At 61.4% G+C, this 222,463-nt stretch carries 226 protein-coding genes, 1 tRNA gene and 1 pseudogene (2 of these 228 only partly in view); 110 read left to right on the top strand and 118 right to left on the bottom strand.

Annotation, left to right across the window (positions count from 1 at the left end):
- A protein-coding gene (locus JTP94_RS04875; protein ID WP_204849407.1) for an ABC transporter permease crosses the window boundary here: on the bottom strand, window positions 1-175 show its 5' portion. 890 nt of this gene lie to the left of the window's left edge; 175 of the gene's 1,065 nt are visible here — the first part of the coding sequence; its start codon is at window positions 173-175; its stop codon lies beyond the left edge, outside the window.
- A gap of 178 nt (window positions 176-353) precedes the next feature.
- On the bottom strand, window positions 354-1,379 hold the full coding sequence (locus JTP94_RS04870; protein WP_204849406.1) for a sugar ABC transporter substrate-binding protein: 1,026 nt from the start codon (window positions 1,377-1,379) through the stop codon (window positions 354-356).
- Between the two features lie 254 nt (window positions 1,380-1,633).
- Between JTP94_RS04870 and JTP94_RS04865 the strand changes: the two genes are divergently transcribed.
- Entirely contained in the window at window positions 1,634-2,881 is a 1,248-nt protein-coding gene (locus tag JTP94_RS04865; protein WP_204849405.1) for an ROK family transcriptional regulator, read from the top strand.
- Window positions 2,865-3,299: an RbsD/FucU family protein gene (locus JTP94_RS04860; RefSeq protein ID WP_204849404.1), complete on the top strand. Its 435-nt coding sequence runs from the start codon at window positions 2,865-2,867 to the stop codon at window positions 3,297-3,299. The genes JTP94_RS04865 and JTP94_RS04860 overlap by 17 nt, the downstream gene beginning before the upstream one ends.
- Before the next feature lie 215 nt (window positions 3,300-3,514).
- Here the strand turns inward: JTP94_RS04860 and JTP94_RS04855 are convergent, their stop codons facing one another.
- The 6 genes from JTP94_RS04855 to JTP94_RS04830 form a co-directional block, all read right to left on the bottom strand.
- Window positions 3,515-4,552, bottom strand: coding sequence for a proline racemase family protein (locus tag JTP94_RS04855; RefSeq protein ID WP_204849403.1), 1,038 nt, complete (start codon window positions 4,550-4,552; stop codon window positions 3,515-3,517).
- 33 nt (window positions 4,553-4,585) lie between these two features.
- Window positions 4,586-5,833 (bottom strand): FAD-binding oxidoreductase, encoded by a 1,248-nt coding sequence (locus tag JTP94_RS04850; RefSeq protein ID WP_204849402.1) that lies wholly within the window; start codon window positions 5,831-5,833, stop codon window positions 4,586-4,588.
- A 127-nt stretch (window positions 5,834-5,960) separates the two neighbouring features.
- Window positions 5,961-7,265 (bottom strand): alpha/beta hydrolase, encoded by a 1,305-nt coding sequence (locus JTP94_RS04845; RefSeq protein WP_204849401.1) that lies wholly within the window; start codon window positions 7,263-7,265, stop codon window positions 5,961-5,963.
- 586 nt (window positions 7,266-7,851) lie between these two features.
- Window positions 7,852-8,733 (bottom strand): aldo/keto reductase, encoded by an 882-nt coding sequence (locus JTP94_RS04840; RefSeq protein WP_204849400.1) that lies wholly within the window; start codon window positions 8,731-8,733, stop codon window positions 7,852-7,854.
- Window positions 8,734-8,976: 243 nt separating this feature from the next.
- Entirely contained in the window at window positions 8,977-9,630 is a 654-nt protein-coding gene (locus JTP94_RS04835; RefSeq protein WP_204849399.1) for a TetR family transcriptional regulator, read from the bottom strand.
- An 11-nt stretch (window positions 9,631-9,641) separates the two neighbouring features.
- Window positions 9,642-10,340, bottom strand: coding sequence for a class I SAM-dependent methyltransferase (locus JTP94_RS04830; protein WP_204849398.1), 699 nt, complete (start codon window positions 10,338-10,340; stop codon window positions 9,642-9,644).
- 228 nt (window positions 10,341-10,568) lie between these two features.
- On the opposite strand from JTP94_RS04830, the gene JTP94_RS04825 reads away from it, so the two are divergent.
- Window positions 10,569-11,516: an oxidoreductase gene (locus JTP94_RS04825; RefSeq protein WP_204849397.1), complete on the top strand. Its 948-nt coding sequence runs from the start codon at window positions 10,569-10,571 to the stop codon at window positions 11,514-11,516.
- Window positions 11,517-11,585: 69 nt separating this feature from the next.
- Here the strand turns inward: JTP94_RS04825 and JTP94_RS04820 are convergent, their stop codons facing one another.
- Window positions 11,586-12,050: a BA14K family protein gene (locus JTP94_RS04820; RefSeq protein ID WP_204849396.1), complete on the bottom strand. Its 465-nt coding sequence runs from the start codon at window positions 12,048-12,050 to the stop codon at window positions 11,586-11,588.
- 144 nt (window positions 12,051-12,194) lie between these two features.
- Between JTP94_RS04820 and JTP94_RS04815 the strand changes: the two genes are divergently transcribed.
- Window positions 12,195-12,644 (top strand): MarR family winged helix-turn-helix transcriptional regulator, encoded by a 450-nt coding sequence (locus JTP94_RS04815; protein WP_204849395.1) that lies wholly within the window; start codon window positions 12,195-12,197, stop codon window positions 12,642-12,644.
- Window positions 12,641-14,197 (top strand): MDR family MFS transporter, encoded by a 1,557-nt coding sequence (locus tag JTP94_RS04810; RefSeq protein WP_204849394.1) that lies wholly within the window; start codon window positions 12,641-12,643, stop codon window positions 14,195-14,197. Before JTP94_RS04815 ends, JTP94_RS04810 begins: the two co-directional genes overlap by 4 nt.
- A gap of 122 nt (window positions 14,198-14,319) precedes the next feature.
- Here the strand turns inward: JTP94_RS04810 and JTP94_RS04805 are convergent, their stop codons facing one another.
- The gene (locus tag JTP94_RS04805; RefSeq protein WP_204849393.1) at window positions 14,320-14,745 is read right to left on the bottom strand and encodes a helix-turn-helix domain-containing protein; all 426 of its coding nucleotides are present in this window, start codon (window positions 14,743-14,745) and stop codon (window positions 14,320-14,322) included.
- Between the two features lie 186 nt (window positions 14,746-14,931).
- Here JTP94_RS04805 and JTP94_RS04800 point away from each other — a divergent pair, with 186 nt between their 5' ends.
- Window positions 14,932-16,281 carry an MFS transporter gene (locus JTP94_RS04800; RefSeq protein ID WP_246754654.1) on the top strand — a complete coding sequence of 450 codons (1,350 nt, stop codon included), beginning with the start codon at window positions 14,932-14,934 and terminating at the stop codon, window positions 16,279-16,281.
- A gap of 64 nt (window positions 16,282-16,345) precedes the next feature.
- On the opposite strand, the gene JTP94_RS04795 is transcribed toward JTP94_RS04800, so the two are convergent.
- The 3 genes from JTP94_RS04795 to JTP94_RS04785 all read right to left on the bottom strand — a co-directional run bounded on the left by JTP94_RS04795 (window position 16,346) and on the right by JTP94_RS04785 (window position 20,247).
- Window positions 16,346-16,422 (bottom strand) — tRNA-Arg (locus JTP94_RS04795).
- Window positions 16,423-16,547: 125 nt separating this feature from the next.
- On the bottom strand, window positions 16,548-18,068 hold the full coding sequence (locus JTP94_RS04790) for a HAMP domain-containing sensor histidine kinase (protein WP_204849391.1): 1,521 nt from the start codon (window positions 18,066-18,068) through the stop codon (window positions 16,548-16,550).
- 169 nt (window positions 18,069-18,237) lie between these two features.
- Window positions 18,238-20,247, bottom strand: a complete 2,010-nt coding sequence (locus JTP94_RS04785; protein WP_204849390.1) for a methyl-accepting chemotaxis protein — start codon at window positions 20,245-20,247, stop codon at window positions 18,238-18,240.
- Window positions 20,248-20,661: 414 nt separating this feature from the next.
- Between JTP94_RS04785 and rpmH the strand changes: the two genes are divergently transcribed.
- The 4 genes from rpmH (at window position 20,662) to yihA (ending at window position 23,878) form a co-directional block, all read left to right on the top strand.
- Complete coding sequence (rpmH, locus tag JTP94_RS04780; protein ID WP_034488840.1) at window positions 20,662-20,796, top strand: 50S ribosomal protein L34; 135 nt, start codon at window positions 20,662-20,664, stop codon at window positions 20,794-20,796.
- A gap of 25 nt (window positions 20,797-20,821) precedes the next feature.
- A complete protein-coding gene (gene rnpA, locus JTP94_RS04775; protein WP_204849389.1) occupies window positions 20,822-21,223 on the top strand; it encodes a ribonuclease P protein component in 402 nt (133 codons plus the stop codon).
- Complete coding sequence (gene yidC, locus JTP94_RS04770; protein WP_204849388.1) at window positions 21,223-23,037, top strand: membrane protein insertase YidC; 1,815 nt, start codon at window positions 21,223-21,225, stop codon at window positions 23,035-23,037. The genes rnpA and yidC overlap by 1 nt, the downstream gene beginning before the upstream one ends.
- Before the next feature lie 181 nt (window positions 23,038-23,218).
- Window positions 23,219-23,878, top strand: a complete 660-nt coding sequence (gene yihA, locus JTP94_RS04765; RefSeq protein WP_204849387.1) for a ribosome biogenesis GTP-binding protein YihA/YsxC — start codon at window positions 23,219-23,221, stop codon at window positions 23,876-23,878.
- Window positions 23,879-23,949: 71 nt separating this feature from the next.
- Here the strand turns inward: yihA and JTP94_RS04760 are convergent, their stop codons facing one another.
- The 3 genes from JTP94_RS04760 to JTP94_RS04750 all read right to left on the bottom strand — a co-directional run bounded on the left by JTP94_RS04760 (window position 23,950) and on the right by JTP94_RS04750 (window position 25,865).
- Complete coding sequence (locus JTP94_RS04760; protein WP_204849386.1) at window positions 23,950-24,507, bottom strand: fasciclin domain-containing protein; 558 nt, start codon at window positions 24,505-24,507, stop codon at window positions 23,950-23,952.
- Between the two features lie 108 nt (window positions 24,508-24,615).
- Complete coding sequence (locus JTP94_RS04755) at window positions 24,616-25,329, bottom strand: anti-sigma factor domain-containing protein (RefSeq protein ID WP_204849385.1); 714 nt, start codon at window positions 25,327-25,329, stop codon at window positions 24,616-24,618.
- The gene (locus JTP94_RS04750) at window positions 25,326-25,865 is read right to left on the bottom strand and encodes a sigma-70 family RNA polymerase sigma factor (protein ID WP_204849384.1); all 540 of its coding nucleotides are present in this window, start codon (window positions 25,863-25,865) and stop codon (window positions 25,326-25,328) included. Before JTP94_RS04750 ends, JTP94_RS04755 begins: the two co-directional genes overlap by 4 nt.
- A gap of 180 nt (window positions 25,866-26,045) precedes the next feature.
- Here JTP94_RS04750 and argB point away from each other — a divergent pair, with 180 nt between their 5' ends.
- Window positions 26,046-26,933 (top strand): acetylglutamate kinase, encoded by an 888-nt coding sequence (argB, locus tag JTP94_RS04745; protein WP_204849383.1) that lies wholly within the window; start codon window positions 26,046-26,048, stop codon window positions 26,931-26,933.
- 35 nt (window positions 26,934-26,968) lie between these two features.
- Here the strand turns inward: argB and JTP94_RS04740 are convergent, their stop codons facing one another.
- Window positions 26,969-27,739 carry an isocitrate lyase/phosphoenolpyruvate mutase family protein gene (locus JTP94_RS04740; protein WP_204849382.1) on the bottom strand — a complete coding sequence of 257 codons (771 nt, stop codon included), beginning with the start codon at window positions 27,737-27,739 and terminating at the stop codon, window positions 26,969-26,971.
- A 219-nt stretch (window positions 27,740-27,958) separates the two neighbouring features.
- Here JTP94_RS04740 and JTP94_RS04735 point away from each other — a divergent pair, with 219 nt between their 5' ends.
- Window positions 27,959-28,663, top strand: a complete 705-nt coding sequence (locus tag JTP94_RS04735; RefSeq protein ID WP_204849381.1) for a pyrimidine 5'-nucleotidase — start codon at window positions 27,959-27,961, stop codon at window positions 28,661-28,663.
- A gap of 113 nt (window positions 28,664-28,776) precedes the next feature.
- The gene (locus tag JTP94_RS04730; protein ID WP_204849380.1) at window positions 28,777-29,424 is read left to right on the top strand and encodes a calcium-binding protein; all 648 of its coding nucleotides are present in this window, start codon (window positions 28,777-28,779) and stop codon (window positions 29,422-29,424) included.
- A 118-nt stretch (window positions 29,425-29,542) separates the two neighbouring features.
- Here the strand turns inward: JTP94_RS04730 and JTP94_RS04725 are convergent, their stop codons facing one another.
- Window positions 29,543-30,415 (bottom strand): LOG family protein, encoded by an 873-nt coding sequence (locus JTP94_RS04725; protein WP_034513894.1) that lies wholly within the window; start codon window positions 30,413-30,415, stop codon window positions 29,543-29,545.
- A 212-nt stretch (window positions 30,416-30,627) separates the two neighbouring features.
- Here JTP94_RS04725 and dapD point away from each other — a divergent pair, with 212 nt between their 5' ends.
- The 3 genes from dapD (at window position 30,628) to JTP94_RS04710 (ending at window position 33,420) form a co-directional block, all read left to right on the top strand.
- Window positions 30,628-31,485 carry a 2,3,4,5-tetrahydropyridine-2,6-dicarboxylate N-succinyltransferase gene (dapD, locus tag JTP94_RS04720; RefSeq protein ID WP_204849379.1) on the top strand — a complete coding sequence of 286 codons (858 nt, stop codon included), beginning with the start codon at window positions 30,628-30,630 and terminating at the stop codon, window positions 31,483-31,485.
- Window positions 31,486-31,640: 155 nt separating this feature from the next.
- Entirely contained in the window at window positions 31,641-32,834 is a 1,194-nt protein-coding gene (gene dapE, locus JTP94_RS04715) for a succinyl-diaminopimelate desuccinylase (RefSeq protein WP_204849378.1), read from the top strand.
- Window positions 32,821-33,420, top strand: coding sequence for a hypothetical protein (locus JTP94_RS04710; protein ID WP_204849377.1), 600 nt, complete (start codon window positions 32,821-32,823; stop codon window positions 33,418-33,420). Before dapE ends, JTP94_RS04710 begins: the two co-directional genes overlap by 14 nt.
- A gap of 30 nt (window positions 33,421-33,450) precedes the next feature.
- Here JTP94_RS04710 and truA read toward each other — a convergent pair whose 3' ends face one another.
- The 5 genes from truA to def all read right to left on the bottom strand — a co-directional run bounded on the left by truA (window position 33,451) and on the right by def (window position 36,556).
- Window positions 33,451-34,248, bottom strand: coding sequence for a tRNA pseudouridine(38-40) synthase TruA (gene truA, locus JTP94_RS04705; protein ID WP_204849376.1), 798 nt, complete (start codon window positions 34,246-34,248; stop codon window positions 33,451-33,453).
- On the bottom strand, window positions 34,248-35,195 hold the full coding sequence (fmt, locus tag JTP94_RS04700; protein ID WP_204849375.1) for a methionyl-tRNA formyltransferase: 948 nt from the start codon (window positions 35,193-35,195) through the stop codon (window positions 34,248-34,250). Before fmt ends, truA begins: the two co-directional genes overlap by 1 nt.
- Window positions 35,196-35,273: 78 nt before the next feature.
- A complete protein-coding gene (locus tag JTP94_RS04695) occupies window positions 35,274-35,693 on the bottom strand; it encodes a type II toxin-antitoxin system VapC family toxin (RefSeq protein WP_204849374.1) in 420 nt (139 codons plus the stop codon).
- Window positions 35,694-35,714: 21 nt separating this feature from the next.
- Window positions 35,715-35,975 (bottom strand): FitA-like ribbon-helix-helix domain-containing protein, encoded by a 261-nt coding sequence (locus tag JTP94_RS04690; RefSeq protein WP_204849373.1) that lies wholly within the window; start codon window positions 35,973-35,975, stop codon window positions 35,715-35,717.
- Between the two features lie 65 nt (window positions 35,976-36,040).
- Complete coding sequence (gene def, locus JTP94_RS04685) at window positions 36,041-36,556, bottom strand: peptide deformylase (RefSeq protein ID WP_204849372.1); 516 nt, start codon at window positions 36,554-36,556, stop codon at window positions 36,041-36,043.
- A gap of 186 nt (window positions 36,557-36,742) precedes the next feature.
- Between def and JTP94_RS04680 the strand changes: the two genes are divergently transcribed.
- The 3 genes from JTP94_RS04680 to JTP94_RS04670 all read left to right on the top strand — a co-directional run bounded on the left by JTP94_RS04680 (window position 36,743) and on the right by JTP94_RS04670 (window position 41,462).
- A complete protein-coding gene (locus JTP94_RS04680; protein WP_204849371.1) occupies window positions 36,743-37,921 on the top strand; it encodes a DNA recombination protein RmuC in 1,179 nt (392 codons plus the stop codon).
- A gap of 103 nt (window positions 37,922-38,024) precedes the next feature.
- Complete coding sequence (locus tag JTP94_RS04675) at window positions 38,025-38,924, top strand: ribokinase (RefSeq protein WP_204849370.1); 900 nt, start codon at window positions 38,025-38,027, stop codon at window positions 38,922-38,924.
- 195 nt (window positions 38,925-39,119) lie between these two features.
- Window positions 39,120-41,462, top strand: coding sequence for a methyl-accepting chemotaxis protein (locus JTP94_RS04670; RefSeq protein ID WP_204849369.1), 2,343 nt, complete (start codon window positions 39,120-39,122; stop codon window positions 41,460-41,462).
- 68 nt (window positions 41,463-41,530) lie between these two features.
- Here JTP94_RS04670 and JTP94_RS04665 read toward each other — a convergent pair whose 3' ends face one another.
- Entirely contained in the window at window positions 41,531-42,475 is a 945-nt protein-coding gene (locus tag JTP94_RS04665; RefSeq protein WP_204849368.1) for a nucleoside hydrolase, read from the bottom strand.
- 214 nt (window positions 42,476-42,689) lie between these two features.
- Between JTP94_RS04665 and JTP94_RS04660 the strand changes: the two genes are divergently transcribed.
- Together JTP94_RS04660 and JTP94_RS04655 are read left to right on the top strand one after the other, a co-directional pair.
- Window positions 42,690-43,121, top strand: a complete 432-nt coding sequence (locus tag JTP94_RS04660) for an Hsp20 family protein (RefSeq protein ID WP_034513909.1) — start codon at window positions 42,690-42,692, stop codon at window positions 43,119-43,121.
- A gap of 45 nt (window positions 43,122-43,166) precedes the next feature.
- Window positions 43,167-43,424 (top strand): DUF1150 family protein, encoded by a 258-nt coding sequence (locus JTP94_RS04655; protein WP_034513911.1) that lies wholly within the window; start codon window positions 43,167-43,169, stop codon window positions 43,422-43,424.
- A 158-nt stretch (window positions 43,425-43,582) separates the two neighbouring features.
- On the opposite strand, the gene JTP94_RS04650 is transcribed toward JTP94_RS04655, so the two are convergent.
- The 20 genes from JTP94_RS04650 to mutS all read right to left on the bottom strand — a co-directional run bounded on the left by JTP94_RS04650 (window position 43,583) and on the right by mutS (window position 65,527).
- On the bottom strand, window positions 43,583-44,284 hold the full coding sequence (locus JTP94_RS04650; protein ID WP_204849367.1) for a tRNA (guanosine(46)-N(7))-methyltransferase TrmB: 702 nt from the start codon (window positions 44,282-44,284) through the stop codon (window positions 43,583-43,585).
- Complete coding sequence (metK, locus tag JTP94_RS04645; protein WP_204849366.1) at window positions 44,281-45,534, bottom strand: methionine adenosyltransferase; 1,254 nt, start codon at window positions 45,532-45,534, stop codon at window positions 44,281-44,283. The genes JTP94_RS04650 and metK overlap by 4 nt, the downstream gene beginning before the upstream one ends.
- A 188-nt stretch (window positions 45,535-45,722) precedes the next feature.
- Entirely contained in the window at window positions 45,723-46,142 is a 420-nt protein-coding gene (locus JTP94_RS04640; protein ID WP_034514245.1) for a helix-turn-helix domain-containing protein, read from the bottom strand.
- A gap of 153 nt (window positions 46,143-46,295) precedes the next feature.
- Entirely contained in the window at window positions 46,296-47,897 is a 1,602-nt protein-coding gene (gene lnt, locus JTP94_RS04635) for an apolipoprotein N-acyltransferase (protein ID WP_204849365.1), read from the bottom strand.
- A gap of 78 nt (window positions 47,898-47,975) precedes the next feature.
- Window positions 47,976-49,148, bottom strand: coding sequence for a hemolysin family protein (locus JTP94_RS04630; protein ID WP_204849364.1), 1,173 nt, complete (start codon window positions 49,146-49,148; stop codon window positions 47,976-47,978).
- Window positions 49,149-49,173: 25 nt separating this feature from the next.
- Window positions 49,174-49,680 (bottom strand): rRNA maturation RNase YbeY, encoded by a 507-nt coding sequence (ybeY, locus tag JTP94_RS04625; RefSeq protein ID WP_204849363.1) that lies wholly within the window; start codon window positions 49,678-49,680, stop codon window positions 49,174-49,176.
- Window positions 49,681-49,698: 18 nt separating this feature from the next.
- The gene (locus JTP94_RS04620; RefSeq protein ID WP_204849362.1) at window positions 49,699-50,751 is read right to left on the bottom strand and encodes a PhoH family protein; all 1,053 of its coding nucleotides are present in this window, start codon (window positions 50,749-50,751) and stop codon (window positions 49,699-49,701) included.
- Window positions 50,752-50,781: 30 nt separating this feature from the next.
- Window positions 50,782-52,194: a tRNA (N6-isopentenyl adenosine(37)-C2)-methylthiotransferase MiaB gene (gene miaB / locus JTP94_RS04615; protein ID WP_204849361.1), complete on the bottom strand. Its 1,413-nt coding sequence runs from the start codon at window positions 52,192-52,194 to the stop codon at window positions 50,782-50,784.
- A 60-nt stretch (window positions 52,195-52,254) separates the two neighbouring features.
- Window positions 52,255-53,052 (bottom strand): 1-acyl-sn-glycerol-3-phosphate acyltransferase, encoded by a 798-nt coding sequence (locus JTP94_RS04610; RefSeq protein ID WP_204849360.1) that lies wholly within the window; start codon window positions 53,050-53,052, stop codon window positions 52,255-52,257.
- A gap of 30 nt (window positions 53,053-53,082) precedes the next feature.
- Window positions 53,083-53,511: a Fur family transcriptional regulator gene (locus JTP94_RS04605; RefSeq protein ID WP_034513929.1), complete on the bottom strand. Its 429-nt coding sequence runs from the start codon at window positions 53,509-53,511 to the stop codon at window positions 53,083-53,085.
- A 38-nt stretch (window positions 53,512-53,549) separates the two neighbouring features.
- A complete protein-coding gene (locus JTP94_RS04600; RefSeq protein WP_204849359.1) occupies window positions 53,550-54,044 on the bottom strand; it encodes a GNAT family N-acetyltransferase in 495 nt (164 codons plus the stop codon).
- Window positions 54,045-54,046: 2 nt separating this feature from the next.
- The gene (gene tsaB, locus JTP94_RS04595) at window positions 54,047-54,703 is read right to left on the bottom strand and encodes a tRNA (adenosine(37)-N6)-threonylcarbamoyltransferase complex dimerization subunit type 1 TsaB (protein ID WP_204849358.1); all 657 of its coding nucleotides are present in this window, start codon (window positions 54,701-54,703) and stop codon (window positions 54,047-54,049) included.
- Between the two features lie 24 nt (window positions 54,704-54,727).
- Window positions 54,728-55,294 carry a NifU family protein gene (locus JTP94_RS04590; protein WP_037203019.1) on the bottom strand — a complete coding sequence of 189 codons (567 nt, stop codon included), beginning with the start codon at window positions 55,292-55,294 and terminating at the stop codon, window positions 54,728-54,730.
- 117 nt (window positions 55,295-55,411) lie between these two features.
- Window positions 55,412-55,903 (bottom strand): universal stress protein, encoded by a 492-nt coding sequence (locus JTP94_RS04585; RefSeq protein WP_034513932.1) that lies wholly within the window; start codon window positions 55,901-55,903, stop codon window positions 55,412-55,414.
- Window positions 55,904-55,978: 75 nt separating this feature from the next.
- Window positions 55,979-57,043 (bottom strand): tryptophan--tRNA ligase, encoded by a 1,065-nt coding sequence (gene trpS, locus JTP94_RS04580; protein ID WP_204849357.1) that lies wholly within the window; start codon window positions 57,041-57,043, stop codon window positions 55,979-55,981.
- A gap of 112 nt (window positions 57,044-57,155) precedes the next feature.
- The gene (locus JTP94_RS04575; RefSeq protein ID WP_204849356.1) at window positions 57,156-57,548 is read right to left on the bottom strand and encodes a VOC family protein; all 393 of its coding nucleotides are present in this window, start codon (window positions 57,546-57,548) and stop codon (window positions 57,156-57,158) included.
- Between the two features lie 243 nt (window positions 57,549-57,791).
- On the bottom strand, window positions 57,792-59,396 hold the full coding sequence (gene murJ / locus JTP94_RS04570; RefSeq protein WP_204849355.1) for a murein biosynthesis integral membrane protein MurJ: 1,605 nt from the start codon (window positions 59,394-59,396) through the stop codon (window positions 57,792-57,794).
- Window positions 59,393-62,308: a [protein-PII] uridylyltransferase gene (locus tag JTP94_RS04565; protein ID WP_204849354.1), complete on the bottom strand. Its 2,916-nt coding sequence runs from the start codon at window positions 62,306-62,308 to the stop codon at window positions 59,393-59,395. The genes murJ and JTP94_RS04565 overlap by 4 nt, the downstream gene beginning before the upstream one ends.
- A gap of 157 nt (window positions 62,309-62,465) precedes the next feature.
- Window positions 62,466-62,759 carry a hypothetical protein gene (locus tag JTP94_RS04560; RefSeq protein ID WP_034513942.1) on the bottom strand — a complete coding sequence of 98 codons (294 nt, stop codon included), beginning with the start codon at window positions 62,757-62,759 and terminating at the stop codon, window positions 62,466-62,468.
- Window positions 62,760-62,785: 26 nt separating this feature from the next.
- Window positions 62,786-65,527 (bottom strand): DNA mismatch repair protein MutS, encoded by a 2,742-nt coding sequence (mutS, locus tag JTP94_RS04555; protein WP_204849353.1) that lies wholly within the window; start codon window positions 65,525-65,527, stop codon window positions 62,786-62,788.
- A gap of 112 nt (window positions 65,528-65,639) precedes the next feature.
- Between mutS and JTP94_RS04550 the strand changes: the two genes are divergently transcribed.
- Together JTP94_RS04550 and JTP94_RS04545 are read left to right on the top strand one after the other, a co-directional pair.
- Window positions 65,640-67,928 (top strand): NADP-dependent malic enzyme, encoded by a 2,289-nt coding sequence (locus JTP94_RS04550; RefSeq protein WP_204849352.1) that lies wholly within the window; start codon window positions 65,640-65,642, stop codon window positions 67,926-67,928.
- Window positions 67,929-68,005: 77 nt separating this feature from the next.
- On the top strand, window positions 68,006-69,415 hold the full coding sequence (locus JTP94_RS04545) for an adenylate/guanylate cyclase domain-containing protein (protein WP_204849351.1): 1,410 nt from the start codon (window positions 68,006-68,008) through the stop codon (window positions 69,413-69,415).
- A 6-nt stretch (window positions 69,416-69,421) separates the two neighbouring features.
- Here JTP94_RS04545 and JTP94_RS04540 read toward each other — a convergent pair whose 3' ends face one another.
- From JTP94_RS04540 to JTP94_RS04520, 5 genes are all read right to left on the bottom strand, one after another.
- Complete coding sequence (locus tag JTP94_RS04540) at window positions 69,422-70,300, bottom strand: GNAT family N-acetyltransferase (RefSeq protein WP_204849350.1); 879 nt, start codon at window positions 70,298-70,300, stop codon at window positions 69,422-69,424.
- A 252-nt stretch (window positions 70,301-70,552) separates the two neighbouring features.
- Window positions 70,553-72,841 carry a hybrid sensor histidine kinase/response regulator gene (locus JTP94_RS04535; RefSeq protein WP_204849349.1) on the bottom strand — a complete coding sequence of 763 codons (2,289 nt, stop codon included), beginning with the start codon at window positions 72,839-72,841 and terminating at the stop codon, window positions 70,553-70,555.
- Window positions 72,842-72,896: 55 nt separating this feature from the next.
- On the bottom strand, window positions 72,897-73,415 hold the full coding sequence (gene lspA, locus JTP94_RS04530) for a signal peptidase II (RefSeq protein ID WP_204849348.1): 519 nt from the start codon (window positions 73,413-73,415) through the stop codon (window positions 72,897-72,899).
- Window positions 73,412-74,272 carry an RNA methyltransferase gene (locus JTP94_RS04525; RefSeq protein WP_204849347.1) on the bottom strand — a complete coding sequence of 287 codons (861 nt, stop codon included), beginning with the start codon at window positions 74,270-74,272 and terminating at the stop codon, window positions 73,412-73,414. The genes lspA and JTP94_RS04525 overlap by 4 nt, the downstream gene beginning before the upstream one ends.
- Window positions 74,269-75,390: a class I SAM-dependent methyltransferase gene (locus JTP94_RS04520; RefSeq protein ID WP_204849346.1), complete on the bottom strand. Its 1,122-nt coding sequence runs from the start codon at window positions 75,388-75,390 to the stop codon at window positions 74,269-74,271. Before JTP94_RS04520 ends, JTP94_RS04525 begins: the two co-directional genes overlap by 4 nt.
- 112 nt (window positions 75,391-75,502) lie before the next feature.
- Here JTP94_RS04520 and JTP94_RS04515 point away from each other — a divergent pair, with 112 nt between their 5' ends.
- Entirely contained in the window at window positions 75,503-75,955 is a 453-nt protein-coding gene (locus JTP94_RS04515) for a carbon monoxide dehydrogenase subunit G (RefSeq protein ID WP_204849345.1), read from the top strand.
- Between the two features lie 88 nt (window positions 75,956-76,043).
- The gene (locus tag JTP94_RS04510) at window positions 76,044-76,451 is read left to right on the top strand and encodes a GNAT family N-acetyltransferase (protein ID WP_409456582.1); all 408 of its coding nucleotides are present in this window, start codon (window positions 76,044-76,046) and stop codon (window positions 76,449-76,451) included.
- On the opposite strand, the gene JTP94_RS04505 is transcribed toward JTP94_RS04510, so the two are convergent.
- From JTP94_RS04505 to sppA, 3 genes are all read right to left on the bottom strand, one after another.
- Window positions 76,443-76,775 (bottom strand): LapA family protein, encoded by a 333-nt coding sequence (locus JTP94_RS04505; RefSeq protein WP_204849343.1) that lies wholly within the window; start codon window positions 76,773-76,775, stop codon window positions 76,443-76,445. The genes JTP94_RS04510 and JTP94_RS04505 overlap by 9 nt on opposite strands.
- Window positions 76,776-76,943: 168 nt before the next feature.
- On the bottom strand, window positions 76,944-77,249 hold the full coding sequence (locus tag JTP94_RS04500) for an integration host factor subunit beta (RefSeq protein ID WP_004120746.1): 306 nt from the start codon (window positions 77,247-77,249) through the stop codon (window positions 76,944-76,946).
- 26 nt (window positions 77,250-77,275) lie between these two features.
- Window positions 77,276-78,232 (bottom strand): signal peptide peptidase SppA, encoded by a 957-nt coding sequence (gene sppA, locus JTP94_RS04495; RefSeq protein WP_204849342.1) that lies wholly within the window; start codon window positions 78,230-78,232, stop codon window positions 77,276-77,278.
- Window positions 78,233-78,558: 326 nt separating this feature from the next.
- Between sppA and lptC the strand changes: the two genes are divergently transcribed.
- The 6 genes from lptC (at window position 78,559) to ptsN (ending at window position 83,861) form a co-directional block, all read left to right on the top strand.
- Window positions 78,559-79,245: an LPS export ABC transporter periplasmic protein LptC gene (gene lptC, locus JTP94_RS04490; RefSeq protein WP_204849341.1), complete on the top strand. Its 687-nt coding sequence runs from the start codon at window positions 78,559-78,561 to the stop codon at window positions 79,243-79,245.
- Window positions 79,242-79,904 carry an LptA/OstA family protein gene (locus JTP94_RS04485; RefSeq protein ID WP_204849340.1) on the top strand — a complete coding sequence of 221 codons (663 nt, stop codon included), beginning with the start codon at window positions 79,242-79,244 and terminating at the stop codon, window positions 79,902-79,904. The genes lptC and JTP94_RS04485 overlap by 4 nt, the downstream gene beginning before the upstream one ends.
- Before the next feature lie 32 nt (window positions 79,905-79,936).
- The gene (gene lptB / locus JTP94_RS04480; protein ID WP_271025574.1) at window positions 79,937-80,728 is read left to right on the top strand and encodes an LPS export ABC transporter ATP-binding protein; all 792 of its coding nucleotides are present in this window, start codon (window positions 79,937-79,939) and stop codon (window positions 80,726-80,728) included.
- Window positions 80,729-80,923: 195 nt separating this feature from the next.
- Window positions 80,924-82,483, top strand: coding sequence for an RNA polymerase factor sigma-54 (gene rpoN, locus JTP94_RS04475; protein WP_204849339.1), 1,560 nt, complete (start codon window positions 80,924-80,926; stop codon window positions 82,481-82,483).
- A 249-nt stretch (window positions 82,484-82,732) separates the two neighbouring features.
- Complete coding sequence (gene hpf, locus JTP94_RS04470; RefSeq protein WP_204849338.1) at window positions 82,733-83,308, top strand: ribosome hibernation-promoting factor, HPF/YfiA family; 576 nt, start codon at window positions 82,733-82,735, stop codon at window positions 83,306-83,308.
- An 88-nt stretch (window positions 83,309-83,396) separates the two neighbouring features.
- Window positions 83,397-83,861 (top strand): PTS IIA-like nitrogen regulatory protein PtsN, encoded by a 465-nt coding sequence (gene ptsN / locus JTP94_RS04465; RefSeq protein WP_034513964.1) that lies wholly within the window; start codon window positions 83,397-83,399, stop codon window positions 83,859-83,861.
- 87 nt (window positions 83,862-83,948) lie between these two features.
- Here ptsN and grpE read toward each other — a convergent pair whose 3' ends face one another.
- Window positions 83,949-84,587 carry a nucleotide exchange factor GrpE gene (grpE, locus tag JTP94_RS04460; protein ID WP_204849337.1) on the bottom strand — a complete coding sequence of 213 codons (639 nt, stop codon included), beginning with the start codon at window positions 84,585-84,587 and terminating at the stop codon, window positions 83,949-83,951.
- Window positions 84,588-84,801: 214 nt separating this feature from the next.
- Between grpE and JTP94_RS04455 the strand changes: the two genes are divergently transcribed.
- Entirely contained in the window at window positions 84,802-85,236 is a 435-nt protein-coding gene (locus JTP94_RS04455; RefSeq protein WP_204849336.1) for a GFA family protein, read from the top strand.
- 9 nt (window positions 85,237-85,245) lie between these two features.
- Here JTP94_RS04455 and hrcA read toward each other — a convergent pair whose 3' ends face one another.
- Window positions 85,246-86,334: a heat-inducible transcriptional repressor HrcA gene (gene hrcA / locus JTP94_RS04450; protein WP_204849335.1), complete on the bottom strand. Its 1,089-nt coding sequence runs from the start codon at window positions 86,332-86,334 to the stop codon at window positions 85,246-85,248.
- A 172-nt stretch (window positions 86,335-86,506) separates the two neighbouring features.
- Here hrcA and rph point away from each other — a divergent pair, with 172 nt between their 5' ends.
- Genes rph through hemW form a run of 4 tightly spaced genes read left to right on the top strand, consistent with a single transcriptional unit; the run spans window position 86,507 to window position 89,520 of the window.
- The gene (gene rph / locus JTP94_RS04445; protein ID WP_034488965.1) at window positions 86,507-87,223 is read left to right on the top strand and encodes a ribonuclease PH; all 717 of its coding nucleotides are present in this window, start codon (window positions 86,507-86,509) and stop codon (window positions 87,221-87,223) included.
- A gap of 12 nt (window positions 87,224-87,235) precedes the next feature.
- Complete coding sequence (locus tag JTP94_RS04440) at window positions 87,236-87,652, top strand: VOC family protein (protein ID WP_204849334.1); 417 nt, start codon at window positions 87,236-87,238, stop codon at window positions 87,650-87,652.
- A gap of 11 nt (window positions 87,653-87,663) precedes the next feature.
- On the top strand, window positions 87,664-88,308 hold the full coding sequence (gene rdgB, locus JTP94_RS04435; RefSeq protein ID WP_204849333.1) for an RdgB/HAM1 family non-canonical purine NTP pyrophosphatase: 645 nt from the start codon (window positions 87,664-87,666) through the stop codon (window positions 88,306-88,308).
- A gap of 36 nt (window positions 88,309-88,344) precedes the next feature.
- Window positions 88,345-89,520 (top strand): radical SAM family heme chaperone HemW, encoded by a 1,176-nt coding sequence (gene hemW / locus JTP94_RS04430; RefSeq protein WP_204849561.1) that lies wholly within the window; start codon window positions 88,345-88,347, stop codon window positions 89,518-89,520.
- Between the two features lie 223 nt (window positions 89,521-89,743).
- Here the strand turns inward: hemW and JTP94_RS04425 are convergent, their stop codons facing one another.
- Window positions 89,744-90,673: a DMT family transporter gene (locus JTP94_RS04425; protein ID WP_204849332.1), complete on the bottom strand. Its 930-nt coding sequence runs from the start codon at window positions 90,671-90,673 to the stop codon at window positions 89,744-89,746.
- 159 nt (window positions 90,674-90,832) lie between these two features.
- Here JTP94_RS04425 and gcvA point away from each other — a divergent pair, with 159 nt between their 5' ends.
- Window positions 90,833-91,729, top strand: coding sequence for a transcriptional regulator GcvA (gene gcvA, locus JTP94_RS04420; RefSeq protein WP_204849331.1), 897 nt, complete (start codon window positions 90,833-90,835; stop codon window positions 91,727-91,729).
- 114 nt (window positions 91,730-91,843) lie between these two features.
- On the opposite strand, the gene dnaA is transcribed toward gcvA, so the two are convergent.
- The 4 genes from dnaA to mutM all read right to left on the bottom strand — a co-directional run bounded on the left by dnaA (window position 91,844) and on the right by mutM (window position 96,419).
- Complete coding sequence (gene dnaA, locus JTP94_RS04415; protein ID WP_204849330.1) at window positions 91,844-93,394, bottom strand: chromosomal replication initiator protein DnaA; 1,551 nt, start codon at window positions 93,392-93,394, stop codon at window positions 91,844-91,846.
- A gap of 876 nt (window positions 93,395-94,270) precedes the next feature.
- Window positions 94,271-94,546: a 30S ribosomal protein S20 gene (rpsT, locus tag JTP94_RS04410; RefSeq protein WP_204849329.1), complete on the bottom strand. Its 276-nt coding sequence runs from the start codon at window positions 94,544-94,546 to the stop codon at window positions 94,271-94,273.
- Between the two features lie 192 nt (window positions 94,547-94,738).
- Entirely contained in the window at window positions 94,739-95,512 is a 774-nt protein-coding gene (locus JTP94_RS04405; RefSeq protein WP_204849328.1) for an enoyl-CoA hydratase, read from the bottom strand.
- A 16-nt stretch (window positions 95,513-95,528) separates the two neighbouring features.
- Entirely contained in the window at window positions 95,529-96,419 is an 891-nt protein-coding gene (mutM, locus tag JTP94_RS04400) for a bifunctional DNA-formamidopyrimidine glycosylase/DNA-(apurinic or apyrimidinic site) lyase (RefSeq protein ID WP_204849327.1), read from the bottom strand.
- 247 nt (window positions 96,420-96,666) lie between these two features.
- Between mutM and ubiE the strand changes: the two genes are divergently transcribed.
- The 11 genes from ubiE (at window position 96,667) to JTP94_RS04345 (ending at window position 108,311) form a co-directional block, all read left to right on the top strand.
- A complete protein-coding gene (gene ubiE, locus JTP94_RS04395) occupies window positions 96,667-97,443 on the top strand; it encodes a bifunctional demethylmenaquinone methyltransferase/2-methoxy-6-polyprenyl-1,4-benzoquinol methylase UbiE (protein WP_204849326.1) in 777 nt (258 codons plus the stop codon).
- Window positions 97,444-97,505: 62 nt separating this feature from the next.
- Complete coding sequence (gene ubiB / locus JTP94_RS04390; protein ID WP_204849325.1) at window positions 97,506-99,080, top strand: 2-polyprenylphenol 6-hydroxylase; 1,575 nt, start codon at window positions 97,506-97,508, stop codon at window positions 99,078-99,080.
- A gap of 242 nt (window positions 99,081-99,322) precedes the next feature.
- The gene (locus JTP94_RS04385; RefSeq protein WP_204849324.1) at window positions 99,323-100,906 is read left to right on the top strand and encodes an aromatic amino acid lyase; all 1,584 of its coding nucleotides are present in this window, start codon (window positions 99,323-99,325) and stop codon (window positions 100,904-100,906) included.
- A gap of 27 nt (window positions 100,907-100,933) precedes the next feature.
- Entirely contained in the window at window positions 100,934-102,319 is a 1,386-nt protein-coding gene (locus tag JTP94_RS04380; RefSeq protein WP_204849323.1) for a dihydroorotase family protein, read from the top strand.
- A complete protein-coding gene (locus JTP94_RS04375) occupies window positions 102,316-103,590 on the top strand; it encodes a Zn-dependent hydrolase (protein WP_204849322.1) in 1,275 nt (424 codons plus the stop codon). Before JTP94_RS04380 ends, JTP94_RS04375 begins: the two co-directional genes overlap by 4 nt.
- A gap of 3 nt (window positions 103,591-103,593) precedes the next feature.
- Complete coding sequence (locus JTP94_RS04370) at window positions 103,594-104,694, top strand: DUF917 domain-containing protein (protein ID WP_204849321.1); 1,101 nt, start codon at window positions 103,594-103,596, stop codon at window positions 104,692-104,694.
- A gap of 18 nt (window positions 104,695-104,712) precedes the next feature.
- Entirely contained in the window at window positions 104,713-105,042 is a 330-nt protein-coding gene (locus JTP94_RS04365) for a TfoX/Sxy family protein (RefSeq protein WP_204849320.1), read from the top strand.
- 41 nt (window positions 105,043-105,083) lie between these two features.
- Window positions 105,084-106,742 (top strand): urocanate hydratase, encoded by a 1,659-nt coding sequence (locus JTP94_RS04360; protein ID WP_204849319.1) that lies wholly within the window; start codon window positions 105,084-105,086, stop codon window positions 106,740-106,742.
- 93 nt (window positions 106,743-106,835) lie between these two features.
- The gene (locus JTP94_RS04355; protein WP_204849318.1) at window positions 106,836-107,051 is read left to right on the top strand and encodes a hypothetical protein; all 216 of its coding nucleotides are present in this window, start codon (window positions 106,836-106,838) and stop codon (window positions 107,049-107,051) included.
- Window positions 107,052-107,102: 51 nt separating this feature from the next.
- Complete coding sequence (locus tag JTP94_RS04350) at window positions 107,103-107,540, top strand: DUF2185 domain-containing protein (protein WP_204849317.1); 438 nt, start codon at window positions 107,103-107,105, stop codon at window positions 107,538-107,540.
- A gap of 102 nt (window positions 107,541-107,642) precedes the next feature.
- A complete protein-coding gene (locus tag JTP94_RS04345; protein ID WP_204849316.1) occupies window positions 107,643-108,311 on the top strand; it encodes a spermidine synthase in 669 nt (222 codons plus the stop codon).
- A gap of 30 nt (window positions 108,312-108,341) precedes the next feature.
- On the opposite strand, the gene JTP94_RS04340 is transcribed toward JTP94_RS04345, so the two are convergent.
- Window positions 108,342-108,728 (bottom strand): VOC family protein, encoded by a 387-nt coding sequence (locus tag JTP94_RS04340; RefSeq protein WP_204849315.1) that lies wholly within the window; start codon window positions 108,726-108,728, stop codon window positions 108,342-108,344.
- Between the two features lie 15 nt (window positions 108,729-108,743).
- Window positions 108,744-110,027, bottom strand: coding sequence for an MFS transporter (locus JTP94_RS04335; protein WP_204849314.1), 1,284 nt, complete (start codon window positions 110,025-110,027; stop codon window positions 108,744-108,746).
- A 97-nt stretch (window positions 110,028-110,124) separates the two neighbouring features.
- On the opposite strand from JTP94_RS04335, the gene JTP94_RS04330 reads away from it, so the two are divergent.
- Window positions 110,125-111,000, top strand: a complete 876-nt coding sequence (locus JTP94_RS04330) for a LysR family transcriptional regulator (protein WP_204849313.1) — start codon at window positions 110,125-110,127, stop codon at window positions 110,998-111,000.
- Here the strand turns inward: JTP94_RS04330 and JTP94_RS04325 are convergent, their stop codons facing one another.
- Window positions 111,001-111,906 (bottom strand): LysR family transcriptional regulator, encoded by a 906-nt coding sequence (locus JTP94_RS04325; RefSeq protein ID WP_204849312.1) that lies wholly within the window; start codon window positions 111,904-111,906, stop codon window positions 111,001-111,003.
- Window positions 111,907-112,025: 119 nt separating this feature from the next.
- Between JTP94_RS04325 and JTP94_RS04320 the strand changes: the two genes are divergently transcribed.
- On the top strand, window positions 112,026-112,790 hold the full coding sequence (locus JTP94_RS04320) for an SDR family oxidoreductase (protein WP_204849311.1): 765 nt from the start codon (window positions 112,026-112,028) through the stop codon (window positions 112,788-112,790).
- Between the two features lie 159 nt (window positions 112,791-112,949).
- Here the strand turns inward: JTP94_RS04320 and JTP94_RS04315 are convergent, their stop codons facing one another.
- Window positions 112,950-113,396 (bottom strand): ester cyclase, encoded by a 447-nt coding sequence (locus JTP94_RS04315; RefSeq protein ID WP_409456586.1) that lies wholly within the window; start codon window positions 113,394-113,396, stop codon window positions 112,950-112,952.
- Window positions 113,397-113,642: 246 nt separating this feature from the next.
- Between JTP94_RS04315 and coaBC the strand changes: the two genes are divergently transcribed.
- On the top strand, window positions 113,643-114,854 hold the full coding sequence (gene coaBC, locus JTP94_RS04310) for a bifunctional phosphopantothenoylcysteine decarboxylase/phosphopantothenate--cysteine ligase CoaBC (RefSeq protein ID WP_204849309.1): 1,212 nt from the start codon (window positions 113,643-113,645) through the stop codon (window positions 114,852-114,854).
- On the opposite strand, the gene JTP94_RS04305 is transcribed toward coaBC, so the two are convergent.
- On the bottom strand, window positions 114,841-115,656 hold the full coding sequence (locus JTP94_RS04305; protein ID WP_204849308.1) for a class II glutamine amidotransferase: 816 nt from the start codon (window positions 115,654-115,656) through the stop codon (window positions 114,841-114,843). The two genes, coaBC and JTP94_RS04305, sit on opposite strands and share 14 nt — an antisense overlap.
- A 603-nt stretch (window positions 115,657-116,259) precedes the next feature.
- On the opposite strand from JTP94_RS04305, the gene otsB reads away from it, so the two are divergent.
- Complete coding sequence (gene otsB / locus JTP94_RS04300; protein ID WP_204849307.1) at window positions 116,260-117,054, top strand: trehalose-phosphatase; 795 nt, start codon at window positions 116,260-116,262, stop codon at window positions 117,052-117,054.
- Between the two features lie 49 nt (window positions 117,055-117,103).
- Window positions 117,104-118,480, top strand: coding sequence for an alpha,alpha-trehalose-phosphate synthase (UDP-forming) (otsA, locus tag JTP94_RS04295; RefSeq protein WP_204849306.1), 1,377 nt, complete (start codon window positions 117,104-117,106; stop codon window positions 118,478-118,480).
- Window positions 118,481-118,483: 3 nt separating this feature from the next.
- Here otsA and JTP94_RS04290 read toward each other — a convergent pair whose 3' ends face one another.
- Window positions 118,484-119,392 (bottom strand): choline sulfate utilization transcriptional regulator, encoded by a 909-nt coding sequence (locus JTP94_RS04290; RefSeq protein ID WP_204849305.1) that lies wholly within the window; start codon window positions 119,390-119,392, stop codon window positions 118,484-118,486.
- A gap of 162 nt (window positions 119,393-119,554) precedes the next feature.
- Between JTP94_RS04290 and betC the strand changes: the two genes are divergently transcribed.
- On the top strand, window positions 119,555-121,069 hold the full coding sequence (gene betC / locus JTP94_RS04285) for a choline-sulfatase (RefSeq protein WP_204849304.1): 1,515 nt from the start codon (window positions 119,555-119,557) through the stop codon (window positions 121,067-121,069).
- Window positions 121,070-121,135: 66 nt separating this feature from the next.
- Entirely contained in the window at window positions 121,136-121,345 is a 210-nt protein-coding gene (locus tag JTP94_RS04280) for a molybdopterin-binding protein (RefSeq protein ID WP_204849303.1), read from the top strand.
- 56 nt (window positions 121,346-121,401) lie between these two features.
- Here the strand turns inward: JTP94_RS04280 and tsaA are convergent, their stop codons facing one another.
- Window positions 121,402-121,926: a tRNA (N6-threonylcarbamoyladenosine(37)-N6)-methyltransferase TrmO gene (tsaA, locus tag JTP94_RS04275; RefSeq protein ID WP_204849302.1), complete on the bottom strand. Its 525-nt coding sequence runs from the start codon at window positions 121,924-121,926 to the stop codon at window positions 121,402-121,404.
- Window positions 121,927-121,951: 25 nt separating this feature from the next.
- Window positions 121,952-122,977, bottom strand: a complete 1,026-nt coding sequence (locus JTP94_RS04270) for an iron ABC transporter substrate-binding protein (protein WP_204849301.1) — start codon at window positions 122,975-122,977, stop codon at window positions 121,952-121,954.
- 375 nt (window positions 122,978-123,352) lie between these two features.
- Here JTP94_RS04270 and JTP94_RS04265 point away from each other — a divergent pair, with 375 nt between their 5' ends.
- Window positions 123,353-123,742, top strand: coding sequence for a nuclear transport factor 2 family protein (locus tag JTP94_RS04265; protein WP_204849300.1), 390 nt, complete (start codon window positions 123,353-123,355; stop codon window positions 123,740-123,742).
- Window positions 123,743-123,816: 74 nt separating this feature from the next.
- Window positions 123,817-124,641 (top strand): helix-turn-helix domain-containing protein, encoded by an 825-nt coding sequence (locus tag JTP94_RS04260; RefSeq protein WP_204849299.1) that lies wholly within the window; start codon window positions 123,817-123,819, stop codon window positions 124,639-124,641.
- A 24-nt stretch (window positions 124,642-124,665) separates the two neighbouring features.
- On the opposite strand, the gene JTP94_RS04255 is transcribed toward JTP94_RS04260, so the two are convergent.
- Window positions 124,666-126,249: a peptide chain release factor 3 gene (locus tag JTP94_RS04255; protein WP_204849298.1), complete on the bottom strand. Its 1,584-nt coding sequence runs from the start codon at window positions 126,247-126,249 to the stop codon at window positions 124,666-124,668.
- Between the two features lie 91 nt (window positions 126,250-126,340).
- Here JTP94_RS04255 and dut point away from each other — a divergent pair, with 91 nt between their 5' ends.
- Entirely contained in the window at window positions 126,341-126,811 is a 471-nt protein-coding gene (dut, locus tag JTP94_RS04250; RefSeq protein ID WP_204849297.1) for a dUTP diphosphatase, read from the top strand.
- Entirely contained in the window at window positions 126,811-127,704 is an 894-nt protein-coding gene (locus JTP94_RS04245; RefSeq protein ID WP_204849296.1) for a GNAT family N-acetyltransferase, read from the top strand. The genes dut and JTP94_RS04245 overlap by 1 nt, the downstream gene beginning before the upstream one ends.
- Here the strand turns inward: JTP94_RS04245 and JTP94_RS04240 are convergent.
- Entirely contained in the window at window positions 127,701-128,165 is a 465-nt protein-coding gene (locus tag JTP94_RS04240) for an Lrp/AsnC family transcriptional regulator (RefSeq protein WP_204849295.1), read from the bottom strand. The two genes, JTP94_RS04245 and JTP94_RS04240, sit on opposite strands and share 4 nt — an antisense overlap.
- A gap of 108 nt (window positions 128,166-128,273) precedes the next feature.
- Between JTP94_RS04240 and JTP94_RS04235 the strand changes: the two genes are divergently transcribed.
- Complete coding sequence (locus JTP94_RS04235; RefSeq protein WP_204849294.1) at window positions 128,274-129,188, top strand: DMT family transporter; 915 nt, start codon at window positions 128,274-128,276, stop codon at window positions 129,186-129,188.
- Entirely contained in the window at window positions 129,185-129,487 is a 303-nt protein-coding gene (locus JTP94_RS04230) for an NIPSNAP family protein (protein WP_034514042.1), read from the top strand. The genes JTP94_RS04235 and JTP94_RS04230 overlap by 4 nt, the downstream gene beginning before the upstream one ends.
- 2 nt (window positions 129,488-129,489) lie before the next feature.
- Here the strand turns inward: JTP94_RS04230 and JTP94_RS04225 are convergent, their stop codons facing one another.
- Genes JTP94_RS04225 through JTP94_RS04215 form a run of 3 tightly spaced genes read right to left on the bottom strand, consistent with a single transcriptional unit; the run spans window position 129,490 to window position 131,342 of the window.
- Window positions 129,490-130,122 (bottom strand): hypothetical protein, encoded by a 633-nt coding sequence (locus tag JTP94_RS04225; protein WP_204849293.1) that lies wholly within the window; start codon window positions 130,120-130,122, stop codon window positions 129,490-129,492.
- Window positions 130,122-130,754, bottom strand: a complete 633-nt coding sequence (locus JTP94_RS04220) for a LysE family translocator (protein ID WP_204849292.1) — start codon at window positions 130,752-130,754, stop codon at window positions 130,122-130,124. Before JTP94_RS04220 ends, JTP94_RS04225 begins: the two co-directional genes overlap by 1 nt.
- A gap of 30 nt (window positions 130,755-130,784) precedes the next feature.
- Window positions 130,785-131,342, bottom strand: a complete 558-nt coding sequence (locus JTP94_RS04215; protein WP_204849291.1) for a cysteine hydrolase family protein — start codon at window positions 131,340-131,342, stop codon at window positions 130,785-130,787.
- Window positions 131,343-131,471: 129 nt separating this feature from the next.
- Between JTP94_RS04215 and JTP94_RS04210 the strand changes: the two genes are divergently transcribed.
- On the top strand, window positions 131,472-132,089 hold the full coding sequence (locus JTP94_RS04210; RefSeq protein ID WP_204849290.1) for a LysE family translocator: 618 nt from the start codon (window positions 131,472-131,474) through the stop codon (window positions 132,087-132,089).
- Between the two features lie 136 nt (window positions 132,090-132,225).
- Complete coding sequence (gene cysK / locus JTP94_RS04205; protein ID WP_204849289.1) at window positions 132,226-133,194, top strand: cysteine synthase A; 969 nt, start codon at window positions 132,226-132,228, stop codon at window positions 133,192-133,194.
- A 71-nt stretch (window positions 133,195-133,265) separates the two neighbouring features.
- On the opposite strand, the gene JTP94_RS04200 is transcribed toward cysK, so the two are convergent.
- From JTP94_RS04200 to rsmI, 6 genes are all read right to left on the bottom strand, one after another.
- Window positions 133,266-134,798 carry a YifB family Mg chelatase-like AAA ATPase gene (locus JTP94_RS04200; RefSeq protein WP_204849288.1) on the bottom strand — a complete coding sequence of 511 codons (1,533 nt, stop codon included), beginning with the start codon at window positions 134,796-134,798 and terminating at the stop codon, window positions 133,266-133,268.
- Window positions 134,799-134,992: 194 nt separating this feature from the next.
- The gene (gene gshB / locus JTP94_RS04195; protein WP_204849287.1) at window positions 134,993-135,940 is read right to left on the bottom strand and encodes a glutathione synthase; all 948 of its coding nucleotides are present in this window, start codon (window positions 135,938-135,940) and stop codon (window positions 134,993-134,995) included.
- Between the two features lie 93 nt (window positions 135,941-136,033).
- Complete coding sequence (locus JTP94_RS04190) at window positions 136,034-136,537, bottom strand: cupin domain-containing protein (RefSeq protein WP_204849286.1); 504 nt, start codon at window positions 136,535-136,537, stop codon at window positions 136,034-136,036.
- A gap of 96 nt (window positions 136,538-136,633) precedes the next feature.
- The gene (locus tag JTP94_RS04185; protein WP_204849285.1) at window positions 136,634-137,629 is read right to left on the bottom strand and encodes an endonuclease; all 996 of its coding nucleotides are present in this window, start codon (window positions 137,627-137,629) and stop codon (window positions 136,634-136,636) included.
- A gap of 97 nt (window positions 137,630-137,726) precedes the next feature.
- Window positions 137,727-138,095, bottom strand: a complete 369-nt coding sequence (locus JTP94_RS04180; protein ID WP_204849284.1) for a YraN family protein — start codon at window positions 138,093-138,095, stop codon at window positions 137,727-137,729.
- On the bottom strand, window positions 138,088-138,996 hold the full coding sequence (gene rsmI, locus JTP94_RS04175; protein WP_204849283.1) for a 16S rRNA (cytidine(1402)-2'-O)-methyltransferase: 909 nt from the start codon (window positions 138,994-138,996) through the stop codon (window positions 138,088-138,090). The genes JTP94_RS04180 and rsmI overlap by 8 nt, the downstream gene beginning before the upstream one ends.
- Window positions 138,997-139,247: 251 nt before the next feature.
- Between rsmI and dnaN the strand changes: the two genes are divergently transcribed.
- The 7 genes from dnaN (at window position 139,248) to JTP94_RS04140 (ending at window position 144,272) form a co-directional block, all read left to right on the top strand.
- Complete coding sequence (gene dnaN / locus JTP94_RS04170) at window positions 139,248-140,366, top strand: DNA polymerase III subunit beta (RefSeq protein WP_034514255.1); 1,119 nt, start codon at window positions 139,248-139,250, stop codon at window positions 140,364-140,366.
- 161 nt (window positions 140,367-140,527) lie between these two features.
- Window positions 140,528-141,121, top strand: a complete 594-nt coding sequence (gene pmtA, locus JTP94_RS04165; RefSeq protein WP_204849282.1) for a phospholipid N-methyltransferase PmtA — start codon at window positions 140,528-140,530, stop codon at window positions 141,119-141,121.
- Between the two features lie 9 nt (window positions 141,122-141,130).
- Window positions 141,131-141,718 (top strand): histidine phosphatase family protein, encoded by a 588-nt coding sequence (locus JTP94_RS04160; protein WP_204849281.1) that lies wholly within the window; start codon window positions 141,131-141,133, stop codon window positions 141,716-141,718.
- 1 nt (window position 141,719) lies between these two features.
- Entirely contained in the window at window positions 141,720-142,412 is a 693-nt protein-coding gene (gene pyrF, locus JTP94_RS04155) for an orotidine-5'-phosphate decarboxylase (RefSeq protein ID WP_204849280.1), read from the top strand.
- A 27-nt stretch (window positions 142,413-142,439) separates the two neighbouring features.
- Window positions 142,440-142,727 (top strand): DUF1330 domain-containing protein, encoded by a 288-nt coding sequence (locus JTP94_RS04150; protein WP_204849279.1) that lies wholly within the window; start codon window positions 142,440-142,442, stop codon window positions 142,725-142,727.
- Window positions 142,728-142,838: 111 nt separating this feature from the next.
- Window positions 142,839-143,819: a complex I NDUFA9 subunit family protein gene (locus tag JTP94_RS04145; RefSeq protein WP_204849278.1), complete on the top strand. Its 981-nt coding sequence runs from the start codon at window positions 142,839-142,841 to the stop codon at window positions 143,817-143,819.
- 288 nt (window positions 143,820-144,107) lie between these two features.
- The gene (locus tag JTP94_RS04140; RefSeq protein ID WP_037197313.1) at window positions 144,108-144,272 is read left to right on the top strand and encodes a hypothetical protein; all 165 of its coding nucleotides are present in this window, start codon (window positions 144,108-144,110) and stop codon (window positions 144,270-144,272) included.
- 70 nt (window positions 144,273-144,342) lie between these two features.
- Here the strand turns inward: JTP94_RS04140 and JTP94_RS04135 are convergent, their stop codons facing one another.
- Window positions 144,343-145,143, bottom strand: coding sequence for an undecaprenyl-diphosphate phosphatase (locus JTP94_RS04135; protein ID WP_204849277.1), 801 nt, complete (start codon window positions 145,141-145,143; stop codon window positions 144,343-144,345).
- Between the two features lie 149 nt (window positions 145,144-145,292).
- Between JTP94_RS04135 and JTP94_RS04130 the strand changes: the two genes are divergently transcribed.
- From JTP94_RS04130 to JTP94_RS04110, 5 genes are all read left to right on the top strand, one after another.
- Window positions 145,293-145,985 carry a glutathione S-transferase family protein gene (locus JTP94_RS04130; protein ID WP_204849276.1) on the top strand — a complete coding sequence of 231 codons (693 nt, stop codon included), beginning with the start codon at window positions 145,293-145,295 and terminating at the stop codon, window positions 145,983-145,985.
- Between the two features lie 12 nt (window positions 145,986-145,997).
- Complete coding sequence (queG, locus tag JTP94_RS04125; protein WP_204849275.1) at window positions 145,998-147,155, top strand: tRNA epoxyqueuosine(34) reductase QueG; 1,158 nt, start codon at window positions 145,998-146,000, stop codon at window positions 147,153-147,155.
- Complete coding sequence (locus JTP94_RS04120; RefSeq protein ID WP_204849560.1) at window positions 147,155-148,027, top strand: SDR family oxidoreductase; 873 nt, start codon at window positions 147,155-147,157, stop codon at window positions 148,025-148,027. The genes queG and JTP94_RS04120 overlap by 1 nt, the downstream gene beginning before the upstream one ends.
- 396 nt (window positions 148,028-148,423) lie before the next feature.
- Window positions 148,424-148,792, top strand: a complete 369-nt coding sequence (locus JTP94_RS04115) for a septal ring lytic transglycosylase RlpA family protein (protein WP_204849274.1) — start codon at window positions 148,424-148,426, stop codon at window positions 148,790-148,792.
- 215 nt (window positions 148,793-149,007) lie between these two features.
- Window positions 149,008-150,297 (top strand): RsmB/NOP family class I SAM-dependent RNA methyltransferase, encoded by a 1,290-nt coding sequence (locus tag JTP94_RS04110; RefSeq protein WP_204849273.1) that lies wholly within the window; start codon window positions 149,008-149,010, stop codon window positions 150,295-150,297.
- 7 nt (window positions 150,298-150,304) lie between these two features.
- On the opposite strand, the gene JTP94_RS04105 is transcribed toward JTP94_RS04110, so the two are convergent.
- A complete protein-coding gene (locus JTP94_RS04105; RefSeq protein ID WP_204849272.1) occupies window positions 150,305-150,808 on the bottom strand; it encodes an HPP family protein in 504 nt (167 codons plus the stop codon).
- Window positions 150,809-151,025: 217 nt separating this feature from the next.
- Between JTP94_RS04105 and JTP94_RS04100 the strand changes: the two genes are divergently transcribed.
- Genes JTP94_RS04100 through JTP94_RS04085 form a run of 4 tightly spaced genes read left to right on the top strand, consistent with a single transcriptional unit; the run spans window position 151,026 to window position 156,117 of the window.
- Window positions 151,026-152,312 carry an imelysin family protein gene (locus JTP94_RS04100; RefSeq protein WP_204849271.1) on the top strand — a complete coding sequence of 429 codons (1,287 nt, stop codon included), beginning with the start codon at window positions 151,026-151,028 and terminating at the stop codon, window positions 152,310-152,312.
- A 45-nt stretch (window positions 152,313-152,357) separates the two neighbouring features.
- Window positions 152,358-153,917, top strand: a complete 1,560-nt coding sequence (locus JTP94_RS04095) for a di-heme oxidoredictase family protein (RefSeq protein ID WP_204849270.1) — start codon at window positions 152,358-152,360, stop codon at window positions 153,915-153,917.
- Complete coding sequence (locus JTP94_RS04090; protein WP_204849269.1) at window positions 153,917-155,026, top strand: imelysin family protein; 1,110 nt, start codon at window positions 153,917-153,919, stop codon at window positions 155,024-155,026. Before JTP94_RS04095 ends, JTP94_RS04090 begins: the two co-directional genes overlap by 1 nt.
- A 5-nt stretch (window positions 155,027-155,031) precedes the next feature.
- Window positions 155,032-156,117 carry a DUF1513 domain-containing protein gene (locus JTP94_RS04085; RefSeq protein ID WP_204849268.1) on the top strand — a complete coding sequence of 362 codons (1,086 nt, stop codon included), beginning with the start codon at window positions 155,032-155,034 and terminating at the stop codon, window positions 156,115-156,117.
- Window positions 156,118-156,129: 12 nt separating this feature from the next.
- Here JTP94_RS04085 and JTP94_RS04080 read toward each other — a convergent pair whose 3' ends face one another.
- Complete coding sequence (locus JTP94_RS04080) at window positions 156,130-156,810, bottom strand: GntR family transcriptional regulator (protein WP_204849267.1); 681 nt, start codon at window positions 156,808-156,810, stop codon at window positions 156,130-156,132.
- A gap of 335 nt (window positions 156,811-157,145) precedes the next feature.
- Here JTP94_RS04080 and JTP94_RS04075 point away from each other — a divergent pair, with 335 nt between their 5' ends.
- A complete protein-coding gene (locus JTP94_RS04075; RefSeq protein WP_204849266.1) occupies window positions 157,146-157,943 on the top strand; it encodes an alpha/beta fold hydrolase in 798 nt (265 codons plus the stop codon).
- A gap of 119 nt (window positions 157,944-158,062) precedes the next feature.
- On the opposite strand, the gene JTP94_RS04070 is transcribed toward JTP94_RS04075, so the two are convergent.
- Window positions 158,063-159,139: a DUF2252 family protein gene (locus tag JTP94_RS04070; protein WP_204849265.1), complete on the bottom strand. Its 1,077-nt coding sequence runs from the start codon at window positions 159,137-159,139 to the stop codon at window positions 158,063-158,065.
- A 163-nt stretch (window positions 159,140-159,302) separates the two neighbouring features.
- On the opposite strand from JTP94_RS04070, the gene JTP94_RS04065 reads away from it, so the two are divergent.
- The 3 genes from JTP94_RS04065 (at window position 159,303) to guaA (ending at window position 162,056) form a co-directional block, all read left to right on the top strand.
- A complete protein-coding gene (locus JTP94_RS04065; protein WP_037197294.1) occupies window positions 159,303-159,752 on the top strand; it encodes a PaaI family thioesterase in 450 nt (149 codons plus the stop codon).
- Window positions 159,749-160,390: a 5'-methylthioadenosine/S-adenosylhomocysteine nucleosidase gene (locus tag JTP94_RS04060; RefSeq protein ID WP_204849264.1), complete on the top strand. Its 642-nt coding sequence runs from the start codon at window positions 159,749-159,751 to the stop codon at window positions 160,388-160,390. The genes JTP94_RS04065 and JTP94_RS04060 overlap by 4 nt, the downstream gene beginning before the upstream one ends.
- Before the next feature lie 103 nt (window positions 160,391-160,493).
- Window positions 160,494-162,056 carry a glutamine-hydrolyzing GMP synthase gene (gene guaA, locus JTP94_RS04055; protein ID WP_034514100.1) on the top strand — a complete coding sequence of 521 codons (1,563 nt, stop codon included), beginning with the start codon at window positions 160,494-160,496 and terminating at the stop codon, window positions 162,054-162,056.
- A 94-nt stretch (window positions 162,057-162,150) separates the two neighbouring features.
- Here the strand turns inward: guaA and JTP94_RS04050 are convergent.
- From JTP94_RS04050 to JTP94_RS04025, 6 genes and pseudogenes are all read right to left on the bottom strand, one after another.
- Window positions 162,151-162,332: pseudogene (locus JTP94_RS04050) on the bottom strand (NADP oxidoreductase coenzyme); the annotation flags it as partial.
- A gap of 55 nt (window positions 162,333-162,387) precedes the next feature.
- Window positions 162,388-163,023, bottom strand: a complete 636-nt coding sequence (locus tag JTP94_RS04045) for a class I SAM-dependent methyltransferase (protein WP_204849263.1) — start codon at window positions 163,021-163,023, stop codon at window positions 162,388-162,390.
- Between the two features lie 85 nt (window positions 163,024-163,108).
- Entirely contained in the window at window positions 163,109-163,558 is a 450-nt protein-coding gene (locus JTP94_RS04040) for a nuclear transport factor 2 family protein (protein WP_204849262.1), read from the bottom strand.
- A 44-nt stretch (window positions 163,559-163,602) separates the two neighbouring features.
- Complete coding sequence (locus JTP94_RS04035; protein WP_204849261.1) at window positions 163,603-164,202, bottom strand: NADPH-dependent F420 reductase; 600 nt, start codon at window positions 164,200-164,202, stop codon at window positions 163,603-163,605.
- A gap of 31 nt (window positions 164,203-164,233) precedes the next feature.
- Window positions 164,234-164,986 carry an SDR family NAD(P)-dependent oxidoreductase gene (locus JTP94_RS04030; protein WP_204849260.1) on the bottom strand — a complete coding sequence of 251 codons (753 nt, stop codon included), beginning with the start codon at window positions 164,984-164,986 and terminating at the stop codon, window positions 164,234-164,236.
- A 51-nt stretch (window positions 164,987-165,037) separates the two neighbouring features.
- Window positions 165,038-165,772 carry an SDR family NAD(P)-dependent oxidoreductase gene (locus JTP94_RS04025; RefSeq protein WP_204849259.1) on the bottom strand — a complete coding sequence of 245 codons (735 nt, stop codon included), beginning with the start codon at window positions 165,770-165,772 and terminating at the stop codon, window positions 165,038-165,040.
- Between the two features lie 299 nt (window positions 165,773-166,071).
- On the opposite strand from JTP94_RS04025, the gene JTP94_RS04020 reads away from it, so the two are divergent.
- Window positions 166,072-166,968, top strand: coding sequence for a LysR family transcriptional regulator (locus JTP94_RS04020; protein WP_204849258.1), 897 nt, complete (start codon window positions 166,072-166,074; stop codon window positions 166,966-166,968).
- A gap of 179 nt (window positions 166,969-167,147) precedes the next feature.
- Here JTP94_RS04020 and JTP94_RS04015 read toward each other — a convergent pair whose 3' ends face one another.
- Together JTP94_RS04015 and JTP94_RS04010 are read right to left on the bottom strand one after the other, a co-directional pair.
- Window positions 167,148-167,588, bottom strand: coding sequence for a hypothetical protein (locus JTP94_RS04015; protein ID WP_204849257.1), 441 nt, complete (start codon window positions 167,586-167,588; stop codon window positions 167,148-167,150).
- 346 nt (window positions 167,589-167,934) lie between these two features.
- Window positions 167,935-168,855: a LysR family transcriptional regulator gene (locus JTP94_RS04010; RefSeq protein WP_204849256.1), complete on the bottom strand. Its 921-nt coding sequence runs from the start codon at window positions 168,853-168,855 to the stop codon at window positions 167,935-167,937.
- 77 nt (window positions 168,856-168,932) lie between these two features.
- Here JTP94_RS04010 and JTP94_RS04005 point away from each other — a divergent pair, with 77 nt between their 5' ends.
- Complete coding sequence (locus JTP94_RS04005) at window positions 168,933-169,457, top strand: hypothetical protein (RefSeq protein ID WP_204849255.1); 525 nt, start codon at window positions 168,933-168,935, stop codon at window positions 169,455-169,457.
- A gap of 21 nt (window positions 169,458-169,478) precedes the next feature.
- Here JTP94_RS04005 and JTP94_RS04000 read toward each other — a convergent pair whose 3' ends face one another.
- Both JTP94_RS04000 and JTP94_RS03995 read right to left on the bottom strand, forming a co-directional pair.
- Window positions 169,479-169,943: a nuclear transport factor 2 family protein gene (locus JTP94_RS04000; RefSeq protein ID WP_204849254.1), complete on the bottom strand. Its 465-nt coding sequence runs from the start codon at window positions 169,941-169,943 to the stop codon at window positions 169,479-169,481.
- Window positions 169,940-170,527: a TetR/AcrR family transcriptional regulator gene (locus JTP94_RS03995; RefSeq protein ID WP_204849253.1), complete on the bottom strand. Its 588-nt coding sequence runs from the start codon at window positions 170,525-170,527 to the stop codon at window positions 169,940-169,942. Before JTP94_RS03995 ends, JTP94_RS04000 begins: the two co-directional genes overlap by 4 nt.
- A gap of 104 nt (window positions 170,528-170,631) precedes the next feature.
- Here JTP94_RS03995 and JTP94_RS03990 point away from each other — a divergent pair, with 104 nt between their 5' ends.
- Window positions 170,632-171,450 (top strand): SDR family NAD(P)-dependent oxidoreductase, encoded by an 819-nt coding sequence (locus JTP94_RS03990; RefSeq protein WP_246754653.1) that lies wholly within the window; start codon window positions 170,632-170,634, stop codon window positions 171,448-171,450.
- Between the two features lie 81 nt (window positions 171,451-171,531).
- Here the strand turns inward: JTP94_RS03990 and JTP94_RS03985 are convergent, their stop codons facing one another.
- The 3 genes from JTP94_RS03985 to JTP94_RS03975 are packed head-to-tail and all read right to left on the bottom strand — an operon-like array spanning window position 171,532 to window position 173,828.
- Window positions 171,532-171,933, bottom strand: coding sequence for a hypothetical protein (locus tag JTP94_RS03985; protein WP_210384024.1), 402 nt, complete (start codon window positions 171,931-171,933; stop codon window positions 171,532-171,534).
- Window positions 171,934-171,970: 37 nt separating this feature from the next.
- On the bottom strand, window positions 171,971-172,972 hold the full coding sequence (locus tag JTP94_RS03980; RefSeq protein WP_204849252.1) for an NADP-dependent oxidoreductase: 1,002 nt from the start codon (window positions 172,970-172,972) through the stop codon (window positions 171,971-171,973).
- A 40-nt stretch (window positions 172,973-173,012) separates the two neighbouring features.
- Complete coding sequence (locus JTP94_RS03975; RefSeq protein ID WP_204849251.1) at window positions 173,013-173,828, bottom strand: oxidoreductase; 816 nt, start codon at window positions 173,826-173,828, stop codon at window positions 173,013-173,015.
- A gap of 89 nt (window positions 173,829-173,917) precedes the next feature.
- Between JTP94_RS03975 and JTP94_RS03970 the strand changes: the two genes are divergently transcribed.
- Window positions 173,918-174,349, top strand: coding sequence for a helix-turn-helix domain-containing protein (locus JTP94_RS03970; protein ID WP_204849250.1), 432 nt, complete (start codon window positions 173,918-173,920; stop codon window positions 174,347-174,349).
- Between the two features lie 64 nt (window positions 174,350-174,413).
- Here the strand turns inward: JTP94_RS03970 and JTP94_RS03965 are convergent, their stop codons facing one another.
- Window positions 174,414-174,743, bottom strand: coding sequence for a helix-turn-helix transcriptional regulator (locus JTP94_RS03965; RefSeq protein WP_204849249.1), 330 nt, complete (start codon window positions 174,741-174,743; stop codon window positions 174,414-174,416).
- On the bottom strand, window positions 174,727-175,239 hold the full coding sequence (locus JTP94_RS03960) for an SRPBCC family protein (RefSeq protein WP_204849248.1): 513 nt from the start codon (window positions 175,237-175,239) through the stop codon (window positions 174,727-174,729). The genes JTP94_RS03965 and JTP94_RS03960 overlap by 17 nt, the downstream gene beginning before the upstream one ends.
- Before the next feature lie 316 nt (window positions 175,240-175,555).
- Between JTP94_RS03960 and JTP94_RS03955 the strand changes: the two genes are divergently transcribed.
- Window positions 175,556-176,743 (top strand): arabinose transporter, encoded by a 1,188-nt coding sequence (locus tag JTP94_RS03955; protein ID WP_204849247.1) that lies wholly within the window; start codon window positions 175,556-175,558, stop codon window positions 176,741-176,743.
- 173 nt (window positions 176,744-176,916) lie between these two features.
- On the top strand, window positions 176,917-177,468 hold the full coding sequence (locus JTP94_RS03950; protein ID WP_204849246.1) for a GNAT family N-acetyltransferase: 552 nt from the start codon (window positions 176,917-176,919) through the stop codon (window positions 177,466-177,468).
- A 43-nt stretch (window positions 177,469-177,511) separates the two neighbouring features.
- Here JTP94_RS03950 and JTP94_RS03945 read toward each other — a convergent pair whose 3' ends face one another.
- Complete coding sequence (locus tag JTP94_RS03945) at window positions 177,512-178,075, bottom strand: methylated-DNA--[protein]-cysteine S-methyltransferase (protein WP_204849245.1); 564 nt, start codon at window positions 178,073-178,075, stop codon at window positions 177,512-177,514.
- A 540-nt stretch (window positions 178,076-178,615) separates the two neighbouring features.
- Between JTP94_RS03945 and JTP94_RS03940 the strand changes: the two genes are divergently transcribed.
- Complete coding sequence (locus JTP94_RS03940) at window positions 178,616-179,233, top strand: 2'-5' RNA ligase family protein (protein ID WP_204849244.1); 618 nt, start codon at window positions 178,616-178,618, stop codon at window positions 179,231-179,233.
- A gap of 9 nt (window positions 179,234-179,242) precedes the next feature.
- Here JTP94_RS03940 and JTP94_RS03935 read toward each other — a convergent pair whose 3' ends face one another.
- On the bottom strand, window positions 179,243-180,883 hold the full coding sequence (locus JTP94_RS03935; protein ID WP_204849243.1) for a SulP family inorganic anion transporter: 1,641 nt from the start codon (window positions 180,881-180,883) through the stop codon (window positions 179,243-179,245).
- 90 nt (window positions 180,884-180,973) lie between these two features.
- On the bottom strand, window positions 180,974-181,888 hold the full coding sequence (locus tag JTP94_RS03930; RefSeq protein WP_246754652.1) for a LysR family transcriptional regulator: 915 nt from the start codon (window positions 181,886-181,888) through the stop codon (window positions 180,974-180,976).
- A gap of 58 nt (window positions 181,889-181,946) precedes the next feature.
- Between JTP94_RS03930 and JTP94_RS03925 the strand changes: the two genes are divergently transcribed.
- The 3 genes from JTP94_RS03925 to JTP94_RS03915 all read left to right on the top strand — a co-directional run bounded on the left by JTP94_RS03925 (window position 181,947) and on the right by JTP94_RS03915 (window position 185,538).
- A complete protein-coding gene (locus JTP94_RS03925) occupies window positions 181,947-182,921 on the top strand; it encodes a quinone oxidoreductase (protein WP_204849242.1) in 975 nt (324 codons plus the stop codon).
- A gap of 263 nt (window positions 182,922-183,184) precedes the next feature.
- Complete coding sequence (locus JTP94_RS03920) at window positions 183,185-184,366, top strand: MFS transporter (RefSeq protein WP_204849241.1); 1,182 nt, start codon at window positions 183,185-183,187, stop codon at window positions 184,364-184,366.
- Window positions 184,367-184,476: 110 nt separating this feature from the next.
- Complete coding sequence (locus JTP94_RS03915; protein WP_204849240.1) at window positions 184,477-185,538, top strand: succinylglutamate desuccinylase/aspartoacylase family protein; 1,062 nt, start codon at window positions 184,477-184,479, stop codon at window positions 185,536-185,538.
- A gap of 7 nt (window positions 185,539-185,545) precedes the next feature.
- Here JTP94_RS03915 and JTP94_RS03910 read toward each other — a convergent pair whose 3' ends face one another.
- Together JTP94_RS03910 and JTP94_RS03905 are read right to left on the bottom strand one after the other, a co-directional pair.
- Window positions 185,546-185,701, bottom strand: a complete 156-nt coding sequence (locus JTP94_RS03910; protein ID WP_204849239.1) for a hypothetical protein — start codon at window positions 185,699-185,701, stop codon at window positions 185,546-185,548.
- A gap of 133 nt (window positions 185,702-185,834) precedes the next feature.
- Entirely contained in the window at window positions 185,835-186,356 is a 522-nt protein-coding gene (locus JTP94_RS03905) for a MarR family winged helix-turn-helix transcriptional regulator (protein ID WP_204849238.1), read from the bottom strand.
- A gap of 153 nt (window positions 186,357-186,509) precedes the next feature.
- On the opposite strand from JTP94_RS03905, the gene JTP94_RS03900 reads away from it, so the two are divergent.
- The 3 genes from JTP94_RS03900 to JTP94_RS03890 all read left to right on the top strand — a co-directional run bounded on the left by JTP94_RS03900 (window position 186,510) and on the right by JTP94_RS03890 (window position 188,700).
- A complete protein-coding gene (locus JTP94_RS03900) occupies window positions 186,510-186,866 on the top strand; it encodes an ArsC family reductase (protein WP_204849237.1) in 357 nt (118 codons plus the stop codon).
- Window positions 186,867-186,879: 13 nt separating this feature from the next.
- The gene (ybaK, locus tag JTP94_RS03895) at window positions 186,880-187,353 is read left to right on the top strand and encodes a Cys-tRNA(Pro) deacylase (protein WP_204849236.1); all 474 of its coding nucleotides are present in this window, start codon (window positions 186,880-186,882) and stop codon (window positions 187,351-187,353) included.
- Between the two features lie 93 nt (window positions 187,354-187,446).
- Complete coding sequence (locus tag JTP94_RS03890; protein ID WP_204849235.1) at window positions 187,447-188,700, top strand: aminopeptidase; 1,254 nt, start codon at window positions 187,447-187,449, stop codon at window positions 188,698-188,700.
- 13 nt (window positions 188,701-188,713) lie between these two features.
- On the opposite strand, the gene JTP94_RS03885 is transcribed toward JTP94_RS03890, so the two are convergent.
- Entirely contained in the window at window positions 188,714-189,304 is a 591-nt protein-coding gene (locus JTP94_RS03885; protein WP_204849234.1) for an NAD(P)H-dependent oxidoreductase, read from the bottom strand.
- Window positions 189,304-190,920, bottom strand: coding sequence for an exodeoxyribonuclease VII large subunit (gene xseA, locus JTP94_RS03880; protein ID WP_204849233.1), 1,617 nt, complete (start codon window positions 190,918-190,920; stop codon window positions 189,304-189,306). Before xseA ends, JTP94_RS03885 begins: the two co-directional genes overlap by 1 nt.
- A 234-nt stretch (window positions 190,921-191,154) precedes the next feature.
- Between xseA and JTP94_RS03875 the strand changes: the two genes are divergently transcribed.
- Window positions 191,155-191,385 (top strand): homogentisate export protein, encoded by a 231-nt coding sequence (locus tag JTP94_RS03875; RefSeq protein ID WP_204849232.1) that lies wholly within the window; start codon window positions 191,155-191,157, stop codon window positions 191,383-191,385.
- A gap of 2 nt (window positions 191,386-191,387) precedes the next feature.
- On the opposite strand, the gene JTP94_RS03870 is transcribed toward JTP94_RS03875, so the two are convergent.
- Entirely contained in the window at window positions 191,388-193,226 is a 1,839-nt protein-coding gene (locus JTP94_RS03870; RefSeq protein WP_204849231.1) for a hypothetical protein, read from the bottom strand.
- 239 nt (window positions 193,227-193,465) lie between these two features.
- On the opposite strand from JTP94_RS03870, the gene JTP94_RS03865 reads away from it, so the two are divergent.
- Window positions 193,466-194,479, top strand: a complete 1,014-nt coding sequence (locus tag JTP94_RS03865; protein WP_204849230.1) for a glycosyltransferase — start codon at window positions 193,466-193,468, stop codon at window positions 194,477-194,479.
- On the top strand, window positions 194,476-194,862 hold the full coding sequence (locus tag JTP94_RS03860; RefSeq protein ID WP_204849229.1) for a GtrA family protein: 387 nt from the start codon (window positions 194,476-194,478) through the stop codon (window positions 194,860-194,862). Before JTP94_RS03865 ends, JTP94_RS03860 begins: the two co-directional genes overlap by 4 nt.
- Window positions 194,863-194,871: 9 nt before the next feature.
- On the opposite strand, the gene JTP94_RS03855 is transcribed toward JTP94_RS03860, so the two are convergent.
- The gene (locus JTP94_RS03855) at window positions 194,872-195,858 is read right to left on the bottom strand and encodes a Gfo/Idh/MocA family protein (protein ID WP_204849228.1); all 987 of its coding nucleotides are present in this window, start codon (window positions 195,856-195,858) and stop codon (window positions 194,872-194,874) included.
- 274 nt (window positions 195,859-196,132) lie between these two features.
- Here JTP94_RS03855 and JTP94_RS03850 point away from each other — a divergent pair, with 274 nt between their 5' ends.
- The gene (locus JTP94_RS03850; protein WP_204849227.1) at window positions 196,133-197,083 is read left to right on the top strand and encodes an aldo/keto reductase; all 951 of its coding nucleotides are present in this window, start codon (window positions 196,133-196,135) and stop codon (window positions 197,081-197,083) included.
- Between the two features lie 15 nt (window positions 197,084-197,098).
- Window positions 197,099-197,542 carry a GNAT family N-acetyltransferase gene (locus tag JTP94_RS03845; RefSeq protein ID WP_204849226.1) on the top strand — a complete coding sequence of 148 codons (444 nt, stop codon included), beginning with the start codon at window positions 197,099-197,101 and terminating at the stop codon, window positions 197,540-197,542.
- On the opposite strand, the gene JTP94_RS03840 is transcribed toward JTP94_RS03845, so the two are convergent.
- Complete coding sequence (locus tag JTP94_RS03840; protein ID WP_204849225.1) at window positions 197,532-198,149, bottom strand: hypothetical protein; 618 nt, start codon at window positions 198,147-198,149, stop codon at window positions 197,532-197,534. The two genes, JTP94_RS03845 and JTP94_RS03840, sit on opposite strands and share 11 nt — an antisense overlap.
- A gap of 150 nt (window positions 198,150-198,299) precedes the next feature.
- Here JTP94_RS03840 and JTP94_RS03835 point away from each other — a divergent pair, with 150 nt between their 5' ends.
- Window positions 198,300-198,794, top strand: a complete 495-nt coding sequence (locus JTP94_RS03835) for a ferritin-like domain-containing protein (RefSeq protein ID WP_204849224.1) — start codon at window positions 198,300-198,302, stop codon at window positions 198,792-198,794.
- Between the two features lie 49 nt (window positions 198,795-198,843).
- Here the strand turns inward: JTP94_RS03835 and JTP94_RS03830 are convergent, their stop codons facing one another.
- Window positions 198,844-199,734, bottom strand: coding sequence for a LysR family transcriptional regulator (locus JTP94_RS03830; RefSeq protein WP_204849223.1), 891 nt, complete (start codon window positions 199,732-199,734; stop codon window positions 198,844-198,846).
- 131 nt (window positions 199,735-199,865) lie between these two features.
- Between JTP94_RS03830 and JTP94_RS03825 the strand changes: the two genes are divergently transcribed.
- The 4 genes from JTP94_RS03825 to JTP94_RS03810 all read left to right on the top strand — a co-directional run bounded on the left by JTP94_RS03825 (window position 199,866) and on the right by JTP94_RS03810 (window position 209,175).
- Entirely contained in the window at window positions 199,866-200,861 is a 996-nt protein-coding gene (locus JTP94_RS03825; RefSeq protein ID WP_204849222.1) for an aldo/keto reductase, read from the top strand.
- 251 nt (window positions 200,862-201,112) lie between these two features.
- Entirely contained in the window at window positions 201,113-206,626 is a 5,514-nt protein-coding gene (locus tag JTP94_RS03820; RefSeq protein WP_204849221.1) for an alpha-2-macroglobulin family protein, read from the top strand.
- An 8-nt stretch (window positions 206,627-206,634) separates the two neighbouring features.
- On the top strand, window positions 206,635-208,722 hold the full coding sequence (gene pbpC / locus JTP94_RS03815) for a penicillin-binding protein 1C (protein WP_204849220.1): 2,088 nt from the start codon (window positions 206,635-206,637) through the stop codon (window positions 208,720-208,722).
- Window positions 208,723-208,815: 93 nt separating this feature from the next.
- Entirely contained in the window at window positions 208,816-209,175 is a 360-nt protein-coding gene (locus JTP94_RS03810; RefSeq protein ID WP_034514153.1) for a nuclear transport factor 2 family protein, read from the top strand.
- 272 nt (window positions 209,176-209,447) lie between these two features.
- Here JTP94_RS03810 and pheT read toward each other — a convergent pair whose 3' ends face one another.
- The 5 genes from pheT to infC all read right to left on the bottom strand — a co-directional run bounded on the left by pheT (window position 209,448) and on the right by infC (window position 214,802).
- Window positions 209,448-211,871, bottom strand: a complete 2,424-nt coding sequence (pheT, locus tag JTP94_RS03805) for a phenylalanine--tRNA ligase subunit beta (RefSeq protein WP_204849219.1) — start codon at window positions 211,869-211,871, stop codon at window positions 209,448-209,450.
- Window positions 211,872-211,886: 15 nt separating this feature from the next.
- Window positions 211,887-212,969 carry a phenylalanine--tRNA ligase subunit alpha gene (gene pheS / locus JTP94_RS03800; RefSeq protein WP_204849218.1) on the bottom strand — a complete coding sequence of 361 codons (1,083 nt, stop codon included), beginning with the start codon at window positions 212,967-212,969 and terminating at the stop codon, window positions 211,887-211,889.
- A 329-nt stretch (window positions 212,970-213,298) separates the two neighbouring features.
- Window positions 213,299-213,703 (bottom strand): 50S ribosomal protein L20, encoded by a 405-nt coding sequence (rplT, locus tag JTP94_RS03795; protein WP_034514157.1) that lies wholly within the window; start codon window positions 213,701-213,703, stop codon window positions 213,299-213,301.
- Between the two features lie 37 nt (window positions 213,704-213,740).
- Window positions 213,741-213,944, bottom strand: coding sequence for a 50S ribosomal protein L35 (gene rpmI / locus JTP94_RS03790; RefSeq protein WP_003544621.1), 204 nt, complete (start codon window positions 213,942-213,944; stop codon window positions 213,741-213,743).
- A 321-nt stretch (window positions 213,945-214,265) separates the two neighbouring features.
- Window positions 214,266-214,802, bottom strand: coding sequence for a translation initiation factor IF-3 (infC, locus tag JTP94_RS03785; RefSeq protein WP_173411338.1), 537 nt, complete (start codon window positions 214,800-214,802; stop codon window positions 214,266-214,268).
- Between the two features lie 279 nt (window positions 214,803-215,081).
- On the opposite strand from infC, the gene JTP94_RS03780 reads away from it, so the two are divergent.
- Together JTP94_RS03780 and JTP94_RS03775 are read left to right on the top strand one after the other, a co-directional pair.
- Window positions 215,082-215,894: a carboxylesterase gene (locus JTP94_RS03780; protein WP_204849217.1), complete on the top strand. Its 813-nt coding sequence runs from the start codon at window positions 215,082-215,084 to the stop codon at window positions 215,892-215,894.
- A gap of 236 nt (window positions 215,895-216,130) precedes the next feature.
- Window positions 216,131-216,730, top strand: a complete 600-nt coding sequence (locus tag JTP94_RS03775) for a transglutaminase-like cysteine peptidase (RefSeq protein WP_037197180.1) — start codon at window positions 216,131-216,133, stop codon at window positions 216,728-216,730.
- A 90-nt stretch (window positions 216,731-216,820) separates the two neighbouring features.
- Here JTP94_RS03775 and mbfA read toward each other — a convergent pair whose 3' ends face one another.
- Window positions 216,821-217,804 carry an iron exporter MbfA gene (gene mbfA, locus JTP94_RS03770; protein ID WP_204849216.1) on the bottom strand — a complete coding sequence of 328 codons (984 nt, stop codon included), beginning with the start codon at window positions 217,802-217,804 and terminating at the stop codon, window positions 216,821-216,823.
- A 264-nt stretch (window positions 217,805-218,068) separates the two neighbouring features.
- On the opposite strand from mbfA, the gene JTP94_RS03765 reads away from it, so the two are divergent.
- Entirely contained in the window at window positions 218,069-218,536 is a 468-nt protein-coding gene (locus tag JTP94_RS03765) for a group III truncated hemoglobin (RefSeq protein ID WP_204849215.1), read from the top strand.
- A 255-nt stretch (window positions 218,537-218,791) separates the two neighbouring features.
- Here the strand turns inward: JTP94_RS03765 and JTP94_RS03760 are convergent, their stop codons facing one another.
- Window positions 218,792-219,706, bottom strand: coding sequence for a DMT family transporter (locus JTP94_RS03760; RefSeq protein WP_204849214.1), 915 nt, complete (start codon window positions 219,704-219,706; stop codon window positions 218,792-218,794).
- A gap of 97 nt (window positions 219,707-219,803) precedes the next feature.
- Window positions 219,804-220,829, bottom strand: a complete 1,026-nt coding sequence (locus JTP94_RS03755; RefSeq protein WP_204849213.1) for a histone deacetylase family protein — start codon at window positions 220,827-220,829, stop codon at window positions 219,804-219,806.
- A 154-nt stretch (window positions 220,830-220,983) separates the two neighbouring features.
- Here JTP94_RS03755 and JTP94_RS03750 point away from each other — a divergent pair, with 154 nt between their 5' ends.
- Window positions 220,984-221,589 carry an HAD-IA family hydrolase gene (locus JTP94_RS03750; protein ID WP_204849212.1) on the top strand — a complete coding sequence of 202 codons (606 nt, stop codon included), beginning with the start codon at window positions 220,984-220,986 and terminating at the stop codon, window positions 221,587-221,589.
- Window positions 221,590-221,602: 13 nt separating this feature from the next.
- Here JTP94_RS03750 and JTP94_RS03745 read toward each other — a convergent pair whose 3' ends face one another.
- Together JTP94_RS03745 and JTP94_RS03740 are read right to left on the bottom strand one after the other, a co-directional pair.
- Entirely contained in the window at window positions 221,603-222,124 is a 522-nt protein-coding gene (locus JTP94_RS03745; RefSeq protein ID WP_204849211.1) for a GNAT family N-acetyltransferase, read from the bottom strand.
- An 18-nt stretch (window positions 222,125-222,142) separates the two neighbouring features.
- Window positions 222,143-222,463, bottom strand: the 3' portion of a protein-coding gene (locus JTP94_RS03740) for a helix-turn-helix domain-containing protein (RefSeq protein ID WP_204849210.1). It continues 252 nt past the right edge of the window; the window shows 321 of its 573 coding nt (coding positions 253-573); the start codon falls outside the window, past its right edge — the gene reads right to left on this strand; the stop codon is at window positions 222,143-222,145.

The raw sequence follows: 222,463 nt of genomic DNA, 5'->3' as shown, positions 1-222,463 counted from the left end.
TGGCAAAGCCGAAGATGATGATCGCCAGCACCAGCACGATCAACGGCACGGCGGCCGGCGTCGAATGCAAGAAATGCTGCACGCGTTTGAGAAGAGAGACATCCTGGTGCTCGAACGAGGCAACATTCTTGTCGCTGCCGTCGAGAGCACGCTCGAATTCCTGTGCTTCGGTCATTGTATTCCTCCGCTGCCGCGCCGAATTATACGCGGAAACCGCCGGCTGTTGAAACCGGCCGGAGCGAGAGCCCGGCCGGCGTTGATGTCAGGAAGGCACGATCGCGAACCGAAGGACCGCTTCAGCGAAAAGCGTGAAGCGGTTTTCCGATAAGATCACGCCAAGTTCAGGATGAGGCTTAGCCCCAGCACTTGGCGGTGCCTTCCTTGGTGTCGATCGACTTCACGCCAGAGACCGGCTTGTCCGTCACCAGCGAAACGCCGGTATCGAAGAAGGACTTGCCTTCGGTCGGCTTCGGCTTTTCGCCAGAGTCGGCGAACTTCTTGATCGCCTCGACGCCGAGGGCCGCCATCATCAGCGGATATTGCTGCGACGTCGCGCCGATCACGCCTTCCTTGACGGACTTGACGCCCGGGCAACCGCCGTCAACAGACACGATCAGAACCTGCTTTTCCAAGCCGACGGCCTTCAGGGCCTGGTAGGCGCCGACGGCAGCCGGTTCGTTGATGGTGTGGATGACGTTGATGCTCGAATCCTTCTGCAGGAGGTTTTCCATGGCCTTGCGGCCGCCTTCCTCGTTGCCGTTGGTGACGTCATGGCCGACGATACGCGGATCGGTTTCGTCGCCGATCTTGTTCGGATCCTTCGGATCAATGCCGAAGCCGATCATGAAGCCCTGGTCGCGCAGCACGTCGACGGAAGGCTGCGACGGCGTCAGATCCAGGAAGCCGACCTTGGCGTCCTTCACCTTGTCGCCCAGCGTTTCCTTTGCCCACTGACCGATCAGCTTGCCAGCGAGAAGATTGTCGGTGGCAAAGGTCGCATCAGCGGCATCGGCTGGCTCCAGCGGCGTGTCGAGCGCGATGACCAGCAGGCCGGCATCGCGTGCCTTCTTGACCGAAGAAACGATGCCCTTGGTATCGGAAGCGGCAATCAAAATGCCCTTCGCGCCATCGGCGATGCAGCTTTCGATCGCGGCGACCTGGCTTTCGCTGTCACCATCGATCTTGCCGGCATAGGACTTCAGCGTCACGCCGAGTTCCTTCGCCTTGGCGGTTGCGCCTTCCTTCATCTTGACGAAGAAAGGGTTAGTGTCGGTCTTGGTGATGAGGCAGGCGGATACGCCGGCGGCCTTCGCCGGCGCTGCAAAGGCGACGCCGATCGCTAGAGCGGCGAGTGCTGCGGAAATAACAGATTTCTTCATTCAATCCTCCCGATGTTTGAAAAGCCGGACCTTCCCGGCGAGCCGCGGGCCCTGTCCGAACCCGGTTTAAAGATGCGCCATGCCTGTCAGATTGTTTCCGGTGGACCTCCTCCAAGGTCATATGCACATCCTCGACGGCCCATATCTGAGCCTAAAGATTTCCCGCTGTCAATAAATAAATCGGATTGAATTATTAATTGGATGTGGCATTCTCGGGAAAAATAAGGCATGGCCATGGTGGAAGGAGCAGGCCCATGTCTCTCGTGCATGACCCGGAGGACACACCTACAGCACCGATGATTCTCGACCCGAGCGGGGGCGCGAACCAGATTGGCGTGCGAGCCCATAACGAGCGGCTCGTGCTGTCGCTTGTGCGCCGTCACAGCGCGCTGTCGAAAGCGGATATCGCTCGGCGCAGCGGCCTCTCGGCGCAAACCGTTTCAGTTATCATGCGGGCGCTGGAGAAGGACGGGCTGCTCTCACGAGACGCGCCGGTGCGCGGCCGCGTCGGACAGCCATCCATTCCCATGCGGCTCAATCCGGATGCGGTGCTCTCCTTCGGCGTCAAGATCGGCCGGCGCAGTGCCGATCTGGTGCTGATGGATTTCGTCGGCGGAATCAGGATGCAACTTCATCAGATCTACCCCTACCCGCTGCCGCAGGACATTATCGCCTTCGTCACGGCCGGCATCCAGGAGCTCGAGGGGCGCCTCAGCAGCGACGAGCGGCGGAAAATTGCCGGGATCGGCGTCGCCGCGCCGTTCGAGTTGTGGAACTGGGCGGAACAGGTGGGTGCCCCGGCCGGAGCGATGGACGTATGGCGCGGCTTCAACCTGCAGACAGAGATCGCCTCGCGCGTTGCCTATCCCGTCTTCCTGCAGAACGACGCCACCAGCGCTTGCGGCGCCGAGCTCGTCTTCGGCGTCGGCTCGCATTATCCGGACTTCGTCTATTTCTTCATCGGCTCCTTCCTCGGCGGCGGCATCGTCCTCAATTCCTCGATCTTCGTCGGCCGAACGGGCACGGCCGGCGCGCTCGGCCCGCTGCCGGTGCGCGGCCGCAACGGCGAGAACCGCCAGCTTCTGGAAATCGCTTCGATCTTCGTGCTCGAAAACCTGTTGAAGGACCACGGCTTCGACCCGCGCCCCCTCTGGTACTCGGCCAACAACTGGATCGATTTCGGCGAGCCTTTGGAAATCTGGATCCAGGACACGGCCAAGGCGCTGGCGCAGGCGATCGTCGCATGCGCCTCGGTCATCGATTTCAGCGCTGCCGTCATCGACGGCGGCTTCCCGGATTGGATACGGGAACGCGTGGTGCGCGCGACCATCAAGGCCGCCTCGGCGCTGGACCTGCAGGGCGTCGTCATGCCCGACATCATCGAGGGCGCGGTGGGGCCGCAGGCACGTGCCATCGGCGGCGCCAGCCTGCCGATCTTCGCCCGCTACCTCATCGACCAGAACGTCCTCTTCAAGGAGATAGAGCATGCTGAAGGGCATTGACCCGCTGTTGAGCCCCGAGCTTCTGGCAACCCTGCGCGCCATGGGCCACGGCGACGAGATAGCCCTCGTGGACGGCAACTATCCCGGCCTCGAACACGGGCGCCGCCTTATCCGCCTCGACGGCCACGGCGTCATCCGCGTGCTTGATGCCGTGCTCAGCGTGCTGCCGATCGACGATTTCGTGCCGCAGGCGATCTTCCGGGCGACCGTCCGGCAGGATCGCGACGCCGTCGATCCGGTCCATGCCGAGATGATCGAGTGCTGCGCCCGGCATGTGCCCGACATCAAGGTCGTGCCATTGCTGCCGGCGGAATTCTACGAGCGCGTCGAGCAGGCGCATGCGCTGATACAGACCAGCGAGCCAAGGCTCTATGGCAATATCATCCTGCGCAAGGGTGTGATCTATCCAGCGAAATAGCAGGGCAGCCCCTCATCCGGCCTCCTGAGCTTGTCGAAGGGCGGCCACCTTCTCCCCGCTCGCGGGGAGAAGGGGATGGACGCAGCCGCAGCCTTCCTTCCAGCGATTTGCTTAGACGAGAATGCAGAGCTAGTCCCCTCTCCCAGCATGCGGGGAGAGGGTGAGGGTGAGGGGCAAAACTCTCCATGCGAACGGAACCGATTCCTTGTCTGCCCTCAAATATCCCCCGCCGAAGGCCCCCAGACATCCGTCATCGCAAAGCCTTCCGCCATCGGATCGAAGGGATCGAGCGCCACCTGGCTCAGGCCGAAGGTGAAGCCTCGGCCGGTGATTGTCGGGATGATGGCCGGCTTGCCGGCAACTTCGGTCACCGCCTGCAGGCCCACCTCGAACTCCGAACCGATGATCGAGCGGGACTTGAAGACATCGCCGACCTTGGCCTTGCCGCGCGCATGCAGTGTCGCCAGGTTGGCGGAATTGCCGGTACCGCAGGGCGAGCGATCGGCGCGGCCGGGCCACATGGTCGTGCAGGTGCGGATGGCGCCATCGGCATCGATGTCGCGGAACATCACGTAGGCGACGCCGGAGATCGCCGGGATTTCCGGATGGACGACCGACATCGTGCGGTTGATCATGTCCTTGAGGATCATGCCCGCCTGAACGAGATCAGCAGCATTGGCTTTCTCGATCGTCACACCGATCTGGCCGACATCGACGAGCGCATAGAAGATGCCGCCGTAGCAGAGGTCGAGCTTGATCCTGCCCCATTGCGGCGTGTCGATCTCGACATCCAGTTCATGCACGAAGGAGGGCACCATGGTTAGCCGCACCTTCTCGCATCGGCCGTCGCGGCAGGTGGCGGTTGCCCTGACCAGACCGGCGGCGGTTTCGAGCGTCACCACCGTTTCCGGCTCCTTCATCTCGACGATGCCGGATTCAAGCAGGGCCGTGGTTACGCAGATGGAATTGGAGCCGGAGCTTGCATGCGCCTGATCCGGCTGCAGGATGACGAAGGCGGCATCGGCATCGGGATGCTTGGCCGGCAACAGCAGGTTGACGGAGCCGATCGGCGCACCGCGCGGCTCGAGCACCAGGAAGCGACGCAACTCCTCGCCCTTCGGATCGGTGTTCAGCCAATGCAATTGCTCGGCAATGCTGTTGCCGGGGATCTTCGGCACGCCGCCGATGGCAACCCTGCCGATCTCGCCCTCGCAATGAACATCCAGCAACTGGATCGTGCGTTTCCATCTCATATCGTTTGCTCCAATCCGGACATCGGTCTTGTCCTAGTAGCGGTTGATGCGGAACGGCGTCATATCGACAGCAGGGGCGATGCCGGTCATCATATCGGCCATCAGCCGCGCTGTCGTCGCCGAAAAGGTCAGCCCGAGATGGCCGTGGCCGGTCGCGTACCAGACACCCGGAACACGCGACGACGGCGAGATGATCGGGATCGTATCCGGCAATGCCGGGCGATGACCCATCCAATCCTTGGCATCTTCCACCTGCAATCCGGGCAACGCTCTTTGGGCGTGACGGACGAGAATGCGGGGACGGCGATAATCCGGCGGCGCATCGAGGCCGGCCAGCTCGACATTGCCGCCCACGCGGATGCCGCCGGCCGTCGGCGTCACCATGAAGGCGCGGCGCGGCCAGATGATGGAATAGCGCATGGCGATGCCGGGCTTCATGATCTGCGTGTGATAGCCGCGTTCGGTCTCCAGCGGGATCGGCTCGCCGAGAGCGGAAGCGATAAACCGCGTGCGCACGCCGGCGGCAAGCACGATATCGTTGGCTTGAAGTCGGGTTCCGTCCTCGAACAACACGGCCACGTCGCCGTCCGACTGACGCTCCACGGTTCGCACTGTCCCGGAGACGAAGGTCGCGCCGAGCGCCTTCGCCGCCGCCATCAGCGTGAGCACGAGCTTATAAGGGTCGCGGATGGATTTGTTGTCCGGCAATAGCACGGCCTTGGCAATGGCGGGAGAGAGAGCGGGCTCGTGATCGCGGATTTCAGCGCCAGAGAGAACCCGGTGTTCCATGCCATAGCGCTGCATCAGCTCAATATGCGCGCGCTCGCCGGCAAATTCCGCTTCGGTCTCGTAGATCGAGAGGCACCCCTCCTCCGTCATCAGCTCAGGCGCGCCGGCAGCGGCAAGCATCGCCCTAAAATCGGAAAGGGCATGACGCGACAGGCTCATGCCGGCATCCTCGATCTCGCGAAGCCGCGAAGGGCGACCAGCTGCGATGAAACGCAGGAACCAGGGCAGCATCTTCAGCGCATAGGGGGGTCTCAGCCACACGGGGCCTTGCGGATCCAAGAGCCAGCCCGGAATCTTCGACCAGGTGGAGGGGCCGGAACCGGCGGCAAAATCGAGCGCGATGCTTGCCATGTTGCCGAAGGAGGTGCCCTCCCCTGGCCCCGCCCTGTCCACCAATGTCACCTGCCGGCCACGCCGCTGCAATTCCAACGCGATCGCCGCGCCGATGACGCCGGCGCCGACAATGATGACCGTACGCTTGTTTTCGCCCATGCCGAAAGCCCATCCGCAAAGTGCCGCCATGTCCGATATGGCGCGACTCTGTGATATATCAGATCAGCCAGACTGGCTATGGAGTTTCGAAAAGGCGGCGGAAAGTCCTTGGCGTGTGATGGGGGCTTTACTGCCCCAATGCCTCTCCGACATTGCTGCCCGTCGTCTGAACGCTATCGCCGACGGAACCGACCGTATTGCCGGCGGAAGCACCGACGCGGCGCAATTGCTCACCGTAGTTCGCACGCGTTCGAGGGTCGAAGATGGCGATCGGGGCGCTGATGGCAGCGCCAGCCACGCTGCCGACGGTTTGCGCGGCACCCATGGCAACCGCGCCGACGGCATCGCCGATACCGACATCGGAATCAGTGATCGTCTGGCCCGCAATCAGCCGGGCACCGATCAGCTTCACCACCTCGGGGCTCTCGGCGAACTTGCCGTGATTCAAGCTGTCGCCGGTCTTGAGCTTGGTGAGATCGAGCACGGTGATCCCCTGCTTTTCCAGCTCGCTGCGATAGGGCTCGGCTGCGGGATCGATCTGGCCCAGGCGATCGATATTACCGGAAATGCGCCGCGAGAGCGACAATGCCCGGTCGTCGCGCGAGACAAACAGCGTGAAATGCGGCTTGTCCTTGCCAAGCGCTGCAAACTGCCGGCCGAAGACATCGACGTCGAGATCGGGCGAAGCGAGAATGACATTGTTGATCTTCGGCGCGACGCGGCCGTTGCGGATCGCCATTTGCCTGAGGGATTCGACTGCAAGCCAGCTGCCCATCGAATGCGCCATGACCGTGATGTCGCCGACAGAAGGATCGGCTGCGACGCGGCGCAGCAGCTCTTCCAGCGAGTCACGGGAATAGTTGGTGCTTTCCTTGTCGTAGGCATAGTCGAAAATGCTGGCCCGCGACGGCCAGGTGAAAACGATGGGCGCGACTTCGGCATGCGAATCGTGAACGATCTGCGCGAAGCGATAGACCGCATCCTCATAGCGGTTGTTGAAGCCATGCACGAAGATCAGCACACGCTTGTTCTTCCGCAGCTCCGCATGCAGCCAGGCTCGCCCGTCTGCTTCGGTCGGTATCGGCTTGACGGCAGTCGTCACGAAATTCTTCAAGGGGTCGCCCGGCAGGCGGCTCGGCCATTGCACCTGACCGACCTTGCGATTGGCTTCCGGCGGGATCGAGACGCTGACCGCATCCACCTTCAGTCCGGGACCGCGTTCGCCTGAAAACAGGATTGCCGGATCCTTGTCCGGCAAGCGCGTGGTGGCGACCAAGAGATCGACCTTCGACGTCCCCGGGACATTTTCACTGATCGGCTGCATGACCCCGATCGGACGGCCACAGGCCACGAGTGACAGCGTCACGACGACGGCGACAGTCCGGAGAAGCACGCTTCCCCATCGGCCCGAACCTGCCACGCGCTGCATCATGCAACCTCTTCCTACGCCTGAATGTCGCGCCACTCTACGCATCGATGCCTTCGGTGCAAGCGGCTCAGGCCGTTCTTGGCCATATGATGCGGCGCTAATTCACGACGCATTGCAAAGGCGCAACGCCATGATCGAGGGCGGCATGTCACTGGTGATAGAAGAAAAAAAGAGCCCGACGCGGGAGGAGGATGCATCGGGCTCTTGATTCGGATTGGCAACTGGGAGGAGGAGGAGTGTTGCCAATCAATGAAGGAGCGCTGGGAGGAGGAGGTGCGCTACCTTCGATGAAATAAATAAAACGCCGGCGGGGACCTGAACAGACCGGCCTTCGCAATGCAGCAATGCGCTGAGCGCATTGCTTTTGTTCACATATCCCGAAAATGCCGCATAGCACTGGCAATCATGGCATTCTGCCGCCTATTTTACAGCCGTCGCATGGCCGAGAACCACGATTCACATGATCGTGATCACGCATTTCGACATGTCATTCGATGAAACTCCGCCATGAAGCGGCGGAGATATTTCCGCCGCCGCCCCTGCGCTTTCGATTCGCGGCCTCGGCCTTGTTCGCCGAAGCTGGAGGGTCTCAAGCCGCCTTGAACGCTTTCCGGCCCTCGGCATCCAGAGCCGCGAATTCCTCGTCAGAGAGGACAATGTTGACGGCGGCGGTATTTTCTTCCAGGTGCTTGACCTTGCCCGTGCCGGGGATCGGCAGCATCACAGGGCTGCGCTTTAGCACCCAGGCAAGGGCGATCTGGCTCGGAGCGGCATTGTGCTTCTTGGCGATAGTGTCGAGAAGCGAGCCTTCCTTGGCGAGGTCGCCCGCGGCAAGCGGGAACCAGGGGATGAAGCCGATATTGTGCTTCTCGCAATAATCGAGCACGTCTTCGCTGGTGCGATCAACGAGATTGTAGCGGTTCTGCACCGTCACCACCTTGAAATGCTTCGATGCCGCCTCGATGTCGGCGACAGACACCTCGCTCAAGCCCGCATGGCGGACGATCCCGGCGGCGAGCAGAGACTTCACGGCGTCGAACTGTTCAGCCGCCGGCACCTTCGGATCGATGCGGTGAAGCTGCCAGAGATCGATCCGGTCGACACCGAGATTGCGCAGGCTCTTGTGCGCCTGCTGGATCAGATATTCCGGGCGGCCGACAGGTACCCAGACATTGGGGCCGGTTCGCGTCAATCCGGCCTTGGTGGCGACGACAAGGCCATTGCCGTAGGGGTGCAGCGCCTCCTTGATGAGGCGTTCGGAAACATCGGGGCCATAGGAATCGGCCGTGTCGATAAAGTTTATGCCGAGTTCCGGCAGGCGCTTCAGGGTGCGGACGGCTTCGTCGTGGTTTTCCGGCTCGCCCCAGATACCGGACCCGGTAATGCGCATGGCACCGAAGCCGAGACGATGGACGGGGAGGTCGCCGCCGATCTTGAATTGACCGGACTTGGCTGCGTCGAAATCTGACATGGTTATAGTCCCTTTTGCTGGTCTGAAATGTATCTGGCTTTTTTGGCATTCGAGCAGGCCGAGGTTTCTCGGGCAGGTCGAGCTTCTCGCGAGGGGGAATGAGGCCGCGACTTGGAAAAAGATGGGGCGGCGGGTTGGCAGATGCAATGCGCTCCCGCGTAACGAATTCATCCTTGCGAAATGCGGGGATCGACGCCGACCATTCCGAGGCAGCTGGCGATGGGCCGTTCGCCCGCATCGAGATTACCGCGCGGGCACGTGTTGGCGCGCTTGCGTACCCAGATCGGCAAGAGCTGTCCAAAGCTCGTCGAACATGCTGCGGGCGAATTCTTCCAGCGACATATCCTGCCGCCCCGCGCCCCAGCGCTCGCCGCCGATGCGCAGCATGCTGACGACGGCTGCCGACAGCAGGTTAAGGCGGAACCGCTCCTCGTCGCCGCCACGGCAACGGGCATGCAGCGCGTCCGCCAGCTTCCTCTCAAGCTTGGCATATTTCAACTGATCGCGGGCGCAAAGAGTGGGGGTATCGCGGATCAAGGCGGCGATGGCGAGGTTCTTCGGATCCGAGATAGCGACGCGGAGCGCCGCATTGACCGCTGCCTCGATGACATCGACGATGGCCGCATCCTTGGGCTGAGCAGCAACCGCCTCGATCAACTCACCAGAGAAACTATCCTGCCAGGCAGCGACCACATCTTCCTTGCTCGGGAAATAATCGAAAAAGCTGCGCTTGGACACATCGGCAGCCTCGGTGATGTCCTCGATCGTGGTGCTGTCAAAGCCGCGCTCCAGGAAAAGCCCCAGGGCGGCGGTTTCGATGCGCTCGCGGGTCTGGCGGCGCTTGCGCTCCCGCCGGCCCTCCTTCACGACGACATCGACATCAGGCATATCCGCCATCTTACCCCCCGCTATGCACTTGCTTCGGGCCGCCCCATATCGGCCTTGCCGGCTTCGGGCGCATAGGCGGCGATTCCAGCATTCCCCTCGGTGCTACGATATTTGGAGCCGCCGATTGAGATCTCCAGCGGATTCTGCCGTGATATCCTGTAGACACCGGCCGGCGGTATGTTGCGCACCGTGCCGCCGATGCGTGTCCCCTTCAGGCCGAGGCTTTCGAGGATGGACCGCGAAATGGGGCAACGCGGACCGTAGGTGAACTGATAGAAGGCTCCGCCCGGCTTCATCGTCTCGAAGGCTCCGCCGACAATCGCCGCGATCTTGGCGGGCGGCATGGACAATAGCGGCAGGCCGCTGATCACAGCGCCGAAAGGCGCATCCTCAAAGAGGCCGCACTGGCCGAGTTGCGCCGCATCCATCTGCACCACGCGAGCCTCCGGAAAGCGGTCGCGCAGACGAACGGCAAACTCCTCGCCGAACTCGACAAGGGTCAGAGCGCTTTCCGGAATCCCGCGCGTCAGCAGCGCGCGGGTGAAAACACCCGTGCCCGGGCCGAGTTCGAGGATCGGGCCGTCGAGCGGTTCGATCTCCTGAGTCATCAGCCTGGCCAGGCGTTCACCCGAGGGCGCGACCGCCGCGACACGCAGGGGATCGCTTACCCAGGAGCGGAAAAACTGCACAAAATCAGAGCATGAGGTCTTTGTCGTCATTCCGTGAATCCAATCTCCGGCTACGATAGCAAATATGGCGCGATCAGGGCCGAGCAGCATGGCATTTCGAAGGCGCTCCACATCATTTGGCCATCGAGAACCGTTGATATGCAAGCACAATCCCGGATTTCTATTGCTGCGTATTTTCAGTAAATACAAACTTGCATTTAGTGCAAGATATGACCAGATACAATGGGCGATGCCAAATCCCTCCACAGGAGTTCCGCAATGCCCGACTGGACAGTGAAAGACATTCCTCCGCAGACAGGCCGAATTGCAGTTATCACCGGCGCCAATAGCGGTATCGGCTACGAAGCCGCCAAGGCGCTGGCCGGCGCTGGCGCAAAGGTCATCATCGCCTCACGCAACGAGAAGAAGGGTTCCGAGGCGCTCGCCAAAATCCGCGCGGCAACATCAGGCGCAGACGTTGCCTTCGAGCCCCTTGATCTCGCCAGCCTCGATTCGGTCGCGCGCACGGCCGATCGCATCGCAGCCTCCGTGCCGCGCATCGATCTGCTCATCAACAATGCCGGCGTCATGGCCATTCCTGATCGCCACGAGACGGAAGATGGCTTCGAGATGCAGATGGGCGCCAACTATATCGGTCACTTCGCCTGGACGATGCGACTGCTGCCCAGGGTTTTCGATGCCGACAACCCCCGTGTGGTCACAGTCAGCAGCCTGGCGCACCGCAGCGGCAGGATCAATTTCGAAGATCTGCAATGGCGGAAAAAATATGGGGCCTGGCGTGCCTATTGCCAGTCGAAGCTGGCGACGCTGTTGTTCAGCTCGGAACTCGACCGCATCGCCCGCGCCGAGGGCTGGAAGCTGAAAAGCATCGCCGCCCATCCCGGCTACTCGGTCACCGGTCTGCAGACCGCAGGCCCGCGCATGGGCCGCGACAAGGCAAGCTCTTTGGAATTCCTGATGAAATTCATGGAACCGATATTCTCGCAGACGGCTGCCGCCGGCGCTCTGCCGACCCTTCTTGCCGCCACTTCGCCTGAGGCAGAAGGCGGCGCCATGTATGGCCCGAACGGCTTCTACGAGCTCAAGGGGCCGCCGGTCCGTGCCAAAATCGCCGCCCATGTCCGCGATCCCGCCATCTGGCGGCGGCTTTGGGATGTCTCGGAGCAACTGACAGGATTGAAGATGCCTATCCCCGCAACTGCGTGACATGCGTCCCTCTCCGCGGGCGCGGAGAGGGACTTCATGCATTCAACCCATTGGCAACTCACTGGCAACTCACTGGCTGACGCACTGCCGGCGCGGACCATTGGTCGGCTGATAGGTGTTGTCAGAAGCGCGATAGGACTTGTACCGGCTCGCGCACCAGCGAACATGAGCGCTGCCGTGGGGCGGACGAGCGACGGCTCCGCCAACAATTGCGCCGGCGGTGAAGGCGGCCAGCGGATACCAGAAACCATCGTTATAGCGGCGATAACCCGGGCGGGCGTAGCGATAACCGCGATGGCCGTGCCAGTAGCCGCCGCCATAATGCGGACGATAGTGAGGACGGTAGTGCGGGCGATAATGGGGACGGTGACGACGATATTGCACGTCGGTCACGCCGGCAGTTTGGCCGGTCGTCTGCAGGATCGCCGGCTGCACCATCGGCTGGATCGGCCCCGCAACGGCGGGATCAAAGGATGTAACGGCAAGCAGGGCACTTAAGGCGGTAACTGTCACGGTCGTCAGGAATCGTTTCACAGCTCTTCTCCTCCAGAGACGTAATCAGAACGAACAACGCGCAATGATTGAAAATGTTTCACAATATTACCGCTTGCGCAAGTAAAAGAGACGCGATAGGTCTATAGATAGGAAGCCTACCTATCTAATATTGATTGAGACTCCATGACCAAACCCGACCCCCATCATGTGCTTGAAGAATCACATGCGCTCGCCGAGGCGCTGCGCCCTGCTCTCCATCGCCTGTACCGGCAATTGCGGCGCGAGAGCGACGATCCCGGACTTTCACCTCTGCATGCCCTGCTGCTGCTCGCCATCACGCGCGAACCCGGCATCGGCGTCGCCGAACTGGCCCGGATGGAGAAGCTGCGCGGGCCGACGATATCCGGGCATGTGAAGGCGATGGAGCGGGACGGTCTCATCACTCGCTCGGAGCCCGACCCGAGCGATCGGCGCCGCAACGGCCTGATCGCGACCGCCAAAGGAAAAGAGCTGATGCGGAGCATGAAACAAAAGCGGACCGACTGGCTCGCGTCCGAACTGGCCAAACTATCGCCTGACGAACGCGCTGCCATTCGCGCCGCGGTCGGGCCACTCGGGGAGATCGGGCAATGAGCGGCGAGCGTCTGAATGCAATTCCCCCATCGGCGCCGGCTACGAGCGATCCGCCCGATCGTCGCGAGATCCGCGCCGTCATTCTCGGCTTGATGATCGTTCTCGGCCTTGGCGCCATCGACCAGAGCATCGTGGCAACCGCTTTGCCGCGCATCGTCAGCGATCTTGGCGGCCTGACGCATCTGTCCTGGGTCGTCAGCGCCTATGTGCTCGCCTCGACCAGCACCATGCCGCTCTACGGCAAGCTCAGCGACCAGTACGGCCGCAAGCCGATGATCTACGCAGCGATCCTGATCTTCCTGCTCGGCTCGGTCTTGAGCGGCATGGCACAGACGCTGATGCAGCTCATCATCTTCCGCGCGATCCAGGGCATCGGCGCGGGCGGATTGCTGCCACTTGCGCAGATCATCATCGGCGACATCGTGCCGCCGGCCAAGCGCGGGCGCAATCAGGGCTCGATCGTCGCCGTCTTCGCCGTGTGCAGCGTCATCGGCCCGATCGCCGGCGGCGTCATCACCGATCTCTTGTCGTGGCACTGGATCTTCTACGTCAACCTGCCGATCGGCGCCGTCGCCCTCGTCATGATCGGCCGCGCGCTGAAGCGACCGCATCAGGCGCGGAGCCGCCGCATCGACTATCTCGGCGCTGTCTTGCTGACGGCCTGCACGACCAGCTTCCTGCTGGTGCTGGCGCTCGGCGGCAACGAATGGGCCTGGGATTCGCCGGAGATTTTCGGCCTGTCCGCAGCCGCCCTCATTCTCGGCGTTCTCTTCGTTCTCCATATCCGGCGGGAGCCCGAACCGGTGCTGCCGCCCGATCTCTTCCGCAACCGGCTGTTCGTCGTCGCCTGCCTCGTGCTGGCCCTGACCTTCATGGGCATGCTCGGGGCAAGCCTCTTCTTTCCGCTGTTCTTCCAGATGGTCATGGGTGTCAGCCCTTCGCACTCCGGCCTGCTGACCGGCCCGCTGATGGTCGGCGTCGTCATCTCGTCCATGGTCAACGGCCGCGTGCTACTGCATCGCTTCGGACGCTACAAGCCCGCCCAGCTATTCGGTCTGAGCCTTGCGACGGTAGCCTTCGCGACGCTCGCCTGGGCGGCCGCCACCAGCCAGGGCTTTATGGTGATCGAGCCAGCCGTCTTCGCCCTTGGCCTCGGACTTGGACTTGTCATGCCCACCATGACGATCGCGGTGCAGAATGCCCTGCCCTTTGCCCATCGCGGCGTCGGCACGGCGACGCTCGCCTTCTTCCGCTCGCTCGGCGGCCTCATCGGCGTCACCGGCTCCGGCGCCATCCTCGCCTATCGCGTACAGAACGCCGGCGGCCCCCTGGACGGTCTTCATATGTCGTCATTGACCGAAGCCGGCATGAAGCAGCTCGCCACCACCTCCCCCGAAGCCCATGCCGCGGCCATAGCGCTCTACCGTCACGCCATTGCCATGACCTTCACGATGGGGACGGCCATCGTCGCATTGGCGCTGGTCGCGCTGCTGTTCCTGCCGGAATTGCCATTGGCGACGGAGCATGGAGAAGGAGCGATACGCCGGGGCTGATCGGCGCGCGAGAGAATGACTACTGCCAAACGGTACTTTTCAGTCCTGCCATACCAAAGCTCGAACGCAATTTCCTGAAAAGCGGATGAGGCTTGAAGGCGATCTCGATATGCCGAGTTTGGTCAGCTATCCCGTTCCCGCGTATCATAGCGGATGCGGGCTGCGACGATTTCCCGTTGATTGTTTTCCGTCCAGTTGACCAGCGACTGGATCGTTTCGTGCAGGGTGCAGCCGAGCGACGTCAGCCTGTATTCGACGCGAGGCGGCACCACCGGGAACACGGTCCGTTGGACGATACCATCACGCTCCAGGTGCCGCAGCGTATTTGTCAGCATACGCTGGCTGATGCCCTCGATGCTCTTCTTCAGCTCGGTGAACCGCAATGTACGCTTTTCAAGCAGGGCAATGACCAGCAGCGACCATTTGTCGGCGATCCTGTCGAGGATCTGCCGTACTTCGCAGCCCTCGCGCTGATCCCACTGGAGAACATCGTATTCCCCATCGGTGCCGCAGCAATCACTCGGTGAGTTTGAAGTGCCTTCCTCCATGGTTGCGGAATATGCCCTACCTCAGAGTCGGTTACAAGAAGTAACTGAGCTGCATTTTGGTAATCGACATGCTGCTCCCATACCAATTCATCCAATGCGAGGGCATATACACCAATGTCGACCCCATCTCATGTACCAAGCGCACATGCGGCCATGACCGCACGCGCCAGGGGAGCCTTACTCATTTTGTGCGGAGCGATTTTCCTCGAAGGCATTGACGTCGCGATGTTGAATGTCGCCTTGCCGGCGATCCGCGCGGAATTGGGCCTCTCGACCACGACGCTCAGTGCCGTCGTCAGTTCCTATGTGCTCGGCTATGCCGGCTTCATGCTGCTTGGCGGCCGGGCGGCCGACATTTTTGGCAAGCGACGGGTATTTCTCTTCGCGCTTGCCGCGTTCATCATCTTCTCGGGACTCGGAGGCTTCGCCACTGAAGGCTGGATGTTGCTGACGGCACGTTTCGTCACCGGCGTTGCCTCAGCGTTCATGACACCGGCCGGTCTTGCGCTGATCACGACAATTTTCCCTGAGGGGCCACAACGCAATAAAGCGGTCCTCATTTACGCCGGTACGGCTGCCGGAGGCTTCTCGCTAGGGCTTGTCGCCGGCGGCCTGCTTGCGGCCATTGACTGGCGCTGGGTATTTTTCGCGCCAGTCGCATTTGCGAGCCTCATCTTCATCCTCACTCCACGCCTGATCGGCGACGACAATCAAAGAGAGCTCGGCCAACGCTTTGATATGGTAGGTGCCATCATCCTGACCGGCGCGATGTTGTCCGCCACCTATGGCGTGACGCGGCTCGAAAACCCTGCCAAGGGCCTGAACTGGACGCTTGCCATCTTCGCTGCCAGCGCAATCCTCTGGATAGCCTTCATCGCTACCCAACGGAAGGTCAGAATGCCATTGGTGCGGCTCGGCATCCTACATTCGCGCTCGCTCGTCCGCGCCAATCTCGGCGCATTGTTCTTCGCCGGCTCCTTCTTCGGCTTTCAGTTTCTGGTGTCGCTCTATTTGCAGGAATTGATGGGCTGGACATCGATCCAGACAAGCCTTGCGCTGCTGGCCATCGGCGCTGACGCGATTCTTGCTCCGACCGTGACGCCATGGCTGATCAACCGCTTTGGCAATATTAAAGTCATTTTCGGCGGCATGCTGCTAGCAGCGTTTTCCTATGGCTGGTTCTTGCAGGTGAGCCTTGACTGGACCTATGCGGCGATGTTCCCTTCGATGATCCTGCTTGGCCTAGCATTCTCACTCGCCTACGGCCCGCTCACCATTCTGGCCACGGACGGTATCGATGAAAGCGAGCAGGGTCTGGCGAGCGGCCTCGTCAACACGGCCTTTCAATTCGGCGCGGCTCTGGGGCTGTCTGCGGCAAGCGCAATCGGCGTTCTGGCGCTCGGCGCGGAAACTGCAGCCGATGCACGCCTCGAAGCCCTGCGACTCGCACTGCTCATACCCGTGGCGGCAACTCTTATCGGTCTCGCCGTGACCGCGACGGGATTGCGGAGGTCAAGAAGGACCGCCCACGGATAAAGCGCAAAGCGCCAATACCAACATGGGACGCTTTGGATGCCGCTAACGTACTGGGGAAGAAAAATGGCGCACCCGAAGAGATTCGAACTCCTGACCCCCAGATTCGTAGTCTGGTGCTCTATCCAGCTGAGCTACGGGTGCGTGACCGAAACGGAAGAAACCGTTGGCGTGGGCGGTTCTCTAAAACGTCCTTTGAGGGAATGCAAGTAGATTTCTGCAAAAGATCGCGATTTTCGTGCATGCCGGTGCGAAGAGGCTGAAAAACCTCAGCTTTCGCGGAAGCTTCGGCTGCGATAGTCATCAAGGGATACGGGGCGATCGGGGATCTCGATGCGGAACTGCGTTCCCGCGGACGGTTTTTCCACGAGCGCTATGGTGCCGCCATGAGCAAGCACCAGTTCGCGGGCGATTGCCAGGCCGAGGCCGGTGCCGCCGGAACGCGCAGAGCCACGGAATGCCGTGAAAAGATTTTCCCGCGCCTTCTGCGGCATGCCCGGCCCGGTGTCGTCGACGGTGATGCTGACGACGCTGCCGATGCGATGCGCCGAAACCGTGATGCGCCTGATACCGTCGGGTGTCGTCTCGCCGAAAGCGACCAATGCCTGATGAGCGTTGCGACACAGATTATGGATAATGCGGAACAGCTGCTCGCTATCGGCATCGACCTCCAGCTCGGGGCCGAGTTGCTCGACGAATTCGATACCGGTTTCAGGATCGATCGCCAGGATGTCACGAACCTCGCCGATGAGCTCGACAAGACGAATCTTGCGCCGGCGCGGCGCCGATTCGGACGTCTGGCCATAGGAAAGGACCTCGGTCGTATAACCGACGGCACGGTCGATGGTGCGCAGCAGCTTTGGCGCGAAACGCTTGACCATCGGATCGTCGACATCGACCAATCGGTCGGACATCAATTGCGCCGCCGACAGGATGTTGCGCATGTCGTGATTGATCTTCGAGACGGCGAGGCCGAGTGCTGCCAGATTTTTCTGCTGCTTCAGCGTCTTCTGCAGCTGCGACTGCATGGAGGCGAGATGGCGGCCGGCGACCGCAAGCTCATCGCGGCCCATCTCGGGCACGAGAATACGGCCCGGATCCTCCGGGTCGTCCGAATAGGCCTGCATGCTATCCGTGAGCCGCCGGATCGGACGGATCATCATGCGGTTGATCGCAAAGAAGATCAGCGTCGCGGTGAACAATGAAATCAGGATGGAAACGAAGAAGACGCTGACCGAATAGGCGAGCATCGCATTACGCAAGCGGGTGTCCTTCAACACCACTTCGATGCCTGTGCCGGCATCGCCGCCGGCCGGGCCGAAAACGCGGATGATGCGGTTGCCGCCGAAGAGCAGAGTGTCGAGCGCGTCCTTGATGGCCGTCAGCTGGGACACATCGCTCAGATCATACTTGTCATCGACCGAAGCCGGCATTTCGGCCGTGGCCAGCAGGCGCGAGGTGCCGTCCTTGCGCAGGACGATGGCCCGCGTGCCGGTGGCCATCAGCGTTTCCTTCTGCAGCGCGCGGGGCAGCTCGGCAGGCTGCAGGCCGTCGATGACGATCGCAGCTGCAGCCGCCGTATTCAGCCGGTCCTCCAGCCAACGCAGCCTCATATTGGCAACGGAGGGCACGAAGATCAGCACTTCCGCCAGGAGAATGAAGCCGACGGTGAGGATGAGGAGCTTGCCGGAAAGGCCGCCGAAGATCCCTGTCGGCCTACAAAATTGGGACAGGCCACCCTTCTCGGCCTTGCCGCTTCTTGCGGCGCTCCTGTCCTGCCCACTATCCATTTCAATTGTCCCGCTTCGCTGCAAAGCGACATGATGGCGACGTATCGAAACTAGATAATAGGTGATTGTAGGCTTTTTTCCAATCGCTTCCCGGCCTTAACAGTAAGAAGGGCCTGGCGGGGACGACGGCAGCGCTCAGATGCGACCGCGTCGTCCCTCTTCGCAGGGATCAGAACTCTTCCCAACCCTTCGTCGCAGCGGCCGGCGAGAGGGCGCTTCCACCGCCAAAGGCAGTTGCCACCTTGTCGATCATCCGGCGTGCCGGCGAGGCCGCCGGGCGATGCGTCTCGGCGCGCGCAGGCACCGGAGCGGATATGTTGCCGACATCGACCTTGAAGCGGGATACCAGGCGGACGAGGCCATCGGCTTCGCCTGCAAGACGATGGGTCGCGGCCGAGGTCTCCTCGACCATGGCGGCATTGCGCTGCGTGACTTCATCCATCTGGTTGACGGCCTTGTTGACCTCGGACAGGCCTGTTGCCTGTTCGCGCGCCGCCGTCGCGATGGAATGGATGTGGTCGTTGATCTTGAGCACGCGGGCTTCGATGGTCGACAACGCCGCGCCGGTGTCCTGCACCAGCTTGACGCCGACCTGTACCTGATCGCCTGATTTGCTGATCAGCGCCTTGATGTCCTTGGCGGCGGTGGCGGAGCGCTGGGCCAGTTCACGCACTTCCTGGGCAACGACGGCAAAACCCTTGCCCGCGTCGCCTGCTCGTGCAGCCTCGACGCCGGCATTGAGTGCCAGCAGATTGGTCTGGAAGGCGATATCGTCGATCACTCCGATGATCTGGCTGATCGCGCCGGATGCCTGCTCGATGCGGCCCATGGCGTCGATGGCGTTGCGAACCACCGTGCCGGAGCGGGCGGCGTCTTCCTTGGCTTCGGTCACCATGATGCTCGCTTCGCGCGCCCGTTCCGTCGAATTCTGGACGACGGAGGTGATCTCGTCGAGCGCCGCCGAGGTTTCCTCGAGGGCGGCGGCCTGTTGTTCGGTACGCTTGGAGAGGTCGTCGCTGGCGTGGCGCAGCTCGTTGGTGTTGGTGTTGATCGAGCCTGTCGTCTCGCGCACTTCGCGCATGGTGCTCTTGAGGGTCTCGAACGTGGCGTTGACGTTCTGCTGCAACTCGGCGAAGGCGCCCTGGAATTCGCCCTTCATGGCCTGCGTCAGATCGCCATCAGCGAGGCTTGCGATCACGCGACGCACCTCGCCGATGCCGGTATCGACGCTCACCAGCAGCTCGTTGACGTTCCCGGCAAAGCGATTGAGGTTGGCATCGCCGTAATCCTTCTCGACGCGACGGCTGAAATCGCCGGCAGCGGCAGCCGAGACGGCCAGAGACATGCTGGACTGAAGTTCGTCGCTCTTGGCGCGCAGGGCCGTTTCCTCGGCATTCATGCGGCGCACGGCCTTGCCGTTCTCCTTGAAAACATCGACGGCAGCGGCCATCTCGCCGATTTCGTCGCGGCGACCGGCAAACGGGACCTCGATATCGAATTGACCGTCGGCCACCTTGTTGATGGCTTCCGTCACCTTGCGGATCGGGCGGCTTAGGTGAACGGCGCCGATATAGGAGCCCAAGCCGACGCCGGCGCTGATGCCCGCCGCCATGATGCAAAGGACGACCCACAAGACGCCGCTATGAAACGCCGCGATGTTGGTTTCGGCTGCTGCAAGTTCAGCCTTGTCGGTTTTAACCACGGCATCGATCTCGGCCTGGAAGGCCTTGCGATTGGCGCGGTTGGCGTCATTGTTGCCTTGCTTGTTGGCTGCATCCGGACCATCCGTCACGCCGAGACGTGCCGTCTCGGTGCGGAAGACGCGAAACTCCTGAGAGCGGGCCTGCAGTTTGGAGAATTCGGCCTTTTGCGCATCCGGAACCAGAGGCGCCCAGGCCGCGAGCACTTTGTCGATCTCGTCGAGGTCGCCCATCAGCCCATCGGCGAAGCCCTTGGAGTCCTTTGCGGAAGCGGCAGCATAGATGCCGCGCGATTCCATGACCACCGCCGTCACGTAGCGGTTCAGGCGCTCGCCCATGTAGGCGCGGCTGGCGGTCTGCTCGTAACTCTCTAACTTCTGGTCATATTGATGCAGCGCATAAAGGGCGGTGGCACCGATCAAAAGCGCCGCGCCAGTCATGACGAATACAAGCAGATTTATTTTGCCGCGAATCTTCACGATACCCTCCGAGGCTGGCTTCATCCCCAGAAATCGATGGATTTTTCCAGCATGTACCTAGATATCGACTAAATTCATTAATGTTATATTGCGGTATTTATATATGAGAGATGTGGCGTCGCTACTATTTCCCTTGTATATTTCAGTATCTACTTAATTATATTGTTAGCCACGCAATCAATCGGCCGAATGTTATGGTAACCGGCAACGGCCGTCGATCGACCGGCTGGAACCCCGGATTTCAAGGAATTTGCGCCGGTATAATTGACTCTATGGGTCTTCATCCTTATAAGCCCGCGCACGTCCGGTCCCGGAGCCTGCTTTTGCGGGCGAAGTCCGTTCGCCATAATCAACAACGCTGCTTGCTTTTGAAGCAAAGCTCAAGAAGGGCCGCACTCCGCGGTGTTTAAATAAATGAAGCGTACCTATCAACCATCCAAGCTTGTCCGCAAGCGTCGCCACGGCTTCCGTTCCCGTATGGCCACCAAGGGCGGCCGCGCGGTTCTTTCCGCTCGCCGTAGCCGCGGCCGCAAGCGTCTTTCGGCCTAACGGCCGAAATGCCCGATAGTCGAGGATGGCGGGCAAATTGACGAATGAACGACCCAAAAAGACTGTCGGGCGGCTGAAGAGCCGGCCGCAGTTTCTTGCAGTCCGCGAAGGCGAGAAGCGCAGAGGCAGCTTCTTCCTCATAGAGATGCTGGACCGCAAGCTTACCGACGCCGACGCCCGCGTTGGTTTTACCGTTACCAAAAAACATGGCAACGCAGTTGAGCGCAACCGCATGCGGCGGCGGTTGAAAGAAGCCGTGCGGCTTCATGCCGGGTTTGCAATGCAGCCCGGACACGACTATGTGGTTGTCGCGCGGCGCGATGTGCTGACCGCACCTTTCGAAAAACTGGCAAGCGAACTCGTAAGCCGCATCGAAACCAGGCCGAAACATCGGCGGTCGGAAACGGACCGCTCCAGGAAAGTATGATGGAAAACAACCGCAATTACTTCATTGCAATTGCACTGTCTGTGCTGATTGTTCTCGGCTGGCAGTTTTTCTACATGAACCCGCGGCTCGAAGCGCAGCGGCAGGCCGAACAGGCCGCCAAGCAGCAGCAGCAGTCGCAGCAGGCCCAGACCCAGACGACGCAGGCACCCGCCGCGGGCGCAGGCTCTGCGGTAAACGGTTCGTTGCCGGCAGGCGGCCAGACTGCGCCGACGGTCCTGACACGCGACCAATCGGTCGCCAAGACGTCTTCGGCGCGTGTTATCATCGATACGCCAGCGCTTGCCGGCTCCATCAACCTGGAAGGCGCGCGCCTCGACGACCTCAGGCTCAAGACCTATCACGAGACCGTCGACAAGAGCAGCCCGATCATCACGCTGTTCAGCCCGGCCGATACCAAGGACGGCTACTTCACCGAACTCGGCTATGTCGGCAACGACACGGCCGGTGCGGTCCCCGGCCCTTCGACCATGTGGACGCTCTCGAGCGGCGACAAGCTGACCGACAAGACGCCGGTGACGCTCTCCTATACCAATGACAAGGGCGTCACCTTCTCGCGCACGATTTCCGTCGACGATCGCTACATGTTCACGATCACCGACAAAATCGCCAACAGCGGCCAGGCACCGGTTTCCCTATCGAGCTACGGCCGCGTCACCCGCTACAACAAGCCCGAGACGCCGTCCGCCTACGTTCTGCACGAAGGCTTCATCGGCGTTATCGGCGACGACGGCCTGATCGAGACCAAGTATGCGGCAACCGAGAAGGAAGCCACGACGCCCGCCAAATCGACCGGCGGCTGGCTCGGCATGACAGACAAGTACTGGGCTGCAACCATCGTGCCGCCGCAGTCGGCGGCCTATGATGCCCGCTTCTCGCACTTCAGCGACGGCACGCCGCGCTATCAGGCCGATTACAAGCAAGACGCCATCACGGTCGCTCCCAGCCAGTCGATCGAGTTGAAGAACCTCGTCTTCGCCGGCGCGAAAGAAGTACCGGTCATCGACCGTTACGAGACCAGCTACTCGATCCCGCGTTTCGACCGCCTGATCGACTGGGGTTGGTTCTATTTCATCACCAAGCCGATGTTCAAGCTGATGGATTTCTTCTTCCGCTACTTCGGTAATTTCGGCGTCGCCATCCTCTGCACTACCATCGTGGTCAAGGCGTTGTTCTTCCCGCTCGCCAGCAAGCAATATGCTTCGATGGCGAACATGAAGCGCATGCAGCCAAAGATGGAAGAGCTGAAGGCCAAGTTCGGCGACGACCGCATGGGGCTGCAACAGGCGACGATGCAGCTCTACAAGGAAGAGAAGATCAATCCGATCGCGGGCTGCTGGCCTGTGCTCTTGCAGATTCCGATCTTCTTTTCGCTCTACAAGGTGATCTACATCACCATCGAGATGCGCCATGCGCCGTTCTTCGGCTGGATCCAGGACCTTTCCGCTCCGGATCCGACCTCGATCGTCAATCTCTTCGGCCTGCTGCCGTTTGCGGCTCCGACCATCCTGCATCTCGGTGTCTGGCCGATGATCATGGGTGTCACCATGTTCCTGCAGATGCGTATGAACCCGACACCGCCGGATCCGACCCAGGCGATGATCTTCACTTGGATGCCGCTGGTGTTCATGTTCATGCTGGCAAGCTTCCCGGCAGGTCTCGTCATCTACTGGGCCTGGAACAACACGCTCTCGGTCATCCAGCAGTCGATCATCATGAGGCGTCACGGCGTGAAGGTGGAGCTCTTCGACAATCTGAAGGGCCTCTTCAAACGAAAACCGGCGCCATCGAAATGAACCAAAAGCCCCGCTTCGGCGGGGCTTTTCTTTGTCCGGTGGCAAGCGCTGTGGTGTTGGGCTCCATCTGCACAGAATGCCAGGCTTTCCGCAGTTCAAGCCGCATGCCGATCAAAACTTGACTTTTTCGGGCAAAACCCCGAAGCCAGTCAGTCAATAAAACCGGAAGATCTTGAGCAGCATGGCAGAGCAGATGACAAAAGACGACAAGCCGCTTTTCGGCCGCCCTTGGATCTTCATCCGTGGCGTGCCGTCGATGAAATTTCTGCCGCCGGAAGGACCGCTCGAAGTGGCCTTTGCCGGGCGCTCGAATGTCGGCAAATCGTCGCTGATCAATGCCCTGGTCGGCCATAAGGGTCTAGCGCGCACCTCGAACACGCCAGGGCGGACGCAGGAGCTCAACTATTTCGTTCCCGATGGCTTTTCAGGCGAGGGTGGCGACCTGCCGCCCATGGCGCTGGTGGACATGCCGGGCTACGGCTATGCGGAAGCCCCGAAGGAACAGGTGGATGCCTGGACGAAGCTGGTGTTCGACTATCTGCGGGGACGCACGACGCTGAAGCGCGTCTATGTGCTGATCGACAGCCGCCACGGCGTCAAGAAGAACGACGAGGAGGTCCTCGGCCTGCTCGACAAGGCCGCCGTTTCCTATCAGATCGTGCTGACCAAGACCGACAAGATCAAGGAGGCGGGCCTGCCGAAGCTTTTGGCCGATACCGCCGAAAAAATCCGCAAGCGCCCCGCCGCCTATCCCGGCATTCTCGCCACCTCATCGGAAAAGGGCGTGGGCCTTCAGGAACTGCGGGAGGCCATCGGCCTGACGGTGGGAATTCCCGTCTGAGCACTCTATCAATCGAATGAGGCCGCCGCCCTGCGCCCCGCGGGGAGCGGCGGCCCTGTCGCCGTCGAGGATCACATCTTCGGCAACAACACCTTGTCGACGACGTGGATCACGCCGTTCGACTGTTTGACATCGGCGATGGTGATGTGAGCGGTGCCGCCGGCCTCGTCGGTCAGCGTCAGCTTGCCGCCCTTGTCCATCGCCTTGATCGTGCAACCACCGACCGTCTTCAGGTCGTATTCGCCACCCTTGCTCGTCGCCCATTTCTTGATGGCGGCGGCCATATCGTCACCGGCCACGACATGGCAGGTCAGGATCTTCGTCAGGGTTGCCTTGTTCTCGGGCTTCAGCAGGGTTTCGACCGTGCCGGGCGGAAGCTTGCCGAAGGCTTCATTGGTCGGGGCAAAGACGGTGAAGGGACCCTTGCCTTCGAGCGTGTCCACAAGGCCGGCAGCCTTGACGGCGGCAACCAGGGTCGTGTGGTCCTTCGAATTCACGGCGTTCTGGACGATATTCTTGCTGGCGTACATCGCCGCGCCGCCCACCATGGGGTCCTTTGCGTTGGCGAGGCTGGTTGCGGCGGAAAGCGCTGCGGCCACAGCGACGACGCGAATCACGGTCTTGATCATAGCTTCTCCTCTTCCTGTTCTTGCCCCGATCGTGTGGGGTCATAGGAAGATACGGAGGGCCATGGAGAAGAGTTTCAGCGGCGATTATCTTTCGAGGGAAATAAATCCTCAGGGAAGACGGATGGTGCCCGATGCCACGACATCGCCCGTGGGCTTGCCGCTCGGAGAACCGCCGAAAGGTTCTACGCTGACGGCGATGATTGCGCCTTCGGTCAGCTTGCCGTGAAGTTCTGGCGGCAGCACGATTTCGCCTTCGCCGGTCTGCGGCAGGACGCCGAGCGCCTCGGCAGGATCGCTGCCGCGAATGAGCCAGAGCTCCAGCGATTTCTCCTCCGGCTTGCCGGCCGCAACGGGCGTCACCTTCAGTCGCCCGCTGGCAGCGTCATAATCGGCCAGGAGATTTATGGCGCTGTTCTGGCCGGCAAGGGAAGCCGTCAGCTGCTTGCCCGGTACCGGCTGGGATATGCCATTGTTTGTGATGGTGAAAACCAGCACGCCAGCGGCAAGGAACAATGAACCGAGGGCAACGACGCGCCAGACCAACAGCGAATTCCAGAGGTGGGCACCCAACGCCGCATCTCCGAAGATACGTTTTTCTATTTTCGGAAAGACCGACTTCGCCGGCGTCACCATTTCGTATTCTTCATTGAATTCCGAAAGGTTCTGCTCCCATCGGCTGACGATCGCCGCAAACTGGCGATCGCTGCGCATGCGCCGCTCGACCTTCTGGCGATCCTCCAGCGAGAGTACGCCAAGTACATATTCCCCGGCCAGGACTTCGTCGCGGGAGCGGCCTCCCTTGCTTTGATCGGGTGTACTCATCGGTCCATGCACTCTCTTAATCTGATCAGGCTTCGGCGCAGCCAGGTGCGCATGGTGTTCAAAGGCACCGAGTGTTGATCGGCGAGTTCCTGGTAGCTCAAGCCTTCGACATAGGCGCTGCGAACCGCCCGCGCGCGATCAGCTTCCAACTCTTCCATGCACCTGTCAATCCGCCTACCCTCTCCCTTCACGATTGCTTGTTCTTCCGGGTCGGGTTCGGTGTCGGCAAGATCGTATGCGGCGTCGATTTCATCGGCCACAGGCTTGCGGGCACGGACGAAATCGATGGATCTATTGCGTGCGATGGCTGTCAGCCACGGCATTGCAGGCCCTTCGGATGCGGCGAACTGCTCGGCCCGCTGCCAGATCTTCACGTAAACCTCCTGCAAAACCTCTTCGGCATCCATCCTGTTGCCAATAATACGGAGGCATACGCCATAGAGTTTCGGGCTCGTGCGTTTATAGAGCATGGTAAAAGCCTTCTGGTCACGCATGGCGACGCGACCGATCAGCGCTTCCATCTCCTCGTTCGCCATCTGACTCCCCACTTGCGGCGCCCGCGCCAATGTTTAAAAGAAAAGTCCCCGCTGGCAAGCTTGCTGGCGAATTCAATTTCGCCGACGCTAATGTGACACAGCGAAACTAATCCCGATATCATTATTCCCTCTGTCAAAAACTTGAGATAAAAGGCCGCGATCAATCCCGAAGGGTGCACTATGTCCGAAGCCCACAGCGAACTCCAGGCCAGCCTGCTTGCCAAGGCCCTGCCCTACATGCAGCGTTACGAAAACAAGACCATCGTCGTGAAGTACGGTGGTCATGCCATGGGCAATGCCGAACTCGGCAAAGCATTCGCGGCGGATATCGCGCTTCTGAAGCAATCGGGCGTCAACCCGATCGTCGTCCATGGCGGCGGCCCGCAGATCGGCGCCATGCTGACCAAGATGGGCATCGAGTCGAAATTCGAGGGCGGATTGCGCGTCACCGACCAAAAGACGGTCGAGATCGTTGAAATGGTGCTTGCCGGCTCGATCAACAAGGAAATCGTCGCGCTGATCAACCAGACCGGCGAATGGGCGATCGGCCTTTGCGGCAAGGACGGCAACATGGTCTTCGCCGAAAAGGCGCACAAGACCATCAAGGATCCGGATTCCAATATCGAGCGCGTGCTCGATCTCGGCTTCGTCGGCGAAGTGGTCGAAGTCGACCGCACGCTGCTCGACCTGCTTGCCAAGTCCGAGATGATCCCCGTCATCGCACCGGTTGCTCCCGGCCGCGACGGCGCGACCTACAACATCAACGCCGATACCTTCGCCGGCGCGATCGCCGGTGCGTTGAGCGCCACGCGCCTGCTTTTCCTCACCGACGTTCCCGGCGTGCTCGACAAGCAGGGCCAGCTCATCAAGGAGCTTTCGGTTTCCCAGGCGCGTGAGCTCATTGCCGACGGCACGATTTCCGGCGGCATGATCCCGAAGGTCGAAACCTGCATCGACGCAATCAAGGCCGGGGTCCAGGGCGTCGTCATCCTCAACGGCAAGACGGCCCATTCGGTGCTTCTCGAGATCTTCACCGAGCACGGCGCCGGCACGCTGATCGTTCCCTGAGGAGGGCGACCTCCTCAGCAGGACTTCAATTCGGCTCAGTCCGGCCGATAAATTGCTTCGGCCTCGCTTTTCAACATTCCCATGACAGAGCGGTAGGGAGCTGGGCCGTAGCTGATGCGGCTGACGCCGAGGCCTGCCATAGTCTCATTATCGGGCGTCGTCGGACGCACCATGATATTGACCGGCAAGGGAGAGCGTTCGCAGAGAGCTCCGATCAGTTCTGGGTCGACAAGGCCGGGCGCGAAGAAGCCGCTGGCGCCCGCCTCGGCGAAAGCATCGGCGCGGCTATAGGCTTCATCGAGCAGGATCTGGTGGTGCGCCGTATCGCTTTCCTGAAGGAAAAGATCGGTGCGGGCATTGATGAACAATGGTATTTCCCGCCGGTCGGCCATCTCCCGGATTGCCCGGATGCGCGCCGCCTGCGTCTCGATCGGATGGACGCCCTGTCCGCCAACCACCTGATCCTCGAAATTGATGCCGATGGCGCCGTGATCCATGATCTTTTCGACATTGGCCGCGACCGCCTCGGGTTCCACCGCATAGCCGCCTTCTAAATCGACTGACAGAGGCAGAGCGCTCGTGACCGAAATCAGCCGGGCTGTCACCGCGAGCAGCGACAGCGGTATCGCCTCGCCGTCACCAAAGCCGTTGGCGGCGGCGACAGACCAGCTGCCCGTGGCCAGTGCCTTCGCGCCCGCCTCGGTGACCGCCTTGGCCGAACCTGCATCCCAAATGTTGAAAAGGATGAGCGGCTCACCCTTTTTGTGCAGCCGCGCGAATTCCTGCGCCTTTTCCACCTGACTCATCGTATCCCCTCCGAAAAGCCCGGCCGGGCGACTTTCCTCTTCACAACCCCGAAAGAGCGTAAGCTCCCCCTCACTTTGCAAATAGAGCAAAGCCCCGGAATTCAATGGTAAAATCATAGCCGGCATTGGATCGGTCGGCAATGTCCGCGGCATCCCCCATATGACGTAGCATGAATATTTTCCTTTTCCTCCGATAAGGCGGCATGCCATAAGGCGGCCATGAGCCAGACAAAGACGCTATCCGAACCTTCAGATTTTGCCGATATCCGCGATTGGGTGTTCGATCTCGACAACACGCTCTATCCGCACCATGTCGATCTCTTCGCGCAGATCGACAAGAACATGACCGCCTATGTCTCGGCTCTGCTGCAGATGGAACGCGAAGACGCCCGCAAGCTGCAGAAGCAATATTATCTCGAGCATGGCACGACCCTGCAGGGATTGATGCTCCATCACGGCATCGATCCCAATGACTTCCTGGAAAAGGCGCATGCGATCGACTATTCGGCGCTGACGCCGCAGCCGGAGCTGGCCGCCGCCATCAAGGCGCTGCCGGGACGTAAGTTCATCTTCACCAATGGGAGCGTCAAGCACGCAGAAGCGACTGCCGGCGCGCTCGGCATTCTCGACAATTTCGACGACATCTTCGATATCGTCGCGGCCGACTATGTACCCAAGCCCGCCGGCAGTACCTACGACAAATTCATGAGCCTCAATCGGGTGGATACGAAGAGGGCGGCCATGTTCGAGGACCTGCCGCGCAACCTCACCGTGCCCAAGGCGCTCGGCATGAAGACCGTGCTGCTCGTACCCCAGAACCTCGAGACGACCGTCGTCGAATGGTGGGAGCGAACGACCGGCGAGGACGATCACATCGACTATGTTACCGACGATCTCGCGGCCTTCCTCAAGGCGTTGGTTTAACCATTCCTTAGGATCGGGTTACGAAAGTTTCATCCGCCTTACAGAGGTTTAATTGGTCGTTTTCGACCGCCAGCCGTATCGTTTGACCATTCCTCGACACGAAAGGAAAAACGATGAACGGGAAAAAAATTCTTCTTGCAGGACTTTCCGCAGCCCTTCTGGTGGGCGCTGCCGCTCAGGCAACTTTCGCTGCCCAAGGCGATGAGGCAAGGGGTGGTCACGGCGGTCGCTGGCATGGACCGCGCTTTTCGCCGGAAATCGTCTATGTGCGCATGCTGAAGCAATTCGGACAGCCCGGCGACACGAAGGTCACCAAGGATGAGGTCAAGGCCGGCGTTGACAAGATCTTCGATCAGATCGACACCAACCATGACGGCGAGCTCACGCCCGGCGAGCTGCGCGCCTATCGTCAGGAACGCATCAAGGAATGGAAGGCCGCACACGCCAAGGCCAATGACGATCAGGGCAACAACCAGGCCCAGAACGACCAGGCCAAGGGCGGTCAGGCCAAGGGCGGTCAGGCCCAGAACGACAACAAGGGTGACAACGGCCCGCGCCATCACGGACCGCACGGCCGCTTCATGCATGAGGCAGGTCTCATGCGCGGCATGATGCTGTTCCATCGCATCGACAAGGACGAAAACGGCCAGATCAGCAAGCAGGAGGCCGAAGACGCCGCCAACAAGTTCTTCGACCGCATGGATCGCAATCATGACGGAGTGATCTCGCTGGACGACATGCCGGACCGCCCGCTGCTTTAAACCGATCGATCCGGCGCGATCCGATACGAAGCACCGTCACGTTTCATGGATCGCGCCCTGAGCGATTACTCCCACGACCGAAGCCCGCCATCGCCATGCGACGGCGGGCTTTCGCTGTTCAATGCCCGTTATCGTGCTCGTAGAAATCCGTGACGATCTTCCAGGCCTCGTCGGCGGTGTCGACGAAGCTGATCAGATTGACGTCATCAGGCGCAATGGTGCCGAATTCGGCGAGCGCTTCGAAATTGATGATGTTGCGCCAGAACTTCTCGCCGAAGAGGATGAGCGGCAGGCGCTCCATGCGGCCGGTCTGGATGAGCGTCAGGCATTCGAACAGTTCGTCGAGTGTGCCGAAGCCGCCCGGAAACACCGCGATCGCCTTGGCGCGCACCATGAAGTGCATCTTGCGGATCGCGAAATAATGAAAATTGAAGCTGAGCTCGGGCGTGACGTAGACGTTCGGCGCCTGTTCGTGCGGCAGGACGATGTTGAGGCCGATCGAAGGAGCGCCCTCTTCGGACGCGCCGCGATTGCCCGCCTCCATCACGCCCGGACCGCCGCCGGTCACCACGACATATTCATGGAAATCGAAGCTCGCCGAATAACGAGAGCAAAGCCGGGCGAACTTGCGCGCCTCCTCATAGTAAACCGACGCAGCCTCGAGATTGGCACGCTGGACGTCGTTGCGCGCGGCCCATGCGTTTGCACCCGGTGCGGGAATGCGCGCGCCGCCGAACATGACGACAGTCGATTTGATGCCGCGTTCGGTCAGATACATTTCGGTCTTCAGCAATTCCAGCTGCAGACGGATCGGCCGCAATTCCTCACGGCAGAGGAAATCCTCGTCCGCATAGGCGAGCCTGTAGGAAGGCGACATCGACTGCGGCGTGCGCGGCACGGATTCGGCTCGCTTCTTGTCCGCCGAGCTCGTCTTCAGCGGATCCCATACCCCGTCCTTGCGCCTCAGCCTGCCGTTCTTCGCCTTGCTCATTGACCATGCCTTTCAAATAGATCATGCCGAGCCGCCCTGTCAGCGGGCAGCAACGGCAGAGCTCAGCATATGCCCCTACAACGCCCCGAATCCAAGCGTAATCGACGCGGAAAAGACATTCCATTTTTGAAGCCCATGCTGTAGGACCAATCGACCGTATCCGGACCTCTATCCGAAAACCACGATAGCTACAGACGTTTTAAGGAATTCCCATGAGCGCTACCGATCTCGCCTCTCTCGAAAAGACCATCGAGGCTGCCTTCGACAATCGCGACAATGTGAACACGTCGACGCGCGGCGAAGTCCGCGACGCCGTGGAGATGGCGCTGAACCTGCTCGACAGCGGCAAGGTCCGCGTGGCCGAGCGCGGTTCGGACGGCAACTGGACGGTCAATCAGTGGCTTAAAAAAGCTGTGCTGCTTTCCTTCCGCCTGAACGACATGAAGATCGTCGAAGGCGGCTCGGGCGGCGCGACCTGGTGGGATAAGGTTCCCTCGAAATTCGAAGGCTGGGGCGAGAACCGCTTCCGCGAAGCCGGCTTCCGCGCCGTGCCGAACGCCGTTGTGCGCCACTCCGCCTATATTGCTCCCAACGCCATCCTGATGCCGTCCTTCGTCAATCTCGGCGCCTATGTCGGCGAAGGCACCATGGTCGACACCTGGGCGACCGTCGGCTCCTGCGCGCAGATCGGCAAGCATGTGCATCTGTCCGGCGGCGTCGGCATCGGCGGCGTATTGGAGCCGATGCAGGCCGGTCCGACCATCATCGAGGACAATTGCTTCATCGGCGCGCGTTCCGAAGTGGTCGAGGGCTGCATCATCCGCGAGGGATCGGTGCTCGGCATGGGCGTCTTCATCGGCAAGTCGACCAAGATCGTCGATCGCGCCACCGGCGAGATCACCTATGGCGAAGTGCCGCCCTACTCGGTGGTCGTCGCCGGCGCGCTGCCGAGCGGCAATACCATGGCAAACGGCCAGCCGGCCCCCAGCCTCTATTGCGCCGTCATCGTCAAGCGCGTCGATGAAAGGACCCGCTCGAAGACCGGTATCAACGAGCTTCTGCGCGACTGATTATAAATTCGGGAGCGCGGCAGCCATATCGCGCTCCTCTCACGCTTGCCGGGTAAGCATGCCCGTGCGATTGCTGGAATCGCGGCAAGGATTTTCGGCCTATCGCCGACCCTTTGCCATCGCTTTGCCATTTCCCGCCGGATAAGTTGCCTCCGATGACCGTTACCGATCCCGTTGCCAACCTGCAAACCCTGATCCGCTGTGCCTCCGTGACGCCAGCCGAGGGCGGCGCGCTGACCGCGCTCGCCGACATGCTGCTGCCGCTCGGCTTCAAGGTCGAGCGCATGACGGCCAGCGAGCCGGGAACGCCCGATATCGAGAACCTTTATGCCCGGCTCGGCACCGAGGAACCGCATCTGATGTTTGCAGGCCATACGGACGTCGTGCCGGTCGGCGATGCCGCGTCCTGGAGCCATCAGCCCTTTGCCGCCGAAATCGCCGATGGCGAGCTCTTCGGTCGCGGCGCCGTCGACATGAAGGGCGGTATTGCCTGCTTCGCGGCAGCCGTGGCGCGCCATATCGAGAAGCACGGGCCACCTGCCGGCTCGATCTCTTTCCTGATCACCGGCGACGAGGAAGGCCCGGCGATCAACGGCACGATCAAGCTGCTGCAATGGGCGGCCGAGCGCGGCGAGCAATGGGATGCAGCGCTCGTCGGCGAGCCGACCAATCCGGAACGGCTCGGCGACATGATCAAGATCGGCCGGCGCGGCTCGATCTCCGGCTTCATCACCGTTCACGGCGTCCAAGGGCATGCCGCCTATCCGCATCTCGCCGACAATCCGGTGCCCAGTATCCTCAAACTGACCGAAGCGCTGCTCGACCCGCCTTTCGATGCCGGCACGGACAATTTCCAGCCGTCGAACCTCGAGGTGACGACCATAGACGTCGGCAATACCGCCACCAACGTCATCGCCGCCAAGGCGAGCGCAGCCTTCAACATCCGCTTCAACGATACATGGACCGTCGAAACGCTGAAGGCTGAGATCCTTGCTCGCCTGGATGCCGCCGCCGCCGACCAGACACTGCGCCCCGGACGTCCGCCGGCCAGATACGACATCGCCTGGTCCGAACGTCCAAGCCAGGTCTTCCTGACGCGCAACAATGCGCTGATCGCTTCGCTCTCTTCGGCGGTCGAAAACATCACCGGCCAGAGGCCGGCGCTCTCGACGACCGGCGGCACCTCGGATGCACGTTATATCAAGGACTATTGCCCGGTTGTCGAATTCGGCCTGGTCGGTCAGACCATGCATATGGTCGACGAGCGCGTGGCGCTATCGGATCTCGAAACGCTGACCGAGATCTATCAGACCTTCATCCAGCGCTGGTTCGAGAATGCCGACATTTAGGGAAGTCCAATATTATCTGTCCGGCCTTTGGCTGCTGATCCGGATGGATGCGCGCGGCTTCCAGTATCTGGACATATCGGACCGCGGCATGCTCCGCTCCTTCTGGGCCATTTTCTGGAGTCTGCCATCGATCGGCATTTCCTGGCTGTGGTGGCAGCAGGCCTATCTGACCGCCATGCCTCCGGAAACATCGACGGGCCTCGCCTTCTTCCTGCGGCTGGCGCTTGTCGAGGCGGCAAACTGGCTGATACCACCCATTCTTGCCGGCGTGCTGCTTCTGGTCTTTCGCTTCGGCGACAAGTTCGCGCCGATCGTCGTTACCATAAATTGGCTTTTCGTACCGGCAAACTATTTGAACGCGCTGCTCCTCGCATTGATCGTCTTTGTCCCCGGCTCAAAGGGTTTGGCAGCACTTCTATCGCTGGTACTGACCGTGGCAATCATCTTTTCGCTGGCGCGCATCCTCAGAATGATCTGCGGCACGCACCCGCTCTTCGTCGGCACTTTGACGCTGGTGCTGCTCATCCCGAGCATGTTGCTGACGGATTTCCTGCAGCGCTTCCTCGGCGTCTATCCGCCGGTGTGAAGCTGGCCGTGATCGAAACAGCCGCAGTCGTCAGGAATCATCAGATTCTTCATCCGGCAACGGCACCGCAGGCGACCCATCATCTCGATAATCCACCTGCATGAAATAAAGTCCATCCGGCGGCGCGACGGGGCCGCATGCCTTGCGGTCTCGCGCCTCAAGAGCCGCGCGCACATCGTCGGACGTCCACTTGCCCTCGCCTGCGAGCTTCAACGTTCCGGCAAAGGAGCGAATCTGATTGTGGAGGAAGCTCTGCGCCGTCGCGCGGATCTCGATCAGCTCGCCATTGCGCGTGACATCAAGCCGGTCGAGCGTGCGCACCGGGCTGTTTGCCTGGCAATTTGCCGAACGGAAGGTCGTAAAGTCATGCCGGCCGACTAAGGTCTGTGCCGCTGCGTGCATGACCTCATGATCCATTTCCTTCGGCACCCACCAGGCGCGCCCGGCCTCCAGCGCCAAGGGCGGCCGGCGCGCGATGATGCGATAGAGGTAATGCCTGCGGAGGGCCGAGAAGCGCGCATCGAAGCTGGTATCGACCTCTGCGATGTCGAGAATGACCACACGCTCACCCGCGAGCCTCAGATGCGCATTCAATGCTTTGCGTAAGGTATAGGGTTCCCATTCCCTGATAAGGTCCACATGCATGACCTGACCCATGGCATGGACACCAGAATCGGTGCGCCCCGCGCCACGGGTGGAAACCGTCTCCCTCGTTAGCGACAGGATGGCACCTTCGATCGCCCCTTGCACCGACGGACCATTGGTCTGTCGCTGCCAGCCGACATAAGGGCCCCCATCATATTCGACCGTCATTTTGTAGCGCGGCATTAGACCCGCTCCGAGGCAAGCACGGTGCCTTGTGCGATCGGCGTGCCACGCAGGAAATCGGCCGATGCCAGCAGCTTGCCGCCGGCTTTCTGCAGCTTCGTCAGCCGCACGGCACCGGAGGCGCAAGCTATGACGAGATCCTCCGTCAACACGTTACCGGGCGCTCCAGTCCCTTCGGCCAGCTCCGACCCGAGCACCTTGATCCGCTCCGGCCGACCAGCGATCTCGGCCTCGAACCAGGCGCCGGGAAAAGGCGAGAGGCCCCGAATATGATTGTGAACCTCCATCGAGGATTTACCGAAATCGATGCGCGTCTCACCCTTGTCGATCTTGGCGGCATAGAGCACGCCTTCGGCCGGCTGCGCGGCCAGCGGCAGCTCGTCGTGCTCCAGCTTGTTCATCGCTTCCGCCATCGCCTTCGCCCCGACCAGCATCAGCTTGTCGTGGAGTTCGCCAGCGGTCATCACGTCGCCGATCTCGACCTCGCGCGTCAAGGCGATGGGGCCGGTATCGAGACCCTTGTCCATCTTCATCACCATCATGCCGGTCTTGCTGTCACCGGCCATGATCGCCCGCTGGATCGGCGCCGCCCCGCGCCAGCGCGGCAGCAGCGAAGCATGGCCGTTGTAGCAGCCAAGCCGTGTGCCGGTGAGGATCGCTTCCGGCAGCAGCAGGCCATAGGCGACGACCACGGCGACATCGGCATCGAGATCGCGAAAACGCTGGCGCTCGTCGGGTTCCCTAAAGTTGACGGGGGTAAACACGGGTAAGCCCAGCAATTCGGCGGCCTGATGCACGGGCGATTTCTGCAGGTCGAGCCCCCGCCGGCCGCCCGGGCGCGGCGGCTGGGTGTAAACAGCGCGAATCTTGTGCCCCGCATCGATCAGCGACCGCAACGTCGGCACGGAGAATTCGGGCGTTCCCATGAAAATGATGCTGAGCGACATGCGATCCATCCGGCTAAAATATCAAGTTTCGCGTGATCTTGCCCGAAAGACGCGCCGCGCTATCGGGGGGACCAAACGCTAGCCGTCTTCAAACGGGTTTATGAGCTTGAGATCAAGCCCCTCGAAGTCTTTTGTGTTGCGCGTCGCCAATGTCGCGCCGTGTGTGAGGCAGATAGCGGCGATCATGGCGTCCTTCGTTTCCATCCGTCGTCCAACTCTATGTCGTCGGGCGGAAACTATTCCATACTGATGCGCTGCGCTGCTGGAAAATCCAAGGACACGGCCGGAAAACTCGGCCTCTATTGCTTCCAATTCCGCGATCAGCGCCGTCTTGCGTTTCCCATCAGCCAATAGCTCCAATCCGAATCGAATCTCGCCGACGGTGATGCTCGTCACAAAAATAGTCTCGGCGGCGAAACCGTCGAGCCATGACAATATCCGATCGCTATGCAATCGCCCTTGAAGTTCAGATACGACGTTGGTGTCCAGAACAATCATTGGGAGTATTCCAGGGCAGGGTTACTCAAACCGCGGCGGGTCGCGATCTGGTGCATGCCGGAAGGCGGCGATTGCATCGATCTCTTCTTTGCTCAGCTTCTCCCCGCCAAGAATGGTTCTGAGCCTTTGCCCAGCGGAACTGTTGGGATCCTGCTGGCGTCCAAGGGACTGACGCAGCAGGTCAATCGCCTCATCGGAGAGGCTGCGGCCATGCCGATTGGCATTCGCTTGCAGTTGCTTCTTCAGTGTGTCGTCAATGCCGCGCAGCAAAAGATCACTCATCCGCACCTCCATTTGATATCAATGATATCATAGGCGCTTCAGCCCTATCTTTCAATAACCGCAGATCAGAGAGCCTTGGCCTTGGCGGCCTTGGTGAACTTCTTGATCACCATCTCGCGCTTGAGGCGGGAAATATAGTCGATGAACAGCACGCCGTTCAGGTGGTCGATCTCATGCTGCACGCAGGTCGCAAGCAGGCCGTCGGCCTCGGTGAGCTGCTCCTTGCCGTCGCGGTCGAGATACTTGACGGTGACACGCGCCGGGCGTTCCACTTCCGCATAATAGTCGGGAATGGAAAGGCAGCCCTCTTCGTAGACCGAGCGATCGTCCGACGAGGTGACGATTTCCGGATTGATGAAAACCAGCGGCGTCTTCTCTTCGCCCTCGCGCGACACGTCGATCACAAGCATGCGGCGCGGAACGCCGATCTGGATGGCGGCAAGGCCGATGCCCGGCGCGTCATACATGGTCTCCAACATATCGTCAGCGAGGCGCTGAGTTTCAGTATCGATACGCTCGATAGGCTTGGAAGCCTGGCGGAGCAGCGGATCGGGTAAAATGATAAGTGGCTTGATCGTCATGACTTTTCCCATAACGCATCTTGTTGTGCGATGGAATCGCCAAGATGGCCGTATCGAGGTGTTTTTTCACCGACGCCGACCCAGGCCGGAATAAACGGGCGGAAAATCTTGTTCACGTTTTGATCTAGATATTCACGGCGGTTTTGTTATGGTGTCCGTAAGAATTCCACAAGCATACTCGGTTCCATGTCCTTCATCATCTTCGGCCAAGCAATCTCGACGATCCAGGTTCTGACCGGCCTGGTCGTCCTGCTCATGATCGCCGTCATCGTCCTGATGATGCGCGGCAGGGGGCGGTCGGAAGACGACATGCTGGAAGCCGAGCACAATATGGCGACGCTGCTGCGGGCGCAGGCAGAGATGCAGGGCCGGCTCGCCACCATGGCCGAAGTGTTCGGCGCGCGGCAGGCGGAGCTCAACCAGGCCATCGGCCAGCGTCTGGACGGCATGTCGCAGCGAGTGACGGCGACGATCGGCGAGCAGACACGGTCGACGCACGAAAACCTGCGCCGCCTCCAGGAGCGGCTCGCCGTCATCGACGCGGCCCAGACCAATATCCAAACGCTTGCAAAGGACGTGGTCGGCCTGCAGGCCATCCTCTCCAACAAGCAGACGCGCGGTGCCTTCGGCCAGGCACGCATGGAAACGATCGTCGCCGACGGATTGCCCATGGGCGCCTATTCCTTCCAGCCGACCCTCTCGAATGGCTCGCGGCCGGACTGCACTATTCGCATGCCGAATGGCTCGCCGCCATTGATCATCGACGCCAAGTTTCCGCTCGAGGCCTGGAACGCCATTCGCGCCGCCGCCAGCCCCGAACAGGGCAAGATCGCCGGACAGCAGTTCCGCAGGGATCTGGAACTGCATATCCGCGACATCGCCGAGAAATATCTCATTCCGGGCGAGACGCAGGACACGGCCTTCCTGTTCGTCCCCTCCGAATCGATCTTTGCTGAGATCCACGAGAATTTCGAGGCGATCGTGCAGAAGGCCCAGCGCGCACGCATCGTCATCGTCTCGCCGTCGCTGCTAATGCTGTCGATCCAGGTCATCCAGGCCGTGCTGAAGGATCAGCGCATGCGCGAGCAAGCGCATGTCATCCAAAGCGAGGTAGCACATCTGATGGACGATCTCTCGCGACTGGACGAACGGGTGCGCAAGCTCCAGGGACATTTCGCCATGGCGCAGAAGGATGTCGACATGATCGTCACCTCGGCCGACAAGCTGACGCGGCGCGGCGAGAGAATAGAAGCCCTGGAATTCGAGACCGCGAAAGAACCGGCAAAGACGCGTGCGGAGGACAGGCCGAAGCCGATCGACAACCGAACCAGCCAACTCAAGCTGAGGGTGGTTGACGAGGACTGATCGCTTCGGGCAGTGTCGCGCCAAATCGGCGCGTGATCCCAAAAGACTGAAAGCAGTCTTGGGGCAGGATCATGCAGGATCAACACGCAGGGCAGGATATCGCATGATCACCATTTTCGGCTCCATCAACATGGACCTCATCGCCACGACAGATCGTCTGCCGAAGCCGGGCGAAACCGTCGCCGGCAACGGCTTTTCCACCGCCGCCGGCGGCAAGGGCGCCAATCAGGCGCTGGCCGCGCGGCGTGCCGGCGCAACGGTGCGCATGAGCGGTGCGGTCGGCAATGATGGCTTCGCAGAGCCGGCGCTCGCACTGCTTGAGGCTGCCGGCACCGATCTTTCCGCCGTCAAGCGCGTCTCGGAGCCAACAGGCACGGCCCTTATCCTCGTGGGCGGCGACGGCGAGAACATGATCGCCGTCGTGCCCGGCGCCAACGGCACGAATACGGCCGAACACGCAACGGCGGGCGTCGCCGCGCTGAACCCCGGCGATACGCTGATGCTCCAATTCGAAATCCCCGTTGCCGCGGTCGAGACGGCGTTGATTTCAGCAAAGGCCAAGGGCGTGCGCACCGTGCTCAATCTCGCTCCGCTCATCCCGGAGGCAGCGCGCCTCGGGCGGCTGGCCGATATCGTCATTGCCAACGAGACGGAATTCGAGAGACTGGCCGGCCAGGACAACATGTCGGCACCGGAGCGCGAGGCAGCGCTCGTCCGCCTGCATGCCGAAACCGGGCAAACGCTGATCGTGACGCTCGGCGGCGACGGCGTCATCGCTATCCGCGGCGGCGAGCTTTCGCGTGCCAAGGGTCTGGTGATCGAGCCGGTCGATACTGTCGGCGCGGGTGATACATTCTGCGGCTATTTTGCCGCAAGCCTCGACCAGGGCATGGATTTTCACGCCAGCCTCCGCCGCGCGGCCGTCGCCGGTTCGCTCGCCTGCCTGAAGCAGGGTGCGCAGCCGTCCATTCCGGTTGCCAGCGAGGTCGCAGAAAGGCTTTAACGGCAAGAATTCGTAAGCATCGCGAAGCGCAATTAATTAAATTTTTGCGCTTCGGTATCATTCTCCTCTGGCCTGGCGCCCATAGCCTTCCGGCCGCGGCGGGCATTCTCACGGCGGCCCCATGATAGGGCCATCCTGCGCCGATTTTTGCATCTGGATAATGTCTATCCGACGCACCGCTTTTTCGAGGAAATGATGTTCATCTTTCGTATGAAGTCGCTTGCGGCCAAGCTCATCTTGGTCACCGGGCTGGCGATTGCACTCGTCTTGCTGGTTTCCAATTTTCTGCTGATTTCCCAGACTCGCGATCGTGTCGAGACTCTGACGATGGATCAGGCCAATACCGAGGCCAAGTCCATTTCCAACGAAATCGCCGCCAATGTCGGCGAGATGGCCAGCGCCGCCCGCTCCATGGCCGCCATCATCGGCCGCGGCCACGAGGGCCATACCTTCGACCGCAAGGGCATCGTCAACATCCTCAAGGCGAATGTCGAACAGAACGCATTCGCCTTCGGCAGCTGGTTCTGTGAGCAGCTCGGCGCTTTCGACGGCAAGACGACCGAACTCGCCAACAACAAGGATCAGGCCGTCAACGACAAGGGCGCCTTCACGCCCTATTGGTCAAAGACCAAGGATGGCGGCATTCAGTTCTCCACCTTCGACAACGACTATACCGCGGCCTGGTGGAAGCTCGCCGCCGATAGCGGCAAGGGCGCGATCACCCCACCCTATATGGCTGAAGGCACCGAGGTTCCGACGACCATGAGCTCGATCGCCTATCCCGTCATGTCGGGCGGCAAGATGATCGGCGTCGCAGGCGTCGACATCTCTCTCGCCTCGCTTTCCACGAAGCTGCAGAAACTGCAGCCGTTCGGTTCCGGCCGCGTGCTGCTGGTCTCCCAGGACAATAAATGGCTGGTCGCGCCAAGCGCAAAGCTGCTGATGAAGGATTATAACGGCGATGGCGCGGATGTCATCAAAGCGGCGTTGACCTCTTCTTCCGCCAGCGTCCTCAGAAACCTCACCGACAACGGCGGCGAGGAATTCGACCGCGTTGTTTATCCCTTTGCCGTTCCGGGTCTCAACGCCACCTGGGTCGTTCTCATCGACGTGCCGCATAGCGCGATCGCAGCACCGGTGCGGGATCAGACCTATACGATGATCGTCGCCGGCATCCTCGTGCTTGTCGCCGTCATGCTGGCTCTCTATGCCGCCGTGCGCAGCTTCGTGCAGAGGCCGCTTGCCGGTCTTGTCGCCAGCGTCAACGGCCTCAGCGCCGGCAACTATGCCGAGCCGGTCGCCGGTCAGGCGCGGGCCGATGAGGTGGGCTCGGTCGCCAAGGCTCTGGAAGGCTTCCGTTTCGCGCTTTCCGACACCAAGCGCCTGGAAAGCGAGGCTACCGATCAACGTCTGGCCGCCGAAGGCGAGCGCCGTCGCTCGGAAACCGAGCACAACGACAGCGTCACGCTGCAGCGACACATCGTCGGCATTCTCGGCCAAAGCCTGGCCGAGCTTTCGAAGGGCAATCTCGGTCACCGGATCGGGGAAGACTTCCCCGGCGAATACGCCCAGCTCAAGCAGGATTTCAACGCCGCCCTCGCCAGCCTCGAAGAGACCGTGCAAACGGTCAATCTCAGCGTCGGCAACATCGGCAGCGGCACCGGCGAAATCAGCAACAGCGCATCGGACCTTGCCCGACGCACCGAGCAGCAGGCGGCAAGCCTCGAGGAAACGGCCGCGGCCCTCAACGAGCTTACCGCACAGGTCAACTCCAGCGCCGAAAATGCCCGCACGGCTGCGAGCAGCGTCAACGCCGCATCCGAGGATGCCGGACGCTCCGGCGAGATCGTGCAGAAGGCCATCGCCTCCATGCACGGTATCGAGCAATCCTCACAGGAAGTCTCGCGCATCATCGGCGTGATCGACGAGATTGCTTTCCAGACCAACCTGCTTGCCCTCAACGCCGGCGTCGAAGCCGCGCGTGCGGGTGAAGCCGGCAAGGGCTTTGCGGTCGTCGCCCAGGAAGTCCGCGAACTGGCGCAACGCTCGGCCAATGCCGCCAAGGAGATCAAGACGCTGATCAACACCTCGGCCGGACAGGTCAAGGAAGGCGTCGATCTGGTCGGTCGCGCCGGCAATGCCCTGCACAAGATCGCCGAGCAGGTGATGGAGATCAACGGCCTCATCCGCCAGATCTCCGCCTCCGCAAGCGAGCAGGCCATTGGGCTGAAGGAGATCAATTCGGCCATGAACCAGATGGACCAGGTGACGCAGCAGAACGCAGCCATGGTCGAGGAGACCACCGCCTCGAGTGTGACGCTCGCCGAGGAAGCCCAGACCCTGAAGACATTGGTCGCGCGCTTCCGCACCTCCTACGGCACCCAGGACAACGCCGGCACATTGCGAGCCGCGGCACAGCAGATGCGGGCACCTGTCTCTGCCCGCAGGGCCCCGCCCGCAGCCGCACCGGCGCGCAAGGCACGTCCGCAAACCCAGGGCGCCAATGCCCTGGCACAGGACGCGTGGGAAGAATTCTAAGCCGGGTTAACTCAGCAACCGAAAAGGCCGCCGGAGCGATCCGGCGGCCTTTTTCTTGCTCGCGCGCATCAGATGCGGGCGAAGCGTTCCGTCAGCAGTGCAAAGAAGCCGTCAGCATCGACATCGCGCATGACCTTGGCATTCTGCTTGCGGTCGGTGACGCCCCACCAGTCGACGACAGTCATGCCGACGGTCAGCTCGGATGTCACCTCGATCTCGACATTGCAATCGCGGCCCTTGAACAGCTCGGGCTTCAGGAGATAGGCGATCACGGTCGGATCGTGCAACGGGCCGCCATCCGAACCGTATTTCTCGATATCGAAGCGTTCGAAGAACTCCAGCATCTCGACCATGGCCTTGGCGGGCGGAGTCCCGATGGCGGCGATGCGAGCGACGCGATCCTTGCGCGTCAGCAGCTTGTGCGTGACGTCGAGCGGCATCATGACGATGGGCACGCCGGCGCGGAAAACGATATCGGCCGCTTCGGGATCGACGTAAATGTTGAATTCGGCCGCCGGCGTAATGTTGCCGCCCTCGAAAAAGCCGCCCCCCATCATCACCAGCTCGCGCACGCGTCCGACGATGTCGGGCGCCTTCTGGAAGGCCAGCGCGATATTGGTCAGTGGGCCGAGCGTGCAGAGCGTGACCGCGCCCTCGGGCTGGCCGCGCAGCGTGTCGATGATGAAATCGACGGCATGGCCCGGCTGCAACTCCATGGTCGGCTCGGGCAGATCCGGACCGTCGAGGCCGGTCTTGCCATGCACATGTTCAGCGGTGACCAGCTTGCGCTTGATCGGCGCATCGGCGCCAGCGAAAACCTTCACATCGCGACGGTTGCAGAGCTCGCAAATGATGCGGCCGTTGCGGCTCGTCAGCGGCAACGGCACATTGCCGGCGACCGTCGTTATGCCGAGCACGTCGATCTCCTCGCGGCTGCCGAAAGCAAGCAAGATCGCGGCAGCATCGTCCTGGCCGGGGTCGGTATCGATGATGATTTTTCTGGGTTCGGTCATGTCTGTAACTTTCCTCCGGTGCAGATCGACGGGCTTTGATGCGAGTCCGCTCAGACTTTGTCAAGGCATTCAAAGCCGCGACGAAAGCGGGTTCGGTCTCGCAAATGCGAAGGCATGATGCCTTGCACTCAATGGCACGTACGCCCATATTAGGGACAACCGGGTGCTGAAGATCAGGTCCGGAACAGTCGCTTGACACCAAGGACTTGAAACGATGAGCCGGACGACGCCTTTTGCCAGCCCCCTGCTTCTGGGGTTCGACACCATGGAAAAGACACTGGAACGGATTTCCAAGGCCAGTGACGGTTATCCTCCCTACAATATCGAGCGCATGCAGGCCGACCGCCTCTCGGGCGAGCCGGAGCGTCTACGCATCACGCTTGCAGTTGCCGGCTTTTCGGAAGACGAACTTGATATCACAACGGAAGAGAACCAGCTTCTGATCCGCGGGCGTCAGGTCGAACAGGGGGAGCGCGACTATCTTTATCGTGGCATCGCCGCCCGGCAGTTCCAGCGCGTCTTCGTCCTTGCCGACGGCATGCAAGTCCTTGGCGCCGTTCTGAAGAACGGTCTTCTCTCCGTCGATCTCATTCGGCCGGAACCGGATCGCATAGTAAAGAAAATTAACATTTCGGTCTCACAGTAGGACAACGGCTCACTGCCGTTGGTCCCTCATACTGGAGGTACGAACATGCTTTTGAAAGAAGCTAACGCCCGCCTAACAGAATCCGAGCTTGCCAATATCGGCACCGGCGAAGTCGCCTATATCAGAAAGATGGATTGGAACGAAGTATCCCGTTGCTTTCCCGAGGCGCCCGATATCGATCCCGATGTCGACCTCTGGGCTCTCTTCGGTGCCGACGGCACGCCGATCCTGCTGACGGACAATCGCTCCAGCACCTTTTATCGTGCTGCCGAGGACGAACTCAAGACGATCAGCCTGCACTGACCGACGATATCGCCTGACGGTGAGCTTCACCGTTCATATAGGACCGCCCACACCGGCCAACGTTGTGACGCATGTGTATTCGAGTCGGCATGCGTCATACGGCAGTCTTGATGAAATAGCGGCTGTTCAATCCGACATTTTCGCCCGGAGCGCTGCAATCAGACCCTCTCGAAGGTCAGATAGGCCGAAGACCGCCCTTCGCGCCGCGCCTTTGCCTCATAGCGTGTGCTCGGCCATCCCTCGTAAGGCGTCAGCCAATCGGCTGCATTCCGCGCAGTCCATTCAAACCCACCATGCGCATGGCAGTGCTGCAGCGTCCAATTGACATATGTGTCTATGTCGGAAGCGAAGCAGAACAGCGCACCTGGCTTCAACACGCGATGAAAACGAGCGAGATTCACCTGCGAAACGAAGCGGCGTTTCCAATGCTTCTTCTTCGGCCAGGGATCGGGATAGAGCAGATCGATCTGGTCCAGGCAGCCGTCCGGCAGCCAATCCAGCAGCTGGGTGGCGTCATCATTGTAGACGCGGACATTGCGCGCGCCGGTTTCTTCGACACGCGCAAGCAGCTTCTGCATGGAATTGACGAATGGTTCGACGCCGATGAAGCCCGTGGTCGGCTGTTCCATTGCCCTGTGGATCAGATGCTCGCCGCCACCGAAACCGATCTCCAGGCGCAGACGCTCGGTCGGTACCGGGAAAAGGTCATTCAGCCGCTGCGGCGCCGGAGCGGAAAGATCGACAAGGTATCGCGGCAGCAATACCTCCAGCTTCTCGGCCTGCTGGCCGCGCAAGGCCTTACCCTTGCGCCGGCCGAAGAATGCTTCCGTCGCCCGCGACCGGCGAGCGACGTCGATCATGCGGCTTCCCGCACCTTCACAGCTTCCTTGAGAGCCTTCACCAAATCCGTACGCTCCCAGGAGAAGGAACCGTCACGGCCGGCCTTCCGACCGAAATGACCATAGGCAGAGGTCTTGGCATAGATCGGCTTGTTGAGATCGAGATGCCGGCGGATGCCCGTCGGCGAAAGATCCATGCTCTTGCGGATGGCTGCTTCGACATCGTCTTCGCTGACACCCTTGCCCGTGCCGTGCAGGTCGACATAGATCGACAACGGCTGGGCGACGCCGATGGCGTAGGAGAGCTGGATCGTGCAACGATCAGCAAGGCTGGCCGCCACGACGTTCTTTGCAAGGTAACGCGCCGCATAGGCAGCGGAGCGGTCGACCTTGGTGGTGTCCTTGCCGGAGAAAGCGCCGCCGCCGTGCGGTGCTGCACCGCCGTAGGTGTCGACGATGATCTTGCGGCCGGTGAGGCCGGCGTCGCCGTCCGGACCGCCGATGACGAACTTGCCGGTCGGATTGATGTACCACTTGCAATCATGCGCGATCTTCAGATCGCCAAGCGCTTCGCGGATATAGGGCTCGACGACGGCACGAACCTTCTTCGAATCCCAGCTGTCGTCAAGATGCTGGGTGGACAGCACGATCGAGGTTGCTTCAGCCGGCTTGCCGTCGACGTAGCGAACCGTCACCTGGCTCTTGGCGTCCGGGCCGAGCTTTGCGACATCGCCGTCGCCCTTCTTGCGGGCGGTGGCGAGCAGCTGCAGGATCCTGTGCGAATAGTAGATCGGCGCCGGCATGAGATCCGGCGTTTCGCGGCAGGCGTAGCCGAACATGATGCCCTGGTCGCCTGCACCTTCGTCGCCCTGCTGGTCGGAGGCATTGTCAACGCCCTGGGCGATGTCGGCGGACTGCGAATGCAGGAGCACGTCGATGCGCGCCTTCTTCCAGTGGAAGCCGTCCTGCTCGTAGCCGATATCCTTGATGGCGCGGCGAGCCGCAGCCTTGAACTTCGAGGGATTGATGACGTCGTTGCCGTCCTTGTCCTTCTTCATCAGGCTCGGCGGCAGACGAACTTCGCCGGCGATAACGACGCGGTTGGTGGTGGCAAGGGTCTCGCAGGCAATGCGCACGCCCCAGGGGTTCACGCCGGTCTTTGCGGCCTCGCGGTAAACCAGATCGACGATTTCGTCGGAGATACGGTCACAAACTTTATCCGGGTGACCTTCGGCAACAGACTCACTCGTAAACAGATAATTCGCGCGCATACGGGATTCCCCTCAAAGAACAAATCTCTTCATTTGATAGTCGCCTCCAGCTCGAAAAACAAGCCGCACAAGGACATAAATATATCTTTATATCCCGGGCGAAGTGATAAAATTTTTCCATAAATGCAGAAAAGGCGGCCAAAATGACCGCCTCTCGGCTTAACCATACCGGTGCTGCCCCCAAAGGCCTATTCGGCGTCCGCCTCGGCCGCGAGCGCCTTGACCAGCTCGACCACCTTGCGACGGACCTTGCCGTCCGAAATCTTCACGAAGGCGCGATTGAGCTGCAGACCCTCGGAGGAAGACAGGAAATCGACGACATAATTGGAGCTGGACGCCTCGGCCATGCCGCCGGCGCTAGTGTTATGCTCGCCCGGGGCGTCCTCGAAGAAGAAGGAAACGGGGACATTGAGAATGCTGGAAATATTCTGGAGACGGCTTGCACCGACGCGGTTGGTGCCCTTCTCGTACTTCTGGATCTGCTGAAACGTAATTCCGAGGCTTTCGCCGAGCTTCTCCTGGCTCATGCCAAGCATGGTGCGGCGGAGGCGTATGCGGCTTCCGACATGAATGTCGATGGGGTTCGGCTTTTTTTTGTTCTCAATCATCATATTACCCTAACATAGGTTGAATTCAGGTCCTTGCCACCCGGTACCCTTCACCACCCCTATAACGCCACGTTGCAGCCGACGCCCCCAAGGCCTCCAGTTTACGTTCAAAAAGGCGGACATCAAGCACTATGCAATTTTAGGGTTTTTTGGTCAATTCACCCTTGAAATAAAACCCATGCGTGAAATCAAAGCGATTATGCCGACTACACCGACAATCAACCAGAAGTATATATTTCTTGCTTTGTCGTCGATACGCGACACAGTTGCACGACCCAAAGTCGCGTCGATGAAACCCTGCTGATTATAGTCGATTCCGGAGAGCACGCGCCCATGCGGATCGACAAAGGCTGAAATGCCGGTATTGGCACTGCGAATCAGCGGCAGGCCCTGCTCCACCGCCCTTACCCTTGCCTGCAGGAAATGCTGATAAGGCCCCGGCGTGTCGCCGAACCAGCCATCATTCGTGACGTTCAATATCGCGTCGGCCTGCCGGATTTCCGGCGTCATCTCGTTCGGGAAGATGATCTCGTAACAAATCAGTGGATAAAGCTTGGCGCCATCAGGCAAAGTCAGCAATTGCCGCTTCGTGGCCGCGGAAAATCCTCCCGGCAATTCCACGACGTTCTCGATACCGAGATAGCTCAGGATACTTTCGAAGGGCACATATTCGCCGAAAGGCACGAGATGGGTCTTGTCGGATGCGCCGATGATCTGGCCGCGGCCGTCGATGACATAGATCGAATTATAATAGCGCGGCGCGGCGCCCGGCCCCATGTCCTCGACGCGAACCGCGCCGGTGATCAGGATCTGATCGTCCTCGAGCTGGTCGGCGATGCGGGCGAGCGCATCGCGATTGTCGGTCAGGATGAAGGGCACGGCGGTTTCCGGCCAGACGATGATATCGGGGCGCTTGCCGCCATTGGCCGGCGGCTGCACCGAGAGCGCCAGGTGCTTGTCGAAGATGGCGGTGCGGTCCGCATCCGAATCCATCTTGGTTTCCTGATCGATAGACGGCTGGACGATGCGCACGATGGGTGCCGCCTTGCCGCCGGCTGACGGCGCATCCGGCAGGCTCAGCGCATAATACCCGTAGCCGAAATCGGCGGCGGCGATGAGCACCGCCAGCGCCACCCCTGGCACCCGGCCCTGGCGCGTCCCGAGCAGGGCCGGCGCGGCGAAGACGAAGACGGCAAGCACGGTGACGCCAAGCACGCCGATCACATGCGCCGACTGCATCATCAGCGGAATGGGCATGGCGCCATAACCGATCATATTCCAGGGAAAGCCTGTGAAGAGAAAGCTCCGCAGCCATTCCAGCAGACCGAAGCTGAAGGCGAGTGCCGCGATGCGCCCCACGCCGTCGGACCAGAGAATTCGGGCAAGCACGGTCGCCGCACCGTAGAAGATCGCCAGGAAGGCCGGCAGGCCGAGGATTGCCAGCGGCAGCGCCCAGGCAAACTCATCGGCATCGATCAGCAGCGCATGGCCGAGCCACCACAAGCCGGCGACGAAATAGCCGAAACCGAACAGCCAGCCGGTAAAGAAGGCCGGCCACAGCCGGCCTAAAAGCCCGCTATCGGGGCCGGCAGCGACGCCGTCAAGCAGCCATACCAGCAGCGTGAAGGAGACGAACATGGCGGCAAAGAAGCCGAAGGGCGGCAACGCCAGCACGCCGAAGGCACCAGCCAGAATGGCAAGCAGCGCGCGTTTAAAACCCCAGACGAGGATCACCCTGCCCGAAAGCCATTCCATGCGCCAGCTCCGTCCAACCGCGAATCAACTGGCAGCAGTCTTTCAAAAAAGCAGCGGCTTGTCCCGCCGAAGCGCCGTTTATTGGTTGGCGGCGTTGCGCTCGGCCGAAGTTTCCTCGGCAATCGCCTCCGGTGACGGCAAGCCGCGCTCGAGGGCGCCGATCTCGCCTTCCGCCTTGATGGGGCGACGGCGTGCGGCATGCCGCTTGCGCGTGATGCGCACCCGCTTGATGCGGCGCGGATCGGCATCGAGAATGTGGAACTCGAAGCCCGGCAGCGCCTGCACGAGTTCGCCACGCACGGGAATGCGGCCGAGCGCGGAGAAGATCAGGCCGCCGAGCGTATCCACCTCGTCCACCTGCTCGGCGATGTCGAAATCCGGGCCGATCGCCTCGGCGATCTCCTCCAGTTCGACGCGGGCGTCGGCCACGAAAACGTCCTCGGAAACGCGTTTGAACATCACCTCGTCATCGTCATGCTCATCGTCGATGTCACCGACGACCATCTCGACGATATCTTCATGCGAGGCCAAGCCGTCCGTACCGCCATATTCGTCGATGACCAGCGCCATCTGCGTGCGGTTGACCTGCATGCGGCGCAAGAGGTCGGAGGCCAGCATGGATGGCGGCACGAACAGGATCTTGCGGATGATGCCGGCCTCCGCCAGCGTCTTCTGCAGGTCGACGCGGGAGAGATCGAAATTGGGCTTGGCCGAGCGCGCCACCTTTTCTGCCGCAGCAGTCGCACCCGTCGCGGACCCGGCAACCTTGGCGGTGCCGCCGCGGCGCTTGTTGCGAGCCTGCTTGGCGACATAGGACAGGAGGTCGCGGATATGCACCATGCCGCGCGGATCATCCAGCGTATCGGCATAGACAGGCATGCGCGAGCGGCCGCTCTCCTCGAACAGGATCATCAGTTCGCCGATGGTGATGTTCTGGTCCACCGCCTCGATGTCGGCGCGCGGCACCATGACGTCCTCGACGCGCACCTCACGGAAGCGAAGGATGTTGTGCAACATCGCCCGCTCATCCGGGGAAAAGGCATCGTCACCCGTCGCGTTGGTCATCAACGCGTCGGCGAGATCCTCGCGCAGCCGCGCCGAGTCCTGTGCCGGGCGCAGAATCCGCGCAGCACGCGCCCAGAATGAAGATTGGGATCGCTTGCCGTTGCTACTACTGCCAACCTCGTCGGAGGAGGCCGTATCGGCGCCGTCTTTGGCCTCGGGGGCCGATCTTGTCGTAAAGTCGCTCATTGTTCCTGGTCAGACAGGGTTCAAATCAAATGGGGTCTTGTCCCGCATAGGGATCAGATAGGCCAAGCTCCGCCAAAATGCGAGTCTCCAGCCCCTCCATTCTTTCGGCTTCGCTATTATTAATATGGTCGTAGCCGAAGAGATGCAAGAAACCATGCACCATCAAATGGGTCAGATGGTCGTCAAAACTCTTTTCGAGGTCGATCGCCTCGCGCTCCACCGTCTCCCTGGCGATGATGATATCGCCAAGCATGGGGCCGGGCTTGCCGCCGAGCTGCAGCGGAAAGGCGGGGAAGGAAAGTACGTTCGTGGCCTTGTCCTGCGAGCGCCATTCGGCGTTGATCTCGCGGATCGAGGCGTCGTCGGTGAACACCAGCGACAATTCCGGCGCCGTTTTCGGAAAGGGCTGCTTCTCGTGTTTCCTAAGGTAGCTCGCGGCTACTTCCAGCACACGCTCGGCGAGTGTCTGCAATACCTCTTCGGAGGGCCAAGCGCCCTCCTCCACACTGATCTGTATGTCGAGTTCGGCCATGATCTTGTGCGCCGCAGATCAAATCTGCGGAGCGCCTTCCTCTGCCTGTGCGGCATAGGTTGAGTCATAGGCCCGAACGATGCGCCCCACCAGCGGGTGACGGACGACGTCCGTATCCTTGAAGCGGATGATGCTGATGCCCTCGACGCCGTTGAGCAGCTGCAACGCTTCCACCAGGCCGGACTTGACGCCGCGCGGCAAGTCGATCTGGCTAGGATCGCCCGTGATGATCATCCGCGAATTTTCGCCGAGACGGGTCAGGAACATCTTCATCTGCATCGAAGTCGTGTTCTGCGCCTCGTCAAGGATGACGGCGGCGTTGGCGAGCGTGCGGCCGCGCATGAAGGCAAGCGGCGCGATCTCGATGACGCCTGCGGTGATGGCACGTTCGACCTTGTCGCCCGGCATCATATCGTAGAGCGCGTCATAGAGCGGACGGAGATAGGGATCGACCTTCTCCTTCATGTCGCCGGGCAGGAAGCCGAGACGCTCACCGGCCTCGACGGCCGGCCGCGACAGGATGATCTTCTCCACGGCGCCGCGCTCCAGGAGCTGGGCGGCGTGCGCAACGGCGAGATAGGTCTTGCCTGTGCCGGCGGGGCCGGCGCCGAAGACCATCTCGGACCGCTCCAGGGCACGCAAATAGGCATCCTGGGTCGGCGTGCGAGCGATGATCGTCTTCTTGCGCGTCGAAACCTGCGCCATCGTCAACTTGGCTTTTCTCTCCATGGTCGGCAGCGTCAATTGGTCGTCGGCGGCAACCGCCATGCGGATTGCCCCTTCCACGTCGGAACGCTCTACATTGCCGCCTTTTTGCAGCTTGTCATAGAGATAATCGAGCGTACGGCGCGCCTGATTGGTGGCCGGCACATCGCCTGTTATGACGACAGAATTGCCGCGGGCTCGGGCATCTATGCCGAGACGCTCCTCAAGCAGCTTCAAGTTCTGATCGAACTGCCCGAAAAGTTCGCTGGCGAACCTATTGTTCTCGAACGTCAGGATGAAGTGATTGGCGTCGCTCGCGGTGCGTGGCTGGCGCGATGAAGAAGAAACCAATTCCTGTCCGTTCAAGCGGTGTGGCTCCTTGTGCCCGTCCAGAACCTAGAGCAATTCAGCGAAAAGGCTGTTCGTGCTGGTTCCGGTGATTCGTACGTTGATAATGTCACCGATTTGCGATGCTTTTGCATCAACATTCACAGATTGCAGCCAGGGAGATCGTCCAATCAACTGGCCCGGCATGCGGCCCGGCTTTTCCAGGAGGATATCCACGACTTTGCCCACACAGACGTCAGCGAACGCGTGTTGCTGTTTCAACAGCAACGCCTGCAACCGTTCCAGCCGTTCCGCCTTGATCTCTTCGGCCACCTGGTCCTTCAAGTCAGCACCGGGCGTACCCGGACGCGTGGAATATTTGAACGAGAAGGCTTGCGCATAGTTCACCTCCTCGACCAGTTTCAATGTATCCTCAAAATCCTGATCTGTCTCCCCCGGGAAACCGACGATAAAATCCCCGGAAAGGGCGATATCCGGCCGCGCGGCGCGGATTTTCTCGATGAGCGCCAAATATTCGGCAGCCGTATGCCGCCGGTTCATCGCCTTCAGGATGCGGTCCGAACCGGACTGAACAGGCAGATGCAGGTAAGGCATCAGCGTGCGCAGGTTGCGATGCGCATCAATCAGCCGCTCATCCATGTCGCGCGGATGGCTGGTCGTGTAGCGCAGCCGGGCAAGGCCGGGAATTTCCGCCAGACGATAGAGCAGATCTCCGAGACTCCAGGCTTCACCCTTGGGGCCGGCACCATGCCAGGCATTGACGTTCTGCCCGAGCAGCGTGATTTCGCGCACGCCGCCATCCACAAGTTTCTCGGCCTCTTCGACGATCTGGGCGACCGAGCGGGAGACTTCGGAGCCGCGCGTATAGGGAACCACGCAGAAAGTGCAGAACTTGTCGCAACCTTCCTGGACCGTCAGAAAGGCGGTGACGCCCCGCGCGCGGATCTTCGCCCTCTCAGGCGCCGGCAGATGTTCGAACTTGTCCTCGATCGCATATTCCGTATCGACGACGCGATGGCCTTCCTTGGCGCGGCGTAGCGCATCCGGCAGGCGGTGATAGGTCTGCGGGCCGATGACCACATCGACGGCAGGCGCGCGGCGGAGGATTTCTTCGCCCTCTGCCTGGGCGACGCAGCCGGTAACCCCGATCATCATCTCGCGGCCGTCGGCGGCCTTGCGCTTCTTCATGTCGCGCAGGCGGCCAAGCGCGGAATAGACCTTTTCGGCCGCCTTCTCGCGGATATGACAGGTGTTCAGCAGGACGAGATCGGCCTCCTCCATGTCCTCGGTCGGCTCATAGCCATCGCGGGCAAGCGCGTCGCTCATCCGTGTGGAGTCATAGACATTCATCTGACAGCCGTAGGTCTTGATGAAAACCTTGCGGCTGTTGGAGCCGTCGCGGTGGCCGAGCTGCGATGCAGCCGTCGCCGGGGCGTCGAGAAGTGCACTGTCCTTGGTCATGGCCGCTATGTAGTGGCTTTTGCTTGCCGAGAAAATGAAAAAGTTGGAATCACCTGGAAATCAAGCGATCTCGCGGCCGAGCAGGCGGCTGGCGAGCATTGTGCGGATGCGCCGCGCTATGGTGGCGCTGACTTCCTTGCGGTTGGAGCCGGCACGATAATCCACGGCCTCGCCGAAACAGACATCGACATCGATAGCACCACAGGCAACGATATCCTTCAGATGCGGCACCAGCTCGATGTCACCGGGCCAGGCCGAGATCGGTCGGTGATAACGACCCATGGCAATACCGTAGATGCGGGTATAGGCGACCGCCACGGGCTGGACATGCACGACGGCATCCGGTGTCCTCGGTAGCGCGGCGGCGGCGGCACCGAACAGCGAGGACTTGACCTCGAGCAGGCGATTGCCATCGGAAGTCGTCCCTTCCGGAAACAGCACCATGATTTCGCCGGCAGCCATGCGCTCGCCGATCTCGTTCACCTGGTCGCCGGTCTTGCGCTTCTGTTCACGCTCGATGAAGACGCTCTTCTGCCATTGCGCGAAAAGACCGAAGATCGGCCAGTCCCGCACCTCGGATTTGGCGATGAAGGCAACATCGGCGACCGCCGAAAGCACGAGAATATCGAGCCAGGAGGAGTGGTTCGAGGCGAGCATCAACGGCCTGTTAGCCTCGATCTTTCCGATCACATGGATGCGGACGCCGAGCCAATAGCAGACGATGCGATGCCAGTAGCGCGGCAGATATCGCCTAAGCTTCCAGTCGAAACGCAAACAAAGAATCTGCAGCGGCAGCAGCACCAGGCTGACGACAGAAATGACGATGGCGGCACAGCCGACGCGCAGCCAGGTCATCAAATCATTCGCTCCCGCACGACAGCCTTCACCTCAACCTTCGTCCTTCTTCAGCGGGATGCCGTAAAGCTCCAGCCTATGGTCGACGAGCTTGAAACCGTGTTCGCGGGCAATGCGCTCCTGCAGCGCCTCGATTTCCGGCGAATGAAATTCGATCACCTCGCCGCTCTTCAGATCGATCAGATGATCATGGTGCTCTTCCGGCACCGTTTCGTAGCGCGAGCGGCCATCGCGGAAATCGTGGCGAGCGAGCAGGCCTGCATCCTCGAACAGCTTCACGGTGCGATAGACCGTGGAGATCGAGATCTTCGCATCCACCATCACGGAACGCCGGTAAAGCTCCTCGACATCCGGGTGATCCTCGGAGGTCTCGATGATACGTGCAATGACCCGGCGCTGCTCCGTCATGCGCATGCCGCGCTCGGCGCAAAGCTCCTCCAGGGTTTTTACGGGATCATCCATCGATTGCTGTCTTCGGTCTATTGGACTGCGACAACGGACTAGCGAAGAACGCGGCGCATGACAAGCGCCGACGACTTCGTGCCGTTGTCGCTGACATAATAGGCCTTGCGTTCACCGACCGTCTCGAAGCCGAGCTTGCGGTAGAGGCCGAGCGCCGGCTGATTGCCGCCATCGACCTCCAGGAACATGGTGTCGCCGCCGCGATTGCGCGCTTCGCGCAGGGCCGCCTGCATCAGCCGCCAGCCGAGACCGGAACGACCGAGCTTGGCATTGACGGCGATCGTCAGGATCTCGGCTTCTCCCGCCACATGCCTTGCCAGCACGAAGCCGGGAAGCGCCTTCTTCAGGATGGCGTTGGTCTGGCGGGCGACGAAGCCGAAAGTCAGGTCCTGCGAGAGGAGATCCTGAAATTCGGTCTCGTCCCAAACCCGCGAAAATCGTTCACCGTGCAGGAGCGCCACCTCGGCGCAATCCTTCAACTCCATCGGGATGATTTCGTACTCGGCTTTCAGAGTGAGATAGGATTCGAGCATTTCTATTGCCTGGCAACTGCGTATCCGGCCTGCGGTCTGGCGTCGGGTCCGCGAAGATAAAGCGGCTTCGGCTTTTCGCTGACCGGTTTGGCAGCGCCCAGCCGAGCGACGACGGCAATCGGAAATGCATCAGGCCGCTCCGCTGGCGGCGCATCGCTCAACCGGGCGACAGCCGTTCCGGTGACGATACCGTCGAAGGCGGCAGCGATCGTCCGCGCCTCATCGACTGTCACCGCACGTGCCTCGTCCAGAGGGTCGCCATTGGCGTCAAAGGCCTGGAGATAGATCTCCTCGCGCTTGGCGTCGATGGCGGCCAGAACCGGCTTGCCAGGATTCTGCTTTCCTGCAGCCGCCGCCATGACCTCAAGGGTCGTGACGCCAACGGCCGGAATATCGAGGGAGAGTGCAAAACCACGCGCGGCGGCAACGCCGATGCGGATGCCGGTGAAGGAACCGGGACCAACCGTCACGACGACGCGTTCGACATCTGAGAGCGCCGTACCGGCTTTCGCCAGCGCCTCGTCGATCACGTGCATCAGATGCTCGGCATGTCCTCGTCCGATCGTTTCCGTGACCTCCCCCATCACAGAATCACTGCCGCTATCATACACAGCGGCAGCGCAATCCACACCTGCCGTGTCGAGCGCCAGTACGATCATGTCAACTTTCCGAAAAGCCGGGGATTAGACGGCTTCGACTTCCTGAACTTCCGGAACGAAATGGCGCAGCAGGTTCTGCACGCCGTGCTTCAGCGTCGCCGTCGAAGACGGGCAACCTGCGCAGGATCCCTTCATGTTGAGGTAGACCTTGCCGTCACGGAAGCCGCGGAAGGTGATGTCGCCGCCATCCTGGGCAACGGCGGGGCGCACGCGGGTCTCGAGCAGTTCCTTGATGGTCAGCACGATCGCCTCATCGCCTTCATCGAAGAATTCGCCGCCTGCATCCTGCACCTCGGACAGAACCGAGGCGGAACCCATTACGGGCTTGCCCGACATGAAGTGCTCCATGATCGAGCCCAGAATAGCGGGCTTCAGATGCTGCCATTCCTGTTGCTCCTTGGAGACGGAAATGAAGTCGTAACCGAAATAAACGCCGGTGACGCCAGGGATCTCGAAGAGCTGGGCCGCAAGCGGCGAGACTTCCGCTTCCTCGGCACTGCGGAACTCGGCCGTGCCGTTTTCCATCACCACCTTGCCCGGCAGGAACTTCAGGGTCGCGGGGTTCGGCGTCGCTTCGGTCTGAATGAACATCTTGATCTCCATGCGGCGGGCACAAACCCGGTCCCGACTTTAGAATACTTCAAAAGAAAATAGGCCTTTTGGCCTCTCTATTCAAGAGAGTGATTCTCACGAAATAGCATGCAAGCATCAGCTGAGGGCGTCGATTTCCTCGTTGGTCAGCGTGTCAGGCAGCACCGTTACCGGGATCGGAAAGGCTGCGGCGCGCCCGGCGATCGACGAGACCAGCGGACCCGGCCCTTCCTTGGCCGAACCTGCGGCAAGAACGAGCAGCGCGATATCGCGATCCTCTTCGATCACGGCATTGATCTGCTCGGCGGCGGATCCCTCGCGAATGACGATTTCCGCATCGATGCCGACATTCTCGCGGATGCTCTGCGCCGCCTTAGCCGTCACTGCCTCGGCTTCTTCGCGCGCCTCCGCCCGCATGATCTCCTCGACACCAAGCCATTGCTGGAAGTCGCCCTCGGGGATCACGTAGAGGAGCACGAGGCCGCCATTGGAATTCTTGGCGCGCCGGCCGGCATAATGGACGGCGCGCTGGCATTCTGGTGTGCCGTCGATGACCGCCATGAACTTGCGGCGATGACCTTCGAGCCGTGAGAGACGTTTTGAAACCATACGGCGACTCTGACACCCGAAGGCGGCGTTTTGCAAGCCCCCGTTTTGCGACGGGAGCCCTGCTCTACGAGATCATCAGTAGATGAAGCCGACGATGTCGCGGACCTGCTTCATCGTCACGTCGGCGCGAGCGCGGGCCCGGGCGCCGCCGTCACGCAGGACGGCATCGATATGGCCGGGATCGGCCATCAGCCGGCGCATCTCGGTGGTGATCGGCGAGAGCACATGCACGGCAAGATCGACCAGAGCCGGCTTGAAGACCGAGAACTGCTGGCCGCCGAATTCAGAGAGAACCTCCGCCTTCGACTTGTCGGCGAGCGCGGCATAGATGCCGACCAGGTTGTCGGCCTCCGGCCGGCCGGCAAGGCCGTCTGCTTCGCTCGGCAAACCATCCGGATCGGTCTTGGCCTTGCGGATCTTCTTCGAGATGTTCTCTTCATCGTCGAGCAGATTGATGCGCGACAGGTCCGAGGCGTCGGATTTCGACATTTTCTTGGTGCCGTCCCGCAGCGACATGACGCGCGGCGCCGGGCCGTCGATCAACGGCTCGACCATCGGGAAATAGGCATGCACCGGCTCGTCGCCGACGGTGATGTCGATGCCGTAGCCGGTGCGGCGAATGTGCTCCATGTAGTCCAGATTGAACTTCATGGCGATGTCGCGGGTCAGCTCCAGATGCTGCTTCTGGTCGTCTCCAACAGGAACATGCGTGGCGCGATAAAGCAGGATGTCTGCGGCCATCAGGCTCGGATAGGCGTAAAGGCCAAGCGAGGCCTGCTCGCGATCCTTGCCGGCCTTGTCCTTGAACTGCGTCATGCGGTTCATCCAGCCGATGCGGGCGACGCAATTGAAGATCCAGGCAAGCTCGGCATGCCCCGGCACGGCCGACTGGTTGAAGACGATATGCTTCTCCGGATCGATGCCGGCGGCGAGAAACGCGGCGGTGATCGAACGCGTCTGGCCCGGCATGTCGTCATGCACGAGCTGAGCGGTCAGCGCATGCATGTCGACGACGCAATAGATGCAGTCGTTGTTGGCCTGCAGGGCCACGAACTTGCGGATCGCGCCGAGATAATTGCCGAGATGGAGATTGCCTGTGGGTTGAACGCCGGAGAATACGAGCGGCTTGAATTCGGTCATGTCGTCCTCGAAAGGCTTGTGGAGGGCCTGGGCGAGCTCACACTCGACCCTTGGTTTCGAGCGGCTTATGCACGCCGGACAGGCTGGGATCAAGAGGCTATATCATTGAGACTCACGAAGAATGCTCGATCAGATCCCAGGTATTGCCGTAAGGGTCGGCAAAGACCGCAACGGTGCCGTAGACCTCATGGCGCGGCTCTTCCAGGAAGCGGACGCCCTTGGCCTTCATTGCAGCATGATCGCTGGCGAAATCATCGGTCTTGAGGAAGAAGCCGACACGGCCGCCGGTCTGGTTGCCGATCGCGGCGCGCTGCCTGTCATCGGCTGCCTGCGCGAGCAGCAGCGCCGCTCCTTCTCCGCCCTTCGGCTTGATCACGACCCAGCGCTTGCCCTCCGGCTGCACCTCATCCAGCAGACAGTCGAAGTCGAGGCAATCACAGTAGAAAGCCTTGGCGCGATCATAATCATCGACGACGAGGGCGACGAGAAAGAGGGATTGGGGCATGGGAGAACTCCGCATTTGGTAAAGCCGTTCCCTCGCCCCGCTTGCGGGGAGAGGGCTACGGTGAGGGGCCATGCACAAAAGTCCGGCGGCGGCAGATTATCCTGGCCAGCCGCAGCGATGGTGGGGCCGGCATAGTTTATCTCTATGTCGACATCCGTGAAGGCCCCTCATCCGACTTGTCGCAATCTCACGCCGTTCGATCGCTCCAAGCCACCTTCTCCCCGCATCGCGGGGCGAAGGAGCTTAGTCACTCCCATTCACCGCCTCAGCATCCGGCGCTGATGCTGCCGGCTTGCGGTTCATGTTGCGGCGGATCATGCCGAGGTCGGCGCCGCCGATGAGGAAGGCCACCACAAAATAGACCAGCATGGAAATTGCGATCAGCAGGCCGAGCGTGCCGACTTTCGTCAGCAACGACGCGCCGGACGCCAGATACGGTTCCCAGCGATGCTGAAGAAAGATGATCATCCCGGTCATCACGCCGGCTGAAACGAGCAGGAGTACGGCGCGGCGGGCAAGCCCCCATTCCCAGGTCAGATGGCCCCGGCGCAACAGCGTCGTGAACAGCAGCACGGTGCTGATCCAGCCGGCGGTCGCTTCGGCGACGGCGATGCCGGGCGCGCCCATGTAAGGGAAGAGGCTGAGCGCGATCGCGCAGTTGGTGGCGACCGCGACGCCGGAGAACCGCATCGGGGTCTTGGTATCCTCGCGGGCGTAGAAGCCGGGCTGCAGCGCCTTGATCAGCACGAAAGCCGGCAGGCCCAAGCCGTAGATCGCCAGGATCGAGCCGACGATGATGGTGTTTTCCTGATGGAAGGCACGACGCTCGTAGAGCACGCGAATGATGTCGTCCGAGAGAACCCAGAGCGCCATCGCGGCAGGCAAGGTCAGGAACAGCACGAATTCGATCGAGCGGTTCTGCAGATTGCCGGCCTCCTTCAGATGACCTGACTTCAAGGAGCGCGCCAGCTCCGGCAAGAGGACGACGCCGACGGCAACGCCAACGACCCCGAGCGGCAGCTGATAGATGCGGTCGGCATATTGCAGGGCCGCGATCGCACCTTCGCGGCTGGAGGCGATCGCCTGGCCGATCATCTGGTTGATCTGGGTAATGCCGCCGGTGACGGCGGCGGGTATGGCAAGGATCAGCAGCCGCTTCACATTCGGCGTGAAGCGCGGCCAGCGGAAACCGATGCTGATGCCGGCATAGCGCACGCCAACATAGACGACGAACAATTGCAGGATGCCGGCGGCAAGCACGCCCCAGGAGAGATACCAGGCTGTTTGCAGCGGCAGAGCGCCGAAATAGAGCGAATAGAACAGCGCGCCGATCATAACAACGTTCAGGAAGACGGGCGCCACGGCAGCCGCGAAGAAATGATGCAGCGAGTTCAGCATGCCGCTCATCATCGCCGTCAACGACATGCACATGAGATAGGGGAACATGACGGCGGCCATGCGCACCGTGATCGAGAATTTATCCGGATCGCCGGCAAAGCCAGGCGCGATGATCCAGCGCACGATCAGCGGCATGCCCAGTTCCATGACGACGGTGATCAGGAAGAGGACGGAAAACAGAACGCCGAAGACTTCCTCGGAGAAGCGTTTCGCGCCCTCGATGCCGTTCGCCTCGATCTCCTTGGCGAAGAGGGGCACGAAGGCGGCGTTGAAGGCGCCTTCGGCGAACAGGCGGCGGAAGAGGTTCGGAAAGCGGAAGGCGGCGTAGAATACGTCGGCCATCGGTCCGGTGCCAAGGGCGGCGGCCATCAGCGTTTCGCGGGCGAAGCCGAAGACGCGGCTGCCAAGTGTCGCGCCACCGACCGTGATGAATTTCCTAACGAGGCTCATGCGGCTGAACCGGCTTTCTTTTCAGTATCTGACTTTTCGGCGGCGGCGGTGCGTGTGGCGGCGGGTGCGATAATGCCGGAGGGCATGCGCTCGCGCACCTCATCCTCTTCACCCGCCATGACCGCCTTCAGGCGCGCGGTGATATTGGCTCGCTTGTTTTCGTTGGAGATCTTCTGCCCGACGAGATCGGTCACGTAGAAGCTATCGATGACCTTTTCGCCGAAGGTGGTGATGCGCGCCGAGTGAATGTCGAGCGACAGATCCGAGAGAACCGAGGTGATTTCCGACAGAAGGCCGGTGCGGTCGAGGCATTCGACCTCGATGACGGTGAACTTGTTGGACAGGCTGTTGGAGATGGTCACCGATGGCGGGATGATGAAGGCCTTGTTCTTGCGACGGTTCTTCGTGCGCGTGGCGATGACTTCCGGCAGCCGCTTGCGGCCGGCAAGGACGTCTTCGATCATCTTGCCGATGGTGCCGGCGCGGCGGAGTTCATCGGCGTCGTCGGCGAATTCGCGGCTGACATGGATGGTGTCGAGGGCGCGGCCGTCGGCCGTCGTGAAGATCTGCGCATCGGCGATATTGGCTCCGGCCGCCGCGCAAGCGCCGGCGATGACGGTCAAAAGGCGCGGATGGTCGGGCGAGAGAACCGTGATCTCGGTGATGGCGTGGAAGCTGTCGGTGCGCACCATGGTCGCCAGAACCTGGCCCGATTTGTCCGTCTGGCGAATGAACCGCGTGTGACGGATCTGGTCTTCCAGCGGCACGGACAGAAGATAGGGCTGGTAGTGCAGCTTGACATAGGTCTTGCGAGCCTTCTGACCCCAATCATCCAATGCCGCTTCGAGCGCATTGGCGGCGGCTTCCGCCCGCTCCTTGCGCGACACTTCGGAAAAGCCGCCGGCAAGGAGCAGCTCGGTCTCATAATAGAGCGTGCGCAGAAGCTGGCCCTTCCAGCCGTTCCACACACCCGGGCCGACGGCGCGGATATCGCAGACCGTCAGGATCAGCAGCATCTTCAGGCGGTCGAGCGACTGCACCCGATCGGCGAAATCGATGATCGTCTTGCGATCCGTCAGGTCACGCGTCTGGGCGACCATCGACATGGTCAGATGCTCGGTGATCAGCCATACCACAAGCTCGGTCTGCTTCGGCGACAGGCCGAAGCGCGGGCAGAGCTTGCGCGCCACCTTGGCGCCGGCCTCGGAATGATCTTCCTCGCGGCCCTTGGCGATATCGTGCAGCAGCACGGCGACATAGAGCGCGTCGCGATCCTCGATAGCGGGCATCAGCTTGTTGGTCAGCGGATGGATTTCCTCCGCCCTGCCCTTGTCGATCTCCGACAGCACATCGACAGCGCGGATCAGATGCTCGTCCACCGTATAGTGATGATACATATTGAACTGCATCATCGAGACGATCTTGCCGAATTCGGGAATGAAGCGGCCGAGCACACCGGCCTCGTTCATGCGACGCAAGATCAGCGCCGGATCGCGCTTAGAGGTGAGAATAGAGAGGAAAAGCCGGTTCGCCTCCTCATTCTCGCGCAGGTCGTTGTCGATCAGGCCGAGCGAGCGGGTGACGCGCTTCAATGCGTCCGGATGGAATTCCAGACCGTTGATATCTGCAACGAAAAACAGGCGGATGAGGCTGACCGGATCGCGCTTGAAGACATCGGGATTGGCAAGCGCGATGCGGCCACGATCCTCGACGAACTCGACGGTGCCGGGGATCTTGCGCGACCGATTGGCAAAGCGGCTGATGACGCCGGTAAGGCCGGGCGTCGCCTTGGCCTGCTGGTCCTCAAGCGCTGCGCAGAGGATGCGGGTGAGATCGCCGACATCCTTGGCGACAAGGAAATAGTGCTTCATGAAGCGTTCGACGGCGGAAAGGCCGGGGCGGGCGTGGTAACCAAGCGCCTCGGCAATCTCCCGCTGGATATCGAAGGAAAGCCGCTCCTCCGCCTTGCCGGTGAGGAAGTGCATGTGGCAGCGCACGGCCCAGAGGAAATCCTCGGCCTTCTCGAAGAGACGGTATTCCTGCTTCGAGAGCACGCCGAGCTTCACCAACTCCACAGGATCGCGGACGTGATAATAATATTTGGAGATCCAGAACAGCGTGTGCAGATCACGCAGGCCGCCCTTGCCCTCCTTGACGTTGGGTTCGACCAGATAGCGGGTATCGCCGGCCTTGCGGTGGCGCTCGTCGCGTTCGGCCAGTTTGGCGGCGATGAATTCGGGACCGGTATTGGTGACGATCTCCTTGTCGAAGCGCGCCTCCAGTTCGCGGGCAAGCGGCGCGTTGCCGCAAATGTAGCGGGTCTCGAGGATGGCGGTACGAACAGTCATGTCGGACTTGGCCTGGCGGATGCATTCCTCGACCGTGCGCGTCGCGTGGCCGACCTTGAAGCCCATGTCCCAGAGCATGTAGAGAATGAATTCGACCGCCTTGTGCGTCTCGCTCTCCGGCTTCGGCTGGAAGAGGAAGAGAAGGTCGATATCCGAGCCCGGTGCCAGCGTATCGCGACCATAGCCGCCAACGGCGGTGACGGAAAAGTTGCCGGCCTGCTTCGGATAGACGTGGTGGACGGTAAAATCGTAGAGAACGGTGATGATCTGGTCCTGCAGCCAGGAAATTCGGTGGGCGCAATCCAGTCCGCCGCCTTGCGCTGCCAGCAACCGCCGCGCCTCTTCGCGCCCCTCCTGGCTCGCCTTCTTCAACAAAGCGAGCAGAGCGGACCGCTCCTCATTCTTATCCAGATGACGGTTGGCAAGGGCCTCGCATTCCGCCCTCAGCGAGGGAACGTCGAGAATGGCGGGAAAATCGATGTCATGCATTTCCATGCTCTGCCGACCGGATTCCTGTTCGTTGACTGCGGCCCACCGCTGGCGCGCCTGTCTTTTCGTCTGCATGCGCTATAGCCTCTTTGCCCAGCGATTGACACAGGCATTCTACGCCCGAATTTCCATAATCCAGCCTGAGCCAAACCTGTCGAATCGACGATCTCAGGATTTCTATCGGGTCAAGGTTGACGAAGCGTGACGGCAATCGACGCAGAAATCGGCGGTTTTAGGGCCTCGGCATCTCAAGCGCCCGTCTGAGCTCGTTCAAGCTATACAATATGTTTCGCGATTGGGCACCGATCTGCGTCACCATTTCGCGCTCGCATTCCCAATAGCCGGCCGTGGCGATTTTCGTGCAGATGTCGGAAATCCGCCCGCATGACAGGGCGATGTTCAGAAGACCGCGATCGGACTCGCAATCCGGCGCCTCGCCCTCGCCGCAGATCTTGCCGCGCGCGGCGATGGGGGAAAAGCGATCGGCCAGTATGCGGACCTCGGCGAGAAGATTTTCGATATACATCCTATTGTCCTTGCAATCGCCTTTGGTCAGCCGGCCTTGGTCACAGTTTTCTTCAGCTCATAGAGCACGTCGAGGGCGGCACGCGGGGTAAGGTCGTCGAGATCAAGCGTCTTCAATCTCTCTTCGACCTTGGACGGCGCGCGCCGGCCGGAGGCTTCCTCGCGGCGAACCGCCACCTGGAAGAGCGGCAGATCATCGATGAGCTGGCTTGCGGGATTCTTGCGGTCGGCATCTTCGAGGCGCGTCAGAACGTCGCGGGCGCGCGCCACCACCGAGGCCGGCAGGCCGGCAAGTCGCGCCACCTGAATGCCATAGGAGCGGTCGGCCGCACCCGGCCCGACCTCATGCAGGAAAATGACGTCACCATCCCATTCCTTGACGCGCATGGTGGCATTGGACAGCCGCCCGAGCTTTTCCGAAAGCACCGTCAGCTCATGGAAATGCGTGGCGAAGAGGCCGCGGCAGCGATTGGCCTCATGCAGATGCTCGACGGCGGCCCAGGCGATGGAAAGGCCGTCGAAGGTGGCGGTGCCGCGGCCGATCTCGTCGAGAATGACGAGCGAACGCTCGGTCGCCTGATTGAGGATCGCCGCCGTCTCGACCATCTCGACCATGAAGGTGGAGCGGCCGCGCGCCAGATCGTCGGAAGCGCCGACGCGCGAGAACAGCCGGTCGACGATGCCGATATGGGCCGACGCGGCGGGCACGAAGGCGCCCATCTGGGCGAGAATGGCGATCAGCGCGTTCTGGCGCAGGAAGGTCGATTTACCGCCCATGTTCGGGCCGGTCAAAAGCCAGATCGCCCCGTCCTTGCCGTCAGCCTTCGGCGACAGATCGCAATTATTGGCGACGAAAGGTCCGCCGGCCTGGCGGCGCAGCGCCTGCTCGACGACCGGATGGCGGCCGCCTTCGATGGCGAACATGCGGCTCGCGTCGACGGCGGGCCGGCAATAGGCCTGCTCCTCGGCGAGCAGCGCAAGGCCCGCTGCGACATCGATCACCGATAGCGCGCGGGCGCCGGCCTTGATTGCCTCAGCTTTGGCCACAACGGCCGCGACCATGCGATCGAAGGCTTCGAGCTCGATGGCGAGAGCCTTGTCGGCGGCATTGGCGATGCGGCTTTCGAGATCGGCAAGCTCGGTCGTGGTGAACCGCATGGCGTTCGCCATGGTCTGGCGGTGAATGAAGCGTGCCTTGGCTTCGCTGCTATCCGTCATCGGACCGGCATTGCCGGCGGTAACTTCGATGAAATAGCCGAGAACATTGTTGTGCTTGATCTTCAGCGACTTGATGCCGGTTTCCTCAGCATATTGCAGCTGCAGGCCGGCAATGACGCGGCGCGACTGGTCGCGCAGCGCACGCACCTCGTCTAGCTCGGCATTCGCTCCTTCCCGCAAAAAGCCGCCGTCGCGCTTCAGCAAGGGCAGTTCGTCTGCGAGCGTGGCGGCAAGCAGGGCTTCGAGATCGTCAGGCAAGGCACCGAGGCCAGCAAATGCAGCCTTCAGTTCTTCCGGCAGAAGTGCTGCACCGAGCATACGGGCGATATCGGCAGCCGCGCCCAGCCCCTGGCGGATCGCCCAGAGATCGCGCGGGCCGCCACGATCGAGCGCGAGGCGTGACAAGGCGCGCGGCATATCGGGCACATGCTTCAGCGCTGCCCGCAGATCGCTGCAGAGCGAAGGCTCCTCGGTAAGGAAGCCGATCGAATCCAGCCGTTCGTTGATGCGCTGGGGATCGGTGAGCGGCGACATCAGCCGTTCGGCGAGCAAACGAGCGCCGCCGCCGGTCACGGTGCGGTCGATCGCCTTCAGGAGCGAACCGTTGCGGTCGCCGGAGAGCGTGCGCACCAGTTCGAGATTGGCACGGGTGGCGGGATCGATGAACAGCGTCGATGCGCCGCTTTCGCGTTCCGGCAGCCCGAGCGGCGGCCGCTCGGCGATCTGGGTCTTTTCGACATAGGCGACGGCAGCGGCAGCGGCGGCCAGCTCGGCGCGACTGAACGTCCCGAAACCATCGAGCGTCGAAACGCCGAAATATCTCACGATGCGCCCCTCGGCGCTGGCGCTGTCGAACAGCACCGCCGGCTGCGGAACGGCCGTGCGGCCGAGCACGTCGAAGACCGGCTTCAGCTCGGGATCATGAAACATCGTATCCGGCAGGATCAGCTCGCGCGGATCGATACGCAGGATATCGGCGAGCAACCGCGACGCCTCAGTCTCGGCCAGCCGGAAGACCCCCGTCGAAATGTCGATCCAGGCGAGCGCCAGTTGCGGCTCGGCGCCGCCGCGAATGCGCGTCAGCGCCATCAGATAGTTGGATTCCGAAGGCGAGAGCAGTTTTTCCTCGGTAATCGTGCCCGGCGTCACCAGACGCACGACATCGCGCCGGACGACAGACTTGCCGCCGCGCTTCTTTGCCTCGGCCGGGTCTTCCACCTGCTCGCAGACGGCCACGCGGAAACCCAGTGAGATCAGCTTCTGCAGATAGTCGTCGGCGGCATGCACCGGCACCCCGCACATCGGGATGTCCTGGCCCATATGCTGGCCGCGCTTGGTGAGCGTGATGCCGAGCGCGCGCGACGCATCGACGGCGTCCTCGAAGAACAATTCGTAGAAATCGCCCATGCGGTAAAACAGCAGCGAACCCGGATTGTTCGCCTTGATCTCGATGTACTGTTCCATCATCGGAGTCGCGGAGGCGCGACTTTCCTCCGAGGCAAGCTCGGCGGCCGAGAAAGCATCGACGCTGGTGGTTATACGTTCGTTCACGGAGGTGCAGTTTTTCCAAAAAATGAGGTGTCACCCTATCCGTGCGCCGCTATAGAAGACAACAGCTATCGGGCAAGAGGGACCGGTCGCCCACAGGAGGTTTGGAGGAACAATGGCTGACAACAAGAGCAAGTCGCGTCCAGGAGCGGGGATCACCGATCAGGAGGCACTGGATTTCCACAGGCAGGGCCGCCCCGGCAAGCTCGAGATCAATCCGACCAAGCCAATGGCGACGCAGCGCGATCTTTCCCTTGCCTATTCGCCCGGTGTCGCCGTTCCCGTGAAGGCGATCGCCGCCGATCCCGCCACAGCCTATGACTATACCACGCGCGGCAACATGGTGGCCGTCATCTCCAACGGCACAGCCATTCTCGGCCTGGGCAATCTCGGGGCACTGGCCTCCAAACCTGTCATGGAAGGCAAGGCAGTTCTCTTCAAGCGCTTTGCCGACGTCGATTCGATCGACCTCGAGATCGATACCGAGAATGTCGATGAATTCATCAATTGCGTGCGCTATCTCGGTCCCTCCTTCGGCGGCATCAATCTCGAAGACATCAAGGCGCCCGACTGCTTTATCATCGAGCAGCGCCTGCGCGAACTCATGGACATCCCCGTCTTCCATGATGACCAGCACGGCACCGCCATCATCGCCGCCGCCGGCCTGATCAACGCTCTCGAGCTGACGGGTCGTGACCTCAAGACCACCAAGCTCGTCTGCAACGGCGCCGGTGCCGCCGCAATCGCCTGCGTCGAGCTGATCAAGGCCATGGGCTTCAACCCGGAAAACGTCGTCCTTTGCGACACGAAGGGCGTGATCTACCAGGGCCGCAGCGAGGGCATGAACCAGTGGAAATCGGCGCATGCGGTCAAGACCGACAAGCGCACGCTGGAAGAGGCGATGAAGGGGGCAGACGTCGTGTTCGGCCTGTCGCAGAAAGACGCCTTCTCCGCCGAGATGATCCGTTCGATGGCAGACAAGCCGATCATCTTCGCCATGGCCAATCCCGATCCGGAAATCACGCCGGAGGAAGTCGCCCGTATCCGCGACGATGCGATCATGGCGACCGGGCGCTCGGACTATCCGAACCAGGTCAACAACGTCCTCGGCTTTCCCTACATCTTCCGCGGCGCGCTCGACGTGCGCGCCACCACCATCAACGACGAGATGAAGATCGCAGCCGTCCACGCGCTCGCAAGCCTTGCGCGCGAAGACGTGCCTGACGACGTCGTGGCAGCCTATCAGGGCGCAAGGCCGCGTTTCGGCGCGCAATACATCATTCCCGTGCCGTTCGATCCGCGCCTGATCTCGGCGATCCCGGTGGCCGTGGCCAAGGCGGCGATCGAGAGTGGTGTGGCCCGCCGTGAAATGCCCGATATGGCCGCCTATGCCCGCGAGCTTTCCGCCAGGCGCGATCCGATCGCCTCGACGCTGGCTCAGCTCTACGAGCGCGTGCGCCGGCATCAGAAGCGCATCGTCTTTGCCGAGGCGGAAGAAGAGCAGGTCATGCGCGCCGCCCTCTCCTATGCCAACCAGGGGCTCGGCACCGCCATCCTGCTCGGCCGCGAGGATCTGATCCACTCCACCGCCGAACGCGCCGGCATCGACCTCAATCGCCCCGGTCTCGAAATCGTCAACGCCCGCATTTCTAAGCGGGTCGATGCCTATATCGACTATCTCTATGCCCGGCTGCAGCGCCAGGGCTACCTGCACCGCGACGTGACGCGTCTGATCCATAACGATCGCAATCACTTCGCCGCCTGCATGGTGGCATTGGGCGATGCCGACGGCATGGTGACGGGCGTGACGCGCAACTATTCGACAGCGCTCGGAGACGTGCGCCGCTGCATCGACGCGAAGCCTGGGCACCGGGTTATCGGCGTGTCGCTGGTGATCGCCCGCGGCCGCACCGTCTTCGTCGCCGATACCGCCGTGCACGACATGCCAACGGCCGAGGAGCTGGCCGACATCGCCGAGGAAGCAGCCGGCTTCACCCGGCGCATGGGCTATGAGCCGCGCGTCGCCATGCTCGCCTATTCCACCTTCGGCCATCCGTCGGGCGAACGCTCCGAGCGGGTGCGTGAAGCCGTCAGCATCCTCGACAAGCGCTATGTGAACTTCGAATTCGACGGCGAAATGGCCGCTGACGTGGCGCTGAACCGCAAGATCATGGAGAGCCTCTATCCCTTCTCGCGGCTCTCCGGACCGGCAAACGTGCTTGTCATGCCGGCGTTCCACTCGGCCGCGATCTCCACCAAGATGCTGCAGGAACTCGGCGGTTCCACAGTGATCGGGCCGCTGCTCGTCGGGCTCGACAAGCCGGTGCAGATCACCTCCATGGGCGCCAAGGATTCCGACATCGTCAACATGGCCGCCATCGCCGCCTATGGTGCAGGATCGTAGCCGCTACGCCAGATGGCGGAGCCCGTGACCGAACAAAGGTGATGGGCTGCCGCATCAATTCGGTGTAGATTACAGGGATGAGTGAAGCTCAGGTCCTGTTCGGAGTACTGCGCCATTCAGCGCGGTCGGATATTGTCGATGCTATCGAGCGGCTCGTTGTTGAGGCGCCCGACCGCAAGCTCAACCGCGTGAATGTCCTGGCCTTCGCGGCCGACCAAGGCTTCGATGAAGAGCAGGCCATCAACGCCTTTCTGCATGGCTCGCACCTCGGCCTGTTCGAGATGTCGTGGAATGTTCTCTGTCCGGGCTGCGGTGGGGTGTTGGATGCCAATACCTCGCTGAAAACAGTGCAAAGCGAAACCTATAACTGCACGCTGTGCGCGGCCGGCTACGAGCCGACGCTCGACGAGATGGTTGAAGTCACCTTCACCGTCAGTCCGCGCGTGCGCCACATCGAAGCTCACAATCCGCACGAACTGCCGCCCCTCGAATATTTCCGACAGATCTATTGGGGCTCCGGCGTCGACCTTCCCGACGAGGGTTACGAGGAGAAAGTCGATCAATTCATCCTGGAATCGCTGGAACTGCCGCCCGGCGAGAAGGCTGTCATATCGCTTCAGTTGCCGGCGGAATTTACCATCATCTTCGAGCCCGTCACGCACGCCGCGCAGTTCCTCGACGTGAAGGGAGAACCATCGAAGGAACGGCAGACCCTCTCGCTCGTTTTCGACCGCATGCACCGACACAGCGAGGCCATCGAACTGCGCCCCGGCCCCTTGCGCATCATGATGGAGAACCATACGGACCTCCGCGTGCTGCCGTCGATCTGCCTGGCCAACGAGGCTCTCCACACCCTGCTCGGCCAACGCCGACCGTTCCTGACCGCCAAGCGCCTGCTCTCCAATCAGACGTTCCGCGACATCTATCGCACGGACACGATCGATATCGACCAGCGACTGAAGATCACCAGCCTCACCTTTCTCTTCACCGATCTGCGCGGCTCGACCGAGCTGTACGAAAGGGTCGGCGACCTCGCAGCCTTCGATCTGGTCAGGACCCATTTCGGCATCCTGCACGAGATCGTGGCGGCGGAGGCGGGCGCGGTCGTCAAGACCATCGGCGATGCCGTCATGGCCACCTTCCCGACACCGGACCGGGCATTGATCGCGGCAATGCGGATGCGCGAGGCCATGCTCAGCCTCAACAAGGAGCGGGGCAGCGACGATCTTCTTCTGAAAATCGGCCTCCACGAGGGACCGTGCATCGCGGTGAGTCTCAATGAACGGCAGGACTATTTCGGGCAAACGGTCAATATCGCATCGCGCGTCCAGCATCTCGCCACGTCACGCGAAATATTCGCAACCAGTTCGGTGCTCGATAATCCTCGCGCCGCTGAACTGATGACAACGCGCGGCCTCACGCCGCAATCTCATCACGTCGCGCTTCGAGGCATTACGGATGCAATGGATATTTTTGCGATCCCTTGAGATCCGTCAGCTTGCGAAGCGACCGGCATCCGCGCCGTAATAATTGACGTAGCGATCCGAGATGCTGGCGATCGGCAGGACGATCAGGACGTCAGTCGTGTTGAAGGCCTGATCGACGACAGCGGTCGAACCGACCATGGCGCCGAGGCGCAGATAACCCTTGATCAGCGGCGGCAGCGCCATCAAAGCCTTCTTCGGATTGACGGCTTCGACCGGCATCAGGTCCATGTTGCGGGCAAGCGACGGCAGGGCGCCGACCGTCCATTCGTCCTTGGCAAGGACGTTGTGGTAGAGGAAGGACAGAGCCAGCGCATGCTGTTCCGGCAGGACGCCGGGGAAGGAGGCGCAACCGATCATCGCGCCCATGCCGTGCTTCAGCGCATAGGCCCAATTGCCCTGCCACAGCAGCTCAACGGTACGCTTGTTGCGGTATGCGGGCAGCACGCAGGAACGGCCAAGCTCCATAAAACGCTTGTCGGGATGGCGAGCGAGCAGCGCGTCGATGTCGAATTCCGAGGAGGAATAGAAGCCGCTATTGGCCATGGCCACTTCCTGGCGCAGCAGGCGATAAGTGCCGACGATCTGGTCTTCCGGATCGCCTTCAAGCGAGCGGTCTAACACCAGCAGATGATCACAGATTGCGTCCCAGCCATCGATATCGCGCTGGCGACGCATGGCGTCGGCCGGCAATTGCGCGTTCATCTCCTCGACGAAAACGCGATAGCGGACGGCCTGAGCGGCATCGATCTCGCGCGCCGTGCGAGCAAGGCGCGTTTCTAGATTTCCGATGCGTCCGAGCACATCGCTGGCAACCGGCGCAACCGTTGCCTTTGAAGACTGAACCATTTCGCCCTGAGCTTCGCGATTCAAGATTTCGATGGACATGGCGATTCTCCCCCTGCGGGCCGATATAGCGCCATAAACCAAATTCGTGCGACAGGAAAGTGACATGCAGCTTTGCTAAAAGCAAGAAGTGTGCCCGTTGCAATTTTTGAATGGGCGCCCCGTCCCCAACTTAACGACAGCAATTCGCGCAGGTTGAAGGTCGCCGCAAGCCACTATCGGTCATTGCCGCCTGATCGGTTCAGGCGACATGATGGATATGCGCGATCTTGATTCGAAAATCAAATGTCCGGCTCAAGCGCGTTCGAAAGCCACCTTCGACAGGCTCTGCACGGTGGCTATCAGCCGCTCAGGATCGACGGGCTTGAGGATCACGGCATCGGCCCCGGCGAGCAGCGCCTGACGGCGGATCGCATCGCGGCTGTCGGCGGTCAATACGACGATCGGCAAGGGCGGCAATCCCTGCCGGCGCTCATGGGCGCGCAGTTGCGCGAGGACGGCAACTGCGGTGCCGCCGGGCATGTTGAAATCGGTGACGATGACATCCGGCCGAGCCTCGCCGTTTTGCGCGCGAGCACGCAGGCCGTCGAAATCCTCGACGAGGCGAACCCTGTGACCGGCCTTGGCGAGCATGGCGCGAACCAGCATCGCGTTGACCGGATCATCCTCGCCAAGCAGGATGTTGAGTGCGGGATCCTCGCCCTCCGGCGTCGTTATCCCGATCTCGGACACACCGTCACTCGAATGGTCACGCCTTTCCATGCCGCGCATGCGACCGCTCAAGACGTCGATCAGCGACTGTTCGCGCAGCGGCCGGATGAGCCAGGCGTCGAAAAGATCGAGCGGATGGGTGTTGCGCTCCTCGGGATTGACGAGGAAAATCTTGCGCAGCGCCGGTGTCGCCAGTTCACTTCCCTCGCGGAAATACAAAGGCGCCATGCGATGATCGACAATGAGATCCGTCCAGGCACCGCCTTCCCCCATCGGGAAAGATTGCCGCAGCTCGTCCATATCGCCTGAGCCGATCAGGCGGCAATGCCCACCGAGCGCGCGGATGGTTTGCGCAATAGCTGTGCTTGCCGCGCCCTCCGGCGCCAGCAACAGGACGCGTGACCTCTCGAGCACGGCGTTACGCCGTCTGTATCCACCCTCCTCGGCGACCAGGCCGACCGGGAAGCGGATGGTGAACACGCTGCCGCTGCCGTGCTGGCTGGCGACACTGAGCCCACCGCCGAATTCGCGCAGAATGCGGGCGGAGATCGCAAGCCCAAGGCCGGTGCCGGCACTTTTTTCCACGATGGAACCAGCCTGCTCGAATTCACCGAAAATGCGAGCCTGCTCTTCCTCCGTCATCCCCGGACCGCTGTCGTGGACCGTTATCGTCAGGTCCCGCCCTTTGAGGCCTGCTCGGATGAGGATGCCGCCTGTCTGGGTGAATTTTACCGCATTGCCGATGACGTTGAACAGGACCTGGCGCAGGCGGGCGGGATCGAACTCCAACATCTCGGGGACATCGGACGCGACGCTCGCCGCGATTTCCAGGCCCTTTTCGTGGGCGCGATGGGCAAGCATTTCGACGACGCCTTCCAGCAACGGCCGCAATGCCTCCTTGCGCGGATGCAACTGGAAACGGCCGACCTCGATCGTGGAAAAATCAAGGAGGTCTTCGACCAGCTGCACCAGGGCATGGCCCGACTGGCGAATGCCCGTCAGATAATTGGCCTGCTCCAGCGTCAACCGCGTCTGGGCAAGCAGATGGTTCATGCCGAGGATGCCGGACAAGGGTGTGCGGATTTCATGGCTGACGGTGGCCAGCAGCCGCGACTTGGCTGCGCTGTTGTATTCGGCTTTCAGCCTCGCATCCTCGCGAAGGCGGGTGACCTGCCGCTCCTCGGTCACATCGCGCGCCACGCTTTGTATGCACAACTGTCCCGTCGTCGGATCGCGGAACATGACATCGTACCAGGCGAACGTACGCCGCCCTTCGGGCGTGGCAATCTCCGCATCCTGATGTTGCGCATCGGTGACGGCACGGAAGACGAGACCGGTTTCCTCCAGCGTCAGGCCCTCCGGGTTCGATCTGCCCGTCAGCCTGCGGAAGGTGGCATTGGCATCCAGAATCCGGCGGTCGATACCGCGCGTAACCGTAATGTCGCCAAGTGCGTCATGGATGGTTGCAAGCAGGCTGGTGCTTTCCCTGCGCTCCCAAAAACGATCATGCTCGTTTTCACTGAGATCGGTAATAATGACGGCAGGACCGCGGACGACGCTCCATTTTGTGAAGATAGCCATCGCTATCAGCAACAGCGCCACAAGGCACAGCGCGGCAAACAGTGCTGGCAGCCCGCCGGCGTAGCCGATCGCGAGCAGCGCGGCGCCGACAACCAGGCCGCCGCCGTTCAACCAGCGGCGTTGCAGCTTCCATGGCGCCGCCGGGCGCTGCGCCAGCTGTTCGGCATGACGCGGCGTCTCAATCGGCGTGATCAGGGACGACACGCCATCGGCCGCTCCTTCGATTGGCGGCGTCTGGCCACGGGCGATCGTAGCCGCAAGCTTTTCCTGCAGGTTTGCCAGAGTGCTCATGCAGTCTGGCTAACACACGCATCCTTCCCGATGCCTTCAAGGAAACGCTAGAATTTTAGTTTTTCGCCTTTTTCGGCATCAGAAGCTCGTCCAGGATGACGCAGCCGGCGCCAACGGTGATGAAACTGTCGGCGAGATTGAAGACGGCGAAAGACCATGTCTGCGTATGGAAGAGAATATAGTCGATCACGTGGCCGTAGAGAAAGCGGTCGATCAAATTGCCAAGGGCCCCGGCGATGATCAAGGCGAAGCCCAGATGGGCAAGCCAGCGATGATTGGGGGCACGCCGCCAAAGCCACAGGACGAAGACGACGATGACGAGCCGCATGCCGACGATGAACCAGCCATCCATGCCCGACAGCATCGAGAAGGCGACGCCGAGATTGTAGGTGCGATAGAGTGCCAGCATCGGAATGACCGGCACCATCTCCTGCAGCGGCAGCCAATGGTCGACCATGATCTTGACGGCCTGGTCGAGGATGACTGCGATGACGATGAAGATCAGGATCGGCACGGGCCGGGAAAACAGTGCGGGTTTTGCAGGCGCCTGCTCGTGGGTCTCGCTCTCGGTCATCGGCTCTCGCTAAGGGTCAGAAGATGGCGGCGGGCTTCGAACAGCATGACTGCCGTCGCAACCGCCAGATTGAGGCTGTCGGCGCGGCCGGCCTGCGGGATGCGGGCAAGCGCATCGGCCTCTTTCGCCAGGACATCCGGCAAGCCGGATTGTTCATTGCCCATCAACAGCACCACGGGCTTCTTCTTATAGTCGATCGTGCGGTAATCGACCGCACCGGCCAGATGAGTGGCGACGACGGAGACATCAGCCTTCTTCTTCCAGGCCAGAAACTCTTCCGGCGTCGCCTTGACGACGGGAACGGCGAAGACAGACCCCATGGTGGCGCGCACGGTTTCCAGCGAGAAAGGATCGGTCGTTTCGCCGACGAGGATGACGCCGGAAGCGCCGGCAGCATCGGCGGTGCGGATAATCGTGCCGAGATTGCCGGGATCGCGCACGCGGTCGAGCGCCACCCAGGTCTCGCCGGCCGCCGGCTTGACGTCCTTAAGCTGCCGCCAGCGCTGATCGAAGACGCCGACCACCATCTGCGGATTGTCGCGGCGGGTAATCGACGCAATGACCTTTTCGCTGGCCTCAAGCACCAGCCCACCGGCGGCGACCGTCTTGGCGGCGACCTGCTCGACCAAAGGCTTGCCCTTGGCGGACTTGGCATAGACCAGCGTGCGGATGGTCCAGCCGAGCTCGAGTGCGTCGATGACCAGTTTCAAACCTTCGGCCAGGAAAGCGCCGCTCTCCTCGCGCGATTTTTTGACCGTCAGCGCCTTGATATCCTTGACGATCGGATTGGCAAGCGAAGTGACTTCCTTGACCTGTCCGACCTTGCGGGGGCCGTCATTTCGGAAATCCTTGTTCATTTCGGCACCCAGCGGCTGAAGAGAGAGGTGGAAAGCGCCCTGCCCGGCGTGCGGCCGTCGAGGCCGGCCTCGCGGATGACCAGCTCGCCGGATTCGACGACGCCGCCGGCGCCGCGCATGGTCTCGCGCATCAATTCATGGATCGAATAGAAGCTGGCGCGGATCGAATAGGCCGTCAGCACCAACCCGAGCGCCTTTGGCGACAGGATCTCGCGGCAGATATCGAGCATCAAGGGCAGATGCTCGAAAAGATGCCACACTTCGCCATTCGGGCCGCGGCCGAATTTGGGCGGGTCGGTGAGAATGATGTCGTATTTGTTGCCCCGCCGCTCCTCGCGCAGGATGAATTTCATCGCATCCTCGCAGATCCAGCGGATCGGCAGCTTCTCCATGCGACCCAAGGCCTGGTTTTCCCGTGCCCAGCCGATTGCCTTCTTGGAGGCGTCGACATGGGTCACCTCCGCGCCGGCCGCAGCGGCGACCAGAGAAGCAACGCCGGTATAGCCGAAGAGGTTCAGGACCTTCAGCGGCCGTTTCGCCGCCTCGGCCTGTTCCTTCATCCATGCCCAGTGAACGATCTGCTCGGGAAAGACGCCGACATGGCGGAACGCGGTGAAGCGGCCGAGAAAATCGACGCCGAGCAACTGCAGCGGCCAGGTCTCGCTGAGCGCCTCGCGCGGAAACCGCCAGCGCCCCATGCCATCCTCGTCGGTATCACCGGTGAATATGGCATCGGCGTTGTCCCAGACATGCGAGGCGAGCGACGGCTGCCACAGCGCCTGCGCCTCCGGCCGAACGATGCGATACGGGCCATATTGCTCGAGCTTCAGCGCATTGCCGCTGTCGATCAGATGGAAATCCCCGGCACCCAGCGATTCCAGGATGACCGGTACGCGCTCCGGCGGTCGCTCACCGTTTCTCACGATCAGCGGACGCTCAGGCGCCGCAACCGTGGAGGCGGCGATACGCGGTTCGGCAATCCGCTCGCCGCGGTCACGCGATGGCGGAGCTTTGCCGCCTGACTTGACGGGCGCATCACGGCGAGCCTCCGGGCGGGGCTTTGCGCCAGGGCCGCCCGCAGCTTTCTGACCGGGCCGGCGTTCCTTCTGTTTCACCATGCTTGTCTCGAAATTGATATGAGCGTGCAAATAGCATCTGACCGCCACTTGGCAAAGCGCTTTCCGATCTGCGATGATCCATGCACAAAATGTGATATTGGGAGGACTGTGCATGGACATGACCGGCGAGGAACGGATCGCGGCACCCAGGGACGCGGTATGGGCGGCGCTGAACGACGCCGATATCCTCAAGCAGTGCATTCCCGGCTGCGAGAGCCTGGAGTGGGTTTCGCCGACCGAACTGACCGCAAAGGTGAAATTGAAGATCGGCCCGGTTTCCGCATCGTTCAACGGCGACGTGACGCTCTCCAACATCAATGCTCCGGAGAGCTACACGATCTCGGGCGAAGGAAAGGGTGGCATTGCCGGTTTTGCCAAGGGCGGAGCCGATGTCGTGCTGAAGGAAGATGGCAACGAGACGATCCTGCAATACGAAGCCAAGGCGCAAGTGGGCGGCAAGATCGCCCAGCTTGGTTCGCGGCTGGTCGATTCCAGCGCCAAGAAGCTCGCGCAACAGTTTTTTTCCGATTTCACCGCAGCGATCAACGGTCAGGCCGACGCCTGATTGCCGTTGGCACTTTTGACGCCCATATAATTCGCTCATGATATCGAGATCAGAGACTTGGACCATCCGGCCGGCGCGCGAGCAGGATATGCCGCGTCTTGCCGAGATCTATCTGCGCGTGCGCCGGGAAACATTTCTCTGGGTCGATGCCGGTCGTTTCAGCCTTGAGGACTTTGCCGTCCATACAACGGGCGAGCGCCTGTTCGTCTGCGAAGACGGGCACGGCATGATCGCGGGCTTCGCGGCGATCTGGGAGCCGGATGATTTCGTCCATATGCTGTACATTCTTCCGGCCTTTCAGGGCCACGGCGCGGGAAAGGCCCTGCTGACCGCGCTGCCGGACTGGAAAAGCCGCCGCTACCGACTGAAATGCCTGGTCAAAAATACGCGTGCGATGGCCTTCTATCAGGCAATGGGCTTCGAAATCATCGGCGACGGCGCCTCGGCGGAAGGCGATTATAAAGAGATGCGACTCGGCAACAGCCGGTTATTTTGACGGGAGCTGTCCGGCGATCTGTTCGGCGCGCGCGCGGTGCTTGTCGGCCTCGGCATGCCAGCGCACCGCCTCCTGCGACTGGCTGCGGGCGCGCTTGCGGTGCTTTCCCTGATTGAACCAGGTCACCCCAGCGCCGACGAGCATGCCAAGGATCAATGCTGCGAACAGCAATACGAACAGCGGTGCGTTCAGCGACAGGACCTGATCTTCAGGCCGAAACGGATTGAGCGCGAGCGTCACGGTTTGCCGGTTAGCAACGCAGAATACAATCAGGATGATGCCGAGCGGCAGCAATATCAACAGATTGACGATCTTCTTGGCCATTGCGCAGCTCCTTTGTCCAGGCGCATCCGTGCGATTGCACGCGTGACGCCGCCAGCCGCAGAATAGGAAAGACGCGGCCGAGTTCAAGTGCCACCGCGTCGCGGCACAATCATGTCCAATGGATATGTCCACGGGTGCATTTCGGGAAAAAACGGCCTGAGCCGGCTATTAGTTGTCGTCTTCCTCGTCGCCGGCGCCCGGATTCAGGCGTTCGCGCAGTTCCTTGCCGGTCTTGAAGAAGGGAACCCACTTCTCCTCGACGAACACCGTATCGCCCGTGCGCGGGTTGCGGCCAGAGCGCGAAGGTCGGTTCTTGACGGAGAATGCGCCGAAACCGCGAAGTTCAACCCGGTTTCCCGCAGCAAGCGCATCGGTGATCTCGTCGAGGACAGCGTTGACGATATTTTCGACGTCGCGGTGATAGAGATGCGGGTTGCGGGCGGCAACAATCTGCACCAATTCCGACTTGATCACGGCTACCCCCTTAAATCATTGATTTATCAATTGGCTGCACCCTGCCAAAGAGAAAGCAGGCCGTCAAGAAACAACTTCTCGGTCATGATTTTCTGGAGGCCTTCTCCCTTCATAAAATCAGCATAACCGAGCCGATTTAGCAACCAGGAAGCGGCCCCCGGCCAAAAGAAGGTTGAGCTTTTGTCTTCCGCCTTCCAATCGACGATCGGTAGGTCCTTGTTGACCTTGCGCGTCTCAAGATAGGCGCGGATCTCGTCTTCGCCGCCAAGCGTATCGATGAGCTTGTTCTGAAGCGCCTGACGGCCGGTGAAGATGCTGCCGTCGGCAAGCTTCAACACCTCTTCGCGCGGCAATTTGCGACGATCCGCCACGAGATCGACGAACCAGCCGTAGCTGTCCATGACCATGTTGCGGATCATGTTCTTGGCGTCTTCGCTGGCCGGGTGGAAGGGCGACGGTTCGGCCTTCAGCGGCGCCGACTTGATTTCATCGAGCGAAACGCCGACCTTGTCGAGCAGATCCTTGACCTGCGGATACTGGAAAATGACGCCGATCGACCCCGTGATCGAGGTATCGCCGGCAACAATATCATCGCCGGCGGTGGCGATCATATAGCCCGCGGACGCCGCAACGGTGCGGATGTCTGAGACAACGGGCTTCTTGGCGGAGACGGCGCGGATCGCCTTGAAGATGCGTTCGCCGCCATAGGTGGTGCCGCCGGTCGACGAGATCGACACGATCAACGCCTTGACCTGGTTGTTGTCGCGGATCTTCTTCAGTCGCTCCAGAAGTTCGGGATCGTCCTGAATGAGCCCGGAAATCGTGACGCGGGCGACCTGGGGGCCGCGCGTGTCGGGCAGGTCACCCGCGACGAAACGATAAAGCGCAAAGCCAAGGCCAACGAGGAGCAAAACAGCGATAATACGCCAAAAACCAAGCTTGCGACGCAATTGTCGCCGGTCCGCAATTGCAGAACTGTCCATGACGCTTTATTTCTCCCTGTCACAAACCGAATGCGCTACGAACCGGATGCATAATACCTTGAAACAGGCACAATCCTTAGCAAAGAGCGATCCCGTTTTTCGATGTCGTCGACGCAACGGCGCTCCGATGCTTCATCAGATAGGACATCGCCTGATCGGATGAAACCAGCAAATGGCATATTTTTCTGCCAAAATTCATTGGCTGCAGAAAAAAATCCATATTGGCAAGCCACTGCAATAATGCGAAACGATCCGATAGGCCTTTTGGCACAGTCTGTGCGTGACGTGAATGCCGTTCTCCGGATCAGAAAAGACGGACCTGTTGCATGCTCAATACGATCGAGACCTCCGGCCACGCAATCCACACAGCGCCGGACCGAAACGCGTATAAAATCGCCACTTTTCACTCCGCACGTGTGAAGAGGCTGCGGATACTGCTGCCTTTGGCCGCTTTCATCGTCTCGCTCATCTTCATCGCCGTCTCCGTCGTCCGCGCCTATCTGCCGGCCGACATCCAGATCGAGGGCGCCAAGATCGAAGACGGCAAGGTCGTCATGGAGCGTCCCGCCATCGCCGGCCGCAACAAGGACGGCATCAATTACTCCCTGCTTGCGGAAAAGGCGCTGCAAGATATCAGGAATCCGAACATGATCACGCTGAAGACGATCAAGGCATCGATGCCTGTTAATACCGACGTGATCGCGCATGTGACGGCCCAGAGCGCCGATTTCGATCGCCAGGCCGACACGCTGAAACTGACCGAGCCTTTCGTCGTTCAGATGGACAACGGCTTGCGCGCCGAATTCAAGACCGCTTTCCTGGATGTGAAGAAAGGCGACCTGTCCAGCCAGGATCAGGTTGCAATCCAGCGAGGTGGCATGTCGGTTGTTGCGCGTTCGCTCAAGATGACGGATAAGGGGAGCGTAATCGAATTCGACGGGCAGGTTCAAATGCGTATCGAACCGTCCGCACTCCACAACACAGCTAGCGAACAGAAGCCGGGCGGTTCATGATAAACGATTGGACACATTCAATTTTCAACTCCGGCCTGCGTAAGGCAGGACTTTTTTGTGCGTTCAGCGCGCTCGCCTTTTTCTCAGCGGCGGAAGCAGGCGCGCAGGCAACGACAAGCAACATGCCGGGGCTTGCGCTTTCCAAGGATCAGCCGATCCAGATCGAAAGCGACAAGCTGGAAATCCATGACGCGGAAAGCCAGGCCGTGTTCACCGGCAACGTCAAGGTGGTCCAGGGGACCACGACGATGCAGGCCGGGAAGATGACCGTCTTCTACAAGAAGAAGCAGCCCGCTGATGCCAATGCCAAGCCGGCGGACGACAATCCGGTCGCCAAGGCGGCCAAGGAGCAGAACCAGTCGCTCGTATCGGGTGACGCCAACATCGACCACATTCTGGTCACCGACAAGGTCTACCTCGTTTCCGGTACACAGACGGCGACAGCAGACGACGGCTCGTTCGACATGGCCAACCAGCTTGCCATCCTCAAGGGCAAGAAGGTGGTGCTGACCGACGGACCGAACGTTTTCACCGGTTGTCAGCTCACCGTGCACATGGCGACGGGCGAAGCGCAGCTGGATGCTTGTGGGGGCCGCGTCCAGATCCAGCTCGATCCCAAGTCGCAGCAAGTGCAGCAACAACAGCAAAAGAAGAACTGATACTGGCCCCCGTGACGACATCGACCACTTCCATCTTGCCCGGCACGACCGGGCCTTCCCCCACGGCATCGGGCGTACCGGCCGCGGACAAGGCGCGTTATCAGGGTACCCTGATTGCGCGCGGCCTCACCAAGACCTACCGCACCCGGCGCGTCGTCAACGGCGTCTCGCTGGTGGTGCGGCGTGGTGAGGCGGTCGGCCTGCTCGGGCCTAACGGCGCGGGCAAGACCACCTGTTTCTACATGATCACCGGGCTCGTGCCGGTCGACGAAGGCACGATCGAGATCGATGGCAACAATGTCACCTCGATGCCGATGTATCGCCGCGCTCGGCTCGGGGTCGGCTATCTGCCGCAGGAAGCCTCGATCTTCCGTGGCCTGACGGTGGAGGAGAACATCCGCGCCGTGCTCGAGGTCCACGAAAAGGACAAGGCGAAGCGGGAGCACAAGATTGACGAATTGCTGGAGGAGTTCCACATTCGCAATCTGCGCACAGTGCCGGCGATAGCACTTTCGGGTGGCGAGCGGCGTCGCCTGGAAATAGCGCGCGCACTGGCAACCGACCCGACTTTCATGCTTCTCGACGAGCCCTTCGCCGGCGTCGACCCGATCTCGGTCGCCGACATCCAGAACCTCGTGCATCACCTGACGGCGCGCGGCATCGGCGTGTTGATCACCGACCACAATGTTCGTGAAACGCTCGGCCTGATCGATCGCGCCTATATCATCCATGCAGGTGAAGTCCTGACCCATGGCAGGGCGAACGACATCGTCAGCAATCCGGAAGTACGAAAGCTGTATCTCGGCGACAATTTCAGCCTTTGACAGGCTGAAATTCAACCGGAGTGCACGTCAATATTATTGGAAGCTGGCGCGCTCCGGAAATTTACCTTCGCTTCACAGTTCCACTTGACCAAATCCAATAAAAAAGCAATTTTTGGGCCAGTTGGGATTTCGCGAAGATTTTATTAACGGAAAACGCGAATTCCCGAGGAGATCAAGGGGAGTCCCGCGTCCGCCATGGCACTATCGGCCAATCTTTTCCTGCGCCAAAGCCAAAGCCTGGTGATGACACCGCAACTGATGCAATCCATCCAGTTGCTGCAGATGACCCATCTTGAACTGACTCAGTTTATCGCGCAGGAAGTCGAGAAGAATCCGCTGCTTGAATTTGCGTCAAATGACGAGGATATAGGCAGCAATGGCGATCGCGAGACCAAGGACGAGCGCTTCGAAACCGTGGAGGAAACCCACGGCGACGATGATTTCGACCGCAACCCCGGTGATCTGGCGAGCGACTGGTACGAGAGCGACAATACCGGCAATGCGGACCGGCTGAACAACGAGCTCGACACCAATTTCAGCAACGTCTTTCCCGACGACGGAAGTCCACAGCGCGCCGACGTGCCGGAACTGCTGAGCCAATGGAAATCCATGCCCGGCAGCGAAGCTGGCGAGAGCTACGATCTTGACGATTTCGTCGCCGGCCAGGTGTCGCTGCGCGATCATCTGAACGAACAAATCCCCTTTTCGCTTCCGGCCGTGGGCGACCGGCTGATCGCGCAGTACCTTGTCGACCAGCTCGACGATGCCGGTTATCTGCATGCCGACCCGAAGGAAACGTCGGAGCGTCTCGGCGCCGCCCCTCAGGATGTGGAGCGCGTGCTGGATATCCTGCAGCAGCTGGACCCCCCGGGGGTCTTCGCCCGCTCTCTCAGCGAATGTCTGGCGATCCAGCTTCGGCAGAGGGATCGCTTCGATCCGGCCATGGAGCGGCTGATCCAGAATCTCGAGCTTCTCGCCCGACGCGACTTTGCAACGCTGAAGCGGCTCTGCGGTGTCGACGAGGAAGACCTGCTCGACATGATGACGGAGATCCGCCAGCTCAACCCGAAACCCGGCAGCTGCTTCGAGACCGGCATATCCGAGGCGATCATGCCCGATATCGTGGTGCGCCCAGCCGCAGACGGCAGCTGGCTGGTGGAGCTCAACCCCGATACGCTTCCGCGCGTGCTGGTGAGCCAATCCTATTTTGCCTGCGTCTCCAAAACCAGCCAGGACCACGCCTTTCTGTCGGAATGCCTGCAGAATGCCAATTGGCTGACCCGCAGCCTGGACCAGCGTGCCAAGACGATCATGAAGGTGGCGAGCGAAATCGTGCGGCAGCAGGACGCTTTCCTGGTGCACGGCGTCGACCATCTGCGGCCGCTCAATCTGAAAACCGTGGCAGACGCCATCAAGATGCATGAATCGACTGTCAGCCGCGTGACCTCGAACAAATACATTCTGACGCCACGCGGACTGTTCGAGCTCAAATATTTCTTCACGGTTTCGATCAGCGCCGTCGAAGGCGGCGATAGCCATTCCGCCGAAGCGGTGCGTCACAAAATCCGCCTGCTGATCTCGAGTGAGAGCTCCGAGGCGGTTCTGTCCGATGATGATATCGTCGATACGCTGAAGAAGGGCGGCATCGAGTTGGCTCGCCGTACGGTTGCAAAATACCGCGAGGCAATGAACATCCCTTCGTCTGTGCAGCGGCGGCGGGAGAAGCGCGCCATCGCAAAAGTCGCCAGCTTCTGACCGTTGTCGGCATTCAACCACAGACTGCGGATCTCCTAACAGTCCGTTAAGATGCAGTTGACTTTCAGATGCGGCGGGGCTAGAAGCCCGCCGCAATCGCTGCAGGACAGCACGACCATGAACTTATCCCCATCATCCCGAAGGCGGCCGATATACGCAATTTGTCTTTGACCGCGTGAAGTGCTTGGATGAGCTTGAGGCTTGGCGTAAACTGGTACGCGCAATAACCACTACAAGAAGGGAAACTCCATGAGTGTGCGTGTCTCCGGTAAACATATGGAAATTGGTGACTCCTTCCGCCAGCGGATTGAGGACCAGATCGGTATGGCCGTGACGAAATACTTCGACGGGGGGTATTCGGGTCAGGTAACGGTGCATAAGTCCAGTTCCCGCTTCGCGGCCGATTGCAAGCTCCATCTCGACAGCGGTGTGGTGCTGCATGCTGCCGGCGAAGCCATGGACCCGCAGCTGGCGTTCGACGCAGCGTCCGCGCGCATCGAGAAACGTCTGCGCCGTTACAAACGCAAGCTCAAGGACCACCAGGCCAGCAGCCACCCGAACGGACATGCCGAAGTCGCCTACACTGTCATGGATGGCATGTCTGATGACGATGAGGAAATCCCAGCCGATTTCGCGCCGGCGATCGTCGCCGAAAGCACGAAACAGCTAAAGACCATGTCGGTGGCGACCGCCGTGATGGCGCTCGACATGACCGACGAACCGTTGCTGCTCTTCCGCAGTCCCGGCAAGCAACATCTGAACATCGTCTACCGTCGTCAAGACGGTAACATTGGCTGGATCGACGCGGCCAATATCAAAGGCTGAGAATAGAAGATGAGCGGCGGCTCCGTGCAAGATAAGCCGACCGCCGCTCCCCCGTTATCGGTTCTCGGCGACACGAAGGATAAAGAGAATGGCATTGGCAGATTTGCTACACCAAGATGCGATCATCCCCGCCTTGAGGGCAAATTCCAAAAAACAACTGCTTCAGGAGCTGGCAGCCAAAGCCTCCAAACTGACCGGACTCCCCGAACGAGAGATTTTCGACGTGGTGCTACAGCGCGAGCGCCTGGGCTCTACCGGCGTCGGCAACGGCATCGCCATCCCGCACGGCAAGCTTGCCAGCATCAAATCCATCGCAGGCATTTTCGCACGCCTCGACGCACCAGTCGATTTTGAGGCGCTGGACGACCAGCCCGTCGACCTCGTCTTCCTGCTGCTCGCGCCAGAAGGCGCAGGCGCTGATCATCTCAAGGCGCTCTCACGCATCGCCCGCGTTTTGCGAGACCAGGACCTGGTCGCCAAGCTGCGCGCCACGGAATCCGCTTCGGCGATCTATGCATTCCTCAACGAGGAACAGGCATCCAACGCCGCCTGACGGCCTGAATCATATCGGATCAAGGCAAAAATAAGAGCCGGATGATTGTGCATCATCCGGCTCTTATTTTTTGTTATCGCGTGAAGATCAGGCGTCTTTTTCGTCCAGCGGGCTGTTGGCACCCTCTGCATTCTCGACGATCTTCGGGCCGCCCTTGGCGACGCCGACCATGGCCGGACGCAGAACGCGCTCGCCGATGACGAAGCCGGCCTGCACGACCTGCACGACCGTATTGTTCGGCACCTCTGAATTCGGCACCTCGAACATCGCCTGATGGAAATTGGGGTCGAACTTCTGCCCGATCGGCTCGATCTGGCGCACGCCATGGCGCTCCAGTGCCGAGAGCATGGCACGCTCGGTCAGCTCGACGCCGTCGATCAGCGTCTGCAGGCCGGCATCGGCGCTGGCACGCGCTTCGGCCGGAATGGCATCCAGCGTGCGGCGCAGATTGTCCGCCACCGCGAGCATGTCACGGGCGAAGCCCGCTACGGAATAGGACTTTGCGTCCTTCACCTCTCGCTCGGTGCGGCGGCGAAGATTGTCCATCTCGGCGGCGAGCCGAAGGTAGCGGTCACGCAGTTCGCCGTTTTCGGCCTTCAGCAGCTCAACCGGGTCTGGCTGAGACGGCTCGGTCGCATCAACGCTTTCCGCTGCATCTTGAGCGAAATCCGCTGATGTGTCGGCCGCCGTGGCGTCAGGTCCGGTTTTCGTTGTTTCGTCGGTCATGACGGTCTCCGAATTGCTTTGTCTTTTGGATGTGCCCGATATCGAGGTTTAGCCGGAAAAAATCAAGGCTTTGTCGAGAAGATCAGCCAATTCGTGGCATTCCGACTGCCGCAAGATACTGGCCGATCAAAGACGCTGGTTGCGACTTGGCTATCCAGGCCCTTTCTCCGGTGGTATGGTTAAGCGTATCTCAACACGGCGCAAGGTGAGATCAATGTCCAGCGGCAAATCCCTTTCAGGCAAATGTTTCTGCGGCGCGGTCGAGATCGCAGTCGACGGCGAGCCTATCGCGATGGGCTATTGCCACTGCGACTCCTGCCGAGAGTGGTCGGCGGGACCAGTCAACGCCTTCTCGCTCTGGCCGCCGGAAGCCGTTCACGTTACCAAGGGTGCGGACCGTATCGGCAGCTACCAGAAGACCGAAAAGAGCGTGCGCAAATGGTGCACGGTCTGTGGCGGCCATCTCTTGACCGAGCACCCTCCATGGGGCGTCACCGATGTCTACGCCGCCGTCCTTCCCGACCTCGACTTTCAACCGGCACTTCACGTCAATTACGAAACGACGGTGCTGCACCTGAGAGATGGGTTGCCGAAGGAGAAGGATTTTCCGGCGGAAATGGGCGGATCGGGAACGCTGCTTCCCGACTAGGCGCTTCTTTCAGATCCCCGGCCGGGACAGCCTCGAAATCAGTTGCGCGGTATAATCCACCATGGGCACGATGCGTGCGTAGTTCAGCCGCGTCGGACCGATGACGCCGACTGCTCCGACGATACGATCGTCCTCGTCGCGATAGGGCGCGACGATGAGCGAGGAGCCGGACAGCGAAAAGAGCTTGTTTTCCGAGCCGATGAAGATACGCACCCCCGGCCCGCTTTCGGCAAGGTTGAGGATCTCGATGAGACTGTCCTTCTTTTCAAGGTCATCAAATAGCAGCCGCAGCCGGTCCAGATCCTCGGCGCCGCCGACGTCGGCCAGCAGATTGGCGTGGCCACGCACGATGAGTTGCGTCGGCTTGCCTTCGGCGTCGTCACCCGACAGCACCGCAATTCCGCGCTCGACCAGCTCATGCGACAGGCTGTCCAGCTCCTGACGAACGCTATCCTTCAGACTTTGCACACGCCGGCGGAATTCCGGAAGGGTCTGGCCGGCCATATGAGCATTGAGGAAATTGGCGGCTTCCGTCAGCTGCGACGAGGTGATGCCGGCCGGCAGTTCGATGATGCGGTTTTCGACCTGGTCATGATCGCCGACAAGCACGGCAAGCGCCTTGGTCGGTTCCAGGCGGATGAATTCCACATGCTTCAGCACGGGATCGCTTTTCGCGGTAATGACCAGGCCGGCGCCGCGCGAAATCCCAGACAGCATGCGGCTCGCCTCGGACATAACAGATTCCATCGGCTGGTCGCGATTGCTGCCGCGCACCTGCCGATCGATGTTGGCGCGGTCCTCGGCGGAGAGGTCGCCGACCTGCATGAAGGCATCGACAAAGAAGCGCAGGCCGATCTGGGTCGGCAACCGGCCGGCGCTGATATGCGGCGAATAGATGAGGCCAAGCTCTTCCAGGTCGCTCATGACATTGCGCACCGAAGCTGGCGACAAGGACATGGGCAGCAGGCGCGAAAGATTACGCGAACCGAGCGGCTCGCCATTTTCGAGATAGCCTTCGACGATGCGGCGAAAGATTTCCTTGGAGCGTTCGTCAAGCGCAGCAATGACATCCGAAATCGACGATGTCGTAAATCCCATTTTGCTGCCAAATCCGTTCCATTGAGCCTTAGCGAAAATATAATCATTCAGTTAGCAATCGCGAAAGGGAAAAATGCGGTCACCGCCGCAGCAGGGCTTTTAAGCCTGCTTTTCCTTTGCAAAAGCCGCCTCTGGGTCGTAGAAGCGGTCAACGAAGTTTCAGGAGAGTGGAATGCGGCCTTCAGGCAGAAAAACCGACCAGATGCGCAAGGTGTCGTTCGAGCGTAATTTTTCCAAGCATGCGGAAGGCTCATGCCTGGTCAAGTTCGGCGATACGCATGTGCTCTGCACGGCGAGCCTGGAAGAAAAGACGCCGCCATGGCTGCGCAACAGCGGCAAGGGTTGGGTCACCGCCGAGTACGGCATGCTGCCGCGCGCGACCGGCGAGCGCATGAAGCGCGAAGCTGCCGCCGGCAAGCAGGGTGGCCGCACGCAGGAAATCCAGCGCCTCATCGGCCGCTCGCTGCGCGCCGTCGTCGACCTGAAGGAGCTCGGCGAACGTCAGATCACCGTCGACTGCGACGTCATCCAGGCCGATGGCGGCACGCGGACAGCATCGATCACCGGTGGGTGGATCGCGCTCTACGACTGCCTGAAGTGGATGGAAAGCCGCAACATGATCAAGGTCGACCGCGTGCTGAAAGATCACATCGCGGCGATCTCCTGCGGCATCTTCGCCAGCCAGCCGGTGATCGACCTCGATTATCTCGAAGACTCCTCGGCAGAAACCGACGCCAACTTCGTCATGACCGGTAAAGGTGGGATCGTCGAGATCCAGGGAACGGCTGAGGGTGCCCCCTTCAGCGAAGAGGAATTCGCCACGCTCCTGGGTCTTGCCAAGAACGGCATTGCCGAACTGGTGGATCTGCAGAAGCAGGCGATCGCCTGAGGATATCTGGCAATGGCGGACGCGGCCCTCGGAAGCATCTTGGAAACGGCTCTCTATGCCGATGATCTCGATGCGGTCGAGGCTTTCTATGGCGGCATTCTCGGGCTCGAGAAGATCGCTCGTGGCGGCAACCGCCATGTCTTTTATCGCTGTGGGCCGGGTGTGCTGTTGATCTTCAATCCGACCGAGACGATGAAGCAGCCAGAACCAGGCTCCCTTCCCGTGCCGCCGCATGGCACGACGGGCCATGGTCACATCTGCTTCCGGCTCAGTGGCAACGATATCGAGGCAATGGCTGAGAAGCTGAAAGCCGCCGGCATTGGCATCGAAGCCGATTTTCACTGGCCGAACGGCGGCCGCTCGATCTATTTCCGCGATCCGGCCGGTAACAGCCTGGAATGCGCCGAACCCCGTATCTGGGGCTTATGACGGGACAAGACATGCGCAAACTCGATACCAAGACCATCGTCGTCGCCAGCCATAATGCCGGCAAGATCCGCGAAATCGAGGATCTGATCGGCCCCTTCGGCTTTACCGCCAAATCGGCCACCGACCTCAACTTCATCGAACCGGACGAAACCGGCACGACGTTCGAGGAAAATGCCGCGATCAAGGCACTGGCCTCGGCGCAGGCATCAGGCCTGCCGGCGCTGTCTGACGACTCCGGCCTGGTGATCGACGCGCTCGGTGGCGATCCGGGCGTCTACACGGCCAACTGGGCTGAAACAGCTGATGGCACGCGCGACTTCGCAATGGCGATGCAGAAGGTCGAAACCGCGCTGGAAAAAGCCGGCGCCACCTCGCCTGAACGCCGCTCGGCTCGTTTCGTCAGCGTACTTTGCCTTGCCTGGCCGGACGGACATACCGAACTTTTCCGCGGCGAAGTCGAAGGCACCGTCGTCTGGCCGCCGCGCGGCACCCAGGGCTTTGGATATGATCCGATATTCCAGCCCAAGGGATATGAGACGACCTTCGGCGAGATGAGCGCCGACGAGAAGCATGGCTGGAAGCCTGGCGATCCGCAGGCCTTGTCGCATCGCGCACGGGCCTTCAAGGTCTTTGTCGAAACTTGTCTGGAGGCGTAAGCTTACTTCGTGGAAATCGTGGATTCGCAACAGCTGATGCGCGGGGCGCACTTACCTCCCGATACCGGTGAACCCGGTTTCGGCGTCTATGTGCATTGGCCTTTTTGCGCGGCCAAGTGTCCCTATTGCGATTTCAACAGCCATGTCCGTCACCAGCCTGTTGACCAGGAGCGTTTCGCTGCCGCCTTTCTGAAAGAGATGGCATCGATGCGGATGATCAGCGGCCCGAAAACGGTGACCAGCATCTTCCTCGGCGGCGGCACGCCTTCGCTGATGAAGCCGGAGACCGTCGGCGCGATCCTCGACGGCATCGCCCGGACCTGGCACGTGCCTGACGGCATCGAGATCACCATGGAGGCCAATCCGTCTAGCGTCGAGGCCGAACGCTTCCGCGGCTATCGCGCCGCTGGCGTCAATCGCGTGTCGATGGGCGTGCAGGCGCTGAACGACCGCGACCTGAAATTCCTGGGCCGCCTGCACGACGTCGCCGACGCGCTGAAGGCGATCAAGCTGGCGCGCGATATCTTCCCGCGCATGTCCTTCGACCTCATCTATGCCCGCCCGAACCAAACAGTCGAGGAATGGGAACGCGAGCTGAAGGAGGCGATTTCCTATGCCGTCGACCATCTCTCGCTCTATCAATTGACCATCGAGGAAGGCACGCCCTTCTACGGCCTCCACAAGGCCGGTAAATTGATCGTGCCCGACGGCGACCAGTCGGCGCTGCTCTACGAGGCAACGCAGGAGATCACCGAGCGCGAGGGCATGCCGGCCTACGAGGTCTCCAACCACGCGCGTCCCGGCGCCGAAAGCCGGCACAATCTCACCTACTGGCGCTATGGCGACTATGCCGGGATCGGTCCCGGCGCCCATGGCCGGCTGACGCGTGGCCCGCAAAAGCTTGCAACAGCCACCGAGCGGAAGCCGGAGAGCTGGCTTGAGATGGTCGAGCGCGACGGCCACGGCATGGTCGACCAGGAAATGCTCGGCTTCGACGAGCAGGCCGACGAATTGCTGCTGATGGGTCTGCGCCTGAAGGAGGGTGTCGACCTCGCCCGCTGGCAGGAACTCTCCGGCCGGGATCCAGATCCGCAGCGCGAGGCCTTCCTGCTGGAGCACGGCTTCATCGAGCGGCTGGGCAATTCCCGCCTGCGCTGCACGCCGACGGGAATGCTGCTTCTCGATTCCGTCGTTGCCGATCTGGCCTGTTAGTCACCTCCCTCGAGGGTAGGGCAATTGCATATGGGGCATGCCAGTGCCGCAAGCTCCTTCTCCCCTCGGGGAGAAGGTGGCCCGTAGGGTCGGATGAGGGGGATAACCGCTTTGAATCCATCGGCTTTTGTGCTCCTGGCACCCCCCTCATCCGCCTTCTGAGCTTGTCGAAGGGCGGCTCCTTCTCCCCGAGGGGAGAAGGAGGGGGTGCGCGGCAACGATCTCATCTCATATGCGCTTCCCTTCCCCTCCAGGGGAGGGTAAACAGCCGTCCGTCGATCGCCGCAAGGCCGAGCGCGATCATCGCCATGCCGATGAAGTGCTTCGGCTGCAAGTCCTCGCCGAGAATCAGCGCGCCGAGCAGGATGGCGCTGACAGGGATGAGGAAGGTCACCAGCATCAAGTTCGTGGCGCCTGCGGTCGCGAGAATGCGGAAGAACAGCACATAGGCAATGGCCGTCGACAGGATGGCGAGGCCCGCGAGCGCCAGCCAGGTTTCGGTCGATGGCATCGCGAGCGTCCAGGGGCGGTCGACGAAAAGCGCGATCGGCAACAACAGGACGGTCGAGGCGGTGACCTGACCGGCGGCGGGGATGATGGGCGCCAGGCCCATGCGGCGGAAGCGGCGTCCGAATATGCCGGCGAGGGAATAGGTAAAGGCGGCTCCCAATACGGCGAGCTGCGCCAGCACATTCGAGCCGAGGCTTGCGAGCACCGACGGGCCGATCATCAGGGCCACGCCGGCAAAGCCGACGATGACGCCGACCAGGCGATTGCGGGTCATCTTCTCATCCGACGTCAGAAAATGCGCGACCACGACGCCGAAAAGCGGTGTCGTCGCGTTGAGGATCGAGGCAAGGCCGCTGGCAATATGCGTCTGGCCCCAGACGATCAGCAGGAAGGGAATGACATTGTTGAGGAAGCCCATGCCGAAGAAGGCAAGCCAGGCCTGGCGATCGCGTGGCATGGAATGCCCGGTCGTGCGCACGATGACATGCAGAGCAATGGCAGCAAGCGCGACACGCGCCGTCACGATGGTAAAGGGCGGCAGTTCATGGACCAGAATGCCGTTGAACAGGAAGGAGCCGCCCCAGAGGACGGATAGTCCCACCAGCATGCCCCACTCGACTGCGCCCATGGATTTCTGCGGCATGACGATAGCCCCCGGTATTTCACTCGATTGAGTTCAGCTTTTCGATGGCCGGAATCTCGTACTGTTGCCAACCATCATAATTGCTGAAATAATCTCGCGATATTGGGCCTCTGGCAAGCGAGTCTTTCTCGTTCATTGATTTAGCTGAACTCAATCATTATGGATCAGTTGCCGTCTCTTTCGGCCCTCAGGGCCTTCGAAGCATCAGCCCGGCATCTCAGCATGACGCTGGCTGCGAACGAGCTGCACGTGACCCCGGGGGCCATTAGCCTGCAGATCCGGGACCTCGAAAGCGCGCTCGGCGTGCGGCTCTTCGAGCGCCGGGCACGCAGCCTTGCGTTGACAACGGACGGCGCCGAATATTTCGCGACGATGCGCACGGCCTTCCGCCTCATTCGCGAGGCAACCACAGCCCTGACGATGCGCTCAAGGGACACGGTGCTGACCGTCGCCTGCACTGCCGGTTTTGCCACGCATTGGCTGGTGCCGCGGCTTCGGCGCTTCGAGCAGGCTCATCCCGATATCGATCTGCGCATCAGCGCCTCGCATCGCATGATGGATTTCCAGCGGGACGGGATCGACATCGCCATTCGCCACGGGCTCGGCGGCTATGAAGGTCTGGCAAGCGAAAGGCTGCTCGATGATGAATATGTGCCGGTCTGCACGCCCGAGATGGCGGCGGCACTCGGCCCCTCGCCCGTCGTCAATGATCTGGCGGATCAGACCTTGATCCACGATGTCTATCGGCGAGACTGGGAGCTCTGGCTGCGGGCTGCGGGCGCGACGCGTGTGGACGCCACGCGCGGGCCGGTCTTCACGGATGGCACCGGGGCTTATCACGCCATGAAGGCAGGGCTCGGCATCGCACTGATGCGCCGCTCCTTCGTCGAGCAGGAATTGACAGGCGGCACGCTGGTAGCCCTCTTCCCCATGGGGTTTGCCAGCGCACTCGCCTATCATCTCGTCTATCCGCCGGGCGCGCTGGAACGGCCGGCGGTTGCGGCCCTCCGCTCCTGGCTGTTCTCCGAAGTCTCGCATGCGACGCCGCCGACATAGGCAGGCGCGAGTACTCGATCGGTCATCCCGTCAACATCAAGCAGACAAGGCCGCCCAAAGAAAACGGCCGGCGATGAGGCCGGCCGTGAAACGAAGAGCGGAAGCGCCCGCCGCTTATTCGTTGATGAGGCGCTTGAGCAGCTCGATCTCATGCGACAACTTGGTGTCGCCCGAGATCAGTTCCTCGATCTTGCGCACCGCATGCAGCACGGTCGTATGATCGCGACCGCCGAACCGGCGACCGATCTCCGGGAAGGAGCGCGGTGTCAGTGTCTTCGACAGATACATGGCGATCTGGCGCGGCTTGACGATGACGCGGGTGCGGCGGTTGGAGACCAGCTCCTGACGCGAGACATTATAGTGACGCGCGACAATGCGCTGGATGTCCTCGATGCGGACGCGACGCGGCTCGCCGGAACCGACCAGATGCGCGAGAAGCTCATCAACACGCTCGACCGTCAGGTTCGGCTCGAAGGAACGGCGGAAGATGAGTTGATTGAACGCGCCTTCCAGCTCGCGACCGCTTGCCGTGACATTGCGGGCGACGTGAGACAGAAGCTCCGCCGGGATTTCCAGCGACGGATCGTCCTGACGGGCCGCATCCAGACGGCGCTTGAGGATTTCAAGACGCATTTCATAGTCCGGTGCCTCGACCTCGATCGCCACACCACCCTGAAGACGCGAGCGGACGCGTGGATCGAGCGATTCCAGCTCCCAGGGAGCGCGATCGGCGGCGACGACAACCTGCTTGGCGCTGTCGAGCAGCATGTTGAGCAGATGGCAGAACTCGTGCTGGATCATCTTGCCCTGCAGGAACTGCATGTCGTCGATGATGAGCAGGTCGATGTTGCGCAGCGAATCCTTCAGCGTCAGCGCATCATTGTCGCGGATCGCGGTTGCGAAGCGCCACATGAAGTATTCCGCCGTCAGATAGACCACACGCAGGTTGCGCGGATTCTGTACGGCGGCATTGGCAATCGCCTGCAACAGATGCGTCTTGCCGAGACCGACCGTCGAGTGAACGAAGAGCGGATTAAACCGCACGGCGCCCGAGCCGGCTTCAGCGATGGTCTTGGCTGCGGCAAGGCTCACCCGGTTCGAGCTGCCCTCGACATAGGTGTCGAAAGTAAAGCGGGAATCGAGCGGCGAGCCGAACAGCGGCATACCTCCCGTCGCAGGTCGGGCAGCGGCAGCCGCGCTTACGGCCTGAGCGACCGCGTGGCCGGCAGGCTGCGCTACAGAACGGCGGATCGGCGCCACGGCAGCGTGATCCGGTACAACAGCCTGTTCGTCAGTGCCCGGCTTGGCGCTGTGCCGTGTCGCCGTACGCACCAGAATTTCAACTTTCAGGATCTCAGCGTCTTCTGTCTGGAACAGGCCGGTGATCATATCGAGATAGCGATTATTGATCCACGACTTCAGAAAGGTCGTCGGAACGGTAAGGCGTACAACACTCTTGGAGACCGAATGCAGCTTAAGTCGGCCGAACCAGCTGGCATAGACATCAGGACCAACCTGCGCCTTCAAGCGCGCGCTGACACGTTCAAACAAAACATTTTGCGCCACGTCTCCTTTTTCCCCCGCCGCTTCTAGGCAAACCGCACTGAACGCCTGCGCATTGTCCCCGGTTTCCAACGCACCCGTCGTCCTCGTATGTATCTGCATAAAGTGCCGCCTTCCACAGTCTCTTTATAGGACGGAGCGGCATTGAGTGAGCCGCTGTCCTTGGTCTTCGCCATGACATGACGGTCGCGCTCTTTTTTTTAAGCTGCGCCGCATGCCGGTTCACCAGCCGAGCCCAGCCAAGGGGCCTTACAGAAACACCGTGGCGAAAACTGCTCTTTAAAGCGGCCTTCGTCTTGGCGTTCTTAACCGGAGCATCGATCGGTCCTCGTATCCGATCAGTGCCCCAGCGGCTGTCAATTTTTTTCCCCTCCCCACAGCCACGCTTATGACTTAGGCTGCAAGGGACAGACAAGCTTCCTCGTTCCGCAAGCGTTGCCGCTTACGGTTTTAACTCGTCAACTGTTTGAAAAAACGGGGCTGAACTGCTCCGTCACAAGGGACAAAAATCACCTACTCCGCCTTTAGTGGCAGTGTTCGCCTAAGCCGTTTCAGATGATGTCCGCGCCCCTTGTTGAAATCCATTTAGGCAGGATCGAACGCAGATATCAACGATGAATTTTACACAAAATTAAGAGGCAGCCATTGACTCGTGAGGCCGTTTTTGACTGTCACATGCCGTTCAAAAAAGAATCGCTGTTGAATCAAGGAGATTCCCGTTCAGCGCGATTCTCACAGGTTTCAAAACAAAAAAATAAAAAAATCCCTTGACTCACTTGTGAGCCGGCAATGCGTCACGCAGATCACCCAGCGCTGAGATATCCTACCGCAAGCCTTTGTTTCCAAATGTATATTTCTGTCACGTCAATGACATGATCAGCCGGCTACATTTTAGCATTATGGCGTTTTTTTGGCCGAATCCAAAAAGCCCGGCACAAGGCCGGGCTCAAGTCTAACGATTAAATCGTTAAGGAAAAATTACGCGGTCGGGGCCGAGAGAGCCTTCACACGCTTGGCAAGACGCGAAACCTTGCGGGAAGCGGTGTTGGCGTGAAGCACGCCCTTGGTCGCTGCGCGAGCCAGTTCAGGCTGGGCGGCGAGGAAAGCTGCCTTGGCGAGATCCGCATCACCCGATGCGATGGCTTCTTCGACCTGACGGACGAAAGTGCGAACGCGCGAGCGACGAGCCTTATTGACATCGGTGCGGCGTGCGATCTTGCGGGTCGCTTTTTTCGCCGAGCTGGTATTGGCCATGTATGCCTCTCTTAGAATTCAAACACAGCTCCGTCACTGCAGCGCGGGCCCTGCGGCCACTTCATCCAGCAATGCGGGAGCAATTGCGGAAAACCAGAGCGGCTTTCCAAACTGTGGCGGGCATATAACTGGAATGAGCCGCGCCGTCAACGCGGATTCTCGTCAAAGGCTCGTAATTCCGGATTCTGCCCCTCACCGGTTCTTGAAGGCCGGCTTACGCTTTTCGACAAAGGCGGTCATCCCCTCCTTCTGATCCTCCGTGGCGAACAGGCTATGGAAAAGGCGGCGCTCGAAGCGCAAGCCCTCTTCAAGCGTGGTTTCCAAGGCGCGGTTCACTGCTTCCTTGGCCATCAGCACCGAGGGACGAGAGAGCGAGGCGATCTTGGTGGCGGCGGCCAGCGCCTCGTCCAGCAGCTTGTCGGCCGGTACGACGCGCGACACCAGGCCCGACCGTTCAGCCTCTGCCGCATCCATCATCCGGCCGGTCAGCACCAGATCCATCGCCTTCGCCTTGCCGACGGCGCGCGTCAGGCGCTGCGAGCCGCCCATGCCGGGGATGATGCCGAGCGTGATTTCCGGCTGGCCGAACTTCGCCGTCTCGGCGGCAATGATGAAATCGCACATCATGGCCAGCTCGCAGCCGCCACCGAGCGCGAAACCGCTGACGGCGGCAATCACGGGCTTGCGCGCCTTGGCGATCTCGTCCCAGCCGCTCATCAGATCGCCCTTGTAGACGTCAACGAAATCGAGCGGCTGCATTTCCTTGATATCGGCGCCGGCCGCGAAAGCCTTTTCGGAGCCGGTGAGCACGATCGCACCGATCGCATCATCAAGATGGAAGGCGGCATAGGCCTGCTTCAACTCGGCGAGCACCGTGGAATTCAGCGCGTTCAGCGCCTGCGGCCGATTGAGCCGGATGAGGCCGACGGCCCCATGAGTTTCGACGATCAGGGTTTCATAAGCCACTTGTCTCTCCCTTCAATCAGCTTTGGCAGGCGGCGCAATAGAAAGAAGAGCGTCCTGCCTGGACGATGCGGCCGACCGTACCGCCGCAACCAGGCGTGCCGCAAGGCTGGGCTTCGCGGTCATAGACGGAAAAGGAATGCTGGAAATAGCCAAGCGACCCATCCGTCTGGATATGATCACGCAACGACGAGCCGCCTGCGGCAATCGCGTCGGCGATGACAGAGCGGATCGCGGCGACCAGCCTCAACAACTCCTCCTTCGGCCCGCCGGTGTCGGTGACCAGCGTGCCGGCGGCGCGCAAGGGCGACAGATGAGAGCGCCACAGCGCCTCGCATACATATATATTGCCGAGGCCCGCGATATTCTTCTGATCCAGCAGTGCGCTCTTCAACGGCTGCGCCTTGCCGGCGAAGCGTTCGGCCAGATAGTCGGCGCCCAGTTCGTTGCCCGTGGGCTCCGGGCCGAGACCACGGAAGAAGGGGTGGCCGGCGATATCGGCCCGCCTGACGACATCCATGAAGCCGAAGCGACGCGGATCGTTGTAGATCACGCGCGCGTCACCGCTTGCGCCCGCCAGATGGAAGACGACATGATCGTGCTTCTCGTCCTTGGAGCGCGGATGGTGGAATGCTCCGGGCGTCTCCGCCGACGGGCCGGCCTCGACCCGGAACGAGCCGGACATGCCGAGATGCGCGACGATCGTCATGCCGTCATCAAGGTCGATCAACAGATATTTGGCGCGGCGCGACAGCGACGTGATGCCGCGCCCCGAGACCGCTTGCGAGAAGCCGGCCGGGAACGGAAAGCGCAGATCGCCGCGGCGCAGTTCCAGCTCTTTCAACAGGGCACCCTCCATGGAAGGCGCCAGCCCTCGTCTGACGGTCTCGACCTCTGGTAATTCCGGCATGGCTATCCATCTTTATGTTTCAACCGCTTATGATCTGGGCTATAGCCCAAGGGCATTGCGGCCGGTGATCTGGCTGATGAGATAGCGTGGCAAACGCGATTTCGCTATGGTCCGCCGCTGAATACTGCATAATTCCTTAAACCGGAATCGATTTAAGGATAAAATTATGCAGCAAATTTAAAGTGCTACAGCGACCTTTGCGCGTCACATATGACGCGCGGCGCTGTAGTGTAACGGAGTTGAGCCGATGGCAGACAGCCGCACCTCCGCCGATGGCGGCATGGAAACATCCTATGGCTTCCGCGAAGTGGCCGATGGCGAAAAGCAGGGCCTCGTCAACGAGGTGTTCCACAAGGTTGCCAAGCGCTACGATGTCATGAACGACGTCATGTCCATGGGCCTGCACCGGGCCTGGAAGGACGCCATGATCGCAGCGCTCAACCCGCGCAAGGATGCGGCCTACAAGGTCCTCGACGTTGCCGGCGGCACGGGCGACATCGCCTTTCGCATCGTTGAAGCCTCGAACCGCCTGGCGCATGCGACGGTGCTCGACATCAACGGCTCGATGCTCGGCGTCGGCGCCGAGCGCGCGGAAAAGAAGAAGCTCTCCGACAATCTCACTTTCGTCGAGGCGAATGCCGAGGAACTGCCCTTCGAGCCCAACTCGTTCGACGCCTATACGATCGCCTTCGGCATCCGCAACGTCCCTCATATCGACGTGGCGCTGAAGGAGGCCTATCGCGTGCTGAAGCGCGGCGGACGGCTGCTGGTGCTCGAATTCTCCGAGGTCGACCTGCCGCTGCTCGACCGCGTCTATGACGCCTGGTCCTTCAACGCCATTCCGCGGTTCGGCAAGGCGATCACCGGCGAGGCCGAGCCCTACCAGTATCTGGTGGAATCGATCCGCAAGTTTCCGAACCAGCGGGACTTTGCGACGATGATCGGCGAGGCCGGCTTCTCGCGCGTGAGCTTCACCAACTATACCGGCGGCATCGCCGCCCTGCACTCCGGCTGGAAGCTCTAAAGCATGATGTCGAGCCATGTGAAGCGGTCGACGGCCTCCACTTCCCGAGACCTTGAGACGCTATGAGTGCTTTCAACGCATATTTCGGCCTTCTCAGGGTCGGCTGGGTGCTGGTGCGCGAGGGCGTTGTCATTGCGCTTCCCTCCGAAGGCCTGCCGCCTTCCATCAGCCTCGCCAAATCCTTCGTCGGTATCTTTGCCCGCAAGAGTGCCAAGAACCAGGCCCGCAGCGACCGGCTTTCCAAAGCCGTCGAACGGCTCGGGCCGTCCTATGTAAAAATCGGCCAGTTCCTGGCGACGCGGCCCGACGTTGTTGGCGTCGACATGGCCAACGACCTGTCGCAGCTGCAGGATCGCATGGCCTTCTTTCCCCATGCCGCCGCAAAATCATCGATCGAAGGCTCGCTCGGCCGTAAACTCGACGAGCTTTATGTCAGTTTTGGCGAACCAATCGCGGCTGCCTCCATCGCCCAGGTGCATCCGGCCGAGATAGAGACACCGGAGGGGACCAAGCGCGTTGCCGTCAAGGTGATCCGTCCCGGCGTTCGCCAGCGTTTCGTAAACGATATCAAGGCGATGTATCTCGTCGCCAACCTGCAGGAGCGCTTCCTTCCCTCCAGCCGGCGCCTCAGGCCTGTCGAGGTGACGCGGACGCTTGAGCAGACCACCAAGGTGGAGATGGATCTGCGGCTGGAAGCGGCCGCCCTTTCCGAAATCGCTGAAAATACCGAGAAGGACCCGGGCTTCCGCGTCCCCAAGGTCGATTGGGAGCGCACCGGCCGCGACGTCATCACCATGGAGTGGATCGACGGCGTCAAGATGTCCGATGTCGAGGGGCTGAAAGCCGCCGGGCACGATCTCAACACGCTCGCCGACACGCTGATCCAGTCCTTCCTTCGCCATACGCTGCGCGACGGCTTCTTCCACGCCGACATGCATCCCGGCAATCTCTTCGTCGATGCCGCCGGCACGATCGTCGCCGTCGACATGGGCATCGTCGGCCGTCTCGGCAACAAGGAACGCCGTTTCCTCGCCGAGATCCTCTACGGCTTCATCACCCGCGACTACATCCGCGTCGCCGAGGTGCATTTCGAGGCAGGCTATGTGCCCGCCCATCACAATACGGAGAGTTTCGCACAGGCGATCCGCGCCATCGGCGAGCCGATCCATGGCCAGCCGGCCGAAACGATCTCCATGGGCAAGCTGCTGACGCTGCTCTTCGAAGTGACCCAACTCTTCGACATGGAGACGCGGCCCGAGCTGGTCATGCTGCAGAAGACCATGGTCGTGGTCGAGGGCGTGGCGCGCATGCTCAATCCGCGTTTCAACATGTGGAAGGCTTCGGAACCCGTCGTCGGAGACTGGATCCGCACCAATCTCGGCCCGAAGCGCATCGTAACCGACCTCAAGGACGGTTTGAAGGCGGCCCTGAAACTTGCCGAGGCGGCGCCCGAAATTGCCGCCAAGACGGAGAAATTCCATCACGAATTGCTGCGCATGAGCGAGAATGGTCTTCGCTTCGACCCGCAGACCGCCGAGGCGATCGGCAAGGCGGAGGCCAAGCACAGCCGCTCCGGCCGTCTGGCGCTGTGGGTGATCGCGCTGGCGCTGCTCTATATCGCCTGGCATCTGAGCTGAATTTCGATACTCCCTCACGCCCGCGCATTGGCAGGCGGCGCCACCGTTGATGCGGGAGGCAGCCACCCTTATTGCATGCGCTTTCAGCTGGTGGTGGTACCATACCCGAGCAAACACAGAGTTGCGTCGCAGCCGGACTCGCTCCAAAATTCACAAGCGCCGCCGAATGAGGTGTTCGCCATTTGGGATATCCCATTTGCGATGAGGCTCGCATAGCCTTGCGAAAAAGGAGAATAACGACAATGGAGCGTCAGAGAGCCGGCATCGAACTCACCGGGCAGCCCTTGGGGTTCAGCGATCTGGTGCGGATCGGCGCTGGCGTCGCCATGCCTTCGGCATCGGAAAGCGGCATGGCGCGGGTGCGTCTGGCGCGCGGCGTTCTCGAAAGCACGATCCAGTCCGGCATGCCGGTCTACGGCTCGACGACAGGCGTCGGGGCCATGAAGGATGTCGAATGGTCGCCGGAGGATCTTGATGCCTTCAATCTCGGCCTGGTGCGCGCCCATCATTTCGGCACCGGCGCACCCTTTTCCATGTCGGTCGTGCGCAATGCCATGGCGATCCGCGTCAACACGGCGCTAACAGGCCAAGTCGGCTGCTCGCCGGGGCTGATCGACGCCTATCTTGAGCTTCTGCATACGGATGTCATTCCCGTCGTTCGCCGCACCGGCTCGATCGGTTGCGCCGATATCGGCCTGATGGGCCAGATCGGCGCGGTACTGACCGGGGTCGGCGAGGCCGTCTATCGTGGCCGGCGCATGCAGGCGGCCGATGCCTTTACCGCTGCCGGTATCAATCCGGTGAAGATGCTGCCGCGCGACAGCCTCGCCTCGCTCAGCGTCAATGCGGTGAGCTTCGCGGCGGCGGCGGAGACCACCCGCAACGCCGCCTCCTCGATCCGGGTGCTGCTGGCGACCAGCATGATGGCCGCCGGCGCGCTCGGCGCCTCGCGTGATCCCTGGTATGCGGTGCGCCATGTCGGCACGGCGCGCGAAGCGCTGATCGGTGCATGGCTCTGCAACGCTTCGGACGAATGGCCGTGGCCCGTCGCGACGCATGTGCAGGACCCTTTGAGCCTGCGCATGATCGCCCAGGTCTACGGCGCTGTCATCGAGAACCTGCTGACCGCCGGCCACAAGATCCTGGCCGCCACCGGCCGTTCCGACGACAATCCCGTCATCGTCGACGGGCGCGTCATGACGTCAGGAGGCTCGCTGCCGCTCGACGTCACCATCCTGCTCGAAGCCGCCGTCATCTGCATGGCGCATGCCGCTCGCAATGCCTTCAACCACTGCGTCCTACTCGGCAACGGCCAGCGGCGCGGCCTGCCGGTCAATCTCGTGCCGGAAGGCAAGATTGCAACCGGCTTCGGCCCGATCATCAAGCTCGCAGGCGAGATCTTCTCGCGTGTGCTGTCCATGTCCAATCCGGTCTCGGCACAATCGCTGGTGGTCGCGGCCGGCATGGAGGACGAGGCGGCCTTCCTGCCGCTCGTCATCGAACGTTTCGAGCGGCAGACGCGGGCACTGAAACGCCTTGCCGCATTGGAAGCACTGCTTTCGGCCCAGGCGATGGATATTCTCGGCGACAAGCCGGAAGGCGTCGCGCGCATGCTCTACGACGTGGTGCGCAAGCATGCGGATTTCTATGTGGTCGATCGGCCGCTTTCGGCTGAAGTCGAGGCGATCGAAGAGGAACTGGCGTCCGAGGCCTTCGTTTCAGAAATGATCGCCCATAAGCCGATCCTTGCCTATGATGATTTCTTCGCGCTCGGCTCGCTGGAGCGGGTCGAGGAGCGGCTTTATCGCGACACCGTCGTTATCTGAACCAACCGATAAGCGGAGAGAACGCACATGGCGGATTTCGATCTTGTTCTGCAGGGCACCGTGGTTTTGCCTGAGCGCATCGTGGAAGCGGGTTATGTCGCCGTGCGCGACGGCAAGATCGCCGAGATCGGCATCGGCGTGCCGCCGGCGGCGCGCGAGCGGCATCTCCTCGGCAAGGCGCTGATCCTGCCCGGTGCGATCGACGCGCAGGTGCATTCGCTCTCGCAGAAGGACCAGGAGGATTTCATCTGGTCAACCCGCTCGGCAGCGGCCGGCGGCATCACCACCATCGTCGACATGCCCTATGACGAAGGCAATCTCGTCTGCTCTGCCGCGGCAGTGAAGAAGAAGGTCGACCATGCCTCGCCGCAGGCTCGCGTCGATTTCGCCCTCTATGGCACGATTGACCCGGAAGAAGGCCCCGCGCGCATCGCCGAAATGGTCGAGGCCGGCGTCTCGGCGTTTAAATTCTCCACCTTCGGCACGGATCCCAAGCGTTTCCCGCGCATCCCGCCAGCCCTGCTCGACGCCTGCTTTGCAGCGATCGCGCCGACCGGGCTGACCGCTGGCGTGCACAACGAGGATGACGAAGCCGTTCGGACTTACATGGAGCAGGTGAAGGCCAGCGGCGTCACCGACTATCGCGCCCACGGCCTCTCCCGCCCGCCGATTACCGAGCTGCTTGCCATGCATACGATCTTCGAAACGGGCGCCGACACCGGCTGCCCGGCCCATGTCGTGCACTGCTCGCTCGGCCGCGGCTACGACATCGCCCGCGCCTATCGCCGCGATGGCTTCGAAGCGACGGTCGAATGCTGCATCCACTATCTGACGCTCGACGAGGAAAACGATGTTAGGCGTCTCGGCGGCAAGGCGAAAATAAATCCGCCGATCCGCCCGCGCGCCGAAGTGGAAACCTTGTGGCGCAAGGTGGCGGAAGGCAATGTCTGGCTGGTTTCGACCGACCACGTGAGCTGGTCGGAAAACCGCAAGAACAATCCGGACATGCTGGCGAACGCTTCCGGCGTGCCGGGACTGGAGGTCATGGTGCCGCTCTTCGTAAAGGGTGCCCTGGAACGCGGCGTGCCGCTGACCTGGGCGGCGAAGCTGATGGCGGAAAATCCGGCCAGGCACTTCCGCCTCGACCATATCAAGGGCGCGCTGACACCAGGCAAGGATGCCGACATCGTCGTGCTGGAACCGCGCGAGATGATCTATGACGCAGCGGCAAGCGGCAACAACGTCGTCGGCTGGAGCCCCTATCATGGCATCCGCCTGCCCTGGACGATATCCGCCGCTTACCTTAGAGGCAGAAAGATCACCGAGGGACAGAAGGTGCTGGCCGAACCCGGCTCCGGCAGCTTCGTGCGTCCCTTGCCTCGCCAAATCATTGCCGGAGAAGCCGCCCGATGAACCAACCGAAGCGCCACAACCTGCCCGTCAACGCCGACCGCATCGCTGAAGACATCGACGCGCTGGCCGGCATTACCGAGCCCGGGCACCCGTGGACACGCCGGGCCTTCTCATCGCTCTTTCTGGAAGGCCGCGCTTACATCGAAGCGCGCATGAAGGCAGCCGGGCTCACGACGCGCATGGATGCCGCCGGCAATCTGATTGGCCGTCGCGAGGGTGCAAAACCCGGCCTCGGCACGATCCTTGTGGGATCGCATTCCGACACCGTTCCCGATGGCGGCCGGTTCGACGGCATCGCCGGCACGATCGCGGCGCTGGAAGTCGCCCGCTCGCTGAAGGATCGCGATATCCAGCTGGACCACGATCTGGAGATCGTCGATTTCCTCGCAGAGGAAGTCAGCATCTTCGGCGTCTCCTGCATCGGCAGCCGCGGCATGACCGGGCAGATACCAGAGGCGTGGCTTACCCGCACCAGCGGCGAGCGCACCCTTGCGCAGGGCATTGCAGAAGTCGGCGGCGATCCCGCCGTGCTGCTCGCACAGAAACGGCCGGATCTTGCCGGCTTCCTCGAACTGCATATCGAGCAGGGCCCTGTGCTGGAAGCCGAGAACAAGGATATCGGCATCGTCACTGCGATCGCCGGTATCACCCGCATCGAAATCACCGTTGAAGGCCGCGCCGACCATGCGGGCACGACGCCGATGGACCGGCGCGCGGATGCGCTTGTCGCAGCCTCCCAGCTCGTGCTGGATATCAGGCAGCAGGCCGCGGAGCAGGCGAAGACGCCGGGCCATTTCGCGGCCACCGTGGGCGAATTCCGTATCGAGCCGAATGCCGCCAATGTCGTGCCCTCCAAGGTCGTCCTGCTGATCGACGGCCGTGCTGAAATCCGCGGCGACATGGAACAGTTCCTCGCCTGGATCGATGGCGCAGTGCAAAAGATAGCGACGGCTTACGGTGTGACGATCAAGCCACCGGCGCGCGTCTCCGACAATATGCCGACACCGGGCGATCCGAACCTGCTCGAAACGCTCGAGCGCGCTTGCGAAACGGTCGGTGCCAAGCATCGCCGTATGGCCTCCGGCGCCGGCCACGACACGGCCTGGATCGCCAAGGTCGCGCCTGCCGCCATGATCTTCGTGCCCTGCAAGGAAGGCCGCAGCCACTGCGCCGAGGAATGGGCCGAGAATGACGATATCGCCATGGGCGCCGCCGTGCTGTTCGAGGCGGTGCGCGACATGGACAAAAGCCTCAAACAGAACCGGGAGTAGCCAATGGGACGCGTACTCGTTGCCAAGGATGTGGAAGCGGCCGTCAAGGGCGGCTCCGTTTATGCCGCCGGTGGCGGCGGCTGGGCCGATCACGGCCGTATGCTCGGCTATGCCGCCGTCAATGTCGGCAAGCCGGAGCTGGTGCCGATCGACGAGCTTGACGACAACGACTGGATCGCGACGGCAGCCGCCATCGGCGCACCGGCCTCCACCACCCCCTGGGAAATGCAGGGCATCGACTACGTCAAGGCCGCGCAGCTGCTGCAGGACGAGCTCGGCGAAAAGCTTTCCGGCCTGATCATCGGCCAGAACGGCAAGTCTTCGACGCTGAACGGCTGGCTGCCGTCGGCCATTCTTGGCACGAAGGTGGTGGATGCGGTCGGCGATATCCGGGCACATCCCACAGGCGACATGGGTTCGATCGGCATGGCGGGTTCGCCAGAGCAGATGATCCAGACCGCCGTCGGCGGCAATCGCGCCGAGAACCGCTACATCGAACTCGTGGTGAAGGGTGCGACGGCGAAGATCTCGCCGATCCTGCGGGCCGCTTCCGACCAGTCCGGCGGCTTCATCGCCTCCTGCCGCAATCCGTTGCGGGCCTCCTATGTCCGCACGCATGCAGCGCTCGGCGGCATCTCCATGGCGCTCTCGCTCGGAGAAGCGATCATCGAGGCGGAAAAGAAGGGCGGCAGTGCCGTCATCGACGCCATCTGCAAGACGACCGGCGGCCATATCCTTGCCGAGGGTACGATCACCAAGAAAGATGTCGTCTACACGAAGGAAGCCTTCGATATCGGCACCATCACGGTCGGCACTGGCGAGAAGGCCGCCGTCATGCATGTGATGAACGAATACATGGCCGTCGAAGACACCAACGGTAAGCGCCTCGCGACATTCCCCTCCGTCATCACCACGCTCTCGCCTGAGGGCGAGCCCTTGAGCGTCGGCCAGCTACACGAGGGGATGAACGTCTTCATCCTGCACGTGCCGATGGACATCATTCCGCTCTCGGCCAGCGTGCTCGATCCGACCGTCTATCCCTCTGTCGAGAAGGCCATGGGGATCGAGATCGCAAAATACGCTTTGGCCGGCAAGAAGAGCTGAGAAACGCGGGAGGCTTAAATGGCCCGTGACGCCGGTCTCGAAGAATTGCTGAGGGAAGAGCTCGGGCGGCGGCCCGGGCTTAGCGAAAAGGCGATGTTCGGCGGCTGGGCCTTTCTGCTCAACGGTCATCTCATGTGCGGCGCCCGGGAAGGCGGGATGCTGATCCGCCTCGGCAAGGGCAACGATGCCTGGGCGCTGGAGCAGCATGATGTCAAACCCATGCAGTTAGGCGGCCGGAAGATGCAGGGCTGGGTCCGCGCCGGACCGGAGGCTTATGGCAACGACATGCTGCGCAAGCGGCTGCTTCTGGCCGCGCTGGACTTCGTCGAAGGCTTGCCGCCGAAATAGCTGGCCGCCGAAATAACGATCAAATCAGGGAAGGGAATTCCATGCCGAAAGCCAATCCACGTCATCCGAAATTCCCGATTCCGGGCGGCCCGGAGCTGCGCGCCAAGGGCTGGCGGCAGGAAGCGCTGCTGCGCCTGCTCGAAAATGTGCTCTCGGTCGGCGAAGATCCGGATAATCTCATCGTCTACGCAGCCCTCGGCAAGGCGGCGCGCAACTGGGCGGCGCATAAGGGCATCGTCAAGGCGCTGACAGAGATGGACGAAAACCAGACGCTGCTCATCCAATCCGGCAAGCCCATCGGCCTCGTCCGCACGCATGACAAGGCACCGCTCGTCATCATGGCGAACTGCAACATCGTCGGGCAATGGGCGAAGGCGGAAGTCTTCTATGAGCTGCAGCGCAAAGGCCTGATCTGCTGGGGAGGCCTCACCGCCGGCGCCTGGCAATATATTGGCAGCCAGGGCGTCATCCAGGGCACCTACGAAATCTTCATGCGCATTGCCGAGCGCCGTTTCGGCGGTGATCTCTTTGGCCGCTTCGTTTTGACTGCCGGCCTCGGTGGCATGGGCGGCGCGCAACCTCTGGCCGGACGCATGGCGGGCGCTGCCATCCTCTGCGTCGATATCGATGCGGAGCGGGCGAAGAAACGTCAGGAGATCGGCTATCTGCAGGAGATCGCGCCGGACCTCGATTCGGCGCTGGCGATGATCGATGCAGCAGTGAAGGAGAAGCGGGCGCGCTCGGTCGGCCTCGTCGGCAATGCGGCGGAGATCTATCCCGAGATCGCCCGGCGCGGCATCGTGCCCGATATCGTCACGGACCAGACATCGGCCCACGATCTCGTCTATGGCTATGTGCCGAAGGGCATGAGCCTGCAACAGGTCAAAGACCTTCGCGACGACGGCCAGGGGCAGCTGATGGCGGCAAGCCGCGCCTCGATCGTCGAGCATGTGAAGGCGATGCTGGATTTCCAGAGACAAGGCTCTGAAGTCTTCGACAATGGTAACCTGATCCGCACGCAGGCGAAGGAAGGCGGCGTCACCAACGCCTTCGATATCCCGATCTTCACCGAGGCGTACCTCAGGCCGCTGTTCTGCCGCGCCATCGGCCCCTTCCGCTGGATGGCGCTTTCGGGCGAGGAAAGCGATATCGCCCGCATCGACGACCTGCTGCTGGAAATGTTCCCGGACAACAAGATCGTCACCAACTGGATCCGCCTTGCCCGCGAGCACGTCCCCTTCGAAGGGCTGCCGGCGCGCATCGCCTGGCTCGGCCACGGCGAACGCACGGCACTTGCCCGCCGCGTCAACGAGCTTGTCGCAAGCGGCGAGCTGAAAGGCCCGATCGCCTTTTCGCGCGACCACCTCGACGCCGGCGCCATGGCGCATCCGAACATCATGACCGAAGGCATGAAGGACGGCTCCGACGCCATCGCGGACTGGCCGCTGATCGACGCGATGATGCTCTGCTCGTCGATGGCCGATCTCGTCGTCGTCCATTCCGGCGGCGGCGGCTATGCGGGCTATATGACCAGCTGCGGCGTCACCGTGGTTGCCGACGGCACACCGGCCGCTGACGAGCGGCTCGACCATGCGCTCACCAACGACACGGCGCTGGGCGTCATGCGCTATGCCGATGCGGGCTATGAGGAAGCGCTGGACGAAGTGGCGAAGAAGGATGTGCCCTATATTAGGCTGTGATAAAGCGCTGGACCTGTGTCCGCAACCGCTTACATTGCTGTCAAACGGTTCCGACTGCTATTCACAGAAGGGCGCGGGCAATTGGGGATAAATTTGGACGAGAGCCAGTGTGAAAAACTGCGTGACGTTTATACTACTTTTTACAACTTATGGCGACAGCAGTTTGGGACCATCGAATTGGATGATCCGCGCCCGATAGTAGTGGAAGCGCCGTATACGTTCTTCCTGCCACTGGACGAGGAACTGGAGGCCCTGAAGCCCGGCGACTTTGCGAAGCTCATTGTGCGAAGTATTCCACATAGCCACTAATATGGTGCCGAAAGGCTATGGGTTAAGATATCGACTATATCGGGTCTGTCGATGACAGGGACGGTTGATAACGATCCCTGTGATATTCCACAATTGAAGGTTGGAGCTGAAATAGCATTCGAACGCCACCACGTCGTTGCCGTTGATTTCCTCCGTGAGACTCCCATCATCGAGCCGGAAAAATTTCGCCGTGAATTTTGGGAGCGATGTCTCGTCGACAGGAACGTGATCGAAAAGCGATCGCTCGTTCAATACCTTTATCGTGAGGAGCCAGACCTCACCGGCGAGAATGACCAGTTTCCCGACAGCGGATGGCGTATTCGTGGCGATGACGTTTCTATTGAAGATTCAGATACCGACACGGCCGCCTATGCCGCCTTGGGCGTGGTCTTGAATGCCTACGATAGCTGGTTACATCTCATCAACGCACCAAGCGGAAGCGCCTTTGCTCGCGACCCAGATAGCAATAGCTTTGTGCCGACGAACTAGCATGATCGCGATCTAAACCTCGCAAATAATATAACAGGCTATTCCAAACGCTTGACAGGCGATAAGGTCCCCGCCGATTTAAGATCAGTCGAAGAGTTGCCCTTGATCCCCTGGACCTTGCTCGATACTGCGAAAATCCCCGGCGGCGGTGAGCTGCGGCTGAAGCAGCGCGGCCAGGAATTTTCCATCATGCTCGGTACCAACGAGCTGATGAACAGCCGTCTCAGCGGCTCGGAACGCGCGCTTGCTACGCTTTCCTGCGAAAAGATCCAGGGCCGGAAGGCGCCGCATGTGCTGATCGGCGGCCTCGGCATGGGGTTTACCTTGCGCGCGGCGCTCGGCGAGCTGGACGTGGACGCCAAGGTCACGGTGGCCGAGCTGGTTCCGGCCGTCGTCGCCTGGGCACGCGGGCCGATGGCAACGGTCTTCGATGGCTGCCTCGACGATCCGCGCGTCGCCATTCACGAAGGCGATGTCCGATCGCTCATCCGCGCGAGCAAGGCGACTTACGACGCCATCCTGCTCGATGTCGACAATGGTCCTGATGGCATCACGTCCGAGGCTAATGATGGTCTTTACGATTATCAGGGCCTGAAGGCCGCCCATAGCGCATTGTGCCCGGGCGGTGTCCTCGCCGTCTGGTCTTCTGGGCCTGATGAGCGTTTCACAAGGCGCCTACGTGATAGTGGCTTTGCCGCCGAGGTGGTCCATACGCGCGCCAATGGCAAGAGCGGCGCGCGTCACGTCATTTGGCTGGCGGCGAAAGCCTAGGAGCCTTTCCTCCGCCGAACGCGGGTAATCTCAGGAAAGGGGATTGGAAACTTCGACCAGATTGTGATCCGGATCGCGGAAATAGACCGAGAGAATCGGGCCGGTCGCACCGGTGCGGCGCACAGGGCCTTCCTCAATCACGACGCCTTCGGCCCTCAGGTGAGCGATGATGTCATCGATCGGCGTCTCGCTGATGAAGCAGAGATCGGCCGAGCCCGGCGTCGGCCGCTTGGCTTTCGGTTCGAATTCGCGGCCCGCACGATGCAGATTGATCTTCTGATTGCCGAAAGTCAGCGCCTTGCGGCCTTCGCCGAACGTCTCCACGCCCATGCCGAAGACACGGGCGTAGAAATCGCAGCTTTGCTCGATGCTCGCAACCGTCAGCACGAGATGATCGAGATGGTCGATGCGGATCATTTTCGCTCTCCGGCCTTAGCGGCGAGCCAGCCTTGCGACCGCAAAGGCGCTGACAAGGCAGATGGCCAGCATGATGAGGATGAAGGCAACCACGGCATTCCAGCCGTCGTCAAGCCAGAAATAACCGCCGAGCGAGCCGGCGATGCTGGAGCCCAGATAATAGGCGAGCAGATAGAGCGAGGAGGCATGACCCTTGGCGCCGCGCGCAAGCCGTCCCACCAGGGCACTGGCGACGGAATGGGTCATAAAGAAGCCGATCGTCACCAGAACGATGCCGAGGATGATCAGCGGCAGCGACGTGGCGAGGGTGACGGCCGCGCCGAGCGCCGCAATCAGCACGCCGGCCGGCAGCACGACGAAGTGACCGATGCGATCGCCAAGCAGGCCCGCTGCCCAGGAGGCGACGATGCCGAAGAGATAGGCGGTGAAGATCAGGCCAAGTTCGGTCTGGCTGAGGTTATAGGGGGCGGCGACGAGGCGGAAGCCGGCATAATTATAGACCGTGACGAAAGAACCCATGACCAGGAAACCGATGGCAAAGAGCAGAGGCAGCGCCGGATTGCCGAAGTGACCACCCCAGGCCTTCGCATGGAAGGCGACATCGAAGCCCTTGCGCGGCGTGAAATTGCGCGACGGCGGCAGCAGATAGAGAAAGCCGGTGGCGGCGATCAGCCCGAGGATGCCGACAGCGGCTAGCGCTGGCCGCCAGCTGAAGAATTCGGCGATCGTCCCCGTCACCACACGACCGGCCATGCCGCCAAAGGCGTTGCCGGCGATATAGAGGCCCATGGCGCCGCCGAGGCCGCGCGGCTCGATTTCCTCCGCCAGATAGGTCATGGCAACTGCCGGCACGCCGCCCAGAAGGAAACCTTCGAGGGCGCGGAAGACCAGCAGGACATGCCAGTTCGGTGAGACGGAGCAGACGAGCGTGCAAAGGGCAGCACCCAGCAGCGATATGAACATCAGGCTGCGCCGGCCGAGGCTTTCGGAAACGGCCGCCGCGCCGAAGATCGCAAAGGCGAGGAAGCCGGTCGAAAGCGACAGTGACAGCGAGCTCGCCGCGGGCGTAACGCCGAAATCCTCGGAGAAGATCGGCATCAGCGGCTGCACGCAATAGAGCAGCGAGAAGGTGGCGAAACCGGAGAGGAACAGCGCGATCGTCGCGCGCCGGAATGCGGGCGTACCGCGCGTGAGGTATTGACGGGGCTCAACCGCCGGCTCGCTCCTGACGAGCGTCAATTCCGGACGGGAGGGAACTTCGGAAGCGGTGATTTCTTGCTTTTCAGCGGCGCGGAACATGGGGGCATCCAACCTTTGTTGCCTAGGAATCTAGTCAATACCGCTTCATTAGTCCAATATATGGAACAGGCGATTTCAATAGGTTTTGGAGATAGCGATGGAGCTACGTCATATCCGCTATTTTCTGGCGCTCGCGGACGAAGGGAACTTCACCCGCGCCGCCGCCAAGCTTGGCATCGGCCAGCCGCCGCTCAGCCAGCAGATCAAGGATCTGGAAAACGAGGTGGGCGCGCAACTGTTTCACCGCGTACCACACGGCGCCGAGCTGACGGCGGCCGGCGAAGCCTTTCTGGCCGAAGCGAAAATGGCTGTCGATGCGGCGGAAAAGGCAAAGCTCGCAGCCCAGCGCGCCAATCGCGGCGAGATCGGCCGCCTGTCGCTCGGCTTCACCGCCTCCTCAGCCTTCAACACCATCGTCACGGCGACCATCCGCGAGTTTCGCGATCACTGGCCCGAGGTACGACTGTCGCTCACCGAGATGAATACCAATGCGCTGATGGAGCGGCTGATACGCGGCGAGATCGATGCCGCCTTCATCCGGCCTGGCCTGGAAGATCCACGCGACGTGCGGTTGAAGCGTTTTGCCGACGAGCCGATGCTGATTGCGCTGCCGGCCCATCATCCCCTTGCCGCTAGAGATCGCCTGCCGGTCGCAGCGCTTGCCGGCGAGCCCTTCATCCTGTTCCCGCGCATGGTGGGCCTCAGCCTCTATGACGATATCGTCGCGGCCTGCCGCGAGGCCGGCTTCGAGCTTGTCGTGACACAGGAGGCGCCGCAGATCCCGTCCGTCGTCAATCTTGTCGCCGCCAATCTCGGCGTTTCCATCGTTCCCGCCTCGATCGCGCAGATCAAGCTCGACGGCGTCGCTTATCGCCCGATCGATGGGCCGCCGCTCGCCGCGCGTCTCGGCCTTGCCAGCCTCAAGGCGCAGCGTTCGCCCGTCGTCGCCAATCTCATGAGCCTGATTGCCTGATTAGCCTTCCCGGTCCCAATAGGGCGGATCGCCGAACGCCTTCCTCAAGTGATCGGCCATGGCGCGCAGTTTTTCCGAGGGATTGCGCCCTTCGGGATGCGCCATGAAGATGAATTCCGCCTCCGGCCGATAGCCCACATCGATTTCGACAAGCCGCCCCTCTTTTATCGCCGGACCCGCGATGAAGGTCGGCAGCAGTGCGATCCCCAGCCCGGCAATTGCCGCATCATGCATGACGTCGCCATTGTTGACGCCGAATGCCAGCTTTCCCCTGATGATGACGGCGCCATCCGGCCCCTGGAAACGCCAATCGGCGACGCCACGATTGGTGTAGAAGATGCCGCGATGGTTTTCGAGATCGGCCAATGAGGCAGGCCTGCCGTAGCGGCTGAGATAGTCCGGTGCTGCAACGAGAAGACGGCGGCTGCGGGCGAGCTTCCATGCGACGAGGCGCGAATCGGCAATCAAGCCATGGCGTATGATCGCATCATAGCCTTCCGACGCGGCATCAACCCGGCGGTCATCAAGGTCCAATGTCAGCTCGATCCCGGGATGCTCAACAAGAAATGGATAGAGAGCCGGGCCGAGATGCATGCGGCAGAAGGTAACGGGCGCTGCGATGCGCAGCGCGCCCGTCAATGTCCCGCGCCGTTCCGCCAGATCGGCAGCAGCCTCGCGCACCTCATTGGCGATGCGCGTCGCCCGCTCCAGAAAGGCGAGGCCATCCTCCGTCAGGGTCAGCTTGCGGGTCGTGCGATGAAGCAATGTCGCCCCGAGCGTCTTCTCCATTTCCGACAAGCGCTCGCTCACAACGGATTTCGACAGGCGCAGGCGGCGCGCCGCTTCGCTGATCGACCCCGCTTCGGCAACGGCTACAAAGGCAACGATACCGTCAATCTTCAACATCGTTCGGCGATTCCGAATTCGAGTTCCATGATTTGAAGACTAATCCGAACGATCGGAAAAGGCCATCTTCCGTGTATCGGACAGACCGAAAGACACGTCCTCACATAGGAGATGGAACAATGAACCGCTTGAATGGAAAAGTCGCGATCGTCACCGGCGCCAGCTCCGGCATCGGCCGCGCCACCGCAAAGCTCTTCGCCGCCGAAGGCGCCAAGGTTATCGTCGGCGCTCGCCGCAGCGCGGAATTGGAAAGCCTTGTCGGTGACATCAAAGCCGCAGGCGGTGATGCAGCCGCATTGGCCGGCGATGTGCGCTCGGAAGACTACCACAAGGCGCTGGTCGCCCTTGCGGTCGAGCGCTACGGCAAGCTCGATATTGCCTTCAACAATGCCGGCACGCTCGGCGAGGCCGGTCCCAGCACCGAGGTTTCAGAGGCGGGCTTTGCCGAAGCGCTGGCGATCAACCTCACCGCGTCGTTCCTGGCCGCCAAGCACCAGATCGGCGAAATGATCAAGCACGGCGGTGGTTCTGTGATCTTCACTTCGACCTTTGTCGGCCATACTGTCAGCTTCCCGGGGGTTGCCGCCTATGCCGCCAGCAAATCCGGCCTGATCGGCTTGACGCAGACACTCGCCGCCGAATTTGGTCCGCAGAATGTGCGCGTCAATGCCATACTGCCAGGCGCGGTCGATACCGATATGTATCGCGAGATGAACGATACATCCGAGAAGCAGGCTTTTATAACCAATCTGCATGCGCTGAAGCGCGTCGCCGGTCCCGAAGAAATTGCCCGCTCGGTCCTCTACCTCGCCTCCGATGACGCAAGCTTCGTCAGCGGTACGGCTTCGCTCGTCGACGGCGGCCTATCGATCACACGTACCTGACCGCCCTTTTCACGGCGCAATTATCGTCGGCTGCATCAGCAATCCCCGGAACGCCGATATGATCCCGCAAAGCATGAATTGGTTGCGGGATCATGTCGCTGGCGTGCTCTGAATGGATAAAGACCGGCCGTGGGCCTAGTCCCCTTGCGGCCTTTCCGTTCAGAACATCGTATTGTTGTTCATCGATTTTTCCGGGATCGGCTGCACCGAGTCCCAGTGCTCCTCGATCTTGTTGTCCTCGACGCGGAAAATATCGACGATGGCGCTGCCCCTGTCGCCCGGCTGGCGAATATTGTGGACACGCAGGATCACAAAGTCGCCGTCGACCATGACGCGCTTAATCTCGCTCTTCGACTGTGGGTAGTTCTTCTTCAGATACTCGAGGAAGCCGCGCAGGCCTTCTGGACCATCTGCAGCCAGCGGATTGTGCTGGACATATTTGCCGAGATATTTGGAGGCAGCGTCGAAGTCCTTGTCGTTCAGCGCCTTCTGGTAGAAATCCAGAACGATCTCCTTGTTCTTCTGCTCTTGCGGCGAATAGGCCCGCTCCGCCAAAGCCGGCGCGGCGGCAGCCATGATTGGCAGGGCGATCATTGCGACTTTCATCAGTTTCAAAGCGTTGCTCCTTCGATCAAAGACCCGGTCAGTCTCGTTGAGCCGGAAGAGCGTCGCAAATGACAAGGCTGTGATGCCCGGTAACCATCTGCCTGGAGGCCTCGGCAGAGCTGCCCGATCTCAGCATCATTGCCGCCTACCGCCGGTGCATTGGCGATGATGCCGGAACGCCGCGATTGCCTATTATCCGCCAAAGGCTTAGGCTAATTGCCAAAAGAACAGGCGACGGGTTCAACCATGGTTCTCGCAGGAAAGCGCATCCTTCTCATCATCTCCGGCGGCATCGCGGCCTATAAGAGCCTCGACCTGATCCGCCGGCTGCGCGAGCGCGGCGCGAGCGTACGCCCCGTCATGACGGCGGGCGCCCAGCAGTTCATCACGCCGCTTGCCGTCGGTGCCCTCGCCGCCGATCACGTTTTCACCGATCTGTTTTCCCGACAGGACGAACAGGATGTCGGCCATATCAGGCTTGCGCGCGATTGCGACCTCGTGCTGATCGCGCCCGCGACCGCCGATCTGCTCGCCAAGATGGCAAATGGGCTGGCGGACGATCTCGCCTCCACCATATTGCTGGCCACGGACCGGCCGGTGCTTGCCGCGCCAGCCATGAACCCGAAAATGTGGGCCCACGCCGCAACGAAGCGCAATGTCGAGATGCTGCGTGGCGACGGCATCGCTTTCGTCGGCCCCATGAAGGGGGAGATGGCTGAAAGCGGCGAGACAGGCGCGGGCCGGATGGCGGAACCGCTTGAGATCGTCGCCGCCGTCGAGATGCGGCTGCATGACGGCGCCAAGCCGCTTGCCGGCAAAAAGGCTATCATCACCTCAGGCCCGACGCACGAACCCATCGATCCGGTGCGCTACATCGCTAACCGCTCGTCGGGCCGGCAGGGCCATGCCATCGCCGCGGCGCTGGCAGCACTCGGCGCCGATGTCACCCTCGTCTCGGGGCCTGTCACCATTCCTGATCCACCGGGCATGCGCGTCATCCATGTCGAGCGCGCCGACGACATGCGCGATGCCGTGCTGGCGGCGCTGCCGGCCGACATCGCCGTCATGGTCGCCGCCGTTGCCGACTGGAAGGTGGCTTCCGCCTCGGACCAGAAGATCAAGAAGCATCCGGGCGAATCCCTCCCGACGCTGGCGCTCACGGAAAACCCCGATATCCTCAAGACCGTCGGCCATCACACGCAACGACCGAAACTCGTCATCGGCTTTGCTGCCGAGACGCAGGATGTGGAGAGCAATGCGAGGGCGAAGCTGGAGCGCAAGGGCGCCGATATCATCGTCGCCAACGATGTCTCGCCCGCGACCGGCATTATGGGCGGCACGCACAACCGCGTGAAGATCATCCGTCACGGCGGTGTCGAGCAATGGCCAGATCTCGACAAGGACGACGTGGCGGTGCGACTGGCGGCGCTGATCGCCGAGCAGTTCAAGCAGGGATAGCGGCTGGCGTCCGGGTCTCGTCGGTGGCACGCTCTTCCGGCTGGAAGGGCGTGACATGAACGCCCGTATCGTCAATCAGCACGGCGCTGCCATCGGGAATTTCCCGCCAGGCGTCGATATCGTCGTTCAGAGGTTCCGATACCAGGCAGTATCCCGAGCCGACAGGCGATGCATAGAGCGTCGGCGCCTTGCGGTCGGTGGCATAGCGTATCGCGTGCAGCGACTTGCCGTCGGAGAAGGCAGACGTGAAACGCACGAGCGCCGAGCCGGTCAGATGGATCGACAGGCCTTCGACAAAGCCGATAGTCTCCGCTATCGCCGCGACCGGATTGGCCACCAGGCCGAATTGCATCGACAGCAGGAACAGAAGCTCGGAATCGGTGGTGCCGCTGCGCGCGTGGAACAGCCTGTCATCGAGCATGGCTTCCATCGGACGGCGCAGGCGGTCGAAGTTGGAAATCTGCCCGTTGTGCTGGAAGGTCCAGTTCTCGAGAACGAAGGGGTGGCAGTTGTCGCGCCGGGTGCCACCGCCGGTGGCGGCACGGACGTGAGCCAAAAAGAGCGGCGAGCGGATTTGCCGCGCCAGGCTTTTGAGATTGCAATCGGACCAGGCCGGCAGGATGTCGCGATAGCGGCCCGGCTCCGGCCGGTCGCCATACCAGGCGATGCCGAAGCCGTCACCGTTGGTCGCGGTCTTGGCGCGCGTGGCGCAATGGGATTGTTCGATCAGGGAGTGGGCGGGCGAAGACACCAGCTCCTCCAGATAGAGGGGGTCTCCACGATAGGCTGCCCAGCGACACATGCGTCTTTCACTCCGATTTCCGGTGTTTTTTCTGTCCCGCGGGAGAATGGCAAATCTTGGACGATTGTTCATGCAGAATGGGTAACAAACTCTTAATTTTCCATTCCCTAACGGTCAAGATGACAGATATTTGACGCGTCGTCCGATCACATTTCGCATCGCAACATTTTCTTCGTGAGCCGATGCCGGCGAGGCTTTCGTCGCGGGGATCCCGCGAAAAGCATTTCGCTGCGACAAGAAGTGTGAAGTTCACTTGCGCCGAAACTCTTGCAATGATGGAAATTTAAGCTACGTTTAACTCATCTGAAACGTAACGAAAGGAAGGTGATCCAATGTCTAGTGAGATTTCGGTCTTCGTACCGGGCATGGAAATGGTCGTGAACGTTGCGAGGCAGCCCTCGCTCTGAATCAACGCCTTCCGGAAGCGCCTGTCGCTTCAGGCCAGTTACGGGCCAAAGCTCATGGGGGGTCGCTAACGCGGCCCCTTTTTGCATTCCCAGGCGTCAGTATTCTGACGATTTCAGCAGATCGCTGCCGACCTTGATCCATAACAAGTTCGTTTTTTTCCTTGCCGAATGGGAACAGCGCCTTAGCTAACCCTACATGTCTTCTCAGGAACAGCCCGATCAGGGCGAAGCCGAACCGAGGCCGCTGAAAGAGCCGGCACTCACCGCACTCTCACTGTATCCTCGGGATTGGGCCCTGTTCCTCGACATCGACGGAACTCTGCTCGATCTCGCCGAGAGGCCCGAGGCGATCGTCGTGCCCAACTATCTTCCCGCTACGCTCCATGCGCTTTCCCGCCAGCTCGGCGGCGCGCTGGCATTGGTAACGGGACGCTCGATCGAATTCGTCGATCCGCTATTTGCGCCTTTCCGTTTTCCGGTTGCCGGCCTGCATGGCGCAGAACGGCGCGATGCGGCCGGACGGCTGCGACGGACGCATATTCCGCCTGCCTTCCAGCAGATGAAGCAGACCATTGCTCGCGAGGCCCATGCCTGGCCCGGCGCTATCGTCGAGGACAAGGGAGCCGCCGTCGCGGTTCACTATCGGCATGCGCCCGGGAGCGAGGCCGAGATTGCCGCGGCGATGCAACGCCACCTTGAGGAGGCCGGCCCCGACTGGAGCCTGCAGCGCGGCAAGATGGTGGTCGAGATCTGCCCGGCCCATGCCAGCAAAGGGCACGCCGTCGAGGCATTTCTTGCCGAAGCTCCGTTTGAGGGGCGCCGTCCGGTCACGATCGGCGACGACGTTACCGATGAGACGATGTTCGCCACCGCCAACCGCCTGGGCGGCCAATCCGTGCGCATCGGCGACGGCAACGGAAAAACGCTGGCACGTGCATCCATTGGCTCACCCGCGCGTTTAAGAGACGTGCTGGCAACGCTCGTCAAATGATCCACCGATCATTGCGGCGCCCTGCCAGCCCTCCTGAAAGGAATAATCCGTGAGTCGTCTCATCATCGTTTCCAATCGCGTTTCCGTGCCCGATCACAAGGGTGCCGCGGCTGCGGGCGGCCTTGCCGTGGCGCTGCAGGCAGCCCTTGCCGAGCGCGGCGGCGTATGGATGGGCTGGTCCGGCAAATCGAGCGGCGAGGTCGAGCCGGAGCCGCTGCGGATGACGCAGGACGGCAATATCACCTATGCCCTGACCGATCTGACGCAGACCGATGTCGAGGAATATTATCAGGGGTTTGCCAACCGCGTACTCTGGCCGATCTGCCATTACAGGCTCGATCTTGCCGAGTATGCCCGCAAGGAAATGACCGGCTATTTCCGCGTCAACCGCTTCTTTGCCCACCGGCTTGCGCCACTGGTCGAACCCGATGACATCATCTGGGTTCACGACTATCACCTTATTCCGCTCGCGGCCGAGCTGCGGCAGATGGGGCTGAAGAACCGCATCGGCTTCTTCCTGCACATTCCCTGGCCGCCGGCGGACGTCGTGCTGGCCATGCCGGTGCATGAGGAGATCATGCGCGGCCTCTCCTCCTACGACCTGCTCGGCTTCCAGACCGATCATGATCTTGAAAACTTCGCGGGCTGCCTGAAGCGCGAGCGCATGGGCATCGAGAAAAGTCCTGGTCACTTCAACGCACACGGCCACGATTTCCGCGGCGGCGCCTATTCGATCGGCATCGAAACGGCCGCCTTCGCCGCCTTTGCCCGCAAGGCTGCGTCGCACAGCATGGTGCACAAGGTGCGGAAGAGCATCGAAGGCCGCGACCTGATCCTCGGCGTCGACCGGCTCGATTACTCCAAGGGCATTACCCAGCGCATCGACGCATTCGAACGCTTCATCACCAACAATCCCGCCCACCAGCGCAGCGTCACCTACCTGCAGATCACCCCGAAATCGCGCTCGGAAGTGCCGGAATACGAGGCGATGCAGCATGCCGTCGCCGAACAGGCCGGCCGGGTCAACGGCGCGATCGGCACGGTCGACTGGGTACCGATCCGCTACATCAACCGCTCGATCAGCCGCCCGATACTGGCCGGTCTCTACAGGCTCGCCAAGGTCGGACTGGTGACGCCGCTGCGCGACGGCATGAACCTCGTCGCCAAGGAATATGTGGCGGCGCAGGATCCGGAAGATCCTGGCGTGCTGGTACTGTCGCGGTTCGCCGGCGCGGCTCGCAAGCTGCACGGTGCCTTGCTGGTCAACCCCTATGACGTCGACGGCACAGCCAATGCATTGGCCCGCGCCGTCAACATGCCGCTGCAGGAACGGCAGGAACGTTGGCGCGGCATGATGGATTACCTGCTGAAGCACGACGTCTTGCACTGGTGCGACACTTTTCTCACCGATCTGAGGGCGGATTGAACATCACGACTGAGCGGTGTCCGCCTCTGCGAGCAGCCATTGAGCGAGCCGCTCGGCATGCGGGCTTGGCGCCGACGAAGGTAAGAGCCAGTAGCCGCGGTCCGGTGCTTCCAGCATGGGACCGGCCGTCACCAGCATACGGGCGGTCAGAAGCGAATCGACAAGGCCCATCCAGCCGATCGCGACCCCCTGCTCGCTGAGCGCAGCTTGGACAACAAGCGAATAGGTATTGAAGCGCAGGTCGCCGCGACCGGCATAGCTGTCGCGGGCGATGCCGAATGCCGCAAGATAGCTTTCCCAATCGAACCACGGCGACGGCATCTCGGAATCGAGATGCACGAGCGTGGTGCCCGCCAGCTGCGAGGGGTCCGTGAACGGGCCATGGCGATCTGCGAAGCCTCGGGTACAGATCGGCACCACCTTTTCCGGCAACAGTAAAACGGCCCCCGGCCCGAACTCGTTTCGTGCGCCGAAAACGACGACGATATCGCCGCTTTCCGGTGCGCCGCGATCCAGCCGCTGCGTGGCGACGATCTGGATATCCACCTCGTGGTGAAGCAGCCGGAATGCATGCATGCGGGGGATGAGCCAAAGCGCTGAGAAGGCATAATCGGTCCGCAACCGCACGGACGGGCGCTCTGCCTCGGCGCGAAAACTGCGCACCAGCGTATCGACACCGCCGACCGCCTTTTCGACGATTTCGAACAGGCGCTGTCCCTCAGGCGAGAGCACGACGCCGCGATGCTGGCGGCGGAACAGGGACACGCCCATCTGCTCCTCGATGCGGCGGATCTGGTAGCTAACGGCCGGCTGCGTCAAGCCAAGCGCCAGGGCTGCGGAAGACAGGCTGCCGGAGCGCCCGACCTCCACAAAAATCCGCAGCCAGCCAAGATCGATCAAACGTTCAGCCATAAAATTTCCTTTTGGCAGCCATCGAAAAATGTCGTCTTTACAGCGTGAATGCTAGTGATGTTCAATAAAATAACCCAATAGCAAAGAGGGAGCTATCGTCATGCGCGTTTCTGCAATGTGTCGGCTCGCCATCGGCCTCTGATCTCCAAGGAAAACACGCGAATGTCCCGCCCGAATATCCTCATTCTCATGGTCGATCAGTTCAACGGGACATTGTTTCCCGACGGACCGGCCGATTTTCTGCATGCACCGGTCCTGAAAGCCCTGGCGCAACGCTCCGTGAGGTTTGCCAATAGCTATACGGCAAGCCCCCTCTGCGCGCCGGCGCGGGCCTCCTTCATGTCCGGCCAATTGCCGAGCCGCACGCGCGTCTACGACAATGCCGCGGAATTTTCCTCGGACATTCCCACCTTCGCGCATCATCTGCGTGCCGCCGGCTATCAGACGGCCCTGTCAGGCAAGATGCATTTCGTCGGTCCGGATCAGATGCACGGCTTCGAAGAGCGGCTGACGACCGACATCTATCCCGCCGATTTCGGCTGGACGCCTGACTACACCAAGCCCGGCGAACGCATCGACTGGTGGTATCACAATCTCGGCTCGGTGACCGGGGCCGGCGTCGCCGAGATCACGAACCAGATGGAATATGACGACGAGGTTGCCTATCACGCCACCCGCAAGCTCTACGATCTCTCGCGCGGCCAGGACGATCGGCCCTGGTGCCTGACGGTCAGCTTCACCCATCCGCACGATCCCTACGTTGCGCGCCGCCGCTTCTGGGATCTTTACCAGGATTGTCCGGCGCTTGACCCGGACGTCGGCGAAATCCCCTTCGACAAGCAGGATCAGCACTCGCAGCGGCTAATGAAGGCATGCGATCATACCGCCTTCGACATTACGCCGAAGCAGATACGCCGGGCGCGGCGCGGCTATTTCGCCAATATCTCCTATGTCGACGAAAAGATCGGCGAGATACTGGAGGCGCTGGAGCGCGGCCGCATGGCCGACAACACCATCATCCTCTTCGTCTCCGACCATGGCGACATGCTCGGCGAGCGCGGCCTCTGGTTCAAGATGAACTTCTTCGAAGGCTCCGCGCGCGTGCCGCTGATGATATCAGCTCCCGGCTGGCAGCCGAGACGGATCGATCAGCCGGTCTCGACGCTCGACGTGACGCCGACGCTTGCCGGCTTGGCCGGGCTCGATATCACCTCGTTGCGCCGCTGGACCGATGGTGAGGACCTCGGTCCGCTTGCCCTTGGAACCGGAATCCGCGGCCCGGTGCCGATGGAATATGCCGCGGAAGGGTCCGAAGCCCCACTCGTCGGCCTGCGCGACGGCCGATACAAGCTGACGCTTTGCGACAAGGACCCGCCGATGCTCTTCGATGTCGAGGCCGATCCGAAGGAGCTGACCAATCTCGCCGGCGATCCCGCCCATGCCGAAACGCTGCACCGGTTGACCGCGCAGGCCATGGAGCGCTGGAACCTGGCGAGCTTCGACGCGGCGGTGCGCGAAAGCCAGGCGCGTCGATGGGTCGTCTACGCGGCGCTGCGCAACGGCGCCTACTATCCCTGGGATTATCAGCCGCTGCAGAAGGCCTCGGAGCGATACATGCGCAACCACATGGATCTCAACGTCTTGGAGGAGAACAAGCGCTTTCCGCGCGGCGAGTAGGATTTCGGGGTAGCCCGCTGCGAGCCGGGACGATATTGTCGCGCCGGCACAAGGGAGAAAATATCCATGAAAATCAGTGCGAGAAACCGCCTCAAGGGCAAGATCGTCGAGATCACCAAGGGCGCGACGACGGCCCATGTCCGCATCGATATCGGCAACGGCTCCATCGTCACCTCCTCGATCACCAACGAGGCGGTCGACGAGCTCGAGCTAAAGGTCGGCGCCTCGGCCTATGCCGTGATCAAGGCATCCGACGTCATGGTCGCAGTCGACTGATCTCAGAAGTGAGGCATGATCCCTCGCGAAAACCTCCGCGCCTTTCGGGAAAATGCCTAGGCCTTCTGGCAGTAATGTGCCGTCTCGCCGTCGCCCGTCTGGAAATCGCCAGGCTGCGGCGGCGCGATCGGTTTGAACAGCGTCCGATCCGGCTTCAGATCGAGCAATGGCGTGCCGTCCAGGCAATCGAGCCCACGCACCAGCAATACGGCACCCTCCACGGCTTCGAGCTTGACGATCGATGTGCCGATGGGGTTGGGCCGCACCGGCGATCGCAGCGAGAATGTGCCGTGCACCTTGCCGTTGCTCGCCGGGCTCTGCAGCACGAGATCCCGGCGCGAACGATCCAGCCAATAGAGAATTTCCAGGCGCTCGAAAGCCTCGACCCCCGTCAGCGCCGGCACCCAGGGCTCGAAGATCTCGATCCGGCACAGCGGCCCATCGTGCCGGCCTTGGCGCGGCGTCTCCATGCGGGATGTCCAGGGCGTGGAGATACGGCCGATGAAAGTGAGACCGGCATCCGACGCCGTAGGTGGCTCGACGGCCACCTCGTTTTCGCGAATCTCGTTCTCACGGACCATGGATTGCCTCCTTCACCGGTGCCGGTTACTTCACGCCCTTCAGCAGGGTGGCCAGCTGAGCATCCGTCAAATCGATCTGATAGAACAGCTTGTAGAACGTCTTCACATCGTCGGCGAACTCGCTCCTGAAGAGCTTCGGATAGAGCAGCCTTTCCAGCCAGCGCACGCCGAGGAGCCTGTTGACGCCGGGCGGCGAATCAAACCAGCCGAAAGGCAGGGACGGCGACACGAAGATCTTGCCATCCTTGACGGCCTTGATAGCAGCCCATTGCGGATCGCTCCTCACCGATACGGCGAAATTTGGATCATCGGCGATGATGATATCCGGATTCCAGCCGACGACCTGCTGCGGTGTCACCTTGGTCAATCCACCCTTGCCGGCGGCCGCCGCGACGTTCATCGTGCCCACGACATCGAGGATCTCAAGATTGATCGAGCCCGACAGTCCGGTCTCCAGGCCATCGGCGCCACGGCCGTAATAGACGCGCGGCCGCGGATCGCTCGGCAGCGTCGCCAGCTTGTCGTTGAGATCCTTGATTGCCGAATCGGCATAATCCGCAAGCTTGTTGGCACGATCCTCGACGCCGATGAGAGCACCGACATCACGAAGTGTCTCGCTGGTGCGGCCAAAGCTGCCGTCGATAAGGACATAGGGAATATGGGTCTCGGACTGCACCTTGTCGGCGAGCGCCTTGTAGGTGGGATCGACCGTGCCGGCATCGAGGATGATATCCGGCTTGGCGTCCGTCACGGCCTGCGAGCCGATCATGCCGTCCCTGCCTATCAGGCGCCCAATGGTCGGAAGCGCGCGCACCGACGGCATCAGATAGGCCTTGGCGGCATCATCAGGGGCGTGAACCCAGCCGACCAGCTTCTCCGGTGCCAGAACATAGACCAACACGGCGGCCGGCGGCCCGGCAACCAGGATACGGTTGATCTTGTCCGGCACCGATACAGTGCGCCCCGCCGCGTCGGTGATGATTCGTGCCTCGGCCGTAACAGGCAATAGTCCGACAAAGGCCAGAGCAAGAACCGCAAAAAATTTCATCATGAAAGTCGCCCGCTATGATCGAAGAGATCCCGGGGCGGCACTATGGCATAGCGCTATATTGGATGGAACATCGCGAAGACACTATTCCAAAGCCAAAGATGACCGTGGCGATCACGCCGCCTTGACGGCGGGGGAGCGTTCCGCTTCACCCGGTGCATACACCCTGCTGGCCAGCTTATCCGGCGCCGGACCAACGCGGACGCGGGCAGCTTTCATTACATCGCATGTAATTGAAAGCAGCACTCGTCTCGAGGTATCTAACAACCATCTTCTTGCAGGAAGAGCATTTTAAGCCCTTCAACACACAGAGCCTTCGCCCGGAACGATGTCGGTGGCCACGATCCCTCGTTCCAACGGCAGGCTCAGGAGAACCCCATGACCACGATGTCATTCACGAAAAAAGAAGCTCCCCAATGGCTGCTGGCCTTCTGGCGGGAAATTGACGACAAGACCTTCGGCGACGGCTTCGATTGCTTCGCGGAAGACGCAACATGCAACCTCGGCGTTGCCGACTGGAAGGGCCGCGAAACCATTCGTGAAAACTTGCGCGCCTTCATCGACACCGGATTCAGCGCGTTGCATGATGTCACCGAATATTGGGACGGCGGATCGCTGAAAATGTTCCGCGGTACGGTCACCATGACGCCCGATGACCGAACACAGACCGTGGTTAAGCCGGTCATGACGCATTTTTTCTACATGGATGAGGTCGATCCTACCAAAGTGCGTCATTGGTACGGATCAGTCGGGCCGATTGCGTTCTGACGGGAATCCACGTTGGCGGGGCGGTTGAATCATGCCCCGCCACAAAGAGACGAACGAAGCGAGGCCTCTGCACGATGAGTTCTTCCAGCGTAAATCCAGGAATGCCAAATGAACTCGGCCCACAGCTGCGCGCATGGCGCGGCACACGCGGCAAGAGCCAACTCGATCTTTCCCTCGACACAGGTATTTCGCAGCGTCAGATAAGTTTTATCGAAAGTGGCAGAAGCACGCCTGGCCGCTACAATCTTTTGCGTCTCGCCGATGCATTGGAGGTGCCATTCCGAGAGCGCAATACCCTGCTGCTCGCGGCCGGCTATGCACCCATCTATTCGGAAGGAAGCTTCGATGATCTGGAGATGCAAGGCGTTGCAAACGCACTCAGGCGTATGCTTCGTCAGCACGAGCCGTTTCCGGCTGTTGTGATGGACCGCTACTGGAACGTCATGATGACCAACGATGCGACTCCTCGCTTTTTCAGCCACTTCATCGATATGGCTGAACGGCCGGCACCGCGCAATCTCCTTCATCTCATGTTCGATCCCGCTGGCATGCGGCCCTTCATTCCGGATTGGGACCAGACGGCAAAAAGCCTGTTGGGAAGAGTCTTGCGCGAGGCTGTTGGTCGCGCCATCGATGCACGGACAAAGGATCTCATCGATCGTTTGCTTGCTTACCCCGATGTGAACGTCGAATGGAAAATATCCGTAACGGCGGAAAATACGCCCGTTATCCCTCTGTCATTTATGAAGGACGGTCACCTCCTGAGATTTTTCTCATTGGTCACGACTGTTGGTACCGCGCAAATGATAACAACCCAGGAATTGCGGGTCGAATGCATGTTTCCGTTGGATGAAGCCACGGAGATTCATTACGCCGAACTGATGAGCGCCGCTCAATAGCGGGCAGCGGCAAAGTTCCCGATGTCACGCCGCCTTGACGGCGTGATATTCCTTGATGGCGACCATTTTGATAGCCGGATAACGTTCTGCCTCGTAACGCAGCGAGAAGCCGTCCTGGGCAAGGAAAACCGGGTCACCGTCGAGATCGCGGGCGATATCGCCGCGGCGCGTGGTAACGAACTTTTCGAGGTCGGCGGCCTGGTCGGCGGAAACCCAACGGCAGACGGAGAAGCGCGACATCTCGAAGGAAACCGGCAGGCCGTATTCCCCCATCAGCCGCTCCTTCAGCACGTCGAGCTGCAGTGCACCGACGACGCCGACGATGGCGGGCGAGCCGTCTTCCGGCGAGAAGAGCTGCACGACGCCTTCCTCGGCCATCTGCTGCAGCGCTTCCTTGAGCTTCTTCGCCTTCATGGCATCCTCGAGACGCACGCGGCGGAGGATTTCCGGCGAGAAGTTCGGCACGCCCTGGAAGACCAGCGATTCGCCTTCCGTCAGCGTATCGCCGATGCGGAGCGTGCCGTGGTTGGGAATACCGACGACATCACCGGCATAGGCCGTGTCTGCAAGCTGGCGCTGCGAGGCGAAGAAGAATTGCGGCGCGGTCAGCCCGAGCTGCTTGCCGGTGCGCGACAGGCGTGCCTTCATGCCGCGCTCCAGCTTGCCCGAGCAGATGCGCGCAAAGGCGATGCGGTCGCGGTGGTTCGGATCCATATTGGCCTGGATCTTGAACACGAAGGCCGTCATCTTGTCGTCGGTGGCGTGAACCGTCCTGATATCGGCGACCTGATCGCGCGGCGGCGGTGCGAATTCGCCGAGTGCGTTGATGAGATCGCGAACACCGAAGTTGCGCAGCGCCGAGCCGAAGAAGACCGGCGTCATGTGACCTTCGAGGAACGATTGCCGATCGAAGGGACGGCAGGCTTCGATCGCCAGTTCCGTTTCGTCGATGAAGGCCTGCCGCTCGTTTTCCGGAAGCCTGTCAGCAACGGCTTGCGGGCCGTTGACATGGGTCGGTTCGATTTCCCTGTCGGAGCCGCGCACGGTATTATCAGCCAGATGATAGGAGCCGCAGAAGCTCTTTGCTCGGCCGATCGGCCAGGTGATCGGCGCCGTGTCCAGCGCCAGTTTCTCTTCCACCTCATCGAGAATCTCGAAGGGATCGCGGCTTTCGCGGTCCATCTTGTTGATGAAGGTGATGATCGGGATATCGCGCATGCGGCAGACTTCGAACAGCTTCAGCGTCCGCGGCTCGATGCCCTTGGCGGCATCGATGACCATGACGGCGGCGTCGACGGCGGTCAGCGTGCGATAGGTGTCGTCGGCGAAGTCTTCGTGGCCGGGCGTATCGAGAATGTTGAAGACATTGCCTTCATATTCGAAGGTCATGACCGAGGTCACGACCGAGATGCCGCGTTCGCGCTCGATCTTCATCCAGTCGGAGCGCGTCTGGATGCGATCCTTCTTCGCCTTGACCTCGCCGGCAAGCTGGATGGCGCCGCCGAACAGCAGCAGCTTTTCGGTAAGCGTCGTCTTGCCCGCGTCCGGGTGAGCGATAATAGCGAATGTACGGCGGCGGGAGACCGCCTCGGCGAGACTTTCGGCCATGCTTGTGAATCCTGTGAATTGCGGCCGTATCTAGCGATTCAAACTCCAGAATGCAATTGACCTTGGGCGCTCAGGCGCAAACTAATGCCGCATGACCATTCACACTGATATCAGCCCGACCCTGAACCTCATCCGCCTGCCGCATGGCCAAGGCCTGGACCTGCCCGCCTACGAGACCAAGGGCGCTGCCGGCATGGACCTGCGCGCAGCCGTCGAGGACGGCATGACGCTCTTGCTCGCGCCGGGCAAGCGGGCTCTCGTGCCGACGGGCTTCATCTTTGAAATTCCGGAGGGTTTCGAGGCGCAGATCCGCCCGCGCTCCGGCCTCGCCTTCAAGCACGGCATCACCTGCCTCAATTCGCCCGGCACGATCGACAGCGACTATCGCGGCGAGGTGCATGCATTGCTGATCAATCTCGGCGAGGAACCCTTCGAGATCACGCGCGGCATGCGCATCGCCCAGATGGTGATTGCGCCGGTCACCCAGGTGCGTGTTGCCGAGATTGCCGAGATCAGCGAAACGGCGCGCGGTGCCGGCGGGTTCGGCTCGACCGGCGTGTGATGGCGAATCTTGCCGGACTGCATGGCCTGACCTTCCGCCAGGACTATTTCGGCGACCCCCTCGCTTGGAAGGGGCTGGTCGATCTTTTGCAAGACACGTTTTCCATCGACGTCGGCATGCAAGATCAATTCGGCGGTCCTGATCCCAGCAGCATGCCGTTCGGCTATTTCGATTCCGATGGCCGCTGCATCGCCAACTTCAGCGCCTTCTCCATGCCGATGATGATCAATGGCCGTGCCATCAAAGCGGCAGGCTATCAATCCGGTGCGGTCCGGCCGGAATGGCGCGAACGCGGCCTCTATCGCGACCTCATGCAGCGCGCCTTTGACCGAACCTCAGCCGAGGGCTACGAACTCGACCTCCTGCTCACCGACAAGCCGGCGCTCTATGAGCGTTACGGCTTTCGCAGCCTGCCGCAGCATGTCTTCGTTGCTCGGATGCCAAAGCTCCAGAAGTCCGACCCAATTGCCCGGCAGCTCTCCTTGGAAGCGCCGGACGATCTGCGCCTGATCAAGACGCTTCTGCAAAACCGGCAGCCGGTCTCCACCCGCTTTGCCGTTATCAGGCAGACGGAGATGTTTCTGCTGAATGCCTGCTTCAATCCTGCGATCCGCCTGACAGCGCTCGCGGATAATGCGGTCATTGCGTGGACGTTTGATGGTGGGACTTTCTGGCTTCTCGATGTAGCGGGAACGGCCATTCCGTCCCTGTCGACCATCTTGTCCGCGCTTGATCTCCAACCCGATCGTGTCGAGATCTGCTTTTCTCCGGATCGCCTGGATTGCGAGGTATCGCGGGAGCCCTATGAGGGTTACACGATGCTAATGGTGCGCGGCAGCGCTGCGGACGATATAAGCGAACCGATCATGCTGTCGCCAATGGCGGAATTTTAGCGCGAAAGCGGTGGCAGCCGGCGCTTCACCGGTGTCGCCTTGATCATCGACGTATTCGTCTCCGCCCGCTCGGTGATCTTGTCCAATATGCCGTCGAGCTCGCCCATCGAGCGCACCACCAGACGACCGATGAAGCAATCATCGCCGGTGACCTTATCGCATTCGATGAATTCCGGTGTTTCCTGAATGATCCGCTCGACGACGTGCAACTGGCCGGGCAGAGGCCGGATGCGAACGATCGCCTGCATGGGGTAGCCGATCGCCTCCGGCGCGATATCCACCGTGAAGGCCGAAATAACGCCTCTCTCCTCCAGCCGACGCAGCCGCTCCGCAGCACTCGGCGACGACAGGCTGGCCACCTCAGCCAGCTCTTTCAAGGAGATCCGGGCGTTGCGCGCCAGCGCCTCCAGCATCCGCTGGTCCGTCTCGTCAAGACCGATCGCCGCATTAGGCACACCCATGTTTTGCTCTTATATAATTAGGAGAAATAACCGTAAATCCTTATCTAAACTATATCATCAAGGCTTCCCTGGCAATATTATTTGCTCCAACAAGCGGGAGCCAGGGCAATGAACGAGATAAGACGCGGTACAATGGAAATGACGGCGGCCATGCTGATTTCGGGGACGATCGGCTGGTTCGTTCTGATGTCGGGGCAGCCGGTGACCGGCGTGGTGTTCTGGCGCTGTCTCTTTGGGGCGATGACGCTTCTCGTCGTCTGCGCGGCCATGGGCCTGCTGCGCCCCGGCATGCTCAGCGTGAAGACATTTTCGATCGCCGTTGCCGGCGGGGTCGCCATCGTCCTCAACTGGTTGCTGCTGTTCGCGGCCTATTCGCATGCCTCGATCTCGATCGCGACGACCGTCTACAATACGCAGCCCTTCATGCTGCTTGGCCTCGGCGCGCTGTTCCTCGGCGAAAAGATCACGCTCACCAAGCTCTTCTGGCTCGGCCTCGCCTTTGCGGGCATGGTGGTCATCGTCGAGGGCAAGCCGACAGAAACGGGCGGCGCGGGAAGCTATGCGATCGGCATCCTGCTCTCGCTGAGTGCTGCCTTCTTCTACGCGCTGGCGGCAATTGCCGCGAAATGGCTGAAGGGTACGCCGCCGCACCTGATCGCGCTCATCCAGGTCTCCACCGGCATTCTGATGCTTGTCCCGTTCACCGATTTCTCAGCTGTGCCGCGTGATGCCGGCGGGTGGTCCATCCTCGTCACCATGGGCATCGTCCATACCGGCCTGATGTATGTGCTGCTCTATGGCGCCATCCAAAGGCTGCCGACACACCTCACCGGCGCGCTGTCCTTCATCTATCCGATCGCCGCCATCATCGTTGATCGCTTCGCCTTCGGCCATGTGCTCGGTGCCACGCAGATCGTCGGGGCAATCATCATTCTGGGCGCTGCCGCCGGCATGAATCTGGGCTGGACGATCCCGCTTCCCCGTCATAGAAGCGATCGTCTTTCAAAGGGGACCGCCGAATGATCACCTGCTATCTGCGCTATACGATCGATCCCTATAAGCTCGCCCAATTCGAACATTACGCCAAGCTCTGGATCCCGCTCGTCAACCGGCTTGGCGGTACGCATCACGGCTATTTCATGCCGCATGAAGGTGCCAATAACATCGCGCTGGCGCTGTTCAGCTTCCCGAGCCTTGCCGCCTATGAGAGCTATCGGCAAGAGATGGCCGAGGACGCGGAATGCCGCGCCGCCTTTGCCTATGGCGAGGAAACGCGCTGCATCGTCAGCTATGAACGCAGCTTCATGCGGCCGGTCTTCTAGGCTTATTTGGCTGGTTGCGGGCAGGTTTCCCGCTGACCATCGAGACCCTCAGTCAGCTTCTCGAAACTCGCGCCGGGCTTGGCCCCATCTCCGCCGAGATGCAGGACATAGAGGCTGTCGAAATCCTTGCCATGCCATTTCGGCACCGCCTTGGCATCGCCACCATTTTCACTCATCAATTGACGGGCGAGATCGACGATCTGCTTGTGCTCCCAGGCGACGAAGATCAGCTTGCCGGCATAATCAGGCTTTTCGAGCTCGGCCTTCAGGCCGTCGATATCCTCAGAGCCGAAGCTGGTATCGACCGGCAGCCCCAGCGCGATGGCGGTGGGCTCGATGGTCGCGAGCGGCCTCACATAATCATAGGAAACGCCGGAGTCTTCCTTCCGCTTCGATGGATCGGGCGCAAAGATCGCTGAGGGACGACCGAAGAGCCGCGTCAGCACCGGTGGCAAGGCAAGCGCGCGGTTGAGCCCCTGACAGCTCAGCTGGCCGAGACCGGCCTCCGGCTTTTCACCATGACGCAGGAAAACGATCGTGCTTGTCGACGTCTCCGCTGCAGATGCCGCGGACATGAAGCTGCACGATACGAGTGCAAGCAGGCCCGCGGCGAGCCGCAGCGGAAGCCTCCGCATCAACGCTGCGCTTCGACAGCCATACGAACAGCAAGCCCCGCCAACACCGTGCCCATCAGCCAGCGCTGCACCAGCGCAAAGGATGGACGGCGAACGAAGAACGATGCAACCGACCCGGCGGTCAGCGCGAAAATGGCATTGAAGGTCAGGCTGACCGCGATATGGACGAAGCCGAAGATGACCGATTGCGTGAAGACGCTACCGGCGGCGGGATCGATGAACTGCGGCAGCAGCGAAAGATAGAGAACCGCGACCTTCGGGTTCAACAGGCTGGTCACCAGCCCCATAGAGAAGAGCCGGCGCTTGCTGTCCTTCGGTAGTTCCCGCACTTGAAAGGCGGAGCGGCCGCCGGGCTTCAGTGCATTCCAGGCAAGCCAAGCGAGATAGGCTGCACCCGCCAGCCGCAACGCATCATACGCAAAGGGCACGGCGAGAACGAAAGCGGTGATGCCAAGCGCGGCAGACAGCATGTAGAAGACGAAGCCCAAGGCCACGCCACCGAGCGAGATCAGCCCGGCCGCCGGTCCCTGCGAGATCGATCGCGATACCAGATAGATCATGTTTGGCCCCGGCGTCAAAACCATGCCGAGTGCAATCAAGGCAAAGGCGATCATGCTGGTCAGATGCGGCATCGGGGGGGCTCCGGCGGCGGGATGAATGATTCAGAAGGGAATTTCAGTGGATGCAATCAGTTTGATTTCATGCGGCCCGGCGTCGAAACCGTCAAGCAGCATATTGTGATGGGAGACAATCTCTTCGAAGGCCAGCCTGCCCATGTCAGCCGTGGTGTGGCCATCGGAAATCAGCGAGACGTCGAAACCGAGCGAAACGGCGCGGCGCGCCGTCGTGTCGACACAGAATTGCGTCATGCAGCCGCCGATGAAAAGACGGGTGACGCCGCGGGCCCTCAGCCGCGCCTCGAGATCGGTTTCGAAGAAGGAATCTGAGCTCGCCTTATGCACCACGACATCGCCGGCCTCGGGCGCGATTTCCCGGCGCAATTGCCAGCCTTCGCTGCGCTTTACCAGGCGATGGCCAGGGCCGCCGTCATGCTGGACGATGAAGGCCGGAATGCCGGCGGCACGCGCCCTGTGCTTCAGCGCCGCAAGCTTTACGACGACCGCCTCCAGCGCCGCATCGATCGCCGGCTGCCGGCCCGGCGTGCCGAGGCAGGACAGGATGGAATTCTGAAGATCGATCAGGAGCAATGCAGAAGACATGATATCCTTGGGTAATGCGGTTTCGACGCGCCGTTAACTCCTTGGTAATATGTTCGCAGCATCAGCGCAATCGCTTGAAAACGCCAAGGTGGTGCGATAGAGCAAGCACCATCTGAGGAGGAAATTGCCATGACGCTTGCATCCCTGCTCGCCTATTGCGGCGCCCTCTTCATCGCCGCGGCAATTCCCGGCCCGGGCATTACGGCGATCGTGGCCCGCGCGCTCGGCTCCGGCTTCCGCGAGACCTTCTTCATGGGCCTTGGCCTCGTGCTCGGCGACACGATCTACCTGACGGCAGTCATCCTCGGCCTTGCCTTTGTGGCGCAGACCTTCACCGAGGTCTTTCTCATCATCAAGATCGCCGGCGCCCTCTATCTCGGCTATATCGCCTGGAAGCTCTGGACCGCCGGTCTGCTGTCGACCGATGTCGTGGCGAAGAAATCGAACGGGGCCGGCATGGCCTTTTTCTCAGGCTTGCTGGTGACGCTTGGTAACCCGAAGACCATGCTCTTCTATGTCGCGCTCGTGCCGACGCTCATCGACATCGGCAGCATCGGCCTGCGTGAATATGCCATGTTGCTGGCGGGGACCTTCATCGTTCTTCTGATCGTCCTCGTGCCCTATATGCTGCTTGCCTCGCGGGCTCGAACCTTCCTCAAGAAGCCGAGAGCCCTGCAGATATTGAACAGGGTCGCCGCCAGCATTCTCGCTGGCACGGCCGCGTTCATCGCCGCCCGCGCGGCCTGAAAAAACCTTCTCTGAAGAGGCCTCTTGAGAGATTCTTTTCTCACGGGCGACAAGCCGGGAGAATGAGCGCACTCTGGTTTCCGCAGGCGTTTGATCCTATTGTCACTCCATAATTCAAATATAGGGAGAGCTACCCATGTCCGACACCCGCAAACCAGGCCGCGGCCGCGTCTACGCCTCGATCACAGAGACCATCGGCGATACGCCGATCGTCCGTCTCGACAAGCTGGCGAAGGAGAAGGGCGTCAAGGCCAACCTCCTGGCAAAGCTCGAATTCTTCAATCCGATCGCATCCGTGAAGGACCGCATCGGCGTGGCCATGATCGAGAGCCTGGAAGCCCAGGGCAAGATCGCTCCCGGCAGGACCGTGCTGGTCGAGCCGACGTCAGGCAATACCGGCATCGCGCTCGCCTTCGCCGCCGCCGCCAAGGGCTACAAGCTGATCCTCACCATGCCGGAGACCATGTCGATCGAACGCCGCAAGATGCTGGCGCTGCTCGGCGCCGAGCTGGTGCTGACGGAGGGGCCGAAAGGCATGAAAGGCGCCATCGCCAAGGCGGAAGAACTGGCTGCGACGCTGCCGGACGCCATCATTCCACAGCAATTCGAAAACCCGGCCAATCCGGAAATCCATCGCAAGACGACGGCCGAGGAAATCTGGAACGACACCGAAGGCAAGGTGGATATCTTCGTGTCCGGCATCGGCACTGGCGGCACGATCACCGGCGTCGGCCAGGTACTGAAGGCCCGCAATCCTGACGTCAAGGTCATCGCCGTCGAGCCGGCGGATTCACCGGTTCTTTCAGGCGGCAATCCCGGCCCGCACAAGATCCAGGGCATCGGCGCCGGCTTCGCGCCGAAGATCCTCGACACCCACGTCTATGACGAGGTGGTCACCGTCACCAATGACGAGGCTTTCCAGCTGGCACGGCTCGTGGCGAAGCTCGAAGGCGTGCCTGTTGGTATCTCCTCGGGTGCTGCGCTGACAGCAGCCATCAAGGTCGGCCAGCGCCCGGAAAACGAAGGCAAGACCATCGTCGTCATCATCCCCTCCTTCGCCGAACGCTATCTGTCTACGGCGTTGTTCGAGGGCCTGGGCGGCTGATAGGATTCGCCTTACCGCTGAGCATTCAGAGGGCGCCACAGCGCCCTTTGTCATTTCTGGTCCTCGCGGTTTCACGCAGCCGCAATCAGCCGCTCGCCGGCAATGCGGTAGGAAATTGCTTCGGCCAGATGAATGCGCCCGACGGTCGGCTTGTCGTCGAGATCGGCGAGCGTGCGCGCCACCTTGAGGATGCGGTGATAACCGCGAGCCGAGAACTTCATCTTCTCCGCCGCATCCCGCAGCAATTGCAGACCGGCGGCATCGGGCTCGGCAATGGTTTCGATCATCGCGGTCGAGCAGCGGGCATTGGTGACGATCCCCTTCATGCCGGCGCTCTCGAAACGCTCTCGCTGCCGCTCCCTGGCCCGCGCAACGCGCAACGCAACGTCGGCGCTCTTTTCCGCCGTCGTCGGCCGGATCAGATCGGCAGCTGAAACGGCTGGCACGTCGATGCGGATATCGATACGATCGAGCAAAGGGCCGGAAATGCGCCCCTGATAATCGCTCACGCAACGCGGCCCGCGGGCGCAGGTGTGGCCCGGTTCGCCGGCCATGCCGCACCGGCAAGGGTTCATCGCCGCCACGAGCTGGATGGCTGCGGGATAGGAAACTCGATGGTTCGCCCTGGCAATGACGCATTCGCCCGTCTCCAGCGGCTGGCGCAATGCATCGAGCGCCTGCGGCGAGAACTCCGGCAGCTCGTCGAGAAAGAGAATGCCGTGATGGGCAAGCGAGGCTTCGCCGGGCCTGGCGCGCAGACCGCCACCGACGAGCGCTGCCATGGTGGCGGAATGATGCGGCGCGCGATAGGGGCGCCGGTCGGAGAGCTTGCCGCCCGAAAGCTGGCCGGCGACGGAATGGATCATCGAGACCTCAAGCAACTCCGATGTCGATAGAGGCGGCAATATCGACGGCAGGCGCGAGGCGAGCATCGACTTGCCGGAGCCGGGCGGGCCGACGAAAAGCAGATTGTGGCCGCCTGCCGCCACCACTTCCAATGCCCGCTTGGCGCTTTCCTGCCCCTTGATGTCGGCAAGGTCGGGAAGATTGGCGGGGTTGGTGCGGATCGAAGGCTCCGGGCGGGACAGGACCTGCGTGCCGCGGAAATGATTGGCGAGGGCGATCAGGCTGCGGGGCGCGAGAATGTCGATCTCCTTGCCCGCCCAGGCGGCTTCCGGCCCGCTCTCAGCGGGGCAGATCAGTCCCTTGCCCACGGCATTGGCGGCGATTGCCGCGGGAAGCGCGCCGGCAACGGGTGCGATCGTGCCATCAAGATTGAGTTCGCCGATGACGGTGTAGGAGGACAGGGCGTCGGCCGGGATGGCGCCCAGCGCTGCCATCAGGCCAAGCGCGATCGCAAGATCGAAATGGCTTCCTTCCTTGGGAAGGTCCGCCGGGGCAAGATTGACGGTGACCTTCTTCGGCGGTAGCGCCAGGCCGGAGGCGTGGAGTGCGGCCTGCACCCGCTCACGGCTTTCGGCCACCGCCTTGTCGGGCAGGCCGACGATGTGCATCAGCACCTTGCCCGGCGCGATCATCACCTGAACTTCGACGGGCACGCCCTCGATACCCTGAAACGCAACCGTACTAACGCGCGCCACCATGCCCTGCCCCCTGTCATCGGACTCGCTTGCCGCTACTTGCCCCGATCAGCAAACTATGGGTTGCAATCTGGCACAGGACAGGGAATGAAACAAGAACAATAAATGAACGGAGACACCTTAAATGCAATTGGCTGCCGCGCGTCGAAATCATCGACACGCGCAGGCAATCCCGCATCTTGAGCTGGGTCTGCCGATCAGGCCCGCTTGGATTCGATCGCGTCCCAGAGCAGGCTGGCGATATCGGCACCGCCGAAACGCTTCACTTCGCGGATGCCGGTCGGCGAGGTGACGTTGATCTCGGTCATGTAGTCGCCGATCACATCGATGCCGACGAGCAGGAAGCCGCGGGCCTTCAGCGCCGGACCGATGCGGGCGCAGATTTCCTGTTCGCGGGCTGTCAGCTCGGTGGCCTCGGCGCGACCGCCGACATGCATGTTGGAGCGGCTGTCATGTTCGGCCGGTACGCGGTTGATCGCGCCGACGGCCTCGCCGTCAACGAGGATGATGCGCTTATCGCCCTTGCGCACGTCAGGCAGGTATTGCTGGGCGATGAAGGGCTCGCGGAAGAGCTGGCCGAACATTTCCAGCAGCGAAGACAGATTGCGGTCGTCGCGCGTCGAATGGAAGACGCCGGCGCCGCCATTGCCGTAAAGCGGCTTCAGGATGATATCGCCCATCTCCTCGCGGAAGCGGCGGATTTCGCCGGCATCGCGGGTGATCAGCGTCTTCGGCATCAGATCGGCGAATTCGGTGACGAAGATCTTTTCCGGCGAGTTGCGTACCCAGGCCGGATCGTTGACGACGAGCGTCTTCGGATGGATGCGCTCCAAGAGATGCGTCGAAGTGATATAGGCCATGTCGAAGGGCGGATCCTGGCGAAGCAGCACCACATCCATGGTCGAAAGATCGACGCGTTCCGGCTCGCCGAGCTCGAAATGGTCGCCCTTGACGTCACGCAGGATCATCGGCTCGACGGAGGCATAAACCTCGCCGTCGCGCATGCTCAGCCGCTCGGGCGTATAATGGAAAAGCTTGTAGCCGCGGTTCTGGGCCTCGAGGCTCATGGCGAAGGTCGAGTCGCCCGCAATGTTGATGCCCCGGACATGGTCCATCTGGACCGCGACATTCTTGATACCAGCCATAATCAGCCCTCGCTCGAATTCGCGGACAGATGTAGGTCGGCCCGCCGTCAAACGCAACGGCTATTCAAGAGCTTCCGCAGAGGCTCGCCGCGCTCAGGCGGCAAGACCCTGGGTGGCGCCCTGCCTGACGAGATTGCGCAGACGATAGGCCATGGTCAAAGGCTTCGGGAACGGCTTGCGGCAGAAGGCCACCTTGCGCAAATAGCGATCGATGCGCCATGTCGCCCATGTGCCGCCGGCAAAATAGGCGACGTCGCCGGCGTTGAGCGTGCGTTCGACGCCGTCCTCCGTGGTGATATGCACCTCGCCTTCGAGGATCATCACCGTTTCGTCCCAGCCGAAATACCAGCGAAACTCGCCCGCCGTGCAATCCCACAGCGCCGTCAGCGCGGCATCGTCCTGCCCGCGCGAATGCTCGGCAATGCGGGCAACCGGCGCGCCGGCCACAATCCAGGACGGTTCGATCGGCGCCGGTTTCATTTCCATCTCACCTGCAGAACCGGCCACGAAGTTCTTCGACTGTGGCAATGCCACGGCGACCGGCACAGCACGAACCGCGAATGCGGCCATGCTCGCCAACATCAATTTCAAGACCATGCAATCCCCCAATTCCATGCGCGTCTCGGCCTTCATGGCACGGAAGAGGTAACGGCGCGGTTCAGGAAAAACCTCGCATTTTAACGGTTGCAGCAATCAGGCGACAAAACCCTCGATGGTGCAGACGATCATGTCATGATCGGACAGCGGCTTGCCTTCCTCGTTCAGCGAGGAAACGAGATGGCTCTCGCTGATCCTCAGGCCTCGGCTCAGGAACCAGTCGAGCTTCATGGCGCGATCCGGAAAGCGGGTGATGAGGCTTGGGCGCGTGCTTGTCTGATCAAGCGGGCCGCCGTGGCATTCAAAGCCACGGCCCTCCGCCATGGCGAAGAGAGTATCGGTCGAGAAGTCGCCGCCGGTGTGATTGCCGGTGTTGAGATCGCCGCCGATCAGGATCGGAAGGCCGGGCGCGAAGGCCTCGACGGCGTCGATCAGCGCCGCCGTCTGCCGCTCGCGATAGGCAGCGGTCGCGACACTTTCGAGATGGACCGAAACGGCGACGAAGGGACCGGCCTCGGTCTCGACGATGGCGCCGACAGCGCAGCGATCGCCGACACGCGGCTGCTCGTTGCCGTCATTGAACCAGACGGCTTCGCCCGGCAAGCGGAAGAGGAAAGCATCCTTCAGGGCAACGGAAGCCATCAGGGCGTTGCCGTGAAAGCCCTTTTCGTTGAAGTCGTCATGGCAGTAGGAACGCTCGATCTCGGAGCCGAGGCTGAGCTCCAGGAATTCGACAGCATAGGCGTAGTTCATGCCCAGTTCGCCGGCGACGACATCAGTTGGGTCACGTTGCTCGGTACGGGCCATGCCGTAGTCCATCTCCGAAAGCAGAACCAGCGGCGCTCCGGTTGCCCGCAGCTTGGCCGCGGCCTCCTCTGGAAAAAGGCAACGTTCGAGGTTCCAGGCCGCGACCGTGAAGGGGAAGGATAAAGCGCCAGTCTTCGCCGCAGCGCCGCCGATCCGCACCGTGTTCATGCAGGCGAGCGGCGCCAGGATTGCGGCATGGATGGCCGGGGTCTTTTCGAGCGCGATGAAGCTTTTGCGCTCCTCTTGCGAAGGAACGGAGAAGGCGGAAACGGTGCTGCGGATCATGATGTGGCCTATTGAGATGAGGAGCGCCGGCGAAAAGATCGCGAACGCGTTTCGCCCGCCAATAGGCTGATTTTGTGACGTTCCTGTAACGCTGTCCTCAAAAGGCATCCGGAAAATGCTGCGGCCAGCGCCCGGGCAGCATGGCGACGATATCGTAGCGCTGCGACAACAGGGCGAAATCCGGTTGCCGCGCCAGCCAGAGGTCGCTGGCGGCGCGGATGCGCCTCTGCGAGGAGAAGGAAACGGCGTCGATCGCCTCCTGCGCGCCGCGCCTGGACTTGACCTCGACGAAGATGGCGAGATCGCCCTTGCGGGCTACGATGTCGATCTCGCCAAGCTTGGTGCGGTGGCGTATGGCCAGGATGCGATAGCCCTTGCAGAGTAGAAAAGCGGCAGCCAGATATTCGGCGATGTGGCCGCGCCGCCAGGCCTTCTGCCGTTTCAGCCTTTCGCCCGGCTCACGCATGAGGCTCCTTCATGTCGAGCAGGCGCTGATAAAGCTCCTTGCGCGGCAGGCCGGTCAGCCGCGCGGCTTCCGCTGCGGCCTTGGCCGTCGGCATCGTCCCTGCGAGATCCGCGAGGATGGCGTCTACATCGGCCTGCGGCGTGACGATTTCCGCCGGTGGGCCGACAAGCCAGACGATCTCGCCCTTGACGTTGTCGACCTTATCATAAAAGGCGGCGAGTTCGGCGAGCGTGCCACGGCGGAATTCTTCGAAGGTCTTGGTGAGCTCGCGGCAGACGGCGGCAGGGCGTTCGGCCCCGAGCACATCGGCCGCGGCGGCAAGCGTCGCGGCGATACGATGCGGCGATTCAAAGAAAATGAGGGTCGCGGGGATACCCGCGAGCTCCGCCAGCCGATCCCGCTTGCCCTTGTCTTTCGCAGGCAGAAAGCCGGCAAAGAAGAAGGCATCGTTGGGCAGGCCGGAGCCGACGAGAGCCGCCAGCGGCGCCGAAGCACCCGGAATGGGAATGACCTTGTATCCCGCCTCGATCGCCTGGCGGGCCAGCCTATAGCCGGGATCGGAGACCAGCGGCGTGCCGGCATCGGAGACCAGCGCCACCGAACGGCCGGCCTCCAGCGCCTGAAGCAGACGCGGCCCTGCCTCATCGGCATTGTGCTCATGATAGGCATAGGGCCTGTTCTGGATGCCATAGCGATCGAGCAGGACGCGCGTGACACGGGTATCCTCGCAGGCCAGCACATCGGCGCCCGCCAACGTCTCCAGCGCCCTCAAGGTGATATCGCCGAGATTGCCGATCGGCGTGGCGACAAGATAAAGCGCCGGTTCGAGAGGACGGGCTGGAACCGTGGTATTGTGCAGGCGGAAACTGCGCGCCCCGCCGCTTGAATGGTCTTCGCTCATGCCTGTCCTGAATTCGCTTCGGATTCATCGTCTTTATGGGCGAGGCGCGGCCTGACGGCAAGAGCGGTGCAAATCCTGTGAGCATTGACGGCCAAATGTTCAATTGGCGCGCGACAAACGCCCCATGCCTCTTGCATTCGCATGCTGAAGTCTGCCATTTTGCCCGTCCAATCTTTCGGGCCTCGTCCGAAAACATGTCATTCGGGCGCTTCGGGCCGCCCGGAAAGTCACGGTCGAAAGCGGTAGCATCCATGCGTATTACAATTGAGCGGTCGAACCTCCTGAAATCGCTGAACCACGTGCATCGCGTGGTCGAGCGTCGCAATACGATCCCGATCCTGTCCAACGTGTTGCTGAAGGCCGAGGGCGCAAGCCTCGACATGAAGGCGACGGACCTCGATCTCGAAATCACCGAGGCGACGCCCGCCAACGTCGAGCAGGCCGGTGCCACCACGGTTCCGGCACATCTGCTCTACGACATCGTGCGCAAGCTGTCTGATGGATCGGAAGTGCTTCTTGCCACCAACCCTGACGGCAGCTCCATGACGGTTGCCTCCGGCCGGTCGAAATTCTCGCTGCAATGCCTGCCGGAATCCGATTTTCCGGATCTGACCGCCGGCAGCTTCAGCCATTCCTTCAAGCTGAAGGCGGCAGATCTGAAGATGCTGATCGACCGGACGCAGTTTGCGATCTCCACTGAGGAGACGCGCTATTACCTGAACGGCATCTTCTTCCACACGATCGAAAGCGACGGCGACCTGAAGCTGAGAGCCGTTGCCACCGACGGCCATCGCCTTGCCCGTGCCGATGTCACCGCCCCTTCGGGCTCCGAGGGCATGCCTGGTATCATCATTCCGCGCAAGACGGTCGGCGAGTTGCAGAAGCTTGTCGACACGCCGGAGGCGATCGTGACCGTCGAGGTCTCCGACGCCAAGATCCGCCTGACGATCGGCTCCATCGTCATGACGTCGAAGCTGATCGACGGCACCTTCCCGGACTACCAGCGCGTCATTCCGACCAACAACGACAAGGAAATGCGGGTCGATTGCCAGTCCTTCGCCCAGGCCGTCGACCGTGTGTCGACCATTTCTTCGGAGCGTGGCCGCGCGGTGAAGCTGGCGCTGTCCGACGGCCAGCTGCTGCTGACGGTCAACAATCCGGATTCGGGAAGTGCGACGGAAGAAGTTGCTGTCGGCTACGAGATGGATCCGATGGAAATCGGCTTCAACGCCAAATATCTGCTCGATATTACCGCACAGCTATCGGGCGAATCGGCAGTGTTCCTGCTTGCCGATGCCGGCTCGCCGACCCTCATTCGCGATACGGCCGGCGACGACGCGCTGTATGTTCTGATGCCGATGCGCGTCTGACGAAACCAAAGCGCCCCTTCATGCGTTTCTCACACGCAAAGGGCGCTTTTATTTTTTCCTTTGTGGATTGCGACATTTTCTCTTGTTATTGCGTCATCGCATTGCAAGATTCGCGATGAGCGGTATGTAAGTCGCGACCATAACATCTGGTGGGGGAGAGCATGGCGTTGCGTCTCAAGGAACGGCTGGGCAAGAAATTCGACGAGGAGATCCGTTTCTTCAAGGGCATGATGCAGGGGCCGAAGACAGTCGGTTCGATCGTCCCGACGTCCTCGATCACCGCCCGCAAGATGGCGAGCATCATCAATACGCAATCCGGGCTGCCGGTGCTGGAATTGGGCCCGGGTACGGGAGCCATCACCAAGGCGATCCTGGCGCGCGACGTCGAGCCGCAGAACCTCGTCGCCATCGAATATTCCACCGACTTCTACAATCACCTCGTCAAGCTCTATCCCGGCGTCCATTTCATCAATGGCGATGCCTTCGACCTCGACAAGACGCTCGGCGTCCTGCGCGGCCAGACGTTCGATTCCGTCGTCTCCGGTATCCCGCTTCTCAATTTCCCGATGCAGGCGCGTGTCGCGCTGCTGGAAAGCCTGCTGGACCGCATGCCGCCTGGCCGTCCAGTCGTACAGATCTCCTATGGGCCGGTCTCCCCGATCATCGCCAAACCCGACCGCTACCACATCCGCCACTTCGACTTCATCGTCCGCAATATTCCGCCGGCCCAGCTCTGGATCTACAGCCGCGGTTGAGGCAATCCCATGTACGCTCTCTATATCACGCACCCCCAGGTGCGCATCGACCCGGACGTTCCTGTGCCGCAATGGGGACTTTCCGAGATCGGCGCGGCAAGAGCGCGCTTGGCGGCGACACACACCTGGGCTCGCAAGCTCGGCCTGATCATCTCCAGCGGCGAACGCAAGGCGATAGAAACAGCCGAAATTCTCGCGGCCACAAGCGATGCATCGGTCGAAATCATCGAGGCGATGCACGAAAACGACCGCAGTGCCACGGGCTTCCTGGCCCCGCCGGAATTCGAGAAGGCGGCGGACTGGTTCTTTGCCCATCCGCATGAAAGCTTCAAAGGCTGGGAGCGCGCCGTCGATGCGCAGGCGAGGATCGTCTCCAATGTCGATGCCGTTCTTTCGCGGCATGATCCGCTCTTGCCGATCGCCTTCGTCGGGCATGGCGGCGTCGGCACGCTGCTGAAATGCCATCTGGAAGGAAAGCCGATCGCGCGTGAGGGCGATCAGCCTCCGGGCGGCGGCAATCTTTTCTGTTTCGATCTTGCGAAGCGTGTCGTCTCATGCGACTGGACACCCATGGAAGACTGGATGGGATGGGCTTGAGATGACCGCACGCGACCGCTTGATCGTCGGACTGGATGTTCCAAACCTTCAGGAGGCCGAGAAAGTGGTCGGCGCCCTCGGCGACGATATCCTCTACTACAAGATCGGCTATCAGCTCGCCTTTGCCGGCGGCCTGGAATTCGCGCGCGATCTTGCCGCCGACGGCAAGAAGATCTTTCTCGACATGAAGCTGCTCGATATCGACAACACGGTAGCCTCCGGCGTCGAGAACATCGTCAAGATGGGCATGTCGATGCTGACGCTGCACGCCTATCCGAAGGCGATGAAAGCGGCTGTCGCCGCAGCCAAGGGATCGGATCTCTGCCTGCTCGGCGTCACCGTGCTGACGTCGATGGACGAAGGGGATCTGATCGCCGCCGGCTATGAATATGATCCGCATACGCTGGTGCTGCGCCGCGCCGAGCAGGCGCACCTCGCGGGCATGGGCGGCATCGTCTGCTCGGCCGAGGAGTCCGCCGCCGTCCGCAAGATCATCGGCCCGGACATGGCGCTGGTGACACCCGGCATCCGTCCCGCAGGCAGCGACAAGGGCGACCAGAAGCGCGTGATGACGCCGGCCGCCGCCATCAAGGCCGGCTCGAGCCACCTCGTCGTCGCCCGGCCCATCGTCAAGGCAGCCGATCCGAAGGAGGCGGCCCGCGCCATCCTCGCCGAGATCGACGCCGCACTCTAGATCATTACCGGAAACAGGGAGGCAAATATGGCAAAGGGATACTGGATTGCGCGCGTCGATGTTCGCGACCTCGAGCGCTACAAGGACTATGTTGCAACCGCCAAGCCGGCTTTTGAGAAATACGGCGCGAATTTCCTTGCCCGTGGTGGTGCATTCACCCCGCTTGAGGGACAGGCCCGCAGCCGCAACGTTGTCATTGAATTTCCTTCCCTGCAGCATGCCGTCGATTGCTACAACTCGCCGGAATATCAGGCAGCCGCCAAAATTCGCCATGAAGTAGCGGATGCGGAAATGGTCGTCGTCGAAGGGATTTGATCCCTTCGAAATGCGACGCTGCGATGCGGCGCGATAGCACTTCACCTCGGCGCTCCGATCGGTTAAGACGAAATCAGATCAGCCCAATCAAAGCCTTTCGAGGAGCCCGTCATGACCCTGTCCAACCTCCCACCGCTCGTTACCGTGTTCGGAGGATCAGGCTTCATCGGGCGGCATGTGGTGCGCACGCTTGCCAAGCGTGGCTATCGCATCCGCGTCGCCGTGCGCCGTCCCGACCTTGCCGGTTTCCTGGTGCCGGCCGGTAATCTCGGCCAGATTTCGATCGTCCAGGCCAATGTGCGCTATCGCAATTCCATCGACCGCGCCGTCGAAGGCGCGCAGCATGTCGTCAACTGCGTCGGTATCCTGGCCGAAAGCGGCCGCAACACCTTCGACGCCGTGCAGGAATTCGGCGCCAAGGCCATCGCTGAGGCCACACGCGGCGTCGGCGCTTCGCTGACGCATATTTCCGCGCTCGGCGCCAATGCTAGTTCCGCTTCGGCCTATGCCCGTACCAAGGCCCGCGCCGAGGCAGCCATCCTGTCGATCAAGCCGGATGCAGTGATCATGCGGCCTTCGATCGTCTTCGGACCTGAAGATGGCTTCTTCAACAAGTTCGCCGATATGTCGCGCACGGCACCCTTCCTGCCGCTGATCGGCGGCGGCGAGACCAAATTCCAGCCTGTTTATGTCGAAGATATCGCCGAGGCCGTTGCGCGCAGCGTCGACGGCAAGCTGAAGGGCGGCACGACCTACGAACTCGGCGGCCCGGAAGTGCTTTCCTTCCGCGAATGTCTCGAGACCACACTGTCCGTCATCAACCGGAAGAAGCCGCTCGTCTCGATCCCGTTCGCTGTCGCCTCGCTGATCGGCTCGATCGCGTCGCTGGTGCCGCTCATCACACCGCCGATCACGCCAGACCAGGTCACGCTGCTGAAGAGCGACAATGTCGTTTCCAAGCAGGCCGAGGCGGAAGGACGGACGCTGAAGGACATCGGCCTGCTGCCGACGCTGCTCATCTCCGTACTGCCGTCCTATCTGGTGCGCTACCGTCCGCAGGGTCAGTTCACCGGTTCCGGCAAGGCCGCCTGACGATTCGGCAATTCAGTGAAATTCAAGCGCCGCCCGGTTTCGCCGAGCGGCGTTTTTTATTGTCCGAAGCAGAATGATGAGGCTCCGCAAGCGCAGCCGCCGGGTTGTCGCTCACAGCTTGGCGTTGCCGAAAAGACGCACTGTGGAAATAGTAGCATTAACGTCAAATTTAACATGAACATTTATTGCTATTGGTCATTTCACTGACTAACACAACCGCGCGTCTCAGGCTTGGACAATGAGCTGGTCTGAGACGCGCTTCACACTTCTGCGGAAAGGCATTCTTCGATGGGTAAGTCTATCGCGCTTTTGTTTGCGTGCGCGGCATTGGTGATTCTCGCCGGCTCTTTCATGGCCCGCGGCAGCATCGCCTCAGTGAAGGGCGAATGTGCGCCGGCCTATGGCGTCGATCCCTGCACGACAGGCTCCATTGGCGCTTCCTCGTCGAACTGATCGAGCATGAAAAAGGCCGGTTCTCACCGGCCCTATCTTTCTCCATGATTGCGACGTCAGACCGTCCGTATCAACCGATCGTGTAAAGTCCGATCAGGCCGAGGGTGCCGACGCCAATGCGCCACCATGCGAAAGGCGCATAGCCGCGGCGTGAGACGAAGTCTAGCAACGCCCGCACGACAAGCAGCGCCGATATGAAGGCGGCGACGAAGCCGATGACGATGAGCAGACCCTGGTCCATGCTGAGATCGTGCCGGCTCTTCCAAAGATCCAGCGCAAAGGCGCCTGCCATTGTGGGCATGGCGAGGAAGAAGGAAAATTCGGCGGCCGATCGCTTGTCGGCGCCGAGCAACAAGGCGCCGACGATGGTGGAGCCCGAACGCGACGTTCCCGGAATCATCGCCAGGCACTGGAAGAAGCCGATCTTGATCGCCATCGGCCAGGAGAACTCGTAGGCGCTGGTGTATTTCGGCTTGAACTGGATCTTGTCGATGACGAGCAGGACAATGCCGCCGAGGATCAGCGAGATACAGATAAGCTGCGGCGACTCAAACAGAACGGTCTTGATGAAGTCATGCGCAAGCGCGCCGATGACGGCAGCCGGCAGGAAGCCGAATAGAACCGCCAGCACGAAATGGCGGGCCTTGACGCTCACAGGCAGCGCCTTGGCGATTTGAACGAGGCGGTTGAAATAGACAAGCAGGATGGCGAGAATCGCACCGAGCTGGATCAGAACGTCGAAAGTGGCAGCTTCCTTGAAGCCGAGAAAGTGTCCGAGCAATATCAGATGGCCGGTGGAGGAGACGGGAATAAACTCCGTAAGCCCCTCCACAAGACCCAAAACCAGCGCGATAATAATTTGTTCAGCCATATCGTGTCCTTTGTCAAACGGCAGGGCGGCCCGATTCGCTTGTGCAAACTAGGCCAAGCTCCTATAGCTTCAACCCATGACAAATGACTAGGGCCGCATAGCGCGACCCGAAAAACTCCGTAGCACCGATTAGAAACACCCGAGTACCAATGCCGACGCTGTATCATCACCCAATGTCATCTTCTTCACGGTTCGTCCGTCTGATCCTGACCGAATATGGCTATCAGACGGAGCTGATAGAGGAGCAGACATGGGAAAAGCGCCGCGACTTCCTGGCGCTCAATCCCGCGGGAACCCTGCCCGTCTATGTCGATGACAGCATGCGGGCGCTCTGTGGCGCCACCGTGATTTCCGAATATCTCGACGAGACGCACGGCGTCTTGAAGCGGGATCGCCGACTTCTGGCCGAGGATCCGTTCCAGCGCGCCGAGATTCGCCGGCTGACGGAATGGTTCATGCAGAAGATGGAGCAGGACGTCACGCGTCCCCTGTCGCGCGAGCGCGTTTTCAAACTGCAGATGACCGCCGAGCAGGGCGGCGGCGCACCCGATTCCAAGGTGATGCGCATGGCGCGCGGCAATATCCGCCAGCATATGAAATATCTGTCCTGGCTCGCGGGCTCCAGGCAGTGGCTCGCCGGCGAGCGGCTGAGCTATGCCGACCTCGCGGCCGCCGCCTCGATTTCCGTGCTAGACTATCTCGGCGAGATCGACTGGACGGAATCTCCGGTCGCCAAGGAATGGTATCAGCGGCTGAAGTCGCGTCCGTCCTTCCGACCGATCCTGGCGGAGCGCGTACGCGGTGTAACTCCGGTTTCGCACTACGCCGACCTGGATTTCTAACGAGGGCTAGATATGCCCGAGGATCGTGAAGCGGAAAAAGCCGGCAAGCGACGGCGCGCACTGACCGCCTTTCTGCGCGAAGAGGCGAGCGCCCAAGGCTTTGACCTCTGCCGCATCACGCGACCGGACGCCATCCCCGAAGCAGCCGTCAGGCTCGGCCAGTTCCTGGAACAGGGTCATCACGGCACCATGAGCTGGATGGAGGAGACGCGCGACCGGCGCGGCGATCCGCGTGTCCTCTGGAGCGAAACCCGCTCCATTGCCGTTTTCGGCCTCAATTACGGTCCCGACGAAGATCCGCGCGGCATTCTGGAGAAGACCGACAAGGCAGCGATCTCCGTCTATGCCCGCAACCGTGACTATCACGATGTCATCAAGGGACGGCTGAAGGAGATCGCCACCCGCTTTGCCGCGCGCTCTAAGGAGGACGTAAAAGTCTTCGTCGATACCGCACCGGTCATGGAAAAGCCGCTGGCGGCCGCAGCAGGGCTCGGCTGGCAAGGCAAGCACACCAATCTCGTCAGCCGCACACACGGCTCCTGGCTGTTTCTCGGATCGATGTTCACCACGGCCGATCTGGAGCCGGACGAGCCGGAAATCGACCATTGCGGCTCCTGCCGCGCCTGTCTCGACGTCTGCCCGACCGCCGCCTTTCCCGCACCCTATCAGCTTGATGCGCGCCGCTGCATTTCCTATCTCACCATCGAACACAAGGGACCGATCGATCCGCAGCTCCGGCCGATGATCGGCAACCGTATCTATGGCTGCGACGACTGTCTTGCCGCCTGTCCCTGGAACAAGTTTGCCAGTGCTGCCTCCGAGATGAAGCTGGTGGCACGGGAAGATCTCAAGGAACCATCGATCTCCTTTCTGCTGACATTGGACGATGCGGCCTTTCGCGCCTTCTTCAGCGGCTCGCCGATCAAGCGCATCGGCCGCGACCGCTTCATCCGCAACGTGCTCATCGCCGCCGGCAATTCTGGCGAACGCGCTTTGATCGAGCTATGCCGCGATCTGACGAAGGACCCCTCGTCCGTCGTGCGCGGCATGGCCGTCTGGGCGCTGTCGCGGCTGATGACGGCTGGCGAGTTCCGGGCATTTGCGGCAGAAAGGGATGACGAGCCGGACGAAGAGGTTCGCGCGGAATGGAAAATGGCAGGGGTGATGTGATGCATGTGGTGATTTTCGGCTGTGGTTACTCGGGGACGGCAATCGCCAAGGCTTTCGCAGGCCCCGGCATTCGCATCACGGGCACGACCCGTTCGGCCGACAAGGCGGAGCTACTGGCCGCGGAAGGCATAGAAGCCTTCGTCTTCGACGGCGAGACGCTCGATCCGGCTCTCTGTGAGGCGATGAAATCCGCCACGCATCTGGTGCAATCGATCGCGCCGGGGAAATCAGGCGATCCGCTGCTGCGACTGGCGCAGCTCAATCTGCGGGCGCTGATGCCAAAGCTGGAATGGATCTGCTATCTCTCGACTGTTGGCGTCTATGGCGACCACAAGGGGGCCTGGATCAGCGAGCAGACCTCGCTGCATCCGATCGCGGAGCGCTCCGTCGAGCGTGTCGAGGCGGAAGACGGCTGGCTTCGCGTCGGCGCAAGGCTCGACCTGCCCGTTGCCGTGCTGAGGCTTTCCGGCATCTACGGCCCGGGTCGCAATGCCTTCAGCAATCTGGAAAAGGGCACGGCGCGGCGGCTCATCAAGGCAAATCAGGTTTTCAACCGTATCCGCGTCGAAGACATCGGCGCCTGCGCGCGCTTCCTGTCGGACCGCAAGCTCGGCGGTATATATAATGTCACGGACGACGAGCCCGCGCCGCCGCAGGATGTGGTCGCCGAAGCTGCCCGTCTCATGGGTGTCGAACCGCCTCCGGAACAGCCTTTCGAAACGGCCGAGCTCACGCCGATGGCGCGGTCCTTCTATGGCGAGAACAAGCGCGTCTCGAACGCGAAATTGCGCGCCCTCGGCTTTGCCTTTCGCTATCCCGAATACCGCATGTCGCTTGCGGAACTCTGGTCATCGGGGCGGTGGCGCGGCTAGGAAACCCGTCTTTCAATCAAGAGGAATCGCACGAAAATTCCTACTTGGCCGCTTCGCTTAGTTCAATTTACTCCACAATTATGGTTAACGACCTCTAAATTGGCACAAATGCGGCAGCAATTGTGGCAAGTCGGAAAATTATTTTTCCGATTTTCGTGATCCCGTGCATTGCCATATGCCGACAAGAATAATTGTTCCATTTTTAACTGATTTTATTAGATTTTTTCCACAAATCGATAAATCCAATCATTCGTCATATAGTTTGCTTTGCATCACGAATGTTACACATTGTAATACTCCGTGATCAAAAGAGGCACTTTTTCGCCATTTTTGGCCGGATTTAAGCCCCGCCGCCTACGCAAGGCGCAAGTTCAACAGCTTGAGGGAAAATTCGGTTTGACGAACATCAGACGTTCTTTGGCAATCGCCGCAACTATATCCGCCTCCTTTGCTCTTCTTTCGACACCGGTATTAGCTTCGAATGGATGTGGAGGCGCTTCATGGTACGGAGGAAGCTCCAAAACTGCTTCCGGGGAACGTATGAGTTCCAGAAACCTTACTGCCGCCCACCGCTCGCTTGCTTTCGGCACGCGTCTCAAGGTCGTCAACAAGCATAATGGCCGCAGCGTCGTCGTTCGCATCAACGACCGTGGACCGTTCATTCGCGGACGCGTCCTTGATCTCTCCCGTGCCGCCGCTCAGGATATCGGCATGGTCGCCTCCGGCACCGCCAAGGTCTGCTACGAGGTCGTCGCCTCGAAGTAATCGGCCGATCAGCCCGGAACTGCCAGGCATTTCGGCACGACGCTTGCTCTCTCCGTCAATCGCGGCTACCACGCGGTTGGGACGTCTCAATAATCCGCCGCCATGTGCACTATTCGTGCGGATTGATGAGACGTCAGCGACATTTTGGCAGCGCATGCCATTTACCGACAAGCTCCACCGAGTTTCGGGACCATGCGCCAGCAGGAGAGTAGTGAATGCGTCTGGGCGGCCGATTGCAGGGGGCCATCGAGGTTCTTGCCGATATCGAAACGCGCAAGCGACCGGTGGCCGACGCCCTGAAGGATTGGGGGCTCGCTCATCGTTTTGCGGGCTCCGGCGATCGGGCCGCGATCGGCAATATCGTCTACGACGCGCTGCGCATGCGGCTATCCCATGCCTGGCTCATGGGTGACGACAGCCCCTCCGCCCTTGCCCATGCCGTGCTCTTTCGCCAATGGGGCCTGACGCCTGAGGCGCTGGCTGCCGAGCTCGACGGCGACAAATTCGCCCCCGAGGCCCCGAGCGCCGAGGCGCTGGCTGCCTTTACTGCCCGCAAGCTCGAAGATGCGCCCCGGCATATCCAGGGCGATATCCCCGAATGGGTCGAACCTTCCTTTGAGCGCGCCTTCGGCGAAGACTGGCTTTCCGAAGCGCATGCCCTCTCAGAGCGCCCGACGCTCGACCTTCGCGCCAATGCACTGAAGGCGGACCGCGCCAAGGTGGTGAAAGCGCTCGATCGCGCCGGTGCGCAGGCATCGAAGGTCGCCCGCTTCGGCATCCGTATTCCCGCCGGCGAAGGTGCATCCCGGCTGCCGAACGTCACTGCCGAGCTTTCCTTCCAGAAGGGCTGGTTCGAAGTGCAGGACGAGGGCTCGCAGATCGTCGCCGATCTCGTTCTGCCCGAAGACGGCGACCAGGTGCTCGACTATTGTGCCGGCGGCGGCGGCAAGACGCTCGCCATGTCGGCTGCCATGCACAACAAGGGTCAGGTCCACGCTTACGATTCCGACCGGCGGCGGCTGGCGCCGATCATCGAGCGCTTGAAGCGAGCCGGAACCCGCAATGTCCAGGTCCATGACGAACGCAACGCCTTGCTGGCGCTGCGCGGCAAGTTCGACAAGGTGCTGGTCGATGCGCCCTGCACCGGCACCGGCACCTGGCGCCGAAGGCCCGACACGAAGTGGCGGCTGACGCAGAAGAACCTCGACGAGCGTACCAGCCAACAGCAGGAAGCGCTGGCCCAGGCCGGCGAATTCGTCCGCCCCGGCGGTTCGCTGCTCTATGTCACCTGTTCGGTCCTGCCCGAGGAAAACGAGGCACAGGTCAACCGTTTCGCCAGCCAGAACCCGGATTTCGACGTCGTGGAGGCGCTGAGCTCCTGGGAAAAACTGTTCGGCAAAGATACGCCGCAGCCACGCTCGTCTGATGGTAAGACCATCACGTTGACGCCCGCCTCGACCGATACGGACGGCTTCTTCTTTTGCCGCCTGAAGCGGAAGGGATGAGCTGAAATCAATCCGCCCGCAGCGGATATTGCTGCCGGGGCGGGATGAGATGATGCAGCACGGCAATCGCGATGAGCAGCAGACCGCCGAGGCTGACGACGGTGAACAGCGTCAACGCCGACAGATGCGATCCGAATGCCACCAGCGGCACGGCGCCGGCCGGCGGATGCGTCACCCTTAAAATAAGCATCGCGGCGATAGCAAGGCCGACCGCGATGGCGGCTGCCCACCAAAGGCCCGGCAGCAGCGCCATGGCAAGGCTGCCGACAAAGGCGGCCAGCAGATAGCCGCCGAGCACATTGGCCGGCTGCGCCAGCGGGCTTTTCGGCTGGCCGAAGATCAGCACGGCCGTTGCGCCGAAGGGTGCGATCAGCAAGGGAATACCTGTCGCGATCGCCAGAGCGCCAACGGCGGTCATGCCCATGACGGCGCCTACACCCGACTTTAGATGCCCGTGCCAATGGCCTTTCGGCTCATGACGGTGAAGGAAATGCTTGAAATGGCGACGCATGAAAGATCTTCGAAACTCGGCTGAAATCTATTTGCCTGTTTTTTGACCTGTATCTGCCGCTTTTTCAAGCAAATCCATTCCATTCGCGCGACCTTAGCCAATAATTTCCTGCCTTAAAATTATTCTAAACTAGACCATTTGACACAAGTTTGTTTTTCATACATGAGACAAAATACCAAGTTTTTGACGGTGCGCCCCGCTGTCGTAGGAGAGGAATATGAAACTGAAGATCAATTTTGGCGCCGTGCTCGCGGTGGCCGTTGTCACGACTGCCGCAGCCGCCCTTCCCGCCGTTGCAGCCGCCCCCGAGCCGGCTGCCGTCCTCAAGCATTATGCGGAAGTGGCGCATGCCAAATATCAGGACTCCCTGACGACGGCGCAGGCGCTCGACAAGGCGATCAACGCGTTGCTCGCCGACCCCAGCGACAAGACGCTGAAGGCGGCGCGCGCTGCCTGGATCAAGGCCCGCGTTCCCTATGCGCAGACGGAAGTCTATCGCTTCGGCAACTCGATCGTCGACGATTGGGAAGGCAAGGTGAATTCCTGGCCGCTGGACGAGGGCCTGATCGACTATGTCGACGCTTCCTACGGCACGGAGAGCGATGAAAACGCGCTCTATGTTGCCAACGTCATTGCCAACAAGACGATCAAGATCAACGGCAAGGATGTCGACGCTTCGCATCTGACCCCGGAATTCCTGTCGGGCACGCTGCATCAGGCTGGTGGCGTCGAGGCCAATGTCGCGACCGGCTATCATGCCATCGAGTTCCTGCTCTGGGGCCAGGACCTGCACGGCACCGGGCCGGGCGCCGGCGAACGCCCCGCAACCGATTACGACTTGAAGAATTGCACGCACGGCAATTGCGACCGCCGCGCGGAATATCTGAGGTCCGTTTCGACGCTTCTTGTTTCGGACCTTCAGGACATGACGGCCAAGTGGGCGCCGGACGGCGAAGCCACCAAGCATGTCGAAGCCGATCCGAAAGCTGGCCTTACCACCATCCTGACCGGCATGGGCTCGCTCTCCTACGGCGAACTTGCCGGCGAGCGCATGAAGCTCGGCCTGCTGCTTCACGATCCGGAAGAGGAGCAGGATTGCTTCTCCGACAATACCTATAATGAGCACAATGGCGACGCCATCGGCATCGCCTCTGCCTATACCGGCAACTATGCCCGCGTCGACGGCACCAAGCTGAAGGGCCCGTCGCTGCACGATCTGGTCAAGGCCAAGGACGCAGCGCTCGACAAGGAGACGGAAGGCAAGCTCAACGCTACCCTGACAGCCATGAAGGCACTGGTGCATCGCGGCGAAACGGTCGAGAAATACGACCAGATGATCGGCGAAGGCAACAAAGAAGGCAACGCCACCGTGCAGAAGGCCATCGATGGCCTGCTCGACCAGACGAAGAGCATCCAGCGCGTCATTGCCGCCCTCGATCTCGGTACGATCAAGCTTGAAGGTTCGGACAGCCTGGACAATCCTAACTCCGTCTTCAAGAAGTAATAAAGGAGGGCGGCAGCGCGACAAGACGCTGCCGCCCTGACCCCCATGACAAGCATCCCGGCCAACCGCGCCCTTTTGCCCGCCCTCGCTGCGGGTTTTTTGGTTTTTTCCATCACCCTGGCCGTTGCCGGCATCCTCGATTTTCCGACCACCCGCAGCGATCTTTCCACCGAACAGCTGAACCGGGTGCGCGACGTTACCCGCGCGACCACGGATTTTTCCAAGGCCGAGGCCTATGAGGCGATGCAGGGCGGGGCGGCCACGTCGATCGATCCCGTCACTCGCGATATCTTCTCGCAGCCTTCTGCCAATCTGGGGCTGGAGCGCGGCGAGAACTTCCACCTGGGCAACGCCCTCTTTCGCAAGCTCTGGGTCTCGGCCCCCTCCTCCACGCAGGCTTCCGACGGCCTGGGGCCGCTGTTCAACGCCCGCTCCTGCCAGAGCTGCCACATCCGCGACGGTCGCGGCCATCCGCCGGAGACTGCCGGAGCCGCCGCGACCTCGATGGTCCTGCGCCTGGCGCGGCCTGCCGCCACGCCGGAAGAGGAGCAGGCAGCCAAGGATTTCCGCGTCCTCAACTTCCCGGATCAGACCTACGGCGTACAGCTGCAGGATCTTGCCGTGCCCGGCCTTGCCGCCGAGGGCAAAGTGACGGTCAGCTATAGTGAGGAGACGGTGACGCTTGCAGGCGGCGAGACGGTCACGCTGCGCAGGCCGCATTACGGCGTGAGCGATCTGGCCTCTGGGCCGCTCGACCCGACGACGACGCTTTCGCCCCGCATCGCGCCGCCGATGATCGGCCTAGGCCTGATCGAAGCCATTCCGGAAGCCGACATTCTCGCCAATGCCGACCCGGACGGCAAGAACGGCACCGGCATTCGCGGCAGGCCCGCCATCGTCCGCGATCACCGCACGGGTGAGATTGCGCTCGGCAGGTTCGGCTGGAAGGCCCAGAATGCAACGGTGCGCGATCAGGTGGCGGACGCCTTCTCCGTCGATATCGGCATCTCGACGCCGGACCGGCCGAACCCCTATGGCGATTGCACGCCTAAGGAACCGCGCTGCCTTGCCATGCCGAACGGCGTGCAGAAGCGCCTGGGCGAAACGGAGGCGCCGGATCCGATCCTTGCTCTCGTCACCTTCTATTCCGAAAACCTTGCCGTGCCCGCCCGGCGCAAGGCGAGCTTTCCCGATGTGCTGCACGGCAAGGAGATGTTCTATCGCTCCGGCTGTGCCGCCTGCCACACGCCGAAGTTCGTGACCCGCGACAACCTTAAAGGCAGCGACGGCAAGGACGCGCCGCAGTCATTCCAGCTGATCTGGCCCTATTCCGACTTCCTGCTGCACGACATGGGCGAAGGCCTTTCCGACGGCCAGCAGGTGGGTGTCGCGTCCGGCCGCGATTGGCGCACCCCGCCGCTCTGGGGTATAGGCCTGACCCAAACGGTGAGCGGCCGGCAGGCTTATCTGCATGACGGCCGTGCCCGCACATTGACCGAAGCCATCCTCTGGCATGGAGGAGAGGCGGAAAAAGCCCGCAATGCATTCGCCGACCTTTCGAAAGACGATCGGCAAGCCCTCATCAACTTTCTGGAGTCTCTCTGATGCGCCACTGGAAACGTCTCGCAGCTAGCCTTCTCCTCACCGTCTCGGCGCTATCAGCCCATGCCGAGGACGCGACGACCAATGGCGCCGGCCTGAACGAAGCGGCGGTGCCCGCAACCCTGCAGAAGGCGGTGGACGATGTCATTCGCCCCGGCTATCGCGCCATGCACGATTCCGCCTCGAAGCTGACCATTGCAATGAAGGCGCTTTGCGCCGATCCCACCGCCGCCACGCTCGCCAGCGCCCAATCGGCCTTCGGCGACACCGTGAAGAGCTGGTCGCGCATCGAAATCGTCGATACCGGCCCGATCATCGACAAGAACCGCTTCGAGCACATCCTGTTCTATCCAGACCGCAAAGGCGTCGGCCTCAAGCAGGTGCAGGCGCTGATCGCGAAGGCGGATGAGCAGGACACAACGGTCGAGGCCGTTGCCGGCAAGAGCGTGGCGCTCATGAGCATGACGGCGCTGGAATATGTGCTCTACGGCACCGGTTCGGACGTTCTCGCCACCCAGAAGCAGGGCTTCCGATGCCGCTATGGCGCGGCCGTCGCCGGCAACATCGAGAACACTGCCAAGGAAATCGCCGACGAATGGGACGCGCCTGATGGCGTGCAGAAATCCTGGAAGAACCCCGGCAAAACAAGCAATGATTTCATGGACAACAAGGAAGCCGTCACGGCGCTGCTCGGCATCCTCGTGCATGGCGCCGCCAATGTCCGCGACCAGCGGCTGGAGACTTTTTACAAGGGTGATCCCGCCTCCGCGCGGCCGAAAATGGCGATCTACTGGCGCTCCGGCAACACCTGGACGTCGTTCACCGGCAATGTCGAGGGTCTGAAGACGCTCTGGGAAAAGGCAGATATGGCAAGCCTGCTGCCTGCGGACAAGCGTGACGCCGCCGCCAAGATCGACAAGCTGCTGAACGAGCTTGTGACCACCGCGCCGACGATCAATCCCAACATCGAGACAGCCCTTGGCAACGATGCTGAACGCGCCAAGCTCGACAAGCTGCTCGCCGTCAGCCGCGACCTCACCACCGGCTTCAGCGATGACTACGGCGGAGCCATCGGGCTTTCCGCCGGCTTCTCCTTCGCGGACGGGGACTAACCGCGATGCGCAGCGGGCTGATCGATCGGAGAGCTTTCGTCAAGGCCGCAGGGCTGACATTCCTCGCGGCGCTCAAGCCCGGCGCCCTGATGGCGCTGGAGCGAGCCGATGCTGTTTATGCTTCCGGCATACGCGCCGCCGACGGCTCCTTCGCGGTGGCGACGGTGACCGAAGAGGGTAGAATCGTCGATCAGGTATCCCTGCCCGCCCGCGCCCATGGCATGGCCTTTTCGAAGGCGACGGGTAAGACCGTTGCTTTCGCCCGCCGGCCGGGCACTTTCGCCATGATCTTCGATCCCTGGAACAAGGCCGAGCCGATCGTCATTAGCGCCAGGGAAGGCCGGCACTTCTACGGGCACGGCACGTTTTCGCCCGATGGCCGGCTGCTTTATGCGAGCGAGAACGACTTCGATGACAATCGCGGCATCATCGGGCTTTATGATGCCCGCAACCGCTTTGCCCGCATCGGCGAATACGACACCTATGGCGTCGGCCCGCACGACATGACCGTCTCGGATGACGGCAAGTTCCTGATCGTTGCCAATGGCGGCATCGAGACGCATCCGGATTTCGGCCGCACCAAGCTCAATCTCGACCATATGGAGCCGTCGCTGACGCTGATCGATGCAGCGAGCGGCCGGCTGATCGAGAAACATGTCCTGCCGGCGCAATATGCCCAGGTCTCCACCCGGCATGTCGATATCGATGCGACCGGCCGGGTCTGGTTCGCCTGCCAGTATGAAGGCCATCGCAACGATCTGCCGCCGCTCGTCGGCCACTTCGCCAAGGGAGAAGACCTGACCTTCGTCACGCTGCCGGACGAAACGACGCGTGCGCTCGGCAACTATGTCGGCGCCATTGCCGTCAACCGCGCCGAGAACCTCGTGGGCGTGACATCGCCGGTCGAGGGAACGTCGGTGACGCTTGATGCGAAGACGGGCAAGGTGCTGAAGGTCGAAAGCCTGCCTGATGCAGCGGGCATCGCGCCTGCTACCCACGGATTTGCCGTGTCCTCCTATGACGGCGAGTTTCTGGCGCAGAAAAGCGACGTCGCCTGGGATCAGCATATCGTCCGCATCGCCCGCGGCTGATTTTACCGCTGCTCAGACCGGCTTGCTGGCTTCGATGAAGCGGCGCAGCGCCGTCGCCGCATTCAGCATGTGCGCACGCATGCGCCGCGACGCCATCTCGCCGTCACCTTCGGCGATTGCCTGCATGATGGCTTCATGCTCTGCGCGCGAGCGATCGAGGCGTTCTTCCTGCTGCAATTGAGCGCGGCGGAACGCCGTCAAGCGACTGCGAATGGCAATCGCCTGTTCGGCTAGAAAGCTGTTATGCGTGGCGTGGTAGATCGCCTCGTGAAAAGCGCGGTTGAAGGCGTCATAGGCATCGAAATCGCCCTTCTTCACGATCGTTTCGGACGCATCGTGCAGCTCGATCAGGTGGCTGCGCTCCAAAGGCGTCATGCGATAGGTGGCGAGCCTCACGCACATGGCCTCGATCTCCGCCACCGTCTCGAACATTTCCATGATGCGCTCCGGTGTCATGCGGGCAACGACGACGCCGCGGCGCGGCCGTACCTCGACAAGACCGCTCACCGCCAATTGCCGCAGCGCCTCGCGAACCGGCGTGCGCGAGGCACCGAAGCGATCGGCAAGATGCTGCTCGTCGAGCGCCGCGCCCGCCTCCAGACGTCCGGTCGCGATCTCATCCGCCAGAGCATTGCGGATACGGTCCGACAGCAATTCGCGGTCGTCGGCGGAATCTTCGAGTCCATTGGTCATTCCAGATCTCCTGGCATTTTTGGCCATCTCGTATGCAATATCGCCACTGCCTCGCTACATTGCATGCAGAATGCCTATCACGCAACTGTTACGTATTCAATGATTGACCATCGCGAATGGCAGGAATACAAGATCCTTCATCAGACGTCCTCCTGCATACGCAGGGCGGCCAGAATGCCAGACCAGAATGCAAGCAGAGCAGATTTTGCCCGAGCGCTTCGGGCGGGATGCTGTTTTCAACGATAATGACATCGCGAGCGACCCGTCGTCCCTGCCCCTGGGCCGAAAGGCCCTCCACTGCCGATTTCACCCCTCCGATGCAAAGGATCAGGACCATGATGATAACCAGACGGAATTTCTCGGCGGCACTTGTTGCCGGTGCCGCCGCCTCTCTCGTTTCCACCAGCGGCATGGCCGCCACCAACGCTGCCGGCGGCTCGGCGAAATCAGCACCGCAAAAGGCCCGCAACGTCGTGTTGGTGCACGGGCTTTTTGCTGACGGCTCCTGCTGGTCGGAAGTCATCGCGCGACTGCAGGCAAAGGGGCTGAACTGCACCGCGGTGCAGAACCCGCTGACCACGCTGCCCGAAGCCGTTGCCTCCGCCCAGCGCGTTCTCGATCGCCAGGACGGCCCGACCGTGCTCGTCGGTCACTCATTCTCGGGCATGATCGTCACCGAAGCCGGCATGCACCCGAAGGTCTCCTCGCTGGTCTATGTCGCGGCCCGCGCGCCCGATGCCGGCGAGGATTACACAGCACTTGCCAAGACTTATCCGACGCCGCCGGCATCGGCCGGCATCGTCTTTGACGGCGACGAAGGCCGCCTGACCGAAGAAGCCTTCCTGCGCGACTTCGCCGGCGATCTGCCTGAAGCCAAGGCCAAAGTCCTCTATGCCGTGCAGGAGCCGTTCCACAAGGAACTCCTTACAGGCAAGACGACTGCCGCCGCCTGGCATTCAAAGCCGAGCTGGTATGCTGTTTCCAGCGAAGACCGGACGATCAATCCCGACCTGGAACGCTTCATGGCCAAGCGCATGGGTGCCAAGACCATCGAGGTGAAGGCAAGCCATCTTGCGCTGATCTCTCACCCCGATACGATCGCCCGACTGATCCTCGAAGCAGCCGGGCACTAGAGCGGTTAGGCGTTTCACGGAATCGCCTAACCGCTCTATGTTATTGTTTTTGCGCAATCCCGGACGGAAAACCGCTTCGCACTTTTCCTGGAATTGCTCTAGACCGACAGGCTGCCGGCCTATCCCTTCCTGGCGAATTCGGCCTGTTCCGCACTGACAGCGACAGCGACGGCCCTTGCCGCCGCTCGCAGCCAATCGGCGCCCCGCTTATCGAGATCGGCGACGATGCCTGGCATGTGCGAGGCATCGTCGGCATGGCAGTTGGCGATTTCGAAGCCCATGAGATCCAGCATGTCCGGCGCCAGCAGCACCTGCACGTCTCCGTCGACTTCGATCTTGCGGCTATTGGGTGATAGACGGCGGACCAGGAGCTTGCCGCTCACCTGGTAACGCGGATCGGGCGAGCGCGCCCGCCCGGCAGCGATGACACCCGTATGGGTCGCCTTGTCCGAGGGATTGTGCTTGAGCGACCAGCCCGACTGCAGCAGCGCCTTCACCTCCCGCAGGACGGGACCGCCACGCCATTCGACATAGGCGACGAAACGCGGGCGGCCGAGACTGCCGGTACCGGCCAGGCGCGGCTTTGCCTCGAATTCTGTCATCGGATCCGGCAATGCCCTGCGCAGCGCCTTCAGATAAGGTTCCGGCACCGGGTCTTTCGCCGGTGGCAGGCTGCGATACTTCTCCCAGAAAGCCTTGCGCTCGGCATTCGACAGCAGCACCTCATTGCGCAGCCGTTTGTAGTCGCGCTCCAGGATGACGGGAGACGGTTGCTGCAAACCGCGGCGATAGCCTCCAAGGATCGCATCGGCGATGGCGCGCGGCGTCGGACCATCATTACCCCGCGCCAGGATCGCGCTGGTCGCCAGGCGCACGAGATCGAGCGCATAAGGCATGACCGCGGCCTCGTCGAAATCATTGGCGCCCCATATCAGCCGCCCTTCCTCGTCACGCCATGTGCCAAAATTCTCGAGATGCGTATCGCCGATCGCCAATATCTGTGGCGCACTCGCGAGATCGGGGCAGATCTGGAGGATGGTTTCGGCCCAGCGCCAGTAGGTTCCGCGCAGGAAGGAGAAGCTGTCTCTCTTCATGAGCTTGTGTTTCTTTGTCAGACCGGACTCGACCAGATCGCTGCCAAGCTGCGCCCGCATCCAGGTCTCGTATGCCGCCACCGATTGCAGGATCGTCGTCATCGATGCCCCTCGCCATGAATTCTCTCGTTTCGGATAGCATGATGCCGCCATTGAGGAAATTCGATGTCGGCGGCAGAAGCCGCAAAGGCTTTCCTTTTCCCACGCATGACCCTTGTCCTAGCCGCCTCTCCATGCCAATTTCGCACCCGCGAAAGGGGACGGCATGACAGAGGCAGACAGCGGCGATTTTCGAGCCCGCATCAGAACGAGTTTCGAGCGGCAGGCGGCGATGGCGACCATCGGCGCGGAACTGACACGCGTCGAACATGGCGCAGTCGAGATCGAGCTGCCGTTCGACGTCAAGCTGACACAGCAGCACGGCATCCTCCACGCCGGCATCATCGCCGCCGCGCTGGATTCCGCCTGCGGATTTGCGGCCTACAGTGTCATTGATCCATCCGCATCGATCCTCACCATCGAATTCAAGATCAACCTGATGTCGCCGGGACGCGGCGAACGTTTCCTGTTTCGCGGCGATGTCACCAAGCCCGGCACGACGATTATCGTGGCCGATGGACGCGGTTATGCGATTGGCGACGGGCCGGCCAAGCTGATTGCCTCGATGACCGGAACGATGATGGTCATCCGGGGCAGAGAGGGAATTAGCGGATGAAATTCGAATTGAAGCGCGTTTCGGGCAAATCGATCCTGTTTGTCATGGCGGCAGAGGCGGAATATGGGCCCTTCCTGCGCTCGCGCATCGATCCGCTGATGACCGGCGTCGGCCCCGTCGAGGCGGGGATCGCGCTCACCCGCGCATTTGCCCAGCTCGAAGCCCATGACGACCTGCCCGATCTCGTGGTTTCGCTCGGCTCGGCCGGCTCCGCCAGGCTGGAGCAGACGGAGGTCTATCAGGTTACCTCGGTTTCCTACCGCGATATGGACGCCTCACCTCTCGGCTTCGAGAAAGGTCGTACGCCATTCCTCGACCTGCCGGCGACGATCGAGCTGCCGTTGCGCATTCCCGCCATTGCCGAAGCGAGCCTTTCCACCGGCGGCAACATCGTGTCCGGCACGGATGCCTACGAGCGCATCGGTACCGACATGGTTGACATGGAAACCTTCGCGGTGCTGCGCGCCTGCCAGGTCTACGGCCGGCCGCTGATCGGGCTGCGCGGCATTTCCGATGGGCAGGTGGAGCTGCAGCACATTTCCGACTGGACGGAATATCTGCACGTCATCGACCGCAAACTGTCCTATGCCGTCGACGGGCTGTTTACCGCATTGGAAGACGGCGTATTCTGGTTCTGACAGACCCGAGACCGTCAAAAGTGAGGACAATCGGGACAATAAAATCGGGCCTAGCATGATTTGCCCGATTGCCAGCGAAAGCGCTTTTCATTAAAGGCTCGCCATGACCCAGACAGCACATCCAGACACCGTTCTCATCGTCGATTTTGGCAGCCAGGTGACGCAGCTCATCGCGCGGCGCGTGCGCGAAGCGGGCGTCTACTGCGAAATCGTCCCCTTCCAATCCGCCGAAGCCGGTTTCGAGCGGCTGCAGCCAAAGGCCGTGATCCTGTCCGGCAGCCCGGCCTCGACCGTGGACGAAGGCTCGCCGCGGGCGCCGCAGATCATCTTCGACAGCGGTATCCCGGTATTCGGCATCTGCTACGGCCAGCAGACCATGTGCATGCAGCTCGGCGGCAAGGTCGAGAGCGGCCATCACCGCGAATTCGGCCGCGCCTTCCTCGACGTCAACGAGGATTGCGCCCTGTTCGAGGGCCTCTGGTCCTCCGGCTCGCGCCATCAGGTCTGGATGAGCCATGGCGACCGCGTCACCGCGCTCCCAGAAGGCTTCGAAGTGGTCGCCACCTCCTCGAACGCGCCCTATGCCTTCATCGCCGACGAGAAGCGCAAATATTATGGCGTGCAGTTCCATCCGGAAGTGGTGCATACGCCCGACGGCGCCAAGCTGATCGGCAATTTCATTCACAACATCGCCGGCCTCAAGGGCGACTGGTCGATGTCGGCCTATCGCGCCAAGGCCGTGCAGGCGATCCGCGATCAGGTCGGCGACAAGCGCGTCATCTGCGCCCTGTCAGGCGGCGTCGATTCCTCCGTTGCCGCTCTGCTGATTCATGAAGCAGTCGGCGACCAGCTCACCTGCATCCTCGTCGACCACGGCCTGATGCGCAAGGACGAGGCGGCTGGCGTCGTCGCCATGTTCCGCGAGCACTACAATCTGCATCTTTTGCATGTCGATGCCGCCGACCGCTTCATCGGCGAGCTGGAGGGCGTCAGCGACCCCGAGACCAAGCGCAAGATCATCGGCCGGCTCTTCATCGAGACTTTCGAGGAAGAGGCCAAGAAGCTCGGCGGCGCCGATTTCCTCGGCCAGGGCACGCTCTATCCCGATGTCATCGAGAGCGTTTCCTTCACCGGCGGCCCCTCGGTCACCATCAAGTCGCACCACAATGTCGGCGGCCTGCCGGAGCGCATGAAGATGCAGCTCGTCGAGCCGCTGCGCGAACTCTTCAAGGATGAGGTGCGTGCGCTCGGCAAGGAGCTCGGCCTGCCCGACAGCTTCATCGGCCGCCATCCCTTCCCCGGCCCGGGCCTTGCCATCCGCTGCCCGGGCGGCATCACCCGCGAGAAGCTGGAGATCCTGCGCGAAGCCGATGCCATCTATCTCGACGAAATCCGCAAGGCCGGCCTCTATGACGCCATCTGGCAGGCTTTCGCCGTGCTGCTGCCGGTCCAGACCGTCGGCGTCATGGGCGACGGCCGCACCTACGAATTCGTCTGCGCGCTGCGCGCCGTCACCTCCGTCGACGGCATGACCGCCGACTTCTACCACTACGACATGGAATTCCTCGGCCGCGCCGCGACCCGGATCATCAACGAAGTCCGAGGCATCAACCGCGTGGTCTACGACGTGACGTCGAAGCCGCCGGGCACGATCGAGTGGGAGTGAAGGGGAGCGCGGCCTTCAAATATTCGGTCGCGCGCTGTTCGAAGAAGTTAGCGCGCGACCAGTTCTCGGCGTCGATCATACGGTCGTAGATCGATTACTGTTCCTTCTTGAACAAATCCTGGAAGGTAAGCTGGCCCCAAGTGCGGCGCGTGCGTGCACCAGCGCGCCACCCTCGCTGAGCTTTCCCAGCTTGACGGGTGCGAACCCGAGTTGTTTGGCCAAATCCGCCACGGGAGCGATCGCGTCCTCGTCGTCGCTCGACAGAAAGACGAAGCGGCAACGCTTCCACGCTTGAGAGAGCTGATCTCATTTTAGCGCGGATGAATCACTGTCAGGGCTTCCTGAACCGATAGGCGAAGCGATCGGTCTCGCCCTTGATCGAGGGATCGAACACCTTGATCGAGTGCGGATCGTCCCTGTTCGCGAGCATGGTGCTTTCCGCGTCCAGTACGAAGCCGGCCGCCTCCACCTCCTCGCGGACGGAGGCAGGGTCGATCCGATGCAGCGACTGGGCATCGCCCGTGCCTGCCCCGGCGGTGGCGGCGTGATCGACGATGACGTAGAACCCACCAGGCTTGAGTCGATCGTAGACGGCCCGATTGAAGTCGGCCGCCGTCGCGCCCCTGGCCTGGATCAGCGCGGTGTGGAGATCGTGGTAGAACAGATGCAGCCACAGGACATCCGCTGGCTGCTGCGTGACCTCCGGCATCGCCACGAGGTCCGCCGAGACGGCCTCGACGTTCTCTCGGCCCGGCTCCTTCGCAAGCGTCCGCATACGGCCGACCGGATCGTTCTTGAAGTCGGCGACTTCGGCCGGCACGAAGCTGAAGACCCGCCCTTCGGGTCCCACGATGTCGGAGAAGAGACGGGTCCAGTCGCCGTCGCCCGGGTAAACGTCGATGACGGTGGAGCCCGCATCGACGCGTGCGAACCGGATCAACTCGGATTGCTTGGATTGGTCGTACATCGGGATTTCCTTTGTGGTTGGACGTTCGACGCGCGCGCGGCGTGCGAGGCGGCGATCGATGGCTCGTTCACCGTATTCGTAGGCCTTACGAGGCTCGTTGCGCGGCTCCGGTGTCGATGAGCGAGGGCGTCGGGTTCGTGTCCGTCTCGGAGGCCCGCGCCAGTGCTTGTGTGTCGACGTACTCCCGGATGCTGGTCAATCTGCCTTCCCGGACCGTGATGGCGAAGATCCAGTCGTCCTCGAACGTCTTGTTCGTAGCTTTGATCTTTCCCCTCGCGAAGCCGAGCACGAGGACCCGGTCTCCTTGCGCTACGAACTCCCGTGGTTCCGTGGACGTTTCTATCGACTTGGATGCCGTCTCAAGCAAATCCGCCAGCCCGGCGTGTCCGTGGCGCGTTCCGGCCAGCGGCCAGTCCTCGCCCGGAATGATCCACTCGATGTCTTCGGCTACCAGCGCCAGCAGAGCCTCCCTGTCGCCGCGGCCGATCGCGGCGAAGAAGTCCTTCACGGTCTGGATGTTCTTCTCAATGCTCATGGGAATTTCTCCATTTCGCGCGGATCGTGGTCCCGCCGTGTTGATCAGTCGAACTTGACCAGGTCCTTAAAGATCAGCCGACCCCAGCTATTTCCACGCGCCTGGACCAGCAGCCCGCCTTCCGACAGCCCGCCTAGTTTGATTGGTGCGAAACCGAGATTTTCCGCAAGTGCAGCAATCTCCGCTGCTGCGTTATCATCGTCGCTCGCTAGGAACACGGCTCTCCTGCCACCATGCACGGCCGGATCTTGGGCAAGAACGGCAGCGCCTAAGTGGTTGAAACCCTTGACCAGCCTTGCACCACGGAAGGTTTGCGCGACGAATTTGGAAGACGGCTGTCCTCCCAGGTCCTCGGGGGGCACGCCGTAGGCATTGGTCACATCGATGATGGTTTTCCCTTGCCAGGTGGGCAGCGCCTCTGCGACATCGGCGTGTGCCTCGAAACGGACAGCCAGGAAGATGATGTCCGCCTTGACGGCTTCCGCTAGTGTTTTGGCAGTGACCTTGGCCCCGATCGCGGCCGCATCAGCAGCAAAGCTTTCCGGGTCGCGCGTGGTTGCAACGGTCACTTCGATGCCGTTGCGGGCGAAGGCTTTGGCCAGAGCGTGACCGATGTTGCCGAAGCCGATAATTGCATAGCTCATAATGCTTCTCCAATCCTGTGTGAATGCCGGGTCAGACCTGCGCCCAACCACCATCGACGGCGAGATCTATGCCGGTGATGTAGGAACTTTCATCGGAAGCGAGGAAGGTGAGGGCAGACGCGATTTCCGCTGGCCTGCCCCTGCGACCCATCGGGATCTGTGACGCAAACTGGGCGACCGCCTCCTCGGCTTGCTCAGCGGTGAGGCCGGTCGTTGTCGCCAAGGCGGGGGTCTCGATCGCGCCGGGGCTCATCGTATTCACGCGGATATTGCGGCCCTTCAGCTCCTGGGTCCAAGACCGCGAGAAGCTGCGAACAGCCGCCTTGCTTGCTGCGTAGGCGCTGAACGCTGGCAGCCCCATCACGTTCGAGACCGAAGAGTTCAGGATAATCGATCCGCCGTCCTTGAAGAGAGGAAGGGCCTTCTGCACCGTAAAGAACAGACCCTTCACATTTACATCGAAGGTCTGGTCAAAATGGGCCTCAGTCGCTGCCGCGAGCGGCGCGACCGTACCTGCGCCCGCGTTTGCGAAGAGAATGTCGATGTGACCATGTTTCTCCTTCACGGTGGTGTAGAGGCGGTCCAGATCTTCCAAGCGCGAGACGTCGCCCACGACTGTTGTCACGTTTTTCCCGATAAGGGCCGCGGCCTCTTGTAAGACTTTCTCGCGTCGCCCGATGATCACGACCTGCGCACCTTCTTCCACGAAGCGCTTGGCGGTGGCTAACCCGATCCCGCTGCTTCCGCCCGTGATGACTGCGATTTTACCGTCGAGTGCTTTCATAATCTTTTTTCCTTTGCTGCGTGTAAGCTAGGCGCAGAACCGCGCCGGGGGTCAGAGTTGCGCCAGGCCGCCGTCGACGGCGACTTCGCTGGCGGTCATGAAGCTGCTGTCGTCCGACGCGAGGAAGGCAGCAGCAGCCCCGAGCTCCGCCGGATTACCCATGCGCTGGAGCGCAGTCATCGAGCCGTAGGCCTTCAGGCCTTCCTCGCCCAGCGCTGTCGCCGCGAGTTCGGTCGCCACCGCCCCGGGCGTCAGCACGTTTACCCGGATGCCGGTGCCCTTCAGGTCCTCCGCCCACGTCCGTGCAAGGTTGCGCACGGCCGCCTTGCTTGCGCTGTAGGCGGTGAACGCCGGGGCGCCCGTGGTGCCGGCGCTCGATCCGGTCAGGATAATCGAACCGCCCTTGCCCATTAGTGGCAGCGCCTTCTGGACCGTGAAGATCGTACCCTTCACATTGACATCGAAGGTTTCGTCAATGTGCTCGGCGGTGATCTGGCCGAGCTTAAGCTGGCTTCCCACCCCGGCATTGGCGAAGACGATGTCGAGGGTTCCGCGCTCGGCCTTCACCGCCGCATAGAGTCGGTCGAGGTCGGCCTCATCCGAGACCGAGCCCTTCACCGCGCGGGCATTAGGCCCGAGCTCGGCCACGGCGGCGTCAAGCACTTCCTGCCGGCGGCCAAAGATGAAGACGAAGGCGCCCTCCTCGATGAAGCGCTTTGCTGCGGCGCGGCCGATGCCCGTAGCGCCGCCCGTGATGACGGCGGTCTTTCCATTCAATCTGGTCATGTCATGGATCCTTCCAGGCTTTCGCCTTGGTATTTTTTTGGGGGGGGGACGCCCCCGAGACCCTAACATGGGTCCGCCGAGGTCAGGCGTTGAGTGAGGAGGCGCGCACATCGGTGGTGCGAAATCGATCCAGTAGGGCTACAACGCCAGGCGAGACGATAAGGTTCCGCCGTTCGGAATTGGGCCGTGCTTGTCGGTATGGGCTATGATAACCACCCCGCGCCACCCACATTAGATATACTGCTCGATGTGTTGGACACGGGCTTTGGAAGGCGCACCGCACGGTGCGGAATTGCACCATGATCGACTGGGATGACGTTCGCTACTTTCTTGCCGTGGCGCGCGGAGGTTCGGTGCGGGCTGCCGCCGCGCACCTCAGGGTGAATCATTCAACCGTGCTGCGACGCGTTGCACAGCTCGAGGAACGCCTCGGGGCGCAGATGTTCGAAAAACTGCCTTCGGGCTACCGCCTGACGGCTGCGGGCGAGGAGGTCCTCGAGCTCGCGAACCAGATGGAAGCGTCGTCGCACCAGCTGGAGATGCGCGTCTTCGGTCGCGACCAGAGCGTGCGCGGGCTTCTGCGGGTGACGTTGGCTCCGACGCTGGCGACACACCTGCTCATGCCGGACTTCGCCGATTTCGCGCGTCTGCATCCGGAGATCGAGATGGAAATCTTGTCGTCCGGCGAGCTGGCAAATCTGACCAACCGAGAGGCCGACGTGGCGATCCGCGTCGTCTACGACCGCAAAACCCTGCCGCTCAATCTTCACGGCCTTAAGGGACCGGAGCTGTTCGGCGGCGTCTACATGTCTCGCGATCGACTGGCCGCATGGCGTGCGGGCGCGCCTGATCCCATCCGGTGGATCGTCATAAGCGTTCATGGAATTCCGGATTGGGCCAGCGAGGGTGAGGTTCGCACCACGGGGGTTCCATTCAGGACCACGGACGGCGAGGCGCAGATCGTTGCTGTACGGCAAGGGCTCGGGATCACGACACTGCCGTGCTTCGTCGGAGATGCCGACCCCCTACTGGTGAGGGTGCCGGGCACCGATCTGCACATGTACGGAACGCTCTGGCTTCTCACACAGGGGGAGACACGCAAGACGAAGCGCGTGCGGCTCTTCACGGAGTTCGTATCCCGCAGGCTCGCCGCGTACGCTCCGCTTCTCGCGGGGCTGTCCATATCGCGCGACTGACGCCCGGCAGGTCGCCGGCGACGCCTGGCGTTTCGGCCAGTCGGAAGCCGAATGATCAATCAGAACAATCGAGTGGGAATAGAGGTAAAGGCACTCCCTAGATCGCTTTCCCGGAAGTGCCCGATCGCTAAATTTAGCAGATCGGGCTTATCCAAGGAATGACGACCGGTGTGGCGCCCTTACTTCACCGTGATGCTCAGACCGCTGATATCGGCATTGACCTGCAGGCCAACCTGCTTGCCTGTGAGTTCGAGTTGGGCGCCCTTGTCATTGGTCATGACGATCATCTGGGCCCCTTTGCCGACTGCGCCGCCGCCGCCTGCTGCACCATAGATCCCCGACACATCCTGGGCGCGGCGAATATGGGTAACGGTACCTTGGAAATAGGTCTTGGAGGCCCCGAAGGCGAGGCCGCCCGAGATACCGCCGATCGAGACGGGATATCGGCGACCATGGAAGGTCAACGTGCCCTCGCCTCCGGAACCACCGACGAAAAAGGCCGCCTTGTAGACGGCGAAACGAATGGTACCGCTGTCGGCATGCGCGACGCTGGCAAAGCTAATTCCGGCGGCGGCGATGGCGGCAACCGCGACTGAACGAAATCCGGACGAAATCTTCATGATGAGCTATTCCTCAAGAGCGCCGCTTACCCAGCCGGCCGGGCACGACATCAGCGTCGTATCAAAGTTATAGATGAACGATCTCGCACGTCATTAGTTCCAAAGCACGGTAATAACAAAGCGTTAGCACATCCAAATAATCGAGTGGGAATGAGGGGAAGTACTGCTGAGCAAAAAGAGGATACAACGGCCTGCGATAGACGATGTTGCCTCCGCGGTAGCTGTCGATCGGTTTCCCATCGTGATCTACGTGCCGGAGCGGTCTCCATCTATTGGAGTCAGCGCGGCCCCAGATCAGCGCATTTTCACACCGCGAGCGCGTCCATCATCATCATGAATTTGGACCTTATTGGCGGTGTCCGAGGCGGCTCTTCACGTGATCGATAAAGGCGCGCAGCTTCGGCATCATTTGCCGGTATCCGGGATAGTAAAGAAACACACCCGGCGCCATGGGCGCAAACGGCTCCAGCACGCGCACGAGTTTGCCCGCTTTCACCGCGTCGGCAGTGATCGGCTCGGGCACTTGCGCCAGGCCCAATCCCTCGACGGCCGCCCCGAGCATTGTGGGAATGTCGTTGGCGATAAAAGGCCCTGAAACGACGACCTCGACTTCCTCGTTGCCATCGACAAAGGACCATGGCGCGATCGACCCGTTCGAGCGGCGCATGCGCAGGCAGGCATGCCGGCTGAGATCGTCGATGAGTTCCGGCCGCTGTCGCTTGCGCAGATAGTCGGGGCTGCCGACCACAGCCAGCGGCAGCGACGGCGTCAAACGCACCGCGATCATATCGGCCTCGATGAACTGGCCGAGCCGGATGCCGGCGTCAAATCCTCCGGCAGCGATATCGACCAAATCCGCGCTTGCGACGATCTCCACCTCGATGTCGGGATAGGCTTGGCAGAAGGATGCGATCAGCGGTTCCAGCAGGATCGGCACTACCGACGGCGGCACTGTGAGACGCAGCAGTCCGGCAGGCCGCTGCCCAAGGTCACGCGCGACCTCGCTTGCGGCGACAAGCTCCTCGAAAGCGGGCTTTGCGCGCGCGTGAAATCGTTCGCCGGCTTCGCTCAGGCCGACACTGCGCGTCGTGCGAATGAAAAGTGCTGCGCCGACGCGCGCCTCAAGGGTGCGTACCGCTTGGCTGATCGCCGATGGTGTCACCCCGAGCTCCGCGGCCGCTTTGCGAAAGCTGCGGTGCTGAGCGACGCTCAGGAACGCCTCCACGCCATCTAGCGCACCTTGTCTGATTGTGAAGTTCCGCTTCATAGCTCGACAAGATTATCGCGAATAGTCCGTCACGGGAAGCGGTTGTACATCTGGACTTGCAAACAGGAGTCCCGCCGATGTCGATAGAACTGCTCTTCCAAACCCATCTTGTCCTCGGCTATGTCGCGTGGCTGCTCTGCTTCGGCGCCTACATTCTGCCCTGGCTCAAATCGATGGACAGGGTCAAGACGCACCGCGCCATCGCCACCCTGCACAGCTTCCGCTTCTTTGGGCTCGTCTTCATTCTCCCGGGCGTCGTCAGCCCCAACCTGCCCGCTAGCTTCGCCAGCTTCGCTGCCTATGGCGATTTCGCGACCGGGCTGCTCGCCATGCTGGCGCTCATCACGATCAGGATACGTTCCGTCTTCTGGCTGTTCGTCGTTGCCTTCAATCTCGTGGGAATAACCGACCTCATCCTCGACTACTATCAGGCGATCCAGGTCGGTCTTCCGGCGCGGGCGGGCGAATTGGGCGCAACATACGCAATCCCGATCATCTATGTGCCCTTGCTGATGATCACCCACGTCTTCGCATTCTATTTGCTGGTGCGTCCTGAGCCTAAGACAGCTCAGTCCCTCACCGCCGATGCGGCGGTATCCTAGATTACTCCGCCGTTGCGAGCCTCAAGCGACGGAGCTGCGCGTATCGGTCCAATCGACCATCAACTTGCGTTCGGCGAAAAGCCAGGCCCCGTTCGTCTTGCTGAACGTATCGAGGTAACGGATCGACGCGACCATCAAGCTTCGCTTCTCGCCATCAACGGTCAGATGATGGGCAATGCAGTAGCTTTCGCCCTTCGCCGTGTCTCCTTCGATCTCCACGGTACTTTGGCCATTGAAGTGGGTCGTGGCCTGGTAGGTGTTGAGATTTTCGAACACCGGAGCGAGGGCATCCCGGCCGTGCAGCGTCTGCGTGGGCTCTGCCGATCGGCTGTCCATGAAGACCTGGAAAACCGTATCGGTGGTGAAGAGAGCCATTTGCCCCTTGGCGTCCCGCCTGTCGGCGCAGTGGGCATAGGCGTCGATGAGCTGGCGGATTGCGAGCCTGTCGGCGGCTTCTTCTGGCGATATTGACGTCTGAACAGTCATTTTGGGCGCGTCCCATCTTTGTTGGAGAGCGGCGAAAGTGCGGCGCTGACGACTGCGACATGCGTAGCGATCAGGGTTCGCAGATCTGCGCTGCTGGTTGCGACATCCTTGAAGCCCTTGAGGGCATAGACAATCGACCGTGCCAGCTTTGCCGGCGACAGGTCGAGCGCCGATCGGTCAACAGCGTCCCTCAGGATGTCGGCAATCAGATCTTCGAAAGCCTGATAGGCGGCGCAGACGCTTTTAAAGCCGAGGTCGAACATATCGCGCGCGTCAGGGTGTGCCTGCACCAGCTCGTACCCTTCGGCCGCCCAGGCGTTGCAGGCATACAGGAGCTTCCTGTCGACCGTGGGGAGGTCCGAAATTCCGGTTCGGATCTGCGACATTTTCTCTTCGATCATCGCTTCGACGACCGCCTGGAACACGGACTCCTTGTCCGGAAACGTGAGGTAGAGGGTCGGTCGCGTCAGGCCCGCTGCCTGGGCGATATCCGCCATCGTCGTCCGGCCGAAACCGTAACGCAGGAATATCGATGTCGCCGCCCCGACGATATGCGACCGACGACTGCTTGCTGGATCACTCATGGCTGACATTCTGACATATTGACCATTTATGTCAATAGTGCTATCTGACACATAGACTAAAAATGTCAGAGCGTCGGCACGGCCGATCGGAAGGGACTGAAATCATGAGCAAGATCTGGTTTATCACGGGAGCTGCACGCGGTTTCGGCCGCCTCTGGGCGGAAGGAGCCCTCGCACGTGGCGATAAGGTTGCCGCCTCGGTGCGCAATCCGGATTCCATCGCTGATCTGGTCAGCGCCTATGGCGACCGGGTGTTGCCGATGCGTGTCGACGTCACCGACCGCGACGTCGTGTTCGAGGCGGTAGCCACGGCACACGCCCGCTTTGGCCGGCTCGATATCATTTTGAGCAATGCGGGTTACGGCCTCATGGGTGCGATCGAGGAGACGAGCTTTCCCGACATGCGGGCTGTCTTCGAGACGAATGTATTCGGCACGATTTCCCTCGTTCAGGCCGCGTTGCCGTTTCTTCGCGAGCAAGGCAGCGGTCACATCCTTCCCGTTTCGAGCTTGGCCGGCCTGCTCGCCGTTCCGACGGCCGGGATCTACGAAGCGACGAAGTTCGCAATCGAGGGTTTTGCCGAAGCACTCGCTGCCGAGGTTAGCCCCTTCGGAATCAAAACGACGATCATCGAGCCTGGTGCCTATGCGACTGATTTCCTGAGCGGGACTTCGCTGAAAACCGCCGAGCCGATGGCGATTTACGACAAAGCCCGGGACGATCTTGCTCAGATGCTGACGGGCGAAATGCTTGGCGATCCGGCGGCAACCTGGCCGGCCATCGCCAAGCTCGTCGATTCCGACAATCCGCCTTTGCGACTGATATTGGGCGACAATCTTTCGATGGTTCGCGAGGCCTATGACGAGCGGATGAAAACCTGGGAAGCGTGGGAGGCTGTCTCGAAAGCCGCGCATCGGGTGTGAGACTATCGTCGTGCCGGCAGCGCCGGCATCTAGTAATGGATGAGAGCGCTGTCCGCTCGCGATCGAGGCCGTATGGAAATATCAGACGGAATTACGAACCGACCGGAATAGGCGCCGCTGCGCTTCGTTGATACCGTGCTCGTCGCTATCTACCTCACGCTTCGATGCGGGTAGATGGTGGCGTTTGCGCTGCCAGTTGTAATAGAGCGTTCCGTGAATCCCCTTGGCTTCGCGCTTCAAGACCGGCCGCTCCCAAATGGGTGTCAGGATCGCTTGAGCGCGCTCATCGCCAACGCGCTCGTGAAAGTCTTCGGACAGCTCAATGTCCTGATCGTTCGGAAAGATCACCGCAAACTCGTCGTCCGTGGCCTGAAAGATGCTGAACGTGGCGTTTTCAGCACCATCGATGATCTGAATGTTCTTCACAAATGAGCCCTCGTCTCCCGCAGCGACAAGATAGCTGATTTTCAGGTTCTGAAACATCGCATGCTCGCGCAAAGTGCTGCAGTTGCGGCATGCTTCACTTCACGGAGATCACGACCTTGCCCTTGGCGCGACCTGTCTCGACGTAGGCCAACGCCTCGTTGGCCTTGTCAAACGGAAAGACCCGATCCATGACGGGTCTGACGGCCCCCGCCTCGATCAGCGAAGTGATCTGCTCGAGCTGCCCGCCATTCGCCGTCACGAAGAGGAACGAATAGCTGACGCGATGGCGTTTCGATTTCCTCCGGATGCCGAAGCTCAGCAGGCGCATGACCTGCTGAAGCAGCCAGCCGGAACCGTTCTGCCGGGCAAACTCGGGATCCGGCGGACCGGAAATCGAGATGAGCTTCCCGCCCGGCTTCAGAACGCGAAGTGATTTCTCCAGCGTGTCCTTGCCGAGACTGTTCAGCACGACATCATATCCCTGCAGGGCCTTTTCGAAATCGTCCTTCTTGTAATCGACGACGACATCAGCTCCGAGGCTTCTGACGAGATCGACATTGGCCGTGCTCGTCGTCGTCGCCACGGTCGCACCGATGTGTTTGGCAAGCTGGATGGCAATCGTCCCGACGCCGCCCGAGCCGGCATGGATCAGAACCTTCTGTCCCTTCTTCAGCCTGGCGCGTTCGACAAGCACCTGCCAGGCGGTCAAGGCAACGAGCGGCACCGATGCCGCCTCTTCCATCGTCAGGTTCTTCGGCTTCATCGCCACATCGGCCTCGTTCATCGCGATCAATTCCGCGAACGTGCCGATGCGGTCCTGGGACGGACGCGCATAGACTTCATCGCCCGGCTTGAAGCGCCGGACCTTGGACCCGACCCGGACCACGAGACCCGCCACATCGTTGCCGAGGACCAGCGGCAGGCGGTAAGGCAGGATAAGCTTGAACTCGCCGTCCCTGATCTTGGCGTCGAGGAGGTTCACGCTTGCGGCGTGGATCTCGACCAAGACGTCGCTCTCCCGCAACTCCGGTTCGGGTACTTCGCCGAGCCGCAGAGCAACACCTTTCGCGTAGCGATCGATCAGGAATGCCTTCATGAGTACTGACTTTCTTCTCTTAAGGTTGCGGCGACAGGGTTCAGGCGGGAAGCCTGTTGAATTTGCGCAGATTTTTGTCGACGAATGACTCGGGCAGGAAGCGGCGTATGAAGCGGACCTGGCCTGCCACCTTTCCTGCGGTGTAACGTCTCTTCGGTGATGCCGCATTGGCCGCCTTAACGAGCATGTCGGCGACGATCTCGGGTGCATCTCCCGTCTCGACGATCTCCCGCATCAGCTTTTCCGCATCGGCGCGAACGGTGTCGTAGATGGGAAGCGGCTGATCAGCACGCGTGAGATTTTCCTCGAAAGACGTGCGGGTGACGCCAGGCTCGACCAGCACGACGCGAATGCCTTGCGTTCGCACCTCGTGGTCGAGCGATTCCGAATAGCCCTCGATCGCGTGCTTGGTCGATGCATAGAGGGCGTTGAAGGGGGCGGGTATGAGACCGAGGATGGAGCTCATGTTGATGATCCTGCCCTTTCGCTGGCGTCTCATAATGGGCAGCACCGCATTCGTCAGACGCACGACGCCGAAGACATTCACATCGAACAGAGCCTTTGCCTGTACGGCAGAAGACTCTTCGGCCCCTCCGAGCAACCCGATCCCGGCATTGTTGACGAGGAGATCGATGCGCCCCGCGCGGCTCACGACATCGTCGACCACGCTCTGCACGGACCCATCGTCGGTGACGTCGCAAACCAGCATCGTCACACCATCCGAAGTGTCGGTCATCGGCTTACGGCTGGTGCCGAACACCCGGTAACCATTGCGGCGCAGCGCTCGCGCTGTCGCCAGCCCGATGCCGGAGGAAGCGCCCGTGACGAGGGCGACGCCGCGCTCTTTATTGCTCATCTGTCTCAGCCTTCATTTTGTCGTGGAACACCGATGCGGACTCAGTTACTATCAATTTGAGAGTAAGTCACTATCAAAAAGATACTAACATGCAAAATCTTTCAAACCAGCCATGCCTGATCGCCCGCAGCCTCGCATTGGTGGGGGACGCATGGAGCATGCTGATCCTGCGCGACGCCCATGCCGGGCTCACCCGCTTTGACGAGTTTCGCAAAAGCCTCGGCATCGCTCCGACGATCCTGACGCGTCGGCTCACCGCGCTTACCGAAGAGGGACTTCTGGAGAAACGGCGCTACTCGGAGCGGCCGCCGCGCGACGAATATGTGCTGGGTGCGGCGGGTCGGGACTTCCTGCCTGTCCTATTCGCGATCGGCGCGTGGGGGCGAAAGCACCGCAACGCGGACGGGGTCACCCGGTTCTTCGACGCCGAGACTGGAACGGAGATCGATCCCGTCATGATCGATCGTGCGACCGGCGCTCCGATCGGAACACGTCCGATTCGGATCGACATGCCTGAGTGAACGGCATCGCCCAAGGAAGAGCGGCGATCGTTCACATCGCATGCGCACTGTAGGCCGTCGGTCATCATGTCGTCTCGACGAGCGACTTGAGGCGAACAAGCGCCCGGTCCCAACCGGCCGAGATCGCATCCAGGAACGCCCGCGCCTCCGCGATGCGGCTGGCATCGAGCGCATAGAGCACTTCCTTGCCTTGACGCTCGTGAACCACCAATGCCGCTGCTTCCAGCACCTGCAGGTGCTTTACGATCGCCTGCCGGCTGATTGCCTGGCCTTCCGCCAGGGTGGTGGCCGACAAGGCGCCTGCGGCGAGAAGGCGCGTGACGAGGGTCAGGCGCGTCGCATCTCCCAACGCGGCGAAGACACCTGCCAGTTCACGCTCACGCCCGTTCGACATGGCGCCTGACGTTCTCGATCTGCGCGGTCCAGCCGCCGTCATTCATCATGAAGGCGCGTTTGCGCCGATGGGCTGGAATGCCTTCGAAGCCGGATTCGCTGATCGTCAGCCGCGTGCCTTCGGCAACGGGTTCCAAGCGGAATTCAACCAATGTCGGCGATTCCCGCGCCGGATCGCAGTCAATATCGATGCCGTAGGGAATCCAGCGGAAGCTGAAAGATCGAGGCTCCTCCATACGCTCGACGGTACAGAAAACCGCATTGTGCGGCGGCTGGCGGATGCCTGTGGGATCGAGACCCAGTGAGACCTGATATTGCCGCAAAGTCTCTTCGTCGAATGCTCCTTCGAACGTACCGGTTATGGCCTGGCCGGGAGCAAAAGGCTCGTTCAGCTTTACGCCGAACCATTGCGAGAACTCTTCGACATCGGTAATGGCGCGCCAGACACGCTCGATCGGCGCATGCAGCACCACCTGCTTCTCAATGCGGTCAAACATCCTCATGCGCCTCCATTCGTGCAACAAGTTGGTTGCAAGATATCAGCATGGCACCATTTGTGCAACTCACTTGTTGCACGTTGTCGTCCGCTGTTATCAATAACGGTAGCTCGACATTGTCAGCGACGATGAGCGCGCCTGGCCGGACACGGCGGCGCTCGCCATATTGACACCCGTTCCGCACGCGCCTAAAGGAACGGCCAGCCAGTCACTCTGGCCGTAAGCGTTTGACGTCAAGCAACGCACTCAACGATCCTCGTCGGTCGGAGTGCGTTTTTTTGTGCCTCCGCCGATCGAGGAAAGCCTGGAGATTGTCATGGCTTTCCCTTCGACAAGTGACCCGGCGCACGGCCGCCTTCTGCTGCTGAGCGCCATTCTCTTCATGTCCTATCTTTGTGTCGGCATGTCGCTTCCAATCGTGCCGATCTTTGTGACCGAGCAGCTTGGGCTCGGCAACGCCTGGGCCGGGCTCGGCGTCGGCATCGCCTTCCTTGCTACCATCGTGACGCGAGGCTATGCCGGCAGCCTGTCGGACAGCCGCGGCGCCAAGACCGCGGTGGCGCGAGGGCTGGCCTTCTATACCGCGGGGGCGCTGACCTCATTGGCCGCTGACCTGTTGGTCCACACGCCATGGACATCCTACCTGCTCCTCCTTGCCGGCCGCCTGCTTCTCGGGCTGGGCGAAAGCCTGGTTGCCGTCGGCGTCATCGCCTGGGGGATCGGGTTCGTCGGTCCGGCGCGCTCGGGCAAGGTGCTGGCCTTGGTCGGCGCCGCTATCTATGGCGCGCTTGCCATCGGCGGTCCAATCGGCCTGGTATTGCTCGACCGGTTCGGTTTTGCCGGCGCGATAGCGATCGGCGCCGTTCTACCATGCCTCGGGCTGCTGGCAATCTGGCTGGTTCCCGGCGTTGCCGCTCATCCCGGCACAGAGCGCCCACCGTTCTGGAGTGTGGTCGGCAAGATCTGGTTGCACGGTTCCATCGTATGCCTCCAGGGCATAGGCTTCGCTGCGATCGGTGCCTTCTTCACGCTCTACTTCCTCGACCGCGGCTGGAGCTATGCCGGGCTTGGCCTGACGGCCTTCGGCGGCGGCTTCGTTCTGGTGCGTGTACTCTTCGGCCACCTGCGGGATCGCATCGGCGGCCTGCGGGTCGCGGTGGGATCGCTCGCCGTCGAAACCGTGGGGCAATTCCTGATCTGGAATGCCACCGATCCGGTCCTTGCTCTGGTGGGCGCGTTTCTGACGGGGCTCGGATGCTCGATGATCTTCCCTGCCATGGGACAGGAGGTCGTGCGCCTGGTGCAGCCGCATCTGCGCGGCACTGCCTTGGGCGGCTTCTCGGCATTCCAGGATTTGGCCTATGGCCTGACAGGGCCCTTGGCCGGGCTGCTGGCCGACCGCGCCGGCTATGACAGCGTTTTCCTGATCGGCACGGTTGCCGCGGCGGCCGGGCTGCTGATTGCCCTCTCCCTTTACAGGGTACGGGCGGCCGCGTTCAGCTGACCTTGATCATGGCCCCCCGCCATCCGGCCGGGGGCCATGTCACACTCTTGATCTCCTCGCGGACATGGCGGGACGACCTCAAGGCTCTAGGATTGGGATGCCATCCCATGATAGCCATCTTGCCGAACGTCTGCAGCAGAATTCCCGAAGCTAAATCTCAGCGAGCCGCTCTCATGAAACCGATGACATCTCCGCCGCCATTGGAAACCGAACGCCTGCTCCTTACGGGGCATACGCTCGACGACTTCGGGGCCCTCGCCGCCATGTGGAGCGACCCTCTGGTCGTGAAGCATATTTTCGGCAATCTGGTATCGACATCAAGGGAATCGTGGATGCGGATGCTTTCCTATCACGGGCTCTGGCCGCTTCTGGGACATGGCTACTGGGCGATCCGCGAGAAGTCTTCCGGCCGCTATGTCGGCGACCTCGGCTTTGCCGATTTTCATCGCGTCATGGAACCATCGATCAGGAGTATTCCCGAGGCCGGCTGGGCGCTCTCGGCATGGGCGCACGGCAAGGGGTTCGCCACGGAAGCCCTGACGGCCGCCGTTGCCTGGCTCGATGAGCAGGCTCGATTTGAACGCAGCGTCTGTCTGATTTCGCCCGACAATACGGCCTCGATCCGCGTTGCCGAAAAGGCGGGATATAGCGATCCGACGCCGGTTCGCTTCGGCGACAAGGAAACGCTGTTGTTCTCCCGTGTCCGCCAGGCGCCAAACGACTAGAGCGGGCGGCTCGGTCGCAAACCGCCTCCCCCAGCATCGTGACCTAGAACCCCAGCGACTGCTGCACGGGTTTCGGCGGCGCAAGCTGGACGCCTTCGAGCTCGAGCATCCGGGCCTTGGCATTGGAACCGCCGGGCGCCGAAAAGCCGCCGATCTTGCCGCCTGCCGCAAGAACGCGGTGGCAGGGGATGATCAGCGCGACCGGGTTCTTTGCCATGGCCTCACCAACGTCGCGGGCGGCCTCCGGCCCTACGCCAAGCTGTTTCGCCAGCGTCCCATAGGTGGTGGTATGGCCCCAGGTGACCTGCCGGGCGGCGTCGTAGATCTGCTTGAAAAATGCATCCTGTTCGCCGAGATCGAGGGCGACGCCGGAAAAATCGATCTCCTCGCCCGCGAAATACCGTTTCACCTTGGCGACGACCTCCGCGACTTCAGGCGTCGGCGTGCCGGGGTGTGCATCCGGCAGGCGACGCCGAAGCAGGCGTTCGGTCGCCCCGGCGTCCTTTGTCGGCAACTGAAAGCGTATGACGCCGATATCGTTCCAGGCGATGCCGCAGAAGCCGCCGGCGGTTTCGAAGATCAGATAGTCTTGCCTTGTCTCGTTCATGACCGACACTCCGTGTTTCCACTTGTCATGAAAATCGTGCCACGAGCCGGGGAATTCAACCCGATTCTTGCGCAGGGCCGATATTGTCTGCATTTTGCCTGTTGAGGAAAACGGCGCCGCTGTGATCACGGCGCCCCAATCCTACCTCGCATTCTAGCGTATCAGTATCCGCCGCCGGCCGGAGGGGGATTCATCGTCATGCCGCTACCGGAGCTATGCTGGTCCGAGGTAGAACAAGAGGAAACACCGAGGCCGATGAGAGCGAGCAAGGCGATAGAGAAGATGGCTTTCGTCAACATGTGAGATCATTCCTTTTGAAGACGGCACAAATACCCCTGGCCGGTGGTGAACAAATCAAGCGGGCGTTTTATTCGATGGCATTTCTAAAATTGAGACTCGATGGCTCCCTTCGGCAGCCTGCTCACTCCGGCTTACTAGATATGTTCTCTATTTGTTCTTGATCTAGTGGCCATGCGGCTCTATGATGTTCGGATGGACAAGATTGGAGGAGGCAAAGCCGTGTGGCTTTGACGCAATCCCATGAAGAACAAAGACCAGCTCTCGCTCTATCTCAGCGGCGGATCGTCCAGCCGGACACTACCGCCAATCGATCAAAGGCCAGTCAGCGAACTCTATTTTGCAATCCTTCCCGATCCGGAGATCGCCGCAAAGAGTCACAAGCTTGCAGGCAATTTCCATCGACGGTACCGGTTTTTCGCGAAGCCGCGAAAAGCCAATCTCCTCCATGTGACGCTCTATACTATCGGCTCGTTTCGCTACTTGCCAGAAGAGACGGTGTTTGCGGCGATGGAAGCTGCCTCTAGAGTTAGGAAGCGGTCCTGTTCAGTAGTCTTCGACCGGGCTGTCAGTTTCGGCAATGGCGATAATCGCCCGCTTGTTCTATGGAACGAGAATGGAAACACCGAACTCAAGGCGATCTATCAAGAATTGGTCGATGCCATGCGGCTCACCGGCATTGCGCCGATCAAGGAAAAGCTCGTCGAGCCGCATATGACGCTGCTCTATCAGGGCCATCTAGTTCCCGACATTGTGCTCGAAGAACCTGTGAGCTGGACAGCTAAAGACTTCGTCCTCATCAACAGCCTACAGGGTGAATCAATCCACGAGCATCTTTGCTATTGGACTTTGCGCGACTGAACAGCCCGTTCAAACCTTCGGCTGATTGTCATCCGCCATCACCGCCGCCACCGCATCGTCGACGCTGAAGCTGCAGCGGCTCTCGAGGTCGGCGATGCCGGCCACCGTCATGAGATCGCGCACGCGATCATGCGCACGGGCGAATTGCACGCGGATGCCGGCGCGGCGCATCGCGCCATCGAACTCCATCAAGGCATCCATCCCCGTGCTGTCCAGATCGAAGCTTTCTTCAAGGCTGAGAATAATGGCCCGCAATCCCGTCTCGCTGCGGCTGCGTGACAATATCTCGCCGAAGATCGTGTCGGCATTGCCGAAAAACAGCGTCTCGCCTGGTCGCCAGATGACAATGCCCGGCATCTCGGACGCATCGCCGTGTCGGCTGATATCGACGAAGTTGTGACTGCTGCCGAGGCGCCCGAGACGGGCGACATAGGGCGAGGCCAATCGATGCATCATGGCGGCGAGCGATAGCGCGATCGCCAGCAGCATGCCGTTCAGCACGCCGAAAATCAGCACGCCCGCCGCAGCGCCAAGCGCGACGTAGAAATCGCGATGCAGCCGCCGCAGATGCAGGATCGGGCTGGGATCGAGCGCATGCGTGAGAGCGGCAATCACCACTGCTGCCAGCACCGGCTCGGGCAGAAGCGCCACCAGCGGCCCGGCGCAGGCAATCAGAATGGCAAGGCCGATGGCGGCGAAAACGGTGGTTGCGCGTGTCTTGGCGCCGGCCGCCTCGCTGGCGAAACCGGCGGAAAAGCCGGCGCCGACGGGCATGCCCTGGACAAGGGCGCTGGCGATGTTGGCGGCGCCGAGCGCACCGAGTTCGCGGTTGATCTCCAGCGTCTCGCCATAGCGCAGCGCCAGCGCCCGCATGGTGCCCCAGGATTCGGCAAAGAGAATGAGCACGAGGGGCACGGTGAACTGCACCAGCCGCGAATAGCCGGCCCAGCCGGCATCCGGCAGCGACGGCCATTGCGGCAGGATCTCGATTGCGCCGACCAGCTTGACGCCATGCGCCTCCAGACCGAACAGGTATGAAGCGAGAATACCGGTGACGAGCACGAGGAAGGCGCCGGGGACGCCTGGCAGTCGCTTGAGCAGCAGCAATGCCGCGAGCGCCACGATGCCGACGGCGACGCTGATCGGATTCCACTGCAGAACAGCGCCGAACAGTGCCGCCGCGTAGGTAAAGATGTTCGAGCCCTGCACGGGCACGCCCACCAGGATGGGCAGCTGGTGCAGGATGATGGTGATCGCCAGACCCAGCGCAAAGCCGCGCAGCACCGGCCGGGAAATGAAGCCGGTGATGCCGCCGAGGCGCAGCACCGCCGCGACGACGAACAACAGGCCCGCCAGCGCGACCGCGACCGTGGCCAAGCCGGCCTTGACCGTGGCGTCACCGGGCACGACCGCCAGCGTTGCGGCGAGAATGGCGGCGGACGAGGATGTCGGAGAGACGATGGCGAAGCGGCTGCGGCCGAATATGGCATAGACGAGACATCCGGCGATGCCGGCGAGGATGGCACGGTGCGGCGGCAGGCCGGCGATGCCGGCGTAGGCAACGGCTTCCGGCAACATCAGGCCGGCAACCGATATGCCCGCAACCAGATCCGCCCTGTCCACCACGAACCAACTGCTCAGCTTCGTCATCGATCACCGACCAAAAGGATGGTTCATCCGTTTATGGATAGAGATTCGCCGCTAGGCTGCAACAGGAAAATAAGCTGGCAAACCTTCGCCCTAGCCTGTCGTGCCCGTGTCGTCCCGGATAGGGCAGCTTTGGCCGATCACGTCGCAGACAAAATCCATGACGGCACGGACAGCCGGCGAACGGCGCAGATCGGGATAGGTCACCAGCCAAAGGTCTCGCGTCGGTGACGGGGCCGCTGCCGGAAGGCGCGTCAGGAGAGGTTCGTTATCCCCCAGGAAAGTGGGAAGCACGAGGGCGCCAATGCCCGCGCGCGCAGCTTCGAGCTGTCCGAAAATATCGGCGGCGCGGAATACGATTGGCCGGCCGGCCAGCAGACTGCGCAGCCATGTCTCCCGCGTTAGATGTTCAAGAGCCGCATCATAACCGATGAAGACCCAATCTTCCTCGGGCATCTGCGCAATGGCTGAGACAGCGTAGAGACCGAAGCGCATCACGCCAATGCGCCGGACCAGCAAATCACTCTCCTCCGGCCTCGTGGTTCTCACGGCTATATCCGCCTCGCCATGATCGACCACAGCACGACGCGTGACACCGGCGACGGTCAAGGTGATATCCGGATGGTCGATACGAAACAGGGCCGCCTTGGGAGCGAGAAGATGCGTGGCGATCGATGGCGGCGCGCTGATCTTGACGGCGGCGGAAAGCCCGGCGACGGCACTTTTCGAATAACGCTTGATCGCCTCGACATTTTCATCGATGCGCCCCACCAGTTCGGCAATGGCACGACCGTCTGCCGTCAGCGGCGAGGTGCGGGGCCGCCGGTCGATCAGGCGCAGGTCCAGCGAACGCTCCAGTGCCGCGATGCGCCTGCCGACCGTGGCGTGATCCACGCCAAGCTCGCGCGCCGCCGCCGAGAGCGAGCCGGTTCGCGCCAGGGCGGCGAAATGAAGTAGGTCCTGCCAGTCGATCATCTGTGCATTATTGCACAGATACGGTGAGCTCATACCGAATTTATTCAGGCCGAGGTTTGTGGTCAAAGATCTCCTGAAAGGAGACTTCTCAATGCCCCTAGCGATTGCCATCACCGGCCCCGGCGGCCCCGAGGCCATGAAAGCCGTTGATCTCCCCATTACCGAGCCAGGCTCCGGCCAGGCCCGGATCCGACAAAGCATTTCAGGCGTGAATTTCGTCGACATCTACGTCCGTTCCGGGCTCTATCCGTTGCCGCCCGGCCAGAGCGTCCTCGGCTTCGAGGGTGCAGGCGTCGTCGACGCGATCGGCCCCGGTGTCGAAGATCTGAAAATCGGCGATCGCGTCGCCTATATCGGCCATCCGCTTGGCAGCTATGCCGAGATGCGCACGCTATCGGCATCGCGGCTGGTGAAACTGCCTGATGGCGTCAGCGAGCGGGTTGCCGGCAGCACGATGCTGCGCGGGCTCACCGCCCACATGCTGCTGCAGAAGGTCTATCCGGTGAAAGCGGGCGAATGGGTTCTGGTGCATGCGGGGGCCGGGGGCGTCGGCCAGCTGGTCACGCGTCTCGCCAAGCGGCTTGGCGCCAAAGTCATCGCCACGGTCGGCTCCGAAGCCAAGGCCGGCTTTGCCTATGAGGCCGGCGCGGACGCCGTTCTCCTGCACACAGCCGAAGACTGGGTGGAGGAGGCCCGCCGCATCGCCGATCGCCGTGGCGTGCATCTCGCTATCGACGGCATAGGCGGCGCCATGCTATCGCAGACGCTTGCGGCCGTGCGCCCCTTCGGCATGGTTGCGAGCCTCGGCCAGGCTGCCGGACCCATCCCGCCGATCCAGATAGAGGAACTGACCGCACCGCGAGCCATCGGCCTGTCGCGCCCGAGCGTGCTGACCTATGCCAACGATCCCGAGCTCTATCGCCAGGGCACCCAGGCCCTGATGGAATATCTGAAGGCCGGATTGGTCAACCCGATCGGCGCCGAGTACGAGCTGAAGGACGCAGCCCGGGCGCATGCGGACCTTGAGGCCGGACGCACGACGGCGAGCGTCGTATTGACGATGTAAGCCTTTTCGAGCGGGGCTGCGGATAGTCCCGCTCCCATTGCGAAGAACCCTCAAGGCCCCACGCACAATCGCGTCATTCCGTCAATGGCTTTTGCTGCAAAGCAGCAATTCCATTGACCGGGCCTGCCCTTGCCTGTTACCGATTGTTCGTGGCGACGCACGGCCGTTCGGCTACCGCCGCCACCGCTATCCGATACGAACCCCGATCTTTCGTGGCAAACAGCATGGACACCGCACTTGCCGGTGCCCGTAGGCGATATCCCGTGAACACTGCCTCCCAGACCATCCGGTCCAATTCGACCCTGGCCCTCGTTTCCATCGTTGCGCTGACATTCTTCGGCTACCTGGCCATCGGCCTGCCGCTTGCGGTACTCCCGACCTATGTCGATAGCGGCCTCGGTTTCGGCGTCGTCTGGGCCGGCATCGCCATCAGCACGCAATATGTGGCAACCATCGTCAGCCGCGCGCAGGTGGGGCGGCTGTGCGATCAGTACGGGCCGCGCCGTTCTGTCCTGCTCGGTTTTCTCGCCTATGGGCTTTCCGGCATCCTGACGCTGGCCTCCGCATTGACCGTCAATGTTCCGGCGGCGAGCCTGGCACTGCTGCTTGCGGGACGCCTGGCGCTCGGCATTGGCGAAAGCTGGGTCAGCACGGCGGCAATCACCTGGGCGATCGGTCTGATGGGGTCGCGCGAAACCGTGCGCATCATCTCCTGGAACGGCATCGCCACCTATGGCGGCATCGCGCTAGCAGCACCCTTCGGCGCCTGGCTGCAGGGGCAATATGGCTTCTTCGCCATAGGCATCGTGACGATCGTTCTCGCCGTTGCCGGGTTCATGCTGGCGCAAACACGGCCGCCCGTACCCGGCGTCAAGGAAAAGGGCATTGGCACCGGCCAGGTGCTGAGCCGCATCGCGCCTTTCGGCGTGGCACTGGCGCTGGCTTCCAGCGGCTTCGGCGTGGTCATGGCCTTCGTCGCGCTGTTCTTCCACAGTCGCGGCTGGGAGGGCGCCTCCTTCGCGCTCAGCGCCTTCGGCCTCGCCTTCATGGGCGTCCGCCTCGGCCTGGCGCAAGCCGTTGCGCGGTTCGGCGGCCTGCCGCTTACGCGCATCTCGCTTGTCGTTGAGATGATCGGCCTCGCAGCACTCGCCTTTGCGCCCTCGCCGACCGTCGCCATCATCGGCGCGGCCCTCGCCGGCGCCGGCTTCGCACCGGTCTTTCCGGCACTCGGCAACGAAGCCATGGAGCGGATTCCACCGCAGAACCGCGGCGTGGCACTTGGCCTCTATTCCATCTTCCTCGACGTCTCGCTCGGCACGACAGGCCCGATTGCAGGCCTTTTGGCCGACCATCTGGGTTATGCCGCGCCCTTTTCCTTCGGTGTCGGCGCGGTGCTGCTCAGCCTTCTTCTGAGCCTCGGCCTGCGTAGAAACCGCGGTCCCTGACAAGGGATCGGGGCAAGCGGCCTCCATGACGCTCCGAAGCAACAACGGTTGCAGGAGGTGGCAACGACTTGGTATGGGTCTGCGATCATAACCAGCAGGAGGTCCCCTACATGAACGTCACCGAAATTGTCATCGAGGGCGATACTCCGGGGATTGCCTGGCGGCTACCGGTGCTGCATTTCGCCGGCAGCAAAGCCGATGCGCCGAAGATCTATATCCAGGCCGCGCTCCACGCCGGCGAGCTGCCGGGCACGGCGCTCACGCATTTCCTCTGCGAGCGGCTGCGGCAGGCGGAAGCGGAAGGGGCTGTTCTGAGCGACATCGTCGTCGTGCCGCACGCCAATCCGATCGGTGCGGCGCAATCGCATTTCGGCGAGATGCAGGGCCGCTTCGACCTGGGATCGCGCACCAACTTCAACCGTGATTTCCCGCTAATTTCGCTGCGCGACCGCGACCTGCTGATCGAGAATCTCGAACGCTACCCGGCCGTCGACCGGCTGAAGCGCCAGCTGATCCATATGGCGCTCGGCGCCGATCTGGTGATCGACCTGCACTGCGACGACGAGTCGCTGCAATATGCCTATATCGACGAGGCCTTCTGGCCCGAAGCTGCCGATCTTGCCGCCGCCTTGAAGATGGATGCCGTGCTGCTATCGGACGGCGAAAGTTCGGCCTTCGAAGAGGCTGTCAGCTTCGCCTGGAAATATGAAGTGCCGGGAGAGAAGAAGGTACCCTTGCCGGGCAAGCTTTCGGTGACAGTCGAATTGCGCGGGACGCGCGATGTCTATCCCGACATGGCGAAGCAGGATGCCGACGGATTGTGGCGGTTCCTCGCTGCCCGAGGTGCGGTGCGCGACGACAGCGTGGAGCTAGGCGCCTTTACGGGGCCGGCGGTGCCGCTCGACAATATCGAGATGATCCGCGCGCCGCAGACGGGCACGGTGCTTTTCCATCGCAATATCGGCGAACACGTCGAAGCAGGCGATCTGCTTGCGACAATCATCACCGCGCCCGGCATGCCGGATGGAACGATCGACATCTATGCCCCGCAAGCCGGCCTCATCGTCACCCGCGTCTCGGACCGGCTGGTGCGCCGGCGCGGCGACCTGATGAAGATCGGCTGCGACAGGCCGAGCGCGGTCGCCCGCAAGCCAGGCACGCTGGAAGACTAGTCCTGCCCTAGCGGCCGTCGATCACCTTGCACCGTATCGCGAAGGCAACGGCGGCCGCCTCCCTGAGAAGGGTGCCGAAACAACGAATATGATCCAGAGCGGCGGTAAGGACCGGGCGGCTTGCGCGTGCCGCTCTGTCGATGATTGTGCGATTTCCTGTCACGATCATGCCTCCGATCGAATTGATGCAGGCGATGTTCAGAGCGACGACGGTAGTGGTTTAAACCGCGTCACTCATATATATGTATGCAGTCTGCATAGATATTTTGTAAATGTCAAGGATACTTGTTCGACCGTTACGTCATGACGGTGATAGGGCACCGGTCCTGGTCGCAGACCCCCTGGTCGCAGACGCGGCAAACCACATCCTGATCGTCCCCAAGATCGACCAAAGCCGGCAGCAGCTTTTCCGCCAGGCGACCGAGCTGCTCGGTCTCTTCAGGCCCCAGCGCTTTGAAAGCCCGGTGAATGACGGCCCGGCGGGCGGCGAGGCTCTTGTCAAACAGCGCCCGGCCGCTCTCCGTCAGCTGCAGTGACCGGGCACGCTTGTCGCCCTCGACGCCGCCGGCCCTCAGCACGAGATCCGATGCCACGAGCTGGTCGACAAGGCGCACGGTCGCGGAATGGGAGAGCGCAATCAGCCTGCGCAGCGTCTCGATCGTCAGGCCCGGCTCGGTGCCGATCTGGATCACGGCTGCGATGGCGCTCGGCCCAAGGCCGGTTTCGTCGGCGAAGGCCTTTTCCATCTTGTCCACCAGAGCCAGGCTCATGGCGCCGAAGATGTTTTCCAGCCGCGATATTTCCCTATCCGTCGCCATGTCGATTTCACCGCCATAAATATGCACGCTGCATATTTACAGGAGAATCGACTGCGGCTGCAACCAGAAGCGAACCGCTTCGCCCTCCGCCCGGCTTTTACCCGCCTTTGCTTGCATGCTATGCGCTATTCGACAGCAAGAGACGGATTCGCCATGACGATCACCATTTACGGCATCAAGAACTGCGACACGATGAAGAAGGCACGCACCTGGCTCGAAAGCCACGGCATCGCCTATGATTTTCACGACTACAAGGCTGTCGGCATCGATAGCGCCCATCTAGAACGCTGGACAAGCGAAGCCGGCTGGGAAGTCGTGCTCAATCGCGCCGGCACGACCTTCAAGGCTCTGCCGGACGCAGATCGCGCGGATCTGACGAAGGATAAGGCGATTTCGCTGATGCTGGCGCAACCTTCCATGATCAAGCGCCCGGTACTGGAAGCGGCCGGCAAATTGCTCATTGGCTTCAAGCCCGATATTTATGCGGCTGCATTCGGCAAGACCGCCTAGAGACCGCCCGCCCATGTCAAAGACCACCCGCGCGACGCAAGTGCTGACCCAGGCGAAGGTCGCCTTCACCGTGCATACCTACGACTACGATCCGAATGCCGAGCGCGTCGGCATGCAGGCGGCGGACGCGCTTGGCGAGGAGCCGCATCGCGTGCTGAAGACTTTGATGGCCGAGGTGGACGGCAAGCCGGTTTGCGTCGTCGTGCCCTCGGACCACGAAGTCAGCATGAAGAAGCTCGCCGCTGCCTTCGGCGGGAAATCCGCGAGCATGATGAAGCCTGCGGACGCAGAACGTCTGACCGGCTATCACGTCGGCGGTATCAGCCCTTTCGGCCAGAAAAAGTTCGTGCCGACCGCCATCGAAGCCCAGGCGATGACGGAGGCCTATATCTATATCAACGGCGGCCAGCGCGGCCTGCAGGTGCGGCTGAGCCCACAGGATGCATTGGCCGTTTTGAAGGCCAAGGCGGCATCGCTGATTGCCTGATCGGCACCGCAGACTGACAAACCGCCTTCATTTTCGCCGCAAAGCGGTCTAAGTCTGGGGACCATCCTTCCGATCAAGCACGCAGGTTTTGCCATGACGTCCGCCTCCCCCAACCATCATCCCGTCGATCACGCCAAGCTGGAGAAGCTTGCGGAAGTGGCCGTAAAAGTCGGGTTGCAGCTGCAGTCTGGCCAGGATCTGCTGATCACCGCGCCTGTCGCGGCGATGCCGCTGGTGCGGCTAATCACGCGCGAGGCTTACAAGGCCGGCGCGGGGCTCGTCTCCACTTTCTATTCGGATGAGGAAACCACGCTTGCCCGCTACGAATACGGTCAGGATGCAAGCTTCGACCGTGCGGCGAACTGGCTTTACGAAGGCATGGCCAAGGCCTTTTCCAACAACACCGCGCGCCTTGCCATTGCCGGCGACAATCCGATGCTGCTCTCCAACCAGGATCCGGCGAAGGTGGCACGCGCCAGCCGCGCCAATTCGGCTGCCTATAAGCCGGCGCTGGAGAAGATCTCGAATTTCGATACCAACTGGAACATCGTCTCCTATCCCAACTCCTCATGGGCAAAGCTGGTGTTCCCCGACGACCCGGAAGCGATCGCCGTCGCCAAGCTCGCCAAGGCGATCTTCGCCGCCTCGCGCGTCGACGTCGCCGACCCGATCGCGGCCTGGGCCGAGCACAATGCCAGCCTGCGCAAGCGGTCCGAATGGATGAACGGCCAGCGCTTCGCCGCCCTGCATTTCCAGGGTCCGGGCACCGACCTGACGGTCGGTCTTGCCGACAGCCATGAATGGCATGGCGGCGCCTCGACGGCCAAGAACGGCATCACCTGCAACCCGAACATTCCGACGGAAGAGGTCTTCACCACGCCGCATGCGCTGCGCGTCGAGGGTCATGTCTCGTCGACCAAGCCACTGTCGCACCAGGGCACGCTGATCGACAATATCCAGGTGCGCTTCGAAGGCGGTCGCATCGTCGAAGCCAAGGCGACGCGTGGGGAAGAAGTGCTGAACAAGGTGCTCGACACCGACGAGGGTGCCCGCCGGCTCGGCGAAGTGGCGCTGGTGCCGCATTCCTCGCCAATCTCGGCCAGCGGCATCCTGTTCTACAACACGCTCTTCGATGAAAACGCGTCGTGCCACATCGCGCTCGGCCAGTGCTATTCGAAATGCTTCGTCGATGGAGCGTCGCTGAGCCAGGAGCAGATCAAGGCGCAGGGCGGCAATTCCAGCCTGATCCATATCGACTGGATGATCGGCTCCGACAAGGTCGATGTCGACGGGATCAATGCGGACGGCTCGCGCGTGCCGGTCTTGCGCAAGGGCGAGTGGGCCTAAGGCAGGGATAGAGCTAAAGGGCGGCAAGAGCCGCCCTGACGCGAGCAAGATGGGCCATGCGTCCAGCTTCGCTGACACGGTCCATATCGTGCAGCGCCAGCATGCGGAAATTCAGTCGCTTGGCGCAGAAGGCCGCGATGCCGCGCTTCAGCAGGCGCCGCACCGGATTGCCCATGTAGAGATGGACGACCCACCAGGGGGACCCGGTCGTCGTCAGCGCCCAGAACAGACGGATATTGGTCAGCCGCGGCACGATGCGGCCGCCGGCGGGATCATGCGTGAAAGCAATGCCGGGCGCGAAAGCGCGATCGAAGAAACCCTTGAGAATGGCCGGGAAATTGAACCACCATTGCGGGAAGACCAGTATCAGGCCTTCGGCCGCCCGCAGCCGCGCGACGATGGTGTCGACGCCCGACGCATCATAGGGCTGGTCGAAATAGCCGCGCCGCTCGGCTTCGGACAGGCGCGGGTCGAAGCCCTCGCGGTAGAGATCGAGCAGATCGACCTGATGCCCTCCGGCGGCAAGCGTCTCCTCCGCAACCTTTGCCACCGCAGCGGCAAAGCTATCCTCCAGCGGATGGGCCAAGACTAGCAGGATACGCATCAGAACAAACTTCCCTGCTTCGGTGGGGCGGCGGGGTCGACCGGCTTGGCGCTGCGCTTCTTCGATGGCGGCGTACCGGCTGGCGGGGTGGTCGACGACGGTGTTGTTCCACCATCACCCGCGACGGCGCCGACGCGGCCGTCGGCGAATTCGATCGAGATGGCGGCACCAGCCGTAAGCGCCACGGCCAGCGAAACCGGCCGGTCGTCTTCGTCGCGCACCACGGCATAGCCGCGTTTCAGGACATTCTTGTAGGACAGCGACTGCAGAATCCGCTCCTGCGCGACGAGCGCGCTGCGCGCGCGCGTCAACTGATGGCGTATCGCCGTATCGGCATGGCGGACGAGATTGCCGAGGCGGTCGCGGGCACGGCCGGTCTGCGCCTCCAGACGCGACGGCAGCGTGGCGAAGACGGCATCGGCCCTGTCTATGCGGGCGCGGGAACGGTCGATCATCCGCTCGATGGTGCGCTCAGCGCGGGTCATGCGCTCGTTGAGCTGCTGGCGGCGCTCGGCGATCCGGTTCGACAGGATATCCGGGCGCAGCTGCGCGGCAATGCGCTCGAAGGAGCGGCGCTTGTTCAGCGTATTCAGCTCCAGCCCACGGCCCAACCCGGCGGCTGCCTCGTCGAAGCGGCGGCGCGGCAAGGCGAGAAGCTGGTCGAGCGAAGGCAAAGCGCGCAGGAGCGCTCGTACCGACTGCCGCCGCTGATCCATCTGCCTGCTGACGCCACCCTGCAGCCGCGCGGAAAGACTGGCGAGCTGCGCCTCCAACTCGGCCTTGACCGGCACAGCCATTTCGGCGGCGCCCGTCGGCGTCGGCGCACGCACGTCGGCGGCATAGTCGATCAGCGTCCAGTCGGTCTCGTGGCCGACGGCGGAGATCAGCGGGATCTCGCTGGCGGCAGCGGCGCGAACGACAACCTCGTCGTTGAAGCTCCAGAGATCCTCCAGGCTGCCGCCGCCGCGCGCGACGATCAGCACGTCGGGGCGCGGGATCGGGCCGTTCGAGGCGAATTCATTGAAGCCGCGAATGGCATTTGCCACTTCTTCGCCAGACCCCTCGCCCTGCACCTTCACCGGCCAGACCAGCACATGCACGGGAAAGCGATCGGAGATGCGGTGCAGGATGTCACGGATGACGGCGCCGGTCGGCGAGGTGACGACACCGATCACCTTTGGCATGAAGGGAAGGCGACGCTTGCGTTCTGGGTCGAAAAGGCCTTCCGCGCCGAGCTTGCGCTTGCGCTCCTCCAGCAGTGCCATCAGCGCGCCCGCGCCGGCCGGCTCCAGCGTCTCGATAACGATCTGATATTTCGACGAACCGGGGAATGTCGTCACCTTGCCCGTCGCGATGACTTCCATCCCCTCTTCAGGACGGAACTTCAGCTTGGAGAATGTGCCTTTCCAGATCACCGCGTCGATGCGGGACCTGTCGTCCTTCAGCGAAAAATAGGCATGGCCCGAGGAATGCGGCCCACGATAGCCGGAGATTTCCCCGCGCACACGCACCTGGTCGAACGCATTTTCGACCGTGCGCTTGATCGACCCGGCCAATTCCGAGACGGAATATTCCGTCAGGTTCGACGGCGAATCACTCTCAAAAAAGCTGCTCATGGTCTTTTTCTAACCGATGTCGCCGAAAATGCGGAGCCCCGAGCAGAACCCCTTAAATCGGAATCGATTGAAGGAAAGGATTATGCGCAGATTTGAAGCAATAAGCTCCGCGCGTTCCACAAGACGCGCGGAGCTTATTGCTTCATCAAACGTTAACCCTGTCGACAAAGCCTTTCTTAGCCATCCGCGCGTAAATCTGTGCAAAGTGATTTTTGGTAAAGAGGATATGGAGCGATGATATTCGTGACCGCCACGATCATCGGAATTGCCGCCGGCCTGCAGCGCTCGACGATCGCTGCGATGCTGGGTGTGGCGCTGGTGAGTATCGCCTTCATGGCAGCCGTCGCCGTCTCCATCGTTGCGCCGCCGCTGACGACGCTGTTCGTCGCGCTTGGCGGCTACAATCTCGGCTTCATCGGCTATCTCATTACCACCGATATGATGGAGCACGGCCGCCGCGCCTAGGATCACTCCTGCGGCTTGAACCGGAAGAACTGCACATCCGATTTGGTCGGCGTGGGAATGGGCTCGAGATAAGCGGGCACATGGCCCGCGCCCAGCTGAGCATAGAGTCCCCGAGGTTTCAGTTCAGACAGCGTCTGTACCTGCGGATCACCCTTGCAGAATGCGACCAGCGTCACATGCGCGTCGCGCAGAAGCGCTTCCGCCTGCTGCGGCTCCGCAAGGCCGATATGCAGTTCGGCCAGCATCCCATCCGGATCACGATGATAGGGGCCGGACAACGTGCGATGCGGCGTGAAGCGCAGCAGCGGTGCACCCATGTTGGATGCGGCGGCTATGACCCCGGGCTGAAGGTTAGCAATCGGCGCCAGAGCTTCCTTTGAAGCGCAATTCGACGTCTCTTCGGCCTTGGCGGGTGAGGCGACGGTAAAGCTGCTGACGATGCCTTTATCTGCAAGCGCGCCACCGACGGCCCAGACGGCCGGCGCAGAAATCAAGGCCGTGACCACATAGAAGAAGGCTGCGCCCACATCCTCGGTATCGGCCGCCGAGATACGGCGCAGTTCGGCGAGCAACAATGCCAGCGGCGGAATGGCGAGCAGATTGGAAAATTCCGCGCCGCGGACCTGCACGAGCGTGATCGCCCAATTGACGGCGACCAAGGCCATCAGGATCGCATGCAAACGGGCGCGTTCACCGCGCAGCACGCGGAACGCGCAAACAAGCATCGCCAGCAAGCCCGTCGCGTAGAACGCACCGAGCCCGTCCGGCGTTGTGCGAGCGATCGAGAAGATTGACTGCGCCTCGGTCACCTTGCTCAGCCAGAGCTCCACCAGCATGGGGTCCAGATCGGCAAGCGGATTGCGCAGGCATTGCGGGGCGATCGCAACGGTCGTGGCTAAGACTGCTGCACCATTGGCCGCCAGCACGACCATGCGCCAGGGCCGGGACAGGCGGCTGGCGAAGAGTGCAGACAGGAGGAGCCCGACGCAGCCGACGCTGATGATGCCATAAAAGCCGAGCGAGAGATTGTCGCAGGTGACCATCGAATAGAGGCGCGGCGCCACCAGCGAAAAGAAAGCGGCACTGACGGCAATCGTCAGCGTCAGGGCAAAGGCCCGCGCGGCAGGCACAAAGACAGCACCATCCCAGGCCCATAAACAGGCGATCGCCATGCAGGCGACCGCCACGAAGGGCGTCGTCTCCGCACCGATACCGAGCTGGATGGCAAGGGCGACGGCAGCGATGGCGAAATTGCGGGGCTTGTAGCTTTCGTCGGCCAGCATGGCGACCGCAAGGGCGACGAGGCCGAGCTGAACATTGTCGTGATCGATGGATCCCGGCACGAAACGGCCTGAGGTCAGAACAAACAGCGATGTCAGGATCAGCGAAAAATGCATGCCTTCGACACCGCCGATGCGGCGGCCCGCGAGGCCCATGAAGGCCATCAGCGGCAGCACGAGCATGAGCGGCCAGACGGTCAACGCCGCCGCCTCCGCGCCTTCCGGCGAGAAGAACAGCCGGAAGAAGAGAATGAGGCTCGCGATCGGCAGATCGATGAAGCGCGACCAATGCATCAACGTTCCGCCGTCAAGGCCGAGGCGGTATTGCATCATGTCGAACCAGCCCTGACCACCCAGGAAATCTCGCACTTCGACAAGACGCATGGCGTCGTCATTGTCGGGGCCGACATAGTCCGTGAGGTGGCGATGAATGACCAGTTGGGCGACGATGATGACGACGGTATAGATCAATGGCACAAGGACAGGATGCGACCAGCGCAACAATGCTTTCCTCTCTGCCGCCGCAGCTGCTTCAGGCGGCATTGCCAGCGTCTGTGCCATGTCGATAAACCCTGTATTTGAAGGACATTCGGGGCTTTACGCTAATCGCTGTGCATCAAGAAAAAGTAAAGCGCATGCACGCGGCGGCATCCATCACGACAATGTTCCCAGCAAGGACGACATCCCGCCATTTTTCCTTCGCAACCATAGGGTCTTATTAACAGCCAACGGGCTAAGCTCTCGTCCGGATCGTCCATCGGGCCTCAACTTGAAATCACGCGTAGGAACCGGCCAAGACCATGTGGAATGAGAAGCTGAACATCGCCGTTCTTCTGCCCTGTTACAACGAAGCCGCTACGATCGGCGATGTCGTTCGCGGCTTTCGCCAGGCGTTGCCGGATGCCGGCATCTATGTCTACGACAACAACTCGACCGACGGCACGGCGCTGCATGCCATGCTCGCGGGCGCGACTGTGGTGCGCGAGCGGAGGCAAGGCAAAGGGCACGTCGTGCGGCGCATGTTCGCCGACATCGACGCCGATATCTATGTCATGGCCGACGGCGACGGCACCTATGCGCCCGAAGACGCCGAAGAGCTCATCCGCACGCTGCTGACGGAAGGCGCCGACATGGTCGTCGGCACTCGCCGCAACGTTCACAACGACGCCGGTCGCCAGGGCCACGCCTTCGGCAACCGCATCTTCAATTGGCTGTACCGTACGATCTTCGGCGCGGATTTCACCGACATCTTCTCCGGCTACCGCGCCTTCTCCCGCCGTTTCGTCAAGAGCTTCCCCGCCGTGTCGGGCGGTTTCGAGATCGAGACGGAGATGTCGGTTCATGCCTCGCGGCTGAAGCTGCCCGTCAGCGAGCTGGAACTCGATTACGGCCGGCGGCCGGAAGGCTCGCACTCGAAACTCTCCACTTTCCGTGACGGCTGGAAGATCCTCTGGATGTTCGCGATGCTGATGAAGGAAACGCGGCCTTTCGTCTTCTTCGGCATTCTCGGCGTCATTTCCATGGAATTGAGTATCGGCTTCTCGATCCCGGTCCTCGTCGAGTATTTCGAAACCGGCTTCGTGACGCGCATGCCGACCTGGGTACTCTCCATGGCGCTGATGATGATTTCCTTCATGCTGTTCACGGCCGGACTAATACTCGATTCCGTCGCCCGTGCCCGCGCAGAACAGCTGCGCATCCACTATATGAGCTTGGCCAAGCCGTCATCCCGCCAGATCGGAGACGACAGGCCGGTCTATATGGCGGAACTCGAAAAGCCGGCGAGCCGGAAGAAAAGGGCAAAGGCCGCATGAAGAAGCTCTTTCGCTTCCTGTTGGCTGGCAGCGTCGGCTTTGTGGTCGATGCGGGCGTGCTGCATTTGCTGCTTTGGTTCACGCCCTTCGGCCCTTTCATCGGCCGGGCGATATCGATACCGAGCGCGCTGCTCGCCACGTGGGTCCTCAACCGCAATTTCACCTTCGGCCGTTCCGACCGCTCGCTGGCGGCCGAAGGCTTCCGCTACGGCTCGGTCGGCCTGACCTCGGCAATGCTGAACTATGCCGTGTTCAGCTCGCTCCTGGTGGCCGAGCCGAGCTTGCGGCCGATCATTGCACTGACGCTGGCATCGGCGGCGGCGACTGCGTTCAGCTTCTTCGGCTATTCACGCTTCGTCTTCCGCCACCGGCAAAATCCCTGAGACGCTCGTTCAGACCGGCTCCCAGCCATCCTTCTCGCTGGCGCGATAGATGGCGTCGATGACCTTCTGATTGAGCTTCGAGCTTTCCAGCGATACGATCTCCGCGCCCTGGCCCAGCGCGGCCGAGGCAAAGGCTTCGACCTCGCGCCGGTATTGGCGGCTGTCGGGGAAACGGAAGATCTGCGATTCCGTGTGGCCACGATTGGTCAGCTCCAGCTCTTCGGCGCCGTAACGATCGGCGTTGAAGGGCGATTTCACCTCGATGAAGCCTTCCGTACCGTGGAAGACCATGACCTGGCGATTGGCCATCTGCGTCGAGATGTAGAAGGACATTTCAAAATCGCCGAAATCAGCCTTGACGCTGGAATAGATGTCGGTGCCGAATTCCGCGTCGCGCTCGGTCACTGCCTGGATGCGCAGGGGTTCGCGGCCGGTGACGAAACGGGTGCTGATGGTCGGATAGACGCCGATATCGGGAAGGCCACCGCCGCCCAGCGCCGGAATATTGCGCATGTTGCCGGCATCGCGGTTGAAATAGGTGAAGGCGCCCTGGATATGGCGCAAGCGGCCGATGGCGCCATCGGCCAGAAGCGAACGGACCTTCCGCCAGACGGGAGTATAGGTGACCATGTAAGCTTCGGTAACCAGCACCTTGTTGCGGTCGCGGGCAGCGATCAGGCTGTCGATTTCATCCGCCTTGAGCGCGATCGGCTTTTCGCAAAGCACATGCTTGCCGGCATCGGCGGCCTTGATCGTCCATTCGACATGCTGCGACGTGGGCAACGGAATGTAGACCGCATCGATGGTGTCGGAAGCGAGCATTTCCTCATAGGAACCGAAGGCATGCGGCACCGAGAAACGATCCGCCATCTGCCGGGCGCGAGCAAGATCGCGGCTGGCGATCGCCGTGACAACACAATTCTCCGCATCCTGAATGGCTGGTACCACCAGGTCGCGGCCGATCTTGGCCGTCGATAGAATTCCGAAACGCAACATGATCTTTCTCCTGAAACGCAACATCCGAAGCGCAGGCCGCGCCGTCCGGACCGGTAAGTTTGAAGGTAGAGCAAACGACTCGACGCCGTGGCAACGGTGGCGACCTTAAGCGGCGACCGCCGTGGGCGCAACGCTGTTCCCGCAAGACATCTTCGCCGATGAATAAAGAAATCGTTAGTGGAATTTCGCCGGTCGTGGAGATAACCTGCAACAGCATTTCCCCTCCGCGCCTCTACCGCGCCGGCTTCCTGCTCAAACGATTTGGAGAGATATCATGGACATGCGCAAGCTTGGAAGAACCGATCTTTTTGTTGCCCCCATCGTTTTCGGCGGCAATGTCTTTGGCTGGACAGCCGATGAGAAGACCTCCTACGCACTGCTCGACGCTTTCTTCGACGCCGGCTTCAACACGATCGACACAGCTGATGTCTATTCGCGCTGGGTTCCCGGCAACAAGGGCGGCGATTCCGAGGAGATCATCGGCAAATGGCTGAAGCAGGGTCGCGTCGCCCGCGACAAGGCCATCATCATCACCAAGGTCGGCTCCGAAATGGGGCCGGGCAAGAAGGGTCTCAAGGCGAACTATATCGTGGAGGCGGTCGATGCCTCGCTGAAGCGGCTGCAGACCGACTATATCGATCTCTACCTGTCGCACTGGCCAGACCCGGAAACGCCGCATGAGGAATCACTCGGCGCCTATGCCAAGCTGAAGGAACAGGGCAAGATCCGCCATGTCGGCTGCTCCAACCTCGATGCAACGCAGCTTCAAGCCTCGCTGGACGCCGCCACCAAGGCCGGCCTGCCGCGCTACGACGTGCTGCAGCCGGAATATAACCTCTATGCGCGCGACAGCTTCGAAGGTGCGCTCGCGGATCTCTGCGTGAAGGAAGACATTGGCGTCATCACCTATTTCAGCCTCGCCGCCGGCTTCCTGACCGGCAAATACCGCACCAAGGCGGATACTGAGGGTCGGGCACGCGAAAACCGGGTAGCGGCCTATCTCGACGACAAGGGTCTTCGCATTCTCGCAGCCCTCGACAAGGTTTCCGCCGAAACCGGCTCGAAGCCGGCCGAGGGCGCGCTCGCCTGGCTCTTGCGCAAGCGCGGCGTCACGGCCCCCATCGCCAGCGCCACTAGCCTTGGCCAGCTCGACGCGCTAATCAATTCGGCAAAGCTCTCCCTTTCCGATGAAGCCATGCGCCTGCTCGACGAAGCGGGCGCCTAAGCAAGGGCCAACTAGATGACCGTGACGATCCGTGACGCCAGACCCGAGGACGAAAAGCGCTGGCGCGCGCTCTGGGACGGCTATCTCGCGTTCTACGGCGTCACCATCGCGCCTGATATCACCGATGCGACATGGCGCCGGGTCTTCGATCCGGCGTCGGCGATCTTCATGCGCGTGGCCGAAGTCGACGGTGAGGTGAAGGGTTTCACGCTCTGCATCACGCATGAGGGCACATGGGTCCGCGCACCGGATTGCTACCTCGAAGATCTGTTCGTCGACGAAAGCGCTAGGGGTCACGGTGTCGGTCGGGCGCTGCTGGATGATCTCGTCGCGCTCTGCAAGAAAAACGGCTGGGTGCGCCTCTACTGGCATACGGACGAAACCAACGCGACCGCCCGCAAACTTTACGACACCTATGTCGAGAGCGACGGGCACATACGTTATCGCATCAACATCTGAGCTTCGGAAAACCCTCGTAAAGGGCAGAATGATCGCCCTCCCAGTTCGCCATGCCCGGCTTGGTCAACATGCCGCGCGGGCTGACATAGCTCTGGATGGTCCGCATCGGCCGCTCGTGCCACTGGATATTGAAGGCCCAGAGCTTCGGGAAGAAGCACAGCGAAGCGTAAGGCAGATGATCGTGGATCCACCACGCGAGCTTCTGCCAATCACCCTCGCGGCTGTGATGGTCGATCAGCCAGGGTACGGCGATGCAGACGGCCGCACCCGTGCAGCCATCAAGATCGCGCATGTCCCAGATATGATGCGCGGCGGTATGGGCATTGGTTGAGCAATTCAGCCCGTTCCTGTTGCCGAAGGCATTGACATCAGGCGCGCGATAGCCGGAGCGGATATGCAGCCGGCCGAAGGTCATCTCCAGCGGCTCCAGCAATTCCTCGCATAGCCTTCGACCCGCCTCGATCGCCAGATCGGGATCGTCGGGGATGTTGGGGATGCGATGGAAATCGGCGATTTCCGAATGCAGGAAATCCCGGAAGAAGAAGTTCTTAGACAGTCTGACGCGACCAAGCTCCTCCAAGCCCTTCATCGACCCCGGCTTTTTCATCGGCAACGCCTCCTATTCCCTATGGTCGCTTCAACATTCCGTCTTTTCCAAAACTTCGCCACCCGAATTTTTTCGGAACAATAGCGCTGCCGTTCCCTTGTAAGAGGGTCACCGTCAGTGACTCCCGCCCCAAAAACAAGGATGGAAACCATGTCCAAGGACAAGACGCTGGAAGACCTTTTTTACGATACACTGCAGGACATCTACTATGCCGAACGGAAGATCCTGAAGGCGCTGCCGAAGATGGCGCGCGCGGCTCAATCCCCCGAATTGAAGGCAGGCTTCGAAAAGCACCTTGAGGAAACTGAAGGGCAGGTCGAGCGCCTGGAGCAGATTTTCGAGCTGATGGGCAAACGCGCCAAAGGCAAGACCTGCGACGCGATCGAAGGGATACTCGCCGAAGGCGAAGAGATCATCGAGGAATTCAAGGGAACACACGCCCTCGATGCCGGCCTCATCTCCTCTGCACAAGCCGTAGAGCATTATGAAATGGCCCGCTACGGCTCACTGAAGACCTGGGCGCAAACGCTCGGTCTCAAGGAGGCTGTCGGCCTGCTCGACCAGACGCTGCAGCAGGAAACCAACACCGACAAGGCTCTGACCAAGATTGCAAACAGCAGCGTCAATCAGAAGGCAGCCGCCTGAATTGCGACACCCGAAAAGCGGCCGGACCATCCGGCCGCTTCCTTCTGCGTCATCCGGTGTGTTTGAAGAAATCGATGAAGGCTCTGAGCGCCGGGCGCATCTGGCGGCGGCTCGGGTAATAGATGCAGAAGCCCGGATAGGGCGGGCACCAATCCTCGAGCACGCGGATCAGGCTGCCGTCCTCTAGTTCCTGTTTCACGCGGATGTCGAACAGATAGGAGAGGCCCGCGCCATTGACCGCCGCCAGAACCGCGAGCCGGTCCTCAATCACAATCAGAGGGCCATCAATGGCGACGATCAATTCGCGACCGTCCTTTTCGAATTCCCAGCGATAGATCGAGCCATCGGTGAAACGCCGCTTGATGCAGCGGTGATGCACGAGATCGCGCGGATGCAGCGGCTTCGGATTCCTCTCGAAATAGGCAGGGGAGCCGGCGATGACGGTTCGAATGTCCGGCGAGACCTTGACCGCGATCATGTCCCCCTCGATGCTCTCCTCCAGCCGAATGCCGGCATCGAAGCCCTCTTTGACGATATCGCTGAAGCCATCCTCGTTGGCGATCTCCAGGGTAATGTCAGGATAGGTGTTGAGAAAATCGCCGAGCCGCGGCGCCATCAAGAGGTCTGAGGCAAAGCGCGGGGCGGTGATGCGCAGAGTGCCGGCCGGGCGGCCACGGGTGGCGAGCGTATCCTCCAGCGCGATATCGATTTCCTCCAGTGCCGGTGCCAGCCTTTGCAGCAACGCCTGGCCTTCTTCCGTCGGCAGCACGCTGCGGGTGGTGCGCGCCAGCAGCCGCACGCCGAGGCTTTCCTCCAAACTGGAGACTGCATGGCTGACGGCCGACGGCGCGATCGACAGTTCCTTGCCGGCGGCGCGGAAGCTGCGATGGGCGGCGACGGCGGCAAAAACCGCGAGTTGAGAGAGCTGAGTTCTGTTCATTGAACTAAATAATAGAACAGCCTGTGAGAATTTGCATGGGTTTTCATTCATTATGCCGAGACTTAGTTTGAACCCCTCGGCCGGCCTTGATGGCCGCCGCCGATCCAACAAGATTCAAGAGGAACGCAATTATGAAAACCCGCAGGCTTGGCAAGGATCTCACCGTTTCCGCCGTCGGGCTCGGCTGCATGGGCATGAGTTTCGCCTATGGCGCAACTGACGACGACGAATCCGTCAAAACGCTCCATCGCGCCGTCGATCTCGGCGTGACCTTTTTCGATACCGCCGAAACCTATGGCCCCTTCACCAACGAGGAGCTGCTCGGCCGTGCCCTGAAGCCCGTTCGCGACCGCGTGGCCATCGCCACGAAATTCGGCTTCAAGCTCGACCCTCAGAAATCCGGCCTCGCCGCCATGGTCGGCGTCGACAGCCGTCCGGAGCATGTCAGAGAAGTCGCCGAGGCTTCCCTGAAGCGGCTCGGCACCGATGTCATCGACCTGTTCTATCAGCATCGCGTCGATCCGAACGTTCCGATCGAAGACACGGTCGGCGCCATGGCGGAGCTGGTGAGAGAGGGCAAGGTGCGGGCGCTTGGCCTTTCCGAAGCCAGTGCCGCCACCATCCGCCGCGCCCATGCGGTGCATCCGATCGCCGCCGTGCAGAGCGAATATTCGCTCTGGAGCCGAGATCCCGAGATAGAGGTGCTGGCCACTTGCCGCGAACACGGTATCGGTTTCGTGCCCTACAGTCCGCTCGGCCGCGGCTTCCTGACCGGCGCGATCCGCAAGACGGACGATCTCGCCCACGACGATTTCCGCCGCAACCTGCCGCGCTTCCAGGGCGAGAACTTCGACACCAATGCAGCCCTCGTCGCCAAGCTCGAATCCCTTGCGAAGGAAAAAGGCGTCACGGCGGCACAACTGGCGCTCGCATGGGTTCTGCATCAGGGCGACACCATCGTCCCGATCCCCGGCGCCCGCAAACTGCATCATCTCGAGCAGAATGCGGCGGCGGCCGATATCGTGCTTTCGCCGCGTGAAGTTGAGGAACTCGGCGCGATCATCCCGCTCGAAAGCGTTGCCGGCAAGCGGTATAGCGATGCCTCGCTGGCCATGACAAATATATGACGCGCAAGCTCTCATTTCTTTACGCAATGGCATCGGCCCGGCGGCCGGTGCCATTTTAGGGCTGAAAAGAAAAGTGAAGTGAAGCGACAGGACCACGGAGTCCCCAAAAGCGGCGGAATTGCCGCCTATTTGACACCACAGGGCGCATCGGCATGGTCGCAAACCCCACGCTCCCACTCGACGCTCGGTTGACAAACCACCCCGAAATTTTAAGGTGCGGCCAATCAAAACGGGCAGCGTTGGGAGGACTTATGTCTAAGCGCGCGTTTATCGGCTTCTCCGCTTTTCTTCTCGCCATCTTCACATCTCTGAGCCCCTCGGCGGCAGCTGATGTCAAGCGCCAGGTGGTCACCACCAAGGACGGCGATTACTTCGGCTTCGATCTGCGAACGGAGCAGAACGTGACGCTGGACCAATGCTCCGCGTCCTGTATCGGCGACAAGTCCTGCAAGGCCTTCACCTACAATCCCAAGGTGAAGTGGTGCTTCATGAAGTCCGACTTCAATCAGCTCAACAGTTTCCCGGGCGCCGTCGCCGGCAAGATCGTCGAAACCGCCGCAGCCAACGAGCCCGATATCGGCGCCGCACCCGCCCTTTCCTTCCTCTCAGACGACTTCGTTCAAAGCGCGCGCGATGCAAAGAGCACGCTGACGCTCGGCAGCGAACTGAAAGGGCAAGGCGTCGAGAGCCTGATTGCGCTCGGCCGCATCGAATTGACCTCCGGCAACGTCAACAATGCGCTGAATGCATTCCAGGGCGCGCTGTCGCTCAGCCCCGATAATGGCGATCTATGGATCGAAATGGCGCGCGCCGCCAACACGATTACGAACGATACGTCCGTTGCCACCAAAGCGGCCTATGCCGCGCTCAACGGCTACCAGCTGACCCGCACGACGAACAGCCGCGCCGATGCGCTGGCCGTTCTCGCCGAGTCGCTGAAGAACGCGCAGAACTATCGCCCGGCGCTCAACGCTTACAAGGCGAGCCTCGATCTCGTCAGCTCGCCCGCAGTTCAGGCGGCCTATGACGATCTGCGCGCTCGCCAGGGCTTCCGCATTACCGGCAACACGCTCGACAACGACAATGCATCACCGCGCGCCTGCGTACAATTCTCAGAAAAGCTGGTGAAGAGCGGCGTCGATTACACGCCGTTCGTCACCGTCAACGGAGCGGCACCGAAGGGCGTCGACGCCAAGGACAACCAGATCTGCGTCGAAGGCCTGGAATTCGGCCAGCATTATCGTATTTCGGTGCGCGCCGGCCTGCCCTCCTCCGTGGATGAAAACCTTGCCGCGCAGGTCAATGTCGACGTCTACGTCAAGGACCGCACGGCCTCGCTGCGCTTCACGGGCGACAATTTCGTGCTGCCCTCCACCGCACGGCGCGGCATCCCGATCGTCTCGGTCAATGCGACGACGGCCAATCTCAAGCTCTACCGCATCGGCGACCGCAACATTGCGCAGATCCTCAACAACTCGCAGTTCCTGACGCAGATGGACAGCTACAGCGCCCAGACCATCCAGGACACCAATGGCGAGCTGGTCTGGCAGGGCTCGATCGAGATCAAGCAGGAACTCAACAAGGACGTCGCGACCAGCTTCCCCGTCGATGAGGCGCTGCCTAAGCGTAAGCCCGGCGTCTATGTGCTGACGGCGGTTGCGCCCAACAGCGGCGGTCAGGAATGGGATCCGCAGGCGACGCAATGGTTCGTGGTGTCCGATATCGGCGTCACCACCTATGCCGGCACGGACGGCCTGAATGTCTTTGCCCGCTCGCTCGGCAGCGCCAAGCCGCTTGCCGGCGTGCAGCTGCAGCTGCTTGCCAAGAACAATGAAATCCTGGGCACCGCAAAGACGGACGATAACGGCCGCGCCACCTTCAGCGCCGGCCTGATGCGCGGCACGGCGGGCATGACGCCGGCCGTCATCACCGCGCAGAACGGCGACCAGGATTATGTCTTCCTCGACATGACGCGCGCCGGCTTCGATCTTTCCGACCGTGGCGTCGCGGGCAGAACCGCGCCCGGCGCGATCGACCTGCTGACATGGACGGAACGCGGCATCTACCGCGCCGGCGAGACGGTGCATGCCTCGGCGCTTGCCCGCGACGTCAGCTCGACGGCCGTCGAAAACCTGCCGCTCACCTTCGTCTTCCTGCGCCCCGATGGCGTCGAGGACCGCCGCATCGTCACCGATGGCGGCAAACTCGGCGGCTACAATGTCGACCTGCCGCTGCAGCAGACCTCCATGCGCGGCACCTGGACGATGAATATCTATACCGACCCGAAGGGCGCCTCCATCGGCTCGCAGACCTTCCTCGTCGACGACTTCGTGCCGGATCGCATCGAGTTCGACATGACGAGCGACGCCAAGGAGATCGAAGTCGGCCAGCCGACGCCTGTTAATGTCGACGGACGCTACCTCTATGGTGCGCCGGCCGCCGGCCTCAACCTCGAAGGCGAAGTAACCCTGAAGCCGACGCGCGAAAGCGCCGACTACGTGGGCTATCAGTTCGGCCTTGCCGATGAGGGCGCGGGCAAGGAAGACAATGACGGCGACAGCAGCAGCGGCGACAGCAAGGCCGAAAGCACGCAGGTGCCGCTCGAAGATCTGCAGGCGCTGGACGAAAACGGCAAGACCACCTTCGACGTCACCGTCAACGACACGCCTTCGACCACGCAGCTTCTGAACGCCAACATCACCGTGCGCATGCAGGAGGCCGGCGGCCGTGCCGTCGAGCGCTCCCTCACGCTGCCGGTCAAGGCCGACGGCTCGCGCATCGGCATCAAGCCGGAATTCGATGGCGATCTCGGCGAAAATTCCGTCGGCAACTTCCACGTCATCGCCATCGACGCGAATGGCCAGAAACAGGCGATGCAGGGCCTGACATGGAAGCTGCTCAGCATCGAGCGCGACTATCAATGGTATCGCGACGGCAATAGCTGGAAATACGAGCCGATCATGTCCACCAAGCAGGTGGCTGTCGGTACGGTGAATGCCACGACGGATGGCGCGGCAATTTCCATGCCCGTCACCTGGGGTCGCTACCGGCTGGAAGTTTCCACCGCCGATGCGAACGGGCCGGAATCCAGCGTCGAATTCAACGCCGGCTGGTATGTCGCCTCCACCTCGACGGAAACCCCGGATGCGCTGGAGATCGCGCTCGACAAGCAGAGCTACCATGTCGGCGATACCGCCAAGCTGAAGGTGACCTCGCGCTATGCCGGCCAGCTTATGGTGACGGCCGGTGCCGAGACGCTGATCTCGGTCACCAATGCCGATATCGGCGCCACTGGCGGTGAGGTCGACATTCCCGTGACCGCCGATTGGGGCGCCGGCACCTATCTGACCGCGACCCTGTTCCGGCCCGGCGAGGCTCAGGAAAGCCGCATGCCGATGCGCGCCATCGGCATCAAATGGGCACCCGTCGATCCCGGCGAGCGCAAGCTGCAGATCGCGCTCGACGCGCCACCGAAGACCTTGCCGCGCCAGCCATTGACCATCGGCATGCAGGTTTCCGGCGCCGGCGCCAATGAAGACGCCTATGTCACGGTTGCCACCGTCGACGTCGGCATCCTCAACCTGACGCACTACCAGCCGCCGGCACCGGACGACTGGTATTACGGTCAGCGTCAGCTCGGCCTCGAAATCCGCGACATCTACGGACGCCTTATCGACGGCTCGCTCGGCGCGACCGGCAAGCTGCGCACCGGCGGCGACGGCGGACAGGCGGCCTTGCAGGCGAGCCCCCCGACGGAAAAGCTGGTCGCCTTCTTCTCCGGCCCAGTCAAGCTGGATGCCAGCGGCAAGGCCAATGTCAGCTTCGACATACCGCAGTTCAACGGCACAGCGCGTCTGATGGCAGTCGCCTGGTCGAAATCAGGCGTCGGACATGCGACGCAGGATGTGATCATCCGCGATCCGCTCGTCGTCACCGCGAGCCTGCCGAAGTTCCTGGCTCCCGGGGATAAGGCCAATCTGCGGCTCGACGTCGCCAACACCGATGCGCCTGCCGGCGACTACACGCTTGCGGTCACGGGCAATAACGCCGTGAATGTGGATGCGAATGCCGCGCAGCAGAAGATCAACCTGCAGGCCGGCGGCAAATACAATATCACGCTGCCTCTGACAGGCGGACAGCCCGGTGCCGGTACGGTCGCGATCAAACTGTCGAATGCTTCGGGACTATCGCTCGATCAATCGGTCGATATCCCGGTTCGCCCGGCGCAGCTGCCGGTCACCGAGCGGCGTGTCATCGCGCTTGCGCCCGGCAAGAGCCTGACCGTCAATGCCGATCTGCTGGCCGACAGCGTGCTGCCAGGCGCCTCGGTCAGCGTTAATGTCAGCCGCTCCAGCGCCTTCGACGTGCCTGCCCTGCTGATGAGCCTCAGCCGCTACCCCTACGGCTGCGCCGAACAGACGGCCAGCAGCGCGCTGCCGCTGCTCTATTTCAGCGACATGGCGATCAAGAATGGCCTTGCCGACGACACGGAGATCCACAAGCGCGTCCAGGACGCGATCTATCGCGAAATGTCCTACCAATCGTCGACCGGCAGCTTCGGCCTCTGGGGGCCGGGCTCGGGCGATCTCTGGCTTGATGCCTACGTGACTGACTTCCTGACCCGCGCCCGCGAGCAGAAGTATATCGTGCCGGATCAGGCCATGGTGCAGGCGCTCGAAAATCTCCAGAATTCGCTGAGCGCCAACACCAACGTCAAGGATAACGGCAACGAGATCGCCTATGCGCTCTATGTGCTGGCGCGCAACAAGAAGGCCTCGATCAGCGATCTGCGCTACTATGCCGACACGATGTTGAACGATTTCCCGACGCCGCTGTCCAAGGCGCATCTGGCCGCGGCGCTGGCGCTTTACGGGGATGCCCAGCGCTCGCGCAACATCTTCGTGGATTCCCTGCAGATGTCACAGAAGGCGGCGATCACCAAGGTCAGCTTTGCCCGCTCCGACTACGGCTCGTCGCTGCGCGACGGTGCCGCGGTGTTGGCGCTTGCCGCCGAAAGCCGTCCCGTCCCACCGATCATTCCGGATCTGGCAAGCGTCGTTGGCAAGGAATGGCAGAGCCGGGGCTACACCAGCACCCAGGAACAGACCTGGATGCTGCTCGCTGCCCGAGCGCTGCAGAACGGCGACGACGGCCTGACGCTTGATGTCAACGGCGCTGCCCACTCCGGCACCTATATGGCGCAGATGAGCGGCGATGCCCTGATGGGCCATCCGCTGACCGTCACCAACACGACGCGCCAGCCGCTGTCTGCGGCCGTGACCACGGTTGCATCCCCGGTTGCTCCGCTGCCGGCCGGCGGCAATGGCTTCAAGATCGAGCGCAAGTACTACACGCTCGACGGCGAAGAGGCGAATGTCAGCCAGGCACAGCAGAACGAACGCTACGTCGTCGTGCTGCACGTGATCGGAGACAATGACTGGCCGCAGCGCCTGCTCGTGACCGATCTCCTGCCCGCGGGCTTTGAGATCGATAATCCGAGCATTGTCAGCAGTGCCCAGCTGTCGAACTTCGACTGGCTGAGCGATGTGCAGCCCGCCCATGTCGAATTCCGCAACGACCGCTTCGTCGCCGCCTTCGACCAGACTTACGGCGCCAACCGTGACCTGAGCTTTGCCTATGTCGTGCGCGCCGTCACACCCGGCATCTACGACCATCCGGCCGCAAGCGTCGAGGACATGTATCGTCCGCAATTCTCGGCCCGCACGGCGATGGGCCGCATGGAGGTGCTGGCCGCCCAGCAGTAAGCGCAGCCATGAAGGCACGATGGAAGATTGCGATTGGCCTTGGAGCCACCGCCCTGACGGTGGTGGCACTGGTTTTCGGCCTTAAAGCCGCGGACCGCGCCTTTCCGCCGCCGCTGGACAATGCCCGCATCGTCTCTGCCGAAGTACTCGACGCCAATGGCGATCTGCTACGTGCTTTCGCCACGCCCGAGGGGCGCTGGCGGCTGAAGACCGGAGTTTCCGACGTCGACCCGCAATATCTGCGCATGCTGGTCGCCTATGAGGACAGGCGCTTCTACGATCACCATGGCGTCGATCCGATGGCGATCGGCCGTGCCTTCCTGCAACTCGTCACCCATGGCCGCATCGTCTCCGGCGGCTCGACGCTTTCCATGCAGGTGGCGCGCCTGATCGAGCCGCGCAGCCAGCGGTCGATGACGGCGAAGCTTCTGCAGGTCGTCCGCGCCATCCAGATCGAGCGGCGGCTGAGCAAGGAGCAGATCCTCGGTCTCTATCTGACGCACGCGCCCTATGGCGGCAATCTTGAGGGCGTTCGGGCTGCGAGCCTTGCCTATTTCGGCAAGGAGCCGCGGCATCTGAGCGTTGCTCAGGCTGCCCTCTTGGTCGCCCTGCCGCAGCTGCCGGAAAAGCGCCGGCCGGACCGCAATCTTGCGACCGCGCAAGCCGCCCGACACCGCGTGCTCGAACGCGCCGCCGTCGCCGCCATCATTGGCGAGGGAGAAGCCGAACGCGCTGCCCTATCCCCCATACCGGCCAACCGGCGGCAGTTGCCGGCCTATGCGGCCCATCTGGCCGAACTGGCACTTAAGAAGCAGCCCAGCGTCATCCAGCATCGAACCACGCTGCGGCGCGATGTCCAGCAGGGGCTGGAGGCTGTCGCCGATGCGGCAGCAAAGCGGCTGGGGCCGAAGGTGTCGGTGGCCATGGTGATGGCCGATGCCCATACCGGCGACATCATCGGCGAGGTCGGCTCGGCCAATTACTTCGATTCCGGCCGCTCGGGCTGGATCGATATGACCCGCGTGCTGCGCTCTCCCGGCTCGACGCTGAAACCCTTCATCTATGGCCTGGCTTTCGAGCAGGGCTATGTGGCGCAGGAGACGATCATCGAGGATCGCCCGGCCGATTTCTACGGCTATCGTCCCCGTAACTTCGACATGACCTATCAGGGTGATGTGAGCGTGCGCCAGGCGCTGCAGCTGTCGCTCAATGTGCCCGCCGTGCGCCTGCTCGACGCTGTCGGACCGACGCGGCTGCTGGTGCGCTTCCGCCGTGCCGAGGTGAAGCCGAAGCTGCCGCCGAACGAAGCTCCGGGCCTTGCCATCGGCCTCGGCGGCGTCGGCATCACCCTCAAGGACCTCGTGCAGCTCTATGCCGGGCTTGCCAATCGCGGCAAGCCGATGCGGATCGGCGACGGCGTTCAGGACCAGCCGGGACCGATCGACAGCGAACCGCTGATGGAGCCGATCGCCGCCTGGAACATCACCGATATTCTTTCCGACATCATCGCGCCGCGCGGCAGCAAACAGCTCGGCATCGCCTACAAGACAGGCACCAGCTATGGCAACCGCGATGCATGGTCGATCGGCTATGATGGGGCACACGTGCTCGGCGTCTGGGTCGGCCGGCCGGACAACGGTGCGGTGCCGGGCCTGGCGGGCTATGTTTCGGCGGCACCCATCCTGTTCGAAGCCTTCGCCAAATCGGGCGTGGCCATCACGCCCTTCCCCTCGGCACCCATGGGCGCGGTGCGCATCTCCGCGACCGAACTGCCGATCAGCCAGCGGCGCTTTTCCGTCACCGCCGCCGGGCTGCTGTCGGCCTCGAACCGCGAGCCGGCGCCGCAGATCGTCTATCCGCCGGAAGGCGCGCGCGTCGATCTCGGCGCAAGCAATGGTGCTGACCAGATCACGCCGCTGGCATTGAAGCTGCAGGGCGGACGGGCGCCGTTCCGATGGCTCGCCAACGGCAAGCCGCTGCCGGATCTTTCGCGCCGCCGCACCAATCAATGGACGCCCGATGGCGCTGGATATTCGACGCTCACCGTCATCGACGCCGCCGGCCGTGCTGCCAGCGTGCGGGTTTTCGTCGAATAAGAGCTGTCAAATCATTGCGAGCAGGCCGTCGCATTTTTGCCAGTAGGCACCGCCTATGTTATCTTAGACATGACTCAAACGAGGAATGGCGAGATGTCGGAAGAGCAGGCAATCCGTGCGGTTGTTCACCTCTATGTCGATGGCATGGCATTCGCGAATGAGCCCGCGCTGCGAAAGGCGTTCCATCCGCGAGCTGATATCATCGGAAATTATCAAGGTGCTGTCGAATGGATGACGAGGGATGAATTCATCTCAGCGATCGTGGAGGAAGGCAGCGCTCCGCCCGGCACCATACCGTTTATGGAAATCGAGCTGATCGACATCGAGGGCGATGCGGCAAGCGTCAAGGTCGTCGACGAGTTCGCCGGCATGCGCTTTTCGGATTACCTGTCACTGCTGAAGATCGATGGGCGGTGGAGTGTGGTGAATAAGGTTTATCATCTGCATCGGTGAGCACTCGCCTCAAGGCCGCTCTTCTATGCCGTGCCTCTGATACCCCCCTCTGTCCCTTTCGGGACATCTCCCCCACAAGGGGGGAGATCGTTGGGAATTTGACACCCACCTTCGTGAAAACAGAGACTTCGGTTTCAGCAGATGCGATGTCAGCTTGAGGCAAAGAGGTGCCGCAAGCTACCAATCTCCCCCCTTGTGGGGGAGATGTCACGACAGTGACAGAGGGGGGTGCCGCACTATCAGCGAGCGCAAAGCTGCCGATAAGACGCGCCTCACCCTCTCAGCACGCCACCCGTCGTCTTCGTCACATTGGCGACGATCTTCTGCGTGAGCGCTTCGAAATCCTCGTCCGTCAGCGTACGTTCCGCAGGCTGGATCTGGACCTCGATGGCGATCGACTTCTTGCCTTCGCCGAGCGATGCACCTTCGAAAATGTCGAAGACGTTGACGCCGGTCACCAGCTTGCGGTCGGCGCCGACAGCGGCGCGCACGATGGCGCCGGCTTCCACCGACTTGTCGACCACGAAGGCGAAGTCGCGCTTGACCGCCTGGAACGGCGAAAGCTCCAGCGCCGGCTTGGTGCGGGTTGCCTTCTTCTTCGGCTCGGGCATGGCATCGACATAGACTTCGAAGCCGGCGAGAGCACCTGACACGTCGAGCGCTTCCAGCGTCTTCGGGTGGAATTCGCCGAAGTAGCCGAGCACGACCTTCGGGCCTATCTTGATGGTGCCGGAGCGGCCGGGGTGATACCAGGCGGGGCCGCCCTGCTCGATCTGGATATTGCTCATGGGCAGGCCGCAGGCTTCGATGACCGCCAGCGCATCGGCCTTGGCATCGAAGACGTCGACCGGTTTTCCGCCGCCCTTGGCGGCGTTCGACCACATGCGGCCGGCGCCGGCGAGCGTCGCCGTGCCACGGCGGATGCCGCCGGCAACGCGGCGCTGACCCTCGGGCGTGTCGTTCTCATAGGTGCCGGAAACTTCGAAGATCGCCACGTCGCCATAGCCCTTGTCGGCGTTGCGCTGGGCGGCCGAAAGCAAGCCCGGCAGCAGCGAGGGGCGCATGTCGGACATATCGGCGGCGATCGGGTTGGCGAGCTTCAATGCGTTGGAGCCGCCGCCGAAGAGCTTGGCCTGGTCTTCGGCGATGAACGACCAGGTGACGGCTTCCAGCATGCCGCGGGCAGCAAGCGCCCGCTTGGCAGAGCGGGTGCGGATCTGCAAGGTCGTCAGGATCTTGCCGTTGACGGCGGCGTGGCTGCTAAGCGGCTGCGGCTTGATGTTGTCGACGCCGTGGATGCGCATGATCTCCTCGACGAGATCGGCCTTACCGTCGATATCCGGACGCCAGGACGGAACGGCGACGGAAACGCGCTCGCCGGAGCCCGTGACCGAGAAGCCGAGCTTCGTCAGGATGGATTTGCTCTCTTCAGCCGAGACCTCAAGGCCGGTCAGGCGCTTGACTTCCGACAGCGGGAAATCGACGATCTTGGGCTCATAGCCCTTATAGCCCTCGACCTTGGCCTTGGCGGCCGTGCCGCCGCAGCAGGCAAGCACCAGCTCGGTGGTGCGCTCGAGGCCAGGAACCATATATTCGGGATCGGCGCCACGCTCGAAGCGATAGCGCGCATCGGTGATGATGCCGAGGCTGCGGCCGGACTTGGCGATGTTCATCGGGTCCCAGAGCGCCGACTCGATCAGCACATCCGTGGTGTTCTCGTCGCAGCCGGAATGCTCGCCGCCCATGATGCCGCCGATCGACTCGACGCCATTGTCATCGGCGATGACGACATTGCTCGGGTTCAGCTTGTATTCGCGCTCATCCAGCGCCAGCACGGTCTCGCCGTCCCTGGCGCGGCGCACCACGAGATTGCCCTTGACCTTGGCGGCGTCGAAAACGTGCATCGGCCGGCCCTGGTCGAAGGTCATGTAGTTGGTGATGTCGACCAGCGCGCTGATCGGGCGGAGGCCGATGGCGAGCAGCCGCTGCTGCATCCACTTCGGGCTCGGGCCGTTCTTGACGCCGCGCACGAGGCGAAGGGCAAAGCCGGGGCAAAGCCGGGTGTCGTCCAGCTCGATCTTCAAGTCGACGGGCGTTTCGCCTTCGACGGCAAAGGACGGCGTGGCGCGCGGCTTCAGCGTACCGAGGCCGGAGGCGGCGAGATCGCGGGCGATGCCGTAGACGCTGGTACAATCCGGGCGGTTCGGCGTCAGGTTGATCTCGATGATCGGATCGTCGAGGCCGGCATAGGTGGCAAAGCTGGTGCCGACAGGCGCATCATCGGGCAAGTCGATGATGCCGTCATGGCTGTCGGAGATTTGCAGCTCCTTTTCCGAGCACATCATGCCACGGCTCTCGACACCGCGGATGTTGCCGACGGCGAGCGTCACGTCGATACCGGGAACGTAAGTGCCCGGAGCTGCGAAAGCGCCGACGAGGCCGGCCCGCGCATTCGGCGCGCCGCAGACGACCTGAATCGGCGCACCACTGCCCGTATCGACCATCAGCACCTTGAGGCGATCCGCCTGGGGATGCTTTTCAGCCGACAGAACCTTGGCGATGACGAAGGGCTTGAACGCCGCCTTATCGTCGACATCCTCGACCTCCAGCCCGATCATCGTCAGGCGGGCGCAGATTTCGTCGAGCGTGGCATCCGTTTGCAGGTGCTCTTTCAGCCAGGAGAGTGTGAATTTCATCTGATCAATCCTTGCTTACGCGCTCAGGCCGCCGAACAAAGTCGGCATGTCGAGGGGGCGGAAGCCGTAATGGTTCATCCAGCGGACGTCGGCATTGAAGAAATCGCGCAGGTCCGGCATGCCATATTTCAGCATGGCGATGCGATCGAGGCCCATGCCCCAGGCGAAACCCTGATATTCATCCGGATCGAGGCCGCCATGGCGCAGCACGTTCGGGTGCACCATGCCGCAGCCGAGGATTTCCATCCAGTCGGTGCCCTCGCCGAACTTGACGATCGGGCCGGAGCGGTCGCACTGAATATCAACCTCGAAAGAGGGCTCGGTGAAGGGGAAGAAGGACGGGCGGAAGCGCATCGTCACATTATCGACTTCGAAGAACGTCTTGCAGAATTCTTCCAGCACCCAACGGATATTGGCGACGTTCGCCGTCTTGTCGATGACGAGGCCCTCGACCTGATGGAACATCGGCGAGTGCGTGGCGTCTGAATCCTGACGATAGGTCTTGCCGGGAATGATGATGCGGATCGGCGGCTTTTGCGCTTCCATGGTGCGGATCTGCACCGGCGAGGTGTGCGTGCGCAGCACCTTGCGCTCACCCTTCTCGTCCGGCTGGAAGAAGAAGGTGTCGTGCATCTCGCGGGCCGGATGTCCCTCGGGGAAGTTCAGCGCCGTGAAGTTATAGTAATCGGTCTCGACATCCGGGCCTTCGGCGATCGAGAAGCCCATGTCGCCGAAGATCGCGGTGATCTCATCGACGATCTGGCTGATCGGATGGATGCGGCCGCGCTCAGCCGGAGAAGAGCGCACCGGCAGGCTGACATCGACGGTCTCGGCCTTCAGCTTCGCGTCGATAGCGGCATCCTTCAACGCGCCCTTGCGGGCATTGATGGCGTCGGTGACGGAGTTCTTCAGCGCGTTGATTGCAGCACCCCGTGTCTGCCGCTCTTCCGGCGACATCGAGCCCAGCGTCTTCAACAGTTCCGAAACCGAGCCCTTCTTGCCGAGCGCGGCCACCCTGATCGCCTCGATCGACTGCTCGTCGGTCGCCGCGGCCACATCGGCCATGAGTTGGGTTTCAAGTGTTACGAGTTCCGTCATCTGATCCTGCCTTGCGGGCGGCGGGCTTGGAACGCCGCTCAGTCCGCGGAATAATGGATGAACGCCCACATCAGACAGCTTGTGGCAACGATGAGGCGCTGCAGATCACTACCCATGTGCAGGCGGCCAATCAACCGGGCAAATGACAAAAACCCGCCGAGAAAGCGGTCCTTGCCACTTGCCGCCCGATACACGATCCATTTCCCGGGGTTCCGCCCGACAGGACCGCCTGACACGATGGAAAAGCGTATGCTGCAAAACACAAAACCCGCGCCGGTTTTGCCAGCGCGGGTTTCATAATGAATTTACGAAAGACGTGCGAGGCAGCGTTAGCTAACGGCTGCTTCAAACTCGTTCTTCGTGCCGGCGTCCTTCAGGTACTCGAGCGCCTTCTTCGAGGCAGCAACGAGCGCGCCGAAAGCTTCCGGCTCATGGATCGCCATATCGGAGAGAACCTTGCGGTCGACTTCGATGCCAGCCTTGGTCAGGCCGTCGATGAAGCGGCCGTAGGTCAGGCCGGATTCGCGGACGGCAGCGTTGATGCGCTGGATCCAGAGGGCGCGGAAATTGCGCTTGTTGACCTTGCGGTCGCGGTAAGCGTACTGCTTGGAACGGTCGACAGCGGCCTTGGCGGTACGGATGGTGTTCTTGCGGCGGCCGTAGAAGCCACGAGCCTGCTTCAGAACCTTCTTATGCTTGGCGTGCGAGGTTACGCCTCTTTTTACACGTGCCATTTCATGATCTCCTTAGTCTATAGCGTTACGAATAGTCTTAGAGACCGTTCGGCAAGTAGTTCTTGATAACCTTACGGCCATCCGGTTCTGCGAGAACCATGGTGCCGCGGGCATCGCGAATGAACTTGTTGCTACGCTTGATCATGCCGTGGCGCTTGCCAGCAGCGGCTGCCTTGACCTTGCCGGTCGCGGTGATCTTGAACCGCTTCTTGGCAGAGGACTTCGTCTTCATCTTGGGCATTTTGCTACTCCTTCGATGCTTCCGTGCGCGCTTTGCTAAAAAGCCCTTCCCACAGATCCGGCTAGACCGGGCTGCGACAAGGTGCCGGAGCGTTTGTTGTTGAACGGCGGAGACGGTGATGAACCGATCCACCAGCATTCTGAACTGCCACGGCATGCCCTGCCGGTCAGTTCGGACGCGCGCTTATAACCGCAGTTGCCTCAGAGTGCAACGGGCCAGACGCGCGAATCTTTGCAGATCGATGACATCAATCGGCATTGCTGCAAAAAAGGAAAAAGCCGCCCAATGGGACGGCTCCGACCTCTTACTTCAACTTGCGCCTCACTTCGGCGCAAGCACCATCATCATCTGGCGGCCTTCGAGCTTGGGCTCGGCTTCCACCTTGGCGATCTCAATCGTGTCTTCCTTGACCTGCTGAAGAAGCTTCATGCCGAGTTCCTGGTGGGCCATTTCGCGGCCACGGAACTTCAAGGTCACCTTCACCTTGTCGCCTTCCTCGAAGAAACGGCCGATCGCCTTCATCTTCACCTCATAATCATGGGTGTCGATGTTCGGACGCATCTTGATTTCTTTGACTTCGACGATCTTCTGCTTCTTGCGCGCCTCGGCGGCCTTCTTCTGGTTAGCGTATTTCAGCTTGCCCAGATCGAGAATCTTGCACACAGGCGGTTCAGCATTGGGAGAAATCTCTACCAGATCGAGGCCGGCCTCCTCTGCCATTCTCAACGCCTGGTCCGTCGCGACGATGCCCATATTAGCGCCGTCAGCTCCAATGAGCTGAACTTTGGGAATGCGAATTTCCCTGTTGGAACGTGGCCCATCCTTTACGGGCGCATCGGTTTTAAAGGGTCTGCGAATGGTCGTATTCTCCACGAATTGTTTCGGATTAGCTGCAGCCTCTCGCTCCCATCAGCGCAACTGACGGAAATGTCGTAAAAGCTGTGTTGAAGTCAATAGCATGACACCAGGAAAAAATCACCTCTTGCGTGTCAATGCAGTATCACGGCAGCGCAAGATGCGCGAAGGACACAGTATTATTCCAAAATGAATTGGAAACCTGCGTGAAAAGCCCGACGATTTTTCGGGTCATGCGCGCGCGAATCTGCTCTATAGGGCAAAAATTCCGGGAGTTTCTTGATGTCCGAAGCAGCCGCAGGCACTCAGCCGACCTTCCTTCCCGTTGGCGCGGGCGACGGCCAGCGTCAAATCGCCATCTGCCAGCGTGCCGCCGGCAAGGGCGCGAAGGACGTAAGCTTCGTGTGGCTATCCGGCTATCGATCCGACATGAGCGGCGCCAAGGCGCTGGAACTGGATGCGCTGGCCGAGCGGCTCGGCCTCGGCTGCATCCGCTTCGACTATTCCGGCCACGGCCAATCCGGCGGCAAGTTCACCGACGGCACGATCTCGCGCTGGCTGGAAGAGGCGCTTGATGTCATAGAGCATATCAAGCCGAAACGGATCGTCCTCGTCGGCTCGTCGATGGGCGGCTGGATCGCGCTCAGAGCGATCCAGGAATTGCGCAAGCGCCCAACGGCGCCCACGATCGAGGGCCTCGTGCTGATTGCGCCCGCCCCGGATTTCACCGTGGATCTCATCGAACCCAATCTTTCCGATGTCGAGCGGCGCTCGCTGGCAGAGCGCGGCTATTTCGAAGAGCCGTCGGACTATAGTCCCGAGCCGAACATCTTCACCCGCGCCCTCATCGAGGACGGCCGCGCCAATCGCGTGCTGACCGGCATCATCGAGACCGGCTGTCCGGTCCACATCCTGCAGGGGATGCAGGACGCCGACGTACCCTTTGCCCATTCGTTAAAGCTGGTCGAGCACCTGCCTGCCGACGACGTGGTGTTAACACTTGTGCGCGACGGCGATCACCGCCTGTCACGACCGCAGGATCTGGAGCGCATGCTGGCAGCAGCGGAGACGCTCGCAATGCATAATATGGCATAAAATCAAATGGATATCATCTCACTAGATTGATGAACGGCCCCGCGCCGTGGCAGATTGGCTTGGCACTTCCGTAATCACAGGAGGCATAAGATTATGGCAACTACCTCCTTGATTGTGCCGAAATTAACCATACAGGCCGGTTCCGACGTTAACACTTAAGTAACGATTGACTTCGCACGCCCCCCTACATTAACAATTTGTTAACAAATGCAGGGACGATACAAGGAATAGTGGGCGTGCGTATTAAGGGCCTTTTGGTTGCTTTCGCTGCTATAGTTGCGATGTCATCGTCGGCGATGCCGGCGTCTCAGCAGACCGCGTCGATGACCGTCGGCAACGTCACTTCCCAGCCTATCGGGCACTATGATTTCTGCCAGAGGCACACCGACGAGTGCGGCCCAACCCGCAATGTCGGCCCGGTCGACTTGAATGCCGCCTCTTGGGCGCTAGTCAACCAGATCAACCTGCGCGTCAACAAGACCATCCGGCCGGCAACCGACATGGAAGTCTACGGCCAGGAAGAATATTGGGAATATCCGAAGACCGCCGGCGACTGCGAGGATTTTGCGCTGTTGAAGCGCAGGCTGCTAATGCAGAGCGGTATCTCCGCCTCCGACCTGCTAATGACCGTCGTGCGCAAGCCCGACGGCGAAGGCCATGCCGTGCTGACGCTGCGCACGAAGCAGGGCGACTATATCCTCGACAATCTCGAGGACGAGATAAAGATCTGGTCCAAGACCCCCTACTCCTACCTGAAGCGTCAGGCGAGCTTCAACGCCGGTCGCTGGGTCACCATCGAGAACGGCAACGACGTTCTGGTCGGCGCCGTCAAGTAAGCACCGAAATCATCGAACTTGAAAAGAAGGCCGGCAAATTTGCCGGCCTTCTTTGTTCAGTGGTTCAGGAAAGCTGGGCTGCGACACGCCCTAAGCGTTTCCGATCAATATGCCCGCCGCGAGCACGAGGGAGCCGCCGACCACCACCTGGAAGGCCGCACGCAGAAACGGTGTTTCCATATATCTGTTCTGGATGAAGGCAATGGCCCAGAGCTCGAAGAAGACAACAATGGCCGCGATGATCGTCGCCGTCCAGAACTGCGGAATGAGATAGGGCAGCGCATGGCCAAGGCCGCCGAGCGCAGTCATGATGCCGCAGGCAAGACCACGCTTGATCGGCGAGCCGCGCCCGGAAATCTTGCCGTCGTCATGGGCGGCTTCGGTGAAACCCATGGAAATGCCGGCACCGACCGATGCCGAGAGGCCAACGAGAAAAGTCTGCCATGTCTGCTGCGTGGCGAAGGCAGCGGCGAAGATCGGCGCCAGGGTCGAAACAGAACCATCCATGAGGCCAGCGAGACCCGGCTGCACATAGGTCAACACGAACTGGCGACGCGCATGCGCATCCTCCTCGTGCTTGACGGTTTCCGGCGTATGCTTGTCGCCGAGCATGCGGGCGACGTCCTCGTGGCCCTGCTCGGCCAGTGCCAGATCGCCGAGAAGCTGGCGTGTCGAGGCATCCGAGACCTGCTTGGCCGCTTCGACATAGAAATTATAGGCCTGCTGCTCCATCGCCTCCGCTTCCTCGCGCATGGCGTCGAGAGAGAGATTCTTGCGCAGCCAGTCCGGTTTGCGCTCATAGAAGCCGCTTACATGCTCGCGCCGGATCAGCGGGATACGCTCGCCAAAACGCTGGCGGTGCATGTCGATCAGGGTCTTGCGATGGGTGTCCTCGACCTCGGCCATATCTTCGAAAACCTTGGCGGACTCGGGATAATTCGGGCGCAGTATGTCGGCATAGGCGAGATAGATGCGTGAATCGTCCTCTTCGGCGGCGATGGCTATGGCCAGGATCTCCTGCTCGGACAGGGAGGTAAAGGAACGTTTCGGCGAACGGAAAAAACCCAGCAGCATGGGAGGTAGCCTCTTACTTTTAGAATTATTCTAAATCTAAAATGGACCATCCTGTAGGTCAAGCGCCGAGGCAATACCTCACACAGAAATCGCGCCTCGGGAAATGTCGGATGATGCAGAAGGGGAGCGGAAAATTGCAACGCCACTTTGACAGATTGCCGCAACGCCTGCATGACGTCTTGGCTTCGCCATGAAATAGCATAGACAGGCGGGGACGAAGGCCGGTCGCCGCGGCGTTCCGCGCATGATCGGCAGGAGCATCATATGGAAAACGACATACAGGGCCGGGCCGCCCATCTCGCCGGCATCCGCGAAAAAGCCGAAGCGGAGATGACGCGCATGGGCATCGATGCCGCCTTCATCGACAGGTTGGTCGAAACGTTTTACGGGCGCATTCAGGCGCATCCCCGTCTCGGCCCGGTATTCGACGGTCGTCTCGCCGGGCGCTGGCCGGACCATATGGAGAAGATGAAACGCTTCTGGTCGTCGGTCGCCTTCAAGAACGGCGCCTATGGCGGCAAGCCGGTGCAGGCACATCTCGGCGTCGAGGGTATCGCGGCCGATCTCTTTCCGGAGTGGTTGGCGCTGTTTTCGCAGACACTTGATGATATCGCGCCCACCAAGGAGGCGAAGAACTGGTTCATGGCCACCGCCGAACGCATTGCCAAAAGCCTGATACTGTCGCTCTTCTATAATCCGGCGGCGGATGATCCGGCGCGACAGGGTGGATGAGCGATAATCGCGCCTTCGAGTTGGCGGAGAGTCTCGTACCCCCCTCTGTCCCTTTGGGGACATCTCCCCCACAAGGGGGGAGATTGGTAACTCGCAGCGCTCTCCTGACTCAAGCAAACATCGAGTCAGCTGAAATTGCAGTCTATTGTCTTACGACTAACGAGCGGCAGACTCCCAACGATCTCCCCCCTTGTGGGGGAGATGTCACGATAGTGACAGAGGGGGGTGTCAGAGGCGCGGCATATCGAAAGCTCGTCAACTCCTCGCAGCAAAAACAGTCGCCCCGATACTGGCGGCAACGACAAGCGCCGTACCAAACATCTGCGACGGCGTCATCGGCTGCGAGAGGATGACGAAGCCGGCGAAGGCGCCGATGGCGGGCTCGAGGCTCATGAGAATACCGAAGGACGAGGTGGGCATGCGCCGCAGCGCCACCATTTCCAGCACATAGGGAAGCAGCGGAACGAGCAGCGCCAAGCCGGCTATTTCGAGGAGGCCAAAGGCCGTCAGATGCGGGACTGCGGAGGCGAAGCCGAAGGGCGTCGAAACGACTGCCGCGACCAGCAACGACAAGGAAAGCCCTTCAAGACCCTGAAAAGCATTGCCGACCTTCTTCGTCAGCAGGATGTAGCAAGCCCACCCGGCGCCCGCGCCGATGGCAAAGAGGATGCCTGGCAGATTGCCCACCCATTCCTCGCCGTCATAGGCCAATAGCAGAACGCCGATAGCGGCGAAGATGGGCCAGAGAAGCTGCCGGCTCAACCCGAATCCGAGGGTCGCGACAAGCAGAGGCCCGAGAAATTCGATGGCGACGGCAAGACCCAATGGAATACGAACAATCGCCGAAAAGAAGGACGTCGTCATCAGTGCCGACACGGTGCCGAGCGCCAGCACGCCGATCCATTGCGAGCGGCTGTAGCTCATGATCTTCGGCCGAACGATGATCGCCAATGCGGCGGATGCGAAGACGAGCCGCAGCCACGTCGCGCCGACCGGTCCATAGGTGTTGATGATCGGAGACGACAATGCCGAGCCGAACTGGATTGACGACATGGACATCACGCACATGAGCACGCCGGCAGCGATGCCGCCGGAAGACGGCGCCACATCCGGATGCGGCATCAGCGCCGCACCGCCATCCGAGCCACCTTCGACAATCTTCTTATCCATGACCTCTCCTCTTACGCGAGGCTTTTAGAGGCCGAGCCAGATACTGGCAAATTCAAACTTTTCATCCTGCGATCAGACGCTTTGATACAAGAAACCGTCAGCCCTCGAGGCCCTTCAGCACGTTAGCGACATTCAACCCGATCTCCGGCACGCCATAGCCGCCCTCCATGCAGACGAGAACAGGCAAGCCGGCAGCCGCGATACGCTCGCCCATGCGAATGAAATCCTCTGACGCCAGTTTGAAGAAGGAAATCGGATCGCGCTCGAACGTATCGACGCCGAGCGAGAGCACGATCGCCTCCGCGCCGAAGGTCTTGATCCGGGAAAGCACGTCATCCAGCGCCGCCGACCAGACTTCCCAGGGCGTGCCGCGCGGCATCGGATAATTGCGGTTGCTACCGAGCCCGTCACCCTCGCCCTGCTCGTCGGCATGGCCGAGAAAGTAAGGAAAGGCATGGATCGGATCGCCATGAAGCGAGGCGGTGAAGACATCGCCACGCTGGTAGAATATGTCCTGCGTGCCGTTGCCGTGGTGGAAATCGACGTCGAGCACCGCCACCTTCGCCGCACCATGATCGCGCAGGCGCTGAGCCGCGACGCCGGCATTATTGATGAAGCAATAGCCGCCGAAGAGATCGAAGCCGGCGTGGTGACCGGGCGGGCGGCAGAGCGCGAAGGCGAAACGATTGCCGGCATGGAGCCAGTCGGCGCCGGTCAGGGCGCAGCGCATCGAGGCGATGGCTGCCTCATAAGACCCTTTGGTGATCGAGGTATCAGCGGCATTGGCATAATGGCCGATCATGCCGACGATGTTTTCCGGCACGCGCTGGCTGGTGCGCCTGACGGGAAAGGAATTGGAGATTGCCTCGCCCATGTAGCCGGCGGCGACCCAGCGCTCCCAGACCACGCCCAGAAAATCGAGATAGGCGGGATCATGCACCTTGCGCGCCGTCTCCAGCCCATGCGCCTCTGGAGCAACGACATCGACAAAACCTGCCTCCTTGACTGCGGCCAGGATCCATTCGGCGCGGAACGGCGCTTCGAAGGGCGTGACGAGCTGCCCGTCATGCAGCTCGGTCTTGGCGTCCCTGAGCTTATGGTCCTCCGAGTAAATGACCCGCATCGTCGTCTCCTCTATGACAGGCTAAATCAGGTTATCGATGCAAAGGCTTACATGCATCCAGACCAAGAAAAAAGGGTGAGATGCGGCCTTGAATACAGCCGCAAACGACGGCACCTTCCACCTGCCTTTTCATCAACCGGGAGATTCGCGCGGCATGAAAATCCTGATGGTCGATGTCGACGGCGTGTTGGTCAATGGCCGGCCGAGTGACGGCTTGCCGCTGTTCACCTATCTGGAGCGCGATCTCGGGCTGCGGCTGGATGTGCTGCAGGCGGCATTCTTCAAAACCTGCTGGCGCGACATCGTCACCGGCCGCGACGCGCTGGAACCGAGGCTAACGGAGGTTCTCGGCACGATCGCTCCGGGTCTCAGCGCGAGAACGCTGATCGACTACTGGTTTGAAAACGATTCTCGCCTCGACCACACGCTGCTCGACGACCTCGCCGCGCTGCGGGCGGAGGGGACGCAAATGTTTCTTGCGACCAATCAGGAGCATCTGCGCGCGGCCTACCTCATGGATGAGCTCGGGCTTTCCTCGCGCTTCGACGGCATTTTCTATTCTGCTGCTCTCGGCCATCAAAAACCATCAGCCGAGTTCTTTCAGCTGGTGACCGAGAAGGTGCGCATCCCCGCCAACGAGATCGGCTTCATCGACGATGTCGAGGCCAATATCGAGGCCGCACGTCAGTTCGGCTGGAAGGCGATGCAATGGACATCCGGCATGAGACTGCAGGACGCCATCGCCGCCTTTTCCGCCTGAGCTACCGCCCGCCTCAAGCGGCGATACGCTTGTAGAAAATGGTCGTGTCGCAGAGGCCGCCCTCCGGCCACATCGCATAGTCCGGGATGACGCCGACGCGTTGCCAGCCGAGACGCGGATAGATGGCCTCGGCTTCGCTGCCGGTGGCCGTATCGAGCACCAGCAGGCTCTTGCCGAGCCGGGATGCTTCGCGTTCCGCCGCCTCCATCAGGAGACGGGCAAGACCCTTGCCGCGAGCGGAGCGATGCACCAGCAATTTCTTCAGATCGCCGCGATGCGGCTGGTTCGGCATCTGCGCCGCGCCCACTTGCACGGTGCCCAGAACCTTGCCCTCGATCTCGGCAACAAGAAGCAGCGTCGCGCCGCTCTCGACGCTATCGGCGACGCCTTGCCAATAGGGCATGGCGTCAGCCGACCCATAGGGCTGCATGAAACCGACCGAGGCGCCACCCTTGACGCAATCGGCGAGCACTTCGCAAAGATCGGAGAGGACGGCACGGGCATCAGCAGCGGATAGAAGGCGAATGTCGGGCATGAAAGGGTCCTTGGATGGTTATGAACGGCCGCGATCGAGGATGACGCAATAGCGCGCCGGTCCCTCGCCCGGATTGTGGAAGGCATGACCGTCGCCGACGCCCATGAACAGGCAATCGCCGGGCATCAGGCGGTGGGTGACATCGCGATGGGTCACCTCCATCTCGCCCTCGAACAGCCAGACATGCTGGGTCATGCCGAGGCTTGCGGTGTTGGGAGGAAAGCTGACGCGCGCGCCGGCGGGAAAGACGACTTCGACGAGATCGACCTTCGAGCCCGTTCCCGGTGGCGAGATCGCGCGTCTGACATAGCCGGTCTCCGGATCAGGCCAGATTGCCTG

The organism is Martinezella lusitana, assembly GCF_016901135.1.
GTDB classification, from domain to species: domain Bacteria; phylum Pseudomonadota; class Alphaproteobacteria; order Rhizobiales; family Rhizobiaceae; genus Rhizobium; species Rhizobium lusitanum_D.
The sequence above is the reverse complement of the archived record's forward strand: the minus strand, read 5'-3'. Positions and strand labels throughout refer to the sequence as shown.

Excerpts from the sequence above, each read along its gene's own strand:
- JTP94_RS04860 (WP_204849404.1), top strand. The coding sequence starts at position 2,865 with ATGCTGAAGGGCATTGACCCGCTGTTGAGCCCCGAGCTTCTGGCAACC.
- JTP94_RS04280 (WP_204849303.1), top strand. The coding sequence starts at position 121,136 with ATGAAAATCAGTGCGAGAAACCGCCTCAAGGGCAAGATCGTCGAGATC.
- JTP94_RS03960 (WP_204849248.1), bottom strand. The coding sequence starts at position 175,239 with ATGTTTGACCGCATTGAGAAGCAGGTGGTGCTGCATGCGCCGATCGAG.
- JTP94_RS04110 (WP_204849273.1), top strand. The coding sequence starts at position 149,008 with ATGCGTCTGGGCGGCCGATTGCAGGGGGCCATCGAGGTTCTTGCCGAT.
- JTP94_RS03940 (WP_204849244.1), top strand. The coding sequence starts at position 178,616 with ATGAAGAACAAAGACCAGCTCTCGCTCTATCTCAGCGGCGGATCGTCC.
- JTP94_RS04590 (WP_037203019.1), bottom strand. The coding sequence starts at position 55,294 with ATGTTCATTCAGACCGAAGCGACGCCGAACCCCGCGACCCTGAAGTTC.
- JTP94_RS04680 (WP_204849371.1), top strand. The coding sequence starts at position 36,743 with ATGTCCTTCATCATCTTCGGCCAAGCAATCTCGACGATCCAGGTTCTG.
- JTP94_RS03765 (WP_204849215.1), top strand. The coding sequence starts at position 218,069 with ATGGAAAACGACATACAGGGCCGGGCCGCCCATCTCGCCGGCATCCGC.
- JTP94_RS04835 (WP_204849399.1), bottom strand. The coding sequence starts at position 9,630 with ATGGCGGATATGCCTGATGTCGATGTCGTCGTGAAGGAGGGCCGGCGG.
- JTP94_RS04870 (WP_204849406.1), bottom strand. The coding sequence starts at position 1,379 with ATGAAGAAATCTGTTATTTCCGCAGCACTCGCCGCTCTAGCGATCGGC.
- JTP94_RS03905 (WP_204849238.1), bottom strand. The coding sequence starts at position 186,356 with ATGGCGACGGATAGGGAAATATCGCGGCTGGAAAACATCTTCGGCGCC.
- JTP94_RS03925 (WP_204849242.1), top strand. The coding sequence starts at position 181,947 with ATGCCCCTAGCGATTGCCATCACCGGCCCCGGCGGCCCCGAGGCCATG.
- ubiB (WP_204849325.1), top strand. The coding sequence starts at position 97,506 with ATGAGTGCTTTCAACGCATATTTCGGCCTTCTCAGGGTCGGCTGGGTG.
- JTP94_RS04330 (WP_204849313.1), top strand. The coding sequence starts at position 110,125 with ATGGAGCTACGTCATATCCGCTATTTTCTGGCGCTCGCGGACGAAGGG.
- JTP94_RS03995 (WP_204849253.1), bottom strand. The coding sequence starts at position 170,527 with ATGAGTGATCCAGCAAGCAGTCGTCGGTCGCATATCGTCGGGGCGGCG.
- ubiE (WP_204849326.1), top strand. The coding sequence starts at position 96,667 with ATGGCAGACAGCCGCACCTCCGCCGATGGCGGCATGGAAACATCCTAT.
- JTP94_RS04375 (WP_204849322.1), top strand. The coding sequence starts at position 102,316 with ATGAACCAACCGAAGCGCCACAACCTGCCCGTCAACGCCGACCGCATC.
- JTP94_RS04265 (WP_204849300.1), top strand. The coding sequence starts at position 123,353 with ATGACCACGATGTCATTCACGAAAAAAGAAGCTCCCCAATGGCTGCTG.
- ptsN (WP_034513964.1), top strand. The coding sequence starts at position 83,397 with ATGGCATTGGCAGATTTGCTACACCAAGATGCGATCATCCCCGCCTTG.
- JTP94_RS04825 (WP_204849397.1), top strand. The coding sequence starts at position 10,569 with ATGCCCGACTGGACAGTGAAAGACATTCCTCCGCAGACAGGCCGAATT.
- hrcA (WP_204849335.1), bottom strand. The coding sequence starts at position 86,334 with ATGGGATTTACGACATCGTCGATTTCGGATGTCATTGCTGCGCTTGAC.
- JTP94_RS04095 (WP_204849270.1), top strand. The coding sequence starts at position 152,358 with ATGACAAGCATCCCGGCCAACCGCGCCCTTTTGCCCGCCCTCGCTGCG.
- JTP94_RS03870 (WP_204849231.1), bottom strand. The coding sequence starts at position 193,226 with ATGGCACAGACGCTGGCAATGCCGCCTGAAGCAGCTGCGGCGGCAGAG.
- JTP94_RS04740 (WP_204849382.1), bottom strand. The coding sequence starts at position 27,739 with ATGAGTCAGGTGGAAAAGGCGCAGGAATTCGCGCGGCTGCACAAAAAG.
- JTP94_RS04010 (WP_204849256.1), bottom strand. The coding sequence starts at position 168,855 with ATGAAGCGGAACTTCACAATCAGACAAGGTGCGCTAGATGGCGTGGAG.
- tsaB (WP_204849358.1), bottom strand. The coding sequence starts at position 54,703 with ATGATCGTACTGGCGCTCGACACGGCAGGTGTGGATTGCGCTGCCGCT.
- pmtA (WP_204849282.1), top strand. The coding sequence starts at position 140,528 with ATGGCGTTGCGTCTCAAGGAACGGCTGGGCAAGAAATTCGACGAGGAG.
- JTP94_RS04455 (WP_204849336.1), top strand. The coding sequence starts at position 84,802 with ATGTCCAGCGGCAAATCCCTTTCAGGCAAATGTTTCTGCGGCGCGGTC.
- JTP94_RS03985 (WP_210384024.1), bottom strand. The coding sequence starts at position 171,933 with ATGTTTCAGAACCTGAAAATCAGCTATCTTGTCGCTGCGGGAGACGAG.
- JTP94_RS03885 (WP_204849234.1), bottom strand. The coding sequence starts at position 189,304 with ATGCGTATCCTGCTAGTCTTGGCCCATCCGCTGGAGGATAGCTTTGCC.
- JTP94_RS04790 (WP_204849391.1), bottom strand. The coding sequence starts at position 18,068 with ATGGATAGTGGGCAGGACAGGAGCGCCGCAAGAAGCGGCAAGGCCGAG.
- JTP94_RS03865 (WP_204849230.1), top strand. The coding sequence starts at position 193,466 with ATGTGGAATGAGAAGCTGAACATCGCCGTTCTTCTGCCCTGTTACAAC.
- JTP94_RS03935 (WP_204849243.1), bottom strand. The coding sequence starts at position 180,883 with ATGACGAAGCTGAGCAGTTGGTTCGTGGTGGACAGGGCGGATCTGGTT.
- rsmI (WP_204849283.1), bottom strand. The coding sequence starts at position 138,996 with ATGAGCGAAGACCATTCAAGCGGCGGGGCGCGCAGTTTCCGCCTGCAC.
- JTP94_RS04000 (WP_204849254.1), bottom strand. The coding sequence starts at position 169,943 with ATGACTGTTCAGACGTCAATATCGCCAGAAGAAGCCGCCGACAGGCTC.
- JTP94_RS04130 (WP_204849276.1), top strand. The coding sequence starts at position 145,293 with ATGCCGACGCTGTATCATCACCCAATGTCATCTTCTTCACGGTTCGTC.
- JTP94_RS04315 (WP_409456586.1), bottom strand. The coding sequence starts at position 113,396 with ATGAAAGTCGCAATGATCGCCCTGCCAATCATGGCTGCCGCCGCGCCG.
- JTP94_RS04335 (WP_204849314.1), bottom strand. The coding sequence starts at position 110,027 with ATGTTCCGCGCCGCTGAAAAGCAAGAAATCACCGCTTCCGAAGTTCCC.
- JTP94_RS04550 (WP_204849352.1), top strand. The coding sequence starts at position 65,640 with ATGGCTGACAACAAGAGCAAGTCGCGTCCAGGAGCGGGGATCACCGAT.
- JTP94_RS04510 (WP_409456582.1), top strand. The coding sequence starts at position 76,044 with ATGCCGCGTCTTGCCGAGATCTATCTGCGCGTGCGCCGGGAAACATTT.
- JTP94_RS04025 (WP_204849259.1), bottom strand. The coding sequence starts at position 165,772 with ATGACCAGATTGAATGGAAAGACCGCCGTCATCACGGGCGGCGCTACG.
- coaBC (WP_204849309.1), top strand. The coding sequence starts at position 113,643 with ATGGTTCTCGCAGGAAAGCGCATCCTTCTCATCATCTCCGGCGGCATC.
- JTP94_RS04245 (WP_204849296.1), top strand. The coding sequence starts at position 126,811 with ATGGCGAATCTTGCCGGACTGCATGGCCTGACCTTCCGCCAGGACTAT.
- lptC (WP_204849341.1), top strand. The coding sequence starts at position 78,559 with ATGCTCAATACGATCGAGACCTCCGGCCACGCAATCCACACAGCGCCG.
- JTP94_RS04425 (WP_204849332.1), bottom strand. The coding sequence starts at position 90,673 with ATGCCGCAGAAATCCATGGGCGCAGTCGAGTGGGGCATGCTGGTGGGA.
- miaB (WP_204849361.1), bottom strand. The coding sequence starts at position 52,194 with ATGACCAAGGACAGTGCACTTCTCGACGCCCCGGCGACGGCTGCATCG.
- JTP94_RS04485 (WP_204849340.1), top strand. The coding sequence starts at position 79,242 with ATGATAAACGATTGGACACATTCAATTTTCAACTCCGGCCTGCGTAAG.
- JTP94_RS04805 (WP_204849393.1), bottom strand. The coding sequence starts at position 14,745 with ATGGAGGAAGGCACTTCAAACTCACCGAGTGATTGCTGCGGCACCGAT.
- JTP94_RS03900 (WP_204849237.1), top strand. The coding sequence starts at position 186,510 with ATGACGATCACCATTTACGGCATCAAGAACTGCGACACGATGAAGAAG.
- cysK (WP_204849289.1), top strand. The coding sequence starts at position 132,226 with ATGTCCGACACCCGCAAACCAGGCCGCGGCCGCGTCTACGCCTCGATC.
- JTP94_RS04605 (WP_034513929.1), bottom strand. The coding sequence starts at position 53,511 with ATGGATGATCCCGTAAAAACCCTGGAGGAGCTTTGCGCCGAGCGCGGC.
- JTP94_RS04085 (WP_204849268.1), top strand. The coding sequence starts at position 155,032 with ATGCGCAGCGGGCTGATCGATCGGAGAGCTTTCGTCAAGGCCGCAGGG.
- JTP94_RS04235 (WP_204849294.1), top strand. The coding sequence starts at position 128,274 with ATGAACGAGATAAGACGCGGTACAATGGAAATGACGGCGGCCATGCTG.
- JTP94_RS04135 (WP_204849277.1), bottom strand. The coding sequence starts at position 145,143 with ATGGCTGAACAAATTATTATCGCGCTGGTTTTGGGTCTTGTGGAGGGG.
- otsB (WP_204849307.1), top strand. The coding sequence starts at position 116,260 with ATGTCTTCTCAGGAACAGCCCGATCAGGGCGAAGCCGAACCGAGGCCG.
- pyrF (WP_204849280.1), top strand. The coding sequence starts at position 141,720 with ATGACCGCACGCGACCGCTTGATCGTCGGACTGGATGTTCCAAACCTT.
- JTP94_RS03980 (WP_204849252.1), bottom strand. The coding sequence starts at position 172,972 with ATGAAGGCATTCCTGATCGATCGCTACGCGAAAGGTGTTGCTCTGCGG.
- JTP94_RS03750 (WP_204849212.1), top strand. The coding sequence starts at position 220,984 with ATGAAAATCCTGATGGTCGATGTCGACGGCGTGTTGGTCAATGGCCGG.
- JTP94_RS04270 (WP_204849301.1), bottom strand. The coding sequence starts at position 122,977 with ATGATGAAATTTTTTGCGGTTCTTGCTCTGGCCTTTGTCGGACTATTG.
- JTP94_RS04065 (WP_037197294.1), top strand. The coding sequence starts at position 159,303 with ATGACAGAGGCAGACAGCGGCGATTTTCGAGCCCGCATCAGAACGAGT.
- JTP94_RS03825 (WP_204849222.1), top strand. The coding sequence starts at position 199,866 with ATGAAAACCCGCAGGCTTGGCAAGGATCTCACCGTTTCCGCCGTCGGG.
- JTP94_RS04810 (WP_204849394.1), top strand. The coding sequence starts at position 12,641 with ATGAGCGGCGAGCGTCTGAATGCAATTCCCCCATCGGCGCCGGCTACG.
- JTP94_RS04665 (WP_204849368.1), bottom strand. The coding sequence starts at position 42,475 with ATGACCGAACCCAGAAAAATCATCATCGATACCGACCCCGGCCAGGAC.
- JTP94_RS04650 (WP_204849367.1), bottom strand. The coding sequence starts at position 44,284 with ATGATCGACGTCGCTCGCCGGTCGCGGGCGACGGAAGCATTCTTCGGC.
- JTP94_RS04370 (WP_204849321.1), top strand. The coding sequence starts at position 103,594 with ATGGGACGCGTACTCGTTGCCAAGGATGTGGAAGCGGCCGTCAAGGGC.
- JTP94_RS04845 (WP_204849401.1), bottom strand. The coding sequence starts at position 7,265 with ATGATGCAGCGCGTGGCAGGTTCGGGCCGATGGGGAAGCGTGCTTCTC.
- JTP94_RS04630 (WP_204849364.1), bottom strand. The coding sequence starts at position 49,148 with ATGAGCGACTTTACGACAAGATCGGCCCCCGAGGCCAAAGACGGCGCC.
- JTP94_RS04690 (WP_204849373.1), bottom strand. The coding sequence starts at position 35,975 with ATGAGTGATCTTTTGCTGCGCGGCATTGACGACACACTGAAGAAGCAA.
- JTP94_RS04220 (WP_204849292.1), bottom strand. The coding sequence starts at position 130,754 with ATGCCGCATCTGACCAGCATGATCGCCTTTGCCTTGATTGCACTCGGC.
- JTP94_RS04575 (WP_204849356.1), bottom strand. The coding sequence starts at position 57,548 with ATGCCCCAATCCCTCTTTCTCGTCGCCCTCGTCGTCGATGATTATGAT.
- JTP94_RS04190 (WP_204849286.1), bottom strand. The coding sequence starts at position 136,537 with ATGGTCTTGAAATTGATGTTGGCGAGCATGGCCGCATTCGCGGTTCGT.
- JTP94_RS04755 (WP_204849385.1), bottom strand. The coding sequence starts at position 25,329 with ATGAGTACACCCGATCAAAGCAAGGGAGGCCGCTCCCGCGACGAAGTC.
- dapD (WP_204849379.1), top strand. The coding sequence starts at position 30,628 with ATGAGCGCTACCGATCTCGCCTCTCTCGAAAAGACCATCGAGGCTGCC.
- JTP94_RS03745 (WP_204849211.1), bottom strand. The coding sequence starts at position 222,124 with ATGCCCGACATTCGCCTTCTATCCGCTGCTGATGCCCGTGCCGTCCTC.
- JTP94_RS04060 (WP_204849264.1), top strand. The coding sequence starts at position 159,749 with ATGAAATTCGAATTGAAGCGCGTTTCGGGCAAATCGATCCTGTTTGTC.
- JTP94_RS04855 (WP_204849403.1), bottom strand. The coding sequence starts at position 4,552 with ATGAGATGGAAACGCACGATCCAGTTGCTGGATGTTCATTGCGAGGGC.
- JTP94_RS04505 (WP_204849343.1), bottom strand. The coding sequence starts at position 76,775 with ATGGCCAAGAAGATCGTCAATCTGTTGATATTGCTGCCGCTCGGCATC.
- JTP94_RS04865 (WP_204849405.1), top strand. The coding sequence starts at position 1,634 with ATGTCTCTCGTGCATGACCCGGAGGACACACCTACAGCACCGATGATT.
- JTP94_RS04520 (WP_204849346.1), bottom strand. The coding sequence starts at position 75,390 with ATGGTGAAACAGAAGGAACGCCGGCCCGGTCAGAAAGCTGCGGGCGGC.
- def (WP_204849372.1), bottom strand. The coding sequence starts at position 36,556 with ATGACGATCAAGCCACTTATCATTTTACCCGATCCGCTGCTCCGCCAG.
- ybaK (WP_204849236.1), top strand. The coding sequence starts at position 186,880 with ATGTCAAAGACCACCCGCGCGACGCAAGTGCTGACCCAGGCGAAGGTC.
- JTP94_RS04735 (WP_204849381.1), top strand. The coding sequence starts at position 27,959 with ATGAGCCAGACAAAGACGCTATCCGAACCTTCAGATTTTGCCGATATC.
- JTP94_RS04290 (WP_204849305.1), bottom strand. The coding sequence starts at position 119,392 with ATGGCTGAACGTTTGATCGATCTTGGCTGGCTGCGGATTTTTGTGGAG.
- JTP94_RS04815 (WP_204849395.1), top strand. The coding sequence starts at position 12,195 with ATGACCAAACCCGACCCCCATCATGTGCTTGAAGAATCACATGCGCTC.
- xseA (WP_204849233.1), bottom strand. The coding sequence starts at position 190,920 with ATGAGCAGCTTTTTTGAGAGTGATTCGCCGTCGAACCTGACGGAATAT.
- JTP94_RS04145 (WP_204849278.1), top strand. The coding sequence starts at position 142,839 with ATGACCCTGTCCAACCTCCCACCGCTCGTTACCGTGTTCGGAGGATCA.
- dapE (WP_204849378.1), top strand. The coding sequence starts at position 31,641 with ATGACCGTTACCGATCCCGTTGCCAACCTGCAAACCCTGATCCGCTGT.
- grpE (WP_204849337.1), bottom strand. The coding sequence starts at position 84,587 with ATGACCGACGAAACAACGAAAACCGGACCTGACGCCACGGCGGCCGAC.
- JTP94_RS04015 (WP_204849257.1), bottom strand. The coding sequence starts at position 167,588 with ATGAAGATTTCGTCCGGATTTCGTTCAGTCGCGGTTGCCGCCATCGCC.
- pheT (WP_204849219.1), bottom strand. The coding sequence starts at position 211,871 with ATGAAATTCACACTCTCCTGGCTGAAAGAGCACCTGCAAACGGATGCC.
- JTP94_RS04045 (WP_204849263.1), bottom strand. The coding sequence starts at position 163,023 with ATGTACGACCAATCCAAGCAATCCGAGTTGATCCGGTTCGCACGCGTC.
- JTP94_RS04340 (WP_204849315.1), bottom strand. The coding sequence starts at position 108,728 with ATGATCCGCATCGACCATCTCGATCATCTCGTGCTGACGGTTGCGAGC.
- JTP94_RS04075 (WP_204849266.1), top strand. The coding sequence starts at position 157,146 with ATGATGATAACCAGACGGAATTTCTCGGCGGCACTTGTTGCCGGTGCC.
- JTP94_RS03945 (WP_204849245.1), bottom strand. The coding sequence starts at position 178,075 with ATGAACGAGACAAGGCAAGACTATCTGATCTTCGAAACCGCCGGCGGC.
- JTP94_RS04185 (WP_204849285.1), bottom strand. The coding sequence starts at position 137,629 with ATGATCCGCAGCACCGTTTCCGCCTTCTCCGTTCCTTCGCAAGAGGAG.
- gcvA (WP_204849331.1), top strand. The coding sequence starts at position 90,833 with ATGGATCAGTTGCCGTCTCTTTCGGCCCTCAGGGCCTTCGAAGCATCA.
- JTP94_RS04730 (WP_204849380.1), top strand. The coding sequence starts at position 28,777 with ATGAACGGGAAAAAAATTCTTCTTGCAGGACTTTCCGCAGCCCTTCTG.
- JTP94_RS03760 (WP_204849214.1), bottom strand. The coding sequence starts at position 219,706 with ATGGATAAGAAGATTGTCGAAGGTGGCTCGGATGGCGGTGCGGCGCTG.
- betC (WP_204849304.1), top strand. The coding sequence starts at position 119,555 with ATGTCCCGCCCGAATATCCTCATTCTCATGGTCGATCAGTTCAACGGG.
- JTP94_RS04140 (WP_037197313.1), top strand. The coding sequence starts at position 144,108 with ATGGGTAAGTCTATCGCGCTTTTGTTTGCGTGCGCGGCATTGGTGATT.
- JTP94_RS04695 (WP_204849374.1), bottom strand. The coding sequence starts at position 35,693 with ATGATTGTTCTGGACACCAACGTCGTATCTGAACTTCAAGGGCGATTG.
- lspA (WP_204849348.1), bottom strand. The coding sequence starts at position 73,415 with ATGACCGAGAGCGAGACCCACGAGCAGGCGCCTGCAAAACCCGCACTG.
- JTP94_RS04305 (WP_204849308.1), bottom strand. The coding sequence starts at position 115,656 with ATGTGTCGCTGGGCAGCCTATCGTGGAGACCCCCTCTATCTGGAGGAG.
- JTP94_RS04215 (WP_204849291.1), bottom strand. The coding sequence starts at position 131,342 with ATGTCTTCTGCATTGCTCCTGATCGATCTTCAGAATTCCATCCTGTCC.
- JTP94_RS04090 (WP_204849269.1), top strand. The coding sequence starts at position 153,917 with ATGCGCCACTGGAAACGTCTCGCAGCTAGCCTTCTCCTCACCGTCTCG.
- lnt (WP_204849365.1), bottom strand. The coding sequence starts at position 47,897 with ATGGAATGGCTTTCGGGCAGGGTGATCCTCGTCTGGGGTTTTAAACGC.
- JTP94_RS04850 (WP_204849402.1), bottom strand. The coding sequence starts at position 5,833 with ATGGGCGAAAACAAGCGTACGGTCATCATTGTCGGCGCCGGCGTCATC.
- JTP94_RS03840 (WP_204849225.1), bottom strand. The coding sequence starts at position 198,149 with ATGAAAAAGCCGGGGTCGATGAAGGGCTTGGAGGAGCTTGGTCGCGTC.
- rnpA (WP_204849389.1), top strand. The coding sequence starts at position 20,822 with ATGGCGGGCAAATTGACGAATGAACGACCCAAAAAGACTGTCGGGCGG.
- JTP94_RS04320 (WP_204849311.1), top strand. The coding sequence starts at position 112,026 with ATGAACCGCTTGAATGGAAAAGTCGCGATCGTCACCGGCGCCAGCTCC.
- rph (WP_034488965.1), top strand. The coding sequence starts at position 86,507 with ATGCGGCCTTCAGGCAGAAAAACCGACCAGATGCGCAAGGTGTCGTTC.
- JTP94_RS04040 (WP_204849262.1), bottom strand. The coding sequence starts at position 163,558 with ATGAGCATTGAGAAGAACATCCAGACCGTGAAGGACTTCTTCGCCGCG.
- JTP94_RS04565 (WP_204849354.1), bottom strand. The coding sequence starts at position 62,308 with ATGCAGACGAAAAGACAGGCGCGCCAGCGGTGGGCCGCAGTCAACGAA.
- fmt (WP_204849375.1), bottom strand. The coding sequence starts at position 35,195 with ATGTCGCTCAGCATCATTTTCATGGGAACGCCCGAATTCTCCGTGCCG.
- truA (WP_204849376.1), bottom strand. The coding sequence starts at position 34,248 with ATGCCGCGCTACAAAATGACGGTCGAATATGATGGGGGCCCTTATGTC.
- JTP94_RS04560 (WP_034513942.1), bottom strand. The coding sequence starts at position 62,759 with ATGTATATCGAAAATCTTCTCGCCGAGGTCCGCATACTGGCCGATCGC.
- JTP94_RS04260 (WP_204849299.1), top strand. The coding sequence starts at position 123,817 with ATGAGTTCTTCCAGCGTAAATCCAGGAATGCCAAATGAACTCGGCCCA.
- JTP94_RS04655 (WP_034513911.1), top strand. The coding sequence starts at position 43,167 with ATGCTTTTGAAAGAAGCTAACGCCCGCCTAACAGAATCCGAGCTTGCC.
- JTP94_RS04600 (WP_204849359.1), bottom strand. The coding sequence starts at position 54,044 with ATGCTCGAATCCTATCTCACTCTGAAAGCCGAGTACGAAATCATCCCG.
- JTP94_RS03850 (WP_204849227.1), top strand. The coding sequence starts at position 196,133 with ATGGACATGCGCAAGCTTGGAAGAACCGATCTTTTTGTTGCCCCCATC.
- JTP94_RS03890 (WP_204849235.1), top strand. The coding sequence starts at position 187,447 with ATGACGTCCGCCTCCCCCAACCATCATCCCGTCGATCACGCCAAGCTG.
- JTP94_RS04515 (WP_204849345.1), top strand. The coding sequence starts at position 75,503 with ATGGACATGACCGGCGAGGAACGGATCGCGGCACCCAGGGACGCGGTA.
- rdgB (WP_204849333.1), top strand. The coding sequence starts at position 87,664 with ATGCGCAAACTCGATACCAAGACCATCGTCGTCGCCAGCCATAATGCC.
- JTP94_RS04035 (WP_204849261.1), bottom strand. The coding sequence starts at position 164,202 with ATGAGCTATGCAATTATCGGCTTCGGCAACATCGGTCACGCTCTGGCC.
- argB (WP_204849383.1), top strand. The coding sequence starts at position 26,046 with ATGTCCGAAGCCCACAGCGAACTCCAGGCCAGCCTGCTTGCCAAGGCC.
- queG (WP_204849275.1), top strand. The coding sequence starts at position 145,998 with ATGCCCGAGGATCGTGAAGCGGAAAAAGCCGGCAAGCGACGGCGCGCA.
- JTP94_RS04380 (WP_204849323.1), top strand. The coding sequence starts at position 100,934 with ATGGCGGATTTCGATCTTGTTCTGCAGGGCACCGTGGTTTTGCCTGAG.
- hemW (WP_204849561.1), top strand. The coding sequence starts at position 88,345 with ATGCGCGGGGCGCACTTACCTCCCGATACCGGTGAACCCGGTTTCGGC.
- JTP94_RS04525 (WP_204849347.1), bottom strand. The coding sequence starts at position 74,272 with ATGAACAAGGATTTCCGAAATGACGGCCCCCGCAAGGTCGGACAGGTC.
- JTP94_RS04180 (WP_204849284.1), bottom strand. The coding sequence starts at position 138,095 with ATGCGTGAGCCGGGCGAAAGGCTGAAACGGCAGAAGGCCTGGCGGCGC.
- pheS (WP_204849218.1), bottom strand. The coding sequence starts at position 212,969 with ATGACGGAACTCGTAACACTTGAAACCCAACTCATGGCCGATGTGGCC.
- JTP94_RS04840 (WP_204849400.1), bottom strand. The coding sequence starts at position 8,733 with ATGTCAGATTTCGACGCAGCCAAGTCCGGTCAATTCAAGATCGGCGGC.
- pbpC (WP_204849220.1), top strand. The coding sequence starts at position 206,635 with ATGAAGGCACGATGGAAGATTGCGATTGGCCTTGGAGCCACCGCCCTG.
- JTP94_RS04750 (WP_204849384.1), bottom strand. The coding sequence starts at position 25,865 with ATGGCGAACGAGGAGATGGAAGCGCTGATCGGTCGCGTCGCCATGCGT.
- JTP94_RS04255 (WP_204849298.1), bottom strand. The coding sequence starts at position 126,249 with ATGGCCGAAAGTCTCGCCGAGGCGGTCTCCCGCCGCCGTACATTCGCT.
- JTP94_RS04350 (WP_204849317.1), top strand. The coding sequence starts at position 107,103 with ATGACAGGGACGGTTGATAACGATCCCTGTGATATTCCACAATTGAAG.
- JTP94_RS04080 (WP_204849267.1), bottom strand. The coding sequence starts at position 156,810 with ATGACCAATGGACTCGAAGATTCCGCCGACGACCGCGAATTGCTGTCG.
- JTP94_RS03830 (WP_204849223.1), bottom strand. The coding sequence starts at position 199,734 with ATGAACAGAACTCAGCTCTCTCAACTCGCGGTTTTTGCCGCCGTCGCC.
- mutM (WP_204849327.1), bottom strand. The coding sequence starts at position 96,419 with ATGCCGGAATTACCAGAGGTCGAGACCGTCAGACGAGGGCTGGCGCCT.
- JTP94_RS03975 (WP_204849251.1), bottom strand. The coding sequence starts at position 173,828 with ATGAGCAATAAAGAGCGCGGCGTCGCCCTCGTCACGGGCGCTTCCTCC.
- JTP94_RS04030 (WP_204849260.1), bottom strand. The coding sequence starts at position 164,986 with ATGAAAGCACTCGACGGTAAAATCGCAGTCATCACGGGCGGAAGCAGC.
- JTP94_RS03955 (WP_204849247.1), top strand. The coding sequence starts at position 175,556 with ATGGCTTTCCCTTCGACAAGTGACCCGGCGCACGGCCGCCTTCTGCTG.
- JTP94_RS04100 (WP_204849271.1), top strand. The coding sequence starts at position 151,026 with ATGAAACTGAAGATCAATTTTGGCGCCGTGCTCGCGGTGGCCGTTGTC.
- rpsT (WP_204849329.1), bottom strand. The coding sequence starts at position 94,546 with ATGGCCAATACCAGCTCGGCGAAAAAAGCGACCCGCAAGATCGCACGC.
- JTP94_RS04670 (WP_204849369.1), top strand. The coding sequence starts at position 39,120 with ATGTTCATCTTTCGTATGAAGTCGCTTGCGGCCAAGCTCATCTTGGTC.
- gshB (WP_204849287.1), bottom strand. The coding sequence starts at position 135,940 with ATGGCTGGTATCAAGAATGTCGCGGTCCAGATGGACCATGTCCGGGGC.
- JTP94_RS04240 (WP_204849295.1), bottom strand. The coding sequence starts at position 128,165 with ATGGGTGTGCCTAATGCGGCGATCGGTCTTGACGAGACGGACCAGCGG.
- yihA (WP_204849387.1), top strand. The coding sequence starts at position 23,219 with ATGGCAGAGCAGATGACAAAAGACGACAAGCCGCTTTTCGGCCGCCCT.
- yidC (WP_204849388.1), top strand. The coding sequence starts at position 21,223 with ATGGAAAACAACCGCAATTACTTCATTGCAATTGCACTGTCTGTGCTG.
- JTP94_RS03810 (WP_034514153.1), top strand. The coding sequence starts at position 208,816 with ATGTCGGAAGAGCAGGCAATCCGTGCGGTTGTTCACCTCTATGTCGAT.
- JTP94_RS04225 (WP_204849293.1), bottom strand. The coding sequence starts at position 130,122 with ATGCGGAGGCTTCCGCTGCGGCTCGCCGCGGGCCTGCTTGCACTCGTA.
- JTP94_RS04365 (WP_204849320.1), top strand. The coding sequence starts at position 104,713 with ATGGCCCGTGACGCCGGTCTCGAAGAATTGCTGAGGGAAGAGCTCGGG.
- trpS (WP_204849357.1), bottom strand. The coding sequence starts at position 57,043 with ATGACCGAATTCAAGCCGCTCGTATTCTCCGGCGTTCAACCCACAGGC.
- JTP94_RS04120 (WP_204849560.1), top strand. The coding sequence starts at position 147,155 with ATGCATGTGGTGATTTTCGGCTGTGGTTACTCGGGGACGGCAATCGCC.
- JTP94_RS03970 (WP_204849250.1), top strand. The coding sequence starts at position 173,918 with ATGCAAAATCTTTCAAACCAGCCATGCCTGATCGCCCGCAGCCTCGCA.
- JTP94_RS03915 (WP_204849240.1), top strand. The coding sequence starts at position 184,477 with ATGAACGTCACCGAAATTGTCATCGAGGGCGATACTCCGGGGATTGCC.
- dnaN (WP_034514255.1), top strand. The coding sequence starts at position 139,248 with ATGCGTATTACAATTGAGCGGTCGAACCTCCTGAAATCGCTGAACCAC.
- JTP94_RS04830 (WP_204849398.1), bottom strand. The coding sequence starts at position 10,340 with ATGACGACAAAGACCTCATGCTCTGATTTTGTGCAGTTTTTCCGCTCC.
- JTP94_RS04585 (WP_034513932.1), bottom strand. The coding sequence starts at position 55,903 with ATGGTTTCAAAACGTCTCTCACGGCTCGAAGGTCATCGCCGCAAGTTC.
- mbfA (WP_204849216.1), bottom strand. The coding sequence starts at position 217,804 with ATGCTGCTGGGTTTTTTCCGTTCGCCGAAACGTTCCTTTACCTCCCTG.
- JTP94_RS04005 (WP_204849255.1), top strand. The coding sequence starts at position 168,933 with ATGTCGATAGAACTGCTCTTCCAAACCCATCTTGTCCTCGGCTATGTC.
- JTP94_RS04325 (WP_204849312.1), bottom strand. The coding sequence starts at position 111,906 with ATGTTGAAGATTGACGGTATCGTTGCCTTTGTAGCCGTTGCCGAAGCG.
- JTP94_RS03755 (WP_204849213.1), bottom strand. The coding sequence starts at position 220,829 with ATGCGGGTCATTTACTCGGAGGACCATAAGCTCAGGGACGCCAAGACC.
- rpmH (WP_034488840.1), top strand. The coding sequence starts at position 20,662 with ATGAAGCGTACCTATCAACCATCCAAGCTTGTCCGCAAGCGTCGCCAC.
- guaA (WP_034514100.1), top strand. The coding sequence starts at position 160,494 with ATGACCCAGACAGCACATCCAGACACCGTTCTCATCGTCGATTTTGGC.
- JTP94_RS03930 (WP_246754652.1), bottom strand. The coding sequence starts at position 181,888 with ATGAGCTCACCGTATCTGTGCAATAATGCACAGATGATCGACTGGCAG.
- JTP94_RS04105 (WP_204849272.1), bottom strand. The coding sequence starts at position 150,808 with ATGCGTCGCCATTTCAAGCATTTCCTTCACCGTCATGAGCCGAAAGGC.
- rpmI (WP_003544621.1), bottom strand. The coding sequence starts at position 213,944 with ATGCCCAAGATGAAGACGAAGTCCTCTGCCAAGAAGCGGTTCAAGATC.
- JTP94_RS03990 (WP_246754653.1), top strand. The coding sequence starts at position 170,632 with ATGAGCAAGATCTGGTTTATCACGGGAGCTGCACGCGGTTTCGGCCGC.
- JTP94_RS04070 (WP_204849265.1), bottom strand. The coding sequence starts at position 159,139 with ATGACGACGATCCTGCAATCGGTGGCGGCATACGAGACCTGGATGCGG.
- JTP94_RS03875 (WP_204849232.1), top strand. The coding sequence starts at position 191,155 with ATGATATTCGTGACCGCCACGATCATCGGAATTGCCGCCGGCCTGCAG.
- JTP94_RS04230 (WP_034514042.1), top strand. The coding sequence starts at position 129,185 with ATGATCACCTGCTATCTGCGCTATACGATCGATCCCTATAAGCTCGCC.
- JTP94_RS03860 (WP_204849229.1), top strand. The coding sequence starts at position 194,476 with ATGAAGAAGCTCTTTCGCTTCCTGTTGGCTGGCAGCGTCGGCTTTGTG.
- JTP94_RS04660 (WP_034513909.1), top strand. The coding sequence starts at position 42,690 with ATGAGCCGGACGACGCCTTTTGCCAGCCCCCTGCTTCTGGGGTTCGAC.
- JTP94_RS04545 (WP_204849351.1), top strand. The coding sequence starts at position 68,006 with ATGAGTGAAGCTCAGGTCCTGTTCGGAGTACTGCGCCATTCAGCGCGG.
- tsaA (WP_204849302.1), bottom strand. The coding sequence starts at position 121,926 with ATGGTCCGTGAGAACGAGATTCGCGAAAACGAGGTGGCCGTCGAGCCA.
- JTP94_RS04360 (WP_204849319.1), top strand. The coding sequence starts at position 105,084 with ATGCCGAAAGCCAATCCACGTCATCCGAAATTCCCGATTCCGGGCGGC.
- JTP94_RS03965 (WP_204849249.1), bottom strand. The coding sequence starts at position 174,743 with ATGTCGAACGGGCGTGAGCGTGAACTGGCAGGTGTCTTCGCCGCGTTG.
- JTP94_RS03820 (WP_204849221.1), top strand. The coding sequence starts at position 201,113 with ATGTCTAAGCGCGCGTTTATCGGCTTCTCCGCTTTTCTTCTCGCCATC.
- dnaA (WP_204849330.1), bottom strand. The coding sequence starts at position 93,394 with ATGCAGATACATACGAGGACGACGGGTGCGTTGGAAACCGGGGACAAT.
- JTP94_RS03835 (WP_204849224.1), top strand. The coding sequence starts at position 198,300 with ATGTCCAAGGACAAGACGCTGGAAGACCTTTTTTACGATACACTGCAG.
- JTP94_RS04640 (WP_034514245.1), bottom strand. The coding sequence starts at position 46,142 with ATGATTGAGAACAAAAAAAAGCCGAACCCCATCGACATTCATGTCGGA.
- murJ (WP_204849355.1), bottom strand. The coding sequence starts at position 59,396 with ATGAGCCTCGTTAGGAAATTCATCACGGTCGGTGGCGCGACACTTGGC.
- JTP94_RS03855 (WP_204849228.1), bottom strand. The coding sequence starts at position 195,858 with ATGTTGCGTTTCGGAATTCTATCGACGGCCAAGATCGGCCGCGACCTG.
- rplT (WP_034514157.1), bottom strand. The coding sequence starts at position 213,703 with ATGGCACGTGTAAAAAGAGGCGTAACCTCGCACGCCAAGCATAAGAAG.
- JTP94_RS04020 (WP_204849258.1), top strand. The coding sequence starts at position 166,072 with ATGATCGACTGGGATGACGTTCGCTACTTTCTTGCCGTGGCGCGCGGA.
- ybeY (WP_204849363.1), bottom strand. The coding sequence starts at position 49,680 with ATGGCCGAACTCGACATACAGATCAGTGTGGAGGAGGGCGCTTGGCCC.
- JTP94_RS04200 (WP_204849288.1), bottom strand. The coding sequence starts at position 134,798 with ATGGTGGCGCGCGTTAGTACGGTTGCGTTTCAGGGTATCGAGGGCGTG.
- dut (WP_204849297.1), top strand. The coding sequence starts at position 126,341 with ATGACCATTCACACTGATATCAGCCCGACCCTGAACCTCATCCGCCTG.
- JTP94_RS04535 (WP_204849349.1), bottom strand. The coding sequence starts at position 72,841 with ATGAGCACTCTGGCAAACCTGCAGGAAAAGCTTGCGGCTACGATCGCC.
- JTP94_RS04210 (WP_204849290.1), top strand. The coding sequence starts at position 131,472 with ATGACGCTTGCATCCCTGCTCGCCTATTGCGGCGCCCTCTTCATCGCC.
- rpoN (WP_204849339.1), top strand. The coding sequence starts at position 80,924 with ATGGCACTATCGGCCAATCTTTTCCTGCGCCAAAGCCAAAGCCTGGTG.
- JTP94_RS04160 (WP_204849281.1), top strand. The coding sequence starts at position 141,131 with ATGTACGCTCTCTATATCACGCACCCCCAGGTGCGCATCGACCCGGAC.
- JTP94_RS04710 (WP_204849377.1), top strand. The coding sequence starts at position 32,821 with ATGCCGACATTTAGGGAAGTCCAATATTATCTGTCCGGCCTTTGGCTG.
- metK (WP_204849366.1), bottom strand. The coding sequence starts at position 45,534 with ATGCGCGCGAATTATCTGTTTACGAGTGAGTCTGTTGCCGAAGGTCAC.
- JTP94_RS04675 (WP_204849370.1), top strand. The coding sequence starts at position 38,025 with ATGATCACCATTTTCGGCTCCATCAACATGGACCTCATCGCCACGACA.
- JTP94_RS04385 (WP_204849324.1), top strand. The coding sequence starts at position 99,323 with ATGGAGCGTCAGAGAGCCGGCATCGAACTCACCGGGCAGCCCTTGGGG.
- JTP94_RS03845 (WP_204849226.1), top strand. The coding sequence starts at position 197,099 with ATGACCGTGACGATCCGTGACGCCAGACCCGAGGACGAAAAGCGCTGG.
- JTP94_RS04440 (WP_204849334.1), top strand. The coding sequence starts at position 87,236 with ATGGCGGACGCGGCCCTCGGAAGCATCTTGGAAACGGCTCTCTATGCC.
- JTP94_RS04150 (WP_204849279.1), top strand. The coding sequence starts at position 142,440 with ATGGCAAAGGGATACTGGATTGCGCGCGTCGATGTTCGCGACCTCGAG.
- sppA (WP_204849342.1), bottom strand. The coding sequence starts at position 78,232 with ATGGACAGTTCTGCAATTGCGGACCGGCGACAATTGCGTCGCAAGCTT.
- JTP94_RS04540 (WP_204849350.1), bottom strand. The coding sequence starts at position 70,300 with ATGTCCATCGAAATCTTGAATCGCGAAGCTCAGGGCGAAATGGTTCAG.
- JTP94_RS04760 (WP_204849386.1), bottom strand. The coding sequence starts at position 24,507 with ATGATCAAGACCGTGATTCGCGTCGTCGCTGTGGCCGCAGCGCTTTCC.
- JTP94_RS03780 (WP_204849217.1), top strand. The coding sequence starts at position 215,082 with ATGTCCGAAGCAGCCGCAGGCACTCAGCCGACCTTCCTTCCCGTTGGC.
- JTP94_RS03950 (WP_204849246.1), top strand. The coding sequence starts at position 176,917 with ATGAAACCGATGACATCTCCGCCGCCATTGGAAACCGAACGCCTGCTC.
- hpf (WP_204849338.1), top strand. The coding sequence starts at position 82,733 with ATGAGTGTGCGTGTCTCCGGTAAACATATGGAAATTGGTGACTCCTTC.
- JTP94_RS04725 (WP_034513894.1), bottom strand. The coding sequence starts at position 30,415 with ATGAGCAAGGCGAAGAACGGCAGGCTGAGGCGCAAGGACGGGGTATGG.